229 protein-coding genes and 5 tRNA genes (2 of these 234 cut by a window edge) are annotated in these 223,180 nt (G+C 63.5%); 115 read left to right on the plus strand and 119 right to left on the minus strand.

Going from position 1 to position 223,180, the window contains the following annotated elements; all coding sequences use genetic code 11:
- On the plus strand, positions 1-64 hold the final stretch of the coding sequence (locus tag METLI_RS10520; protein ID WP_004040232.1) for a nitroreductase family protein. Its footprint begins 815 nt before the window's first position; only the last 64 of its 879 coding nucleotides appear in the window; the start codon falls outside the window, past its left edge; it ends in the stop codon at positions 62-64.
- 19 nt (positions 65-83) lie between these two features.
- Positions 84-662 carry a flavodoxin family protein gene (locus tag METLI_RS10525; RefSeq protein ID WP_004040234.1) on the plus strand — a complete coding sequence of 193 codons (579 nt, stop codon included), beginning with the start codon at positions 84-86 and terminating at the stop codon, positions 660-662.
- Positions 663-694: 32 nt separating this feature from the next.
- Here METLI_RS10525 and METLI_RS10530 read toward each other — a convergent pair whose 3' ends face one another.
- A complete protein-coding gene (locus METLI_RS10530) occupies positions 695-1,534 on the minus strand; it encodes a MerR family transcriptional regulator (RefSeq protein WP_004040235.1) in 840 nt (279 codons plus the stop codon).
- 162 nt (positions 1,535-1,696) lie between these two features.
- On the opposite strand from METLI_RS10530, the gene nudC reads away from it, so the two are divergent.
- Together nudC and METLI_RS10540 are read left to right on the plus strand one after the other, a co-directional pair.
- Complete coding sequence (gene nudC, locus METLI_RS10535) at positions 1,697-2,515, plus strand: NAD(+) diphosphatase (RefSeq protein WP_004040237.1); 819 nt, start codon at positions 1,697-1,699, stop codon at positions 2,513-2,515.
- Positions 2,516-2,586: 71 nt separating this feature from the next.
- A complete protein-coding gene (locus tag METLI_RS10540; RefSeq protein ID WP_004040239.1) occupies positions 2,587-5,853 on the plus strand; it encodes an LAGLIDADG family homing endonuclease in 3,267 nt (1,088 codons plus the stop codon).
- Between the two features lie 216 nt (positions 5,854-6,069).
- On the opposite strand, the gene METLI_RS10545 is transcribed toward METLI_RS10540, so the two are convergent.
- From METLI_RS10545 to METLI_RS10560, 4 genes are all read right to left on the minus strand, one after another.
- A complete protein-coding gene (locus METLI_RS10545; protein WP_048103817.1) occupies positions 6,070-7,389 on the minus strand; it encodes a methyl-coenzyme M reductase glutamine C-methyltransferase in 1,320 nt (439 codons plus the stop codon).
- 62 nt (positions 7,390-7,451) lie between these two features.
- Positions 7,452-8,756, minus strand: coding sequence for a PEGA domain-containing protein (locus tag METLI_RS10550; protein ID WP_004040243.1), 1,305 nt, complete (start codon positions 8,754-8,756; stop codon positions 7,452-7,454).
- Positions 8,757-8,905: 149 nt separating this feature from the next.
- Positions 8,906-9,979 carry an ABC transporter permease gene (locus METLI_RS10555; protein ID WP_004040246.1) on the minus strand — a complete coding sequence of 358 codons (1,074 nt, stop codon included), beginning with the start codon at positions 9,977-9,979 and terminating at the stop codon, positions 8,906-8,908.
- Entirely contained in the window at positions 9,976-11,718 is a 1,743-nt protein-coding gene (locus METLI_RS10560; RefSeq protein ID WP_004040248.1) for an ABC transporter permease family protein, read from the minus strand. Before METLI_RS10560 ends, METLI_RS10555 begins: the two co-directional genes overlap by 4 nt.
- A gap of 134 nt (positions 11,719-11,852) precedes the next feature.
- Between METLI_RS10560 and METLI_RS10565 the strand changes: the two genes are divergently transcribed.
- Positions 11,853-12,740: an ABC transporter ATP-binding protein gene (locus METLI_RS10565; RefSeq protein WP_048103818.1), complete on the plus strand. Its 888-nt coding sequence runs from the start codon at positions 11,853-11,855 to the stop codon at positions 12,738-12,740.
- A gap of 375 nt (positions 12,741-13,115) precedes the next feature.
- Here METLI_RS10565 and METLI_RS10570 read toward each other — a convergent pair.
- Positions 13,116-13,189 (minus strand) — tRNA-Lys (locus METLI_RS10570).
- An 88-nt stretch (positions 13,190-13,277) separates the two neighbouring features.
- Here METLI_RS10570 and METLI_RS10575 point away from each other — a divergent pair.
- From METLI_RS10575 to METLI_RS10585, 3 genes are read left to right on the plus strand one after another with little or no spacing between them, the layout of a single operon-like run.
- Positions 13,278-14,744, plus strand: a complete 1,467-nt coding sequence (locus METLI_RS10575) for a DHH family phosphoesterase (RefSeq protein ID WP_048103820.1) — start codon at positions 13,278-13,280, stop codon at positions 14,742-14,744.
- Positions 14,734-15,354 carry a 6-hydroxymethylpterin diphosphokinase MptE-like protein gene (locus METLI_RS10580; protein WP_004040254.1) on the plus strand — a complete coding sequence of 207 codons (621 nt, stop codon included), beginning with the start codon at positions 14,734-14,736 and terminating at the stop codon, positions 15,352-15,354. Before METLI_RS10575 ends, METLI_RS10580 begins: the two co-directional genes overlap by 11 nt.
- The gene (locus METLI_RS10585; protein WP_004040256.1) at positions 15,344-16,990 is read left to right on the plus strand and encodes a radical SAM protein; all 1,647 of its coding nucleotides are present in this window, start codon (positions 15,344-15,346) and stop codon (positions 16,988-16,990) included. The genes METLI_RS10580 and METLI_RS10585 overlap by 11 nt, the downstream gene beginning before the upstream one ends.
- Before the next feature lie 575 nt (positions 16,991-17,565).
- Here METLI_RS10585 and METLI_RS10590 read toward each other — a convergent pair.
- Positions 17,566-18,711, minus strand: a complete 1,146-nt coding sequence (locus METLI_RS10590) for a CBS domain-containing protein (protein WP_004040258.1) — start codon at positions 18,709-18,711, stop codon at positions 17,566-17,568.
- Between the two features lie 52 nt (positions 18,712-18,763).
- Between METLI_RS10590 and METLI_RS10595 the strand changes: the two genes are divergently transcribed.
- Together METLI_RS10595 and METLI_RS10600 are read left to right on the plus strand one after the other, a co-directional pair.
- Complete coding sequence (locus METLI_RS10595) at positions 18,764-19,033, plus strand: PRC-barrel domain-containing protein (RefSeq protein ID WP_004040260.1); 270 nt, start codon at positions 18,764-18,766, stop codon at positions 19,031-19,033.
- A 14-nt stretch (positions 19,034-19,047) separates the two neighbouring features.
- Entirely contained in the window at positions 19,048-19,770 is a 723-nt protein-coding gene (locus METLI_RS10600; RefSeq protein WP_004040263.1) for a tRNA(His) guanylyltransferase Thg1 family protein, read from the plus strand.
- Here METLI_RS10600 and ileS read toward each other — a convergent pair.
- Entirely contained in the window at positions 19,753-22,926 is a 3,174-nt protein-coding gene (ileS, locus tag METLI_RS10605) for an isoleucine--tRNA ligase (protein WP_004040265.1), read from the minus strand. The two genes, METLI_RS10600 and ileS, sit on opposite strands and share 18 nt — an antisense overlap.
- Before the next feature lie 136 nt (positions 22,927-23,062).
- On the opposite strand from ileS, the gene METLI_RS10610 reads away from it, so the two are divergent.
- The gene (locus METLI_RS10610; RefSeq protein WP_004040267.1) at positions 23,063-23,509 is read left to right on the plus strand and encodes a TIGR00725 family protein; all 447 of its coding nucleotides are present in this window, start codon (positions 23,063-23,065) and stop codon (positions 23,507-23,509) included.
- Here METLI_RS10610 and METLI_RS10615 read toward each other — a convergent pair.
- The 3 genes from METLI_RS10615 to METLI_RS10625 are packed head-to-tail and all read right to left on the minus strand — an operon-like array spanning position 23,475 to position 26,706.
- Positions 23,475-25,331, minus strand: a complete 1,857-nt coding sequence (locus tag METLI_RS10615) for a molybdopterin biosynthesis protein (RefSeq protein WP_004040270.1) — start codon at positions 25,329-25,331, stop codon at positions 23,475-23,477. The genes METLI_RS10610 and METLI_RS10615 overlap by 35 nt on opposite strands.
- Positions 25,325-26,527, minus strand: a complete 1,203-nt coding sequence (locus tag METLI_RS10620; RefSeq protein ID WP_004040272.1) for a molybdopterin molybdotransferase MoeA — start codon at positions 26,525-26,527, stop codon at positions 25,325-25,327. Before METLI_RS10620 ends, METLI_RS10615 begins: the two co-directional genes overlap by 7 nt.
- Positions 26,524-26,706, minus strand: a complete 183-nt coding sequence (locus tag METLI_RS10625) for a hypothetical protein (protein WP_048103823.1) — start codon at positions 26,704-26,706, stop codon at positions 26,524-26,526. The genes METLI_RS10620 and METLI_RS10625 overlap by 4 nt, the downstream gene beginning before the upstream one ends.
- A gap of 80 nt (positions 26,707-26,786) precedes the next feature.
- Between METLI_RS10625 and METLI_RS10630 the strand changes: the two genes are divergently transcribed.
- The 8 genes from METLI_RS10630 (at position 26,787) to rpl12p (ending at position 32,331) form a co-directional block, all read left to right on the plus strand.
- A complete protein-coding gene (locus tag METLI_RS10630; RefSeq protein WP_004040277.1) occupies positions 26,787-28,091 on the plus strand; it encodes a D-aminoacyl-tRNA deacylase in 1,305 nt (434 codons plus the stop codon).
- A complete protein-coding gene (ftsZ, locus tag METLI_RS10635; RefSeq protein WP_004040278.1) occupies positions 28,088-29,182 on the plus strand; it encodes a cell division protein FtsZ in 1,095 nt (364 codons plus the stop codon). The genes METLI_RS10630 and ftsZ overlap by 4 nt, the downstream gene beginning before the upstream one ends.
- A gap of 5 nt (positions 29,183-29,187) precedes the next feature.
- Positions 29,188-29,388: a protein translocase SEC61 complex subunit gamma gene (locus METLI_RS10640; RefSeq protein WP_004040285.1), complete on the plus strand. Its 201-nt coding sequence runs from the start codon at positions 29,188-29,190 to the stop codon at positions 29,386-29,388.
- Positions 29,388-29,864, plus strand: a complete 477-nt coding sequence (locus tag METLI_RS10645; protein WP_004040305.1) for a transcription elongation factor Spt5 — start codon at positions 29,388-29,390, stop codon at positions 29,862-29,864. Before METLI_RS10640 ends, METLI_RS10645 begins: the two co-directional genes overlap by 1 nt.
- A 108-nt stretch (positions 29,865-29,972) precedes the next feature.
- On the plus strand, positions 29,973-30,449 hold the full coding sequence (locus METLI_RS10650; protein WP_004040307.1) for a 50S ribosomal protein L11: 477 nt from the start codon (positions 29,973-29,975) through the stop codon (positions 30,447-30,449).
- Positions 30,450-30,501: 52 nt separating this feature from the next.
- Positions 30,502-31,146 (plus strand): 50S ribosomal protein L1, encoded by a 645-nt coding sequence (locus METLI_RS10655; RefSeq protein ID WP_004040310.1) that lies wholly within the window; start codon positions 30,502-30,504, stop codon positions 31,144-31,146.
- Positions 31,147-31,995 carry a 50S ribosomal protein L10 gene (locus tag METLI_RS10660; protein ID WP_004040311.1) on the plus strand — a complete coding sequence of 283 codons (849 nt, stop codon included), beginning with the start codon at positions 31,147-31,149 and terminating at the stop codon, positions 31,993-31,995.
- Positions 31,996-32,022: 27 nt separating this feature from the next.
- Positions 32,023-32,331 (plus strand): 50S ribosomal protein P1, encoded by a 309-nt coding sequence (gene rpl12p / locus METLI_RS10665; RefSeq protein ID WP_004040312.1) that lies wholly within the window; start codon positions 32,023-32,025, stop codon positions 32,329-32,331.
- Positions 32,332-32,489: 158 nt separating this feature from the next.
- Here rpl12p and METLI_RS10670 read toward each other — a convergent pair whose 3' ends face one another.
- Positions 32,490-32,687 carry a hypothetical protein gene (locus tag METLI_RS10670; RefSeq protein ID WP_004040313.1) on the minus strand — a complete coding sequence of 66 codons (198 nt, stop codon included), beginning with the start codon at positions 32,685-32,687 and terminating at the stop codon, positions 32,490-32,492.
- A gap of 271 nt (positions 32,688-32,958) precedes the next feature.
- Here METLI_RS10670 and METLI_RS13615 point away from each other — a divergent pair, with 271 nt between their 5' ends.
- Both METLI_RS13615 and METLI_RS10675 read left to right on the plus strand, forming a co-directional pair.
- The gene (locus METLI_RS13615) at positions 32,959-33,087 is read left to right on the plus strand and encodes a symporter small accessory protein (protein WP_004040314.1); all 129 of its coding nucleotides are present in this window, start codon (positions 32,959-32,961) and stop codon (positions 33,085-33,087) included.
- Entirely contained in the window at positions 33,077-34,630 is a 1,554-nt protein-coding gene (locus METLI_RS10675; RefSeq protein ID WP_004040315.1) for a sodium:solute symporter family protein, read from the plus strand. The genes METLI_RS13615 and METLI_RS10675 overlap by 11 nt, the downstream gene beginning before the upstream one ends.
- Before the next feature lie 25 nt (positions 34,631-34,655).
- Here METLI_RS10675 and METLI_RS10680 read toward each other — a convergent pair whose 3' ends face one another.
- The 3 genes from METLI_RS10680 to METLI_RS10690 all read right to left on the minus strand — a co-directional run bounded on the left by METLI_RS10680 (position 34,656) and on the right by METLI_RS10690 (position 36,999).
- Positions 34,656-35,858, minus strand: coding sequence for a M24 family metallopeptidase (locus tag METLI_RS10680; protein WP_004040317.1), 1,203 nt, complete (start codon positions 35,856-35,858; stop codon positions 34,656-34,658).
- Between the two features lie 107 nt (positions 35,859-35,965).
- Entirely contained in the window at positions 35,966-36,409 is a 444-nt protein-coding gene (locus tag METLI_RS10685) for a PAS domain-containing protein (protein ID WP_004040319.1), read from the minus strand.
- Between the two features lie 200 nt (positions 36,410-36,609).
- Positions 36,610-36,999 carry a nitrogen regulation protein NR(II) gene (locus METLI_RS10690; RefSeq protein WP_004040322.1) on the minus strand — a complete coding sequence of 130 codons (390 nt, stop codon included), beginning with the start codon at positions 36,997-36,999 and terminating at the stop codon, positions 36,610-36,612.
- 334 nt (positions 37,000-37,333) lie between these two features.
- Between METLI_RS10690 and METLI_RS10695 the strand changes: the two genes are divergently transcribed.
- Together METLI_RS10695 and METLI_RS12540 are read left to right on the plus strand one after the other, a co-directional pair.
- Positions 37,334-38,764, plus strand: coding sequence for a hypothetical protein (locus METLI_RS10695; RefSeq protein ID WP_245529364.1), 1,431 nt, complete (start codon positions 37,334-37,336; stop codon positions 38,762-38,764).
- A gap of 125 nt (positions 38,765-38,889) precedes the next feature.
- Entirely contained in the window at positions 38,890-40,392 is a 1,503-nt protein-coding gene (locus tag METLI_RS12540; protein ID WP_004040325.1) for a sensor histidine kinase, read from the plus strand.
- A gap of 1 nt (position 40,393) precedes the next feature.
- Here METLI_RS12540 and METLI_RS10705 read toward each other — a convergent pair whose 3' ends face one another.
- Positions 40,394-40,750: an STAS domain-containing protein gene (locus tag METLI_RS10705; RefSeq protein ID WP_004040327.1), complete on the minus strand. Its 357-nt coding sequence runs from the start codon at positions 40,748-40,750 to the stop codon at positions 40,394-40,396.
- A gap of 35 nt (positions 40,751-40,785) precedes the next feature.
- Positions 40,786-41,658, minus strand: a complete 873-nt coding sequence (locus METLI_RS10710) for a Clp1/GlmU family protein (protein WP_169313815.1) — start codon at positions 41,656-41,658, stop codon at positions 40,786-40,788.
- A gap of 41 nt (positions 41,659-41,699) precedes the next feature.
- On the opposite strand from METLI_RS10710, the gene METLI_RS10715 reads away from it, so the two are divergent.
- The gene (locus tag METLI_RS10715; RefSeq protein WP_004040330.1) at positions 41,700-42,122 is read left to right on the plus strand and encodes a CBS domain-containing protein; all 423 of its coding nucleotides are present in this window, start codon (positions 41,700-41,702) and stop codon (positions 42,120-42,122) included.
- A 34-nt stretch (positions 42,123-42,156) separates the two neighbouring features.
- Here METLI_RS10715 and METLI_RS10720 read toward each other — a convergent pair whose 3' ends face one another.
- The gene (locus tag METLI_RS10720; protein ID WP_157203271.1) at positions 42,157-42,639 is read right to left on the minus strand and encodes a YbhB/YbcL family Raf kinase inhibitor-like protein; all 483 of its coding nucleotides are present in this window, start codon (positions 42,637-42,639) and stop codon (positions 42,157-42,159) included.
- 94 nt (positions 42,640-42,733) lie between these two features.
- On the opposite strand from METLI_RS10720, the gene METLI_RS10725 reads away from it, so the two are divergent.
- The 8 genes from METLI_RS10725 (at position 42,734) to METLI_RS10760 (ending at position 48,345) form a co-directional block, all read left to right on the plus strand.
- Positions 42,734-43,156, plus strand: coding sequence for a ribonuclease HI family protein (locus tag METLI_RS10725; protein ID WP_004040333.1), 423 nt, complete (start codon positions 42,734-42,736; stop codon positions 43,154-43,156).
- The gene (locus tag METLI_RS10730) at positions 43,156-43,428 is read left to right on the plus strand and encodes a hypothetical protein (RefSeq protein WP_004040334.1); all 273 of its coding nucleotides are present in this window, start codon (positions 43,156-43,158) and stop codon (positions 43,426-43,428) included. Before METLI_RS10725 ends, METLI_RS10730 begins: the two co-directional genes overlap by 1 nt.
- A gap of 23 nt (positions 43,429-43,451) precedes the next feature.
- Entirely contained in the window at positions 43,452-43,958 is a 507-nt protein-coding gene (gene cas4, locus METLI_RS10735) for a CRISPR-associated protein Cas4 (RefSeq protein WP_004040335.1), read from the plus strand.
- Between the two features lie 3 nt (positions 43,959-43,961).
- A complete protein-coding gene (gene tsaA / locus METLI_RS10740; protein ID WP_004040336.1) occupies positions 43,962-44,411 on the plus strand; it encodes a tRNA (N6-threonylcarbamoyladenosine(37)-N6)-methyltransferase TrmO in 450 nt (149 codons plus the stop codon).
- 122 nt (positions 44,412-44,533) lie between these two features.
- On the plus strand, positions 44,534-45,412 hold the full coding sequence (locus tag METLI_RS10745; protein WP_004040337.1) for an Mrp/NBP35 family ATP-binding protein: 879 nt from the start codon (positions 44,534-44,536) through the stop codon (positions 45,410-45,412).
- Positions 45,413-45,730 carry a hypothetical protein gene (locus tag METLI_RS10750; RefSeq protein ID WP_004040338.1) on the plus strand — a complete coding sequence of 106 codons (318 nt, stop codon included), beginning with the start codon at positions 45,413-45,415 and terminating at the stop codon, positions 45,728-45,730.
- 186 nt (positions 45,731-45,916) lie between these two features.
- A complete protein-coding gene (locus tag METLI_RS10755) occupies positions 45,917-47,506 on the plus strand; it encodes an FMN-binding glutamate synthase family protein (RefSeq protein WP_004040339.1) in 1,590 nt (529 codons plus the stop codon).
- A gap of 95 nt (positions 47,507-47,601) precedes the next feature.
- Positions 47,602-48,345 (plus strand): hypothetical protein, encoded by a 744-nt coding sequence (locus METLI_RS10760; protein ID WP_004040340.1) that lies wholly within the window; start codon positions 47,602-47,604, stop codon positions 48,343-48,345.
- 1,112 nt (positions 48,346-49,457) lie between these two features.
- Here METLI_RS10760 and METLI_RS10765 read toward each other — a convergent pair.
- From METLI_RS10765 to glnA, 5 genes are all read right to left on the minus strand, one after another.
- On the minus strand, positions 49,458-49,787 hold the full coding sequence (locus METLI_RS10765; protein WP_048104229.1) for a P-II family nitrogen regulator: 330 nt from the start codon (positions 49,785-49,787) through the stop codon (positions 49,458-49,460).
- 12 nt (positions 49,788-49,799) lie between these two features.
- Positions 49,800-50,996 (minus strand): ammonium transporter, encoded by a 1,197-nt coding sequence (locus METLI_RS10770; protein ID WP_004040344.1) that lies wholly within the window; start codon positions 50,994-50,996, stop codon positions 49,800-49,802.
- Between the two features lies 1 nt (position 50,997).
- Entirely contained in the window at positions 50,998-51,312 is a 315-nt protein-coding gene (locus tag METLI_RS10775) for a hypothetical protein (protein WP_004040346.1), read from the minus strand.
- Positions 51,313-51,360: 48 nt separating this feature from the next.
- Positions 51,361-52,557 (minus strand): ammonium transporter, encoded by a 1,197-nt coding sequence (locus tag METLI_RS10780; RefSeq protein WP_048104230.1) that lies wholly within the window; start codon positions 52,555-52,557, stop codon positions 51,361-51,363.
- Positions 52,558-52,678: 121 nt separating this feature from the next.
- Complete coding sequence (gene glnA / locus METLI_RS10785; RefSeq protein WP_004040350.1) at positions 52,679-54,007, minus strand: type I glutamate--ammonia ligase; 1,329 nt, start codon at positions 54,005-54,007, stop codon at positions 52,679-52,681.
- Positions 54,008-54,109: 102 nt separating this feature from the next.
- Between glnA and METLI_RS10790 the strand changes: the two genes are divergently transcribed.
- The 7 genes from METLI_RS10790 (at position 54,110) to METLI_RS10820 (ending at position 61,286) form a co-directional block, all read left to right on the plus strand.
- Complete coding sequence (locus tag METLI_RS10790; RefSeq protein ID WP_004040352.1) at positions 54,110-55,159, plus strand: class II glutamine amidotransferase; 1,050 nt, start codon at positions 54,110-54,112, stop codon at positions 55,157-55,159.
- Positions 55,159-56,670 carry a glutamate synthase-related protein gene (locus tag METLI_RS10795; protein ID WP_004040354.1) on the plus strand — a complete coding sequence of 504 codons (1,512 nt, stop codon included), beginning with the start codon at positions 55,159-55,161 and terminating at the stop codon, positions 56,668-56,670. The genes METLI_RS10790 and METLI_RS10795 overlap by 1 nt, the downstream gene beginning before the upstream one ends.
- A 2-nt stretch (positions 56,671-56,672) precedes the next feature.
- Positions 56,673-57,410, plus strand: a complete 738-nt coding sequence (locus METLI_RS10800) for a GltB/FmdC/FwdC-like GXGXG domain-containing protein (protein ID WP_004040363.1) — start codon at positions 56,673-56,675, stop codon at positions 57,408-57,410.
- Between the two features lie 6 nt (positions 57,411-57,416).
- Positions 57,417-58,442, plus strand: a complete 1,026-nt coding sequence (locus METLI_RS10805) for a Coenzyme F420 hydrogenase/dehydrogenase, beta subunit C-terminal domain (protein WP_004040366.1) — start codon at positions 57,417-57,419, stop codon at positions 58,440-58,442.
- Positions 58,443-58,741: 299 nt separating this feature from the next.
- The gene (locus METLI_RS10810) at positions 58,742-60,103 is read left to right on the plus strand and encodes an ammonium transporter (RefSeq protein ID WP_004040367.1); all 1,362 of its coding nucleotides are present in this window, start codon (positions 58,742-58,744) and stop codon (positions 60,101-60,103) included.
- Positions 60,104-60,442: a P-II family nitrogen regulator gene (locus METLI_RS10815; RefSeq protein WP_004040369.1), complete on the plus strand. Its 339-nt coding sequence runs from the start codon at positions 60,104-60,106 to the stop codon at positions 60,440-60,442. It begins immediately after the preceding gene.
- 148 nt (positions 60,443-60,590) lie between these two features.
- The gene (locus METLI_RS10820; protein WP_004040373.1) at positions 60,591-61,286 is read left to right on the plus strand and encodes a type 1 glutamine amidotransferase; all 696 of its coding nucleotides are present in this window, start codon (positions 60,591-60,593) and stop codon (positions 61,284-61,286) included.
- A gap of 10 nt (positions 61,287-61,296) precedes the next feature.
- Here METLI_RS10820 and METLI_RS10825 read toward each other — a convergent pair whose 3' ends face one another.
- From METLI_RS10825 to METLI_RS13235, 16 genes are all read right to left on the minus strand, one after another.
- Positions 61,297-61,575: a ubiquitin-like small modifier protein 1 gene (locus tag METLI_RS10825; protein ID WP_004040376.1), complete on the minus strand. Its 279-nt coding sequence runs from the start codon at positions 61,573-61,575 to the stop codon at positions 61,297-61,299.
- Between the two features lie 42 nt (positions 61,576-61,617).
- A complete protein-coding gene (locus tag METLI_RS10830) occupies positions 61,618-63,393 on the minus strand; it encodes an aldehyde ferredoxin oxidoreductase family protein (protein WP_004040378.1) in 1,776 nt (591 codons plus the stop codon).
- A 105-nt stretch (positions 63,394-63,498) separates the two neighbouring features.
- On the minus strand, positions 63,499-64,212 hold the full coding sequence (locus METLI_RS10835) for an aromatic aminobenezylarsenical efflux permease ArsG family transporter (protein WP_004040384.1): 714 nt from the start codon (positions 64,210-64,212) through the stop codon (positions 63,499-63,501).
- A gap of 8 nt (positions 64,213-64,220) precedes the next feature.
- The gene (locus METLI_RS10840; RefSeq protein ID WP_004040386.1) at positions 64,221-64,709 is read right to left on the minus strand and encodes a nitrophenyl compound nitroreductase subunit ArsF family protein; all 489 of its coding nucleotides are present in this window, start codon (positions 64,707-64,709) and stop codon (positions 64,221-64,223) included.
- An 82-nt stretch (positions 64,710-64,791) separates the two neighbouring features.
- Positions 64,792-65,142 (minus strand): putative zinc-binding protein, encoded by a 351-nt coding sequence (locus METLI_RS10845; protein WP_004040387.1) that lies wholly within the window; start codon positions 65,140-65,142, stop codon positions 64,792-64,794.
- Positions 65,143-65,550, minus strand: coding sequence for an arsenate reductase ArsC (locus tag METLI_RS10850; protein ID WP_004040388.1), 408 nt, complete (start codon positions 65,548-65,550; stop codon positions 65,143-65,145).
- 17 nt (positions 65,551-65,567) lie between these two features.
- Positions 65,568-66,335 (minus strand): DUF169 domain-containing protein, encoded by a 768-nt coding sequence (locus METLI_RS10855; protein WP_004040389.1) that lies wholly within the window; start codon positions 66,333-66,335, stop codon positions 65,568-65,570.
- Positions 66,336-66,370: 35 nt separating this feature from the next.
- On the minus strand, positions 66,371-67,237 hold the full coding sequence (locus METLI_RS10860) for a universal stress protein (protein WP_004040390.1): 867 nt from the start codon (positions 67,235-67,237) through the stop codon (positions 66,371-66,373).
- Complete coding sequence (gene arsB / locus METLI_RS10865) at positions 67,234-68,313, minus strand: ACR3 family arsenite efflux transporter (RefSeq protein ID WP_004040391.1); 1,080 nt, start codon at positions 68,311-68,313, stop codon at positions 67,234-67,236. Before arsB ends, METLI_RS10860 begins: the two co-directional genes overlap by 4 nt.
- Positions 68,310-68,696, minus strand: coding sequence for a DUF2703 domain-containing protein (locus METLI_RS10870; RefSeq protein WP_004040392.1), 387 nt, complete (start codon positions 68,694-68,696; stop codon positions 68,310-68,312). Before METLI_RS10870 ends, arsB begins: the two co-directional genes overlap by 4 nt.
- Positions 68,697-68,708: 12 nt before the next feature.
- Complete coding sequence (locus METLI_RS10875) at positions 68,709-69,170, minus strand: putative zinc-binding protein (protein WP_004040394.1); 462 nt, start codon at positions 69,168-69,170, stop codon at positions 68,709-68,711.
- A gap of 1 nt (position 69,171) precedes the next feature.
- The gene (locus tag METLI_RS10880; protein ID WP_004040396.1) at positions 69,172-69,411 is read right to left on the minus strand and encodes a thioredoxin family protein; all 240 of its coding nucleotides are present in this window, start codon (positions 69,409-69,411) and stop codon (positions 69,172-69,174) included.
- Positions 69,408-69,668, minus strand: coding sequence for a hypothetical protein (locus METLI_RS10885; protein WP_004040398.1), 261 nt, complete (start codon positions 69,666-69,668; stop codon positions 69,408-69,410). The genes METLI_RS10880 and METLI_RS10885 overlap by 4 nt, the downstream gene beginning before the upstream one ends.
- A 7-nt stretch (positions 69,669-69,675) precedes the next feature.
- Complete coding sequence (locus tag METLI_RS10890) at positions 69,676-70,749, minus strand: permease (protein WP_004040400.1); 1,074 nt, start codon at positions 70,747-70,749, stop codon at positions 69,676-69,678.
- 48 nt (positions 70,750-70,797) lie between these two features.
- The gene (locus METLI_RS10895) at positions 70,798-71,679 is read right to left on the minus strand and encodes a permease (RefSeq protein WP_004040401.1); all 882 of its coding nucleotides are present in this window, start codon (positions 71,677-71,679) and stop codon (positions 70,798-70,800) included.
- Positions 71,680-71,764: 85 nt separating this feature from the next.
- Positions 71,765-71,932: a hypothetical protein gene (locus METLI_RS13235; protein WP_157203272.1), complete on the minus strand. Its 168-nt coding sequence runs from the start codon at positions 71,930-71,932 to the stop codon at positions 71,765-71,767.
- Positions 71,933-72,086: 154 nt separating this feature from the next.
- Here METLI_RS13235 and METLI_RS10900 point away from each other — a divergent pair, with 154 nt between their 5' ends.
- The gene (locus tag METLI_RS10900; RefSeq protein WP_004040405.1) at positions 72,087-72,455 is read left to right on the plus strand and encodes an ArsR/SmtB family transcription factor; all 369 of its coding nucleotides are present in this window, start codon (positions 72,087-72,089) and stop codon (positions 72,453-72,455) included.
- A 1-nt stretch (position 72,456) separates the two neighbouring features.
- On the opposite strand, the gene METLI_RS10905 is transcribed toward METLI_RS10900, so the two are convergent.
- The 3 genes from METLI_RS10905 to METLI_RS10915 are packed head-to-tail and all read right to left on the minus strand — an operon-like array spanning position 72,457 to position 75,670.
- Complete coding sequence (locus METLI_RS10905) at positions 72,457-73,212, minus strand: ABC transporter permease (protein WP_004040407.1); 756 nt, start codon at positions 73,210-73,212, stop codon at positions 72,457-72,459.
- Positions 73,209-74,162 carry a daunorubicin resistance protein DrrA family ABC transporter ATP-binding protein gene (locus tag METLI_RS10910; RefSeq protein ID WP_004040409.1) on the minus strand — a complete coding sequence of 318 codons (954 nt, stop codon included), beginning with the start codon at positions 74,160-74,162 and terminating at the stop codon, positions 73,209-73,211. The genes METLI_RS10905 and METLI_RS10910 overlap by 4 nt, the downstream gene beginning before the upstream one ends.
- A gap of 44 nt (positions 74,163-74,206) precedes the next feature.
- Complete coding sequence (locus METLI_RS10915; RefSeq protein WP_245529365.1) at positions 74,207-75,670, minus strand: SulP family inorganic anion transporter; 1,464 nt, start codon at positions 75,668-75,670, stop codon at positions 74,207-74,209.
- A 209-nt stretch (positions 75,671-75,879) separates the two neighbouring features.
- Between METLI_RS10915 and METLI_RS10920 the strand changes: the two genes are divergently transcribed.
- Positions 75,880-76,302, plus strand: a complete 423-nt coding sequence (locus METLI_RS10920) for a universal stress protein (RefSeq protein ID WP_004040414.1) — start codon at positions 75,880-75,882, stop codon at positions 76,300-76,302.
- A 3-nt stretch (positions 76,303-76,305) separates the two neighbouring features.
- Here the strand turns inward: METLI_RS10920 and METLI_RS10925 are convergent, their stop codons facing one another.
- Entirely contained in the window at positions 76,306-76,968 is a 663-nt protein-coding gene (locus METLI_RS10925; RefSeq protein ID WP_004040416.1) for a PIG-L deacetylase family protein, read from the minus strand.
- 194 nt (positions 76,969-77,162) lie between these two features.
- Between METLI_RS10925 and METLI_RS10930 the strand changes: the two genes are divergently transcribed.
- Positions 77,163-77,924, plus strand: coding sequence for a hypothetical protein (locus tag METLI_RS10930; RefSeq protein WP_004040417.1), 762 nt, complete (start codon positions 77,163-77,165; stop codon positions 77,922-77,924).
- Here the strand turns inward: METLI_RS10930 and METLI_RS10935 are convergent.
- Together METLI_RS10935 and hypF are read right to left on the minus strand one after the other, a co-directional pair.
- Positions 77,910-78,491 carry a hypothetical protein gene (locus METLI_RS10935; protein ID WP_004040419.1) on the minus strand — a complete coding sequence of 194 codons (582 nt, stop codon included), beginning with the start codon at positions 78,489-78,491 and terminating at the stop codon, positions 77,910-77,912. The genes METLI_RS10930 and METLI_RS10935 overlap by 15 nt on opposite strands.
- A 36-nt stretch (positions 78,492-78,527) precedes the next feature.
- On the minus strand, positions 78,528-80,744 hold the full coding sequence (gene hypF, locus METLI_RS10940; RefSeq protein WP_004040421.1) for a carbamoyltransferase HypF: 2,217 nt from the start codon (positions 80,742-80,744) through the stop codon (positions 78,528-78,530).
- 56 nt (positions 80,745-80,800) lie between these two features.
- Here hypF and METLI_RS10945 point away from each other — a divergent pair, with 56 nt between their 5' ends.
- The 3 genes from METLI_RS10945 to METLI_RS10955 are packed head-to-tail and all read left to right on the plus strand — an operon-like array spanning position 80,801 to position 84,121.
- Positions 80,801-81,313: an ArsR family transcriptional regulator gene (locus METLI_RS10945; RefSeq protein ID WP_004040423.1), complete on the plus strand. Its 513-nt coding sequence runs from the start codon at positions 80,801-80,803 to the stop codon at positions 81,311-81,313.
- Positions 81,294-82,106, plus strand: coding sequence for a DUF7839 domain-containing protein (locus METLI_RS10950; protein WP_004040425.1), 813 nt, complete (start codon positions 81,294-81,296; stop codon positions 82,104-82,106). The genes METLI_RS10945 and METLI_RS10950 overlap by 20 nt, the downstream gene beginning before the upstream one ends.
- Positions 82,103-84,121 carry a DEAD/DEAH box helicase gene (locus METLI_RS10955; RefSeq protein ID WP_004040427.1) on the plus strand — a complete coding sequence of 673 codons (2,019 nt, stop codon included), beginning with the start codon at positions 82,103-82,105 and terminating at the stop codon, positions 84,119-84,121. Before METLI_RS10950 ends, METLI_RS10955 begins: the two co-directional genes overlap by 4 nt.
- Before the next feature lie 889 nt (positions 84,122-85,010).
- Here METLI_RS10955 and METLI_RS10965 read toward each other — a convergent pair.
- The 6 genes from METLI_RS10965 to METLI_RS10990 form a co-directional block, all read right to left on the minus strand.
- Positions 85,011-85,838 carry a class I SAM-dependent methyltransferase gene (locus METLI_RS10965; protein WP_004040430.1) on the minus strand — a complete coding sequence of 276 codons (828 nt, stop codon included), beginning with the start codon at positions 85,836-85,838 and terminating at the stop codon, positions 85,011-85,013.
- Positions 85,835-86,686: a polymer-forming cytoskeletal protein gene (locus METLI_RS10970; RefSeq protein ID WP_004040433.1), complete on the minus strand. Its 852-nt coding sequence runs from the start codon at positions 86,684-86,686 to the stop codon at positions 85,835-85,837. The genes METLI_RS10965 and METLI_RS10970 overlap by 4 nt, the downstream gene beginning before the upstream one ends.
- A 329-nt stretch (positions 86,687-87,015) precedes the next feature.
- Positions 87,016-87,615, minus strand: a complete 600-nt coding sequence (locus tag METLI_RS10975) for a 30S ribosomal protein S3ae (RefSeq protein WP_004040435.1) — start codon at positions 87,613-87,615, stop codon at positions 87,016-87,018.
- A 34-nt stretch (positions 87,616-87,649) separates the two neighbouring features.
- On the minus strand, positions 87,650-87,907 hold the full coding sequence (locus METLI_RS10980) for a KEOPS complex subunit Pcc1 (protein ID WP_004040437.1): 258 nt from the start codon (positions 87,905-87,907) through the stop codon (positions 87,650-87,652).
- Positions 87,904-89,121, minus strand: a complete 1,218-nt coding sequence (locus tag METLI_RS10985; RefSeq protein ID WP_004040439.1) for a DHH family phosphoesterase — start codon at positions 89,119-89,121, stop codon at positions 87,904-87,906. The genes METLI_RS10980 and METLI_RS10985 overlap by 4 nt, the downstream gene beginning before the upstream one ends.
- Positions 89,122-89,124: 3 nt before the next feature.
- Entirely contained in the window at positions 89,125-89,583 is a 459-nt protein-coding gene (locus METLI_RS10990) for a 30S ribosomal protein S15 (RefSeq protein ID WP_004040441.1), read from the minus strand.
- Positions 89,584-89,811: 228 nt separating this feature from the next.
- Here METLI_RS10990 and METLI_RS12545 point away from each other — a divergent pair, with 228 nt between their 5' ends.
- Both METLI_RS12545 and METLI_RS11000 read left to right on the plus strand, forming a co-directional pair.
- Positions 89,812-92,817, plus strand: coding sequence for a GAF domain-containing protein (locus tag METLI_RS12545; RefSeq protein WP_052311196.1), 3,006 nt, complete (start codon positions 89,812-89,814; stop codon positions 92,815-92,817).
- A gap of 38 nt (positions 92,818-92,855) precedes the next feature.
- Positions 92,856-92,926 (plus strand) — tRNA-Gly (locus tag METLI_RS11000).
- A gap of 181 nt (positions 92,927-93,107) precedes the next feature.
- Here METLI_RS11000 and METLI_RS13380 read toward each other — a convergent pair.
- Both METLI_RS13380 and METLI_RS11005 read right to left on the minus strand, forming a co-directional pair.
- Positions 93,108-93,245, minus strand: a complete 138-nt coding sequence (locus tag METLI_RS13380) for a hypothetical protein (protein ID WP_004040444.1) — start codon at positions 93,243-93,245, stop codon at positions 93,108-93,110.
- Between the two features lie 270 nt (positions 93,246-93,515).
- A complete protein-coding gene (locus METLI_RS11005) occupies positions 93,516-94,019 on the minus strand; it encodes a hypothetical protein (protein ID WP_004040446.1) in 504 nt (167 codons plus the stop codon).
- Positions 94,020-94,122: 103 nt separating this feature from the next.
- On the opposite strand from METLI_RS11005, the gene METLI_RS11010 reads away from it, so the two are divergent.
- Positions 94,123-94,365 carry a hypothetical protein gene (locus tag METLI_RS11010; RefSeq protein ID WP_004040447.1) on the plus strand — a complete coding sequence of 81 codons (243 nt, stop codon included), beginning with the start codon at positions 94,123-94,125 and terminating at the stop codon, positions 94,363-94,365.
- Positions 94,366-94,518: 153 nt separating this feature from the next.
- Here METLI_RS11010 and METLI_RS11015 read toward each other — a convergent pair whose 3' ends face one another.
- Entirely contained in the window at positions 94,519-94,770 is a 252-nt protein-coding gene (locus tag METLI_RS11015) for an AlbA family DNA-binding domain-containing protein (protein ID WP_004040449.1), read from the minus strand.
- A 149-nt stretch (positions 94,771-94,919) separates the two neighbouring features.
- On the opposite strand from METLI_RS11015, the gene METLI_RS11020 reads away from it, so the two are divergent.
- Complete coding sequence (locus METLI_RS11020; RefSeq protein WP_004040451.1) at positions 94,920-96,110, plus strand: ORC1-type DNA replication protein; 1,191 nt, start codon at positions 94,920-94,922, stop codon at positions 96,108-96,110.
- 6 nt (positions 96,111-96,116) lie between these two features.
- On the opposite strand, the gene METLI_RS11025 is transcribed toward METLI_RS11020, so the two are convergent.
- From METLI_RS11025 to METLI_RS13240, 4 genes are all read right to left on the minus strand, one after another.
- On the minus strand, positions 96,117-98,873 hold the full coding sequence (locus tag METLI_RS11025; RefSeq protein ID WP_004040453.1) for a hypothetical protein: 2,757 nt from the start codon (positions 98,871-98,873) through the stop codon (positions 96,117-96,119).
- The gene (locus METLI_RS11030; RefSeq protein ID WP_004040455.1) at positions 98,870-99,214 is read right to left on the minus strand and encodes a hypothetical protein; all 345 of its coding nucleotides are present in this window, start codon (positions 99,212-99,214) and stop codon (positions 98,870-98,872) included. Before METLI_RS11030 ends, METLI_RS11025 begins: the two co-directional genes overlap by 4 nt.
- Entirely contained in the window at positions 99,211-99,531 is a 321-nt protein-coding gene (locus METLI_RS11035; RefSeq protein ID WP_004040456.1) for a hypothetical protein, read from the minus strand. Before METLI_RS11035 ends, METLI_RS11030 begins: the two co-directional genes overlap by 4 nt.
- A gap of 497 nt (positions 99,532-100,028) precedes the next feature.
- Positions 100,029-100,331: a hypothetical protein gene (locus tag METLI_RS13240; RefSeq protein WP_157203274.1), complete on the minus strand. Its 303-nt coding sequence runs from the start codon at positions 100,329-100,331 to the stop codon at positions 100,029-100,031.
- Positions 100,332-100,718: 387 nt separating this feature from the next.
- On the opposite strand from METLI_RS13240, the gene METLI_RS11040 reads away from it, so the two are divergent.
- The 6 genes from METLI_RS11040 (at position 100,719) to METLI_RS11065 (ending at position 105,221) form a co-directional block, all read left to right on the plus strand.
- On the plus strand, positions 100,719-102,161 hold the full coding sequence (locus METLI_RS11040) for a PEGA domain-containing protein (protein ID WP_004040457.1): 1,443 nt from the start codon (positions 100,719-100,721) through the stop codon (positions 102,159-102,161).
- A gap of 70 nt (positions 102,162-102,231) precedes the next feature.
- Complete coding sequence (locus METLI_RS11045; RefSeq protein WP_004040458.1) at positions 102,232-102,510, plus strand: MoaD/ThiS family protein; 279 nt, start codon at positions 102,232-102,234, stop codon at positions 102,508-102,510.
- 120 nt (positions 102,511-102,630) lie between these two features.
- Positions 102,631-103,452, plus strand: coding sequence for a hydroxyethylthiazole kinase (gene thiM, locus METLI_RS11050; RefSeq protein ID WP_004040459.1), 822 nt, complete (start codon positions 102,631-102,633; stop codon positions 103,450-103,452).
- Entirely contained in the window at positions 103,442-104,083 is a 642-nt protein-coding gene (gene thiE / locus METLI_RS11055) for a thiamine phosphate synthase (protein WP_004040460.1), read from the plus strand. The genes thiM and thiE overlap by 11 nt, the downstream gene beginning before the upstream one ends.
- Positions 104,077-104,820 carry a HesA/MoeB/ThiF family protein gene (locus METLI_RS11060; RefSeq protein WP_004040462.1) on the plus strand — a complete coding sequence of 248 codons (744 nt, stop codon included), beginning with the start codon at positions 104,077-104,079 and terminating at the stop codon, positions 104,818-104,820. Before thiE ends, METLI_RS11060 begins: the two co-directional genes overlap by 7 nt.
- Positions 104,817-105,221, plus strand: coding sequence for a molybdenum cofactor biosynthesis protein MoaE (locus METLI_RS11065; protein WP_004040463.1), 405 nt, complete (start codon positions 104,817-104,819; stop codon positions 105,219-105,221). The genes METLI_RS11060 and METLI_RS11065 overlap by 4 nt, the downstream gene beginning before the upstream one ends.
- A 1-nt stretch (position 105,222) precedes the next feature.
- Here METLI_RS11065 and METLI_RS11070 read toward each other — a convergent pair whose 3' ends face one another.
- The gene (locus tag METLI_RS11070; protein WP_004040464.1) at positions 105,223-105,420 is read right to left on the minus strand and encodes a hypothetical protein; all 198 of its coding nucleotides are present in this window, start codon (positions 105,418-105,420) and stop codon (positions 105,223-105,225) included.
- Between the two features lie 246 nt (positions 105,421-105,666).
- On the opposite strand from METLI_RS11070, the gene METLI_RS11075 reads away from it, so the two are divergent.
- From METLI_RS11075 to METLI_RS11085, 3 genes are read left to right on the plus strand one after another with little or no spacing between them, the layout of a single operon-like run.
- Positions 105,667-106,368 (plus strand): DUF5612 domain-containing protein, encoded by a 702-nt coding sequence (locus METLI_RS11075; RefSeq protein WP_004040465.1) that lies wholly within the window; start codon positions 105,667-105,669, stop codon positions 106,366-106,368.
- Complete coding sequence (locus METLI_RS11080) at positions 106,368-106,949, plus strand: L-threonylcarbamoyladenylate synthase (protein ID WP_004040466.1); 582 nt, start codon at positions 106,368-106,370, stop codon at positions 106,947-106,949. The genes METLI_RS11075 and METLI_RS11080 overlap by 1 nt, the downstream gene beginning before the upstream one ends.
- The gene (locus METLI_RS11085; protein ID WP_004040467.1) at positions 106,946-107,872 is read left to right on the plus strand and encodes a hypothetical protein; all 927 of its coding nucleotides are present in this window, start codon (positions 106,946-106,948) and stop codon (positions 107,870-107,872) included. The genes METLI_RS11080 and METLI_RS11085 overlap by 4 nt, the downstream gene beginning before the upstream one ends.
- On the opposite strand, the gene METLI_RS11090 is transcribed toward METLI_RS11085, so the two are convergent.
- Entirely contained in the window at positions 107,858-108,535 is a 678-nt protein-coding gene (locus METLI_RS11090) for a CRISPR-associated protein Cas4 (protein ID WP_004040469.1), read from the minus strand. The genes METLI_RS11085 and METLI_RS11090 overlap by 15 nt on opposite strands.
- Positions 108,536-108,575: 40 nt before the next feature.
- Between METLI_RS11090 and METLI_RS11095 the strand changes: the two genes are divergently transcribed.
- Positions 108,576-108,869, plus strand: coding sequence for a DUF3467 domain-containing protein (locus tag METLI_RS11095; RefSeq protein ID WP_004040471.1), 294 nt, complete (start codon positions 108,576-108,578; stop codon positions 108,867-108,869).
- A 50-nt stretch (positions 108,870-108,919) separates the two neighbouring features.
- Positions 108,920-108,991, plus strand: a tRNA-Thr gene (locus METLI_RS11100).
- A gap of 179 nt (positions 108,992-109,170) precedes the next feature.
- Here the strand turns inward: METLI_RS11100 and METLI_RS11105 are convergent.
- Both METLI_RS11105 and METLI_RS11110 read right to left on the minus strand, forming a co-directional pair.
- On the minus strand, positions 109,171-109,443 hold the full coding sequence (locus tag METLI_RS11105) for a type II toxin-antitoxin system RelE family toxin (RefSeq protein ID WP_004040473.1): 273 nt from the start codon (positions 109,441-109,443) through the stop codon (positions 109,171-109,173).
- A complete protein-coding gene (locus tag METLI_RS11110; RefSeq protein ID WP_048103831.1) occupies positions 109,440-109,670 on the minus strand; it encodes a DUF7557 family protein in 231 nt (76 codons plus the stop codon). The genes METLI_RS11105 and METLI_RS11110 overlap by 4 nt, the downstream gene beginning before the upstream one ends.
- Positions 109,671-109,802: 132 nt before the next feature.
- Between METLI_RS11110 and METLI_RS11115 the strand changes: the two genes are divergently transcribed.
- The 3 genes from METLI_RS11115 (at position 109,803) to METLI_RS11125 (ending at position 113,437) form a co-directional block, all read left to right on the plus strand.
- Positions 109,803-111,317, plus strand: a complete 1,515-nt coding sequence (locus METLI_RS11115) for a PAS domain S-box protein (protein ID WP_004040478.1) — start codon at positions 109,803-109,805, stop codon at positions 111,315-111,317.
- Between the two features lie 141 nt (positions 111,318-111,458).
- Positions 111,459-112,016: a HEAT repeat domain-containing protein gene (locus tag METLI_RS11120; RefSeq protein ID WP_004040480.1), complete on the plus strand. Its 558-nt coding sequence runs from the start codon at positions 111,459-111,461 to the stop codon at positions 112,014-112,016.
- Positions 112,017-112,288: 272 nt separating this feature from the next.
- Positions 112,289-113,437, plus strand: coding sequence for a Fic family protein (locus METLI_RS11125; protein ID WP_004040482.1), 1,149 nt, complete (start codon positions 112,289-112,291; stop codon positions 113,435-113,437).
- Between the two features lie 24 nt (positions 113,438-113,461).
- On the opposite strand, the gene METLI_RS11130 is transcribed toward METLI_RS11125, so the two are convergent.
- Entirely contained in the window at positions 113,462-114,133 is a 672-nt protein-coding gene (locus METLI_RS11130) for a dihydrofolate reductase family protein (RefSeq protein WP_004040484.1), read from the minus strand.
- A gap of 73 nt (positions 114,134-114,206) precedes the next feature.
- Here METLI_RS11130 and METLI_RS11135 point away from each other — a divergent pair, with 73 nt between their 5' ends.
- From METLI_RS11135 to METLI_RS11145, 3 genes are all read left to right on the plus strand, one after another.
- Entirely contained in the window at positions 114,207-114,515 is a 309-nt protein-coding gene (locus METLI_RS11135) for a hypothetical protein (protein WP_048103833.1), read from the plus strand.
- A 69-nt stretch (positions 114,516-114,584) separates the two neighbouring features.
- A complete protein-coding gene (locus tag METLI_RS11140; protein ID WP_004040486.1) occupies positions 114,585-117,182 on the plus strand; it encodes a translocation/assembly module TamB domain-containing protein in 2,598 nt (865 codons plus the stop codon).
- A gap of 562 nt (positions 117,183-117,744) precedes the next feature.
- Entirely contained in the window at positions 117,745-118,947 is a 1,203-nt protein-coding gene (locus tag METLI_RS11145) for a DUF308 domain-containing protein (RefSeq protein WP_004040488.1), read from the plus strand.
- A gap of 226 nt (positions 118,948-119,173) precedes the next feature.
- On the opposite strand, the gene METLI_RS13635 is transcribed toward METLI_RS11145, so the two are convergent.
- On the minus strand, positions 119,174-119,569 hold the full coding sequence (locus tag METLI_RS13635; protein WP_157203275.1) for a transposase: 396 nt from the start codon (positions 119,567-119,569) through the stop codon (positions 119,174-119,176).
- 94 nt (positions 119,570-119,663) lie between these two features.
- Between METLI_RS13635 and METLI_RS11155 the strand changes: the two genes are divergently transcribed.
- Complete coding sequence (locus METLI_RS11155) at positions 119,664-120,005, plus strand: tetratricopeptide repeat protein (protein ID WP_004040490.1); 342 nt, start codon at positions 119,664-119,666, stop codon at positions 120,003-120,005.
- Positions 120,006-120,194: 189 nt separating this feature from the next.
- Here METLI_RS11155 and METLI_RS11160 read toward each other — a convergent pair whose 3' ends face one another.
- Both METLI_RS11160 and METLI_RS11165 read right to left on the minus strand, forming a co-directional pair.
- Positions 120,195-120,848 carry a DUF47 domain-containing protein gene (locus METLI_RS11160; RefSeq protein WP_004040491.1) on the minus strand — a complete coding sequence of 218 codons (654 nt, stop codon included), beginning with the start codon at positions 120,846-120,848 and terminating at the stop codon, positions 120,195-120,197.
- A gap of 7 nt (positions 120,849-120,855) precedes the next feature.
- On the minus strand, positions 120,856-121,884 hold the full coding sequence (locus METLI_RS11165) for an inorganic phosphate transporter (protein ID WP_004040493.1): 1,029 nt from the start codon (positions 121,882-121,884) through the stop codon (positions 120,856-120,858).
- A 129-nt stretch (positions 121,885-122,013) separates the two neighbouring features.
- Here METLI_RS11165 and METLI_RS11170 point away from each other — a divergent pair, with 129 nt between their 5' ends.
- Positions 122,014-122,445, plus strand: a complete 432-nt coding sequence (locus METLI_RS11170; RefSeq protein ID WP_004040496.1) for a DUF61 family protein — start codon at positions 122,014-122,016, stop codon at positions 122,443-122,445.
- Between the two features lie 21 nt (positions 122,446-122,466).
- On the opposite strand, the gene METLI_RS11175 is transcribed toward METLI_RS11170, so the two are convergent.
- On the minus strand, positions 122,467-122,973 hold the full coding sequence (locus tag METLI_RS11175; protein WP_004040498.1) for a HEAT repeat domain-containing protein: 507 nt from the start codon (positions 122,971-122,973) through the stop codon (positions 122,467-122,469).
- A 303-nt stretch (positions 122,974-123,276) separates the two neighbouring features.
- Complete coding sequence (locus METLI_RS11180) at positions 123,277-123,462, minus strand: YegP family protein (protein WP_004040500.1); 186 nt, start codon at positions 123,460-123,462, stop codon at positions 123,277-123,279.
- 151 nt (positions 123,463-123,613) lie between these two features.
- Here METLI_RS11180 and METLI_RS11185 point away from each other — a divergent pair, with 151 nt between their 5' ends.
- Positions 123,614-124,588 carry a DNA-methyltransferase gene (locus tag METLI_RS11185; RefSeq protein ID WP_004040502.1) on the plus strand — a complete coding sequence of 325 codons (975 nt, stop codon included), beginning with the start codon at positions 123,614-123,616 and terminating at the stop codon, positions 124,586-124,588.
- Positions 124,581-125,093, plus strand: coding sequence for a GNAT family N-acetyltransferase (locus METLI_RS11190; RefSeq protein ID WP_004040504.1), 513 nt, complete (start codon positions 124,581-124,583; stop codon positions 125,091-125,093). Before METLI_RS11185 ends, METLI_RS11190 begins: the two co-directional genes overlap by 8 nt.
- A 429-nt stretch (positions 125,094-125,522) precedes the next feature.
- Here METLI_RS11190 and METLI_RS13385 read toward each other — a convergent pair whose 3' ends face one another.
- Both METLI_RS13385 and METLI_RS13390 read right to left on the minus strand, forming a co-directional pair.
- On the minus strand, positions 125,523-126,128 hold the full coding sequence (locus METLI_RS13385; RefSeq protein ID WP_004040506.1) for a hypothetical protein: 606 nt from the start codon (positions 126,126-126,128) through the stop codon (positions 125,523-125,525).
- Positions 126,125-126,775, minus strand: coding sequence for a hypothetical protein (locus tag METLI_RS13390; RefSeq protein WP_004040508.1), 651 nt, complete (start codon positions 126,773-126,775; stop codon positions 126,125-126,127). The genes METLI_RS13385 and METLI_RS13390 overlap by 4 nt, the downstream gene beginning before the upstream one ends.
- A gap of 205 nt (positions 126,776-126,980) precedes the next feature.
- Here METLI_RS13390 and METLI_RS11205 point away from each other — a divergent pair, with 205 nt between their 5' ends.
- Both METLI_RS11205 and METLI_RS11210 read left to right on the plus strand, forming a co-directional pair.
- Complete coding sequence (locus METLI_RS11205; RefSeq protein WP_004040514.1) at positions 126,981-127,775, plus strand: acetoacetate decarboxylase family protein; 795 nt, start codon at positions 126,981-126,983, stop codon at positions 127,773-127,775.
- A 16-nt stretch (positions 127,776-127,791) separates the two neighbouring features.
- Positions 127,792-128,625 (plus strand): SDR family NAD(P)-dependent oxidoreductase, encoded by an 834-nt coding sequence (locus METLI_RS11210; protein WP_004040516.1) that lies wholly within the window; start codon positions 127,792-127,794, stop codon positions 128,623-128,625.
- A 52-nt stretch (positions 128,626-128,677) separates the two neighbouring features.
- Here METLI_RS11210 and METLI_RS11215 read toward each other — a convergent pair whose 3' ends face one another.
- Complete coding sequence (locus METLI_RS11215; RefSeq protein ID WP_004040518.1) at positions 128,678-128,956, minus strand: peptidylprolyl isomerase; 279 nt, start codon at positions 128,954-128,956, stop codon at positions 128,678-128,680.
- A gap of 263 nt (positions 128,957-129,219) precedes the next feature.
- Between METLI_RS11215 and METLI_RS11225 the strand changes: the two genes are divergently transcribed.
- Entirely contained in the window at positions 129,220-129,609 is a 390-nt protein-coding gene (locus tag METLI_RS11225; protein WP_004040520.1) for a PRC-barrel domain-containing protein, read from the plus strand.
- Positions 129,610-129,640: 31 nt separating this feature from the next.
- Here METLI_RS11225 and METLI_RS11230 read toward each other — a convergent pair whose 3' ends face one another.
- From METLI_RS11230 to METLI_RS12550, 3 genes are all read right to left on the minus strand, one after another.
- Positions 129,641-130,237, minus strand: a complete 597-nt coding sequence (locus tag METLI_RS11230; protein ID WP_004040524.1) for a DUF4956 domain-containing protein — start codon at positions 130,235-130,237, stop codon at positions 129,641-129,643.
- Positions 130,231-131,043 (minus strand): polyphosphate polymerase domain-containing protein, encoded by an 813-nt coding sequence (locus METLI_RS11235; RefSeq protein WP_004040526.1) that lies wholly within the window; start codon positions 131,041-131,043, stop codon positions 130,231-130,233. Before METLI_RS11235 ends, METLI_RS11230 begins: the two co-directional genes overlap by 7 nt.
- A gap of 132 nt (positions 131,044-131,175) precedes the next feature.
- A complete protein-coding gene (locus tag METLI_RS12550; protein WP_004040527.1) occupies positions 131,176-131,604 on the minus strand; it encodes a hypothetical protein in 429 nt (142 codons plus the stop codon).
- Positions 131,605-131,888: 284 nt separating this feature from the next.
- Here METLI_RS12550 and preA point away from each other — a divergent pair, with 284 nt between their 5' ends.
- Positions 131,889-133,091 carry an NAD-dependent dihydropyrimidine dehydrogenase subunit PreA gene (preA, locus tag METLI_RS11245; RefSeq protein WP_004040529.1) on the plus strand — a complete coding sequence of 401 codons (1,203 nt, stop codon included), beginning with the start codon at positions 131,889-131,891 and terminating at the stop codon, positions 133,089-133,091.
- A gap of 118 nt (positions 133,092-133,209) precedes the next feature.
- Entirely contained in the window at positions 133,210-134,907 is a 1,698-nt protein-coding gene (locus METLI_RS11250; protein ID WP_004040530.1) for a bifunctional metallophosphatase/5'-nucleotidase, read from the plus strand.
- A 54-nt stretch (positions 134,908-134,961) separates the two neighbouring features.
- On the opposite strand, the gene METLI_RS11255 is transcribed toward METLI_RS11250, so the two are convergent.
- From METLI_RS11255 to METLI_RS11265, 3 genes are all read right to left on the minus strand, one after another.
- On the minus strand, positions 134,962-135,504 hold the full coding sequence (locus tag METLI_RS11255) for a YIP1 family protein (RefSeq protein ID WP_004040531.1): 543 nt from the start codon (positions 135,502-135,504) through the stop codon (positions 134,962-134,964).
- 120 nt (positions 135,505-135,624) lie between these two features.
- Positions 135,625-136,662 carry a DUF3089 domain-containing protein gene (locus tag METLI_RS11260; RefSeq protein WP_004040533.1) on the minus strand — a complete coding sequence of 346 codons (1,038 nt, stop codon included), beginning with the start codon at positions 136,660-136,662 and terminating at the stop codon, positions 135,625-135,627.
- 5 nt (positions 136,663-136,667) lie between these two features.
- On the minus strand, positions 136,668-137,714 hold the full coding sequence (locus METLI_RS11265) for a DUF3089 domain-containing protein (protein ID WP_004040534.1): 1,047 nt from the start codon (positions 137,712-137,714) through the stop codon (positions 136,668-136,670).
- A gap of 667 nt (positions 137,715-138,381) precedes the next feature.
- Here METLI_RS11265 and METLI_RS11275 point away from each other — a divergent pair.
- The gene (locus METLI_RS11275) at positions 138,382-139,044 is read left to right on the plus strand and encodes a phosphoribosyltransferase (protein ID WP_004040535.1); all 663 of its coding nucleotides are present in this window, start codon (positions 138,382-138,384) and stop codon (positions 139,042-139,044) included.
- Between the two features lie 205 nt (positions 139,045-139,249).
- Entirely contained in the window at positions 139,250-140,431 is a 1,182-nt protein-coding gene (locus tag METLI_RS11280; protein ID WP_004040536.1) for an MFS transporter, read from the plus strand.
- A 41-nt stretch (positions 140,432-140,472) separates the two neighbouring features.
- On the opposite strand, the gene METLI_RS11285 is transcribed toward METLI_RS11280, so the two are convergent.
- Positions 140,473-140,922, minus strand: coding sequence for a response regulator (locus tag METLI_RS11285; protein ID WP_004040538.1), 450 nt, complete (start codon positions 140,920-140,922; stop codon positions 140,473-140,475).
- A 237-nt stretch (positions 140,923-141,159) separates the two neighbouring features.
- Here METLI_RS11285 and METLI_RS13395 point away from each other — a divergent pair, with 237 nt between their 5' ends.
- Together METLI_RS13395 and METLI_RS11295 are read left to right on the plus strand one after the other, a co-directional pair.
- Positions 141,160-141,747: a protease inhibitor I42 family protein gene (locus tag METLI_RS13395; RefSeq protein WP_004040539.1), complete on the plus strand. Its 588-nt coding sequence runs from the start codon at positions 141,160-141,162 to the stop codon at positions 141,745-141,747.
- A gap of 74 nt (positions 141,748-141,821) precedes the next feature.
- Entirely contained in the window at positions 141,822-142,391 is a 570-nt protein-coding gene (locus tag METLI_RS11295) for a flavodoxin family protein (RefSeq protein WP_048104245.1), read from the plus strand.
- On the opposite strand, the gene METLI_RS11300 is transcribed toward METLI_RS11295, so the two are convergent.
- The 4 genes from METLI_RS11300 to kamA are packed head-to-tail and all read right to left on the minus strand — an operon-like array spanning position 142,346 to position 145,435.
- The gene (locus METLI_RS11300; protein ID WP_004040541.1) at positions 142,346-143,101 is read right to left on the minus strand and encodes a hypothetical protein; all 756 of its coding nucleotides are present in this window, start codon (positions 143,099-143,101) and stop codon (positions 142,346-142,348) included. The two genes, METLI_RS11295 and METLI_RS11300, sit on opposite strands and share 46 nt — an antisense overlap.
- 1 nt (position 143,102) lies before the next feature.
- Positions 143,103-143,264 carry a rubredoxin gene (locus METLI_RS11305; RefSeq protein ID WP_004040542.1) on the minus strand — a complete coding sequence of 54 codons (162 nt, stop codon included), beginning with the start codon at positions 143,262-143,264 and terminating at the stop codon, positions 143,103-143,105.
- A gap of 25 nt (positions 143,265-143,289) precedes the next feature.
- Complete coding sequence (gene ablB / locus METLI_RS11310; RefSeq protein WP_004040543.1) at positions 143,290-144,129, minus strand: putative beta-lysine N-acetyltransferase; 840 nt, start codon at positions 144,127-144,129, stop codon at positions 143,290-143,292.
- Entirely contained in the window at positions 144,122-145,435 is a 1,314-nt protein-coding gene (gene kamA / locus METLI_RS11315) for a lysine 2,3-aminomutase (protein ID WP_004040553.1), read from the minus strand. Before kamA ends, ablB begins: the two co-directional genes overlap by 8 nt.
- A gap of 94 nt (positions 145,436-145,529) precedes the next feature.
- Here kamA and METLI_RS11320 point away from each other — a divergent pair, with 94 nt between their 5' ends.
- From METLI_RS11320 to METLI_RS11340, 5 genes are all read left to right on the plus strand, one after another.
- On the plus strand, positions 145,530-145,718 hold the full coding sequence (locus tag METLI_RS11320; protein WP_048103842.1) for a hypothetical protein: 189 nt from the start codon (positions 145,530-145,532) through the stop codon (positions 145,716-145,718).
- Positions 145,719-145,761: 43 nt separating this feature from the next.
- On the plus strand, positions 145,762-146,871 hold the full coding sequence (locus METLI_RS11325; protein ID WP_394295874.1) for a hypothetical protein: 1,110 nt from the start codon (positions 145,762-145,764) through the stop codon (positions 146,869-146,871).
- Between the two features lies 1 nt (position 146,872).
- Entirely contained in the window at positions 146,873-147,370 is a 498-nt protein-coding gene (locus METLI_RS11330; protein ID WP_004040555.1) for a hypothetical protein, read from the plus strand.
- 197 nt (positions 147,371-147,567) lie between these two features.
- Positions 147,568-148,683 (plus strand): TIGR04084 family radical SAM/SPASM domain-containing protein, encoded by a 1,116-nt coding sequence (locus METLI_RS11335; RefSeq protein ID WP_004040557.1) that lies wholly within the window; start codon positions 147,568-147,570, stop codon positions 148,681-148,683.
- 52 nt (positions 148,684-148,735) lie between these two features.
- Positions 148,736-149,965, plus strand: coding sequence for a DNA methyltransferase (locus tag METLI_RS11340; RefSeq protein ID WP_004040559.1), 1,230 nt, complete (start codon positions 148,736-148,738; stop codon positions 149,963-149,965).
- Positions 149,966-150,006: 41 nt separating this feature from the next.
- Here METLI_RS11340 and METLI_RS11345 read toward each other — a convergent pair whose 3' ends face one another.
- The gene (locus METLI_RS11345) at positions 150,007-150,426 is read right to left on the minus strand and encodes a hypothetical protein (protein ID WP_048103847.1); all 420 of its coding nucleotides are present in this window, start codon (positions 150,424-150,426) and stop codon (positions 150,007-150,009) included.
- Positions 150,427-150,640: 214 nt separating this feature from the next.
- Between METLI_RS11345 and METLI_RS11350 the strand changes: the two genes are divergently transcribed.
- Complete coding sequence (locus METLI_RS11350) at positions 150,641-151,123, plus strand: HEAT repeat domain-containing protein (RefSeq protein ID WP_004040563.1); 483 nt, start codon at positions 150,641-150,643, stop codon at positions 151,121-151,123.
- A 22-nt stretch (positions 151,124-151,145) separates the two neighbouring features.
- On the opposite strand, the gene METLI_RS11355 is transcribed toward METLI_RS11350, so the two are convergent.
- Together METLI_RS11355 and METLI_RS11360 are read right to left on the minus strand one after the other, a co-directional pair.
- Positions 151,146-152,303 carry an ABC transporter permease gene (locus tag METLI_RS11355; RefSeq protein ID WP_004040566.1) on the minus strand — a complete coding sequence of 386 codons (1,158 nt, stop codon included), beginning with the start codon at positions 152,301-152,303 and terminating at the stop codon, positions 151,146-151,148.
- On the minus strand, positions 152,300-152,974 hold the full coding sequence (locus METLI_RS11360) for an ABC transporter ATP-binding protein (protein ID WP_004040567.1): 675 nt from the start codon (positions 152,972-152,974) through the stop codon (positions 152,300-152,302). The genes METLI_RS11355 and METLI_RS11360 overlap by 4 nt, the downstream gene beginning before the upstream one ends.
- 138 nt (positions 152,975-153,112) lie before the next feature.
- Here METLI_RS11360 and METLI_RS11365 point away from each other — a divergent pair, with 138 nt between their 5' ends.
- On the plus strand, positions 153,113-153,802 hold the full coding sequence (locus tag METLI_RS11365) for a metal-dependent hydrolase (protein ID WP_004040570.1): 690 nt from the start codon (positions 153,113-153,115) through the stop codon (positions 153,800-153,802).
- A gap of 642 nt (positions 153,803-154,444) precedes the next feature.
- Here the strand turns inward: METLI_RS11365 and METLI_RS11370 are convergent.
- The 4 genes from METLI_RS11370 to METLI_RS11380 form a co-directional block, all read right to left on the minus strand.
- Entirely contained in the window at positions 154,445-157,177 is a 2,733-nt protein-coding gene (locus METLI_RS11370; protein ID WP_048103848.1) for an Ig-like domain-containing protein, read from the minus strand.
- 422 nt (positions 157,178-157,599) lie between these two features.
- Positions 157,600-158,349, minus strand: a complete 750-nt coding sequence (locus METLI_RS13250) for a hypothetical protein (protein ID WP_004040591.1) — start codon at positions 158,347-158,349, stop codon at positions 157,600-157,602.
- Between the two features lie 7 nt (positions 158,350-158,356).
- Positions 158,357-162,205 carry a PEGA domain-containing protein gene (locus METLI_RS11375; RefSeq protein ID WP_004040593.1) on the minus strand — a complete coding sequence of 1,283 codons (3,849 nt, stop codon included), beginning with the start codon at positions 162,203-162,205 and terminating at the stop codon, positions 158,357-158,359.
- Between the two features lie 11 nt (positions 162,206-162,216).
- Positions 162,217-167,436 carry a S8 family serine peptidase gene (locus METLI_RS11380; protein ID WP_157203277.1) on the minus strand — a complete coding sequence of 1,740 codons (5,220 nt, stop codon included), beginning with the start codon at positions 167,434-167,436 and terminating at the stop codon, positions 162,217-162,219.
- A gap of 231 nt (positions 167,437-167,667) precedes the next feature.
- Between METLI_RS11380 and METLI_RS11385 the strand changes: the two genes are divergently transcribed.
- Together METLI_RS11385 and METLI_RS11390 are read left to right on the plus strand one after the other, a co-directional pair.
- Complete coding sequence (locus METLI_RS11385; protein ID WP_004040595.1) at positions 167,668-168,855, plus strand: hypothetical protein; 1,188 nt, start codon at positions 167,668-167,670, stop codon at positions 168,853-168,855.
- 17 nt (positions 168,856-168,872) lie between these two features.
- Positions 168,873-169,853, plus strand: a complete 981-nt coding sequence (locus METLI_RS11390) for a DUF1616 domain-containing protein (RefSeq protein ID WP_004040596.1) — start codon at positions 168,873-168,875, stop codon at positions 169,851-169,853.
- On the opposite strand, the gene METLI_RS11395 is transcribed toward METLI_RS11390, so the two are convergent.
- Genes METLI_RS11395 through METLI_RS11430 form a run of 8 tightly spaced genes read right to left on the minus strand, consistent with a single transcriptional unit; the run spans position 169,834 to position 178,016 of the window.
- Complete coding sequence (locus METLI_RS11395; RefSeq protein ID WP_004040597.1) at positions 169,834-170,598, minus strand: hypothetical protein; 765 nt, start codon at positions 170,596-170,598, stop codon at positions 169,834-169,836. The genes METLI_RS11390 and METLI_RS11395 overlap by 20 nt on opposite strands.
- Positions 170,595-171,047, minus strand: a complete 453-nt coding sequence (locus tag METLI_RS11400; RefSeq protein WP_004040598.1) for a hypothetical protein — start codon at positions 171,045-171,047, stop codon at positions 170,595-170,597. Before METLI_RS11400 ends, METLI_RS11395 begins: the two co-directional genes overlap by 4 nt.
- A gap of 1 nt (position 171,048) precedes the next feature.
- The gene (locus METLI_RS11405) at positions 171,049-172,338 is read right to left on the minus strand and encodes a DUF58 domain-containing protein (protein WP_004040599.1); all 1,290 of its coding nucleotides are present in this window, start codon (positions 172,336-172,338) and stop codon (positions 171,049-171,051) included.
- A 3-nt stretch (positions 172,339-172,341) separates the two neighbouring features.
- The gene (locus METLI_RS11410; protein WP_004040600.1) at positions 172,342-173,310 is read right to left on the minus strand and encodes an AAA family ATPase; all 969 of its coding nucleotides are present in this window, start codon (positions 173,308-173,310) and stop codon (positions 172,342-172,344) included.
- 5 nt (positions 173,311-173,315) lie between these two features.
- Positions 173,316-174,188 (minus strand): DUF4350 domain-containing protein, encoded by an 873-nt coding sequence (locus METLI_RS11415; RefSeq protein WP_004040601.1) that lies wholly within the window; start codon positions 174,186-174,188, stop codon positions 173,316-173,318.
- The gene (locus METLI_RS11420) at positions 174,188-175,375 is read right to left on the minus strand and encodes an ABC transporter substrate-binding protein (RefSeq protein WP_004040602.1); all 1,188 of its coding nucleotides are present in this window, start codon (positions 175,373-175,375) and stop codon (positions 174,188-174,190) included. Before METLI_RS11420 ends, METLI_RS11415 begins: the two co-directional genes overlap by 1 nt.
- The gene (locus METLI_RS11425) at positions 175,372-175,866 is read right to left on the minus strand and encodes a hypothetical protein (RefSeq protein WP_004040603.1); all 495 of its coding nucleotides are present in this window, start codon (positions 175,864-175,866) and stop codon (positions 175,372-175,374) included. The genes METLI_RS11420 and METLI_RS11425 overlap by 4 nt, the downstream gene beginning before the upstream one ends.
- Positions 175,863-178,016: a DEAD/DEAH box helicase gene (locus METLI_RS11430; RefSeq protein ID WP_004040604.1), complete on the minus strand. Its 2,154-nt coding sequence runs from the start codon at positions 178,014-178,016 to the stop codon at positions 175,863-175,865. Before METLI_RS11430 ends, METLI_RS11425 begins: the two co-directional genes overlap by 4 nt.
- A gap of 80 nt (positions 178,017-178,096) precedes the next feature.
- Between METLI_RS11430 and METLI_RS11435 the strand changes: the two genes are divergently transcribed.
- Complete coding sequence (locus METLI_RS11435; RefSeq protein ID WP_004040605.1) at positions 178,097-178,444, plus strand: 4a-hydroxytetrahydrobiopterin dehydratase; 348 nt, start codon at positions 178,097-178,099, stop codon at positions 178,442-178,444.
- On the opposite strand, the gene trxA is transcribed toward METLI_RS11435, so the two are convergent.
- The gene (gene trxA / locus METLI_RS11440; RefSeq protein ID WP_004040606.1) at positions 178,433-178,834 is read right to left on the minus strand and encodes a thioredoxin; all 402 of its coding nucleotides are present in this window, start codon (positions 178,832-178,834) and stop codon (positions 178,433-178,435) included. The genes METLI_RS11435 and trxA overlap by 12 nt on opposite strands.
- Before the next feature lie 91 nt (positions 178,835-178,925).
- Here trxA and METLI_RS11445 point away from each other — a divergent pair.
- A tRNA-Met gene (locus METLI_RS11445) sits at positions 178,926-179,000 on the plus strand.
- 196 nt (positions 179,001-179,196) lie between these two features.
- Positions 179,197-179,271, plus strand: a tRNA-Met gene (locus METLI_RS11450).
- Between the two features lie 158 nt (positions 179,272-179,429).
- On the opposite strand, the gene purF is transcribed toward METLI_RS11450, so the two are convergent.
- The 3 genes from purF to METLI_RS11460 are packed head-to-tail and all read right to left on the minus strand — an operon-like array spanning position 179,430 to position 181,277.
- Positions 179,430-180,842 carry an amidophosphoribosyltransferase gene (gene purF, locus METLI_RS11455; protein WP_004040608.1) on the minus strand — a complete coding sequence of 471 codons (1,413 nt, stop codon included), beginning with the start codon at positions 180,840-180,842 and terminating at the stop codon, positions 179,430-179,432.
- Between the two features lie 9 nt (positions 180,843-180,851).
- Entirely contained in the window at positions 180,852-181,034 is a 183-nt protein-coding gene (locus METLI_RS12890) for a 50S ribosomal protein L37e (protein ID WP_004040609.1), read from the minus strand.
- A gap of 15 nt (positions 181,035-181,049) precedes the next feature.
- On the minus strand, positions 181,050-181,277 hold the full coding sequence (locus tag METLI_RS11460) for an LSM domain-containing protein (protein WP_048104249.1): 228 nt from the start codon (positions 181,275-181,277) through the stop codon (positions 181,050-181,052).
- A gap of 110 nt (positions 181,278-181,387) precedes the next feature.
- Here METLI_RS11460 and METLI_RS11465 point away from each other — a divergent pair, with 110 nt between their 5' ends.
- From METLI_RS11465 to METLI_RS11475, 3 genes are read left to right on the plus strand one after another with little or no spacing between them, the layout of a single operon-like run.
- Positions 181,388-181,885, plus strand: a complete 498-nt coding sequence (locus METLI_RS11465) for an RNA-binding protein (RefSeq protein WP_004040611.1) — start codon at positions 181,388-181,390, stop codon at positions 181,883-181,885.
- Positions 181,886-181,932: 47 nt separating this feature from the next.
- Positions 181,933-182,304 (plus strand): cell division protein SepF, encoded by a 372-nt coding sequence (locus METLI_RS11470; RefSeq protein ID WP_004040612.1) that lies wholly within the window; start codon positions 181,933-181,935, stop codon positions 182,302-182,304.
- Positions 182,304-182,813 carry a ZPR1 zinc finger domain-containing protein gene (locus METLI_RS11475; RefSeq protein ID WP_004040613.1) on the plus strand — a complete coding sequence of 170 codons (510 nt, stop codon included), beginning with the start codon at positions 182,304-182,306 and terminating at the stop codon, positions 182,811-182,813. Before METLI_RS11470 ends, METLI_RS11475 begins: the two co-directional genes overlap by 1 nt.
- Before the next feature lie 215 nt (positions 182,814-183,028).
- On the opposite strand, the gene purM is transcribed toward METLI_RS11475, so the two are convergent.
- Positions 183,029-184,024, minus strand: a complete 996-nt coding sequence (purM, locus tag METLI_RS11480) for a phosphoribosylformylglycinamidine cyclo-ligase (RefSeq protein WP_004040615.1) — start codon at positions 184,022-184,024, stop codon at positions 183,029-183,031.
- Complete coding sequence (locus METLI_RS11485) at positions 184,017-185,408, minus strand: aspartate kinase (RefSeq protein WP_004040616.1); 1,392 nt, start codon at positions 185,406-185,408, stop codon at positions 184,017-184,019. The genes purM and METLI_RS11485 overlap by 8 nt, the downstream gene beginning before the upstream one ends.
- A gap of 80 nt (positions 185,409-185,488) precedes the next feature.
- Here METLI_RS11485 and tfrA point away from each other — a divergent pair, with 80 nt between their 5' ends.
- The 3 genes from tfrA to METLI_RS11500 all read left to right on the plus strand — a co-directional run bounded on the left by tfrA (position 185,489) and on the right by METLI_RS11500 (position 190,733).
- The gene (gene tfrA / locus METLI_RS11490; RefSeq protein WP_004040617.1) at positions 185,489-187,111 is read left to right on the plus strand and encodes a fumarate reductase (CoM/CoB) subunit TfrA; all 1,623 of its coding nucleotides are present in this window, start codon (positions 185,489-185,491) and stop codon (positions 187,109-187,111) included.
- Positions 187,108-188,571: a fumarate reductase (CoM/CoB) subunit TfrB gene (tfrB, locus tag METLI_RS11495; protein ID WP_004040618.1), complete on the plus strand. Its 1,464-nt coding sequence runs from the start codon at positions 187,108-187,110 to the stop codon at positions 188,569-188,571. The genes tfrA and tfrB overlap by 4 nt, the downstream gene beginning before the upstream one ends.
- 161 nt (positions 188,572-188,732) lie before the next feature.
- Positions 188,733-190,733, plus strand: coding sequence for a monovalent cation:proton antiporter family protein (locus METLI_RS11500; protein WP_004040619.1), 2,001 nt, complete (start codon positions 188,733-188,735; stop codon positions 190,731-190,733).
- Here the strand turns inward: METLI_RS11500 and METLI_RS11505 are convergent.
- Complete coding sequence (locus tag METLI_RS11505) at positions 190,730-191,893, minus strand: FAD-dependent oxidoreductase (protein WP_004040620.1); 1,164 nt, start codon at positions 191,891-191,893, stop codon at positions 190,730-190,732. The two genes, METLI_RS11500 and METLI_RS11505, sit on opposite strands and share 4 nt — an antisense overlap.
- Positions 191,894-192,007: 114 nt before the next feature.
- Positions 192,008-192,508 carry a rubrerythrin family protein gene (locus METLI_RS11510; protein ID WP_004040621.1) on the minus strand — a complete coding sequence of 167 codons (501 nt, stop codon included), beginning with the start codon at positions 192,506-192,508 and terminating at the stop codon, positions 192,008-192,010.
- A 162-nt stretch (positions 192,509-192,670) separates the two neighbouring features.
- Between METLI_RS11510 and radC the strand changes: the two genes are divergently transcribed.
- Together radC and METLI_RS11520 are read left to right on the plus strand one after the other, a co-directional pair.
- On the plus strand, positions 192,671-193,327 hold the full coding sequence (radC, locus tag METLI_RS11515; RefSeq protein WP_048104250.1) for a RadC family protein: 657 nt from the start codon (positions 192,671-192,673) through the stop codon (positions 193,325-193,327).
- A 13-nt stretch (positions 193,328-193,340) separates the two neighbouring features.
- Positions 193,341-194,225 (plus strand): cation diffusion facilitator family transporter, encoded by an 885-nt coding sequence (locus METLI_RS11520; RefSeq protein ID WP_004040623.1) that lies wholly within the window; start codon positions 193,341-193,343, stop codon positions 194,223-194,225.
- A 315-nt stretch (positions 194,226-194,540) separates the two neighbouring features.
- Here METLI_RS11520 and METLI_RS11525 read toward each other — a convergent pair whose 3' ends face one another.
- A complete protein-coding gene (locus METLI_RS11525; RefSeq protein WP_004040624.1) occupies positions 194,541-195,140 on the minus strand; it encodes a flavodoxin family protein in 600 nt (199 codons plus the stop codon).
- 95 nt (positions 195,141-195,235) lie between these two features.
- Here METLI_RS11525 and METLI_RS11530 point away from each other — a divergent pair, with 95 nt between their 5' ends.
- The 7 genes from METLI_RS11530 (at position 195,236) to METLI_RS11560 (ending at position 200,450) form a co-directional block, all read left to right on the plus strand.
- Positions 195,236-195,460, plus strand: a complete 225-nt coding sequence (locus tag METLI_RS11530) for a zinc ribbon-containing protein (protein WP_004040625.1) — start codon at positions 195,236-195,238, stop codon at positions 195,458-195,460.
- 46 nt (positions 195,461-195,506) lie between these two features.
- Positions 195,507-195,632 (plus strand): desulfoferrodoxin FeS4 iron-binding domain-containing protein, encoded by a 126-nt coding sequence (locus tag METLI_RS11535; protein WP_004040626.1) that lies wholly within the window; start codon positions 195,507-195,509, stop codon positions 195,630-195,632.
- 3 nt (positions 195,633-195,635) lie between these two features.
- The gene (locus tag METLI_RS11540; RefSeq protein ID WP_004040627.1) at positions 195,636-195,980 is read left to right on the plus strand and encodes a carboxymuconolactone decarboxylase family protein; all 345 of its coding nucleotides are present in this window, start codon (positions 195,636-195,638) and stop codon (positions 195,978-195,980) included.
- A gap of 5 nt (positions 195,981-195,985) precedes the next feature.
- The gene (locus tag METLI_RS11545; protein WP_004040628.1) at positions 195,986-196,624 is read left to right on the plus strand and encodes a peroxiredoxin; all 639 of its coding nucleotides are present in this window, start codon (positions 195,986-195,988) and stop codon (positions 196,622-196,624) included.
- A 116-nt stretch (positions 196,625-196,740) separates the two neighbouring features.
- Positions 196,741-199,179: a PAS domain S-box protein gene (locus METLI_RS11550; RefSeq protein ID WP_217178681.1), complete on the plus strand. Its 2,439-nt coding sequence runs from the start codon at positions 196,741-196,743 to the stop codon at positions 199,177-199,179.
- A gap of 40 nt (positions 199,180-199,219) precedes the next feature.
- A complete protein-coding gene (locus METLI_RS11555) occupies positions 199,220-199,837 on the plus strand; it encodes a flavodoxin family protein (protein ID WP_004040630.1) in 618 nt (205 codons plus the stop codon).
- Positions 199,827-200,450, plus strand: coding sequence for a flavodoxin family protein (locus METLI_RS11560; RefSeq protein ID WP_004040631.1), 624 nt, complete (start codon positions 199,827-199,829; stop codon positions 200,448-200,450). The genes METLI_RS11555 and METLI_RS11560 overlap by 11 nt, the downstream gene beginning before the upstream one ends.
- Here the strand turns inward: METLI_RS11560 and METLI_RS11565 are convergent.
- Positions 200,425-201,027, minus strand: a complete 603-nt coding sequence (locus METLI_RS11565) for a zinc metalloprotease (protein ID WP_004040632.1) — start codon at positions 201,025-201,027, stop codon at positions 200,425-200,427. The genes METLI_RS11560 and METLI_RS11565 overlap by 26 nt on opposite strands.
- Before the next feature lie 77 nt (positions 201,028-201,104).
- Here METLI_RS11565 and METLI_RS11570 point away from each other — a divergent pair, with 77 nt between their 5' ends.
- The gene (locus METLI_RS11570; protein WP_004040633.1) at positions 201,105-201,389 is read left to right on the plus strand and encodes a chorismate mutase; all 285 of its coding nucleotides are present in this window, start codon (positions 201,105-201,107) and stop codon (positions 201,387-201,389) included.
- 4 nt (positions 201,390-201,393) lie between these two features.
- Here METLI_RS11570 and METLI_RS11575 read toward each other — a convergent pair whose 3' ends face one another.
- Positions 201,394-203,859, minus strand: coding sequence for a U32 family peptidase (locus tag METLI_RS11575; RefSeq protein WP_004040634.1), 2,466 nt, complete (start codon positions 203,857-203,859; stop codon positions 201,394-201,396).
- Positions 203,860-203,994: 135 nt separating this feature from the next.
- Between METLI_RS11575 and METLI_RS11580 the strand changes: the two genes are divergently transcribed.
- Entirely contained in the window at positions 203,995-204,336 is a 342-nt protein-coding gene (locus METLI_RS11580; protein ID WP_004040635.1) for a carboxymuconolactone decarboxylase family protein, read from the plus strand.
- A 52-nt stretch (positions 204,337-204,388) separates the two neighbouring features.
- Positions 204,389-205,024 carry a type I 3-dehydroquinate dehydratase gene (locus METLI_RS11585; RefSeq protein ID WP_004040636.1) on the plus strand — a complete coding sequence of 212 codons (636 nt, stop codon included), beginning with the start codon at positions 204,389-204,391 and terminating at the stop codon, positions 205,022-205,024.
- A gap of 224 nt (positions 205,025-205,248) precedes the next feature.
- On the opposite strand, the gene METLI_RS11590 is transcribed toward METLI_RS11585, so the two are convergent.
- From METLI_RS11590 to METLI_RS11625, 8 genes are read right to left on the minus strand one after another with little or no spacing between them, the layout of a single operon-like run.
- Positions 205,249-206,259, minus strand: coding sequence for a chorismate synthase (locus tag METLI_RS11590; RefSeq protein WP_004040637.1), 1,011 nt, complete (start codon positions 206,257-206,259; stop codon positions 205,249-205,251).
- On the minus strand, positions 206,256-207,605 hold the full coding sequence (locus tag METLI_RS11595) for a shikimate kinase (RefSeq protein ID WP_004040638.1): 1,350 nt from the start codon (positions 207,603-207,605) through the stop codon (positions 206,256-206,258). The genes METLI_RS11590 and METLI_RS11595 overlap by 4 nt, the downstream gene beginning before the upstream one ends.
- Entirely contained in the window at positions 207,602-208,864 is a 1,263-nt protein-coding gene (gene aroA / locus METLI_RS11600) for a 3-phosphoshikimate 1-carboxyvinyltransferase (protein ID WP_048103859.1), read from the minus strand. The genes METLI_RS11595 and aroA overlap by 4 nt, the downstream gene beginning before the upstream one ends.
- A complete protein-coding gene (locus METLI_RS11605; RefSeq protein WP_004040640.1) occupies positions 208,855-209,664 on the minus strand; it encodes a prephenate dehydratase in 810 nt (269 codons plus the stop codon). Before METLI_RS11605 ends, aroA begins: the two co-directional genes overlap by 10 nt.
- A complete protein-coding gene (locus METLI_RS11610) occupies positions 209,646-210,470 on the minus strand; it encodes a prephenate dehydrogenase/arogenate dehydrogenase family protein (RefSeq protein WP_004040641.1) in 825 nt (274 codons plus the stop codon). Before METLI_RS11610 ends, METLI_RS11605 begins: the two co-directional genes overlap by 19 nt.
- 2 nt (positions 210,471-210,472) lie before the next feature.
- On the minus strand, positions 210,473-211,444 hold the full coding sequence (locus METLI_RS11615; protein ID WP_004040642.1) for a 3-dehydroquinate synthase II: 972 nt from the start codon (positions 211,442-211,444) through the stop codon (positions 210,473-210,475).
- A complete protein-coding gene (locus METLI_RS11620) occupies positions 211,441-212,223 on the minus strand; it encodes a 2-amino-3,7-dideoxy-D-threo-hept-6-ulosonate synthase (protein ID WP_004040643.1) in 783 nt (260 codons plus the stop codon). The genes METLI_RS11615 and METLI_RS11620 overlap by 4 nt, the downstream gene beginning before the upstream one ends.
- The gene (locus tag METLI_RS11625) at positions 212,220-213,008 is read right to left on the minus strand and encodes a 2-amino-3,7-dideoxy-D-threo-hept-6-ulosonate synthase (RefSeq protein ID WP_004040644.1); all 789 of its coding nucleotides are present in this window, start codon (positions 213,006-213,008) and stop codon (positions 212,220-212,222) included. The genes METLI_RS11620 and METLI_RS11625 overlap by 4 nt, the downstream gene beginning before the upstream one ends.
- A gap of 285 nt (positions 213,009-213,293) precedes the next feature.
- Here METLI_RS11625 and METLI_RS11630 point away from each other — a divergent pair, with 285 nt between their 5' ends.
- Complete coding sequence (locus METLI_RS11630; RefSeq protein ID WP_004040645.1) at positions 213,294-214,232, plus strand: methenyltetrahydromethanopterin cyclohydrolase; 939 nt, start codon at positions 213,294-213,296, stop codon at positions 214,230-214,232.
- 100 nt (positions 214,233-214,332) lie between these two features.
- Here METLI_RS11630 and METLI_RS11635 read toward each other — a convergent pair whose 3' ends face one another.
- Complete coding sequence (locus METLI_RS11635; protein WP_004040646.1) at positions 214,333-214,704, minus strand: hypothetical protein; 372 nt, start codon at positions 214,702-214,704, stop codon at positions 214,333-214,335.
- Positions 214,705-214,917: 213 nt separating this feature from the next.
- Here METLI_RS11635 and METLI_RS11640 point away from each other — a divergent pair, with 213 nt between their 5' ends.
- Positions 214,918-216,894 (plus strand): methyl-accepting chemotaxis protein, encoded by a 1,977-nt coding sequence (locus METLI_RS11640; RefSeq protein WP_004040647.1) that lies wholly within the window; start codon positions 214,918-214,920, stop codon positions 216,892-216,894.
- Positions 216,895-216,904: 10 nt separating this feature from the next.
- A complete protein-coding gene (locus METLI_RS11645) occupies positions 216,905-217,375 on the plus strand; it encodes a chemotaxis protein CheW (protein WP_004040648.1) in 471 nt (156 codons plus the stop codon).
- Positions 217,376-217,712: 337 nt separating this feature from the next.
- Here METLI_RS11645 and thsA read toward each other — a convergent pair whose 3' ends face one another.
- Positions 217,713-219,359, minus strand: coding sequence for a thermosome subunit alpha (thsA, locus tag METLI_RS11650; protein WP_004040649.1), 1,647 nt, complete (start codon positions 219,357-219,359; stop codon positions 217,713-217,715).
- A 60-nt stretch (positions 219,360-219,419) separates the two neighbouring features.
- Positions 219,420-220,334 (minus strand): transcriptional regulator, encoded by a 915-nt coding sequence (locus tag METLI_RS11655; RefSeq protein ID WP_004040650.1) that lies wholly within the window; start codon positions 220,332-220,334, stop codon positions 219,420-219,422.
- A gap of 53 nt (positions 220,335-220,387) precedes the next feature.
- Here METLI_RS11655 and METLI_RS11660 point away from each other — a divergent pair, with 53 nt between their 5' ends.
- From METLI_RS11660 to METLI_RS11670, 3 genes are all read left to right on the plus strand, one after another.
- Positions 220,388-221,614 (plus strand): tRNA(Ile)(2)-agmatinylcytidine synthase, encoded by a 1,227-nt coding sequence (locus METLI_RS11660; RefSeq protein WP_004040651.1) that lies wholly within the window; start codon positions 220,388-220,390, stop codon positions 221,612-221,614.
- A 47-nt stretch (positions 221,615-221,661) separates the two neighbouring features.
- Complete coding sequence (npdG, locus tag METLI_RS11665) at positions 221,662-222,312, plus strand: NADPH-dependent F420 reductase (protein WP_004040652.1); 651 nt, start codon at positions 221,662-221,664, stop codon at positions 222,310-222,312.
- 137 nt (positions 222,313-222,449) lie between these two features.
- Positions 222,450-223,180: the 5' portion of an iron-containing alcohol dehydrogenase gene (locus METLI_RS11670; RefSeq protein ID WP_004040653.1), read on the plus strand. It continues 418 nt past the right edge of the window; only the first 731 of its 1,149 coding nucleotides appear in the window; it begins with the start codon at positions 222,450-222,452; its stop codon lies beyond the right edge, outside the window.

The following is a 223,180-nucleotide window of genomic DNA, read 5'->3' on the forward strand; positions in this document are numbered from 1 at the left end:
CGAGGGGCGGCCGGATCGCAAAAAAATGATAGGGATGGACGTGCAGGAAACAGGACGAACATAATCAGAAAGGATGGTAAAAAATGACAAAGGTCGTCGCATTCAACGGAAGCCCGAGAAAGGACGGGAACACCGCCCGCCTCCTTGCGGAAGTGCTCGCCGAACTTGAGAAGGATGGCATTGAGACCGAACTCGTCCAGATCGGCGGGAAAAAGGTCCACGGCTGCACCGCCTGCGGCAAATGTTTCGAGAGCCGGGATGGAAAATGCGTCATCGACAACGACTTCGTCAACGACTGCATTGAAAAGATGGCCGCGGCCGATGGGATCGTCATCGGTTCGCCGACCTACTTCGCCGACGTCAGCACTGAGACGAAAGCCCTCATCGACCGGGCCGGTTTTGTCGCCATCGCCAACGGAGGAATGTTCGCCCGCAAGGCCGGTGCGGCCGTCGTCGCCGTCCGCCGCGCCGGCGCCGTCCACGCCTTCGACACGATCAACCACCTCTTCGGGATCTCGCAGATGTTCACGGTCGGGTCCTCGTACTGGAACCTTGGTCTGGGCCTTGACGCCGGTGACGTCGAGAAGGACGAGGAGGGACTTTTGACGATGCGGAACCTGGGGGCGAACATGGCCTGGCTCCTGAAGCGGATCGGCACATAGCCGCCAGGGAAAAAGAGGCTGGGGCCGGGCGTTCAGCCCTCAACCGGGTACTGGATCTCGGTCATCAGGTCTTCTGCCGCAACCTGCGCCGGGTCGTTGAGGTAGACCTCGCGCTCGGGGCCGGTCTGGCTGAGGCCGTGGGCATCGAGGTACTCCCTCACCTGCCGGTGGGCGAGGGGGAGGTTCTCGTACGGTCCACGGTAGAGCACCGAGAGGGCCCGGCATCCGGGGAGGACGCGCACCCCGACGGCCGGATCCCTGACCGTCACCGCCCCGGTGACCGGCAGGGCGACCTCGACATCGCAGTCGCTCCCGTCTTCGTCGCCGGCATAACAGATCGAGATGACGGTCCCGGAGACCTTCACCCCGGCGTTCCTGTTCTCCGGGGATGCGATCTCCCGGCAGAGCACCTCGATCAACGAACCGGTGACCTCCGCATATGCGCCCTTCGTCCGTGCCGAGATCACGCGCAGGGGTGCGATCTCCTTGATGGTCCATTCTGTAAGTGACATTCGAAACATCTCCTTTAACGGGTCTGCCGACGACAGCACCCGCTCCACCCTGCGCAGGCGACCGATCTCCTCCTGCACGGCGCGGCGCCGCCCCCCCATGAGCCCGGCAAGGACACATGTCTCCCCGCGTTCTGCGGCGTCGAGGACCGCCGCCACCTCGTCCAGGGAGAACCCGAGGCCAGAAAGGGCTCGTATCCTTACGGCCCGGTCGATCTGTGCGATCGCGTAGTAGCGGTATCCTGAGCAGAGATCCTTTGTCGCCGGCACAAGGAGGCCCTTCTGGTCATAGCAGTGCAGCGCTTTCTTCGACAGCCGGGTCAGGTGCGAGAATGTCCCGATCGGGATCTGATCGACTGGCATGGTATGATCAATCGATGGAGGGCCGAGATAATAGTGCCTGGTTCTCTCCCCCGGGGACGAGTTCGAGAGCCGGATCCTGGACGATTCGCCTCGGCACCTTCCGGTGCAGACCGGGCCAGCCATATCCGCAACCCTGATGCCGGTCTCCACCAAACCATCAGTATGGTTCCCGCCTTCACCCCACACTTCACCACAGAACGGCTTGCATTCCACCCTGCAGACCCGTTCCAGGGCCCTTCACCTCTCCTCGTGCTGGTCGGCGAGGGGGACGTCCTCTGCGGAGCCGACGGTTCGCCGCTCCTCTCGTCCTTCCCGGAGGACCCGGCACCGGCAGGGTCGCTCTTCATCGGCAGCCTCGACGGCCGCCCGGTCTTCGCCGCCGGGGTGGACACCGTCCCGGTGGGCCTCAGGCCCGTCCCGCTCCGCGACCTCTTCGGAATGATCGGGGACGAGGAACTCGGGATTGCCGGGCGGGCCGTCCAGTACGTGGACTTCGACCGCACCCACCGCTACTGCGGGCGGTGCGGGGCGGCGACCCTGATGAAGGAGGACGAGATCGCCCGGCTCTGCCCTTCCTGCAGCCTTGTCGTCTACCCCCGCCTCTCCCCGGCCGTGATCGTCCGGGTCACAGACGGCGACGCCATCCTCCTCGCCCGCTCCCCGCACTTTCCGGCCGGACGGTATTCGGTGATCGCCGGTTTCGTCGAACCTGGAGAAAACGTCGAGCACGCCGCAGAGAGGGAGGTGATGGAAGAGACCGGGGTCGCCATCAGAAACCCCCGCTATTTCGGGAGCCAGCCCTGGCCCTTCCCCCACTCCCTGATGATCGGGTTTACCGCCGACTACGCCGGAGGCGATCTCTGCCCGGACGGGCTGGAGGTCGAGGACGCCAGATGGTTCACCGCCGACGCCCTCCCCGACCTCCCCGGACCGGCATCGATCGCGCGGGCTTTGATCGAGGACTGGCTCGCAGGGCAGTGAAAATAGTATAACCGATGAGACCAATGTGATCGTAGAGATCACCCCTCACTCATATTTTATGGTGCACCAGAATGAGCGATTCAGTAGTAGATAGCATCCTTGCGGCCCGGTACCTCCGCAAGGGCGAGAGAACCTTTGACGACATCTGCCGGCGCGTTGCTGCGGCGCTCGCGCAGAACGAGAGCGAACGCGAGGATTACTATGAGGCAATGCACTCCCTCCGCTTCCTCCCCAACTCCCCCACCCTGATGAATGCCGGGACCGATATCGGCCAGCTCTCGGCCTGCTTCACCCTGTATGTCGGCGACTCGATCCCCGACATCTTCCATGCCCTCGAATGGGGCGCCCTGATCCACAAGAGCGGCGGCGGCACCGGCTACAACTTCTCCCATATCCGCCCGGAGGGTGCACCTGTCCAGTCCACCGACGGCGTCGCATCCGGCCCGATCTCGTTCATGAAGGTCTTCAACGCCGCCACCGACGTGATCAAGCAGGGCGGACGGCGGCGCGGGGCGAACATGGGGATCCTGAACGTCTGGCACCCTGACGTCCTGCGGTTCATCCACGCGAAGAACGTCGAGGGCGAACTCTCGAACTTCAACATCTCGGTGATGGTCAACGACCGCTTCATGGAGTTCGTGGAGGCCGGGCAGTTCCAGAAAGTCTGGGTCACCCACCCCCATACGGGCGAGGAGATCACGGTCGGCGCCATCTGGAACGGCATCGTCGACGGCATCTGGAAGAACGGCGAGCCCGGAGTCCTCTTCTACGACGAGATCAACCGGAAGAACCCGACCCCGAACCTGGGGGAGATCGATACGACGAATCCGTGCGTCACCGCGGACACATGGGTGATGACCGGCGCAGGCCCCCGCCAGGTCGCCGACCTCGTTGGAACGGCATTCGATGCGGCGGCGAACGGCATGACCTTCAGGTCAGGTCCGGGGGGATTCTTCTCCACAGGGAGAAAGGAGGTGGTGAAGATGACCACGAAAGAGGGCCACTGCCTGAGGTTAACCAGGAGCCACCCGGTCTGCCGCGTAAAATCCATGACCCGCTATCGCACGGAGACCGAATGGACGTGTGCGGGCGACCTCTCTTCAGGCGACCAGATCCTTCTTCACGATCACCGCAGCCTTCCGGCCTGGCACGGCCCCCTCGGCAGGGAAGAAGGATATCTCCTCGGCCTTCTTGTCGGTGACGGCACGCTGAAATCAGATGCCGCCGTTCTCTCGGTCTGGGAGAGCGACCGCGGTGCGGCGTCGGTGATGGGGCACGCGGAGGCGTGCGCGTATACGCTCGCCCACCGCTCTGATTTTTCAGGCTGGTCTGCCGTCAAAGGGCGGGGCGAACACAGGTTGAAGCTTGCTGCCGTCCGCGATCTTGCGGTCTTGCACGGGATGGCTCCCGGAAATAAAACGATCACGCCTGCTCTTGAAAAGGCATCGTCTGCCGGTTATTGCGGGTTCCTCTCCGGCCTCTTCGACTGCGACGCCTCGGTGCAGGGAACGACGAAGAAAGGGATCAGCGTCAGGCTTGCACAGAGTTCGCTCCCGCTCCTCCGCAGCGTCCAGCGGATGCTTCTCCGCCTCGGGATCGCCTCGCGGATCTATCGGCGCAGGGAGGCCGGATTCTCGGTGCTGCCCGACGGGAACGGTGGGTCAAAGCACTACCGCGTGCGTACCCAGTATGAACTGGTGATCGCGGGTGAAAACCTCCTCTTCTTCCGGGAAAGGGTTGGCTTCATCCACGCACGGAAAAAAGAAGCGCTTGAACAGGCACTGTCATCATATTCGCGCTCTCTGAATCGGGAGCGTTTCGTTGCGACGGTGTCTGCACTCGAAGATGACGGCGAGGAGGAGGTCTACGATGTGCAGGTGCCGGGCGTCAATGCCTTCGATGCGAACGGTCTGGTTGTGCACAACTGCGGCGAACAGCCCCTTCTCCCCTTCGAGTCGTGCGTGCTCGGTTCGATCAACCTGGCGATGTTCGTCAGGGATGGCGCCGTCGACGAAGAAGGGCTCAGGCGGATCACCCGCATGGGAGTCCGCTTCCTGGACGCCGTCATCGAAAGAAACGTCTTTCCGATCCCGCAGATCGAGGAGGCGACGCGAAAGACGAGAAAGGTCGGCCTCGGGCTGATGGGGGTCCACGACGCCCTCCTGATGCTCGGCCTCCCGTACGACTCCGAGGAGGGGCGGGCCGTCTGCGAGCGGATCATGGCGCTCGTCAACGACACGGCGGTCGAGGAGTCGCACGCCCTCGCCGCGGAGAAGGGCGTTTTCCCCGCATTCGAGGGGAGCGTATGGGGCGAGTATCCGATGCGGAACGCCGCCCTCACCACCATCGCCCCGACCGGGACGATCTCCCTCCTCGCCGGGTGTTCGAGCGGCATCGAACCGGTTTTCTCCTACGCCTACACCCGCAAAAACACCGTAGGCAAGACCTTCGTGATGCTCCACCCGATCTTCGAGGCAGAACTGAGGCGGGCCGTCATGGCGCTCGGCCTGGGCACCGAGGAGGCCGAACGGAAGGTCCAGGAGGCGATCGATCACGTCCACGAGACCGGGACGGTCAGGGACATCGGCTGGCTCCCGGTTTCCTTCAGGAACCTCTTCCAGACCGCCCTGGACATCGACTGGCGGGACCACGTGCGCATGCAGGCGATCTTCCAGCGGCACGTCCACGCCTCCATCTCCAAGACGATCAACATGCCCAACACCGCCACCCGCGAGGAGATCGCCGAGGCGGTGCTGATGGCGTGGCGGAGCGGGCTCAAGGGGATGACGATCTACCGGACGGGCAGCCGCGAGGACGTGGTGCTCGCCCTCAAAGAGAAAGAACCGGCAGAAAAGCCCGCGGAGATACCGCCCACCCGCCCGAAAGAACTCGCCGGCAAGACGTATCTCTGCCAGTCAGGGTGTTGCCGCCTCTATATCACCGTCAACCTCCTCGACGGGCGGCCCTGGGAGGTCTTCATCAGGACCGTCGGGAGCGGCGGCTGCGAGGCGAACTCCAACGCCCTGGGGCGTGCGATCTCCACCGGCCTCCAGAACGGCGTGCCCCACCAGAAGTTCGTCAAGCAGTTCGCGAAGGTGAACTGCATCTCGGCCATCAGGAACCCGGCCTCGGAGGGCCTTTCCTGCGCCGACGTCGTGGGCAGGTGCATCGACCTTGCGGCCTCGAAGCAGACGATCACCACCCTGGACACCTGGGAGATCACCGAAGTCTCAGGGAAGAAAAAGAACCTCTGCCCCGAGTGCGGCGCCGAACTCGATTTCGGGGAGGGGTGCAACCAGGGGATTTGCAAGAACTGCGGGTGGAGCGGCTGCAGCTGATCCCGCACCCTTTTTTCGGCTTTGGTGAACAACTTTTCAGAAATGCAGGGCGCTCTTTCCGATCCGGGCTGTGTTCAGGCGGCGAAGGCCGTCCCGCGTGAAAAGGCGATAGGGGAAAAGTGGGCAGGTCTCAGACCGCTTCGAACCACACGGCCCGCAGCCCCAGGACCTCCCGCAGCAACTTCAGGGTTTCGCCCGGTTCACGACACCCTTAGTTCACCTTTCGTCTCCTCCCTTCTCATAGCGCTCGATCAGCGCCGTCACCCGGCGAACATCCTCGCCCTGCTTCCTCGCCTCGGCGAGGTACATATTGAAGACCTCGTCGGTGACCACGTGGAGGAGGGGCTTGTACATGTCGGCGTGCTGGGAGAGATCGAACCAGCGTGCCTCGGCCTCGGTGAGACGGAGGGAGCGGTACTCCCCTTCATGAGGCGCATAGACCGGGTTTCTCTCATGCGGCGTCCTGAGCACCAGGTCGGCAAGCGGGGTCTTCGGGATCGGTTCGGCCACCGAGACAAAGACGTCGTCGAGCATCTCCTCGGCAATGAACTCTTTTGTCGCCTCGTAGTCCTCTGTGGTCTCGGTCGGGTAACCGACGATGAAGCACCCGGCGACCTTCAGGCCGTGCTGGCGCGACCGTTCCACCGCCTCGTGCATCTGTGCGACGGTCACGCCCTTACCCATCTGCCTGAGCACGGCGTCGCTCCCTGACTCGAAACCGTAGAAGAGCCAGCCGATCGTGTATTTCCGGATCGCCTCCAGGATCTCGTCGGTGATGGCGTCCACCCTGATGTCCGGGGCAGAAACATTTTTCGGGCCGAGTTCCTCGGCGAGCATCTGGAGGAGAGCAATGACGGCGTCGTCGTCGATCTCCCCATGATACCCGAAGAGCGAACCGGTCCCGCCCGAGACCGAGAGGCGCACGGCACCTTTTTCCCTGAACGCCCGCACTTCCTTCCGGATCTCATCGAGGTTGCGGCTCCTGATCTCTCTCCCGAAGAACCGCGGCACCTGACAGAAGGTGCAGGCGCCGGTGCAGCCCCGGTGCGTCTCTATATAGGCATTCGCCCCCCTGATGCTCTGCCGCCCGATATCGTCCGGGATCAGGGGGAGCGGGCGGTATTGCACCGGGACCGGCGGCGCCGGCGGCGTGATCACGATCCGGCCCCCGTCAGAGAAGGCGATCCCCGGGAGGTCGGGCGAGACGCCGCGGCCGAGGAGGCGCGGCACCGTCTCCTCCCCCTCGCCGACGACGACAGCGTCCGGGGCGAGTTCACCGAGCACGTACTCCGGGTATGCAGAGACCGGGCCGCCGATATAGACCGGACGCTCCGAAGCCCGCACGCCGGCGACGAAGTCCCTGATCGCGGGATCCATCAGGTGCTGTGTCGAGAACAGGCTGAGGAGAACGACGTCGGCGTCCCCGGCGTTCAGGGCAGTCGATAGCCGCACCTCGTGCCCGGCATCCCTGACGACGCCGCCGATGAGCATCGCCCCATAGGTGGCGATGCCCGGCGAGATGATCACGGTCTTCATCAGATGATCTATGGGCATCCGCCCTTTTGAAAGATGCGATCGAAAAAAAGTGGGGGGTGTTCTCAGCGCCTGCGCAGGACGAGCACCGCACCGAGCAGGGCAATGGCGCCGAACGCCGTCAGCGGCATTGCCGCTGCTTCGGGGGTCGGCGTCGTGGCCGGTACGAGCTGCGCCGAGACCGGGGTCGTGGCGCCGGCGTTCACGCTGGCGGTGGTGATCCACTCGGTATAGCCCTGGAGCTGGACCGAGACGGTGTATGAGCCCACGGCGAGATCGCTGAGGGTGAGGGGCGTGATACCCTTATACGCATTGTTCAGGTAGACCTCGGCACCTGCGGGGGTGGAGGTGATCGTCATCGAACCGGTGTTTGCACCGGGGGTCTGCAGGGTGAGGGAGACCGAGGACTGCTGCCCCGCGTTCACGTTCACCGAGGTGGCGGCGTCCTGGTAGCCGTCAAGTTTCAGGGTCACGGTGCGGGTGCCCGGCGAGACGCCGATGATCACGAAACCCTGCGCAGTTGTTCTGCCCTGGTAACTCCCGTCAAGATAGATATAGGCACCCACAGGCGTGGAGGAGACGACGATCGTTCCCGTGGTCGGCTGCACGTTGGAGTCGAGGGTGGCAGAGATATGGGACTGCTGGCCTGAGACGACCTTTACCGAGCTGCTCCATTCATGATACCCCGCCTTCTCGATCTCGAGGAAATGAGACCCCTGCGAGACGCCGCTGATGGTCATCGGCGTCGTGCCCTTATACGTCCCATCAAGATAGACATTGGCGTTCGACGGGCTCGAAGAGACGTAGATCGAGCCGTAGGTCGGTTGCGGCGTCAGGGTGGCGTAGACACTCGTTACCCCACCGGCACTGACGCCGGCGGTCTGCGTCCAGGTCTGGTAGCCGTCGTACTCGACCCTGACCGTGTGCGACCCCACAGAGAGGCCGTTGATCACCTGCGGCGTCCTGCCATAGTAGGAGCCGTCCACATAGGTCTTTGCGCCGCTCGGGCTGGAGGTCACCGAGATAGAGCCGCTGGAGGAGGGAGTCGGCGTCGGGGTCGGGTTTAAGGTGATGTAGATGGTCTTGGACTCTCCAATTGAGGGGTACGAGCCGATCGAGACCGACGAGGTGTAATACCCGTCCATCGTCGCCTTTGCCGTGTAATACGGCGTGCCGGTCGTATAGACCGGGACACTCAGCACGCCGCTTGCGATCTGGCCTTTGTAGTCGTTGTCGAAGTAGATCGATGCACCGTTCACGTTGCACCTGACCTCTATCCAGGCCTCGTCGCCGCCGAGGGCGGCGGCCGGGGCCATGAGAAGGAGAAGAGCGAGAACCGCTCCTGCCATGAAGGATACCGTTCGGATCATGATGGATCACGCTACATGTGCGGAGGGCTATTGTATATTTTTTCTGATTTTCTCCGCCCGATTAGCAGAAATGTGGTGATATCTACAGTTATCTTCGGCCCATACGGAAAAATGAGCAGCCATTGGCCCCTTTACACAGCCTGACAATCCTATTGCGCCGCCCGTGCCGCCAGCCGCCGCGCATAGCGATCCGTTATAATCGCAAGGAAGGCCGTACCGGCAAGGACGCCGACGAGCGCCGCTCCATGCAGGGGTGCCGGCGAACCGGCTGCGAGCAGGACGATCAGGTTCGCCGGGTTGCCGGGGATGGCGAGGACGGCGAGGAGGACGGCGACGAGAGCGGTCGAGTAGACGAACTGGGCGCTCGTCCGCTCACGATAGTGAAGGGCGGCGATCGCCCCGATGAGGATCAGCACCAGGGACGCCGCCGAGACATGGAGGAGAATCGCAAGGGCGTTGTGGATCGCGATCCCATTCGCTGCCAGGAGGACGATCCACGCCCCTGCCTGGAGCGGGACGAGCACCCATGCGGCGAGCACTTTACCCCAGAGGATCTCGGTGAAGGTGAGGGGCGTCGAGAGGAGCGTGTCGAGGGTTTTTGTGCTGTACTCCTCGGTGATGAAATCGATGATCAGGCTCGCCGAGATGATCGCCGGCATGAAGAGGAGGAGAGGCACGAGGAGGCCGTAGACGAAGATGAAGAAACTCTGGCCGCCCGCATCTGCGGGAACGGCGATATCGACGGGCTCTGCGGCGAGGCGGTCGTCTCTCGCCTCCCTGAGCATCACCTCATAGGCCTCCATCGCCTCCCTGATCTTCACGCCGGTCACCGAGGCGGAGATGTCGTTTTTCAGGGTGTAGAGCGTGATCTTCACCGGGTCGATGCCGTCCGGTGGGGTATCAGGGACATAGACCACGGCCGCAAGCCTCCGCTCCTGCAGGGCGGCGACCGCTTCGGAGAGGTCCATATGGTAGACCTCGAAGTCGCCTTTCTCTTCGAGCAGGTCTGCAAGCGGCGAATCGGTGCCGGCATACCCGACCGCATACCCCCCCGACATCCCACCGAGAGACGAGGGGTCGTAGAGCGAGGTGAGACCGACGACGAGGAACGAGGAGAACATGGCGATGAATACCTGCAGCAGGATCGCAAGCACGATCGTCCGCTCGTTCCCGATCCCCCGGAGTTCTTTTTTTGCGATGGTCCAGACATGACGCGGCTTCACAGTGCACCTCCGATCAGGATGAGGTTATACGAGGCATGGACCGCCGTCGCGAGGAGGAGGCCCGGGAGATAGGCCCGACGCCCGCCGATCTTCAGCACCGCCCCCACGATCAGGGCGCCTGCCGTATGGAGGAGGAAGGGCATCCAGAGGAGGCCGACACCCGAGAAGAGGACGGAGCCAAAGAGCGACCCGGTGACCTGCGCCATCATCACGAAGAGGAGAAGTTTCTCGCCGAGGAGGAAACCGAACCCGGTCGCCACGGCGGCGAGGAGCACGGTCCGCCAGGTGAAAAAGCCCGGGATCCCGCGGAAGAGGGCGACGATCCCGACCGACTTGGCGACCTCCTCGGTGAAGGCGGCAAGGAGGATCAGGGCGAGGAGCGACCAGGGCAGCGGGAGGTTGAAGAGGAGCACCAGGTACATCAGCTGCACCATGAAGATGAGCGGGATGGCGAGGAGGTTTACGGCGACGAGGGAGGCGAAGGGGTGGTCCCGGGCCATCGCCGCAAAGATGAAGGAGCGGAGGCGGGAGGTGAGGCGCTCCTGCGAGAAGAGTTGCTCTTCGGTGAAGTTGCGGGCGCAGAGCCAGAGGACGACGGCGGTCGAGAGCCAGAAGAGGGCGGTCGCATAGAGGTAGTCGGCCGCCGTAAAGCCCGTGCCCTGGAAGTGGAGGACCACCAGGGTCAGGGGCGAGATCAGGCTGATCACGTGGACGTTTGCGAAGATCGAGGGGAAAAAGAGGTACGAGGTCATCATCGTCGAGAAGAAGATGGAGAGGAAGGAGAGTTCTCGAAAGCTCCGGGCCGTCATGCCGATGAGCAGCGCCGCCGCAAGGAAGAAGAGGATCACCGGAACGAGGGGGAGGATGACGACGAACGACCCGCCGGTGATCAGGACGATCGCCGAACAGACGGCGATCATCAGGAGGAAGTAGGGGAGCATCTTGCCGGCGATGATGGTGAGCGGACCGGCCGGGGTGGAGAGGAGGATCTCGCCCCGCCGCTCGATCCGCTCGTTTGCAATCGACATCATCGCGAACTGGGAGGTGAAGTACAGGGGGAAGATAAAGACGAAGATGTAAATGAGCGAGTCGAAGGGGAGGGGCGGGGAGAGCTGCGATGGGGTCTTGAACTCCCCGAGGTCAGGGCCGCCTGAGAACATGCCGAGATAGCGCGCGATCCCGTCGTTTCCTGCCGGGGCGGTGGCGAGGTCATGGCGGAGTTCCTCTGCAGAGACGGCAAGGGTGGACGAGGGTGTCGGCAGGTCTTCGACCGGCCCTGAGGGCCGAACGTGGCTCCCTTCCTGCGGTTTTGGAGCGATGATCTGTCCGCTTTCGGTGGCGGTGAAGTCGAGGCTGCTCGTCACCTCGACCGTCTCGATCCAGAGGGGATATGCGGCGAAGAGGTCCTCTTCGCCGGTGTAGATACCGGCACGGTAGTTCCGGTATGCGACGGCGAATGCAGAGAGCGCCGCCGCACCCTTCTCGGTCCGGGCTGCCCAGGCCCTGCCGCCCGAGATGACGAGGTCGTATGCGCCCGGTCTCTGGGCGAGCACGGCATGGCCTGTGAGGAACACCGAGAACGCCGGGTCGCCTGAGAGGAGCGCCGCCGCGGCAGGATCGTCGGTCCCCACCGTGTAGATGCCGTCCTGGAGACGGATGCCGCTCTCCGCGGTGAGGCCCGAGGCGAGGAGCAGAGCGACGAGCAGGACGGCGGTCATGGGGAGGACGTCTCTGCTCATCGTGGTGAGGGACCGTTTCGTCTCCCAGCGCGCAATGGTCAGGGCAGTTCGCAGGCTGATCGGGATCGACTCCTTGCAGGATCGGTTGGGCAGGATGCGATATGATATATCCGGTGGGGCGCGACGCGGATAGGATGATCGCGGCACGCGACCTGGTGAAGGATTACGGGGCGTTTCGGGCCCTCGACGGCGTGAGTTTTGATCTCGGAGAAGGAGAGATCCTCGGAGTTGTGGGGCACAACGGGGCCGGGAAGACGACGCTCCTGAAGATCCTCGCCGGGCTCTCGTCCCCGACCGCGGGAAGCCTTGCGATCGCCGGCGTCGATGTGGTCAGAAACCCGCACGCCCTGAAGCAGACCCTCGGCTACCTCCCTGAGGAGTCGCGCCTGTACGAGACGATGAGGGTCGCCGACTACCTCTCGTTCTTCGGCGAGATCTATGGGCTTTCAGGCGGGGAGATCCGTGAACGCAGCGAGCGCCTCCTCTCCTCTCTCTCCCTCGACGCCGGCGAAAAGAAGATCGGCGAACTTTCGAAAGGGATGCGGCGCAAGGTGGCGATCGCGCGCTCCCTGCTGCACGATCCCCGGTTCCTCGTCTATGACGAGCCTTCGTCCGGGCTCGACCCGATGACCGGACGGTTCATCGGGGAGTATCTCAGGGAGCTGCGCGCCGAAGGGAGGACGATCGTACTCTCGGCGCACAACCTCTACCAGATCGAGGAGATCTGCGATCGGGTGATGATCCTGCGGCGGGGCCGGATCGAGGCCTTCGGCACGATGCGGGACCTGAGGGAGCGGTTCGGCTCCCTCACCTACGAGGTCTATTTCACCATCCCGGATGCAAGCGCCCTTGAACCCTCCCTGGCCTATACGCGATCCGACGGCATCTACATGGCCGCAGCCGGCGATGTCGCCGGCATGAACCGGGTATCCGCGGCCGTGGCGGCGGCAGGCGGGACGGTGGAGCGGATCGAGTCGCGCTACCCGAGCCTTGAGGAGATGCTGGTGGCGGTCGGGAAATAATGCTCTTTGCTCCTGTGTGCGGACATTCATGACACCTTCATCCGACCCTGCTCAGGTGACCTGGAATGTAGTACACGAGAGAAGAGACGGAAAGTGTTTCAGGACCACCGCATGATTTTTCCAGGAGATGCCCACGCGATAGGCGCGAAAAGATGCAAATTTCCACGAAGATCACGGGAATTAAAACAGGGCCCGGTTTCTTCGCGGCCTCTCGCGTGAGTGAACGGCATATTTTTCAGGACCGCCCGGCGGCGTATGCCGCACTGCAGCCGGTTTTGAAAAATACGCGAACAGATCAGATATGCAGGCAAAAGCGCGGAAAGAAATGCGATCAGATCGAACTCAGGCACAAAGAATTTTTCAGAACAGAAAGAACGGGCCTGAAGGGATTTGAACCCCTGGCCTGCGGATTAAGAGTCCGCCGCTATGCCAAACTAAGCTACAGGCCCCTGTGCTTTGACCATACTATGTTAGCCTAATTTCGATATAAAGGTTGCGGCGATGGTTAATTATCCCGAAAGATCACACAAGACTGCGATGGCCGATGCAGCTCAGACCGGGTCGTCCGGGAAGATCAAATACCTCATATGCGGCTGCGGGAGCACAGGTTACAACGTCGTTGAGGAACTCCTCAAAGAGACCGATTCAATCCTCATTCTTGATAAAGATGAGAAAAGAGTGCAGGATCTGCTCGATCAGAAATATCAGGCGATCGTCCGGGAACTCAAGGATCCGGCAGCGCTTGACGAACTGCCTGTGCCCGAAGTCATTTTTGTCCTGTCGAACGACAAGGACGCAAACCTCGCCGTCGTCAGGACCGCCAAGGCGAAGTATCCATCCGCCCACCTGATCGCACGCGCAACCGATCCGGTGAGCAAGAACCAGCTCGAGGCCGCCGGCGCCGATGTGGTGTTATACCCGCAGGAGGTGATCGCCAAGACCGCCGTGCTGCGCATCAGAAGGCTTTCGTCGTCGCGCATCGCGAGGCGCCTCTATACCCTGCTCGGGTCCTGGGAGGGCACCATGGGGATCATCGCCCATACCAACCCGGATCCCGATTCAGTATCGAGTGCCATGGCGCTTGCAGTGATCGCGCACGACGCCAGCGGCGGCAAACTCGTCTCGCGGATCCTGTACGACGGCACCATTGGCCACCAGGAGAACCGCGCCTTTGTCAACCTCCTCGACATCAAGATGGAGCAGATCACGCCGGAACTCCTTTCGGCCTGCGACCACCTCGCCCTTGTAGACTCCTCAGGGCCGGGCGTGAACAACGCCCTCGGCAAGGACGCCCGCGTGAACATCATCATCGACCACCATAAAAACGGCACCCACGACACCTCCAAGGTCGATTTCGTCGATATCAGACCGGGAATGGGGGCGACCGCCTCGATAATGACACAGTATCTCCAGGAACTCGACATCCCGGTCGATACGAAGGTGGCGACCGCCCTCCTGTACGGCATCAGGGCGGACACACGGGACTTCAGGCGGAACATCACACCGCAGGACTTTAATTATGCCGCATTCCTTCTCCCGCTCACCGACCGCGACATCCTCGACAAGATCATGTCGCCGGCCGTATCGCAGGAGACACTCGAGGTGATCGGCAGCGCCATCCAGGACCGCGAGGTCGTTTCGGGCTATCTCTTCGCCAACGTGGGCTACCTGCGCAACCGGGACGCCGTCCCTCAGGCCGCCGATCTCCTCATCAATCTCGAGGGCGTGAACACCGCCATCATCTACGGGATCACCGACACCAGCATCATCTTCTCAGGCCGGAACCGGGACATCAGGATCCACATCGGCAAAGTGCTCGAAGAGGCGTTCAAGGGCATAGGCGAGGCCGGTGGGCATGCGACCATGGCGGCAGCCGTGATCCCGCTCACCTATTTCTCGATGGTGAAGGACAAGGAGGAACTCCTCGACCTGATCATCGAGCCCATCCTGAAGCGGATCCGCAGGATCGTCGGGCTGGAGGACGAGGCGAAGCATGAAGTTTGAGGACTGGGAACCCCTTTACGAAGAGATCCTGGACTACTTCTCCTTTGACCGGGACGCCGACGAGGAGGCCGCCCGCATTCTTGCCGACCTCCTCGACCGCGACGACCTCCCGGCCCTCGACACCCTATGCCGCGGCCGCACGGTCACGGTCTGCGGCAACGCCCCATGCCTGCCGCGCCAGATCGACCGGATCGAGGGAACGGTCATCGCGGCGGATGCCGCCGCCGAGGTGCTCTATACCCGGGGAATCAGGCCAGACGCCGTCTTCACCGATCTCGACGGGGCAACCGACGCACTGGTGGAGATGAACCGGCAGGGAACGGTTGTCGTCGCCCATGCGCACGGGGACAACATCCCGCTCCTCCGCGCCTGGGTGCCCAGGTTCTCCGGTCCCATCGTCGGGACGACACAGGCCGAACCCTCCGGGCGCATCCACAACTTCGGCGGGTTTTCCGACGGCGACCGCGCCGTCTTCGCCGCCCATGCCCTCGGGGCGGCGGACGTCCGCCTCGTCGGCTTCGACCTCGACGACCCCTCGGTCGACCCGGTGAAGCGGGGCAAACTTATCTGGGCCCGCCGCCTCCTCGCCCTCCTCGGCCATGACCTCTGACGCAGTCATCCTCGACGGCTACGTGGACGAACCGGCGTGCCTCGGCGTCCCGCCCTATATCTCGCCCTACATCAGGTACTGCGCCGGCGTGCTCGCCGAGCGCGGCTATACCGTCAGGTACACCACCATCGACGCCGTGCGCAAAGAGCCCCTGGCCCTGCGGACGTTTTCCGACGCCGCCCTCCTGCTCGTCATCGCCGGCGTCACCGTGCCGGGGAAATATCTTGCCGGCACCCCGGCGACGCTCACCGAGCTCTCGCAGATCGGGGTGCAGATCCGCGGCCCAAAAAAGGTGCTGGGCGGGCCGATCGGCTTCGGCTACGCTGCCGAAGGCGGGAGGAAAGCGGTGCGGGCTGCGGCGGCAGGCTTCGATCACCTCCTCCAGGGCTCGCCCTCCGCGGCGCTCGACTCCCTCCTGGGAGGTGGCGAGCCCGCGGGACAGGCCGACTACACGGCGATCGACCGCTGGAGCGTCCTCGGCGCCGGGGTGGTGCAGCAGCACCCGTTCTTCCCCCGCGTCATGATCGAGCTGGAGACGGCGCAGGGCTGCTCCCGCGCGGTCACCGGCGGCTGCTCGTTCTGCACCGAACCCTTCTACGGCCCGCCCCGCTACCGCTCCGCCGCCGGGGTCGCTGCCGAGGTCGGGGCGCTCAGCGCCGCAGGGGCCCGCCACTTCCGTCTCGGCCGCCAGCCCGACCTCCTTGCCTATGGGAGCACGGGCGGCGCCGAGTTTGCCCGGCCGCGGCCCGAACGCATCGAGGCCCTTTTCACAGGGATCCGTGCGGCGGCACCCGACCTGCTGACCCTCCACATCGACAACGTGAACCCGGGCACCATCGTCCATTATGAGGAGGAGAGCCGCGCCGCCCTTGCAGCGATCGTCGCCGGGCACACCCCGGGCGACGTCGCCGCCTTCGGGATGGAGACCGCCGACCCCGCGGTGATCAGGGCGAACAACCTCAAGGCGCTCCCGGACGATGTTTTCAGGGCGATCGAGATCGTCAACGAGATCGGTGGCGGCAGGCGGAACGGCGTTCCCGACCTCCTGCCCGGCCTGAACTTCGTCTGCGGCCTCGCCGGGGAGACCGCCCAGACGTACGACAAAAACCGGGCCTTTCTGGAGCGGGTGCTCGCCTCGGGCCTGATGGTGCGGCGGGTGAACATCAGGCAGCTGATGCCCTTCGCCAGCACACGCGCCTACGACGAGAACACCCTCGGGCAGCAGGACGCCGCCTTCAGGGCCTTCAAGGAATGGACGAGGACGAAGTTCGACCTACCCATGCTCCAGCGGGTCTTTCCCGCGGGCACCGTGCTGCGCGATGTCGGGATCGAAGTGAGCGGCAGGACGAGTTTTGGGCGGCAGATGGGCTCGTACCCCATTCTCGTCGGCTTCCCCCTCGCCCTTCCCACGGGTGCCGTCACCGACGCCGTCGTCGTCGGGTGGGGGATGCGCTCGATCACCGCCCTACCGGCACCGATCGAGATAAATACGCTGCCGCACGCGGCGATCGGCCACATCCCCGGCATCGGAAAGAAGATCCTGCCGAAGGTGCTCGCGAAGCGCCCCTTCGCCGACCTCGCCGCCTTCAGGCGGGTGGCCGGTGAGGCGCCGCTGGATGATTATTTTTCATTTTGAAAAAGGGTGGAGAGGCTCACACCATGGGCGCGAAGGTTTCAGAGGGCACGTCGGGGTTTTAGTTCATCAGCAAATACGATTGGGGCAGGGACGGGCAGACCACGCCGGCACGTTCATCCATCATTTTTCATCGAGAGATGCGCCGCCCTCCCCGTCCTCGCATGTCCAGGGCAATTGTATGCAGGGGTCCTGGGGTAAGAACCCCCGGCGCTGTGGCCCCTCCACACCCTGAAAAATCATCACATCTTCGCATCTGGAGAGTAAGAGTTCAGGAAAATCGAGTAGCCTCCTCCCGGGGGGCCTGCTGCCCCCCGACCCCCCCGCCGATTGCGATAGGGGCAGGGATGGACAGACCACGCCGGCGCTCCGGTCTATCATTTTTCATCAACAGATGTCCCGCCCTCCCGCCCCCGCATATCCAGGGCAATCATGCGCGCGGGGGTCCGGGGGTGGCAACCCCCGGGCAGAGGCGGACTTCGAAATTCGTTCTATCGTCTCTTCACATCAAGAACGTGCGGGTTCTGAAAAGTCAAAGAGTCCTCTGCCGGGGGGCCAACCGCCCCCCGACCGCACCCTCACGCCTCCTTGATCTCCAGCGTCGTCATGATGTCGGTCCTGGTGACGATCCCGACGAGGTCGCCCCCCTGCTTCACCGGTATCCGGCCAATCCCGGTCCTGGACATAATCTGCATCGCCTCGGCGAGGGGTGCCGAGGGCGGGAGGGTGAGAACATTCTTCGACATCAGGTCGCGCACCTGCATCGCCTCGCGGTCGAGTTCGGGCGCCGCGTGGACGTCGCCGAGGGTGACCATGCCGACAAGGACACCCCGGTCCACCACCGGAAAGCCCAGGTGCTTGGTCTCGTACATCATCCGCATCACCTCTGAGACCGGGAGTTCAGGCGGGACGGTCTGGACCGGCGAGGTCATCACGTCGCCGACCGTGACGTCCTGGAGCAGGAAATTGTAACGGACCATTGTGGCCTCCTGGTTCGCCCCGATATAGATGAAAAAGGCGATGATGATCAGGATCGGGTTGAAGACGAGAAAACCGAATATCCCGAAGAATACGGCGAACCCCCGACCGACATCGGCGGCGATCCGGGTCGCCTGATGAAGGGGCATCTTTTTTGCAAGCCATGCCCGCAGCACCCGCCCGCCATCCATCGGAAAGGCCGGGAGCAGGTTGAAGAGGAAGAGTATGATGTTCAACAGGGCGAGGTAGCCGAAGAAAAAGATCAGGACACCGCCAGTCGCCGGAGTCAACTGGCCGCCGACGACCAGGGCGGCGGCGGCATAGGTGACGGCCCAGCACACAAGGCCGATCGCACCGCTCGTCAGGGGTCCGGCAAGCGCCATCGGGAGTTCGATCTTCGGGTCGGGCAACCCCTCCTCCATCGAGGCGACGCCGCCGAAGATCAGGAGCGTGATCGAGTTGATCTTGATCCCCTTCGACCGGGCCACCAGCGAGTGGGCGAGTTCGTGGACGAGCACCCCGGCAAAAAGGCCGAGCGCTATTGCTGTCCCAAGGATATAGGGTGCGGCCCCGCTGACAAAGAGCGTCATCGTGATCTCGGTGCCGAAGAGGCCTGCGATCAGTTCGGTCGTGAGGAGGATCTGCGAGCCGATGATCCACGCGAACAGGGGGATCACCAGCAGGAAAGTCCAGTGAAGATAGATAGGAATGCCGAATAAGTGCCCGATCTTGAGGGATCCGTTCATGTGAAATGATAGACTTTTTATCGTTTATAGTCTATACCATGAACCGATAGTAATGAAGACACAGGTCACCGAGCTCTTTGGGATGCACGTATACACCGATAAGGCGATTCTCGTCGGGGAAGTCGACGACGTTCTGCTTGACATCGACGGAAAGAAAATCGACGCCCTTGCGGTGGGAAAACTGAACCCCGAACTCGCCGATTCCAAGGGTCACCGCGGCCTGCTTATTCCCTTCAGGATCATAAAAAATGTCGGGGACATCATCATCGTCCGCCACATTTCGACGGCTTTTCGGAGCACAAAAGACGATAAAAGCCCCTGAACGTCCCCGAACCCATGGAGAGCCACGAGATCTTCTCGGCCCTTGCTATCTACCCCCCGGTCTTCCTGCGCCTTGACGGCCGCTCCTTCCACCGGCTGACCCGGACCTGCGAGAAGCCCTTCGACGCCCGGTTCCATGCGGCGATGACCGGCACCTGCAGGCGATTGCTTGCCGGCAGCGGCCTCAACCCCCTCTTCGCCTATACGTTCTCCGACGAGATCAATCTCTACTGCACCGTCCTCCCCTTCGGCGGGCGGGTGGAGAAACTCGACTCGGTCGCCGCCTCCTATGCGGCGAGCGCTTTCACCCTGGAGTACGGCTGCGACGAACCCATCGCCTTCGACTCCCGCGTCGTCCCTGCGACGCCCGAATACGCCCTCGAATACCTTGCCATGCGCCAGGCCGAGGCGTGGCGGAACCACATCAACGCCTACTGCCAGGCGGCCCTGGTGGAGGATGGGCACACGCCCCGCGAAGCGGCCGCAATGCTGCGGGGGATGAAGGCCGCCGGAATGCACGATCTGATGTTTGCGCGGGGGGTCAACCTCACCGAAACGCCGGCGTGGCAGCGGCGCGGCACCCTGGTCAGATATGGCACCTATACAAAAGAGGGGGTGAACCCGCGGACCGGGGAGCGGGTCACCGTCCAGCGGCGCGGCGTCGTCATCGACGAAGACCTGCCGCTCTTCCCGACCCCTGAGGGTCGGGCCTATCTCTTCTCAGTCCCTGGCCTGTGAGAGGCCCATCAGCATCGGCACGCCTTCGACCTCCCATTCAGCAGTGAGTTCCCAGGCGCCCGAGAGGGCAGCGCCATCGTGGACAGCAAGCGAGGACGCCCGCACCTCGCCGCTGACGAGATCGGTCATGCGGCTGACGAGGTCGGCAACGCCTGCATCGGCGATCGCGATCTCGACCGCGATGTTCTCGTCCACCTTCAGGTCACGCTGCCGGCGCATCTCCTGGAGACGGCGGACCACCTCGCGGGCATATCCCTCGGCCTCGATCTCCGGCGTAAGGGTGACGTCGACATAGACGGTAGCGTCGGGCATCGCGGCGGCAAACACGCCTTCAGGGACCTCTTCAATGAACGTCACCATCTCGGGCGTCACCTCGTAATCCCCGGCGATCGCCTTCCCGTCGGCTTCGAGTGCGGCCTTCAGGGCGTTGCCGTCTGCCCCCTCGATCGCCCCTTTCACCTTCGGGGCCTCCTTCCCGAAGCGCGGGCCCAGCACGCGCATCACGGCCTCGGCCTTCCAGCCGATACGTTCCCACCGTCCGGTGACGACGGTGACCACTTTCGCGTTGGCGCGGGAGGCACAGAGTCCCGAAAGCCTGGCGACAGCGTCCCGCACCGCCGGGGCGTCGGTCACGACCACGACCTCGCCGACCGGCCAGCGGAGTTTCCGCTTTCCGTCCTGCCGGGCCGTGGCCACGGCATCGTCGAAGGCCTGGGCGACACCCATCGCGGTTTCAAGGGGCGCGTCGATGAGGGCGCTGTCGGCCGCGGGCCAGTCGAGCATGTGGACGCTCGCCGGATCGCCCTCACACCGCAGGTTCCCGTAGATCTCCTCGGTGAGGTGCGGGGTGAAAGGAGCAAGGAGACAGACGAGCCTGCGGAGGACGTAGTAGACCGTCTCGTAGGCGTAACGCTTCTCCGGTGCGTCCTCTTCGAGCCACATTCTGGGCCTGACGATCTGGAGGTACCACCGCGAGAGGTCTTCGAGCACGAAGGTGATGAGAGAACGGGTGACCCGGTGGAGGTTCAGCCCGGCGAAGTCAGCCTCCACACTGGCGACAAGGCTGTTGACCCGCGAGAGGATCCAGCGGTCCTCGTCCGGCATCAAATCGAGCATCCGCAGAACGGCCGTCTCATCCCAGTCTCCGCCTGAGGTCTGTGCGGGTGCGAAGTTGTCCAGGACCATATAGGGCAGGGGGAAACGGTAGACGTTCCAGAAGATGTTGAGGGCCCGGTTGACCGTCTTCACGCCTTCCCAGTTGAACTTCATATCGTCCCAGGGTGCGTTCGCCGAAAGGACGTAGAGGCGGAGGACGTCCACCCCGAAGGTCTTTATCACTTCTTCCGGGGCGACGACGTTGCCCAGGCTCTTGGACATCTTCCGCCCCTCGGCGTCGAGGGCGAAGCCGTGCATCAGCACCGATTTATAGGGGGCCCTGCCGAAGGCGACCGTCGAGGCGCCGAGCTGCGAGTAGAACCAGCCGCGGGTCTGGTCCTGCCCCTCGGTGATGAAGTCCGCGGGCCAGTATTTCTCGAACGCCTCTTTTTCGCCGGGGTAACCGAGGGTCGCCCACGAAGCCACGGCTGAGTCGAACCAGACGTCGAAGATGTCGGAGACCCGGCGCATCGTCCCGCCGCAGGTGCAGGGGATGGTGACCGCATCGACATACGGGCGGTGCGGATCGGCGACTGCCTGCCCGCTCGCCTCTTCGAGTTCGGCGACGGTCGCGATCACTCGCCGTGCATCGCAGGTGTCGCACTGCCAGACCGGGATCGGGATGCCCCAGTAGCGCTGGCGCGAGATGCACCAATCGCGGGCCTCCTTCACCCAGTCGTAGAACCGGGCGCTGCCCGCCCAGTCCGGGTACCAGGTGACCTTCCCGACCTCGTCGAGAAGTTTGTCCCGCATCTCCGAGGCCTTGATGAACCACTGCTCGGTGGCCCGGAAGATGATCGGGGTCTTGCACCGCCAGCAGTGGCCGTAACGGTGGGTGGTCTTCCCCTCGTGGAGGAGGCAGGGGCCAAGGGCATCCATCACCTGCCGGTTCGTCGCCGGGTCTTTGACATAAAGCCCGTCAAACACCCCGGCCCGTTTTGTGAACCTGCCGGTGCCGTCGACCGGGCAGAGTACGGGAAGATCGTATTTGATCCCGGTGAGGTAGTCATCCCAGCCATGGCCCGGTGCGGTGTGCACGAGCCCGGTATTTTCGAGGGCCACGTAGTCGGCGAGGACGACGCGGTGGGCGATCTCCTTCTGCGCCGGCACTGAAGCGGCGAGTGGGGACTCGTACTCCATCCCGGCGAGGTCGGCGCCGGTGACCGTCCTGAGAACGTCATAGTGCTGGTACCGCCCTTTTCTGAGCACCTCCTCGACGAGCGCCTCGGCGATCCAGAGTTTCTCCTCGACGCCCTCTTTCCGGGCGGCGACCAGGGCGTAGACGATCCCGGGGTGGGCGGCCACGGCGACGTTCGCCGGGAGCGTCCAGGGCGTCGTGGTCCAGATCACCAGGTACTCGTCGTCGGCCCCCTTCACCGGGAACTTCACGTAGATCGAGGGGTCGGTGGCGTCGTCGTACTCCACCTCGGAGTCGGCGATGGCGGTCTCGCACCGCGGGCACCAGTTCACCACGCGGTGACCCCGTTCGAGCATCCCGTTCTTCTCGGCCTGCGCCAGGGTCCACCACGCCGCCTCGATATACTCCTTTTTAACGGTCTGGTAAGGGTTGTCGAAGTCGAGCCAGATACCAAGGGCCCTGAACTGATCAGACATCACCGCCATGTTGGTGAGGGCGAATTCCCGGCAGCGCTCGATGAACCGGTCGATACCGTAGGCCTCGATGTCTTTTTTCGAGGTGAAGCCAAGCTGGTGCTCGACCTGCACCTCGATCGGCAGCCCGTGCATATCGTAGCCTGCCCGCTCGATGACGTTCTTCCCGCACATCCGGTGCCGGCGGAGGACGGCGTCCTTGATGATTTTGTTCCACGCTGTTCCCAGGTGGATGTGGCCGGTGGTGTACGGGGGGCCGTCTACAAAGAAGAACTGCTTGCCTGAACGCCGCAGATCTTTTACCTGAGCATAGGTGTCGGCGGCCCGCCAGAACTCCTGGACGCGCCCCTCGATCGCCTGTGCATCATAACTGCTGGTGACTTCCTTCACCTCTATCCCTCTGCACGCCCCCGCAGGGGGCGGATGATCATGCGTAGTGTGGTGGGTTGTGACAGACAAAGTAGTTTTTCAATCGGGCGCGCACCGACGACGCAGTTTTTTTCCTTCAGGCACCGATCCCTCCTCCATGCAGATCGCAATCGTCGGGGCGGGGGAGTGCTCCCCTGAAGAATACGAAGCGGCGGAGACCGCCGGCTACCTGATCGCCGGCAACCACGAGACCCTCGTATGCGGCGGGCTCGGCGGGGTGATGGAGGCCGCATGCCGGGGTGCGAAGGAGGCGGGCGGGACGACGGTCGGGATCCTGCCGGGCACCGGCGGGGAAAACCCGTACCTCGACGTCGTCATCAGGAGTAATCTCGGTCATGCGCGAAACGCCCTCGTCGTCGGGTCGGCCGACGCCGTGATCGCTATAGGAGGGAAATTCGGCACCCTTTCGGAGATCGCCCTCGCCCTGAAGATGAAAAAGGCGGTGTTCGGGGTTGGCACCTGGAAGATCGAGGGCGTCTTCCCCTGCGCCACACCCGAGGAGGCGGTGCTTATGGCAGTACGCGCCTCGCGCCTGTCTCGCTGACCCTGTAGCCGCCCATCTGCAGGAGGGTCTGCTTGAAGGCGTCCGAACCGATCGCATCGACGCAGGCGCGCACCCGCGGGTCTTCGAGGGTGTCGGCGTGCATCGCCAGTTCGTAGCGCTCGGTCGCCACCGGGGTGAAGGTGAGGCCGAGGGCCTGCGCGGCCGAATACACACCCATGCCGCAGTCGGCCTCGCCTGAACGGACGGCGAGGGCGACGCCGAGGTGCGTGGTGAACTCGCGCTCGTAGCCCCGGATCAGGGCCGGATCGACCCCCCGCTCCTTCAGGAGATAATCGAGGAGCAGCCGCGTCCCCGAACCCTTCTGTCGGTTCGCATACCGCAGGGCCGGCAGGTCGTCGAGCGTGGCGCCCTCCCGCGAGATCAGACCCTGCTCCCGTTCGGCGACGCAGACGAGGACGATCTCCTCGTCCGGGAGGTACTTCCGCAGGAAGGGGATGTTGTACTCGCCGTCGGGAGCGAGCAGGTGCATCGGGGCGGTGTGGCACTGCCGCTTTTTCAGGGTGAGAAGTCCGCCCATGCTCCCGACATGGGTGGAGTGGACCTCGACCCCGCCGGGCCTGACGAGATCGGCGAGACGGTCCAGGCAGGGGTCGTGGCTCCCGGTGATCAGCACCGCTTCCTCGGCCTGCCGGCGCGGGACCATCAGGCGCGCCCGTATCGTCTCACCGGCCTCGACGCCCTCCTTCGCTGCCGGGATGGTCATGACGGCATTCGCGCGGACGGCGCTCATCTGGACGCCGGCGCCGCGCGACTGGGGCACGGCGACCCAGCGCCCGCCGATCCGCCCGGTCGAGAGGAGGACGAACTCGTCGGTGCCGATATCGGAGTGGAGGGTGGTGGTGAGGGCGGCCTCGACGGTCCCGGCCTCAGGCACGGGAAACCCGTAGCGGGCGACGAGCGGGGTGACGATCTCCCGCAGTATGGTGAAGGCCGCAAGCGGGTAGCCAGGCAGCCCGATCACGGGTTTGCCCTCGATCTTCCCGATGATCACCGGCTTTGCCGGTTTGATCGCCACGCCGTGGACGAGCACCTCGCCGAGTTCGGCGATGATCGAGGCGGTGTAGTCGCGCGTGCCCGCCGATGAACCGGCCGAGACGATGAGGATGTCGTTCTCCCTGATCCCTTCCAGGATCGCCGCCCTGATCAGGTCGGGCTCGTCCGGAACGATGGCGTAGCGGCGGGCCTCCACGCCCAGGGCGCGGAGGTGCGCCGCTGCCATCAGGGTGTTGCTCTCCACCGCCTGCCCGGGGCCAGGGCGGGTGCCGGCAGGCACCAGTTCAGACCCGGTAGGAATAAGCCCGGCCGAGAGGGCGAGCGCCTCCACATCGGTCACGCCGTAGGCGGCGAGCGCCCCAAGTTCGTGCGGACGGATCCGGTGCAGGGAGGGGAGGATCATCTCGGACTCGCCGATGTCCTCGCCGACCGGGCGGACGTGCTGCCAGGGGGCGACGGCCTTCCTGACCGTATAGGTGCCCTCGCCGATCCAGACGTCCTCGATCATCACGACGGCGTCGTACGCCGGTGGGACGATGTTTCCGGTGTTCACCCGCACGGCGTCGGTGAGGACGACCGGGCGGCTCTCGCTGGCGCCGCGGGTCTCAGCGCTCCGCACGGCGATCCCGTCCATCGCCGAGATGTGGATGGCCGGGACCGAGAGACGGGCGAAGATCGGGGCGGCGGTCACCCGGCCTGACGCCTCCTCAAGGGGCACCCGTTCGGTGCGGGGACGGCACCTGAACGCCTCTCCCAGGACCGCCAGCGCCCGCTCCAGGGAGACAAGGTCGAGATAGCGCTTCACCACAGGACCACCTCCACCTCTTCGCCCGTCTCGAAGCCTTCGCACCCCGCAGGGACGACGACGATGCCGTCGCTCTGGACCAGGGTGTTGAGGAGCCCGGACTTCCCGAAGACCGGGGTTGCGGCGCCGTCCTCGAGGTGGACGCGGACATAGTCCTCCCTTCCTTTCGCCGAAGGGATGTTGGCGGCGAGGCGCGCTCGCACCCGGCACGGGCTGACCGGCGCCCCGCTCATCGCCGCGAGCAGGTGGCGGACGACGGCGACGAGCACGATGAAGGCCGAGCCCGGGTGGCCGGGGAGCCCGATCACCGGCGTCGTGCCGACGCGCCCGATGATCGTGGGTTTTCCCGGGGCGATGGCGATGCCGTGAACGAGCACCTCCCCAAGGTCGCCGATCACGCCGGCCGACATATCGCGCACGTCCTTCGAGCTCCCGCCCGAGATGAGGACACAATCGCAGGAGGCAACCGCCCCCTCCAGAACCTGCCGCAGGAGTTCGGGGCTGTCCCGCACGATCCCGTAGCGGCGCGGCTCGCACCCCTGCTCCCGCACGAACCCGGCGCAGAGATACGAGTTTGCGTCCCGGACGCGGCCCGGTGCGAGGGCGGCCTCGACCGGCACGACCTCGTTGCCGGTGGAGATGATTCCGATTTTCGGCACCCGCCGCACCGGCACCTCTGCGACGCCGGCGGCGGCGAGCACCCCGAGATCCTGCGGGGAGAGACGCCGCCCCGATGGGAGGACGACGCTGCCTGCGGCGAAGTCCTCATCGCACCCGAGCACATTCTCACCGGGTGCGACCGCCCGGTGGACGAGGACCTCGTCTCCGGCCCTCTCTGCGTACTCCACCATGGCGACGGCGTCCGCACCAGGCGGCATCACCCCGCCGGTCGGGATGTACCAGCAGCGGTCGGGCCCGACGCTCCCCGCGGGCGCCTGCCCCATCTCGATCCGACCTTCAAGGACGAGCATCGCCGGCATGGACTCGGACGAACCGGTCGTGTCCGATGCCCGCACCGCATACCCGTCCACCACCGAACGGTCGAAGCCCGGGAGGTCGCCGCCGGCCCGTACGTCCTCCGCGAGGACGCGGTGGAGCGCATCGCCGATCGGCACCATCTCATCGCCGATCGCCGGGACGATAGACCTGACGGTCTCCACGGCCCGGGCGACCGGGACTACCTCGAGAAAGAGACTCATTTAAAGCAGCCCAGCTGACAACCGCGGATCTTGATCTTCGGGTCGTGCCGGTTGCAGTAGCGGGCGATGTCCATCTTCGGGATGCCATACTTCTCGCTGATGGCGAACGCCTCTTCGCACCGGATCTCGGTTGTGATCCCGCTCTCGGCAAACGCTTTTGCGATCAGATTTTCGTCCATGATGATGTGGTTGCCCTGCAAAAAGATAGCGTTTCCTGTGGCGGGCAACCCTTTTGCTCCTGTGAGAATAGATCAGGATCATGCATATCGCCCTCATCCACTCCCGCCTCGACCCCGCGGGCACGAACCTGGCCCGCCGGATCCGCGCTCTCCTCAACGAGCGGGAAGACTGGCCCCTCCCTCGTGCCGCCTCCCTCTCCTTCCACGAGACCGGCGAACGGATCATCCACGCCGAAGGGGCCGACGCCGATCTCATCATCTTTCTCTCCAGGCACACCAGTTCCCACCCGGTGCCGGCCCTGACCGTCCACGTCACCGGCAACTTCGGCGCCCCCGCCTTCGGCGGCGAGGCCCGGAGCCTTGCGCCCGCCGCGCCGGCGATGATGCACGCCGTCCTCCGCGGCCTCGCCGCCCACGCTCCCGCCGGTTACCGGGTCAGCTACGAGGCCACCCACCACGGTCCGACGGCGCTCCAGACCCCCTCCCTCTTCGTCGAGATCGGGAGCACCGAGACAGAGTGGAACGACCCGGCGGCGGCAGAGGCGGCCGCCCGCGCCGTGCTGGAGGCCTCGCCCGGCCCGGTGATCACCCTCGTCGGTTTCGGCGGGACGCATTACGCCGTCAGGCAGACCGGGATCGCCCTCTCCTCAAGGGGCGCCTTCGGCCACATCGCCCCCTCGCGAGAGGTTCCTCTCCTCGACGATGCGATGGTGCGTGCGATGGCCGAGAAGACCGGGGCCGTCGCCGCCTATATCGACCGAAAAGCCCTCCCTACAAAAGAGGCGGACCGCCTCCTTGCAATCCTGGACGATGCCGGCCTCCCCGTCCTCTCAGAGGGCGAGATCACCGACATCGGCGACCTCGCATGGGAGACCTATAGAGAGATCAGGGCGATCGGCGAGAGGATCGCCCAGGGCGGCAGGGTGCACACCGGCACCCTCTCCGGGCGGGGTGACCCCGGGGTCGTGGACATCCCCGCCCATCTCCTCTCCGAGGCGGAGAAGGCAGATGGGAAGGCCCTGCGCGAAAGGCTCGCACAGATGCCCGTTGCCGTCGTTCTGGGCAAGGACGGTGGGATCACCCCCCGGATCATCACATTCAAGAATCAAAGCGATGAAATAATACATGATTTAATATCCCTGTGTATTAAACTCATACATGACCGGTGGAGCACTGCAACCGACGGGGATCACCTCGTCGTGAGAAAGATGCGGTTCGATCCCGCACGGGCCCGGGCGCTCGGTGTGCCGGGCGGCCCGTCCTTCGGAAGGCTCTCTCGCGGCCAGAACATCGAGGTGGAGGGCCGGACCATCACTCCTGCTATGGTGCAGTCCTGCAGTGAGACACGCATCCACATCCCGGGGTTGGAGAGGTATATTACATGAAGTCCATTGTTGAAGAGGCATTATCACGGGCACGAGAGGAATTTGAGGATATCGTCCAGCCCGACGACGAGCTTGAGGACCTCCTGCGGGATCTCAGGACCGAGATCGTCGTCGTCGGGTGTGGCGGCAGCGGCTCGAACACGATGTCGCGCATCGCCGATGAGGGCATCGTCGGAGCGCGGCTGATCGCCATCAACACCGACGCCCAGCACCTGATCAGGACGAAAGCCGACAAGCGGATCCTTATCGGACGGCAGCGGACCAGGGGCCTGGGCGCCGGCTCGATCCCCCAGATCGGAGAGGAAGCGGCCCTTGAGAACGAGGAGCAGATCGTCGGCGCCCTCGAGGGGGCCGACATGGTCTTCATCACCTCGGGCCTCGGCGGCGGGACCGGCACCGGATCGGCCCCGGTCGTCGCCAAGGCCGCCCGCGAGGAGGGGGCGCTCACCATCGCCGTCGTTACCCTGCCCTTCACCTCCGAGGGCTCGATCAGGATGGAAAACGCCGAGGCAGGGCTTGAACGCCTGCGCGACGTCGCCGACACCGTGATCGTCGTCCCGAACGACCGCCTGCTCGAAGTGGTGCCCCGCCTGCCCCTGTACGCCGCCTTCAAGGTAGCCGACGAGGTGCTGATGCGGGCCGTGAAGGGGATCACCGAGTTGATCACCGTCCCCGGCCTTGTGAACCTCGACTTTGCCGATGTGCGGACCGTGATGGAGCGCGGCGGGGTCGCCATGATCGGCATGGGAGAGTCCGACTCCGAGGACAAGGCCGCCGACTCGGTGAAGAAAGCCCTGCGGTCTCCTCTTCTCGACGTGGATATCTCGGGCGCCACGGCGGCGCTCGTCAACGTCGTCGGCGGGCCCGACATGACGATGGCCGAAGCCGAAGGGGTCGTGCAGGAGGTCTATGACCGCATCGACCCGTCGGCCAGGATCATCTGGGGCGCACAGGTCGACCCCGAGATGCAGGGACGGATGCGGACGATGCTCGTCGTCACCGGGGTGAACTCCCCGCAGATCTATGGCAGAAGCGAGAGGGCTTCCAGGCCCAAGGTTGCAAAAGAGTTTGATATCGACTTTCTGAGGTGAAAACAATGGAAATCAATGCCGAATCCATCAAGATGACCAATATCCATGAGGAATTTTTCAAGAAATACATACGTGTCCTGAAGCTGGCCAGGACGCCGAGCCGCGAGGAGTTCCAGAAGATCGCCCTCGTGGCGGCGGTGGGCGTCCTCCTCATCGGGTTCATCGGGTTTATTATCTATGAGATCATGCTTGTGCTGCCGCACTGATGCACATGACCGAGGAGACTGAAACCCACATATTTGCCGTCAAGACGACGGCAAAGCAGGAGCGTGCCGTTGTCGACGGGATCTATCACGCGATCACCGTCGACCCGTCGTTCAAGGTCACCGCCGTGCTCTCCCCTGACGAGTTGAAGGGGTACGTGCTGGTCGAGACGCTCGAACCGGTCGCCAGGATCGAGGAACTGATCGAGTCGGTGCCCAGCGCCCGCACGGTGGTGCCGGGCGAAACCTCCCTTGCCGAGGTGAGCCATTACCTGGTGCCGAAGCCCGCGGTCGCAGGGATCGACGAGGGGACGATCGTCGAACTGATTGCAGGGCCGTTCAAAGGCGAAAAGGCCGTCGTAAAACGGATCGATACCTCCAAGGAGGAGATCACCGTCGAGCTCTACGAGTCCATGGTCCCGATCCCGATCACCGTGCGCGGCGACAACGTCCGGGTGATCGACCGGGGCGAAACCTGATCCTCTCCCTTTTTTTTCCCTGCCCCTGTGATAGGTTTATCTGGCCGCCAGCGAAACCCTAGTCACCCAAGCACAGTACCCTTTCGGGGAAAGCATGGTGATTGTACTATGGCAGAAACGGTCGAGGTATTGGTACCCGGTGGCAAAGCAACTGCAGGCCCGCCTATTGGTCCTGCCCTGGGTCCCCTCGGTATCAACGTAAAAGCGGTCATCGACGAGATCAACAAGAAGACCGCAGAGTTCAACGGCATGCAGGTGCCGGTGACGATCGACGTTGACGATAAGAAGAACTTCACCGTCACGGTGGGGATTCCTCCGACAACGGCGCTCATCATGAAGGAAGTTGGTATCGAAAAGGGGTCCAGCGAGCCAGCCACCCAGTTTGTGGGTGATCTGCCGCTCGATGCCGCTGTCAGAATTGCACGCATGAAGTTTGACGATATGCTCTCCTACCGTCTGAAGACGGCAGTGAAAGAGGTCGTCGGCACCTGCGTCTCCGTCGGCGTAACCGTCGAGGGCAAGAAGCCCAAGGAGATGCTCGCTGCAATCGATGCGGGTGAGTTCGACAGCGTATTCGAGGCCTGAACGGTAAACATCCATAGGAGATCGAAAAGGTCGCAGACTATGGAGGTACGCAATGGTTGAGAAAGAACAGATACTGAAGGCTGTGAAAACAGCCCTGGACACTGCGCCTGAACGGAAGTTTCAGGAGAGCGTTGATATTACCATCAACCTCAAGAATATCGATCTGGCGCAGCCCAAAAACCGTATTGACGAGACCATCCTCCTCCCCCACGGTGTGGGTTCGGCAGTGAAGGTCGCCGTTCTCGGCAAGGGCGAGATCACCACGCAGGCGAAGGACGCCGGCGTCGATCTGATCATCTCCCCTGAAGAGATCGAGCGGCTGGGCGGCGAACCCCGTGAGGCACGGAAGATCGCATCAGAGTACCGCTTTTTCCTTGCGGAAACAAGCGTGATGGGACAGGTCGGCCGCTGGCTCGGTCCGCGCCTTGGTCCCCGCGGCAGGATGCCGACGCCGATCCCGACGGGAACGGACGTCAGGCCGATCATCGAGCGGCTGCGCTCCTCCGTGAAGATCCGGTCGAAGGACAAGAAGGTCTTCCACGCCCGTGTCGGTTCCACCGGCATGGCCCCGGAGCAGATCGCGGAGAACGTCGACGCCGTCATGAAGAGGATTGAATCGGTGCTCGAGCAGGGTTCGCAGAACATCCGCTCGGTCTACGTGAAGACCACCATGGGCCCCGCAGTGAGGCTGATCTAAATGGCGCTCTACACCCACCACCTGCCCGCATGGAAGCGGACGGAGGTCGAGGAGATCAAGCGGCATTTCGAGGAGTACCCCGTCGTCGGGCTTGTCGATATGTACGGCATCCCGGCAACGCAGCTCCAGCAGATCAGGGAGAACCTCCGCGGCGTCGCCTACATCAAGATGGCACGCAAGACCCTGACGCGCCGTGCGCTTGACGAGATCGGCGGCGAAGCCGCAGGGATGAGCGCACACATCTCCGGTCAGAGCGCACTCATCTTCACGAGCGAGAACCCGTTCAAGCTCTACAAGCTCCTTGAGCAGACGAAGACGAAGATGGCCGCAAAGCCGGGCGAGACTGCACCCGAGGACATCGTCGTCGCCAAGGGGCCGACGAGCTTCAAGCCGGGCCCGATCGTCGGCGAGCTCCAGCAGGCTGGCATTCCCGCCATGATCGAGGGCGGGAAGGTCAAGATCAAGGACACGAAGACGGTCGTGAAGAGGGGCCAGGTCATCAACGCAAAGATGGCCGACGTGCTCGCGAAACTCAGCATCAAGCCGATGGACGTCGGCCTGATCCTGAAGGCGGCATACCAGAACGGTACCGTGTTCGCACCTGAGACCCTCGCAATCGACGAGACCGTCTTCCTTGGCCAGATCACGCTCGCGGCCCAGCAGGCATTCAACCTGTCGGTGAACGCGGCGTACCCGACTGCACAGACGACGGGTGCCATCCTCGCAAAGGCCGTCCGCGAAGCCCGCAGCCTCGGTATCGAGGCCGGTGTCTACGAGAAGGACATCATCGATGCGATCATTGGAAAGGCGTACAGATCATCGCTTGCCCTGAAAGAACTGGTAGAATAACGAAATCTAAAATTTGAGGTGAATGAAATGGAATACATCTACGCTGCACTGCTCCTGCACAACGCAGGCAAGGACATCAACGAAGAGAATGTGAAGGCTGTTCTCTCCGCTGCCGGTACCGCCGCTGACGACGCCCGTGTGAAGGCCCTGGTGGCCGCACTCGACGGTGTGGACATCGAGGACGCGATCAGCAAGGCCGCCGCTGCGCCGGTCGCCGTCGCTGCCGCCCCCGCCGCCGCTGCACCCGCCGCAGCCGTCGAAGAGGAAGCGGAAGAGGAAGAAGAGAAGGAAGACGAGGAAGGCGGCATGGCCGGCCTCGGCGCTCTCTTCGGCTAAATTTTTCTTTTTTTTTCTCTTGAATTACACCCCCATCCCTGGAGCGGAGCGGGTGTGGCAAACTCTCTGCAGAATAGGGGCAGCGGAGGGATCGGTCGTCACCGGGGCGAGGGGCACCCTCAAACCCCGGGATGACCTCATTTCAAAAGGAGAGCGGATCAGGTCTTTTCATAGGCGACAAGGATCTTGCCGATCTTCTCTTCCTCCTCCTTGATCTCCTGGAGTTCAGACTCGGAGAGGTGAGCGACCTCCGGGACCGGTTCGTATGCGACGAGTATTGTCCCGAACTCCTTCTCCATTGCCTGCAGATCCTTCAATTTTTCTCCATTGAGGTGCGCGTATGCGGTGCACTGCATCTGTCTTCGCCTCCAGGGGGTGATAGAGCGATCCAATATTTATTACTGTGTGTGTCTCTGCTCCAGGCGCCGCATCATGGCATATCTATATATCGGGGGCCGGACCATTCATGTTCATGCCCGTATGCAGCATGATGGACCTCAATGCCCATTCGTGTACTTCCGGGTCTGTCTTTTCCGCACTTTTCCCCATATTTAGGTAGGGAACCGGCCTTTCGCTGCGTTCCCGTGTAATTGTTCCGGTTATCAGACCGGATGGCAGGTTTTCACCATGTTCGGCATATCCGACCCCATGATCTGGATTGGTTATCTGCTTGCACTGGGCTTCGCCCTTGCATGCGTAGTGTACGGCCTCATCAACTGGAACAACGGCTGCGAGGAGGAGCAGAATGGCGGTTAACACCGCGACCTTCGCCGCCGTGACCCTGATCTATCTGGCGGCGATCATCGGCCTGGGTTATATGGGCTACCGGCAGACAAGAGGGCACGACGATTACATGGTGGCTGGCAGACGGATCCACCCGGTGGTCCTCGCCCTCTCGTACGGCGCCACCTTCATCTCCACCTCGGCGATCATCGGATTCGGCGGCGTCGCCGCCCAGCTCGGCATGGGGCTGATATGGCTGACCGTGCTGAACATCGGGGTGGGGATCCTGCTCGCATTCATCGTCTTCGGGAAAAAGACGCGCGAACTCGGGCAGCGTCTCAACGCCGTCACCTTTCCCGACCTGATGGGCCGGTGCTACGACTCGCCCCTCCTGCAGTACGTCACCGGCATCGTCATCGTCGTGGGCATGCCCCTCTATACGGCGGCGATCCTCATCGGCGGGGCGCAGTTCATCACCAGCACGCTGCTCATCCCTTACGACACGGCACTCCTTGCGTTTGCCGCCATCGTCGCCGCCTACGTGATCCTGGGCGGGCTGATCGCCGTGATGTACACCGACGCCCTGCAGGGCGGGATCATGCTCGTGGGGATGAGCATCCTGATCGTCCTCACCTACGTCTCCCTCGGAGGCATATCAGCGGCGAACCGGGCACTGGAGGCGATGAACCCCCTGGTCCCGGGGAGCCTTGCGGCCACGGGAATGACCGGCTGGACTTCGATGCCCTCCCTCGGATCGCCGATCTGGTATACCCTGGTCACCACCCTGGTGCTGGGCGTGGGGATCGGCGTCCTCGCCCAGCCCCAGCTCGCCGTGCGGTTCATGACCGTCAGGGACAGCCGGGCGCTGAATAGGGCCGTCCTGATCGGCGGGCCGTTCATCCTGATGATGACCGGCGTCGCCTTCACCGTCGGCGCCCTCACCAACGTCTGGTTCTACCAGACCTCCGGGCAGATCGCCGTGGAAGCGGCGACCGCCGGCAATATCGACACGATCATCCCGAATTTCATCAACGCCAGCATGCCGGACCTCTTCGTCACCATCTTCATGCTCTCCCTTCTCGCCGCCGCCATGTCCACCCTGAGTTCCCTCTTCCACACGATGGGCACCTCCCTGGGCTTCGACATCTGGCGGACCTGGCGCGGGCGGAAGGCCTCTATGGTGGGAGTGCAGGCCGGGACGATGGTGATGATCGTCTTCTCCGTCCTGCTCGCATACGTGATGCCCGGCAGCATCATCGCACGGGCGACGGCAATGTTCATGGGCCTCTGCGCCTCTGCATTCCTGCCGGCGTACGCCCATGCCCTCTATGCAAAACGCCCCTCTAAAACGGCGGCGACGTGGAGCATCCTCGCCGGGACGCTGGTCTGGTTCTTCTGGACGGTGTTCGTCCACGTAAAGGAGTCAGGGGCGATCGGGCTTTCGAACGCCATCTTCGGCGTGCCTTCCATCCTCCCGATGCCGTGGCCGGTGGTGGATCCCCTGATGATCGCCCTCCCGGTGTCGGCGCTTGCCCTGTGCGCCGGGGTCGTCTGGTCGAGGCGGGCGGCGGCCTGACCGCCCCCTCTCCCTTCAAAAAAAGTCAGTAGACCGGCATCAGCCCGGGATGGTCGCCGGTGATGCACCGGCCCCCTGCGGGCGTCACCACAAACGTGTTCTCGATCCCGACCATGCCGACGCCCGCGATCCCCTTCTTGGGTTCGAGGGCAAGGACCATGTGCTCCTGCAGGGGTTCGTCGAATCCCCGTGCGATCACCGGGATCTCGTCGATCTGGAGGCCGATGCCATGGCCCAGGAATTTCACCCGCCGGGTTCCAAAGCCCATAAAGTTCTCAAGAAATTCCGGCTCCAGATCCGCCATCACGGTGTCGTAGATCGCAGACGGCACCGCCCCGGGCCGCATCATCCTGGCGATCCGGTGCTGGATCTCCACGCACCTGCGGTGGGCCTCGATAGCGTCGTCAGGGAGCGGGGCGCCGAACATATAGGTCATGGTCTTGTCGGTGTGATAGCCTGCAACACCGCATCCGGCATCCACAAAGACGAGGTCGCCTTTCTTCAACCGTCTCTCACGGCTCCCGAGGAGGGGAATAGCCGGACACATGCCGCGATTGCCGCCCGGGCCGTCGAAACAGGTGGGGTAGAGAGAACTCTCGCCAAAACCGATCTGCCCGATCCCGATCTCGGTGCCGAAGGAGCCGAACCGCACGACACCCTGGTGTCCCTCCTCGATCATGACCGAATAGAAGGCGCTGATGAATGCCATCTCGCTCATCCCCTCCTGCAGGAGAGCGGGCACCCGCTCTTCAAGGACGCGGCGGTGAATCTCGCCGGCCTGCTCCATGCACGCCAGTTCGTAGGCGCTTTTGACTGCCCTGACCTTCGCCGCCTGCAGGTCGAGGGATCGCGCCTGGTCAAAGGGGAAATATTTCCTGAACCTCTCCAGCAGCGCGAGCGGCACCACTTCCGTCTCCAGGTGTACGCTCCTGACCGGGTGTTCAAGGTCGCCCGCGGCATCGCGGAAGCTGCCCATCGGCCTGATTTCGGGGAAGAGAGACTCGTCGCAGGCCCGCTCGTAACTCCGGCGCACCCGGAAGACCGTATCGCCGTCGCGGGGAATCAGCAGGACGCCGTCCTGCATGGTGCCGGTGAAATAGTAGAGGTTGATCCTGCCGAAAAAGACGGCGAGTTCCCATTCAGGATGATCCGCATCCATCCTGGCCCTGAACCGGGCCATACGATCCCGGAGTTCACCTGCCGGGACTATGCCGTCGGTCGTGTGCATGCAGTAGTAGTGTTGGTGACAGGGTTATGTTACTTCTCATGATGCAGGGGAGAGGCGGGCGCGTATCCGGCGCCCTGCTCCACCGCCAGACAGGCACCACCCCCGATCTAATTCCAGGTTGAAGAGATGTATCCAGCCGCTGAAACAGCAGACGTTGACCCGCCACTGATCCTGAAGATATTCATTCTAAGGCCAGAGGTCATGTGAGTGGTCATAACCCGGGTGGAGTATTCAAAAAGTCTGCCAGGAGAGTCTCTCAGGTTGCAAAGAACATGATTCAGGCTCAAATTATATTTAAACGTATTTTTAAGAAGGTTGATGAAGACTTTCTGGTTCTGCTGCACCGGCGAGAAATATACGCTGAAAAAATCAACCGCGTCCATACCGACGATCATGGAATGCGGGATGCCGATGATCTCACCCATTGCCTCGTTGGCCCACACAAACTTTCCATTTATTTCCTGTATCACGATACCGTCGTTCATCTCATTGAACAGTTCAAAAATAGAAATATCACTCTCTGTTTTTTCAGACAGTTCCAGACAATTCATGGTATCGTCCCAACAAACAGCAGATATAATATTAGTATAATATATATTCTTTTTGGTAATTGCAAAGGATTAATTTCCAATTTTAGCAATCATGCCATCCTTTTGTCAACTTAGGTGCGAATTTAAGCCGAATTAGAAAAAGTTCCTGGACGTCATGGGAGACTGGCCAGAGCGATAGAGATTCCTGCCGTACTCTGAGATCACACCTCCCTGAAGCGGTCGAGCCTCAGCCCTGCGAACGGCCCCCTCCCCATCACATGGCTCGAATATTCGATCTGCCGCCCAGTTGCCCCTTCCAGGGAGCACCGCAATCCCCTGATCTGCAGGCCGTTGAGAAAAGTGGTCCTGAGCAACCCCTCAAAGATCTCTCTCTTCTGGCGCACCGGCAGAAAGCAAGACGAGATGAAGAGGGCGGCATCGGTGCCGGCGAGCGAGCCCGCGGGGCATCGGGCAAGGTCTTCAAGACGCCTGTTCGACCAGAGGATCGCCCCCTCCCCGTCGTGGATGCAAATCCCCTCGCCGAGTTCGTCAAACAGGTCATAAAAAGGCGAAAGACCGATGCCGACATATTCCGGACATACCTGAGCCATGGTGATTCACGTCACTCTTCGCCGGTGACGACAAGAAGGTTATCGACGAACACTATAGCCAAACCCGACATCTCTATAGTTACGAACAGGAACTGCGGAGATCGTGGACGCCCGAAATCTTTCCGGCTTTCACAGAAATTCTCTCCAGGGGTATGGTGCCGATCCCCAACCTCAACCAAAACATATTATATTAATATAAGAATATGTCGGCACAGACGGTGTGGTCGATCTCGATCGGCGCGGAAAAGCCGTCCGGTGATCTGCCATGCCTTTTACCGAATCGGAATATACCAGACTCCTGTATCGGCGCCAGTTTATCCTCGGACCCCGTTTCGTGGAGAGACACGATACCTGGAAGAGGCATGCCGTCGCCGACGGCCTCTGCATAACGGCCCACCCCGACCTGCCGGTCACGGTGGCAGAGAACGGGGGCCGGAAACTTCTCCTCCTCGGATACCTGCTCGATCCCTATCACCCTGATCAGGATGACGCCGCCATTCTGCAGGGTATCCTGGAGGAGATCGTCCGGCCGACCGACATCTTCCAGGGCACCGCGACGCTCGGCGGGAGATGGGCCCTCATCTATGCCGATCCTGACAAGACCTGGCTTCTGAACGATCCGATGGGGCTCAGGCAGGTCGTCCATACGACCGACGCCCTCCCCGACCTCTGGTGCGCCTCCCAGCCCGGCACGATTGCCGAAGAACTGGGCCTGGACCCTGACCCCGAGGTGATGGAGCGACTTGTCGGGGCACCTGAATACGGCGAGGCCCTCGAATACTGGTGGCCGGGCGATCTCTCGCCCTACAGCGGCATAAAACACCTGCTGCCGAACCGGTATCTTGACCTGAAGGGGCGCAGCGTGCACCGGTTCTGGCCTGACCGCCGGCCGGAGAGGATCGTTGCGGACGAATGCACCATGAAATGCGCGAATGTCCTTGTGGGCATGATCGAGAGCGCCTCGAAACGGTTCGACCTCGCGCACACCGTCACCGCAGGCTGGGACTCAAGGACCATCCTGAGCGCCTGCAGGGGAGTCAGCCAGAATATCTTCTATTTCACGATGATCTATTACAACAAAACGCTAAAAACGCCCGACATCTCCATTGCCAGAAACCTGATCACCGGGCTCGGGCTGGAGCACCACCTGATCGCCTGCCCTGAGTCCATGGGCCCCGATTTTGCTGAGATCTACAGGAGAAACGTCCCGGGGGCGCACGAAGGCTGGGGAGCGATCGCCCGCGGGATGTACGATCACTACCCGCAGGAGAAGGTCTGCATCAAGGGCAACGGCAGCGGATTTCTCAAATGCCCGTACAGGCGCGCCTGGGATCAGGAGTGCACCGCGGAACTGCTCGCGGACCTGGGAGACCTCGGACCGATGAAGAGCAACAAAATGACGATCGAGCACTTCGACCGCTGGCTTTCTGAGGCAAAGGATGCATCTGCCCGTTCAGGGGTTCATATACTCGATCTCTTCTTTCAGGAGCAGCGGATGGCGCGGTGGCAGGGGGCCGGGCAGCTGGAGTGGGACATCGTCCAGGAGGTGCTCGTCCCCTGGAACTCCAGGGAGTTGATCGCCGCCGGGTTCTCGGTGGAGGGGCGGTGCCGGGGATCGCGGCACCCGCTGATCGAGCATGGGATCATCAGGATGCTCTGGCCCGAACTCCTCGCCCAACCGATCAACCCGCCGCCCGGGATCAAAGGGGCTGTTGCGGCCCCCCTCTGGCGGGCCGGGCTCTGGCCTTTCGACCGGGACTTCTGAGCCCCGGGGCCGGAAGCCTGCGGCGGCACAGGACCTGGCGCGGCCACGCCTGACAGAGAGATCCGCACGCACATTGCGATACTATTAGGTGCCTGGACGGAGACCTATCAGCCAGAGGAAGGCGATTGAAGATAAACGACGTCGGCGAGGCTCTGGAGTCGGTGTGTCTCCCCCTGATGGTGCTGGGCCGGGAAGGACGCCTCGTCCAGACGAACGCCAGTTTCAGGGCTGCATTTTGCAGGGGTTCCGATCCCGGCGCCTGCCGTCTCGGAGAGATCGGAGGCGGAATTCTTTCAGATCAGGCGATCGCAGAATTTATCGACGATATTCGCGCTCGCGGCTCAGCTCTGAGCCGCATCACCACCGGAAACCAGACCTTCGAGGCATGGGGAAGCCTGCTGAGCGGGGGAGATGAGGAAAGGCTGCTGATAGCCCTTTCGAACGTCAGCGAACGCCCGTCTGAAGAGGATCGCGCCGAGCGGCTCAACCGTCAGCTCGGGATCGTCCTCGACATCCTCAGGTCGACCACATCTTCCTCATCCCTCCACGACACCCTGACGGCGGTCGTACAAAAGACGGTGGAACTGCTGGACTTCGACGCAGGGGCCATCTATCTCTCAGACAAAAAAAGAGTTTCCGCCAACCTCAGGGCCAGATATGGCCTGTATACCCTGTACTTCCCGGAATCCGTCGATCTGGCGATAGCGGCCCCGGAGATGCTGGCGGTCTTTCATCAGGGACGCCCCGACTACAGCGAGGCTTATCTCGAGGTCGCCCACGAAGAGGGAGAACTCGGCGTCTATTCCCGCGCCATCGTCCCGGTCAGCGTTCCCGACGGCACGGTCCTCGGCGCCCTCGCCATCGCAAGCTCTGACTTCCACTGCTTCACCCCGATCGAGCAGGAGAGCCTCGAAACGATCGGCCGCGAGGTCGGCGGCGTCATCCACAAGGCCGCCCTTGCCGAGGAACTCGCCGCTGCAAAGGCCGAAGCCGAGTTCTACCTCGACGTGATGATCCACGACATCAACAATGCAAACAACGTGGCAATGGGATATCTCGACCTCCTCAGGGAAGAGATCTCAGGAGAACAGCGCACCTTCGCCGACCGGTGCCTGCAGGGGATCAGGCAGAGCAGCGGGATCATCGAGGAGGTGAGGATCCTCAGGACATGCAGGGGCGGGGGGCCCACCCTGATCCCGGTCTCGCTGGACCGGGTGATCGCGACGGCGATCGCACAGATGCCCGGTGTTGCGATCGCCTACGACGGGACCGACGCCACCGTGCTCGCCGACGATCTCCTCGGCCAGGTCTTCGTCAACCTCATCGGAAACAGCGTCAAGTTCGGCGGCCCCGACGTCTCGATCACGGTCTCGGTCAGAGACGAGGACGAGGCGGTCGGCATCTGCATCGCCGATAACGGCCCAGGGGTCCCGGATCACCAGAAAGAAAAAGTATTCGAGCGCTTTTTCCGGAGCGATCCCTCGAAGCCCGGGCGGGGCATGGGCCTCTTCATCGCCGCCATGCTGGCAAAGCGCTACGGCGGGGCGATCCGGGTGGGAGACCGGGTACCGGGTCGGTCAGAAGAGGGCGCCGCATTTTGTTTCACCCTGAAAAAGGTCGTTCCCTGATTCATGCTTTTTCTGCTGCGGCAAGCGCTTCGTCGACGCTCTCGTAGATGGGAATGATCCGGTCGAAGCCGGCGATCGCAAAGACCTCCATCACGTGCGGGGTCGGGCGGGCGATCAGCACCTCCCCTCCGGCCTTGCGCATCTGCTTGAGCGCCACAAGAAACACCCGCAGGCCGGAGGAGCTGGTATAGGCGAGATCCGAGAGGTCAAGGATGATCGCATGTTTTCCCTGCGAGATGCTCTGCTCAAGAGCGAGAGACGCCGCCGCCGACGAGGTGGCATCGAGTCTCCCCACGATGGAGATGACGGAGGTATCCCCTGCAGGGCGTTCTGTGATCGCCACACGTTGATCTTCCATAAATGATAGAATTTCGTCCCGCCCGGGAAAATAGTTTATGGGAACAGTTCCTCTTCCTGGCCCGCACTGCGAAACGCCGGTGGCAGGGGCGAAAATCCCGGCCTGAACTTCCCGACCTCGATATACGCCGCCCTCCCGGGCAGAGAGGGCGGGGCCAGAAGGCGGATCTCCCCGCCCGCATCCCCGAGGATCACCCCGGCGGTGAGCAGCCAGCCGTCGCCGTCGCAGAGGCCGGCAAAATATCCTTCAGGACGGCCCGGGAAGACCCCGGCCCTGAGGACGCCGGGCAGAGAGAGGGGACGGGCGTCGGCCATCCAGCCCGCAAGCCGTTCCTCGCGGTACCGGCGCCGCGCCGCCTGCGAGCGCCGCCGCGCATGGGGCGATGCCGGGAGCCGGTGAATCGAGAGGCCGGTGCGGCAGGAAAAGAGGGAGAGCACCAGATCGATCTCCGCATCCCGCCCGACAGCGACGATGTGGTCAGGACAGAGCACCTCGATCGAACGGCGCTGGAACTCCCTGCCCCCTTCGCCCCTGATATACCCGCACGGGTCCACGAACACGGTGGCCGCCCCCGCGGCATATGCGGCGTCGAGGAGGAGGCGAAGACCTGAGAGCGTGGCGAGCGGGGCCATCGACGGCGTGAGGGCGCCGACGAACCGGAGACGCCTGCCGCCGCCGGGCAGGGCGAGCCCGAGGGTGCCGGGCGGCCCCAGCGTCGGCTGGCCGGCGTCGCCGTCGAGCAGGGCGGTGTCATCGCCGCCGCGGTCGGCAAGCCATCGGGCGAGGGTGGATTTTCCGCTGTTTCCAGCCCCGATCAGATAGACGGTGCCTGAGAGGACCGGAAGAAGCGCATCCCATGAAGGGTGGGGGACGATCATCAGAAAGTGGTAGGCGTGCGGTATCTTCAAATATCCTCTTTCCCACACATGGTCCATCGGAGGGGAGAAGTATGGCACTGATTGAATGCTGCCAGGCGCCGGTGGTGAGCGTCCCGCCGGAGACGCCGGTCTATGATGTTGCAGGCATCATGGCAGAGCAGAATGTGGGAAGCGTCGTCGTAGTCGAGGATAAAAAGCCGGTGGGGATCGTCACCGACCGCGATATCACCGTCCGGGTCACCGCCGCAGGACGTGACCCGAAAGGGATTCCGGTGCGTGCGGTGATGACCGCCGACCTGCTCACGCTCCCGGACTCGACCGGGCTGTACGAGGCGCTCGAAGCGATCCGGAAGAAAGGGGTGCGAAGGGTGCCGGTGACGGACGAAGGGGGTTCCCTGGTCGGGATCATCACGGTCGACGACGTCATCCGCCTGCTTGCGGTGGAGATGGAGCGGATCGCCGCCGTGATCAAGAGCGGAAGCCCCACTATCTAAACCGGAACTCTTTTTTGCGGTTCGACGGCAGAGGTTACGGCCGCCTGTACATCGCGAAGGTCTCGCCATATGCCGTGGCATGCCCCTGCATCGCCGCCACGAGATCATGCTGCCCCGAGCACGGCGGGAGCGCCAGGGGGGCGTCCAGGGCGTAAATCCTGAAATAGTAGCGGTGCGTTTCGCCCGGCGGCGGGCAGGGTCCACGGTAACCGATCTCCCCGTAGCCGTTCGTCCCCTGCACCATCCTGACCGGGACGTCGGTCTCGGGCTCGGGCGGGACGCCTTCGGGGATCAGGGCGCGGCCGTCCGAATACCTGAGGGGGTCGATATTCCACGCGAGCCATGGGGAGAACGAGCACCCCTCCTCATAGGGGTTGTGCACGATCAGGGCGACGCAGGGTGCCCTGAGATCCTCGACGATCAGGCGGGGCGAGAGGTTCTCGCCGTCGCAGGTGTGCCTTGTAGGAAACTCGATGAAGTCGAGCCTGACACCAATCTTTTGAATCCGCCGCTCCATGTCCATATGCCCCGGTTCGGCCTTCCCGACATATAGAAGTATGGTTAACCCAACGCATATCTGCCCTGCCTTCCTGTAATGTACAGGAGTCATCATGCCGGAGACCCAGGACCTTGAGATCTACACCGACGGGGCATCCCGCGGCAACCCCGGCCATGCCGCCTATGCCTTCATCTTCGTCAGGGACGGGCGGGCGGTTCTCGAACGGTCCGGGTACATCGGGATCGCCACGAACAACACGGCGGAGTACCGGGCGATCATCGCCGCCCTCGCCGAGGCGGCGAAAGATACAGACGGACCGGTGCGGGTGTACTCGGACAGCGAGCTCGTCATCCGCCAGATCACCGGCGCCTATCGCGTGAACAAGGAGCACCTGCGCGACCTGAAGGACGAGGTGCTCCGCCTTGCCGGGCGGTTCTCGTCCGTGACCTTCGCATCGGTCAGAAGGACCGAGCCCTGGATCGGGCGCGCCGACGAGCTCTGCAACCGGGAACTCGACAGCCGGAGGGGCCGCTGATGGCCGCCGGCGAGGGCGTGCCGGTGATCTCGGCCTCGGAGATCGCCGAATACTCCTACTGCGCCGCATCCTGGCACTTCGAACGCAACGGCCGGTCCACCACCTCTCCGTCGATCGAGCGCGGGAACCTCAAGCACGCCGAGGTGGGGCGCACCCTCACCACGGTCGAGCAGGAGCGGCAGATCTTCTGGCTGCTGACGATCCTGGGCTACGGTCTCCTCGCCCTTGCCCTGATCATCCTTCTCTGGGGGTTGATGCGATCGACTATTTAGACGGCGTCCTGGTCCTCCTGCTCATGGCGGCTGTCGTGCTCATCTTTGCGATCCGGCGGCACTACGCCGCGCAGCAGGTGCGGGACGAGTATGGCATCCCGGAGGGCGAACTGGTCTATGCCGACCTCGGCGAACCCGGCGATGCACTCTTCTCGGAAAACTACCGGATCTCGGGAAAGCCCGACTACGTATTGCGGGACGAGATGACCGGGGCCCATATCCCGGTCGAGGTGAAGAGCGGGCGGGCTAAAAAGCCCTACTGGAACCACATCCTCCAGCTCGGCGCCTACTGCCTCCTGGTCGAGGAGCGCTACGGCACCCGCGTCCCGTACGGGATCCTGGTCTACGGCGACGGGCAGCAGCACCGGATCGAGTTCACCGACGTCATCCGCTCGCAGGTGCTCTCAACGGTGGACGAGATGCGCCGGTGCCTCCAGAGCGGGGCGGTCAGGCGCAACCACAATGCACCGGTCAGGTGCGCGAACTGCGCCTACCGGGCCGAGTGCCGATTCTCTCTTGAAGGAGACTGAAGCATGATGGAACTTGTGCAGATCGGGGTGATCAGGTCCCCATATAAACGTCAGGGCGACGCACCCAGGCAGGGACGCCTTGCCGACACCGAGAGCGAGATCGAGGTCTTCCCCGAATACACCGCCGGCCTTGCCGACGTGGAGCGGTGCAGCCACCTCATCGTCCTCTACTGGCTCGACCGGGCCGACCGGACGATGCTGCACGCCACCCCGCCGGGCCAGACCGTCGCACGCGGTGTCTTTTCGACCCGCTCGCCGAACCGCCCCAACCCGGTCGGCTTCGGAGTGGTCGACCTCGTCGCCGTCGAAGGAGGGACGCTCCGGGTGCGGGGCCTCGACGCCCTCGACGGCACGCCGCTCATCGACATCAAACCCTATTCTTCAGAGGTCGATGCGATCATGGATGTGACGGTCGGCTGGATGAAGAATATGAAGGACAGGCCAGACATCTGATCGGGCGACCGTATCATCCCGGATTCGGGGGCGCAGGATACTGCCTGAATATAAACATTTTAGGAGAACTGCAAACAGATACTTATAGACGTGTTGAGAGCACACGAAATCAGGAGATAATTATGGCACAATCCAGAGAAACGGAGGAGCAGTGCAACGGCAACTGCTCAACCTGCCCGAGCGCCCAGAAAGAAGGGTGCGACTCGCCGCAGAAAGGCCTCCCGCCGAAGGCGAAGATCGACGTCAAGCACGTGATCCTGGTCCTCTCGGGCAAGGGCGGCGTGGGCAAGACGACCGTCTCGGTGAACCTCGCCTCTGCCCTCGCGAACCACGGCAAGACGGTCGGCCTCCTCGACCTCGATATCCACGGTCCCAACGTCCCGAAGATGGTCGGCGCCGAAGGACAGAAGCTGATGGTGATGGGAAACAAGATCGAGCCCATCCGTGTCACCGGCACCCTCTCAGTCGTCTCGATGGAGTTTCTCCTCCCGGACGCCGACACCCCGGTGATCTGGCGCGGGCCGATGAAGATGTCGGCGATCAAGCAGTTCCTCGAGGACGTGAACTGGGGTCCGCTCGACTACCTGGTCGTCGACCTCCCGCCGGGCACCGGCGACGAGGCCCTCACCATCGTCCAGCTCGCACCCAACATCAGGGGCGCAGTGATCGTCACCACGCCGCAGGAGGTCTCGACGATGGACTCGAAGAAGGCGGCAAAATTCGTCGAGAAACTCGACCTCCCGGTCATCGGGATCATCGAGAACATGAGCGGCCTCATCTGCCCTGACTGCGGGAAAGAGATCGAGATCTTCGGCAAGGGCGGCGGCAAGAAGGCGGCCGAGGAACTCGGCGTCCCGTTCCTCGGGGCGATCCCGATCGACCCCGAGATGCGGAAGGCCGGCGACGAGGGCAGACCGTTCATCAACAGGCACGCCGATTCCCCCTCCTGGAAGGCGATCGACGCCGTCATGGAGAACCTGGTCAGGATTGTCGAGGGCTGAATGGATATTGTTCGGGTGCTCAGGGGAACAGGTGAACCCCTCCGTATCTATACGCCGATTGCTGATGTGATCGCCGACATATCCACCTTTCCCGATCTTATCGAATCGATCTATGTCGAGGCGAACGGTCTCTCGGACGAAGAGGCCGACCGCCTCCATTTCGCCCTGATCCGCCTCCAGATCTACGCCGATGTCCACCGCTACGAGAATATGGAAACCTCGCAGCGGATGAAGTATGTCGCCCAGGTGCTGGAAAAACTCATTTTCGGTTCCCTGATGCTGGAAGGCGGGGAACCCGGCGCAATCAGCGCGGAATAACCCATCCTTTTTTTTGTCTGCCTCTCTTTCTGCCATTGGCCGGCTGAAGACCATGGAAAAGATATATATGAGAGATATTTGGAAGGAACTAAATAGTGTGCCATTATAAACTTATCTACTTTGGCGATAGCGCCAAGGCGTCAATGAATCGTTCGCACGAACCACCCTTTTACACTGGGGGAAAACATGAATCTTAGACAACCGAATGCAAACGAAGCAGTCGGGACCTCCAACCGTTCCCGGAACGTCGTCCCGATGTCAGGCCTCTGCACGCGCTGTGTCGATGGCTGTAAGGGCAACTGTGATATCTGGCTCTCCGCCTTCCGCGGCCGCGAGGTCCTCTACCCCGGCCCCTTCGGCGAGATCACCGCCGGTGCCGATAAGAACTACCCGATCGACTTCTCCCACTTAAACATCCAGGGCTATGCCGTGGGCGCCCGCGGCCTCCCCGAGGGCACCGAGATCGGACCGGACACGGCCGTCTTCTCCGCCGTCGACACCGAGACGGAGTACGGCTGGGACATCAAGGTCCCGATGCGCGTGCCGATCTTCACCGGTGCGCTCGGTTCGACCGAGATCGCCCGCGTGAACTGGGAGCACTTCGCCGTCGGCGCTGCGCTCTCCGGCATCACCCTGGTCTGCGGCGAGAACGTCTGCGGCATCGACCCGCAGCTCGAGCGCGACCACAACGGCAAGGTCTCGAAGTCTCCTGAGATGGACCGCCGCATCGAGACCTACAAGAAGTTCCACGAGGGCTACGGCGAACTTCTGGTCCAGATGAACGTCGAGGACACCCGTCTTGGCACGGCCGAGTACGTCGCCTCCAAGCACAACCTGGAAACCATCGAGCTGAAGTGGGGCCAGGGTGCAAAGTGCATCGGCGGCGAGATCAAGGTGAAGTCCCTCGACCGCGCCCTTGAACTGAAGAAGAGAGGTTACATCGTCCTCCCCGACCCGACGAACCCGGCGATCCAGGAGGCCTACAAGGCCGGCGCGATCAAGGAGTTCGAGCGCCACTCCCGCCTCGGTTTCGTGACCGAGGACGGTTTCCTCGCCGAGGTCGACCGTCTCCGCGACATCGGCTTCAAGCGCGTCACCCTCAAGACCGGCGCCTACTCCATGAAAGAACTCGCCATGGCGATCAAGTACTCCTCCGAGGCGAAGATCGACCTGCTGACCATCGACGGCGCACCGGGCGGCACCGGCATGAGCCCCTGGCCGATGATGGAAGAGTGGGGCATTCCGACCTTCTACATTGAGGCGCTCACCTACGAGTTCTGCGGGCGGTTAAAGGCGCGGGGCATCCGCACGCCCGATATCGCCATCGCCGGCGGCATCGCCGACGAGGCGAACGCCTTCAAAGTGCTCGCCATGGGCAGCCCGTACGTCAAGGCCGTCTGCATGGGCCGCGCCCTGATGATCCCGGGCATGGTCGGCAAGAACATCCAGAAGTGGCTCGACGCCGGCGAACTCCCCAAGACCGTCTCGAAGTACGGCTCCACCGTCCAGGAGATCTTCGTCTGCTACGAGGAACTCAAGGAGAAGTACGGCGAGCGCATGTCCGAGATCCCGCTCGGAGCCATTGCGCTGTACACCTACTCGCAGCGGTTCAAGACCGGCATGCAGCAGATCATGGCCGGGAGCAGGAACTTCAGCCTCGCCTCGGTCTCCAGGAACGACCTGATGGCCCTCACCCCCGAGGCCGCCGAGGTTTCCGGCATCCCGTACGTCATGGACGCGTTCCGCGAGGCCGCCGAGGATATCCTCGACGCCTGAACGGACAAATAACAACCAGCAACCGCGTCAGGCGTGCCTTTCCGGCACGCCGCTTTTTTATGCCCGCGCTCCCACCTCTATGCGGTGATGATGCGATGCGCCGCCTGACATGGGAGATGCGTCTTGGAATATTTCTTGTCGCCGCTTCGGCGGTGATTTACACGGCGAAGTTTCTAGTCCTCGGGGACCCGGAGAATACCTATTATTACGTCTTCAACGCCCTCGGTTTCCTGCCGATCAACGTGCTGCTCGTCACGGTCATCTTGAACCAGCTCCTCTCGGTGCGGGCGAAGCGCGAACGGCTTGAGAAGATGAACATGGTGATCGGGACGTTCTTTTCAGAGGTCGGGACGACCCTGCTGGTCAGGCTCTCTGACCGGGATCCGAACCTCCCGTCGATCAAGGAGGATCTCGTGGTCGGAAACGACTGGTCGGACGCCGATTTCGCCAGGGTCAGAACGCGCCTTGAGGGATATTCCTCGGGGGTTACAATCGATCCCGCAGAACTGGTCGTGCTGAAGGAGTACCTGATGAAAAAACGCAATTTCCTTCTTCGCCTCCTGGAAAACCCGATGCTGCTGGAGCACGGGCCGTTCACCGAGGTGCTGAGGGCGGTCTTTCACCTCACCGACGAACTGGATCGGCGGGACGACCTCGCGGGCACCCCGGAGAGCGACCAGAAGCACCTTGCCGGCGACATCAACCGCGCCTACCGGCTGCTGGCGCTCGCGTGGCTGGACTACATGAAGTACCTCAAGAACAATTACCCGTACCTCTTCTCCCTCGCGATGCGGACCAATCCCTTCGACGAGACGGCCTCGCCGGTGGTGAAGGCCTAAGGTCCCCCTTTTTTTCGATTTTATGGCTCTGTCGAAATCCTCACGTTTCCGGATGCGAGCGTGATTCATTCGCCTTCCCCCATCTTCGCGCCGGGGGTTGCACCCCCGGACCCCCGCGTGCGATTGCCCCGAGTGTGCAGGGAGAGGCGAGGTGGAGAATCTATCGGTAAAAAAAGCGGGATGGGCGTGCCGGAATGGTTTGCCCATCCCCGCACCAATCGCATGTGCGGGGGGGTCGGGGGGCGGCCAGCCCCCCCGGGGGAGGCTGCTCGGTTTTCCAGAACTCTTACTCTCCAGGTACGAAGACACAATATAACGAATAGCAAAGTCCGCCTCTGCCCGGGGGTTGCACCCCCGGAGCGCCGCATGCGATTGCCCCGGACGTGAGGATTCGGGCCGGGTGGAGTGTATCTCGATGAAAAATTATGGATAGGCGTGCTGGCGTGTTTTACCGTTCCCGCCTCTATCGTATTTGCGGGGGGACCGGGGGGCAGCAGGCCCCCCGGGAGGAGGCTACTCGATTTTCCTGAACCCTTACTCTACAGATGCGAAGATGTGATGATTTTTCAGGGTGGAGGGGCCACCGCGCCGGGGGTCCTTACCCCCGGACCCCGCGTGCGATTGCCCCGGATATGAGGGGGTTCGAGCGGCGAATCTGCCGGAAAAAATCCTGATGGTCAGGCTGGCGTGGTTTGCCCGTCCCTGCCCTTATCGCATTCGCGGGGGGACCGGGGGGCGGCCAGCCCCCCGGGAGAGGCAGAACCAGATTTCCCGTACGCTCACGCAACACGCGCCTCTGCCCGGGGGTTGCACCCGATTGGGGCGGATTGCCCATGACATGCAGGGAGGGGGAGGCCCGAGCATCTTTCGATGGGAAAATGCCGGATGGACATGCCGGCGCCGTTTGCCCGCCATCGCCCCGGAACATCCCCATAATGTGCGGCGACGGAAGGGCGCAAGGCAGGGGTGCCATGTCCGGAGCATTCTTCTCCGATGCAGGAGGAGATGATCTGCCTGCAGGCGATTGTGAGCGGCAGGAGACAAAAAAAGATGCAGGCCGGGCGTCAGGATCGGCCTTGCGCATTTGTACACTGGGGTGCGAGTGTCCTCTTCTAGATGCTCACCTCCTCGGTCCGGACCTTTGCGGCCATGTCCAGCGGCAGGACGAAGACCTTGCCGTCGCCTATCCTGCCGGTCCGGGCCGCCTCCCTGATGATCTGGACGACGGTCTCGGCAAAGGTCGCCGAAACCGCCATCTCGATCCTGATCTTCGGGATCAGGTCGACGGTCACCGGGCCGCCGCGGGACCGGAGGGCGATGCCCTTCTGCTCGCCCCGCCCCCGCACCTCGGAGACGGTCATTGCCGGGAAGCCCTTTTCCGCAAGGGCTTTTTCCACCTGTTCGAATTTTTCCGGGCGTATCACCGCGATGATCATCTTCATCATCATGCCACCTCACGTGTGGGCCGACTCCCCGTGCTGGGAGATGTCGAGGCCCACATATTCTTCGTCCTCGCTGACACGGAGGCCGAGCGTCCGGTCGACAATCCACGCGAGGGCGTAGGTCATGCCGAAGGCGTAGACGAGCGCCGCACCGGCGTCGACGACCTGGATGACGAACTGGTCGACGTTGCCGTAGAGGAGACCGTCGACACCGCCGACCGCCGCCACCGCAAAGATCCCTGTTGCAATCGCTCCCCAGAGCCCGCCCATGCCGTGGACGGCCCAGGCGTCCAGGCTCTCGTCGAGGCCGCGGCTGAGGCGGAAGAGCATGGCGCCGTAGCAGAGCAGACCGGCAACCCCGCCGATGGCGATCGCCGAGACCGGGTCGACGAAGCCCGCCGCCGGGGTGATGGCGACCAGGCCGGCGATCGCACCCGAGATCATCCCGAGGGAGCTCGGTTTGCCGCGGTACCAGGAGGCGACAAGCCAGGCGATCGCACCCGCCGCCGCCGAGGTGTTGGTGACCACGAAGGCGCTCGCCGCAAGACCGTTTGCCGCAAGGGCGCTGCCGGCGTTGAACCCGAACCAGCCGAACCAGAGCAGGGCGCCGCCGATGAGGGTCAGGGGGATGTTGTGCGGCTCCATCGTATAGGTGCCGAACCCGACCCGGCGCCCGATCACCAGCGCAAGGGCCAGGGCCCCGAAGCCCGAGGAGATGTGGACGACCGTGCCGCCCGCGAAGTCCAGCGCACCGAGGGACGCCGCCCACCCGCCGCCCCACGCCCAGTGGGCGAGGGGATCGTAGACGAGGGTCGTCCAGAGCAGCCCGAAGACGATGAAGGAGCTGACCTTCACCCGCTCGGCCGCACCCGAGGTGACGATCGCAAGGGTCAGCCCGGCAAAGACGAGCTGGAAGACCATGAAGAGCAGGTCGGGGATCCCCTCGCCGTCCATGCCGACCCCTGCAAGGCCGAGGTAGTCGAGCCCGCCGATGAACCCGCCGATATCGGTGCCGAAGGCCAGGGAGTATCCAAAGAGGATCCACTGGAGGGAGACCACCGAGAAGGCGATGAAGGCGAGGGTGATCATGGCGATGATGTTCTTCCGCCGCACAAGGCCGCCGTAGAAGAGGCCCACGCCCGGCGTCATCAGCATGACCATCGCCGTGCAGATCAGGATGAAGGCGGTATCGCCGGCATCGATCGCCATCTCAGATCACCCCGTGGCAGACGGCGCCATCGGTCGCCGCGTCCTCGACCATCGAGCCCTGCCAGAACCCCTCAGCCACCGCGGCCAGGGCGCGGCTCTCCGGGGTGCTGCCCTCAACCGCCTCGAGCCCTGCCGAGATCGCCGCTGCACGGCTCGTTTCCTGCCAGAACCGTTTGGCGACGGCGATTGTGGTGAGGCCGACGTATTCGGCGTCGTCACCCCGGGGCGCAGGGGAGAGGCTGCCGGGATCTCCGGCAGACTGGCTCCCCGCATACCGGGAGAACACATACCCTTCCGGGTGCATCGTTGTCACCATCGTAATCTGGAAGGAAGTTGACTTCCACCATATTTAATTATTTCCAAATTACATCTGGAGCGACTCCCCGTGCTGGGCGATGTCCAGCCCCACGTACTCCTCCTCCTCGCTCACCCGCAGCCCCATCACCCGGTCCACCCCCTTCGCAAGGAGATAGGTCATGCCGAAGGCATACGCCATGGCAGCGAGGGCGCAGACGACCTGGACGAGGAGTTGCCCGGGGTTTCCGGCCAGGAGGCCAGCAGTTCCGCCGACCGCCGCCACGGCGAAGACGCCCGTGGCCACCGTCCCCCAGAGCCCGCCGACGCCGTGGACGGCCCAGGCGTCAAGGCTCTCGTCGAGGCTGCGTTTGATGCGCAGGAGCATCGCCCCATAGCAGAGGAGGCCGGCGACGGCCCCGATGGCAAGCGCCCCCATCGGGTCGACGAAGCTTGCGGCCGGCGTGATGGCGACGAGGCCGCCAATCGCCCCGGAGATCATCCCGAGCGAGCTCGGCCTGCCCCGGTACCAGGAGGCAAAGAGCCAGGCGAGCGCACCCGCGGCGGCCGCGGCGTTCGTGGTGACCAGGGCATTCGCCGCCGCACCGTTCGCAGAGAGCACGCTCCCCGCGTTGAACCCGAACCACCCGAACCAGAGCAGGGCGCCGCCGATGAGAGTCATCGGGATGTTGTGCGGCTCCATCGAGTACATCCCGTAGCCTGCCCGCTTCCCGATCACCAGGCAGAGGGCGAGGGCCGCAAACCCCGAGCAGATCTCGACGGCCATACCGCCGGCGAGATCGAGCACGCCCATTGTCTGCGCCCATCCGCCGCCCCAGGCCCAGTGGGCGATCGGGTCGTAGACCAGGGTCGTCCAGAGCAGCCCGAAGACGATGAAGGAGCTGATCTTCACCCGCTCGGCCGCACCCGAGGTGACGATCGCAAGGGTCACCCCGGCGAAGGTGAGCTGGAACGCCATGAAGAGCAGACCAGGGATCCCCTCGCCATCCATCCCGACACCGGCGAGGCCGAGGTGGTCGAGGCCGCCGATCACCCCGCCGATATCGGTGCCGAAGACGAGGGTGTAGCCGACGAGCATCCACTGCACCGTGACGAGGGAGAAGGCGATGAAGGAGAGAGCGATCATCGAGATAATATTCTTACGCCTGACAAGGCCGCCGTAGAAGAGCCCGACGGCCGGGGTCATCAGCATCACCAGGGCGGTGCTGATGAACACGAATGCCGTGTCGCCCGCATCGATCGCTATGGTCCGCACCCCCCGTGCGGCAGAGCGATGGCGGGCATGAAGTGTTTACCCATATACATCAGTCCAAAAAAGGGAAGGAAAGATCCTTCACCGGGATTTAAAGGCGCGGTTAGAAAAAAATTTAGTACTTGGAAAGGTACTGGTCAAGTTCCCAGGGGTGGACCATCGTCCTGAAGGCGTCCCACTCCATCTCGGCGATCGTGTTAAGGTTCTCAACGATGTGAGGGCCGAGGGCGTTGCAGATGAGCTCGTCCGCCATGAGGGCGGCGTTCGACTCGTAGAGGCTGCCCGGCAGGGTGTCGATGCCGGCCGCCTTCCGCTCCTCGGCATTGAGCTTGAAGATGTTCCGGTCGGCGCTCGGGGGCGGGGTGATCCGGTTCTTCACGCCGTCCAGACCTGCCGCAAGGATGGCGGCGAAGGTGAGGTACGGGTTGCAGGTCGGGTCAGGGCTGCGGATCTCGACACGGGTGCTGTTGCCACGGGGTGCGGGCACACGGCAGAGGGCCGTCCTGTTCGAAGCGCTCCAGGACATGTAGACCGGGGCCTCATAGCCGGGGACGAGACGCTTGTACGAGTTGATCGTCGGGTTTGCGACCCTGGTGATGGCGCGGATGTGCTTCAAGATGCCGCCGATGAAGAACAGGGCGGTCTCCGAGAGCTGGAGGGGCGCGTCCGGGTCGTAGAAGGCATTCTTCCCGTCCTTGAAGAGGGAGCAGTTGGTGTGCATACCGCTCCCGTTGATCCCGTAGACCGGTTTCGCCATGAACGAGGCATGGAGCCCGTTGAGGAGGGCGATCGTCTTCGTGGCGAACTTGAAGGTGACGACATTGTCGGCGGTCTGGAGGGCCGAGCCGTACTTGAAGTCGATCTCGTGCTGGCTCTCGGCCACCTCGTGGTGGGAGGCCTCGATCTCAAAGCCCATCTCGGTCAGGGCGAGGACGATGTCCCGGCGGACGTCCTCGGCGAGGTCGGTCGGGGCCAGGTCGAAGTAACCGCCGACGTCCTGGTACTGGGTGGTCGGCTCCCCGTCGCACATCTTGAAGAGGAAGAACTCGAGTTCAGGGCCGGTGTTGAAGGTGTAGCCCATCGATGCGGCCTCGGCAACGACCTTTTTCAGGGCGAAGCGGGGGTCGCCCTCGAAGGGCTTGCCGTTGGGCAGGTAGACATCGCAGATGAACCGTGCGACCTTGGCCTCCCCCTTCCTCCAGGGCAGGAGCGTGTAGGTGGAGATGTCGGGCTTGAGGACCATGTCCGACTCTTCGATCCGGGCGAATCCCTCGATGGACGAGCCGTCAAAACCAATCCCGTCGGTCAGGGCCTTCTCGGCCTGGATGTGCGGGATCGCGACGTTTTTCGGGTGACCGGTCAGGTCCGAGAACTGAAGGCGAATGAACTTTACGCCGTCCGCCTTGATTCTTTCCAGCATTGCTGCAACCGCGTCTGCTGACATAACGGAAACATGTTTCCACCCAATAGTATATATGATTACTGGTTATATCTTATTGGGTAAGACCGTATCCTATTCCTGAGATCAGGGAGCGGTGGAAATACTATGTGTGGAATTATCAGTGTCGTCGATCGGGCCGGCAACCGGATGGACGGCTCAAAGATCAAACATGCGTTGTCCTTGATGGACGAACGCGGCAGCGGCGAGGGGGCCGGTTATGCGGCCTACGGCGTCTACCCCGAGTATGCGGACTGCTATGCACTCCACATATTTTTTGACAATATTGTCGAGACCAAGGGCGTGGTCGAGGCGCTGCTCCGGACCTGGGGGACGGTCGTGCATGACGAGGAGATCCCGACCTACGAGCAGCCGAACCTGAAGAAGATCCACACGCCGTGGCGGTATTTCTTCAAACCCGACGTTGCACTGATGAGCGGGACCTCCTCCCCCGAGGAGGACATCGTCACCTACCTGGTGATGAAGGTGAACACCACGGTGCCGGGTGCGCTGATCTACTCGTCCGGCAAGAACATCGGGGTCTTCAAGGCGGCCGGATGGCCCGAGGATGTCGCCGATTTCTACCGGATCCAGGACTACGAGGGCTATATCTGGCTCGCCCACAACCGCTACCCGACGAACACGAAGGGCTGGTGGGGCGGCGCTCACCCCTTCAACCTCCTGGACTGGAGCGTGATCCACAACGGCGAGATCACCAGTTACGGCACCAACCGGCGGTACATCGAGAGCTTCGGCTACAAGTGCACGATGTTCACCGACACCGAGGTCGTCGCCTACCTGGTGGACCTGCTCGCCCGAAAGCACGGTCTCGACGAGGAGATGGCCGTCCGGGCGCTTGCGCCGCCGTTCTGGGACGAGATCGACGTGATGCCGGAGAAAGAGGCGACGCTGAACCGGGCGATCAGGCTCACCTACGGCTCGGCGATGATGAACGGGCCGTTCGCCATCGTGGTCGCCAACCACGACGGGATCGTCGGGTTCACCGACCGGATCAAACTCCGGCCCCTCATCGCCGCCGAGAAGGGCGACCGCCTCTACATCTCCTCCGAAGAAGCGGCGATCAGGCGCATGGAGCCCGAACTCGACCGCGTCTGGATGCCTCGCGCCGGCGAACCGGTCATCGGGAGGGTGTACTGATGGCGATCGGGAGCGTGCCTCTTCGGTACCGGATCTCGATCGACCGCGACCGCTGCATGGAGTGCGGCCGGTGCGTCGAGAACTGCCCGTACGGGACGTTCAGGTGGGAAGGAGACCGGATCGTCGTCGACTCGCGCAACTGCACGGCCTGTCACCGCTGCATTGCGATGTGCCCGCGCGATGCGATCACCCTCACCGAGCACCCCTGCGACTACCGCACTCACCCCGTCTGGACGCGGGACGCCAGGGAGTCGATCTACAACCAGGCAAAGACCGGCAAGATCATCCTGGCCGGCATGGGCAATGCCAGCCCCCTGCCGCCGATCTTCGACCGCCTCCTCCTGGACGCCTGCCAGGTCACCAACCCCTCCATCGATCCCCTGCGCGAACCGATGGAGCTGCGGACCTATATCGGGAAGAAACCGTCCAGGTTGTCATTCAAACGGGGCGAGGGCGGAGAGGTCGAACTCCAGACCGAACTCTCCCCGAACCTCAAACTCGACACCCCGATCATGATCGGGCACATGAGTTACGGGGCGATCTCCCTCAACGCCCAGCTCGCTCTCGCAAAGGGCGCCCATGAGGCCGGTACCTTCCTGGGGACCGGCGAGGGCGGGATGCACCCGGCGATCTTCCCGTACCAGGACAACATGATCGTGCAGGTCGCCTCGGGCCGGTTCGGCGTGGACGTGGACTACTTAAACCGCGGCGCCGCCATCGAGATCAAGATCGGCCAGGGCGCAAAACCCGGCATCGGCGGCCACCTCCCCGGCGAGAAGGTCTGCGCCGACGTCTCCTGCACGCGGATGATCCCGCTCGGGAGCGATGCGATCAGCCCGGCGCCGCACCACGACATCTACTCGATCGAGGACCTCGCCCAGCTCGTCCGCTCCCTCAAGGAGGCGACCGAGTGGAAAAAACCGGTCTTCGTGAAGATCGCCGCCGTCCATAACGTCGCCGCCATCGCCGCAGGCATCGCCCGATCGAGCGCCGACGCCGTCGTCGTCGACGGGTTCCGCGGCGGCACCGGCGCCGCCCCGAAGGTCTTCCGCGACCACGTGGGCATCCCGATCGAGGCGGCGGTCTCGGCCGTCGACCAGAAACTCCGCAGCCAGGGGGTCAGGAACGAGATATCGGTGATTGCAAGCGGCGGGATCACGAACGCCGCCGACGTCACCAAGACAATCGCACTCGGCGCCGACGCCGTCTATATCGGGACGGCGGCGCTCGTCGCCATGGGCTGCCGGGTCTGCGGCAACTGTTACCGCGGCCTCTGCCCGTGGGGGATCGCCACCCAGCGCCCTGACCTCGTCGCCCGCCTCAACCCCGAAGTCCAGGCCGAGCACGTCGCAAACCTGATCCATGCCTGGACGATGGAGGTCTCAGAGCTGATGGGGGCCGCGGGGATCAATGCGATCGAGAGCCTGCGGGGCAACCGCGACCGTCTGCGGGGCTACATGCTCGATGAGGGGATGCTGAAGGTGCTCGACGTCAAACCGGTGGGGGCGTGAAGATGGTCGTGCATATCGATGCAGCAGACCTGCACTACACGCCGCTGAACAAACAGATCAGGGCGGCGGTCAGGGACGGCGAGACCGAGATCGTCATCGACCACGTCCTGGGCCAGCGGTTCATCGCCGACGGCCTGGTCGGCGAGGTCACGATCACGGTCAACGGCGTTCCCGGCGGCGACCTCGGGATGCTCATGCGCGGCCCGACGCTCGTCGTCCACGGCAACGCCGACCACGCCCCGGGCAACACGATGGACGGCGGGACGATCGTCGTCCACGGGAGCGCCGGAGACGCCGTCGCCCACTCGATGCGCGGCGGGAAGGTCTTTGTCAGGGACGACATCGGCTACCGCGGCGGGATCCACATGAAAGAGTACGAGGAAAAGCGCCCGTGCCTGGTCGTCGGCGGGAACGCACGCTCGTACCTCGGCGAGTACATGGCCGGCGGGATCGTGCTCGTCCTCCGCATGGGCGAGACGGGGCCGTTCGTCGAACGCGGGATCGCAAGCGGGATCCACGGCGGCGAGGTCTACATCAGGGGCGAGGTCGATGAAAACTGCCTCGCGATCGGGGCGAAGGTGCTCCCCTTCGACGAGGAGCACCGGGCGCGGATCCGGCCCCTGATCGAGGAGTTCTGCCGGCACTTCGGGGTCGATGCCGCCCCGCTGCTCGGGGCGGACTACACCCGGATCGGCCCGGCGAGCGCCCGGCCCTTTGCCGGAAAATACACCTGGGAGTGAGTGGAGATGGCAGAAAAAAGTTACAGGGATCTGAAATCCGAGGTCTGGGACACCGGGCTCTGCGCCCGCTGCGGGGCGTGCATTGCGGTCTGCCCGGCTGACGCCCTCTCCTTTTCGCCGGGGTCGCCGGACCACCCGACGTCCTCGGGCTACTGCAAGATGGAGAACGACGGCGTCAGGTGCGGCGCCTGCTACCGCGCCTGCCCCAGGGTGGAGGGCGGCGAGGTATCGTCCACGCTCCTGGGCGAGTACCTGGAAGCGATCACCGCACGGGCGACCTTCGCCGTTCCGGGCAAACAGAGCGGGGGCGCCGTGACGGCGATCCTGGCCCACGCCCTCGACGCGGGACTCATCGACGCCGTGGTCACGGTCTCGGAGGACCACTGGACGAAGAAACCCGCTTCGACGGTGATCACCCGCCGGGAAGTGCTCGTCGCCCAGGCCGGAAGCCGGTACAACTGGTGGGTGCCGATGCTCGCCGCCCTGAAGGAGGCGGTGATCGTCAGGAAGTACCGGCGGGTCGCCGTCGTCGCCGTGCCCTGCGCCGCCGCGGCGGTCGCACGGATGCGGGAGAGCGACTTCGACCTCCTCGCCCCGTACGGGCGGGCGGTGCGCCTCCTGGTCGGGCTCTTCTGCACGGAGAGTTTCGACTACGGAAAACTGATGGAGGGGAAGATCCGGGGTGAACTCGGGATCGAGCCCTGGGAGGTCTCCCGCCTGGACGTGAAAGGAAAGCTCGAGGTGACGACGACGGACGGCCGCGTCCTCGATATTCCCCTCAAAGACCTCGAGGCCTGCATCCCGTCCGGGTGCCACCACTGCACCGACTTTGCGGCGGTCGCCGCCGACATCTCGGCCGGCGCCGTCGGGAGCCCGCAGGGCTATACGACGCTGCTCGTGCGCACGCCGACCGGGAGAGGGTTTGTCGAGAGCGCCCTTGCCGCCGGCCTCCTCGAGGCGGGCGGGGAGGCCGACCTCGCAAAGGTCGAGCTCCTCGCGAAGAAGAAGAGGGCACGGGGCCGGCAGGACTGAGGTCCGCCCCCCACTCACTTTTTTCCAGAGACAAACGCTCAGTCCCCGCATACCCACGGCAATTCGCGGTGCGGGGGTCCGGGCAACAGATTCTCCACACCCACACTTTTTCGCCTCCATAGCGCGAGATTCTTCCCCCGCTCCGAACTCCTTTTCCCACCGGTTTTCGATCCCCATGCATCTTTTATATAGTTTGCATCCGCCCTTCCTCCTGTCTGCGGGCAGGATGGAATAGATATATTTATAAATCTAAGAAGGAAACATCTTTCCAACTCCTCGCAGACAGGAGCAGGTGAAGAATGATGAAACGGCAGCATATTATGTGGGCGCTTGCGGCGCTCTGCGTGATGCTTCTCATCGCCGCCCCGGTGGCGGCGGCGGACCCCTCGGGGGAAGAGACGATCGCAGAGAACCCCGGAGCGGCCCTTGACTTTATCTGGGTACTGATCTGTGGCTTCCTCGTCATGTTCATGCAGGCCGGGTTCTCGATGGTCGAGACCGGCTTTACGAGGGCCAAGAACGCTGCCAACATCATGATGAAGAACATGATGGACTTCTCCATCGGCGCCCTCTCCTACTGGGCGGTCGGTTTCGCCATCATGTACGGCACGATGCAGGGCATGGACTGGCTGATGGGATGGTCGGGCTTCTTCCTGATCGGTGACGCCTACGACGTGACCACCATCGAGTCATGGTTCTTCCAGATGGTCTTCGCCGCCACGGCCGCCACGATCGTCTCGGGTGCGGTTGCAGAGCGGTGCAAGTTCTCGACCTACATCCTGGCAAGCGTGGCGATCACGGCGCTCATCTACCCGCTCTACGGCCACTGGATCTGGGGCGGCGGCTGGCTCTCCGGCCTCGGCGCCCTCGACTTCGCGGGCTCGGGCGTCGTCCACGCCCTCGGCGGCTGGGTCGCCCTCGCAGGTGCGCTCCTGCTCGGCCCCCGCATCGGGAAGTACGCAAAGGACGGCACGCCCCGTGCAATCCCCGGCCACTCGGTCACCCTGGGCATCCTGGGTGTCTTCATCCTCTGGTTCGGGTGGTACGGCTTCAACTGCGGCTCGACTCTCGTGGGCGACGAACTGAGGATCTCGGTCATCGCGGCGAACACCACCCTTGCGGCGGCGGCGGCGATGCTCACGGCGATGGCCTTCACGTGGCTCTGGCACGGCAAGCCCGACGTCTCGATGACCGGCAACGCCGCCATCGCGGGTCTCGTCGCCATCACCGCCGGGTGCGCCTGGGTGAACCCCCCCTCGGCGGTGCTGATCGGTGTGATTGCCGGCATCCTGGTCGTCGTCGGCGTCTGGTTCCTCGACTGGAAACTGCACATCGACGACCCGGTCGGCGCCATCACGGTCCACGGCATCAACGGCGCATGGGGCCTGATCGCCCTCGGGATCTTCGCGGACGGCACCTACGGCGGTGTCGCCGGCCTGCTCTTCGGCGGGGCAGACTTCTTCACCGCACAGGTGATATCCACCGTGGTGAACTTCGCGTGGGCGTTCGGCATGGGCCTGCTCGTCTTCGGCATCCTGAAGATGACGCTCGGGATCAGGGTCTCCGCGGCCGAAGAGCAGCAGGGCCTGGACCTCGGGGAGCACGGTATGTCCGCATACCCCTACTTCGTGGCCACCGAGCCCGCAATGGAGGCTGAGTAAATGAAAAAGATCGAAGCGATCATCAGGACGACGAAATTCGAAGAGGTAAAGGCGGCCCTTGAAGGCATCGGGATGGTCTCCATGACCGTCACCGAGGTCAAGGGCCGGGGCCAGCAGAAGGGGATCAAACAGCAGTGGAGGGGCGCCGAGTATATCGTCGACCTCATCCCCAAGACCAAGATCGAACTGGTGGTGGAGGACAGCAAGGTCGACATCGTGATCGTGACCCTGGCCGAGGCCGCACGGACCGGGCAGATCGGCGACGGCAAGATCTTCGTCATCCCGGTGGAGCGGACGATCAGGGTGCGGACCGGGGAGGAGGGCGACAGCGCCCTCTAAACCTCTCCCCCGGCATTACACCTCGCACGCCCCACCTCTCCCCGGGAGCACCCATATCCATCAATTCCATGGTCCTCCCTCATCCCGGGGATCTTTTTTGCCTTCAGGCAGGATCGTTCCAGGACAACACACGAAAACACGGTGAACCATGCATGCAGCATTGATCCAGCACATCGCCTGCGAAGGTCCGGGCCCCCTCCTCGCGGAGATCCTCGAAGAGCGAGGGATCTCCGCGACGGTCGCACGGATGGACCGCGGCGACCCCGTCCCAAAGGACGCGGACCTCATGATCGTCCTCGGCGGGCCGATGAACGTCTATGAAGAAGAGCGCTACCCCTACCTCGCCGACCTCGATGCGGCGATCCGCACCTTCGTCCAGGACGGCGGGCACTACCTCGGGTTCTGCCTGGGCGGGCAACTCCTGGCGAAGGCGCTCGGCGGTCTGGTCATGCGAAACCCGGCCCCGGAGATCGGGCTCTTCCCCCTCGCCCTGACGCGCGAGGGGACGAAGGACCCCCTCTTCGCCGGGGTGCCGCGGACCTTCCCGACGATCGAGTGGCACTTCGACACCTTCGCCGTCCCGCCGGGCGCCGAACTCCTGGCGACCTCGCGCTCCTGCAAAAACCAGGCCTTCAGGTTCAAAAACGCACTCGGGCTCCAGTTCCACCCCGAGGTCACCGTCGAGATGCTCGAAGAATGGGTGGCGGTCTACGAGACCGACCTGCAACGGGTCGGTCTGCCGCCGCAGGCGGTGACCGGGTATGCCGGCGGGTGGCGCGACGAACTGGAGCGCCTCTCCCGCCGGATCATCGGGAACTTCCTGGAAGGCGCCGGTCGGGGGTGACGGCGCCCCTTCACCCCCCGCCCGCCGGCGGGAAGAGGGCGACGAGATCGCCCTCGTGGAGCGGGGTTGAGAGGCCCTGGAGGAAAGAGACGTTTCTCCCGTTGAGCAGGATATTGACATACTGCTTCAGCACGCCCGGCGCCGAGAAGATATCCCCGGCAAACCCGGGATGCCGCCCGGTGAGCACCGCCAGCAGGTCGGCGACGGTGGCGCCGTCCTCGATCACGACCGTTGCCTGCGGCTCCATCCATCGCCGAAAGGTTGCAAACGCCTTTACCGTCACCTGCATCAGATCATCTCCCCGCCCGGGCGCGGGACGTCCATCTGCACCTCAGTCGAGCCCGAGTTCCTTTAACTTCTCCGGCGTCGGCACGCCCTCCGCGTCCCAGCCGCGCAGCGCGTAGTACTCGTCGAGCAGGCGACCGGGCTCCCAGACCCGGCCTTTCGGCGCCAGATCCTGCAGGGGCTCGGTGAGCAGGCGCTCCGGGAGCGTGTCGTCCGAGCGCGTATAGCCCGCCCCGATGTTGAAGACCTTCTGGAGGTTCCAGATCCGCTCGCCGGTCCTGAGCAGGGCGTCGGCGTCCATTGCCATCCCGGTCGTCGCCGTCACCAGGTCGGCATAATCCTGTGCATCGAGCGCGAACGAGGTGAAGAGGCACATCCCGGAAGCGTCGATCGCCGCCGTGAGGTCCTGGAAGATCTTCACCCATCCGGCCTTCCCCTCGCTCACGTAGGGGTCGAGTTTCTCGGGCGAACCGAGCACCTCGGGGGCGATCAGGTAGCCGTAGACATGGTCCCCGCCCCGCACCGAGGTGGCGTACGAGAGGCCGTGCCCCTGCAGCCCCCGCGGGTCATAGGCCGGCAGGTCCTGTTTCTTGACGCTCATCGAGAGTTCGGGGTGACCGTGCCGTTCAGCAAAGCGGTAGGACCCGTCGGCGAGTTCGGCCCCGAAACCCTCGCGGTAGCCGATCTGCCTGACAAGGTCGAGGAGACCGTCCACCTCGCCAAACTGCGGCCCCTCGTCGATGAACCCCTTCTCGCGCATCTCCATCGCGCAGGCGATCGCCCCCGGCGTCCCGATCGCATCCAACCCGAGGCGGTTGCACTCCCAGGAGGCCTTCGTCACCAGTTTGATATCGTCGTTGTCGATATCGGCGCCGAACGCCCAGACCGGTTCGTACTCCGGCCCCTCGTGCACCTCGCCGTCGATCTCGCAGACGCGGCTGCACTTGACGATGCAGGCGTAGCACCCGGCGTTCTTCTTCAAGATCGTCTCTGCAATTCTCTCGCCCGAGATCCCCTCGGCACCCGCAAAGTGCCCGCTCTGGAAGTTGCGCGTCGGGAGGATCCCATTCTCGTTGACGATGTTGACGAGCACCGAGGTGCCGTACTTCGTCAGCGCCTCGCAGATCCCGTTCTTCTGGATCTTCTCGCGGATCCGCTCTTTCACGGCGTTGAGGCGCTCCTGGTCGGCCACGCCGATCGGGAGGTTCCCGGTGGCGACGAACGCCTTGAGGTTCTTGGACCCCATCACCGCCCCGAACCCGTTCCGCCCGGCCGCCCGGTCGTCGTCGTTCATGATGCAGGCAAGAAGGCTCTGCTTCTCGCCGGCCGGGCCGATGCACGCCACCTTCGCCTTCGGGTCCCCGAGGTCGGCGAGAAGAGAGGCGGTCGTCTCATAAACATCCTTGCCCCAGTAGGGCGAGGCATCGCGGAGTTCGGCCGCACCCTCGTTGAGGAAGAGATAGACCGGCTTCTCTGACCGTCCAGAAATAACCGCCGCATCGAACCCAGCCTTCTTGATTTTCCAGCCGAAGGTCCCGCCGCTGTTCGCGGAGGCGAGGGTCCCGTTCAGGGGCGACTTCGCGCTCACCTCGTACCTGCTCCCGAGCGGTATGCCCGTCCCGGTGAGCGGGCCCGAGGCGAGGACAAAGACGCTTGCGGGCGAGAGCGGGTCGATGGTCGGGTCCACCCGATCCGCGACGATGCGGGCGCCAAACCCCCTTCCGCCAAGGTACTGGCGTTTCAGGTCGTCGGGGGTCGGGCCTATCTCGACCGTGCCCCCGCCGAGATCTGCATAGACAATCTTTCCGGCATATCCGTCCATGGGTATCACCAGAGGGACTGATGGCGGGAGATGAGATAAAGATTGTTCAGAAAATCTTGAACTCTTTTCATCTCCACGAAGGTGCCAATCCGGCACCCCGCAGCCTCACCACAACCACACGTTCCCGATGGAATAGAGGCCGAACGCAATGAACACCACGGCGACACCCTCCTTCACCCAGAGATCAAACGCCTGCGCCCGCTGCATCAGCCGCGCCGCCTGCCCCACCCCGCGGACGAGCAGCAGAGAGACCAGAATGACCGGCAGGGCCGTTGCAACGCCAAAGACCGCCGGCACGACGATGGCGTCGCCGGTGTTCAGGGCGATGGGAATGAGCATCCCGAAGAAGAGCACGGCGCTGAACGGGCAGAAACTGAGTGCGAACAGAATGCCGAGAACAAAACTCCCTGCAACTCCTTTCTCAGAAAACCACTCCATAAGGGAGGTAAGCCATCTCCCACCTCCCGGCAGGTTGATCTCGACGAGATCGAGCATCAGGACGCCGAGGAGGAGGAGCAGCGGCCCGAGGAGCATCTCACCGTAGTCCTGGAGAAAGAAGGAAGCGGCCTGCACATTCAGGCCCGCATAGACGATCGCCGCTGCGATGGCCACGTAAGCGACCGTTCTTCCGGCACCGTAGAGCGCCCCGACCAGGAGGGTGCGGCGACCGGTATCGATCCGGCGGGAGACATAGGCGATGGCGGTGATGTTGGTTGCGAGCGGGCACGGGCTCATCGCCATCATCAGCCCGATAAAAAAAGCGGCGACGACGGGGATGCCGCTCATCCCCATCGCCTGCATAAAACCCATAACGTCCATGACGATCCTTATTGCCCGAGTTGCTGGTCGATGACGGCCTTCAGGTAGCTCATGAACCGGGTCTGCGACCCGATCAGGTACCAGGGTCCGATCAGTTCTTCGGCATGGAAACCGTTCTCGTCATGGATCCCGATCCAGAGCGACGAGCCCGTCGGACCGTAGCGCTCGACGATCTCACGGTTCTCCGGCACTTCCACATCGATGTGGCTGAAGACAAGCCGCCCTGATTCGAGGTCCTCTGCATAATAGGTGTTCACCGTCATCTCGGCGAGGTCGCCGAGGATGATGCAGGACGTACACCGGTTTGAGCCGTAGAAATGGAAGAGCTCGACTTTCTCGACATTCGATCCGGTATAGGCGACCTCGGTCGACTGACCATCCGCCGCCCTCTCTTCCTCTCCCAGGCATCCCGCGGCGATCACCGCCAGCGATACGATGACGAGGAGCAGGGCGAGGACGGCAATCCGGTAATTCTTCATATGTGTTCGTGGTTTCATCATCCCTTCTCCCTGATTATGGGCGAGCGCACCGGCACGGCGGCGCCCTGGTCTTCGAGAAACAGATGGTCTTTCGCGTTGTTCATTTCCTGCACTCCCCCATCGCCGCCCGCACGGCGGCGGCGAGGCATTCGATCTCGGCGTACTGCGGATCGTCCATCCCCCGTTTTTTGATCCCGCATGCGGTGGCGACGACGTGCAGGTCGGGTTCGACACCGAGCGCCCGCACCTTCTTCATCCCGCAGCAGTCCTCGCACCCGTCCAGAATCAGGATGCGGTCGGCGTGCCTGACGGCGTCCTCCAGCGCCGCCGCCCGCGCCCCGACGCAGGCCTCGATCTGGCCGCCGCAACGGTGCAGGAGGGCCGTCCCGGTCTGTGCGGTCAGTTTTCCGGTGCTCGAGATCCCCGAGCAGGCGACGACGGTGAACGCCATCTATAACGCCCCGAAGGTCGCATCGATCCAGGCGGCGATCTCGTCCCGGATCCGGCGCACGCCGTCCATGACCTCCCCGTCGCTCCCGGTAAGACGCGAGGGGTCGGGGAAACTCCGGTGCACCGTCTCCTTCGCCCAGGGAAAGAGCGGGCAGGTGCCGCCCTCGCAGACGGCGACCAGCACGTCCATCTCCTCTCCTGCAAAGGTGGAGATGTGCTTCGAGTGGTGCCCGGAGATGTCGATCCCGATCTCGGCCATCGCACGGACCGCATACGGGTTCAACCCGCCGGTCTCGGTCCCGGCGGAGTACGCCTCGTAGCGGTCGCCGTAGCGGGCGTTCATGTAGCCCTCGGCCATCTGCGAACGCCCGGCGTTGTGAGTGCAGACAAAGAGCACGCGTCGTTTCATCTGACCAGATCCTTCTTTTAGAGTTCGGAGCAGGAGCCCGGCGCGCTCTTCCGCTCTTTTGCAAGCGCCGCATATGCGTGTTTGCCGCGGGAGTGGGGGAGCGCCCGGCCTGCAAGGTGTTTGAGGTGCGCAACAATCGCCGGCAGTTCTCCGGCCGGGAAGCCGAGAACCGCCTCTCCCGGCGCCATATCGGTGGCGTCCCGGCATCCGTAGCAGCCAAGCCCGTAGTTGAGGCGCTGCTCGACATACGGGATGATCGTCGAGTCCACGCAGGTCGCCTGGAGCACCGCCGTCGAACCGCGGACGCGCTCGCCGCCGTGGGCGTGCATGTACGAGAGGGCGATCCACATCAGCTTCTCGGTCTCGTCCTCGACCACCACGAGATCAGGGATCTCTTCGGCCAGGTCGAGCGGGAAGAGGTCGATCTGCCTGACCGACCCCATCTCAAGGACGGTCATGCCCTCGAACATCTTCGCCCCGACCGCCTCTTCGGCGGTGATCCCGAACCCGACCAGCCCTTTGCCGGTCCTGAGCGGTTCAGGGAGAGGTTTAAACCCGAAGGCGCGTGCCGCCGCCGGACAGGCGATCGTCTCGCCGGTGACGACGACGTGCTCGCCGTGCCGCGCCCGCATCAGCGCCTGGCAGTAGCGGTTGCCCTCTGCCCTGACCGCACCCGGCACGGGAGCGTCGGTCTTCAGCAGCCTGACCCCGACCGGGGAGCCGCGGAGGCCCAGGATCTCTTTCATCGCGAACCCTGCGGACCTGATCTCATCGATGGTCTTCATCATACGTACAGAGATTCAAAAATATTTGAAACTGATCATCTGACGACGAGCACATGCGCCCGTGCGCCGTGGACCACCGCCCCGGTCACCCCGCCAAGAAGGGACCGAATCGCGCTGTGCCGCCCTTTTGCCCCCATGACAATGAGCGTCGGCTCAAACGTCTCCTCGACCCCCAGGATCTCGTCGATGGCGTTGCCGGTCACAAGCATCGTGACGACCTGCGGGATCCCGAGGGGTTCGAAGCGCTGTTTCAGGTTGGCAAGGCGTGCGGCGTCCTTCCGGTTGAACTCAGAGATCTGCTCCTGCGAGGCCGTCCAGAGGCGTCGGGTGTCCTGGACGTGCATGATCACCAGGCGCCCGGGCCGGGCCCCGGCCATCCACTCGATGAAGGGGATGCACCGCTCTGCATCCCCGGAGAAGTCGGTCAGGTAGAGGACCCGGCGGAAGATCCGATCGGTCGTGAGGGTGCAGGCGTCCGGGTCCCCTTCCTTCATCACGGTCAGGCGGAGGATCAGGAGCGGCACCGTCGCATGGGCGAGGACGTTCTCGGTCTGGCTCCCCAGGACCACCCGGGGGATCAGGGAGCGCCCGTGCGAGCCCATCACGATGAGGGACGGCGGCGCCGCCTCGGCCCGCTCCAGGATCTCGATCCAGGGGATGCCGGCGACGACCTCGGCCCCGACATCGGGGACGCCGCAGGTCTCCAGGCGTTTTGTCCACCCGTCCATCACCTCGCGGTCGTGCGCATGAATGCCGGGATCGCCCGCCGTCTCCCTGATGTTGATCACGTACAGCAGTTCCACCCGCTCCACACCGAGGCGGGCGATCTCCTCCACGGCCGGCGCCATAGCGGCGGCCGCACCGTGGATCTCCAGCGGGACAAGCATCGAGTCCATCTTCATGTCGGTTCACTCCTGAACATTCCCTGCGTGCGCAGGCAGATTTTTACGAGCATCAGCATCACCGGCACCTCGATCAAGACGCCGACGACCGTCGCAAGCGCCGCCCCCGACCCCAGGCCGAAGAGGATCGTCGCCGTTGCGATCGCCACCTCAAAATGGTTCGAGGCGCCGATCATCCCGGCCGGGGCGGCGTCCCGGTAGGGGAGGCCGATCCTCGGGGCCAGGACGAAATACCCCAGGGTGAAGATGAGCACCGTCTGGATGAAGAGCGGGACGGCGATCCAGAGGATCGTCAGGGGGTTCTCGACGATGACCTCGCCCTTGAAGGTGAAGAGGAGGACCAGGGTGCCGAGAAGGGCGACGATCGAGACCGGGGTGAGCAGGTTCAAAAACCGCGTCTCAAACCACGCCATCCCTTTCTTTGCGATGATCCACTTCCTGGTGACGTAGCCTGCGACGAGAGGGAGGGCGACGTACACCGAGACCGAGAGGAGGATCGTCTCCCAGGGGATCGGCATGGCGTTCACGCCGAGGAGGAACCCGCCGAGCGGGGCGTAGAGCACCAGCATCGTGAGGGAGTTGATCGCCACCATGATCAGGGTGAGGCCGTCGTTGCCCTTTGCCAGGTAGCTCCACATCAACACCATCGCCGTGCACGGGGCGATCCCGAGGAGGATGCACCCGGCGACGTAGCTCCGCCAGAGTTCGACGGTGCTCCCGTCGGCGAGCACCTCGGTCCCGGGGATGAACCCGACAAAGACGTATCCCAGGAAGAAGGTGGCGAGGATGTACATCGTGAAGGGCTTGACCGCCCAGTTCACGAAGAGGGTGAGGGCGACGGGTCTCGGGGTCCGGGCCGCCCTGAGCACCTCGGCGAAGTCGATCTTCACCATGATCGGGTACATCATGAAGAAGAGGGCGATCGCGATCGGGATCGAGACCTGGTAGACCGAAAACGAGTCGAGGGCGACGGCGACGCCCGGGGCGGCGCGGCCGAGGGCGATCCCGGCGACGATGCAGAGCGCCACCCAGACCGTGAGATATTTCTCGAAGGTGGAGAGACGGCGTTCGGTCATGGCTCCAGCGCCCGCAGTGCGGCTTTCAGGATCAGGTCGGCGGGGAGGGCCTCGTGGGTCTCGCCCCCGCAGACGATCGCCCGGCACGAGGCATCGGTCCCGGTGATGCAGGAGCAGGAGGCGCAGGGGGTCATCTCCACCCGCACCTCGTCGAGGAGGTCCTCGATGGGGATGCCGTTGAAGAGGATCGTGTTGGACTCGGCGATCCGCTCCGGCGGGAGGACCGTCTCGGTCACCCGCACCCTGATCCGCCGGGCCGAGAGCGCCGGGCGGATGGCGGCGACGACCTCATTGAGGGTGCGCCCGGTCGCCGCACACCGTTCGCAGGTCGCATCCACGCTCTCACCGATGTGCCGCCATTCCACGAGAAGGGTGCCGGCCATTTTTCCCCTCCTCTAACAGCCCCCGCCGCAGCCGCACCCGCAGCCGCCGTTCCCCGGCTTTTTCTCTTCGGGGGCGGGCTTCGCCTCAGTCCGGCCCCGCCCCTCCCAGGCCGCCGACACGACCGTCTCGATATCGTCGTCGGTGTAGGACCGCGACGGCCCCTTGGCGATGCCGAGGTCGGTGACGACCAGGTGCTGCCCCACGGGAACGCCCTGCGCCTCTGCGATCTTCTTTGCGCAGAGCATCGGACACCCGTCGAGGACGACGACCTCATCGGCGCTCTTTGCGTTCCTGACCAGTCCTTCGGCGCCGGTGGCGAGCAGGGCGACGCAGGCGATGCTCCCGAACCCCTCTTCGGTCAGCTGGACGGCGGCGAGGTTCGTGATCTGCCCGGTGTTCGCCTGCCCGGCGCACGGGAAGATGACCCGCTTCGCCTCGTTCTGCCCGCAGGTGCAGGTGGGTGTCTCTGCCACTTCAGTTCGCCCCCTGCAGGATCTCCTTGAGCTCTTTGACGTCGGCCACCCGGCCCGAGACCAGCAGTTCGCCGTCGACGATCAGTGCCGGGGTCAGCATCACGCCCTTATCCATGATGGCGGTGATATCCTCCACCTTCTCGATCTCGGCGGAGATACCGAGTTCCGCGACCGCAGATTCGACGTTCTTTGCCAGGCGTTTGCATTTCATGCATCCGGTTCCGAGGATTTCAATCTTCATGGTGTCACCTTTTTCTCGTACTCCCTGAGCAGGGCCGTCCGGTAGGCCGCTTCGGCCGCGCGGGGTACGTAGTTGTAGATCGTGATCTGTTTCATCAGTTCGTCGGCGATGGCGTCGGCGCCGGCGAGGTGCATCTCCCGCACCTCGTCGATGGCGTCGTCGAGCATGGTCAGGCCGACGACGATCCCGCCGACCTCGATCTGCCTGATCCGCCGCATCGCCTCGGCGGCGCAGCACGGTTTTGTGCGTTCTGTCATGTATTGTTCACCCCAGGATCAGGCCGTACGCGAACCCCGCGAGGGCCGAGAAGACGATCACGAGCACTGCATAGACGGCGGTCTTCTTCGGCCCCATGATCCGGGAGATCACCAGGAGCGAGGGCAGACTCACGCTCGGTCCCGAGAGGAGGAGGGCGAGCGCCGGGCCGCCGGCCATCACGCCCGAGGTGTAGCCGAAGGTGGTGCCGATCACCGGCACCTCGAGGAGCGTGGGCATGTACAGGATCGTCCCGACGATCGAGGCGAGCAGGGTCGACTGGAGGGAGTTCGTCCCGAAGAAGGGGCCGAAGGTCTCGGGCGGGAGGAAGTAGGCGAGCATCCCGAGGGCGAAGGTGCCGATGAGGAGGATCGGGAAGATCTTCTTCGTGAGGTCCCAGGTCTCCCAGCCCCACTCGGTCACCTCGTCCCGCTCGAAGAAGTAGATGAGGAGGTAGGCCGTGCCCAGGGTGAGGGCGTAGATGACCGGGAACTTGATCATCCAGTCGGCCTGGGCGGTGCCGGCGATCAGGATCCCGACGAGCATGACGAAGAACGCCGGGACGACCCAGCGGGGGCGCTCCTCCCCGCCGCCGGCGGGCACCTGCGGCATCGCCGCCATCTTCTGCCGCGTCTCGACATCGTGGGAGCGGAAGAGGGCGGCCATGACAAGACCGATGACGATCGCCAGGATGATTGCAAAGGCCGCCCGCGCAAGCCCCAGGTCGAAGCCGAGGACCTTTGCCGTATAGACAATCGCCAGGATGTTGATCGCCGGCCCGGCGTACAGGAAGGTCGTCGCCGGCCCGATGCCGCTGCCCCGCTTGAAGAGCCCGGCGAACATCGGCAGGATCGTGCAGGAGCAGACGGCGAGCACCGTCCCTGAGACCGAGGCGAGGCCGTAGGCGACGCTCTTCTTCGCGTCCGGGCTGAAGTACTTCAGGATCGCCTCCTTCTTGATGAACGCCGCAATGGCGCCGGCGATGAAGAACGCCGGGACCAGGCAGGTGACGACGTGCTCGGCGAGGTAGCCGAGCAGGGTCTCCCAGCCCATGAGGAGCGAGCCAATGAGGATGTCTATCATGATCTTCTCTCTTGTGCTGTTGGTGAGTGTGGTGTGTTCCGTCTCTTTTTATGCCGGGAGCATGACGCCGAAGGCGAACCCGGCAAGGACGGCGATCCCGAGCACGGTGACGACGAAGGCCGCCACCAGACGCCGCTCGAAGATCGCCGAGAGCAGGGTGATCTCCGGGATGCTCGCCCCGGCGCCGCCGATGATCAGGGCCATCACCGCCCCGGCGCCCATCCCCTTCTGGAGGAGGACGGCGCTGATCGGGATGATCGTCTCGGCCCTGATATACATTGGTATGCCGATCAGGGCGGCGGCCGGGATGGCGAGGGGGTTGTCAGGCCCGGCGACCGAGATGATGAGGTCGGCCGGGACGAAACCGTAGATGAAGGCCCCGATGGCGGCGCCGAGGACGAGGTACGGGAAGACCTGGCGGAAGAGCGAGACGGCGAAGTGCAGGGCGGCGGAGAACCGCGGGCCGTGACGCTCCGCAAAGGTGCCCCCCTCGCACCCGCACGCCGGCGCCGACGCCATCCCCTCGACGGTCACCTCCTTCACGTATCGCGCAAACCCGAGCCGCCCCAGGAGGGTGGCGAGCACGAGGGCGGCGCAGAAGGTGATGATGGCGTACATCGCCGTCGGCACCGGGCCGATGAGAGCGGCCAGGAGGGAGAGGATCACCGGGTTTAAGAGGGGCGAGGCGAGCAGGAAGGCCATGCAGGCGGCGAACGGGATCCCGGCGTTGAGCAGCCCGACCAGGATCGGGATCGTGGAGCAGGAGCAGAAGGGCGTGAGCGCCCCGAAGAAGCCGCCGAGGACGGTGGAGGCGCCCTCGCCCCGTCCGGCCAGGGTCCGCCTGATCCGCTCCTCAGGGATGTAGGCCTGGAGCAGACCGACCAGGAAACTGACCCCGACAAAGAGGACGACCAGTTCCCCGGCGATCACGACGAAGAACCCGCCGGCTTCAAGAAGCGTCTCAGTGAGCGCCGTCGCTCTCCCTCCGTCCCGTTCCCGGACCCATCACCCTCACTTACTCCTTCTCTTCGGCCTTCTTCTCTTTCGGTACGATCTTCACGCCGCCGCAGCAGCCGCATCCGCAGTCCTGTCCGCCCATCGAGCGCAGGCGGGAGAGGAACCCGCCTTCTCTCTTCACCGTATCTTTTTCAGTCAATTTCATCACCATGTGGGAGAGTTTCAAATTTGTTTGAATCTTCGATTGGCGGCGCAGGAGTATATAGGTTGCGGTTTCACTAATTTTTGAAATAGGCAGGGCGGTGCAGGGCCCGCGCCTGACCGAACCCTATATCTGGCATCATTTCATAATCTTTTGAACTATAGGAGGAGAAACGAGCGTGGACGAGAAGAAGTGTTGTGGAGAGGGATACCGCGGCATTCCCCTGGAGATCGAAGCCTCGCTCTGCCGGTGCGGCGGCATCGAAGGGTTGATCGAGCGCCTGCCCCCCGACGCCGCGATCGCGGCGAGGTGCGCCGCCCACCGGGCGCTCGCCGACCCCTTCCGCCAGAAGATCCTCGCCATGCTCGCCGTCCAGCCCCTCTGCGTCTGCGTGATCAAGGCGGTGCTCGAGATCGCCGACTCCAAACTCTCCTACCACCTCTCGGTGCTGAAAAAAGCCGGACTGATCCAGGGCGATCAGCAGGGCAACTGGATCATCTACCGCCTCACCGGCGAGGGCGAGCGGTGGGCGCCGCCCCGCACCTGAATCAGATCCGCCCCCCAACCGTGCGCTCGTGCAGGGCCATCGCGACCGCACCGAAGAGGAGGGCGAACCCGGCAAGGGCGGCGAGATCGGCGATCACCGGGAAGGTGTGGGTGTCCAGGAGGGCGTAGCGGGCGATATCGGTGAAATAGGTGAGCGGCGAGCATACGGCCAGGGCCTGCCCCCAGAGCGGGAGTTCCTCCACCGGGACGAAGACGCCGCTGATGAAGATGAGCGGGAACTTCACCAGGGACGAGAGCATCATGACGTTCGAGGGGGTGTTCGTCGGCGGCGTCGAGAGGAGGAGGCCGAACGCCGAGAAGCAGACGGCCCCGAGGACGATCCCGGCGAGGAGGGCGAGCGGGTGGAGGGGCGGCGCCCCGGCGGCCCACCCGATCCCGACCGGGACGGCGGCGATGAGGAGGGTGAAGACGAGCGACGCCAGCATATCCCCGGCGACGAGCGTGCGCATCGTGATCGGGGCGGCGAGCAGGCGCTCCAGGGTCCGTGCCTGCGCCTCCCAGGGCTGGATCACCGGCGATACGGCGGTGGCGGTGAAGAAGAGGCTCATCGCCAGGAGGCCCGATACGAGAAACGGCGCCGAGAGCCCCCGGTTGCCGACGGCGAAGGCGAGGAAGAGGAAGAGCGGCATGAAGAGCCCGAAGATCACCACCGGCCCCTTCGCGTAGTAGATCCTGATGTCCTTTTTCGTGATAGCAAGGGCGCGGCGCATCTGCTCGAACGGGTGCTCCGGGTTCATCCCGTCCCCTCCGTCAGTCTGAGGAACGCCTCGTCCAGGGTCGGCGCCGGGGTGTTCAGGCGCACGATCCGCAGACTCTCTGCCCCGGCGAATCCGACGAGGGCGCGGACGGCGGCGTCCACGTCCGCGGTGGCGATCACCCACCGGTCCCCTTCCCGGTCGGCAGAGACGATCCCGGCCAGGGCCGCAAGGGCGCCCGCCTCCACCCGACCGTCAAAACTCACTTCGACGGTGTGGAGACGCTCGATCGCCATCTTCAGGCGTTCCGGGGCGTCGAGAGCGACGATCCGGCCCGTGCGCATGATCGCCACCCGGTCGCAGAGGCGGTTCGCCTCGTCCATGTTGTGGGTGGTGAGGAAGATCGTCGTCCCGGCGGCGTTGAGGTCGCGCAGCATCGAGAGGATCAGGTGCGTGCTCTGGACGTCGAGCCCCCCGGTCGGTTCGTCCAGGAAGAGGAGATCGGGCTCGTGCAGGAGGGCCATCGCGAGGATGAGCCGCTGCTTCATCCCCTTCGAGAACCCCTGCACCCGGTCGTCCTGCCGCTCGAAGAGGCCGAGGGCCGAAAGGAGCGCCTCAGCCCGGCGTTCGGCCTTCGAGCGTTCGAGGCCGTAGAGCCCGGCGACGAGCATCAGGTTCTGCCTGGCGGTCAGGTCGGCGTAGGCGTTCGCCGTCTCGGGCACGACGCCGAAACCCTGTTTCGCCCGCACCGGCGCCCTGACGATATCGTGCCCCAGGATCCGGGCCGACCCGCCGTCCGGCCTGATCACCCCGGTGAGCATCCGGACCGTCGTGGTCTTGCCGGCGCCGTTCGGCCCCAGGAACCCGAAGACCTCGCCCCGGCGCACCGAGAACGAGACGCCGTCGACCGCCGCGACCCCGTTGAAGGTCTTCCTCAGGCCGGCGGCCTCGATGGCATATTCCCCGCCGTCCCTCTCCTGCACGCCGTCCATATCCCGATCTCCCTCTCTCAGGGGATCGGGATAAAGGTGCGGGCCTATTTCTCCCGCGAGAAACCCCGGTCCAGCGTCGCCTGGCTCTCCTCGTTCAGCCCGGTGACATAGACCGATTTCCCGTGCTGCTGGTAGCGGTGGACCACCCGCGTGATCGCCTCGACCCCTGACTGGTCCCAGATATGCGAGTGCGAGAAATCGATCCGCACCCGCACCGGGTCGCCGGCATAGTCGAAGAGGTCCATGAAGGCCGACATCGTTCCGAAGAAGAGCTGGCCTTTCATCGTATAGACCATCGCGCCGTCCTCCCGCAGGGTTTTCGCCGCCGATATGACCGAGATCTTCCAGCCGAAGATGAGGGCGGCGAGGACGACCCCGGCGATGACGCCCTTTGCCAGGTCGTGGGTGGCGACGACGATGGCGACGGTGAGGAGCATCACGGCGGCGTCGCCCCGCGGGATCCTGGGCAGGTCGCGGACCGACTGCCACTCGAAGGTGCCGACGGCGACCATGATCATCACGCCGACCAGGGCGGCCATCGGGATCATGGCGACGATATCCCCGAGGACGATGATCAGGAAGATCAGGAAGAGGCCGGCGACGAGGGTGGAGAGGCGCCCCGACCCGCCGGACCTGACATTGATCACCGACTGCCCGATCATGGCGCACCCGGCCATGCCGCCGAAGAGGCCGGCGACGCAGTTTGCAATCCCCTGCCCCCGCACCTCGCGGTCGTTGTCCCCCTGCGTCCCGGTCATCTCGTCAATGATCGAGGCGGTGAGCAGGGACTCGATGAGCCCGACGATGACCAGGGTCACAGCGTACGGGAGGATGATGAGGAGCGTGTCGAGGGTCAGCGGGACGACCGGCAGGTGGAAAGAGGGGAGGGTGCGGGTAATCTCGCCCATGCCGCCGACGGTGAGGACGTCGAGGTGGAGGGCGACGGCGGCGGCGGTCACCGCCACGATGGCGACGAGCGCCGGCGGGACGGCCTTCGTCAGGCGGGGGAGGAGGACGATGATCGCAACCGACGCCGCCGAGAGGGCATAGACCGCCGGCGGCGCCCCGATCAGGAAGGGGAGTTGAGCGAGGAAGATCAGGATGGCGAGGGCGTTGACGAAGCCGAGCACGACCGAGTACGGGATGAACGTTATGAACCGCCCGACGTTCAAGAGGCCGAGGGCGAGCTGGATGATCCCGGTCAGGACGGTCGCCGCCAGCAGGTATTCGAGGCCGTAGTCGCGGACCAGGACGACCATGATCAGGGCCATCGACCCGGTGGCCGCCGAGATCATGCCGGGGCGCCCGCCGGCGAAGGCGATGACCACGGCGATGCAGAAGGAGGCGTAGAGCCCGACCATCGGGTCGACGCCGGCGATGATCGAGAAGGCGATCGCCTCAGGGATCAGGGCGAGGGCCACGGTCATCCCGGCCAGGGTATCCCCGCGGATATTGGAGAGCCACGCCTTTTTCAGCGCGGCAAAATCAGGGGCGATAGTGAAATTCACGGCATTTCCTCTGGATATTGAGCGTGGCACAGAGACCATGCCCCGGGCGGTGCGGCCATGCCGCGGATGACAGTATATATGGGGGCCGGTCTTTTTCAAAGTATGCCGGCGGCGCGCAGGGAGAGGCCCGGCACGGATTTAAGGTGCGATATCCCTCTGTATAGAACTGATGGGCCGGGCCGACGCCGACCGGCCCTCTGGAGGTCCTCATGTTTCATACGGTGCTTCTTGCAATAGACGGTTCGGAGAATTCCCGCCGTGCGGCCGCCACCGCCGCCGGCCTCGTCCACGACCTGGCGGGGTCGTCCCTCGCCGCGGTCTATGTCGCCGCGACCCCTGCGCAGTCCAGGATCGTGCGGGCGAACTTCGACGTCCACGCCGTCCTCGAGGAGGACGCCCGCTCGATCGCCGCCCCGATCCTCGACCTCATCGAGAAGGCGGGCGTCCCGTACACCCTGGAGGTCGGAATGGGCGATCCCGCAGCGGAGATCCTCGCCACCGCCGGGCGGGTCGGCGCCGACCTGATCGTGATCGGGAGCCGCGGGCTCGGCGCCCTCACGGGGGTCGTCCTCGGGAGCGTCAGCCAGAAGGTCGCCCAGGCCGCCGCCTGCCCGGTGATGATCGTCAAGTAGGCTTCACCACCGCGGCCGCGCCGCCCCGAAGGCCTCGGCATACCTGCTCCCCGGCACGAGCAGACTCCGGTAGCGGTTCAGCCCCAGGGCGATCTCGTCGTAGGCGTGCACGCCGCACTGCGAGGCGTGGCAGCGGACCGCCTCCCCTTTTCTCTCGGCGACGCCGGTGATATCGAGCGCCGTCGCCGGTTCTGCGAGCGGCGTCCAGACCTCGTACAGGCGGATCTCCCCCACCTGGTGCGGGGTCTCGCCGAGGTCGGGGAAATGGGGTGTTCCGGCCCGCCTGACGGCGTCGATCGCCGCCGCGGCGAGGGCGGCGTGGTCGGGGTGGGCGTCGCCTCCGTGGTGGACGTAAACGATCGCCGGGCGCACCTCCCTGACGGCCCGACCGATCGCGGCGACCAGAGGATAGCCCGCATAGGCGAGGCGGCCGTCGGGAAAGTCCAGGAAGACCGGCGGTTCCGCCCCCAGGACGGCGCACGCCTCCGCGGCCTCGGCCCGGCGCCGTGCGGCCGTTTCATCTTCAGGGGCGCCCAACGCCCCGGCCTCCCCGGCGGTGGCGTAGAGCACCGTCACCCGGTCGCCGGCGGCGGCGTGGAGGGCCAGGCTCCCGCCGCACCCGATCTCGGGGTCGTCAGGGTGCGCCCCGAGGGCAAGCACATGCATGGAGGGGGATCGTCCCGGTCAGGCAAATATCTGCCGGGCAGGCGTCAGACAGGAGGATGAATATTCACATAATCGCAAACATACACGCAAAAATCCAGATTTCAAGGTAAAAGAATTTATATTCTTGAAATTTTATGGATAATCGCCACAAAAAAATTTATTTTCCCCCGCGTGCACCACTCCAGGGGGACGTCATGGTATCACCTGTTGAACAGCATATTTTTCATAAAGACTGGATAGACCTCTGGTTTTCCGTGCCGCACCGTTACCCTTCGCGGCCGACCCAATATGATCTTTCCTGCACACTCCACACCCTTGCCGGCGCCGTCAAGACCACCTTCGCCACCGCCCGCGCCCGGGACCTCACGGCCCGGGGAGAGCCTCCGGTCGTGCTCGACTATGCCGGACGCACCTGTTTTCATCCCGATGCCGGCACCCTCCCCTCGTTTCGGATCCTCACCAGAAAGACCACCGACCCGGCCGCGGTGGAGTTCCTGATCGTCCCGCGGGACCGCTACTCGCTCCGCACCCTCGCCACCGACCGCGCCGCCCTCCTGGAGGTGAACCGGATGCTTGCCGCCAGGTACGGGTTTTCGGGCATGCCCTCGGCCCGGACCTGCGCCGGCTTCGACGAGGACGGCGAACCGGTCGGGCGGGTCTGGTACGGCCCGCTCTCGATGCGCTACCTGATGCGCGACCGGATCAGGACGGCGGTGAGCGACCTCTTCTATGACAAATTCTGCTTCTTCCAGACGGTCTTCGACGAGATCCAGACCTTTCAGAACGGCGGCATGAGCGAGTATGCCGCCTCATGGCTCGACCGGGTGAACACCATCGTCGACGAGGAACTCGACCGGTTGAAGAGCGACCGCCGCACCCTCGAAAAACAGAAACGAGCGATTCACACCTTTCTCCACAACCTCCACCACCGGGAAGCGATGTCACGGATGCACTGAGTCCCCGGCGACCGCCCGCACCTCTACCGGCATCCCGATCACCTTCAGGTAGACCCGGCGCATCCGCCGCGCCGGGTGCCAGCCGTACAGGAAAAACTGCACCGGTTCCCAGAGGGCGACCCAGCCGATGATGATGAAACTCTCCCGGATCACGGCGGCGAACCCGTTCGTCGTCCACGGGGTGAGGAACTGGTGCGCAGAGAGGCAGGCGAAGAGGAAGAGAAGCCCGATCGCCATATTGATCCGCCCCTCCCGGAACCGCAGCCGCATCTGCCGATTGCCGTTTCTGACGAGATAGGTAAAATGCGCCCTGACCGCCCGCTCCATCATGCGGGCGTTCTCCCCGGTCGCCGATGCGGGCGGGAGGTAGATGACGATCTTCATCGGCGTCTCCGGGGGCAGGTCGGAGACGGCGGCGAGGATGTAGTCCACGGCGTCCCTATCGAGTTCCTTCTCGTAGAAGGGCGCCGGGTCGAAGGAGTTGAAGAACTGGGCGACCGAGGAGAGCGTCATCTCGACGAGGGTCGTCCCGCCCTCGACGCGGTAATGGGAGACGAGTTCGGTCATGCAGGAGTGAGATTCTTTCTCTCCCTCCCAATAGGGTTATCTTTCATCGAGTTCAGCCGCCGCCCATACGCACTGCCCGAAGGAGATGCACCCGTCCCCGAGGGGGTAGCGGCGGTTGACCAGGAGGGAGAGGCCCGCATCCTCGACGCACCGGCGGATCGTCTCCCGGATCGCCGCGTTGTAGGCGACGCCCCCGGAGAGGGCGACCGTCCCGATCCCGCGCTCGGCGGCGGCGTCGATCGCAAGGGTCGCCACGCCGCGGGCAAGGTTGTGCTGCACCGAGGCGGCGATCCCGTGCACGTCCCTCCCGGCCGCCCCCTCGGCCGCGGCCCGTTTCAAGAGTGCGGCGGTCTGCAGGGTCCGGCAGTTCCCCTCCCGCCCATATTCGAGGTCCCACTCCTCCGCCCGCACCCCGTACGCCGCCGATTCCAGCTTCATCGCCGGTTCGCCGTCATAGGTCCGCTCCCGGCAGATCCCGAGGAGGGCGGCGGCGGCGTCGAGCACCCGTCCGGTGCTGCTGGTCCGCGCCACGTTCACCCCCCGCTCCACCTGCCGGGCGAGCACGCCGGCCTCGACCTCGCCGAGGCCGCGTGAGAGGAGGAGGCGCAGGGTCTCCTCCTCCGGCAGGATCCCATAGAGCATCCGCTCCGGGTACCGGGTCGCCAGGTCGCCGCCCGGCATCGCCACCGTCTGGAGGTGGGCGACCCGTTCGAGGTGCGGCGCCGCCCCGGCAAAGATTTCGCCGCCCCAGATCGTTCCGTCGTCGCCGTAGCCCACGCCATCGATAGCGATCCCGACGCACTCCTCCCGGGTGGCGGCGGCGATATGGGCGCGGTGGTGCTGGACGGCCACGAGTTCGGCGCCGGTCTCCGCCGCCAGTTCACGGGCGTACCTGGTCGAGAGGAACTGCGGGTGGAGGTCGTGGGCGATCACCTCGAACGAGGCCCCGAGCAGGCGCCCGATCTTCTCCACCGTCTCCTGCAGGTAGGCGAGGGTCTGCGGGTTCCGCACATTGCCCACGTGCGGCGAGGTGACCGCAAACCCGTTCCGGTAGATCGTCGTCGTGGCGTTGAGTTCGGGCCCGACGCCCAGGATGCAGCGCCCCCCGAGATCGATCGCCGCCCGCATCGGCGCCATCCCCCGCGAGAGCCTGATGATATGCCCGTCCCGCACCACCGAATCGTCGCAGCGGTTGACGATCTCCCGGTCGTGCACGAGAAAGGCGTCCGCCGTCCCGCGGAGGCGCTCGACGGCGTCGGCGGTGGCGGTGATCATCGGCGTCCCCGGCATGTTCGCCGAGGTCATCACCAGCAGGTCGTGGCCGAGGCGGGCGAAGAGGAGGTGGTGGAGCCCGGTGTACGGGAGCATCACCCCGATCGTGTGGAGGGAGGAGATCCCCCTGTTCCCGGCGGGGTCACGCTTCTCCATCACCACGATCGGGTGCACGCGGTCCCGCAGCGCCCCCCAATCCTCCTCGGTCGGGGAGGCGTAGCGCTCGACGGCGTCCTCCCGCACCATCACCGCCAGGGGCTGTTCCTGCCTGCCGAGGCGCCCCTTCAGCACGCCTGCCGCCTCTTCGGTGCAGGCGAGGTGGAAGCCCCCGAGCCCGCGGACGGCGAGGATCTGCCCGGCGTCGAGCATCGCCGCCGCAGCGGCGACCGGGTCGGCGCACGCCCTCTCCGTCCCGTCCGGCCCCAGGAGGGCGAGGGACGGCCCGCACGACGCACAGGCGATCGTCTGGGCGTGATGGCGGCGGCACGCCGGATCGGCGTACTCGGCCCCGCAGGGCGTGCAGGTCGGGAATGCGTCCATCGCCGTCCGTTCCCGGTCGTACGGGAGGGTTTTTATGATGCTGTAGCGGGGGCCGCAGTTGACGCACGAGGTCGCCCAGTATCCCTCGTAGCGCCCGCCCGGCGTGAAGATGTCCCTGATGCAATCGTCGCAGACGGCGACGTCCGGCGGGATCATCCCGTCGAGCGATCCCTGGCCGCTCGACCGGATCACAAACCCCGGCCCGACCTCCTCGTCCAGCGGGAAAACGTCCACGGCGTCGATCGTCGAGAGGACCGTACCCTTCGAGACCTCGGCACAGAACTCAGAAAAGCGCGCACCGGCAGCGGCGATCTCCACCCGGCTCCCGAGGTTCTTCACCCAGCCTGAAATTGCGTATTTCTCGGCGAGAGCATAGACGAACGGCCTGAATCCAACCCCCTGCACAATACCGCGGATGACGATTTTCCCTCTGTTTTGCATTCAAGACCTGCAAAAACTTATTGTGTGATAGAGCGATATATAAATAGGGTTTTTGCGTGACTGGCCATATTCGGATAGTGAACGATCCCGTCGAACTCGTACCTCTGCTCCTCACCTTCAACAATCCAAAATTCAAGCAGCTCTACGAACTGCTCGATAAGAACTGGATGACCGAGGAGGAGCTCGCAGAGCGGTGCGAGAGCGCCTGCGTCGCCTCATGCCTTTCCATCCTCAGGAAGGGCAACCTCATCGAGGAGCAGTGGCGGATGCCGAAACCCGGCGAAAAGCCGAGCAAAGAGTTCAGATCAACTTACAAGACCTTCAGGGCGAATTTTCAGTGCTCGATGATCGATCTCGCCGACCTGATCTATATCTCCCTCTCGACCGATGAGAACATACAGAAACTGGCGTCCCATGTGGAGGACGAACTGAATTCAGGGAACACGTCCATCGCCGATATCGCACGGAAGTTTGAGGTATCACCCCTCGTCATCAAGGCGCTCTCCAAGCGGATTCCAAACCTTGATGTGAAGGGGCAGGGACTGGTCCATGTCGGCAATGCCAGGTGAAGACCCCCTTTCCGTGCTCCTGCGGAGCAAACGCGAGATCACCCGATTCCAGATCCTGGTCGAGGTCGCCGAGCACCAGCCCGCGATCAGGCAGCAGGAGATCGCCGCCAAGATGGGGGTGACCCCGCAGGCGGTCTCCGAGTACATCCGCGAACTCGCCGAGGACGGTTACGTCTCGGCCTACGGCCGCGGCCGCTACGAGGTGACGAAGGAAGGGATCGAGTGGGTGCTCACCAACGCCGAGGTGCTGGAGAACTATGCCCGCCACGTCACCCGCGACGTCATCCAGAAGGTCCGGGTCTGGCCGGCGATCGCCGCCGGGCCGCTGAAGGCCGGGGACCAGGTCGGCGTCTACATGCAGGGGGGCTGGCTGTATGCATCGAAAGAGGAGCAGAGCGCGATGGGAGAGGTGATCGCCGACGCCGATACGGGGCAGGACGTCGGGATCGCCCGCCTTGCCGGGCTCATCGACCACACGGAAGGAACAGTGCACGTCCTCAAGGTGCCGCGGATCGAACGGGGCGGTTCGCGTAAAGTTGACCTTGACGGGCTGCGCACCGTCCTTGCCGGGGTCGGCCTGGTCGGGATCGCCGGGCTCGAGGCGTCGGTGGCGCTCGCCGCCGTCGGCCGCCGGCCCGACATCTCCTTCGGCTCGCGGGAAGGCGTCATCGAGGCGGCCTTCCACGGGGTCGAGTGCGCCATCCTCATCGTCGACGAAGAGTTTACCGATTTTCTCAAACGGCTTGAGAGTGCGGGGCTGAACTACACGATCCATGACCTGATCCTCCCATGACGGTCATCATCGCCCCGCAGAGAGGAGCCTATAAGCTCCTCATGTTTGACGGCAGGAGCGTGCGGGAGACCGGGGTCTTCGAACTGGTGAAATCATCCCGGGGCTACCGCCCGACCGACCTGAAGACGAAACAGCCGAACCGGCGCAACTACCAGAACGTCCCGACGAAAAAGTTGATCGAGCGCCTCCGCAAGGCCGACGTCAGGATCACGAAGCCCGATCCGGCCCTGCTGGCGTTTCTCGGCGACTTCCAGATCACGCCCTCCACCGTGGACCTCTGCCGCATCTGTCTCCTGGAGGACCGGGTCACCGCCCTCTCGAAGAAGAACGCCGCAAAGTTCGGGCGCGAGCGGATCTGCCTGGAGTGCGCCGAGCGCGAGATCAGGCGGGAGATGGGCTACCTCGGCCGGTTCGGCGACCGCTCGGTCCAGCACGTCCGCTCCCTGCTGGAGTCGTACCGGGACGTGGACCGGGTGCTCGCCCTCCTCCAGCCAGAGCAGCGGGAGAAAGGCCAGACCCTCTTCGACCGCCTCGAAGCGGTGCGGCCGATCGAAACGGCCCATATCACCCAGGTGGACGTCCCGCCGGCGTTCGCGAAGGTCTCCGGGGTGGAGTACCTCACGCCGGTGCAGCAGCTCGCCGTCAACGCCGGCCTCCTCGAAGGCGAGGACCTCCTGGTCGTCTCGGCCACCGCAAGCGGCAAGACGTTCATCGGCGAGATGGCCGGGATGAAAAACCTCCTCGAAGGGCGGGGGCGCCTCCTCTTCCTGGTGCCCCTCGTCGCCCTGGCAAACCAGAAGTACCTCAGGTTCAAGGAGCGGTATAAGGATCTCGCCACGGTTTCTCTCCAGGTCGGCGCAAGCCGCCTCAACCTCCCTGAGACGCGGCCGGTCGGGGAGCGGAGCACCAGGGCGCAGATCGTCGTCGGCACCTACGAGGGCCTGGACACGGTCTTTCGGAACGGCCGGGACCTGAAGGATATCGGGACGGTCGTGATCGACGAGGTCCAGAACCTGGAGGAGCCCGAGCGCGGCCACCGCCTCGACGGCCTGATCGCCCGGATCAAGTACACCTCCCCGAACGCCCAGTTCCTCTACCTCTCGGCGACGATCGGCGCCCCGAGCACCCTGGCGCAGAAACTCGGGGCGCGGCTGGTCAGGTACGACAGCCGCCCGGTCCCGCTGGAGCGCCACCTCATCTTCACCGAGAAGAAAAAGAAGATCCAGTTCATCACCACGATGGTGCGCGAGGAGTTCGCCCGCCGCTCCTCGAAGGGATACCGCGGGCAGACGATCGTCTTCACCAACGCCCGCGCTCGCTGCCACACCCTCGCGGACGCCATCGGGGCGAACATCGCCCGCCCGTACCATTCAGGGCTCACCTCGCAGGAGCGCCGGCAGGTCGAGGACCTCTTCTCCTCGCAGAAGATCGCCTGCGTGGTCACGACGGCGGCGCTGGCGGCAGGGGTGGACTTTCCGGCCTCGCAGGTGATCTTCGACGCCCTCGCGATGGGGATCAAGTGGCTCACGGTGCAGGAGTTCAACCAGATGCTCGGCCGCGCCGGGCGCCCGGACTTCCACGACGAAGGCAAGGTCGTCATCCTGGCCGAACCCGGTGCGACCTATTCCCGGACCTCGAAGGCGACCGAGGAGGAGATGGCGATCGCCCTCCTGAAGGGCGAGATGGAGGAGGTCGCCCCGGTCTACGGCGTCGAGGAGAGTTCCGAGGAGTTCGCCGCAAACGCCATCGTCTGCAAGGGCGACGGCGCCGAGATCCGCCGGATGGAGGCGGTGATGGTCGGGACGACCGAACCGGTGCTCGACCTCCTGGTCAGCCGGAGGCTGGTGCGGTGGCAGAAGGGGCATGTCGACCTCACCGACCTGGCGATGGTGATGGCCAGGCACTTCATCGGGGTCGAGCGCCTGCTCCTGATCAAGGACCTCGTCGGGGAGAAGGACGACCCCCTGGATATCCTCGCCGAGATCGATTGCACGGTGCGGGAAGAGCGAGGATAAGGATCGAAATCCGCAGGTTTCGACCACCTCCCCCCGCCGAAAACAGGAGCGTACCCCGCCCCGAAGAGACAATCCAATCGTTTTCGACTGGAAAGGCAGGGATAGCGCAGATGTATCGAGCGGTCGGGCCGGCACCGGTCCGGCCGAACCACAGGCACTATATATAACCGCATTATCCGGGACACCCCCATTTAAATATTTCCCTGTTCTGCGCCTCCGGCCCCCGGCGTTGCATCTCGCTCTTCTTAAAACCCGGACAATGCGCCGGAATCATCCGGGTTTCCTGCCATGACCACCCGGAGATTGTCGATTAATACCCCACAAAATTCAACATATCTAAATCATAAGCCCGCAACAACAAAAAGAATATTTATATAATATAATGTGCTTATGATCGAGTAATCTCAGGGGCGATCAGCATGGCATGTGAATGCGAAGAACAGGAAATACAGTGGCCATTTCTACAGAGAATCCGGAGTGACGGCCTCGACCGCCGGAAAATGATCAGGGGAGAGGATGACGTGAGGGGCCTCATCGGCCGACATGCCGCCGACCTGCCCCCGGCAGAGGCGATGCTCCTCCGCCTCAGGAAATTCGATCCCGGGCTCTGATCGTTCGGCTCTTCGCGTTCCGCGTGCGGGCAGGCAGGGCGCCCCCCCCATAATTCCAGCCAGGCACTCTTTTTGATCGTTTCCCTGAGTGCCTCACGCTCCAGGCGCGAAGGAGCGTGCGGCTCAGGGCTTTTTTTCTCACCTCGTCCCGGCCCATCACGTGAAAGAACGGTGCGGCGGCACCGGAGCGATCGAGAAAAAGGCACTTTGGGAACCGATCTGGGGGAGGAGAGCAGGGGAAGATTACACCCCAAAAGGGTGAAAACAGATTTTACCGATCAGGTCAGGCAGACCCAGCGGTCATAGACGGCGTCGCGCTCGTTCTCCCAGACCTCAGGGCTGCGCCCCTCGTCCTCGCACCACGCCGCAACCAGGTCCACCTCTTCTTTCGTGGCGACGGTGAGCAGGGAACGCTCTGAGAGAGAGAGAAACTCCCGTGCAATCCCCTCCCAGATCTCGCGGTCGAACGAATGGATCGTCCCGAGCATCAGGGCCGCCCCGTACGGCGCCGGCTCGAAATAGGCCGAGGCCATCGTGGCGTCGATGCAGGCCGTCTCGCAGGGGTCCAGGCGCCCCTGCGCAAACCCCAGGGAGAGCAGCGCCTGGTCGTGGTCGAAGGCGAGCGGGTTCAGCCCGATCGAGCGGAGGCCCGCCGAACCGATCCCGGACCCGCAGCAGCAGTCCAGGCACCGCTCCCCGTTCCGCTGCCCGAAGACCTCTTTTAAGAGATCGGCGCACTTCTCCGGGCGGTCAGGCGGAATATCCTCGATCGCCGGGCGCACGCCCGTGCGGATCGCCTCGCTGTAATACTCCCGCACGGCGCGGGCCCAGACCTCCCGCTCCTCCATGAAGAGGTCGCCCCCGGTCCCCTCGAAGAGATCGATCGCCTCCTCGTGCACCGGGTGGTAGAGATAGTTCGCGACGATCCACCGCTCGTCCCACCTGAAGGCGACGGCGAGCAGGTCCTCCTTCTCGTCGACCAGGAGTCTCCCGTCGTCGGGCCGGCGATAAAACGCCGGCAGGGCCGAGTCCGGATCCGCGAGGTCGGCAAACGATCGTTCGGCAAAAGTCAGGCTCTCAAGTTCGAGTATTTCTGCTGCTTTCATGCTGTTTCTTCTCCTCTCTCGATGCGCACCCCGTTCGGTGCGCGGATCATCCCCTCCACCAGGGCGTCCTCGTGGAGGGACAGGGACAGACCGGCAACGTCCCCGAGAACATGGGCCGCGGGGGCCACGCACACCTCGCCGCCGCCTTCGACGTTGCCGTGGACCTGGGCCTTCCGCCCGATCGCGATGGGGCCGCCGGCCCGCAGGCTCCCGAAGATCGTGGTGTCGTCCCCGACGCTCACGGCGTTCGCCCTGATATTCCCGTGGAGACGGCACCGCTCCCCGATCCGCATCGCCGACGGCACGGAGAAGACCTTCATGTCGAGGCTCGAACCCGGCGGGATGACGAGCGGCGTATCGTCCCCGGGATCCTCCTCGCCGAAGAGTTCGTCCAGGGCGCTGTCGATCTCGTCGGGGTTGTCGATCTTCAGGAGGGTCATCACGTACAGGAGGAGATAGATGAACACCGGCATCGGGTTCCGGATCGAGATCCAGCCCTTCGCCTCAAACCCCCGGTCGATCTGCACCTTGTCCCCGATATCCAGGTCGCCGCGGACGACCAGGCGCCCGTGGATCTTTACGCCCTCCCCGAGGTAGGCGTCCTCCCCGGCAATGACATCCCCGTTGATCTCGCACCAGTTATCGATCCTGACGTCGCCGTCTGCGACAACGCTGCCGTTCAGCGTACAGAACTCGCAGACGATGACGTCTTTACCCTTCAGCCCATAATCGATTGAGCAGCGGTCCCCGATGATGATATTCATCTCTGTCTTCAGGGTGTGCTCCTGCAGATCGGTGCCATTGGGGAGAGAACACTGGTGGAGCCAGTCCTGAACCCCGCTCTCCATGAACAGTAAAACTCTCGCACCGGAGGCTTATGAGTCTTATCTATCTGCCGCGGGGGACGCACCGGGTTTCATCCCCTCACACTACAGGCCGCGAAGAAACAAAACCCCGATTAAATCTTCGCGTCTTTTCGCGTCTTCGCGTGAGGTTTTCCAGATAAACAGGACAAAAAATCACGCGAAGACGCGAAGAGCGCGAAGAAACAAAGCCCCGAACACACCTTTGCGTCTTTTCGAGGGCTAGAGCGCGAGGTTTTCTGATAAACTGGACAAAAACACGACGCCCGCGCCGGGGATGCACCCCCGCACAAAACCGCGAAAAAAAAGATGATTTAGAAGGCCATGACGACGGGCGTCTCGACCTTGCTCTTGATGATCTCGACCCGGCGGACCGGGAAGATCGCCTTGACGACCTTGAAGGCCTCCTTGGCGAGGTCGCCGGCGACGACCATCTTGGAGAACTCCTCGAAGGACATCTGGGCCGCCTGCTCGGCGACGGTCTTCATGATCGCGCCCCGGATCGCATGCGCCTGGGAGTCGTTCGCCCGGTTGATCGTGAAGCAGGTGACGGTGAGGCGCACCTTCTTGTTGTCCTTGGTGGGGACGAGGATGATGGCGTCGATCCTGGAGGTCTTCCTCTTCACGAGGCCGCGCATGTAGTCGCGGGTGATCTCGTGCCCGACGAACTCGGTGTATGCGGCGTCGCCGGCCACGCTGTTCACTTTAAAGCGCATCTTGATGTGCTGCTTTGAATAGTCCTGTGAGATCTCGCCGAGCGTGGTCTGCATCACGCGCCCCATCACCTTGGACGGGTCGGCGGAGATCGTGTCGCCAATATAGGTCTTGCCGAAAGATTCAGGGCCGTAGACCTTGAACCAGGACTTGGCCTTCCAGCCTTCGACCCTCTTTCCAACCTGTTTTCTCTTTGCCATGAAATCACCAGTTTTTATGAATTATAATCTCTGCTCAGGTCATCCTGCCAGATGCGTCATATCGTTCAGGCCGCCCGCCAAGCGAGCACACCTCTTCTGCCATTGCGAGGTTCATCAGGTAATCGTCGACCGTTGCGGTTACCGTCCGCAGGGCGATCCCTTCGATCGCAAAGACGACCGTAGCGCCCTCGGCGGCGGTCGCCATGCCGGGGAGGTTGTCCGGGGCGAGAGCGCCGGCGACACATGTCGCAGAGGCGCTCTCCGTGCGGATCCGCCCTATAATCCCGATCATGCGGCGATCCCCCTGAGAAAGCCCGCCTCGAACTCGTCGATCCGGTCGAGGGGGATCCGGGCGCCGGCGCGGCTCCGGTGGCCGCCGCCCGATCCCCCGGTCTCTGCCGCCAGGCGGCGGAGCAGGGCCTCGAGGTCGAGATCGACCCCGGGCGGACAGCGCGCTGAAATCTGCCAGCAGGCGCCGTTCTCCGCGACCACGGCCACCGGCGCCGCCTGCCTGACGTCGTTTGCCAGGCAATCGGCAACGCCGCTCGCCGCTCCGGCGTCCGCGACCCGGTAGATCCGCCCGGTCTCCTCGACACGCTCAGCCGCCATGACGGCGGCGAGCACCCGCGCCCGGTATGCGGCGGCGACCTCTTCGGCCTCGGCGACGAGGTCGGGAGAGCGCAGGCAGACCGCAGCGGCGAGGCCGCCGCGGCCCTGCTGGCCGCAGCCGTCGATGACGGCCGCAAGGGTGCGGGCGTCGTCGATCACCTCGCGCTCGAGCCGGTAGCGCCCGCCGTACAGCCGCGAGAAGACGGACGGCGCCGTCTCCTCGCCTGCCTCAAGGACCAGGAGGGAGAGGAGGAGATCGGTTGCGACCGCCTCCTCCCCGGCCGCCTGCTCAAGGATGCGGGTGATCGTAGCGGCGTTCCCGCTGACGCCGGGGATATACGGGGTGACGGCGGTCCCCAGGGCTTCGCGGACCGAAGCGCCCGGGAGGGCGAACCCTCGCTCCGGGACGATAAACCCGTTTGCGATCCCCTCGTTGAGGATCTCCAGGTTCATCCCGGAAAACCGCTGACCGTCCCCGAAGACCCCGAGCAGGGCGAGCCCTGCAAGGTCGCGGTTGTCCCCCATCTCCTGCGCCACCAGGTAGGCGGTCCCGGATGCGGTGAGGTCCTGCTCGCCGTCGATCCCGGCCAGGCGGGGGTTCACGTGGAAGGGCCCCTCGAAGTGCGGGACGTGGTGGTCGACGATCATCACCGTCCCGGGCAGATCGGCAAGGCCGGCGCCGAAATCGCAGAGCAGGGTCGACTCAGGGTGGACGATATCCTCTGTCCCGATGCTCTGGCGGACCCGCAGTCTGAACCTGCGCCCCGCGCGGAGCATCGCCTGACAGAGGATCGCCGCCGCGGCGATCCCGTCGGCGTCATGGTGGGCGTAGACCTCGACAAAATCGGTCGCGAGGATCTGCGCCGCAACCCGTTCGGCAGCGGCCTGAATGGACATGACTTATCTGGAGAGGAGAATCTCGGCAGTCTCCGGCTTGTAGGTCCAGTCCTTTGCGAGCTTGCCGCTCGAACGGTAGTACTTCACCAGGCGGCGCACCTTCGACTCGGTGAGCTGGAGCTGCCGCTTGTTGTGCAGGTCCTTCTTGTTCTCCGCAAGGTGCTTGCGCATGCCGAGCGCCTTTGCGATAAGGTTCCTGAGGTCCTCGGGGATCTCCTGCTCGAGCCCGTTCTGGCTGAGGATCTCGCCGATCTTCTTCCCGGCCACGAGTTTCACGTCCGGAACGCCGTACTTGTCTCTCAGGACGAACCCGATCTCGCTGCTGGATTTGCCTTTCTTACGGAGATCGACAACAACCTTCTCTGCCTCGTCCGCCGAGATCCCGGTCCATTCCGGTGCCTCGGTGCGGTACGGTGCGACTGAGCCGGACTTGCCTCTCCGCCGTGCATGCATTCGTGCCATATTCTACCTCATATGACAGAGTAAGTCCAGAAAAGAGCAGTACTGCTACTGACTTCCCTGTAATCCCGAGCCACTTCGGGCCGTGCCGGAACGGCACGTCGGACTTACATCGGCCAGCACATAAAAGTGCTATATATAAATCTCGTTCCTTCTTCTTAAGGCTGACGGCAGAACAAAAGCGAAACCTTTAATCTCCCTCCCGAAAGTATGCCCCATAAGCATACCCCCATGATGCCCCCCTTTCCCTCGCTCCGCCTCCCGGAGCGCTGGCAGATCCCCGTCCTGGCCGTCGCCGGAGTGGGAGCGCTGGCAGCGACCACGATGGCGGCCGCAGCCGGTTTTACTGCCGTTATCGCCCAGACCTTCTATATCCCGATCATCCTGGCGGTCGTCTGGTACCGCTGGCGCGGGCTTGCGGTGGTGGCCGCCATTACCGCGGCGTATATCCCGATCCTTGGATGGTTTACCGGGTTCGCCTCCCCGGCATTCCCCGAAGCGGTCGCCCGCGCCGCCGTCATGATCGCCGTCGCCATGGTGCTGGCGGCGCTCTCCTCCCACGTGAGCGCCCTTGCGCGCGACTATCCCGGCATCTTCCAGCACGCCGGCGACGGATACATCATCGTCGATCAGCAGTCGCTTGCTGTTCTGGACCTGAACCGGACGGCGGCAGAGATGATCGGGTTTGCGCCGTCCGAGGTCGTGGGCCGCTCGCTCGTCTCCCTGTTTGCCGATCCCGCGACGGCCGAAGGGACGGCAGAGGCGCTGAAGGCCGGGCAGGACCTCGACGTCCTCGAAGCGGCGCTCACGATGCGGGGCGGCGGCGTCCGCTGGGTCAGGATCGTCTCGGGTTCGCTCCCCGAAGATCGGGTGGTCTGCACCCTCCTGGACATCTCCCGGCAGAAAGAGGACGAACGGACGATGAGGGCCCTTGCCAGGCTCGCCGGGGAAAGCCCCGACCCAGTCCTCAGGATCGGGCCGGGAGGGCAGATACTCTATGCAAACGAGGCGGCGATGGCGGTCATCGGGGCCGAAGCGCCCGGGGAGAAGAGTGAAGCACGGGCGGCACTCTCCCGCGCCGCCGCGGAGGCGACGGCCACCGGCGACCAGGTCGAACTCGAAGTCCGGGTCGGCAACGGGACCTTCCTGATCACGGTCGTCCCGATCGAGGGGGAAGACTACGTCAATCTCTACGGGAAGGATATCACCGGAATAAAGGCGGCGGAGACGGCGATCCGGCTGAACGAACAGCGTCTCGAAGCTCTGAGGGGGCTGGACCGGATGTACGACGCCCCCTTAAAGGCGATCACCGACTACGCCCTTTCCTGCGCCATATCGATGACCGGGAGCGAACACGGGTATTTCGCCTTCCTGGACCCGGAAGAGCGGACGCTGACGATGCAGTCCTGGTCAGACCGGGCGATGGCCGTCTGCCGGGTGGAGAACCCGCAGAACACGTATATCCTCGCCGAGACCGGGCTCTGGGGCGAACCGGTGCGGCAGCGCCACAGGGTGATCCTCAACGACTACGCCGCCCCCTCGCCGTTGAAGAAAGGCACCCCGCCGGGCCACCCGGCGATCAGGCGGTTTTTAAGCGTCCCGGTCTTCGAGGGGGAGCGGATCGTGGCGGTGGCCGGGGTGATCAACAAGGCCGCTCCCTATGACGAGGACGACGCCCGCCAGTTCTCCCTGCTGATGACAGGGATGTGGGGGCTGGTCAGGAGAAAACGGTATTCCGACGACCTGAAACGCTCGGAGGCCCTCTACCGCACGATCTTCGAGGCGACCGGGGCGGCGACGATGATCCTGGACGGCGACGGCATGATCGTCCACGCCAACGCGCGGTTCAGGCATTTCGGCTACGACCCCGCCGATATCGTCGGCCGGAGCGCCTGGACGTCGGTCTTCGACGGCCCGATGCACAATGCGGGCTGGCAGTACCACCAGATACACCGCATCGAGCGGGAGAAGGTGCCGGTGTACGAGGGGCAGGTGCTCGACGCCGACGGGAAGGTGCGCGACGCCCTGGTGACCGCCGCCATGATCCCGGAGACGGACCTGAGCGTGGTCTCGGTGATGGACATCACGCCCCTGAAGGAGGCGGAGCGGGAAATTGCCGTCAAGAACCGCGAACTCGCCGCCCTTGCGGAGGTCTCGGCGATCACTTCGTCGCTTCTGCCGATCCCCGAGCGTCTGGACGCCGCCCTGGCAAAAGTGCTGAACCTCATGGACTTTGAGACCGGGGCGATCTACCTCTTCGAGGGGAAGGGGGATGTCGGCGTCCGCGTCAGCCAGCGCTGGCCGGCCGACATGGAGGCGCCATACGAGATCAAACGGCTGGCGGTTCCCTCCGAGCCGCGGTATTCGTCAGACCGGCCCGAGGGCGTCCCCCCGCATATCAGGGAAAGGTTTGCGTCCTACGCCTCGATCCCGCTGAAGGTCGGGGACGAAATCTCCGGCACCCTGAACATGGCGACGCGAAGGGAGCACGTGTTCACGACCGGGGAGCGGGAGTTCCTGGAGACGTCCGGGCGGGCGATCGGGGGGGCGGTGCTGCGGGCGCGGTTCAGCGAGGACCTGGAACGGGCGAACGCCGACGCCAACCTCTACCTGGACATCATGACGCACGACATCAACAACGCCAACACGGTGGCGGTGGGCTACTGCGGCCTGCTCCTGCCCAGGCTCGCCGGGAAGGAGCACCTGATGGCGAAGAAGGTGCTCGCCGGGATCAGGCAGAGCATCGAGATCATCATGAATGTCTCGACCTACCGCTCCCTGAGCCAGCGGGCGACGCGGGTCGAGCCGGTGCCGCTGGACGCCGCCATCAGGAGCGAGATCGCCCGGTTCTCCGAGCTGGATATCAGGTACGCGGGGACCGATGCGGTCGTGATGGCCGACGACCTCCTCACCGAGGTGTTCACGAACCTGATCGGGAACGCCGGGAAGTTCGGGGGGCCCGAGGTGACCGTCTGGATCGCGGTGGTGAAGGAGGACGACCGCGTGGCGGTGACGGTGGCCGACAACGGCCCCGGCATCCCGGACGACCAGAAGGAGAACGTCTTCGGGCGGTTCGTGCGGAACGCCCCGCGGGTCTCGGGCAAGGGGCTCGGGCTCTGGATCTGCCGGATGCTCGCCGAGCGCTACGGCGGGAGCATCGCGGCCGGGGACCGCGTGCCGGGCAGTCCGGGGGAGGGGGCGGCGATCACCCTGGTGCTGCGGCGGGCCGGGGATTAACCTTTAATAGCGAGGAAGGGGAATATGATCTGGTACCTGCGATAGTAGTCTAGTGGTAGGACAGGGGCTTCCCAAGCCTCTAACTCGGGTTCGAATCCCGGCTATCGCATAAAAGAGCGTTTTTTGCGGCCTTTTGTGAGGGAAGGGCTGTTTTTTTGGGTTGCGAGGGATTGTTTTTGTGTGCGGCGTCGCCGGGAGCGACAGGTGTTCCCGGGAGGATTCGGCGGCGGAGATGGGCATCACAGAAAAAGAGTTCGACAAAGCCAAAATAGTGGGAAATACCAGGCGGCTCACTTGAGCTTTTTCTCGAGTTTCTTGAGTTTCTTCCTGGCGGCCTCGCTACCTGCAGCCGCCTGCTGCGAGAGCTCTTCTGCCTTGGCCTTCTGCACTTTTTTCAGCTTTTCCAATTGTTTCTTACTCGTTGGCATACCATTACCTCGCTACGCGTTTGGCCCGTTCTATTTATCTTTTTTCGCCGTATAAATACCCTGGTATCGCTGTACCAGCCCGGAAAATCTTCGGGTACGAGAAACTCGAAAACGATTCAACCGACATTCGGCACCACTTTTTTTCAGGAGGGGTACTGTTCAACAACGCCATTTCTCTTTCATTGCTCAAATGCCCACAGGACGGAGATATCCGAAAAATAGCCAGGAATGCCCGGATATCCGCCCCAAAAAAGGGGGAGCGATCCCCCTTTAGTTCAGGGCCGCGACCCCGTCCGCCCAGGTTTCGACGGTCGCAAGAACGGCGTCGTCCTCGTACGAGGTGATCCGCACGCTCTCGCGGGCCAGGGCGACGTAGTAGGTCTCGCCGTTCGCGTCGTGGCACTTCAGCTGGCAGCTGAAGGTGTCGGCGTCCGGGTTCCTGACGGCGTCGCCCCCGAGCGCAGTCTCAAGGGCCGCATCGTTCAGGACGGCGGTCGCCGCGGCGTTGAAGGCCGCCATGTCGGGCGCCCTGACGGTGACGGTCCCGACGACATTGCCCTCGACGTCCTCGTAGTTCACCCGGAGGGTGTAGGACTCGCGGTTGCGCTCGACGCCTGAATGGGTCGAACCGCTCTGCACGTAGTCCACACACCCGAAGGGGTTGTCGGCGATGACGCCGGCGACGATCGCCTCGAAGGCCGCGATATTCGCAATCGGGGCCGGGATCTGCCGCACAGCGGTCTTGGTGTTGCTGGTCTCGACAAAGTCTGCCATGTTGTGTTTCTCCTGCCCGTATGCTCCCGGGTGCATATCAGGCACATTACAATATTACCTCAAGTAATATTAATCTACCTTGACCGCCAACTCCCTGGTGGATATGGAGGAGAGGAGCACCCGGGAACTGGTCATCGAGACCGCCCGGGACGTGAAATGGATCTGCCGGACCCTCTCGAGGATGGAGGAGGAGGGGACCTGCCGTGAGGGGCGGCTCCGTGCGCTAGAGGGGTGGCAGAGCGAACAGGTGGGGGAGAGCAGAAGGGACCGGCAGATCGCCGCCGGGGCGGGCGGGATCGTCGGCGGGGCGGTGGCGATCGTGCTGCAGATGTTCGGGTGGGGGTGAGGGGTTTACCCAGGTGCCCCGGGCACCATCACGCACTGATCACGCATTATCACGCACATATCCACACATTATCCACACCTCTGGAACACGGGACATCAATCTGGCGGATTATAAGCGTTATTTTCACAATATCGCCACGATAATATCCACACATCAGACATCAGGCACCGGCCCCTGCGCCAGCACATAATGCGTCTTCTTCTTTGAAGGGCTCCTGCGTTCCAGGATACCGAATTCGGCCAGGGCTTTCAGCTCCTTGAGGGCAGTGGTGGCCGAGACGCCGGCGGTGTTGGCGAAGGCGGAGAGGAGTTTGTAGAAGGTGCTGCTCACCTCTTCCTTGAAGTCGATCCGCCGCCCTTCATAGCGGGCGAGGAGGGAGGAGAGGTCAGCCGTGGGGGGTTTCATCGCTCTTTTCGGGTGGTGCATGCGTTCATTTATACTATGCGGATGGGGAGGCGGCGGTACTGCGGGTGCTCGGGCGGGGGTAAAGGCGGGTTCACTTTCACCCCGCGCACGCCTCCCCCTTTTATAATTCAGGGTTCATGGACTCCCCCATGAAACATTCCCCCCTCATGAGCGACCAGACACTCTTTCGCGACCCCGACCTCTTCGATTTTGACCACCCTCCCGAGGAGTTCAACTACCGCGACACCCAGATGAACGACCTCGCCCTCGCCCTGCGGCCGGCCGTCCAGGGTTTTTCTCCGTTGAACACCGTACTCCGCGGCCCGCCCGGCACCGGCAAGACCACCGCCGTCCGCCGGATCTTCGCCGAAGTCGAGGAGGCGACGCAGCGGATCGTCCCGGTGCTCGTCTCCTGCCAGGTCCACCGGACGGTCTATGCGGCCTTCGCCCAGGTCCACCGCGCCCTCTTCGGCCAGACGCCCCCCGAATCCGGCGTCCCGCTCACGCGGCTCATGGGCCGGATCGCCGGCGAACTGACCGGTCGGGGTGCGGTGCTCGTCGTCTGCCTCGACGACGCCGGGTATATCGTCCCGGGCGGCGTGCTCAACGACCTCCTCGCCGGCATCCTCAGGATGCCCGAAGGCTATCCCGGGACGCGGACCGGCGTGGTGCTGACCCTCTCGGAGATCGATATCGACCTCTCCCGCTGCCTCGACCCGGCGACGCGCTCGGTGCTCCAGGCGTCTGAGGTCTTCTTCCCCCTCTACACGCGGGAGGAGACACGGGGGATCCTCGCCGACCGCATCAGGGCCGGGCTGTACCCCGGTGTCGTGCCCCCGGCCGTCCTCGACCTCCTGGTGGAGCGGACCTATGGCTGCGGCGACCTCCGCGTCGGGCTCGCCACGATCCGCCGGGCGGCCATAGCGGCCGAACAGGACGCCAGGACTGAGGTGACGGCGGCGGACATCCTCGCCGCCTACGAGGTCTCCCGGCACCTGGAGACGGCGATGACGGTCGGGCTCCTGGACGCCGGGGAACGGGCGGTGCTCGACGCCGTCCTGGAGGCGGACCGGGAGGAGGAAGAGGCGGTGATCGCCGGCACGGCGTATATCCGGGCCAGGGAAAAGATGCCGATGAGTTATACGGGGTTTTACCACCGGCTGCACAAACTGGAGCGCCTGCGGCTGGTGGACCTGCTGGTGGTCAGGGGGATGGGGCAGACCCGGGTGATCCTGGTCAGGGAAGGCGTGGAGGAGGCGCTCTCCGCCACGGGTCAGGCGGGGGCGACCGGGATCGCCGCCGGGTGTGCCGGGGTCTGTGAGGATGAGACGTGGCGATAGGGGGGATCACCCCACCCCCGTCCCCGCATTCCACTCCCTGACCAATCGCCCGTAACACCCCTCGCAGAGGCGTGTCCGCCCGTCAGCCGACCGGAAGACCGCCCGCCCCTCCCCGCACCCGGTGCAGCGCCCCAGAGCGGTCGAGACGCGGGCGAACTCCCGGTGGTCCAGGACGCCGGGGAGGATCGTCGGCCTCTTTGCACTCGTGCACCGGGTTGCACTGGCGTGCACTCCGGAAGTGTAAACAAACGGACGGTTCATCGAGGATGGATCTTCGATCCCGCCCCGATCACCCCCATCTTCCCGGCCAGGTGCACTCTGGCACGGATCGCACACACACCCCCCCGCAGACCCGGGGGAATCGGGTGGGGTGTGTGTGTCTCTTTTCTGGTGCAAGGTACTAGTACAGGAGAGAGAGATCTCTCTCTTCTCTTTAGAATATACAGTCCGGGCTCGATCCTCCGTGCCCGATCTTTGCACTTTTTCGGTGCAACTCCGGTGCAAACGAGGTGCAAAAGTGCCATCGTCATCGTCGTCGTCCGGCGGGTCAGGGCCGATCCAGACAGACGTCTGGCCCGTCCACCGGCGGTACGCCTTCAGGTCAAAGGAGAACACCTGTTCGCGCCGGCGGACCAGGCACCCGTTGATATCCCGCGATACCGTGGTGTCCACGAACCCGACCGCCGGGCACTTCTCCAGGAGACCGGAATAGATGTTGCCGCCGTTGTTGTAGCCGTGGAGGATCCGGCGGGTCTGGTGGTACGAGAGCCCGAGCGTCTCCTGCAACTGTCCGACCGTGAACTCCCGCCACCCCATCGCCTCAATGGTCACGAGCGCCGCCGCCTCGTTCTTCGTCAGTTTCGTCTCCTGCCCGCCGGCATCGCCGTTGATCGCCGCATAGATCCGGGCGGCGGCGGCGAAATCGTCGAGGTTCGCCCGGATGCCACCCTCGTAGGCCTCCCGCTGGAAGCGGTGGAGGAGGGCCGAGGCCTTGATCAGGTCGAAGAGGATCGCCGGGTTCCGGCGGTTCGCCGTGGCGGAGAAGTGCACCGCACGGGCGTACGGGATCGAGACGTGGAGGCGCTCGCTCTTGAGGATCTCCCAGATCGCCCGGCAGACCGGGAGGTCCGGGTCCTCGTCGTCGCTCTCCTTCTCCAGGCTCGCGGCCTCCTTCATATGGGCGAGCACCCGCTCGTCCTGCTCGGCCGAGTCGTCGATCCAGACGGTGAGCATGCGGTTCATCACCTGGTCGTCGCCGGCGTCCTCGACCTTCGCGAGCCACCAGACGCAGCGTTCGGGGATCCGGCAGACCTGGAGTTTCCGGTCGGCGGTGAGGGTCCGGTGCTCGATCCCCTCCCGGAAGTTTGCGGTGGCGCTTTTGAGGACCTCCTGGAGGTCGTCGGAGAGGGAGACGTCGTCGAAGAGGAAGACGGTGCCGGCCCGCAGGCCCTCGGTGTAGTAGAGGGCCTTGTTCGAGACGGTGCCGGCGAGGCGGTAGGCCGCCGGGACCTGTTTGAGCATCGTGGCGCAGGCGTGGCTCTTGCCCTTGCCGGAGTTCCCGGAGACCGAGACGTGGAGGCCGTTCGTGTTCTCGACCGACCCGGCGGCGAGGGACATCGCCAGGCAGGCGGCGACGGTGCGGTCGCCGACATGCTCCCGGTTGAAGGTGTCGAGGAGGAACCGGAGGGGATCGCCGTTCGTGAGGATGGCGAGGGCTTTCTCCCGGAGGGGAAGCGGTTCCGCCACCGCCGCCTCTTCCGGCACCTCCTCCGGCGTCTCTTCCTCCCGCTTCTCCCGCGGCTCGTGCATCGCCCGCAGTTCGGGCCAGCGCTGCACCCCGCCGCCGCAGGTGGTGTGGTGGCACCCGGCGTAGACGGCGCCCGAGGGGAACTGGATCGCATAGGCGCCGTCGCGGTGCGCCGTGCTGAAGGGGCAGTCGTCGAGGACGAAGAGGGTGCCGCCCTGCCAGGGTTTTCTGCTGCGGACGGCGATGGCGTGCTCCGCGAGCCAGGCGGCGAGGTCGATCCCGGCGCCCTTCGCCGGGGCCGGGGCGTCTTTCGGGAGGAGGGCGGCGATCTGCCCGAGGAGGTCGGGGGAGACAGTCTCCGCCGTTTCTGGGGCGGAGAGGATCGTCGCCCGCCGGTGCGGGCGTTCCGGGGTGTGGTCCCCTTTGCGGGAGGTGGTGCCGTAGAGTTTCCAGATCCGGGCCGGGTTGTGGTTCGTTGTGTCGACGGCGACCTTCTCATCGGAGAAGAGGGCGTCCAGGGTGGCGAGCACCCCTCTGACCAGGCCGCCGTCGTCGGGCGGGAGGTCGACCGCATAGAGGAGGTGCGCCCCGTTCCCGGAGTCGGCCCGGATAGGGGCGGGGAAACCCCGATCGGAGAGCCAGAGGGCTATCTCGTCGGCCTTCGCCAGTGCCGCCGCGTGCTCGGCGTCGGTGGACGAGACCCCGCTCGGCCTGACCGGGTCGAGGTCGATGGGCAGCCAGCGCCGGCGCACGATGTCGGCGTCGCTCGTGGTGGGGTCGCTCCGGGTGAGGCGCATCTTCACCCGGTTGGACCGGCGGGCGAGGAGGGCGGGATTTACCTCGTTTAAGGTGACGTAGATCCCCCGGACCTCGGGGTCGGCGTCCAGGGCCTCGGCGGCACCGGCGCATTTTGCCAGGTCGTCGAAGTAGCCGGAGTGCGTGAAGCGGTCGGCGAGGGCCCGGACCTCCACGACGCTCCCCTCCCGAAACAGGGCGGCGAGGGCCTCTTCGATCATGGGCATCCCTCCGGCACGAGGGGGAAGAGCGAGGCCGAGGCCGCCTCCCCGGTGACGACCCGGCGGAAGGAGACGAACGGGACGATGAAGTGCCCGACGCCGGTGTAGATCTTCACCGCCCTTCCGGTGACGCCCATCGCTGCATACCCGACGATCGCCGTTTCGGTGACGATCACGCCGTCCTCTCCTTCCCGGGCGACGGTCATCGTCACCGGGGCCGGGTGGCCGCGGAAGAGGAGGTTTTGCAGGTCGTCCCCGGCGATCCGGTAGCGCTCGCCCCCGACGATGAGGTAGAGGTTGTCCCCACTCCCGAGGCGCAGGGTGCCGGTCTCCTCGTTCATGCGACCTCCTCCTCCTTCTCCTCCTCCTGCGTCCTCACCGTGACGGTATAGGTGTGCCCGGGCGCATTGCTGACCCGGATCTCCTGGATATGCCTGCCGAAGCGGCGGACCGCCGCCCCGACCACCTGCGGCACGAGGTAGAGCGGGATCGGATCGGCGGTGTTTATCTCCCTGTGTGCCGATGAGTTTCTGGCGGTCTTCCCTGATCCGGTGGTGGTACACGTGGGTTCATGGGGGCTGCCGTCTCGTTTCTTCCCGACCCGTCCCGGGTCCGTGCCCGGGGCCGCTGGGGGTCGTTTCAGGTGGTTCTCTTTCATGGTCTGTTTCTCCTGTGCGGGCCGCCGATCGCCGGAAGAAGGCCGGCGGGGGGTGCGGCCGCGCACTGAGAGAATGGTGGGCGCGAGTGCAGATAAAGGAGAGCCGCGGGGGTTGAAAGAGAGAAATAGTGATATTTATGCGCTTCTTATGCGGCAGTGAAGTGCAAACTGCTGTACATGCAGGAAGCGAGGGGCCCGCGGGGCGGCCTGGCGCAGGTCTGAGAGTATGGGCGGATCGGGCGGCGCAGGGTGGAGGGATGGAGGGCTGCGCGCCGGGGGGATCGGGTGCCGGTATTCCCCGGTGATTTCGTGAAAGATCGGCAGACACGCCCCTCGCGATCATCAGGGGATGTGTTTTTTTCCCCGGCCGCCCCGGCGACCGCACGGGGCAGGGCGTGGCGGGGGTGGCGGGAGGCGTCACTGCGGGAGAAGGGGGAGGCGTGGCGGTGGGTTTTTCGTCATCTTCGACGGACGGCCGCGGGGAGGGGCCCGGCCCCTCAGGTTTCTGTGGTGTGGTTGTTCCCTTCGTTCTCCCATTTTTTGAGGGCCCGAATGATGATTTCACTCATTTGTGGATATTTTGAAGAATCGCGGCCGGATTTTTCTGGTTGCGGGATCTGTTTTTTTCCATAAGCCTTCAGCAATATGGGGAAAATTATACTCAGGTCAACGATAAAGGTGGGCCGTGCGGGGGGTGGAAGTGTGGAGGGGGCAACCGGGGAGAGAGTGGTGCCGCCTGAGTTCCCTGGATAAGAGAGAGTGGTATCGTGTTTGGAGATGACTATCTCAATGATCGCCAAAAGAGGCAGTGAACCCTTCCCTACTTCGTCCCACCCACCTTACGGTGGCATCATCCTTTTCGGGAAGGACTTACTCGCTGCATGCATACATACCATCAATCGGTATATACATTTTTCTTCTGCTCCTCCCCCATCGGGGCGCCCGCCGGTTCGTGCGCCTCACAAAGCCCTGACCGCCGGCACGCCCTGCCCGGATTGATATTACAATTAGTAATAAAAAACTACAAAAAATATATCTTAAGATACATCGCCCCCCGACGCCGGAGACGACCCACTCCTCCGCGAAACAATCCCCTTCTCCCTCGACGCCCCCGCCGCCTTCAACGCCGCCGTAGAGACCCCCCCCATTCCGGCAGATTTTTTTCCCCGGATTCCCTCAAGAATACCATGAAACGCATCCTTTCAGGGCTCATCCTCGCCCTCCTCCTCCTCTGCCCGGCCGCACTGGCAGAGACCGGAAACGAAACGCAGGCCATACCGACGACAAACGTCACCACGGTCGCCCCCACCACGACCGCCGAACCGACGAAGATCCCGACGACCGTCGCCACCACGCCCGAACCGACCGCGGTCACGCAGGCGATGACGACCGCCGTGACCCAGGCGATCGTCGGCGGCGGCACGAGCTGGTTCGACGTCTACACCAACGTGGACGGCGCCGCCATCTACTTCGATGGGACGTACAAAGGGACGACCGCCCAGGGCATCCTCACCGTCGCCTGGGCGACCACCGGCACCCCGCCGCAGACCGTGACCGCCACGAAGTCCGGCTATAGCACGGCGCACGAGTCCCTCCCGGCCGTGCCGGCCGCAGGCCACCATGCGTCGGTGTACCTCACCCTCAACCCGGACACACCGCAGACCGGGAGCCTGGGCCTCACCTCCACGCCGGGCGGTGCGAACATCAGGATCAACGGCGTCTACTACGGCACCACCCCGCACACGGTGAGCGACCTGACGCCGGGCACCTATCAGGTCTCGATCGACTCCCCGGGCTACGGGACCTGGACCGCACCCGAAGATGTCGTCGGCGGCAAGATCACCTACGTCGATGCGGTGCTCACGGCGAACCAGCAGTACGGCACGCTCTCCATCTCCAGCGTCCCGACGGGCGCCTACATCACCCTCGACGGCGTCTATAAGGGCCCGGCCCCGGCCACGATCGGCGGGCTTACGCCCGGCTCCCATGTCGTCGAATTGAACGCCCCGGGCTATGACGAGTGGAGCGGGCGGGTCACGGTCTATCTCGGCCAGGTCACCTCCATCTCGGAGACGCTGACCCCGAGCGCACAGCCCTCCACCGGCGCCATCTCGGTCGGCTCGACACCGGCCAGCGCCTCGGTCTCGGTCGACGGCGTGTATTACGGCCAGACGCCCCAGGGCAACCGCCTGCTCGTCAACAGCATCGCCGCCGGCCAGCACACGGTCACCGTCACCCTCGGCGGCTACGGGGACTACTCGAAGACCGTGACGGTCGACGCCGGCCAGACCGCGACGGTCGACGCCGTGCTCAACGCCGCCGGCTCGGGCTCGGTCGCCATCACCTCGACGCCCGCCGGAGCCACGGTCTACTTCAACAACCAGCCCTACGGCCTCACCCCGGTGACGGTCCCGGACCTCGGGCCGGGCACCTTCCCGGTCCGCCTCACCTATGCCGGCTACCAGGACTGGACCGGCACCGCCCAGGTGAACGCCGGCGCCACGACCCCGCTCTCGGTGCAGCTCGTCCAGGCCACGCCGACGCCCGAAGCGGCGGCCTCCCCCCTGCTCCCGGCCCTCGCCCTCATTATCGGCGGCGTCTTCGTCGCCCTCAGGGTGCGGCGGGAGTAATTCTCCCCCCGACTTTTTTTTTCGTATCCGGTTCCAAAGAGAGATAAGACCGGGGAGTTAACAATTGTTAATGATCGTACGGGTCAGGGCATTTGCCTGGATGCGGGAGATATTCGGCGCCGAGCGCACGCTGGAGGTCCCGGAAGGGGCCGCCCTCTCCACCCTCCTCCAGGTGCTCGGCGAAGAGTCCGGGGCGGCGCACGGGGCGCTCTTCGACGGCGGCGGCGCCCTGAACGGGCACGTGGTCCTGATGCTGAACAGGAAGCGGGTGGACCACGCCGACGTCCCGGCGCTGACCCTCGCGGCCGGAGACGAGGTCGCCCTCTTCCCCCCGGTCGCCGGGGGGTGAGGAGGGAGGGAGGGCGGACGGGCAATGCCCGCCTCGTGCCCGGACCGGAAGCCCTCAATTCCAGGAGGGCGTAGAACTACGGGAGGAGGTGCGCCCCACCCGGCGACACCCGGAGATTTCATGGAGCATATCATGGACGGAAGAACCTGTGCGGAGATCCTTGAGCGGGTGCGGTCGAGGCGCCCGCTCGTGCACCACATCACCAACACCGTGACGATCAACGACTGCGCCAACATCACGCTCTGCGCCGGAGCGGCGCCGGTGATGGCCGAAGCCCCTGAGGAGTCGGCCGAGATGGCGGCGGTGGCGGGGGCGCTCGTCCTGAACATCGGGACGCTCTCGACGGCGCAGGTGGCGTCGATGATCCTTGCCGGGCGGCGGGCGAACGAGTGCGGCGTCCCGGTGGTCCTGGACCCGGTCGGCGCCGGGGCGACCCGGATGCGGACCGACGCCGTGCTGCGGATTCTCCAGGAGGTGGACGTCGCCGTCCTGAAGGGGAACGCCGGGGAGATCGGCGTCCTCGCCGGCACCGGCGGGACGGTGCGGGGCGTGGACTCCTGCGGGATCGCCGGCGACGCCGTGGATGCGGCGGTGGCCTGCGCCCGCGCCACCGGGACGGTGGTCTCGATGACCGGGGCGACCGACGTCGTCACCGACGGGCGACGCGTCCTCCTGGTCGAGAACGGGAACCCGATGATGGACCGCCTCTCGGGCACCGGGTGCATGGCCGCCTCGGTCACCGGGGCGTTTGCGGCGGTGGAGGGCGATTACGTCCTCTCCTCGGCCGCGGCCCTCGCCGCCTTCGGGCTCGCCGGGGAACGGGCGGCGGTCGGGGCTCGCGGGCCGTACTCCTTCAGGACGGCCCTCTTCGACGAACTCTTCAGCATGGCGCCGGAAGACCTGGCGGCCGGGGCGCGGGTGAGGGCACGCCATGGGGTATGACCTCTACGTGATCACCGACGCCGGGATCGGCCGCGGCCGGTCCCATGCCGAACAGGCCGGCCTGGCCGTCGAGGGCGGGGCGGACGTGGTCCAGCTCCGGGACAAGGCGCTCGCTCCCCGCGACCTCCTCGCCGCCGCCCGCGCGGTGAGGGCGGTCACCCGCGCCGCCGGCGCCCTCTTCATCGTCAACGACCACCTGGAGGTCGCCCTCTCTGCCGGGGCAGACGGCGTCCACCTCGGGCAGGGCGACCTCCCGGTGGCGGCGGCGCGGGCGGTCGTCCCCTCCGACTTCATCCTGGGCGTCTCGGTGGGCAATGCCGCCGAGGCGGTCCTGGCGGTCGAGAGCGGGGCCGATTACGTCGCCCTCAGCCCGACGTTTTCGACCGGTTCGAAGGCGGACGCCGGGCCCGGCCGCGGCCTCGATACCCTGCGGGCGGTCAGGGCGGCGGTCCCGGTCCCGTTGCTCGCGATCGGCGGGATCGGCCCGGCGAACGTGGGCGAGGTGGTCAGGGCCGGGGCCGACGGCGTCGCCGTGATCTCGGCGGTCGTCGGGCAGGAGGACGCCGCCGGGGCGGCACGGCGGATGAAGGCGCTCATCGTTGCCGCGAAAGGAGGCGAGGTGCCGTGCTGAGCGAACGGGAACGCGAGCGCTACCGCCGGCAGACGATGATCTTCGGCGAGGAGGGGCAGGAGCGGTTGAAGGGGGCGACGGTCTTTATCGCCGGGGCCGGCGGCCTCGGGTGCCCGATCGCCCTCTACCTCGCCGCCGCCGGCGTCGGGCGGATCCGTTTCGCCGATCGGGACACCGTCGACCTCTCCAACCTGAACCGGCAGGTGCTCCACGCGACGCCCGACCTCGGGCGCCCGAAGGTCGTCTCGGCGGCCGAGAAACTCGCCGCCCTCAACCCGGAGATCGCCGTGGAGGCGGTCCGGACCGTCATCGACGCTGCCACCGTCGCCGACCTCGCCGCCGGCGCCGACGTGATCGTGGACGCCATGGACAACTTCGAGACCCGCTACCTCCTGAACGAAACGGCGCTCGCGCGAAAGATCCCCCTGGTCCACGGCGGGATCTCCGGGTTCTTCGGGCAGGCGACGACGGTCATTCCGGGGAGGACGCCGTGCCTCCGCTGCCTCTTCCCCACCCCCCCGCCGGACGAGACCTTCCCGGCCCTCGGGACCACCGCCGGCGTGATCGGGCTCGTGCAGGCGAACGAGACGATCAAGTACCTCACCAGAAGCGGCGACCTCCTCGCCGGGCGCCTCCTCCTCTGGGACGGGACGAGGTCCACGATGGAGACGATCGACCTGAAGCGGCAGGCGGGGTGCCCGGCATGCGGGCATCTGCACGAAGAGGTGAGACCATGATAGATGTCAGGCATGACGATTTCAACGTGAACGAGATGATCGAGCGGGCAAAAGACCCGTCGATGGGCGCCCTGGTCACCTTCCTCGGCGTGGTGCGGGACGACGAGATCGAGCGGATCGAGCTGGAGGCCTACCAGGAGGCGGCGGTGCAGGAACTCGAAGCGATCCGCGACGAGGCGTTTGCCGCCCACGAGATCGCCTCGGTGGCGATCGTCCACCGGATCGGCCCCCTGAAGGTAGGGGAGAACATCCTCCTGATCATCGTCGGCGCCGGTCACCGAAAGGAGGCGTTTGCCGCCTGCGAGTATATCCTGGAAGAGATCAAGCGACGCCTCCCCATCTGGAAGAAGGAGTTTGAAAAGGGCGGGGGGACCAGGTGGGTGCCGGGGAACGCCAGGTGATTCAGAGGAAGCGTTCGCAGACCAGGTGCTTTTCCGGGTCGATCACAAAGGCGCCCGGGTCGGCGAGCAGGTCCAGGGGGTTGACGCCCATGGCGACCAGTTCGTCCAGGGCGAAATCCCTGAGCCTTAACTCGCCGTCTTTCCGGTAGGTCACCTCGACCCCGTTCACCCTTTTCTCGGCGCGGACGATATCGAACATACCCCCATCTCCTCATGCTCCGGCATAAGGGTTGTCCCGGGGCAGACACACCTGCGGGAACAGAGGCAGCCGGTGTGGCGGCCCTCGCCCCTCGCCCCCCGGGCCTGCCGGGCAACTACGTGCGCCGTGCGCAATTCTGCCCGGAAATGGACGGTCTCCCACCACACACCTTAAGTTGTTCCGCGGTCAATATTCACCGTACAGATAGGAGGGGGCGGGGGCCGAACGCCCCGCCTCTGCACTCGCATGGAACAGCCAGAACACCTGCAGAGCCTCAATATCCTCGAACTGTATGCACTCAGCATCATCGCAGAGAACCAGCCCGGCGTGCTGCGGGACATCGCCGCGGTGATGGCGGCGAACGGCGTGAATGTGGTGACGGTGCAGCAGTCGATCATGCCCTCGGGCGCCCATGCCGGGGACGCCCTCTTCTACTTCGAGGTGGAGTGCGCCGGCGGGATCGGTCGGGCCATCGCCGACCTCCTGGCGGTCCCGACCGTCCGCCACGTCTCGACGAACGACACCTTCTCCCGGATCTTCGGGTCGCGGGTGATCATCATCGGCGGCGGCGCCCAGGTCGCCCAGGTGGCCCTCGGCGCGGTGAACGAGGCCGACCGCCACAATATCAGGGGCGAACGGATCTCGGTGGACACGATCCCCCTGGTCGGCGAGAAGGACCTCTCCGAGGCGGTGGACGCCGTCGCCCGCCTGCCGAGGGCCTCGATCCTGGTGCTGGCGGGATCGATCATGGGCGGGGCGATCACCGAGGCGGTCGAGCGGGTGCGTGCGGCCGGGATCCCGGTCATCGCCCTCAAAATGGCCGGCAGCGTCCCGAAGCACGCCGACCTGGTGGTCACCGACCCGATCCAGGCCGGGGTGTTCGCCGTGATGCACGTCTCGAAACGTGCGGTCTTCGATATCAACCGCGTCCGCGGTCAGGAGTTCTGATGGACACAGAGATCATCCATAAAGCGGTGCAGGTGCTCAGGCGCGACGGGCTTGTGGTCTACCCCACCGACACGATCTACGGACTGGGGGCCGACGCCCTCTCGGAATACGCCATCGAACGGGTGTACGAGGCGAAGATGCGGCCGCGCGCGATGCCGGTCTCGGTGGCGGTCTGTGACTGCGAGATGCTCGCGGCGATCGCCGTCGTGGACCGGGCGGCCGATGCGTTCATCGACCGGTTCCTGCCGGGCCCGGTGACGGTCGTGCTGCGGGCGAAGTCCTGCCTGCCCGAGATCCTCACCGGGGGGACGGGCCTGATCGGAGTTCGGTTCCCCGACCACCCGGTCGCCCTTGCGATCATCAGGGAACTCGACGCCCCGATCACGGCGACCTCGGCGAACATCCACGGCGGGCCCGACCCGGTGACCGTCAACGACGTCCATGTCCCGCACGACCTGCTCATCGACGGCGGGCACCTTCCGGGGACGCCGAGCACGGTGGTGGACCTGGTGCACCGGCAGGTGCTCAGGATGGGGGCGGAGATCGAGGAGGTCGCCGGGTTTCTTGCGGAGATGCCATGATGCCGATCAGGTTGCGCGATTTTATCGAGGACGACGGGGGGTTGATCTTCGCCGTCTCTGCCTATGACAACACAGAGCGGGCCGGGTGCGTGCTCCGCTACGTGCCGGACCCGGCAGGGGAACGGGTGGATCCCGAGGGGCGGCGGTACACGAAACTCGATTTCGAGCCGGCGTATGCCTATATCAAAGAGCATCGACCCGAGTATCTCGATCACCTCCACCGGGTGCCGGCGGACCGGATCGCCCGGGTGTATAAGCCCGAGGAGCGGATGGACTGGATCGCCTCCCGCGACGTGCGGGTACGCCGTCTCCTCTCCCTCTTCGACCTGCCGGCAGGGAAGGTGGGGTGCACGGGATCGCGGCTGATCGGGGTGGAGAACGCCGCTTCCGATATCGACCTGGTGGTCTACGGGGCGGCGTGGTTTTCGGCGCAGGCGCAGCTTGCCCGCCTTGTCCAGACCGGGACGCTGCCGGCGATGTCCGAGGAGATGTGGCGGAAGGTCTACGAGAAGCGGGTGCCCGAGATCTCCTTCGATTCGTTCGTCCTCCACGAGGGGCGGAAGTGGAACCGGGGCGAGTTCGGCGACACCTATTTCGACCTGCTCTATACGCGGGACTACGACGCCCTGGCCTCGGCGCCGGCAGGGCGGGGGCGGGAGGTCGGGCGGGGCCGGATCGAGGCCCTGGTGACCGACGCCTCCCAGTCGTTCGACTCCCCGGCCGTCTACGAGGTGGAGCACGAGACGGTCTCGCGGGTGGTCTCGTTCACCCACACCTATTCGGGGCAGGCGCTGGCCGGCGAGACGATCGAGGCGGTCGGCGTGCTCGAGGAGCACGGCGATACGCAATGGTTGATCGTGGGGACGACCCGCGAGGCGCGGGGAGAGTATATCGTCTCGAAGACGCTGTTAGAGCAGGTCTGAGAGACGCCTGGGCCCGGGGGAGCAGCGCTCCCCGTGCGGGCAGCGGTCACACGGCGGGTTGAGGGGTTTTCTCGGGATCGTTCCCGCCTCCACTTCTTTTGCGGCGGCGATCGCCCTGAGCATCGCCCTTCGATCGCGGGGGCCGGGCGTGCAGAAGCGGATGACGCCCGAGGGGACGTATTCCACCCACCCGCCCGGGACGTCGATACCCAGGGTTTCCCTGACGCAGGCGGCGTAGCAGGCGATCCTGAGACGGTCGGCCCCGTGGACGCCGACGAGCGGGGCCTCGCTCGACCGGGTGATCGCAAAACCGGGGAGGGCGGGATCGGCCTTGTCGACGGTGCCCCTGATCCCGAGGGCGGGGGAGGAGACCGGGACGTCGGTGTCCGAGAAGGGGATCCACTCCTTGTCTGTGCAGGCCTCGATGCACTGCGCGAAGAGGGCGTGCTCGGCCTCGCCGGCGTACGGGAGGACGGCGGCGATCTCGGCCCAGACGGCCGCCGGGTCGAGGGGGCCGGTGCCGAGGTGGTAGGAGACCTGTTTGCAGATGGCATAGCGCGGGGGCTCTTCGTGCTCTTCCTGCCGGTCGAGGTAGAGGCGGAGAGGGCAGAAATGGGCGGCGGTCACGGCCGAGATGCCGGTGAGGCCATCGTCTTTCGCCATTGCAAAAACCCTTAATTCCTATCCCCTTATATGTTATGCTATGTCTCAGCACGAGATCTCGGTCAATATCCCCCAGGCGCTCGACCCGGTCTATGCGAACCGGATCCAGGTCGCATACAAGGAGGACGAGTTCACCTTCATGTTCCTGCACGAGATCCCGGGCACGAACCAGGCCCGGGCGAAGTCGATCGTCTCCATCACCCCGAAGCACGCGAAGAACCTCCTCGCCATCCTCGCACGGAGCATGAAAGACTACGAGGAGAAATACGGCACCATCCAGGCGCCCTCCGAGAAGGCCGGCGACACGAACGTGACGATGCGAGGTTACTCGTAGGCCCCCTTTCGCTATCTTTTTTAACCCGGAAAGACGATAGTACTGGGTACGCCGCCGTGGCTTAGCGGTATAGCGGCTGATTCGTAATCAGCAGGTCGAGGGTTCAAATCCCTCCGGCGGCTCTGATATCGGAGGTGCGAAGCCTCCTCTGTTTTTTCGAAATGATATCGGTTTTAAGGTAATCCGAAAACGTCCGTCGCCGGACGGAAAATAGAGGTTGTCCCCGGTGTGACGTCAGCAGCGAGGAGGGTGAGGGATGGTGGCCACCTCGATCCTGCCGAAACGGTCCTGACCCGGGGAGTCAGTACTTCCGGTAGATTTTATTCCGGTTTCCAACCTCGATCACGGTGATGACCATCTTATTGCCTTCGATTGTGAGAATTATCCGGTACTGCCCCACACGAAGAGAGTACACCGGACTGCTCTGGTGTCCTTTCAGTTTCTTAACATGGGAGAGCGGGTACGGCTCGTCTGCCAGGGCATAGAGTTCATCTTTAATCCGCCGGGCATCGGCATCCGGGATCTGTTTGAATTCTCGCTCGGCGCCCGGCAGGATTATCAACTGCCAGATCATTCAAGGCCCCGTTCATGGACTACCTCTTCGAAGGGGCGACCCCGACCTGCCCGGATGTCTGCGATTCCCTCCTCGATCTTTTTTAAGGTCTCTTCGCTTAACGGTTCAGGATCATATACCATGTCGAGAAGACGGTTCAGCGTCTCATCGTAGGTTTCTCGTGGATGGAGTTTCATGCCATCCAACCGGGACTTGGTCTCTGGTTGAAGCTGGATCGTGGTCACCATAGTCATCTATATCTGACTATGGGGTATAATGGTTTTCACCTTACATGAAGTCGGCGAGCGATAGTCCGCTCCGCCGGGGCAGCCATCCCTATATCAACCTATAAATCCCACGACGCCACTGGTGCTCGTACCATGGAGGAAGAGCCAGACACCCAGACCCGCATCCTCCGCGCCCTCCGGTTCAGGCCGAAGGGTATGACGATCACCGAGGTGGCAAAACAGATCGGGGCGACCAGGAACTCCGTCTCGAAGCACCTGGAGATCCTGCAGATCGCCGGCAAGGTCGATGTGCGGAGCATCGGGAACGCAAAACTCTACTCGCTCGCCCAGCGGGTGCCGATGTCCGCCTTTCTCTGTTTCACGAAGAACCTGATCCTGATCCTGGACGGCGGCGGGCGGATCGTTCAGGTGAACGACCGGTGCCAGCGGGCCCTCGGGCGCTCGAAAGACGACCTGATCGGGCTGACCCTTGCAGAGGCAGAACTCCCGGTGGTCTCCACGCCGGAGGCGCTCGCGGTCATCGCGGGGCTGGAGCGGGAGCAGGTGATCACCGACCTGCGCTACCGGAGCGGGGGGACGGATCTCTTCTACCAGATGCAGGCGATCCCCACCACCTTCGACGACGGGGAGAAGGGGTGCACCCTGGTGCTGGAGGACATCACCGAGCGGAAACGGTACGTGCGGAACATGGAGTTTCTCGCCAGGACGGCGATGGAGCTCGTCGACCTCCCCGCGGGGGCAGATATCTATCGGTATGTTGCAGACCGGGTCGCAGAACTCCTGCCGGGGAACCCGAAATGCTGGGTGGAGTCCTTCGACGAGGTGAAGGGAGTGTTCTTCATGCGGGCTTTGGTCGACGAATCACTTCGTAAAGGAGCAGCACGCCTTATCGGCCGGGACCTTGTCGGGATGGCGTTTCCTCTCGAGGAGGTTTATTCGAGTGAGCCATACTTCGAAACCCCTCCTCACCTGAAAGAGATGCGCGAATACCACTTTCATCCCTTTTTCGATGACGAAAAGGTATCATTCCACGATCTCAGTGCCCGACAGATCCCAGAGGAAGTCTGCGACGCTATTCTGCGGACTTTTTCCATCGGAAAGTTTTACAGTACCGGTCTCGTCTGGCAGGAGCAGGTCTTCGGGATGGTAGGGATTGGCCTCAGGCCCGACGAGGTGCTCGAGAACCGGGAGGTGATCGAGTCCTTCATCCGCCAGGCCTCGATCGCCATCGCCCGCCGGCAGACCGAGGACCGCCTCCGCCGGAGCGAGCACCGGTTCAGGGAGGTGATCGAGTTCTCCCCGAGCGCCGCCGCCCTCATCGACGCCGGCGGCCGCTACACCTTCCTCAACCGCCGGTTCACCGACCTCTTCGGCTACACGCTCGAAGATATCCCCACCACAGAGGCGTGGTTCGGGAAGGCGTTCCCGGACGAGCAGAAGAGGAGAGAGGCGATCGCCGCCTGGCATTCGGACCTGGAGGGGGCCGCCAGGGGCGAGGCGAGGACGCGGACCTTTTCGGTGCGGTGCAGGGACGGGGCAGAGAAGGCGGCCCTCTTCCAGCCGGTGCAGCTCTGCGACGGGACGCACTACGTCACCTGCGAGGATTGTCACCGAGGAGCGGCGGGCGTAACGGGTGCTGGTCGATGAGATCGCCGCCCTGCGGCGGCAGCTCGCCTTTCACTCTCATTAATAAAATAATGCAATGCAACAGCGCCCCGCGGAACTGTTTCGTAAATATTCATTATAAATCCGGGCCAGAGGGCCCGGTGTAACAGGAGGTGGAGTGAGATGCCAGTTGCTGAGATGAAGAGCAGGAAGAACGAGCCCGAACGGGGTTATTACATCAAAGGACGGTTCGTGGTGCCTGTAGTCGAAAAGCAGACCGAAAATCCGGAAATCGCCACCCTTATGGTCGCCCTGCAGAAGGGGAGCACCTACGGCAGCCTGCAGGCGGCCGAGAAGCTGGGGCGGATCGGGGCGCCGGCGGTCGGCCCGCTGGTGCAGGCCCTCGTCGACGATGCGACGACCGCACGGTGGAGGATCGCCATCGCCCTTGCCAGCGTCGGGACCGCCGCCACCGAGGCCCTGATCGGCGTCGTGAACGCCGGGAAGGACCAGGCGGTGAACCCGGCGATCTGGGCGCTCGGCAGGATCGGCGACGAGCGTGCGGTGGAACCCCTGGTCGCCGCCATGAAGTGCGGCAGGACCGAGAGCTGCCGCGGTCTTGCGGCGGCGGCGCTCATAAAACTCGGGCACCCGGCCGGCGTCGCCGCGGTGGAGGAGGCGCTCCCGGAGGCGGACGAGACGGTCAGGGAGTTCGTCTTCGAGGAAGTGCACAGGAACTAATCTTTTTTTTCTGTTTTTTCGGGGGGGCGGGATTGGCTGTGCCCTGTTTCGAGGTTTATCCTGCTGTATCGACGGCCCTCTCCATGTCAGGTGATCTTGACATATCGGTATCACCTGCATTATACGTCAGGTAAACTTGACATATCGATACCACCTGCATTCTACGTCAGGCAAACTTGACATATCGATACCATCTGCATTCTAAGTCAGGCGAACTTGACATATTTTCAGATATATATGCCATGAATGCAGATGGATCTGGTGAGGGAGAAATGATGAGCGAACGGGCAGGGACCCTTGTCCCGCAAAAAGGGGGGTACGCAGCATTCGTCCCGAAACCGCTGCCGCCGGAAGACCTGGACCTCGACGAGGGGCTGCTCCTCCTGCTCTCGAAGGCCGACACCGCCCTTGCGCGGCTCGACGGCGTGATCCAGGTGCTCCCGAACCCGGACCTGTTCGTCGCGATGTACATCAAGAAAGAGGCCCTGCTCAGTTCGCAGATCGAGGGGACACAGGCGTCGCTGCGCGGCGTGCTGGAGTTTGAAGCCGACCTGAAGCCCGAAGAGGACATCAACGAAGTCCGTGAAGTCGTCAACTACATCAAGGCGATGGGGCATGGGATGGAGAAACTGGAGTTTTCAGAGTTTTCAATCGACCTTCTGAACGAGATCCACCGGTTTCTGATCCAGGGGACCAGAGGCGGATATAAAAGGCCCGGCACGATCAGAGCGGAACAGAACTGGATCGGCACCGCGGGCACACCCATACAGGACGCAGTGTATGTCCCGCCGCCGCCTGAGATGGTGCCGGCGTTGATGCGCAACCTCGAACGCTTCATCCAGCAGCCGGACAGGATCCCTCTGCTGATAAAAGCCGCCCTGATCCATGCGCAGTTTGAGTCCGTTCACCCCTATCTCGACGGAAACGGCCGTATGGGAAGGCTCCTGATCACGTTCTTTCTCTATTACAAGGGCATGCTCTCGAAACCGCTCCTCTACCTGAGTTTCTACCTGAAAAAACACCAGCAGGAATACTACCGGATCCTCAACGATATCAGGTACAGCGGGGACTGGGAAACGTGGATCGCCTTTTTCCTCAGGGGCGTGATCGAGACCTCCACCAACTCCGTCGAAACGGCGAAAAAGATCATCGGTCTCAGGTCAGACCTGGTAAATACCCTCCTGGAAAAGAATATCGGCGGCGTTGTCGCCCTTAAATTCATCGACGTGCTCTTTGAAACGCCGTTGATAACGGTTTCACGGGCGGCCGAGGCCCTCGATATCAGCCGCCAGAGTGCAAACGCCCTGGTGAAAAAGTTTGAAGATGCCGGGATCCTGGTCGAGATCACGGGGAATCAGCGATATAAGAGGTACATCTTCAGCGATTATCTGCGCATTGTTCAGGAGGGGACGTACAGGTAGGCGTCGCCTCCTGATCCCCTTCACTCACGCCGTTTTCTCCACCTTATACCGCAGGTGCACCCGCCCGCCCCCCACCGCCGTCGCCCCGATCAGTTCCAGCCCGACCGGGCGGTCCACCGACGCAAAGATCCGCGTATGCCCCGCCCCCGCCACCACCGGGGTGACTACCAGGCTGATCTCGTCGGCGGCCCCGGCCCTGACCAGGGCGTCGGTCAGCCCGGCCCCGCTGTCCGAGACGATCCGGGCGAACCCGAACCGTTCCTCGAGTTCCCGCACCGCCGCCGCCAGGTCCACCCGATCGGCCCCGCAGACGACGAACGGGTACTCCCGCTCCTCAAGGTACGCGAGGTAGCCCTCGGGCGTCGTCTCGGAGACGAGCACCACGACGTCCTTGAGATGCTCCATCCCCCGGTAGAAGTGGAGCAGCCCGTTCAGCGTTCCCCGACTGTCCACGAAGACCCCGACCGGGCGGGGGTCGTCGGGACGCACCGCCGGGCGTTTGCGCTCGTCCGGGGTCTCGGGCCGGGTGATATCCATAAAGGTCTCGATCCCGGTGCGCGCCGTCGTCGAGCCCACCAGGAGGGCGTCAGGGTGCAGGGAGAGGAGGAGTTCGTAGTGCAGCCCGATATCGATCTCGAATCCGGTGAAGGCGTTGTCCAGGCTGACCGTGGTGTGGATGATCGTCCGCGGAGACATGGAGGAAGATAGGGGCCTGTCCTATTAAACCCCACGAACTGCTTTGTTTTCGTGCCCGGGGGATCTTACCCTGATGAATCCTGCACCCCTCACAACCGAAACGAGGTGCCCGACCGTGAAGATAATATTTACTCTGGACACAGTTCAGATGATGAGGAAATATCAGATGACGCCAGATCTTCTCCGACGTCCCATGCACCCTGCAGCAGGTGAGGAGATCGATCCCGACATCAAGACGTTTTTCCCTCAGAACAAATTCGATCTGATCGGTGAACCAGGGATACTGAATTCTCAACGCAAGCTGGAAGAACTCCATCTCGATCAAGTGCCTTCAGATGGAGTAGATGGACTAAAACAGCGTATATTGATGTTGGAACCTTAAAATGCAGTGTGGAGCGATCTAATTTACCTTTAGGACTCATATCATAGCATAAAACACGTTAAGATTCTAATGCCGCATATCGAGACCATCCACAAAACCTGTTTCGTCTGCCATAAATCATCGGAGCAGAATAAAATCGCATCTCCGGTGCATCCAGGTACAGCCGGACCGTCGGGAATAGTGGAACTTGAAGGTCGCCCGGAGGAACTGACAGAGATCGTTCTGAGAAACTGCCTTGAAGTCTGTCCGCACTGTGGATACATCGCTGAAGACATCGGGGAGAAAACATCGATCACCGGAGACGACCTGCAATCCCCCGACTACCGCCGTCTCCAGAATCCGGAAATCCCCACGTCTCCCTCCCTCTACCTGCGTGCCGCACTCGTCCGGCTGGCGGAAAACAACCCGGAAAAAGCCGTAGAGTATTATATCTCCGCCGCATGGTGCGCTGACGACCTGGCCAACCCCGAGTTAGCCGTTTCCTGCCGGAGAAAAGCCCTGTCCCTGATATGTGCCGAGACCAAAACATTTGCCAACATCCCCCCGGAAAAATGGGTTCAGGTCCTGGATACCCTGCGGCGGTGCGGGGATTTCGACAGCGTGATCGCTCACTGTACCGGTCTTCTGGCTATTGCCGACCCGGCACTGCAGCAGGAACTCGAGTACGAACGCTTCTGCGCGAAACAGATGGACAATACACCGCATACCAATCTTGATGCCGCAAACAGCAGTCGATACGGATCCAGGCCGCAAAATGCCGGGGACGAGTTCACCATCGACGGCAAATCCTACTCAGTCAAAGACGACTGTTGTGGCAGGGGATGGACCTGGGTTGCAGAAACACGCACCCTTGTCCTCTCCAACTATCACGGCGGGGCAATTCATGCAACCGGAGACATCACCATCCGGCTCGAACAGATCGACAACCAGATCGACAGTGCCCACGGGCCGGGTATTCACATTCACCAGGGAAACCTGAAACTCTCAGGTGCAATGTTTTTGTCCATTAACGGGGATGAAGGGGGGATTTTTGTTGATGAAGGCACATTGGAAATAGCGGGTGCTTTCCTTAAAATCCGGACAAAAGAGTACGGGATCTTTGCCTCGGGAACTATCACCTTCACGGACTGTTGCGTCATTGACGTCCGTTCAAACACGACGGCAATCAAATCGGTGTCGGGTGGATTGAATGCATCCAAGCCCGTCCTGAAAATCTTTGGAATGAATGCAGGAATCGACATTGTGGGAGATTTGAACCAGACTGAAGGTATTCAGCATATCGAGAGTCCCAACGGCTGCGGAATTCTGAGTCGCCACGGTTCTCTTGCACTCACTGGCTGTGATATTGACTTCATCTGCGGGGATACCTGCATCTGCCTCGAAAATGGCAGTCTCTCCACCAGAATGATGCACGGCACCCTGAATGGAACCTCCTGCGTGCAGGTAAACGGTTCGTGCAGTATTATTGGTAGCAATATAACTGTCTCCGGGGAGGACTGCGGACTTTTTGTATCCGGAGATATGGAAATTTCTTATTCTAAATGCGAATCTTCCGGAAAAAATGCCATCGCTGTTGAAGGAAACCTGCACATTCAAAATGTGAACATCTCTGCATCAGGAGGAATGGGGATCTCTGTTGGTGGCGATATGAAATGTGCCGGAGGGATCCTGAAGCTTCAAGGAGATACGGCAATGCAGATCTCAGGGAATGCAGAAATCTCCAACGGCCTGATTATGGGAGTCGGCAAAATCAGTGGTATTGTGGTGAATGGTTCCTATTACCAGTCCGGGGGAGATGTTTCTTTCTCCGGGGAGGCGCAGGACGGCATGTGGATTTCCGGAAAAGAGATGAGAATAACCGACGGAGGATCCCTCACGGCATCAGGCCGGAAAAGCGGACTGGATGTAGAAGGAGATGTAACACTGGAGAATGTTCCTCTCCTTTCCGCTTCTGGCAATATCGGATTTACCTGTACGTCGCTGAAAATTAAAAGCGGGAATATTAAAGTTACCGGTGAGGAAATCGGTCTTTCTGTGAGGGGCGGCAATCTTATTTTCGGTGACACGGTAACGGTGAATGCAACCGGCAATGTGGGGATATATACGACAAAGGATATCGGTATTCATGGAAGTGCTTCAATTCAGGTTACCGGGCAGTTTGCCGGGATTATTCTGGAGAGTGGCAATCTGATGATTACCGATGGTGCAATAGATATATTTGGAGATGAATTCGGGATATTGCTCCAGTCAGGGTCAATGGAGGTTTTTGCCGGGATTATTGGCATTACCAATTCAAGGATGACGGATTCAGGAGGCTGCGGTATTGCTGTTGAGAAAGGAAATCTGGCTGCAGGAAGTATAATGACGATTAACGGTGAGAGTTACGCGATATCAGTACCCTGCGGAGAGATTTTCATGAGACGAGGGATGATCGAGGCTTACGGTTTCCGGGCAGGTATTACGGGGAAATCCCTGACACTGAAAGATGTAGCACTTACTGCCTACGGAAAGACAGAGGGAGCGGTTGTTCTCACCGGGCGTGAGCCCTGGAATGATGAAGGACTCGTTGTTCTGGCAGGAAAATCTACCCGGACCGCGAATGAGGCGGTTTATTCCGGACAGAAATTCGTCCATGCCTATACGGTTCATCCCCCTGATGCACCGTGAGGCATCGTATGGGGAACGAGCGTCGCTCTTCGTACCTGTTATTTGATCTCTTCTCTCTGGCAGATGCTCTATTCATCACGCCGCCCGGTTGCATGCATTCTAAGATGATGAGAACTGCCGCGGGTCTTTGCTCCTGAGCCCTCCGGAAAAGGTATTTCCAGAGGCGACACGCGGCCGATAATCATTCCGATGCCCCCGGTATCTCCTGCCGTCACAGGCACTTTCTACCGGCACTTCAGGTTTTTGCGGTGCCGGGTCTGCGTATGGGCCTTGCACGATCAGCCCCGTTAAGATGCGGTCATACCCTCCCGCACCTATTGACCTGGGCTTCTCGCCCTGCCCATTTACCCCGCAAGATAAAAAAGAAAAATATTTGATGGGGGAAATGGAACGGTAACGTAAGAGGTATATATCTACCATTTTATGATTTTATCTGGTTTTTACGAATATTATGGGCATTGCAGAATAAATCAAAATTTTCGGAATGCGTGCATGAAAATTCTGCAAAAAAACTCGAACATTCTGAAAGCCCGATAAAAATGCTGCGATTGAGGGGTAAAATATGAAACTATTCGAAGAGACGAACATTCACCGGGAGGTGATTTTTATTCTGGCCGTTGGCCTGATCATGCTCGTCATCGGTGCCGTGCTGTTTTCGGTCGCCGCAGGAGCATTGCCCTACTACAGGGACGGGGTGTACGGTCTCCTTCTGGTTATGTTCGGCCTGCAGCTGCAAACGATAGAAAAAATTCCGTTCGGGTCCGTGCAGAGATCAGGGCAGCTCCGTATTCCAGGGATCATCATCACCCTGATAGGTATTGTCACCTGTTTTATTCCGGGCATTTTTGGCGACGTCCCGAAGTTCCTGGTGATGATCGCCTTCGGAGCGGGCGGGATTCTGCTGCTTTTGCAGATGTTTTTTGCACATGAGACATCCCGGTTCTGGAAAACACCGGGTGGCGGGGTGACCGCGCACCTTACCGTCAACTGTGCTGCAGCCTCCGTTCTGGAGATGCTGATTGCAGCGTTGATCGCAGTGCAGATTTACCTGCCTGCCCTCCTTTCAACCGAACTTCTGGCGGTTGCCGCTCTGCTCTTCGGCAGTGCCCTGTTCTATCTTGCTTTTGTTCTGCAGAAGGTGTATTCGCTCCACGCCGAACCCGGGATATCCACAAACACTACTGGCATGTCCCCTGGTACCGTCATGGGAATGCAGTTTGGTTTCTACATGCTGATCTTCGGCTGCCTGCTGGTTCCGGTGTACCTCGGGTTACTGCCGTATGCTCTGAGCGCCATGCATGGTACCCTGATAGTGCTGCTTGGCGTTCAGGCGCTGGTCAGCGGCGTTATGATGACGTTCTCGTTCAAACGCAATTGGATTTTCTTCCTTGTGGGGATGGTGTTTGTTGCGGTCGGTGCGTTCGCCATCATTGTTCCTGACACGATTGTTGAGTTTCTTGTTATCTTTATCGGCGTTTTCCTCATTTTCGCAGGACTTTATCTCCTCTCCACCCTGATCAGGCCGAAACCGAAGTCGGAGGACCCCGCCAAAAAACTGGAAGGAAAAGATCTTCTGCTGGTGCTGGTGCTGCTTGCCCTGGCACTGCTTATTGTCATCATGATGATTCTCCTCGGCGTGTCAATGCTGATCGAAAACCTGGTTCCGGGTATTTTTATTGTCATTATTCTGGTATGCTTCGGATTGATACAGTTCGCTCTGCTCTATGTCCAGTCAATCGTAGAGAGGAAACATCTTCTCGGATAAGACCGGCGAACTGCCCCGCCCCTGTTTTGGCGAGGTTTCACGGCCGTCATGGACCGTTGCGTGCATCACGGGGATGTAATGTGGGGCGCCATCTCCACGGGCTCAAAGGGTCGCTCGATCCCCACGCGACGAATATTCGCTGCGGCGTTGTAATCCTGCTCGGCAGCAATACCGTGGGGCGGGCACTCCTGAACTCTTTTTGGAAGAGTCTTTTTTTTACAATTGTTCAGGATATCCCGGACCTTTTCATCGAGATCATTTCCCGGATCCTTCCGGTCGAAACATCCTGCAGATAGGGCTCGGAGATAGCGCCAGAAAATCCCTGTCTCGAGGGGAACTCCCGGAACCGCGGCTTCTGGAGAGCGGCACCCGCGTGCCGGGTCTTCAGGGATCGGTTCCTGTAGCCGTTTCGGTATGCCGTACGCGCATCGGTTCGTTCGTACTGCCCGGCTCCCGCCTGCCGGCGTGCATCTGCGGGCATCGCCCGGTTGAGGAACCGGGTTGTGGGGTTCTTCACGCCGGTACCGGTATCGGAAAGACGACCTTCGATACATGATAATGGGCCCCGCGGCCCTGGTTCTCCCGGGTCCAAACGTAGGTTGGATTCATGGCGGGGCCACATTTTATATGATATTCCCTTTCAAACCAACAATTATTTATAGTATTATTTTATACTATGAGAAAATATTAAGTATCATTACGTTGAGCTAAATACTATGGCGAAATACCGGGAGCGAAACCCCTTCGCGGAGATTACGCTGCAGGAAGCGAACGAAATGAAGTATCGCAACGACTATGCGAACGCTATCGAGATCTACGATCAGGTTCTTGAGATCGACCCCCAGAATGCCAGGGCGTTCCACTCAAAGGGGAATGCAATGGATCTGCTTGGCAGATATGAGGAAGCAATTTCATGCTACGAATCGGCCCTCACATGCGATCCGAACAACGCAGAAACCCTGTATAACAAAGGGGTAACCCTCTGTAAGATCGGGCGCCAGAGCGAGGGTGTCGAGTGCATCGAGCAGGGAGTGTCCATCTCGTTCGGAAATCAGTAAAACCACAGGTTCTGCCTCTCGAACCGGGGCCTAAACCTGAAAAAATGTGTGACTCGTATCTCAGGAGAGATAGGGGATAGTTATCTATTTTTCCAATCGACGGAATCGGGGACCGTCGTCTCGAAGCGTATCGACCGTTGAAGATATCCGCCGCTTTTCATCCCACGCCTTTTTCGCACTCGTGCACCATCACGCCAGCCCGACCGCCGTCCGGTGCATGATATCGGCCGTGTTCCGCAGCGCCCGCCCGGCGTCCCTGAGGTGGTGGTAGACCTCCCGTTTTCGCAGGGCCGCCATCGCGTCGTTCGTGTGCAGCAGGTCGGCCATGCCCATGATGTAGATGTCCTCGATCCGGTGTATCGCCGCGCGGGCCAGCCTGATCTGCTCCTCCAGTTCGGCGTTGTTCCGGTTCATCACCTTAACGCCGGCGGCGACACAGGCTGTTCCGGCGAGCAGGGCGTCGGCCATCCCGGCGATCGGGCCGTCGGGCTCAACACCGAATGCGTACATCTCCCGCGCCGTCTCGCCGGCGTAGTTCAGGATATAGTCGATCTGCCGCGAGATGCTGTAGATGTCCTGCCGGTCGAAGGGGGTGGAGAAGGAGGTGATCAGCTTCTCCTCCAGGTCGTGGCGCATCCGGTCTGCCTCCCCCTCCAGCTCCTCCAGTTTCGCCGGGTTCTGGAGGGGACGGGTCTGCAGCCAGTTCACGAACGTCTGCACGCCCACCTGGATATGGCCCGCCTGATCGGCAAGCATTCCCTCGAAATCATATTCCCTCGGGAAGATGGAGCCGAAGATGTCCAGCCGCCTTTTTTTTCCCTGCTCTTTTGATGGATCTCCCATGACACGATCACGCTCCGGTGAAGAGTGAGATTACGAAATAGACCAGCGCCCCCGAGAGCGCCGTTCCGGGGATCGTCACCACCATGGCGCCGACGATCTCTTTTCCGACCCCCCAGTGCACCCGTTGCGGGTTCTCCGCAGCACCCACCCCGATCACCGAGGTGGTGATCACGTGCGTCGACGATACCGGGGCGCCCGCGAGGGTGGAGAGGGCGATCGTCGCCGCGGAAGAGACCTGGGAGTCGAAGGAATGGATCGGCTCGATCTTGAAGATCCGCCGCCCCAGGGTCCGCATGATCCGCCACCCGCCGCCCAGCGTCCCGAGGGCGAGGAGGACGGCGCACGTGAGCCGCGCCCAGAGGGGGACCTCGACGGCCGCCGATTCGCCGGCGGCGAAGAGCACCAGGGCGATGATGCCGAGCTGTTTCTGGGAGTCGTTCGCCCCGTTGAAGAACGCCATCAGTGCGGCCGTGATCCTGTTCAGGCCGATGATCCTCCAGGTGACCGTTTTTTTTGCATTGCGGAGGAGAAGGGCGGTCGTCCTGCGCATCAGGTAACTGCCGACAAACCCGACGAAGACCGAGGCGACGAAGAAGAAGAGGATCTTCACCATCCCGACCACTTCGGGCTGCGGCGCCAGGAGTTCTTCTATGCCCCAGTAGACGCTTCCCATCCCGGCCGCCGCCATGCCGGCGCCGACCAGGCCGCCGATCAGGGCGTGCGTCGACGACGAGGGGAGGCCGTAACTCCAGGTCGCAAGGTTCCAGAGGGTTGCGCTCAGGATGGCGGCCAGCAGCACCCGGAGCGTCTGGACGCCGGGGTCGAGGGTGAGGAGGCCGGAGAGGGTGAAGGCGACGGCGCTCCCCCCGAGGACGGCGCCAAGAAACGACATCCCGGCCACCATGACAATCCCCATTTTCGGCGTCGTCGACCTGGAGGCGACGAGGGTGGCGGCCACGGAGCTGGCGTCCTGAAACCCGTTGGTAAAGGTGAAGGCGAATGCGAGAAGGATCGTGATCGCCGCAACGTCGAGCATGCGCGTGTCGTGTCTCCAGAATGCCGGTGCGAGAGGCCCAATTGCCCAGATTTCATCTGGAGGGATAAATAGGTGTTCCCGGTTCCGGGGCGGGAAAGGTTGATATTCCCCGCACCCCAGAAACGGAGCATGTCGTACCGGCCGAGGATCACCGACGATGGCGTGCTGCGGCGGTGGATGGCCCTGGAGATCGGGCGGATCAACGAGGGGCTGGCGGCCGAACAGAAGAGCCTGGCCCGCCTGCTCGCGGAGGAGCACCCGGCGACGGTGACGAAGGCGGGCGGCGAGTATGCCTTCGACCGTGCGGTGATCCGGAGGCTCGGGGAGCGCCTCCCGGGCGGCCTCCACGACCGCCTCCGCCTCCCGATCATCTTCCGCTTCACGCCTGACGTGAAGGACAGTTGCTATCTCGCCGATCGAACGGCGCTGGAGGCCCTCCAGGCCCTGGGCGAGTTGAGCGAGATGCGGACGATGCAGAAGGGGCGGGCCTGGGTCTCGCGCGCGATCGTGTACGCGATGATGGAGGCCTACCCGACGGCGATACAGATCGGGATGGGATGAACCCGGAAAAAAGGAGAGGGGTCAGCTCCCCTCGATCATCTCGGCGACGATCCCGCGGAAGCTCTCGCTCTCCTTGTTCAGGCGCTGGTTCGCGGCCTGGACACCGCGTTCGTTTCCGATCCGCAGAAGCGACGACGCTGCCAGCTGCCGGCAGTACTCGCTCTTGTGGTCCAGGACGCGGATGAAGAAGTCGACCGCCCGCTCGTCGCCAGTCTGCTCCAGGGCCCAGAGGGCCGGGAGCTGCACCCGCCGCTCGCTCGTCCTGATCGTCTGGATCAGGGACTCGACCGCCGGGCCGCCGATCTCCCCGAGGCCCATCGCCGCCTTCCACTGGATCGCCTCGTTCTTGTGTTTGAGGGCCTTGATCAGCGGCTCGACCGCCTCATCGCCCATCCGGGCCAGGGTCCGTGCGGCGCGGTTCCCCTCTTCTTCATGCGTCTCCAGGATCTCGACGAGACCGTCGATATCGTGTTGCATCCGGAGTTCTTCGAGATCCGGTCGTTTCTTCAGCAATTCCATCTGTGCCATGGCTCTTCCCCCCTGGTAACAGGTGGCTGTAGGCCATGACAGATAAAGAATATTTCTGCCGGCATGCAATCGGGCCAGCACCCTGGCAGGACCGTGCCCGATATAAAAATCCGGACGCTTTTACGCGGCGACCATTACGGGAGGGGCACCGGATCTTTTTGAAAAGAGTACGCCCGGGCGCACGGTGAAAATACCAGATTCATACAAATGTACCAACAATAAAGCCAGATAATCCGAACTGATCGCGATGGTTCAAAAACACCGGCCGCCGGCGGTGCACGATCGGCCTGGAGAAAAAGGGGATTACTCTTCCACTTCAAAGACTTCGGCGTTGGGGGCGTTGTTCTTCACACTCTCGATACCCTTGAGGCAGGACTCCCTGGACTTGTAGGCCTGGCTGACGGCGATGATCTGGCCGTTGGATGCCTTCAGCCTGAACCTGTATCCTCCGACCTTGTCGTTGTACACCTCAAATTTTCCTTTCGGCATGGTTCCACCGAAGGTAAGGAGGAAGCCACAATATATAAATTTTATTATTTTATCCGGGAGTTTCTACAGCCCTTTTGTATCCGGCATGGCGGTGACGGCGCCGCGGTCCCCTTCCGGCACCCCTATTACCGTCCGGCGCAAAGATCGATCGATGCACCTCACCTGTCCGGCCTGTGGCCGGGAATGGGAGTATGCCGGGAGCGCCGCCCGCCCCGTCTGCCCTTCCTGCAAAAAACGGCTCGGCCCCGTTAAAAAAAAGACGGAGACGAGCGAGTTCGGGGTGTCGAAGCGCGAGTGCCACGACGCCCGCCCTTTTTACAGCCGGCGGATCTATGCCGGCCCGGCCGCGGAGACGCCCGCCCCGGACGCCGGGGGTGTCGTGCCCCCCGAACTCCTGGACACCGTGCTCTGCATGGACAGCCGGCGCATGGACCCGCTCCCCGACAACAGCGTCCACCTGATGGTGACCTCGCCGCCGTACAACGTGGGCAAGACCTATGACGAGGACCTGGACCTGGAGGAGTACCTCGGCCTCCTGCGGGAGGTCTTCGCCGAGACCTACCGGGTGCTCGCCCCCGGCGGGCGGGCCTGCATCAACGTGGCGAACGTGGGCCGGAAGCCCTACATCCCGTACCACAGCCATATCATCGGGCTGATGAACGAGATCGGGTTCCTGATGCGGGGCGAGATCATCTGGAACAAGGCCTCGGGCGCCGGGGTCTCGACGGCCTGGGGGAGCTGGTGCTCGGCCTCGAACCCGACACTGCGGGACGTCCACGAGTATATCCTGGTCTTTTCGAAGGGAGCGTACGGGCGCAAGAGGGGCGGGCGCGAGGACACGATCACCAGGGAGCAGTTCCTGGAGTGGACGAAGAGCCTCTGGACGTTTCCGACCGAGTCGGCGCGTAAGGTCGGGCACCCGGCGCCGTTTCCGGTGGAGTTGCCGTACCGCTGCATCCAGCTCTATACGTTCAAGGGCGACGTGGTGCTCGACCCGTTCGCGGGGGCCGGGACGACCGGGGTGGCGGCGGTGCGGGCCGGGAGGCGTTTTGTCTGCATCGATGCAGACGAGGGCTACGTGGCGCGGGCGAAGGAGCGGTTGCGGGCCGAGGGGTGGAATGGCTGAGGAGATCCGGGCCGGAGGGCTCAGCCTGGTGCCGGGGACGGCGGCGGACCTGACGGCAGACCGGACGGCGCTCTCGGTCTCGCTCGGCGCCGTCGTGCCCGCCGAGTGGCCGCCAGCGGACCTGGCGGACGCCCTGCCCGTCTTCCTGGCGTGGTTGACCGCCGACCCGGCGAGCACCGGGTGGAACCTCTGGTATGTGGTCGCCGGCGGGACGCTGGTCGGGTCGTGCGGGTTTCTCGGGCGCCCTTCGGCCGAAGGCGAGGTCGAGATCGGGTACGGCGTGCTGCCGGCCTTCCGGGGGCGGGGGTATGCGACCGCGGCGGCGGGCGCCCTGATCGGGTGGGCGTTTGCGCACCCGGAGGTGCGGAGGGTGACGGCGCAGGCCGATCCTGAGAACCGCCCCTCGGTGCGGGTGCTGGAGAAGATCGGGTTTGTGCCTGACGGCGCCGGGGACGAGGGGTGCGTGCGGTTTGTGCTTGCAGGACCGGATGCGCAGGCGACCTGAGCGTTCCAGCGAGATCAACTTTTTTTCGGTTCTTCGGGCTTGCGCGCAGGCGAGGGCCTGCACGACGATTGCCCCCTGATATGCGGGGAGGGGGCGGGCGGATAATCTGGCGAATGAAAAAATCCAGACGGACAGGTGGCGCGGTTTGTCCATCCCCTCCCAATCGCATGTGCGGGGGGATCGGGGGGCGGCTAGCCCCCCCGGCAAAGGTTTGCTCGGTTTTCTGGAACCCGCACCTTCTCGATGCGAAGAGAAGACATAACGAATAGTGAAGTCCGCCTCTGACCGGGGGTTGCACCCCCGGACCCCCGCATGCGATTGACCCTGGATATGCGGGGACGAGATAGGCGGAGCGTCTGGCGATGGAAAATGATGGATGGGTGTGCCGGCGTGGTGTGCCCGTCCCAGCCCCTGAGGAGGGTGAACGCCCTACCGGATCGTCATCAGGATGCCGGCGAGCGCAAAGAGCAGCAGGCCGTTGAGCACCAGGATCCCCGCGATCGCCACGCCCGGGACGAGGGCCGGGAGGAACATGGTGATGCCGAAGGCGATGGAGACGAGGTTGAGCACCGTCTGGGTCATGAGCAGTTTTTTGAGAGCGGGCGGGAGGGCGACCGGTTCGGCCGGGGGGTGCCGGTGGGCCCGGACCACCGGGAGGAACCGCCGGGTCAGGAGGACGGTGCCGCCGACGATGTTCAGGAGCCCGAGGAGCGCCTGGACCATCCCGGTCAGGATACCGGGGACGATGCACGAGAAGATCCCGGCGGCGGCGAAGGCGATCCCGACGACGATCAGGAGCAGCGAGCGCCTGTACTGTCCCACCGGGGTCTCGCCCAGGGCCAGCATCTGGATGGCCATGATCACCATCAGCAGGCCGAGTTGACCGTCCGGGGAGAAGGGGATCATCCCCAGGTTGACCGGGAAGAGGAGAAGCCCGAGAAGGACCAGGAGGGTGGCGACCGGGAGGACGATCGCGACCTGGAGGGGGATGGACGCATCCCCGAAGAGTCCGGGGCGATCGGTCTCTGGCGTCATTCCGGCACCTCCGGCATATCAGGTCGTTCGGGCGGGTACCGGCGGTTCGCCGCCTGGATGCACCACGAGAGGTAGAAGAAGCAGATCCCGTAGAGGATCAGGAGGACGGCGGTCTGGGGGTCGGTGGTGATCCCGGGGAGGAGGGTGACCGCCCCCAGGACGATCGAGAAGAGATAGACGAGGGCGCAGGCGAGGGTCAGGTGCCGGAGCACGCCGGGAACCTTCATCCAGGTCCGGGCCCGCCCTTCCGGGATGACGAGCTGGAGGAACAGGGCGAACCCGCCGGCAAAGAGCAGAACGCCGACCAGGATCCTGACAGGTTCGGAGAGGGGGCCCGGGATGAAGCAGGCGGTCATCCCGACGATCGCCGTAAAGATCCCGAGGACGATCACCGCCCACGAACGGCGGAGGTCGCCGAACGGGGTTTTGCCCATCGTGATCACCTGCAGGGAGACGATGACCAGAAAGAGACCGTAGGTGCTGTCCGGGGCGTACGGCAGGTCGCCGGTATGGATTTTGAAGAGGAGGAGACCGAAGAGGAGCATGAATACGCCGAAGACGATCAGGATGACGACCTCGAGGGAGAGGTCGGATTCCCATCTCGATCTCAGAGAGGATTGTTCGTTCTGCTGGTTCTCAGATACCATATTCAGATCGCTCCCGGGATTTTTTCGGCAACATGACCGCCGCATACCCCTGATTAAATAAATAACATCTCAATGACTCCCGATATATTTATGCGTATGTTTAATCAGTTCTACACCGCGTCTCCAGAAACGGATGCGTAAGAGGAGTCAGATCCACAGATGTATATAATATGAAATATGAGATCAGGCAAATGGACTGATGCCGATGTTCCGAACGCAGAACGACTGTACCTACCTGATGCCCGTTCACTTCGGGGGCGGGAAATTTGATCCCGGGACGATCGTCTCCCAGAGAACGGTTGCACTCGGGATCACCTACGAGACCGATGGAAAACTTCTTGAAAACTATATCCCCGAGGGGTTTGAGTTGCTGGCGCCTGAGGTGCAGGTGACCTTCAATAAGTTCACCGAGATCAACTGGATGCACGGGGGGTACTATAACCTGATCAACGTGGCGGCGCCGGTCAGGTTCCACGGGAAGAAGGACCACCTGGACGGGTCGTATACTCTGGTGGTCTGGGAGAACCGGACGGCGCCGATCCTGGGCGGGCGGGAGCAGACGGGCATCCCGAAGATTTACGCGGATATCGAGGACCTGCACGTGCTGCGCCCCCATTACTCGACGACGGTCAGTTATGAGGGGAACACCTTCCTCACCATGGACTTTGAAGCGGCGGGGGCGGTCACCGGGGACGACCTGGAAGGGTTGCGGTCGGGTTTCGCCTCCATAAACACCATCGGGTGGCGGTATATCCCGAAGGTGGGCGCACCGGGGGCGGATTTAAGCCAGTTCGTCCTCTACCCGCAGGGGATGGAGGTGGAGACGGCGCAGGTGGGGACCGGCACCCTGAAGTGGACCGAACTGACCCCGGTGCAGAACCCGGCGCAGTATTACATCATCAACAGTCTTGCCGCTCTGCCGATGAAAAGGATCACGCAGGCGGCGCTGATGGAGGGCAGGGCAATTCTCCGTGCGATGGGGGCACGGGTCATCGAGTGAAGGGAGGGTGAGAGCGATGGATTCAGAGTATTATACGGGTAAGATCTGCATCGTCACCGGTGCGAACTCCGGGATCGGGTATGCGGTCAGCGAAGAACTCTTAAAACGCGGGGCGATCGTCTATCTGGCCGGGCGGAGTCGGGAGAAGATCGACGCCGCGGCGGCGCAACTCCAGGCGTACGGGGACCGCGTCCGCACGCTGATCATGGACGTGACGAAGCAGGAGGAGGTGCAGAAGGGGATCGAGGGGACGGCGGCAGAGACCGGGAGACTGGATTTCCTCTTCAACAACGCAGGCGTCGGGGGGACGATCCCGTTCGAGCGGGCGACCCTCGAGGACTGGAGGCAGATCATCGACGTCAACCTCTGGAGCGTCATCTACGGCGTCCATACCGCCGTCCCGATCATGCTTGCGCAGGGGTCGGGCCATATCGTGAACACCGGGTCGATCGCAGGGATTGTGCCGCCGCCGTTTCAGGCGCTCTATTCGCTGACGAAATACGGGGTCGTCGGCATGACCGAGTGCCTGAAATACGAGTTTGCAGAGAAGGGGCTCCACTTTTCCGTGATCTGTCCGGCAAATATTGCGACCCCGATCTTCAACAAAGGGATCGACGGCAGGGCGTATGGCGAACTGAGGATCCCGGAGGACGCGTATCCGGCGGAGAAAGCGGCGTCAGATATCCTCGACCGGGTGGCAGAGCATAAAGGGATCATCGTGGTCCCGGAGGAGCCGAATACCCGTCTCTGGCAGGGATATGTGATGGGCACCCCGGAGATCGAGGAGGTGTTGAGGCAGATGGCGCACGACCGGCGGGAAGCGTTCGAGAAGGGCGGGACGTATTTCTGATACCGGGAGCGGGGTCTGCTCTCAAAAAAAGGGGATGGGGCTTACGGGCCCCTCACTTCTTTCCGTCGATCCTGATGACGTGCCAGCCGAACTGGGTCTTCACCGGGCCGACGACCTCGCCCTCTTTCCCGGCGAGGCATGCCTTCTCGAAGGGTGCGACCATCTGCCCCCTCGAAAACCAGCCGAGTTTTCCCCCGTCCTTGCCCGAGGGGCACTTCGAGTGTTTCCGGGCGAGGGCCGCGAAGTCTTCGCCTGAGGCGATCCGCTGCATGAGCTCCTGCGCCTCTGCCATGGTTCCCACCAGGATGTGGGAGGCGTTGCACTGTGCCATAGATCTATGGTTGGACGCCGGGCGATATCAGGGAAACGGTCGGGGCCGGTGCTGATGGTCTTTGGCACCTCTTCGGTGAAAACGACCGGGAGGGTGCCAGTGCCATACCGGGTAGGGCCCGCAGGAAACCCCCTCTTCTTCCCGGGCGCGTTCAGCCCATCCTGGATCATCGCTCTCGCCGGAACGTACTTATTCACCCCTGACAACAGGGACATCATTCTACGGACGGTTCAGGCCGCCCGCAGAACAGGGGGGAAGAGAACATGAGTTTTGCAAGTCAGGTAACGGTTGTCTACCCGAGGATGGAGATGCTCGACAGGATCCTCGGGAGTTCGGTGAAAAGTGTAGCAGAAGAGCACCTCGGCGTGATCGATTCCCTGATGATCGATACGTCCTCCGGGCTGGTCACCTTCGGTGTCATCTCCTCGGGCGGGATCCTGGGCCTCGGTGAGAAATACTTCCCTGTACCCTGGCAGGCACTCTCGCGTGAGCCAGGACAGGATGAATATACCCTGAAGGTCCGGGAGGAGACATTTAAAAATGCCCCAAGTTTCGACAGGGGCAACCCACCGAGGTCCGACGACCTCACATGGTTCGAACGGGTGTACCATTTCTACGGGGTCGAACCGGTCTGGGAAGGAGGGGCCAGGTGAACAGTCCGCAGGGGGGGGGCAGAACCCCTCCTCACTTCTTCTCCACCGGGCCCCCGGCATAGTACACGCTGATCTCCGCCGTGTCCCGGAGGAAATCGATCCGCTCGACCTCGCACCTGACGACGTCCAGCCCGGTCCGCTCCCTGAGGTCGGCGATCATCTCCTCCCGGCGGTCGGCCCGCACGAGGTCGATCTTCTCGTAGACGACCTGTTTTCGCCTGAGTTCTGGCCGGAAGCCGAAACCTTTCTCGAGCGCCCAGAGAATCAGGATGATCACGGCGTCCGAGAGGAGGAGTTGCGCGTACGCCCCGGTCCTGAGCAGGATCGAGTTCAGGACCGGCAGGGCCACCATCACGAAGAGGTAGGTCATCTCCCGGATCGGCACCGTCTCGGTCCGGTAGCGCAGCACCGAGAAGAGGGCGAAGAGGCCGAACCCGGCCCCGATCGAGATCTCCACGCTGGTGAAGAGCCCCATGATGAAATAGACCACGGTGTTGAAGGCCAGGAAGGTGAAGATGTAGGTGTGCTCGCCGTTCCTCAGGTAGTAGATGTACCTGACGATGATAGAGGCGAAGAGCAGGTTGACCAGGGACCCGGCGACGAAGAGCAGTTCGGTATCGCTCAGCATACGCTCCCTCCTTCAGACGAGAGTTTCTCCAGGAAGAGGAGGTTTCGCTTGAAGCGGTTGTGCTTCAGTCCGGCATAGAGGAGCGAGACCCCGATGCAGTACTTCGAGAACCCGGTCTTCCTGACACCGGCCCGCCCGAGGGCGGTCATCGCCGGCGAGCGGCGCAGGGCCCGGTCGTGCTTGATCTCGCCGATCACCACCTTCGGGTACGAACGGCTTTCCGTGCCGTTGTCGAACGTCAGGTTCAGGTCGAAGGTGAGGCGCTCGGCGTGGTCCCTGGCGACCAGGGTGATCCGGTCGTACGCCGTCAGCAGGACGGGGTGGAACGCCCCGGCGTCGTAGGGGAACGATTCGGCAAGGAACGTCCCCGGCCCGGGATCTGAGAGCTCGGGGAGGCCATCGGTCTCCAGGCGTTTTTTGACCGTGCGCCCGGTGTTCCTCTTCTCCTTGACCTCCAGGAAGGTCGTGTCCGAGGAGAGGTAGTGCCGAAACCGCAGTTTGTAGCGGGTGGCCCGGCCGTTGTGGTGCTGGAGGTAGGTGAGGAAACCGTCGGTGTCGTAGTATTCGGTCTCGTACCTCCCCTGCCGGGCGCCCTCGATCTCCAGCACCCGGTAGGCGTCCCCGAGGTCAGGGAGGATCTGCACGAACCGGTCGGCGGTCATCAGGAATTTCGTCTCGGTCCGATCGAGGAGGTTCGCATCAGAGCCTTCGAGGGCGTCGAGGGTGATCGGCTCGAACGCCGCCAGGGCGGCGGCGAGATCGAGGCCGGCGTTCTGACGGTCCGGTGGGGATAGGGACTGCATCATCTTCTGGACACCTCCGTTGCATGGGATCCCTGTTCTTTCGAGAGAGACGCCAGGACGGCGTCGTGCCGCCACAAGAGATTGGTTTTTCTTGCCTGTCAATGGTCTTTCCCCCTGTCTCCTCCCGGTCGCCCCTCAGGCGGCCGAAGGCGCCTGTGGCGGCGTGCCGTTCATCGGCGCCTGCCCGTCAGGCGGCATCGTCCCTCCGGACTGCCCGCCGAGGGCGTCCTGCAGGTCCTCGACGGTCACGCCGAGTTCGGAGGCCGCCCCTTCGAGGTCCATTCCCCCGTTTCCGGTTCCGTCCCCGAGCGCATCACGGAGGGCATCTTCTGTCACGCCCAGGGTGGCGGCCGCCGATGCGAGGTCAGGGCCGCCGCGTGTGCCGTTCTCCGGCGGGGTCCGCTGCATGTCGCCCTGCGGTGCCTGCGAGATCTCCGTCACGCCGGAGGATTGGTCGGTCGTCGTGTTTTCGACCGTGGTGCACCCGCAGGCCAGTGCGCAGAATGCCAGGCCCGCCATGACGAGGGCGAGAACCACGTGCCGGCAGGTTTTCGTAGTTTCCATATGTCACTCACACTCCCGATATCCCGGAGAGGCAGATGCCCCCCGTTCGGTTTTCGTACCGGGTGCCCGCTGAGGCACTCCGTTGAAAATCGGCATTTTGGGATATATATTCCTAAAATAGGATTTATTCACGGGGTTCACGTTCTCGTTCAAGCGTTGAACCGGGGGGTCAGGGGTATCAGAGAGGGCGCGGGCCTCCCTCGCCGGACTCATGCGGGATGCAACAAAGCCCGGATCCCAAAGAACATAAGGACGCCCGCGACACTCCGTTAAGGAAAAATCACATGCCCGCATCCCCCCACACGCTCAAAACCACCGTAGGCACCCTCTCGCTCGACAACCCCTTCATCCTCGCCTCGGGCCCCCCGACCGCATCGGGCGACCAGATCAGGCACGCCTTCAGGCTCGGCTGGGGCGGGGCGGTGACAAAGACCATTGTCCCGGACTCGATGGAGATCACGGACGTCTCGCCCAGGTTTGCCGCCTGGAAAGGAGAGGACACCGGGCTCCTCGGTTTCGAGAACATCGAACTGCTCAGCAAGCGGGACCTCGCCTGCTGGACCGGGGAGATCGCCGCCATCAAAAAGGAATACCCGGACCGGGTCCTGATCGCAAGCATCATGGCCTCGCCCGACCCCGCGGAGTGGCGGGACCTCGCCAGCGCCGTTGTCGATGCCGGGGCCGATGCGGTCGAACTGAACGTCTCCTGCCCCCACGGCATGCCCGAACGGGGCGTCGGCGCCGCACTCGGGCAGCACCCTCATCTTGTCAGGGGGGTGACGCATGCCGTGCGGGACGCCGTCGAGGTCCCGCTGGTCGTCAAACTCACGCCCAACGTGACCGACATCCTGCCCGTCGCCGAGGCGGCGGTGGCGGGCGGGGCCGATATCCTCGCGGCGATCAACACGGTCCAGTGCCTGATGGGCATCGACCTCGACACCCTCGAACCCCTCCCGTCGGTCGCCGGGGCCGGCACCTACGGGGGATACTCGGGCCCCGCGGTAAAACCGATCGGGCTCCGCATCGTCTCGCAGATCGCACGGGAACTCCCGGTCCCGATCATGGGCGTCGGCGGCGTCTCGCGCTGGCAGGATGCGGCCGAGTACATCGCGGTGGGGGCGTCGGCGGTCCAGGTCTGCACCGCGGTGATGTGGCGGGGGGCCGGGATCGTCCGGGGCATGAACGAGGGGCTCGCGGGCTACCTTGCCGAGCGGGGCCTTTCGGGGCCGGGAGCCCTGCGGGGCCTCGCCCTCCCCAGGATCGGGACGCACGAGGCCCTCTCCCGCGATGCCTCATCCCGCGCCCGTGCAGAGCACCCGGAGCGGTGCACCGTCTGCGGGCGCTGCGTCACCGCCTGCCGCGACGGGGGATCGGGTGCGATCTCGATCGGTGAGCGGGCCGTGGCGATCGACGAGGGGCGGTGCGACGGGTGCGGGTTGTGCGCCCTCGTGTGCCCGGAAGGCGTGATGGTCGTGCGGCGGGGATGATCTCTCGACAGTGATCTCGATCGAGCAGGCGCATAAGAAGTACAGGAATCTCTAAACAGGGGCCAGGTCCTTCCCTCTGCCATCCTATTTTATCCCGCCCCGGCAACACTTTCTCTCAATGTCTCCCATCTCCCCCCTCAGCGGCAGACCCGTATGGCAGCAGGCCATCATCGGCGCCACCGTCCTCGTCTGCATCCTCCTCTTCATCGTCGCACTCCCGTATCAGGTACACCCCGCGCCGGTGCACGTCCAGATCCTGGCGATCAACGACTTCCACGGGCAGGTGTCCGAAGGGCAGAACCTCGACGGAGAACCGGCCGGCAGCGCCCCGGTGCTCGCCTCGTACCTCGAAGCCGCCCTCGCCGACGAAGGGCAGTCGGCCACCTTCATCGCCCTGCCCGGCGACGTGGTCGGCGCCTCGCCCCCGGAGTCAGGCCTCCTCCTCGACGAGCCCACGATGCTCTTCTTCAACGCCTTCGCCGAGGACTGCGAGGGCGGGCCGTACACGATGATCGCCACCTTCGGCAACCACGAGTTCGATAAGGGCACGGCCGAGTTGATGCGGAAGATCGAGGGCGGGAACGGCACGACGAACATCACCCACCTGGTCGACCCCTATCCGGGCTCGAACATGACCTTCGTCTCCTCGAACGTGGTCTGGAAGACCAACGACACGCCCCTCGTCGATCCCTACGTGATCCTGGACGCCGGCGGCGTGCGGATCGCCTTCATCGGCGCCGACACCATCAAGACGCCCTCGATCCAGAAGGCGGCAAACATCGAGGGCGTCGTCTTCAAAGACGAGGCCGGATCGATCAACCGCTACGTCCCCGAAATCCAGCAGGAGGGCGTGCACGCCATCGTCGTCCTCCTCCACGAGGGGGGTGAGCAGGAGGCCTACGACGGCCAGACCAGGAACGGCGGCAACGTCACCGGCCGGGTCACGGAGATCGTCGCCGCCCTCGACCCGGACGTCGACGTCGTCCTCTCGGCCCACACCCACGAGTTCACCAACGCCTACCTGGAGAACGCCGGCAAAAACCCGGTGCTCGTGACCCAGGCGTACAGCTACAGCAGGGCGTTCGCCGACGTTGACCTCTATATCGACCCTGTATCCGGGGAGATCGTCGATAAGTCGGCCGAGATCGTTCGGGCATATGCCGACCGGCCGCCCGGGACCAGCCCCGATCCGGAGGCGTCCGCCTTCCTCGCCGCGGACGAGCAGGTGGTCGGCCCCATGATCGACCGGCCCGTTACGACGGCCTCGGCCGACATCACCGGGGAGCAGACCGGCGCCGGCGAATCCGCGCTCGGCAACCTCGTCGCCGACGCCCAGCGGGCGGCGATGGGCGCCGAGATCGCCTTCGTCACCACGGGATCGCTGCGGGCCGATATCGCGAAGGGCAATGTCACCTGGGGCGATCTCTACGCCGTGCAGCCCTTCTCGTCGAGCGTGCTCTCGATGACCCTGACCGGGGCGGAGGTCGAAGACGCCCTGGAGCGGCAGTGGGAGGCACCGCTGCCGCCCCACAACCTGGCCGTCTCCGGGCTCATCTACACCTACGACGCCACGAAACCGGCCGGCGAGAGGGTCGTCGCCGTCCTGGTGAACGGCACGCCCCTCGATCCGGCCGCGAACTACACGGCGGCGATGGTCGACTTCCTGGCCGGCGGCGGCGACGGCTACACCGTGTTCACGAACGGCACCGATCTCGCCTACGGCCCGGTGGACGTCGATGCCCTGGTCTCGTACATGGGTACGCTTCCCGCCCCGGTGGAGGCGCCGGAACAGACGCGGATCGCGAAGACGACGTGACTGCGTCGAAGCGCCGTTCAAAAAAAGAGTGTTCGGTTTATGTGCCCGGCAGTCTTACATCAGAACCGGCGTCACCGTCGCGACCGAGACCATGAAATAGGCGGCGAGGAGGGCGATGAGGACGAGCGGGATGACGACGGCGATCGCGATCGCGATGACCGCCCGTGCGGTGCTGATCCCCTGGAGCTCGCGGACGCCGAGCACGTACAGCACCAGCGACCAGAGCGAGAAGATGATGCCGACGAACGGGATCCAGCCGAGGAGTAGGCTGGGCGTGCTCCCGTAGAAGAGTGCATTCACGGTCTGCATTACCCCATAGCGCCCGCCGACGACGTAGACCCAGAGGTGCACCCATGCGGCGAAGACGAGCATGCCGACAAAGCCGCCGATGACCGTCAGGATCAGGTCCGCTACGATCCCGGCCGCTCCGCCGGTCCCGGAGACGGCGCGGACCAGCGAGGAGAGGACGGCGTAGAAGAGGAGGAGCGCGCCGAAATACGTGAATACTGTGCCCAGGTCGTCTTTTCTGGACGCCCTGAACGTCTCGACGGGTTTTAAGAAGAATCCTTTCACCCGGTCAACCATGGTGTCGATCATACTATGCGGTATTGTCGTGCATGGGTATAAAGAAGGGGGATTTGAAGGCCATGATTGTTTTGGGGCCGGGTGCGGCACCGAACAGGGTGCCGATCCGCAAGACCCCCTCATCCGGCCGGATCATCCCCGGTGCGGATTGAAATACGATCGGATCCTTTCCCCGACGTTTTTCCTCAGGTTCTCGTAGAAGATGGCGTAGTCGTACATGTGGTACACGCCCGGCGGGAAGGTGACGCTCGTCGCCGGCAGGTCTTCGGGGTGGGAGATCTCCGTGATCACGAGCGCATTACCCTTCACCTGCGCCGCCGCGAAGTGCGGGTGCCTGACCAGGTGTTCGGGATCGCCGCGCCTGAAGAAGACCGCCTCGATGTTGGACGAAGCCGGAGCAAAGGCGGTGTCGGTCCGCCAGGTCAGGGGGTTTACCACGACGGTGCCGGGGATCACGGTCGGGGCCTGCCGCTCCCTGCCCTCCTCGTCTGATATGGTATTGTAGGTGATGAAGCAGCCCGTCTCCTCCGCGCTCTCGCCGACCTTCATCAGCGGGTTTTTCTCCAGGTCGGCCGGCGTGATCGAGTAGCCGATGACGTACGCCGCCACAAGCCGCTCCAGCGAAGCGAGATCGCCGGTGAGGAGTTCCCCGGCCTTCGAGAGTTCGACGACCCTGACCGACCCCTGACTGTGGGCGGCCAGGATGATCGGCCTCTCCCCCCGGTTGATGTGCTCCATGAAATACGCGAAGGCGGCGACGAGGTCGCCCTGCCCGAGGGCGAAGATCGGCGCCGCTTCGGTCAGCATCAGGGGGTTGATCTTCACGTTGTTCTGCCGGTAATAGGGGGCGTAAATGTTCGCCTGCCCGTCGAATATGCTCGCCTGCTCCACCAGGGTCCAGACCGCCTTCTCCCGCAGGCCGGGATCGCGGGTGTCCATCAGGTAGGTCGCGTCGTCGGAGAGGATCGTGGGGTAGACCCAGAAGACGTCCACGGGCTGCCGCTCGGTGCCGAAATGTGCGGGCAGGGCGAGCCAGCTCTCCGGGTCGGCGTAGTCGGGCGCATCGGGCACGTCCCGGTCGAGATCGAACGGGGGGAGGGCGACCGGCACCCCGAGCGCCCTTCCCCGCAGGTCTTCGAGCGTCGGCGCACCTCCGTTTGCACGCTGCATTCCCGTCATGCTCCGCCCGATCCTGTCGCGTTCAGGTAGGCGTCGATCCGGTCGCCGACGTTCTGCTCCAGGTTCCGGTACCAGAAGGCGTAGTCGTAGCGGTGGTACACGCCTTCCGAATACGGGCCGATGTCCAGGTCTTCGCCCTCCGGTATCGTCGTGGTGAGCGCCCCGGTCTCGGGATCGATCCGTGCATCACAGTAGTGCTCCACCTCGCGGAGGAACTCGCCGGTCGTGTCGTTGTAGAAGCGTGCGCCCAGGTTTTCCGATGCCGGGGCGTAGGCGTCGTCGGTCGTCCAGGTGAGCGGGTTGATGCAGTGGGCGCCTGCCATCAGCATCGGGCCGCCGGCCGAGGTCGGCGACTGCGTGTTGTAGGTGACGACGACGCCGGTGTCGTTCGCGCCCTGTGCCGCCGTCAGCCCGGCCGCCGCGAGGTCGGCGTCCGTGACGGTGTAGCCGATCAGGTACGCCGCCACCAGGCGGCTGCGGAGGTCAGCGTCGTCCCCGAAACGGTTCTTGATCAACTCGATCAGGGCCATCGTTCCCTGGCTGTGGCCCGCGATGATGAACGGACGGCCTTCGTTGAGGTGTTCGATGTAGTAGTCGAAGGCCCGCTCGACGTCAACGGCGCCGCGTTTGAACTCCGCCGTGTCGGTCGCGAGCATTCCCGGCTCCACCGCCACCTGCGTCGACATCTGCCGGTAGTAGGGAGAGAAGACGTTGGCGTTTGGTTCGTACACGCTTGCCTGCGCCGCAAAAATGCCCTGCGCCAGCGCCCGCTCATTGACGCTGTTGACGTCCATGAAGCCGGTGGCGTTGCTGCTGACCGTCGGGTACACGTAGAAGACGTCCACCGGTTTATCTGCGGACGGCAGGGAGAGCCAGTAATACGGGTCGGCGTAGTCCGGGTCCTGGACGGGGTCGACCGCCCCGGCCGGGAGCGTCTCGTTGCCGCCGGCCGGGGATCCCCCGTTCGCGCAGCCGCAGGTAAAAATGAAACATACCCCCATCACGGCGATGAGGCAGATCAAAGAGCGAGTATTGGTAATCATCACAAGGTCTCCTGGGTGGTTGTACAGGCCCGAAACGAATTTTTTCCGCGGGTCTGGTGAGCGGAAGGGGCCAGGCAGTCCCTCCGGCTCGCCACGCAAAAACGCTCGATACCGACGCCGGGGATCGCCTCTCCGGCCGATTTGTTCCAGAACGCGGGCGTTCAGGCGATTTTGGACGATGAACGCACCGGAAGGGTTCGGGAGCCGTACAATACTAAAATCCGCGTCGACAAGAAAAATAAACTTTTCCCGGGCTCGATTTTGTTCGAGAGATTAGGCTTTGTTGAATTTCTCAACCACTACAACAACGAGGATCGCTTGAATGCACCCTGGTGAGGGTATGACAGATCTCCCCTTTATCGTGGAACCGGACCACGGGATGGTCTGGACGAACCCATTCGCCCGGCAGTTTCAGGGAGCAGATGGGGGATCGGTGTGCCGCAAAACGGCGATTGGGGTGGGGACGGGCACACCACGCCGGCACGCCCACCCACCATTTTTGATCGAGAGATGCTCCGCCCGACCAGTCCCCGTATATCAGGGGCAATCCGCTCCAAGGGGATGCAACCCACGGCGTACGGGAAATCGATCAGCCTCCTCCCGGTGGGCCGGCCTCCCCCCGGTCCCCTCCCCCATCTTTATATCCCGTCTCTCCCATCCCTCCCCAATGATCCCGGAAACCTTCACCTGCGACGCCGTCACCTGGGAGCGGGCCGTCTCTCTCTCCCGCACCCTGGCGGCGAAGGTCCGCGCCTCGGGCTTTCGCCCCGACCTCGTCGTCGCCGTCGGCCGCGGCGGCTATGTCCCGGCGAGAATCGTCTGCGACGAACTCCTGATCATGGACCTGGCCGGCATCAGGGTCGAGCACTGGGGGACGGCCGAGCACAAAAACGAACGGGCCGTGGTCCGCCGCCCCCTTACAGACGATATCGCCGGTCTCGCCATCCTGGTCGTCGACGACGTCACCGACACCGGCGATACCCTTGAGGCGGCGCTCGACCACCTGGAGGGCCGCGGGGCGGGCGAGATCAGGACCGGGGTGCTCGTCCACAAACAGGTCTGCGGGGTCGCCCCTGACTATCATGCCGAGTTCGCCCCGTCGTGGCACTGGGTGATCTTCCCCTGGGCCCGCCACGAGGACGTCTTCGGCTTCACCGGCAAGGTGCTTGCCGACGAGCCCGCCGACATGGCGGAGATCAGGGCGATCCTGGCCGGGAAGTACGGCCTCCTCGCCGGCGAGGAGGAGGTCCTCGAAGCCCTCGCCGACCTGGTCGCCGCGGGTCGGGCGGTGCAGGACGGCCCGCGCTACCTGCTCGCGCCCCGCGAGTGAGGGCGAAAACAACCGTTATTTCCCCCAAGAGACGGCATGGCGGCCGGTAAGGACGGGGCGACCTGCGGATCAGGGTCACCGTCTCGATCCCCCGGCGCCCGGACCGAGGGGCAGAGAGAACTCCTGCGACAATTCCTGGAAGAAAAGGGGTGACGCCGCCAGATCGCAATCTATACCACCGCCGGCGGCAGAGACTCTAATCTCCATGCGCCGCTCCAGCCTGATCACCGCACTCTCAGTAATCGGGTTCTTCGCGATCTTCTCCACCACGATCTCGAAAAACCCGGTCCTGCCCCTCTTCTCCCAGGCACTCGGCGCCGGCGAGGTGACGATCGGGCTGATCGCGGCAGTCTCGCCGGCCGCAGGGATCCTCTTCTCCTTCCCGGTGGGCGTGCTCGCCGACCGCATCGGCGCAAAACGGTTACTCACCGGATCGGCCCTCGTCTTCCTCACCGCCCCGCTCCTCTACCTCTTCGTTGCCGACCCCCTCTGGCTCATCCCGGTCAGATTTTTCCACGGCCTGGCGACGGCGATCCTGGGGCCGGTGGCATCGATCACGATCTACACCGCCTACCCTGAGGCAAAGGGGGAGATGAGCGGAATCTACTCGTCGGCAACACTTGTGGGGCGGACGGCAGCGCCGCTCGCCGGCGGGATCATCCTCTCGGCCTCGGCTGCGGCGGCCGGACTCACTGCCTATCATCTGGTCTATGGCGCCGCATTCCTCGCAGCGATCCCGGTGCTCTTCCTGGTGCTCACCCTGAAAGACGCACCGGGGGATCCGGCCGGGGCAAAGGGGCAGACGGTCTCCTTCACAGCAAGCCTGCGAGGATTTTTGCAGAGCCCGCCCCTCCTCTCCACAGCCCTCGTGGAGATGGCAGCGTACTTCACCTTCGGGATCTTCGAGACCTGGCTCCCGCTGTATCTCATCGCCGCCGGTGTCCAGGAGTACCTGATAGGTCTCCTCTTCGCCCTCCAGGTTGTCGCCGTCGCCGTCTCCAAACCGTTCTTCGGCGCCCTCTCGGATCAGAAGGGCAGGCGGATCCAGATCGTCGCCGGGCTCCTTGCCGAAGGGGGCTGCATCGCTGCCTTCGCCTTCACCGTCGCCGTCCCGGCGGTGATGGCGGTCGGCATCTGTTTCGGGCTTGCCCTCTCCCTGGTCACGGTATCGACCGGGGCCTACATCGCCGACCTCTCTGACCGTGAACACCTCGGCGCCTCGATCGGCGCCCTCAGCGCGATCATGGACATCGGGCACGCATCAGGGCCGCTCGTCGCCGGGGCGGTCATCGCCATCGCAGGCTACGCCGCGGGTTTTTTCCTGCCGGCCGTTCTTGCCGCCGGTATCGCCGTAGTCTTTATCGGAGCGGGCAGGAGTGCTGGATAAAAAAAAGAGTGGAGAGTCGTTTCCCTGAGCCCCGACCGGGTTCAGACCCTCACACCTGAACAGCACTCGGCCATTCCGGAAACCCCACCGCCCCGGAACCTCTCGACCGCCCCCCTGACGGCGGCGATGAGGTCGGTGTAGAATTTCACGCTGACGCCGCTTTTCTGGAGGACGTCCGACGCCCCGGCGCCGCGGGCGCGCCGCTCAAGACCGTCTGAGAAGCTTCCGGTGATCAGGATATATGGGACGGGGTTCCCCTCCCTCCTGATCCGCCCGAGGAGCTGGACGCCGTTCATCTCCGGCATATCGTAGTCTGAGATGCAGATATCGAAGTACTCGGTCTCCAGCCTGTTCAGGGCGTCTCCCGGCGACCCTGTACTGGAGACCTCAAACCCTCCGATGTTCTCAAGATAAAGACTGATCGTGTCAAGCAACGCTGGATCGTCGTCCACGGTGAGGACCCTGATGGCCTCTCCGGTGTGGGGGCTCATGAGAGGTAGTGTACAACCGCAATATATATGACTTCCGATATATTCCGGTATTAAAATTCAATGAATTATCCATCAGATTATTTTTAAATCCGGATTCCCGGAAATTTGAGGTAATAACTCGGAGTAATATATATAGCACGGTATCGGAGGCGGATTCACCCTTCCGTTCCCCGGTATCGCTGCGAAATTCCTCGCAGTCATGGAATCCTTTATCCCTCTCCGGGAAGAGGTTGTTGCATGAAGCGAATGGTGCTTGGAACCGCCGCCGCACTCCTGCTCTGCGCCTGCATCCTCGGCGCAGGCTGCACCGGAGGGGAACCGGCGGACGTGACAACGCCGACGCCGACGGAGAACGGATCTGTCGGTATGGCGAACCCTGCCGCCGTATGGTGCGAGCAGATGGGATACGGCTATGAGATCAGGAAGGACGCCTCAGGAGGAGAGTACGGTGTGTGCATCTTCGGCAACGGCATGGAAGCCGACGAATGGGCGGTCTACCGTGCGGCAATGGGAGCCTACAACGAGACGGCGAACGGGACAGTGGTCGACGTCACGAAGGGCGACGTCGTGGCGATCGCCCTTGCGGAGAACCCGACGACCGGGTACGGGTGGAACGCCACCCTCTCTGCCGGGCTCACCCTCTTAAACGACACCTATGTCGTGGATGATCACCCTGCGGGCATGGTCGGCGTCGGCGGAACGCGGACCTGGATCCTGAGGGCCGACGGGACGGGGGACCAGACCTTCTCCGCGGTGTACAAACGCCCCTGGGAGAACGCCACCGCCCAGGACGAGACCTTCTCCCTCTCCTTCACCGTCGCCTGAGGCGGCACCCTCGCCCTCTCTTTTTTCCGGGACCATTGATATAGGAGGAGATGATATGGGGGGTGAGGATCGAGATGAAGATCACCGGATTTGTCGGAAGCCCGAGAAAGGGGGGGAACACCGATGTGCTTGTCAGGCAGGCCCTCGCGGGAGCGGAGGAGGCGGGGGCGGCGACCAGGCTTATCTATCTCAACGACGTCGCGTTCCGCGACTGCCAGGGGTGCGGGTTCTGCAAACGTGCCGGGGCGTGCCGGCTCAACGACGGCATGGAAGAACTCTACGAGGCGATCAGGGAGTCGGACGGGATCGTCCTGGGGTCGCCGGTCTATTTCGGGATGATCACCGGCACGGCAAAAAGTTTCATCGACCGCTGGTACGCCTTCCTCAACGACGACTTCACCAGCCGTATCCCGCCCGGAAAGACGGCCGCCCTCATCCTGCCACAGGGCGACGTAAACCCTGACGTCTATGCGCCGATGGCCACCCATTTCTCGGTGACCCTGGAGTTCTTCGGCTTCCGTGTGGCGGCCCCGCTGATCGCCGCCGGGATGCTGGACGCGGGCGACGCCGGGAAGGACGAGGCGCTGATGGCGCGGGCCTATGCCCTGGGGCAGGCGCTGGTCCCGTCGCAGACCGAGAAGTAGGCCTCGGCCTCCTCCAGGAACGACTCCCGACTGGCATAGAACTCCCGGGCGAGGAGGAAGATCCGGGCGGCGTCGCCGACCGCCCGGTGCGGACTCAGGAACGGAGAGTATCGATCCGGGACCGGGTAGCGGTAATGGTTCGACCTGATGGCGCCGGCGCCCTTTCCAAACCCGATGATGCATCCGGCGCGATCGAGCGAGAGGAAATTTTTCATCCCGAGCGCCGCCCCGACCTCGCGCTGGAGGTCGGTGCAGGCGTACGGCCCGAGGTCGAACCCGGCCCGGTCGAGGGCCCGGCACTCCATGCTCCGGGCAAAGAAGGTGAATGCAGCCGGATCGTGTCTGGTGCAGAGGGCGTCCATGAAGAGGGCGAGATCGGCGAAGGAGGCCGACGCAGCCGCCCGCGCCTCCCGCCAGCCGGCCCGGTTGAGCCTGAAGCGCGGGTCGTACGGGAGGCCGCCGGTCCCCTGTCCCGGGTTCGCCACCGTGGTCATAACGCCGGTCCGGCGGCCGAGGTCGTCGGTGCTGCTTTTCCAGATCTCGACCTCGAGATCGTGGGCGAAGGTTCGTCCCGCAAACGCAGCGCAGTCGGCTACGGGATCGTAGGTGACCACGCCGACCTCGATGGGCATGACGATTTTTCGGTGCGTCCCGTAGACATGGCCGAACTCCATGTCGATAAAGGCGACCGGCCCCTCTTCTGGTCCCATTCTAGGATACGACGACGAAGACCTTCTTCGTGGCGCCGCACCTGGGGCAGAGCCAGGTCTCGGGGAGTTTTTCAAAGGGCGTTTTCGGCGGGATGTTCTGGGAGGCGTCGCCGGAGCCCGGATTATAGATATAGCCGCACTTTGTGCACTTGTACATGTCCATGGTGCGAAGGAGGGCACAATGGTATTTATGGGTTTTGAAATCCGCGCAGAGACCGGTGCCAGACGTGCATGCTTTCGCACGCCCCGCAGATCTGGGTGTTGTTGATCAGGGTGCCGCCGTAGCGGTAGCCCGCCCCGGCGAAGAGGCGGTTGACCGGGTACCACCCGGCCCGGCAGATCGTATAGGCGGTCTGCATCCCCTGTTCGGCCATCCTCTCCTCCATCGCCAAAAGCAGAGCCGCCGAGAGGCCGCGACCCCGGAACTCCGGCCTGACGGCGAGATCGGTCATCTCGACGTTCTCGCCGTCCGGGTCCATCTCGGCGGAAGAGGCCGCCGCGATCGTTTCTCCCTGCCTGACGACGAAGAACCGGACGTCCGCGGCCATCGAACCTTCGATGTGGTCGGGGTCGTCGATCGGGAAGGGGTAGGTGGCGAAGGTTTCGGCGTACAGGTCCGCGATCCCGGGGGCGTCCTCGGGTCCGGCCTCTTCGATCGAGAAACCCGCCGGGGGACCGGTGCGCCGGTCTGACGGTCCGTCCAGGAGCAATCGGCGGTCGAGGACGGCGGCGGGATCGACGGAACGCCCCGCATCGAGGAACCGGGCGACGAAGTAACCGTCCTCCCGTCCGCTGTACAGCCCGGGCACCGCCGCCTCGACATGGTAGCCTGCCCGGAAAAAGCCGTCGAGCGCCGGCGCCGGGACGCGGGCGATCACCTTCGTATAACCCTGCTCCTCTGCCAGCGCCGCCAGGCGGTCGGGCATCTCCGGCATGTCGGTCCCGGCGAGGTGCATCAGGTAGACGCGATCGTTCTCCGGGCCGTGCTGGACCGTCGAACTCCCGATGACCGTGACCTGATCAGGCATCGCCCCGCCGCTCCATCCTGTCGGTGTTCTCAGGGACCAGGGTGGTGGTCGGGTCGAGGTCTGAGAGGAGGCTTGCGATCCCGGTGGTGCCCTGCTCCTCTGCGCCCTCTTCCATCAGTTTGAGACTGCACTCGGCGCACCTGCCGTCGCAGTACGCCGGGCGGTAGTCTGCCGGTTCTGGATAGGAGGTGATGACGCCCTCGTAGTTCCTGAGCACCACCCGCGAGTCCGACCACGAGATCAGGTAGGTGGGCATCACCGGGATCTTGCCGCCGCCGCCGGGTGCGTCGATGACATAGGTCGGGACGGCGAACCCGCTGGTGTGGCCGACGAGGTTCTCGATGATCTCGATGCCCTTTGCGACCGAGGTCCTGAAGTGGGAGAGGCCCTCGCTGAGGTCGCACTGGTAGAGGTAGTACGGGCGGACGCGGTTTTTGACGAGTTTCTGCACAAGGGTCCGCTGGAGCCGCGGGCAGTCGTTGACGTTTGCCAGGAGGACGGTCTGGTTGCCGAGCGGGATGCCGGCATCGGCGAGTTTCGCGAGCGCCTGTTCGGCGGTGGCGGTGATCTCTTTGGGGTGGTTGAAATGGGTGTTGATCCAGAGCGGGTGATGGCGGGCGAGCATTTCGACGAGGTCGTCGGTGACCCGCTGCGGGAGGACGACCGGGATGCGGGTGCCGATCCGCACCACCTCGACGTGCTCGATGGCGTCGAGTTCGGTGAGGATCCGGTCGAGGAGGGCGTCGGGGAGCATGAGGGGATCGCCGCCTGAGAGGAGGACGTCCCTGATCTCGGGGTGCGACCTGATGTAGGCGAGACCGGCGTCGATCTCTTCGTGCGAGGGGATGGAGTCTACGTCCCCCACCCGGCGTTTTCTGGTGCAGTGCCGGCAGTACATGGCGCAGAGGTTGGAGACCAGGAAGAGCACCCGGTCGGGGTAGCGGTGGGTGATGCAGGGCGCCGGGTGGTCGGCGTCCTCGGCCAGCGGGTCGGCGAGGTCGCACGCCCCGATCTCGAGTTCCTGTGTCGAGGGGAAGCACTGCATGAAGACGGGGTCGTTCGTGTAGTCCTCCCGGTCGATGAGGGAGAGGTAGTACGGGGTCACGCAGAGCGGGAACGTTGCCACCGTCTCTTCGAGGGCGTCCCGCTCTTCAGGCGGGAGGGCGATCCCGAGGGCCTGTTCAAAGGTCGCGATATCGCGGACGGCGTGGGCAACCTGCCACTGCCAGTCGTTCCACCGTGCCACGGCGGTGTCGGCGTCGATGCGCTCCGCGATCTTCTGCTCGGTCGTCGTGTCGGTCAGCATAAAAAATCTCCTAAAGATCTCTATTTCCGACCTGTGATATATCGAACCCGATATTTTTTTATAAGATGAATTTTGGAAAACCGGAACCGATTATTTGAGATCTGCCTCCGGGGGCGTTCGGGGAGCGGCGTGGATCCCGGTCACCGGCACCCTGGATGGCAGCCACGCCATCGGGGCCGTGAAGGGGGGGGGCCGTCCTGTTTTCCCGACGGTGCAGGTCTCCAGCGGCCAGACGACCACCCTCTTCGCAACCCTGAACGACGACGACGAGGAGCACGGCTAAGCGCGACGGCTTCGGCAGACGGCACACCACCGAACCGGACCTCATCGACACGGACGACGACGGCCTCTCCGACGGCTACGAGGCCGGCGAGACGGTCACTGAGAACGGCAAAACCTTCCGCAAACAGCGGAGCGATCCGACGAAGGCGGACACCGACGGCGACGGGCTGGACGACTACCTGGAGGATGCGATCGAGAGCGATCCGTTCTGCGCGGACACGGACGGCGACGGCCTCTCCGATTCATTGGAGTGGAACACCGTCGGCACCGACCTCTGGTCGGCCGACACGGACGACGACGGCCATTCCGATTACGAAGAGTACAACGATCCCGACTACGACCCCCTCGTCTACGAGGAGCGCTACGGCCCCATGGAGATGGGCCGCGAGTTCCTCCTCGGCGCTGTCCTCGGGGAGTGGGGCGCCGACGACCACGACAACATCTACTACCTGGGCGGCTGGGTCGCAAGTGGCATCATTGCGATCGGCGACGTGCGGGACATCGCAACGACGATCTCGCGGGGCGACCTCGTCGGCACGGGCTTGAACATCGCCGCGCTGATCCCCGGTTACGGCGACGGGGCGAAGGTCGCGGTCGTCGTCGGGAAATTCGTGGTGAAGCACCCGGAGTTGTTGAAGCCAGCAATGGTGCTGCTGGTGGGGATCACGCCGTATGTGGATGAAGCCGCTGAGTGGGCAAACAATTTCCGAAAGATACACGGCGATGAGGCGCTTGATAAGTTCCTGAAAAACGGTATCACCGCAGAGGATCTGAGATTAATATCAAACAGCAACGGAAACCTGCTGAAGACGCTGGCGGTTGTCAAGCGGAGCGATGGAAAGGCCGTCTGGATGGAGGAAGGATTGACGAAAGCTGAAGCGAAGGCCCTAAACAGAGCGACAACTGGTTGGAAGCACATTGAAGAGAAGCATATCCTTGATCCGGAAGGAAATCAGTTTGCTAATGTTTTTGGTGAGGTCTATCGAGATGAAAGTAAAATAAAAGACCTCATCATGGAAGGGGCTAAGGAAAGTCAAAAAATTAACGACAATGGAGTTTATCATTACGTAGAACCAAATACCGGAGAAATATTGTTGCTGGTTATCGGGAATAACGGCTATATTGTAACTGCATATCCCTTTAGGGTGAAATGATATGAAGAATAGTTTGAAAGAAAAAATCAAATTTTTTACCCGAATCCTGGGTACAGAACCTGACACAGAATATATGAACAGAGTTTATACGCAGTTTACTCTCATCGAATTCAAAAATGGACAAAAGACGTACGTATTCGATGGTGCCTTTGAAGGCCATATGCTTTGCACCGCAGATATGATCGGAAAAACCAAAGAAATTGTGCTGGTGATGTTAGTATTGTCTCTTGAAAGGGTTGCAAGCGAGGGTAAGAGCATAGTCCCTTCATCAAAACATGGAGACAATTACTTCGGGCCGATCTTGAGTGTTAATGGATGTATAGAGGAGATCATCATCCAGGATGATCCCAAAAATGCCAAAAGGTGGCAGGATGCCATCGTCGATTTCGGGGTCGGGAAGATACTGATTGAGATCGACAAAAAGTACTTCCATCTCCAGTTAAAAGAGGGGGATTACATTCACATTATCGGTCGTGTCGATCTGCGGGGTATTGAATAAATATTATTTCGACTACGTGGAATATCCCGACCCCATCGCGTAACGAAGATCGTCGCGCCCCGATGAAACACCTGATCGCTAAAAACCCCTATTCCGTGGGGATCGCCGGCAATGCATCGCACAGGCCGCAGAGAGGAGACCCTCTCACCCAATCTCCCGCGAGGATTTATCGGCCGCCCGTCCAAACCTGTAGGAGGATGTACTACCACCTCATCCTCACCGACGCCTGCAACCTCTGCTGCTCGTACTGCCGGGCAAAGGACTTCGAGGAGAGCGATCCCCCGGAGCGGGAGGCAGAGGTGGACGAGAATATCCCGTCGGATCTCGCCTTCGACCTCGCCGGCCTCTACCGTTTCCTGGGAGAGGATCCCACCCCGGTCCTCACCTTCTACGGCGGCGAGCCCCTGCTGAGATCCGACCTGATCGAGGAGATCATGGAGCACGCCCCGCCCTGCCGGTTCATGATCCAGACCAACGGCCTCCTCCTCCACAGGCTTGAGCGCGAAATCGTCAACCGTTTCTCGACGGTGCTCGTCTCGATCGACGGACCCGCGGCTCTCACCGACGCCCACCGCGGCGCCGGTGTCTATGCGGCGGTGATGAAGAACGTCCGGGCGCTCCGTGCCGGCGGCTATGCCGGCGAACTCATCGCCCGGATGACCGCCGACGAGGAGACCGATATCGAGGCGGCGGTCCTCCACCTCGATGGGATCGAGGAGAACCCCTTCTCGGCGATCCACTGGCAGATCGACGCCAACTTCTGGGGCGACTGGCGGCGCCGGGACTTCGCCCGGTGGGCGGAGGAGGCGTACAACCCCGGCATCAGCCGCCTGGTCAGGCGCTGGGTCGGCGAGATGGAGGGGGGGAGGGTGCCGCGGTGGTACCCCTTCCTCGGGTGCATGGCCGACCTCCTTTCAGGGCAGGAGAGCCGCCTGCGCTGCGGCTGCGGCTATATGAACTACACGGTGATGACCGACGGCACGATCGTCCCCTGCCCGTGCATGGCCGGGATGAAGGAGTGGTACCTCGGGCATGTCTCGACGACCGTCCCGGCCGATCTCCCGGTCGCCCCGGTGGGAGAGCCCTGCACCACCTGCGATATCGCCGGGTTCTGCGGGGGGCGGTGCCTGTACTCCAACATCCTGCGCCCCTGGCCTGCCGAAGGGCGAAGCGTCGTCTGCGGGACGGTCAGGAACCTCCGCGACGCCCTTGTCGGGGCAGTCCCTGCCGTGCGCCGCCTCATCGACGATGGCGTCATCTCGACCGAGGACTTCGCCTTCGAGCGCTACAACGGCTGCGAGATCATCCCGTGAACCGGGCAATACCATCATAACGGCCCGGCCGAAAGATAGAGAGAGAGAACGCATGGACAACGATGAGATTCGCCGGTACCTGATAGACTACACCCTCTCAGCCTCGCAGGCGACGCAGGTCGAGGAGATCGCCATCGGCGAAGGGCGCTATCCCCGCTACGTCAACGAGTACTGGACGGCCGCACAGCGACAGACCTCATCGATCCACGAGATATCGTACCGCGCCTGCTTCAAACCCCAGCTCCCGGCCTTTTTTATAAAATGGCTCTCGGGCGAGGGGGACACCGTCTACGACCCCTTCGGCGGCCGGGGGACGACGGCGATCGAGGCGGCGCTGCTGAAGCGGCGGGTCATCTCAAACGACGCCAACCCCCTGAGCAGGATCCTCACCGAACCGCGGCTGCATATCCCGGCAATGGACGAGATCGCCCGGAGGCTGGAGGAGATCGAGACCGGCGGGGATGAGTGCGCCGATATCGACCTCTCGATGTTCTACCACCCGAAGACCGAGGCGGAGATCGTCTCCCTGAGAGACTACCTCGCCGACCGGCGTCTCGACGGCACCGAGGACGCCGTCGACCGGTGGATCAGGATGGTCGCCACAAACCGGCTGACCGGACACTCCAGGGGTTTTTTCTCGGTATATACGCTGCCCCCGAACCAGGCGGTATCGCAGGAGAGCCAGAGAAAGATCAACGAGAAGCGGACCCAGGCGCCCGAGTACAGGAATACGAAAGAGCTCATCCTGAAAAAGTCCAGGAGCCTGGTGCGAAACCTCACCCCCGAGCAGATCGACGCCCTGAACGCCGCAGGGAGAACGGCCCGGTTCTTGCATGGGGACGCGAGATCGACCCGGGAGATCAGGGCCGGTTCGGTCAGGGTGACGGTCACCTCGCCCCCGTTCTTGAACATCGTCCAGTATTCAAAGGACAACTGGCTGCGGTGCTGGTTCAACGCCCTGGACACGGAGCGGATCGCAGGACAGATCACGATGGCGAGGACCGTCGAGGCGTGGTCCGCTGTCATGAGCGACGTCTTCAGGGAACTCTACAGGATCACGACCGGCGGCGGGTATGTCGCCTTCGAGGTCGGCGAGGTAGACCGGGGGCGGGTCTGCCTGGACGAGCACGTGATCCCGCTCGGCCTCGGTGCAGGCTTCGAGTGCCCGGGCGTCCTGGCCAACGTCCAGGAGTTCACGAAGACCTCCAATATCTGGGGCGTGAACAACAACAACGCCGGGACGAACACGAACAGGATCGTCCTGTTCAGAAAGGCGGCGTGACCCCGGCGGGGTCAGGAAAAAAATGGATCCGGACCCTCCCCTCAGGGGAAGGAGAGGGACATCTCGCGTTTTGCCTGGATATTGAGCCTGGTCGAGTAGGTCCCGGCCGAATGACCGGCACCAGATACGTCGCCGTGCGCGAGGTCGCGCAGGAGGATGTCCCTGATCACCATGCTCGCATGCACCTGGATATAGCTGCGCTGGTCGTGCGTCCACCACCGGTGCACCGGGGCGGTGAACCCGCAGTACGGGCAGGAGTAGTCGGCGCCCGAGTCCTCCTCAAAGGCATAGAGGCGGTTCGAGTTCAGTACGTTGAACGAGTTCAGGCGGGCCTTTGAGATGCGCTCAACCTCCTGTTCGTTCAGCTGCATCTTGAAGGTCCGTGCACAGGACGGGCAGGTCCTGGCAATAAACCCGTCGTCATCAAAAGGAAACGGAATACGAATGGTAATGTCGCTCATGGCATGCTCACCCCGGGGATCTCTTCCCGGCAGCGTGGGGGCGGGGATCTCTCGAGTTCCCCATTCACAATGAATCCAGAGCCAATATATACTCTTCGAAATGATGCCATGCTCTGGTGCATGGCAGATATGCATTCCAACATCTCCTCGCAAATCATAATATTTTCTCAGGATAAGGGAGGGATGCCGCACGGGTGCGGCGGAGGGGGGACAAATGGGAAAGATCGAAGAGATGGAGTCCGCAGGCGATCTCGACGGGATCGCCGATAAAGTGCGAAGCGGGGCGACGAGCGAGCGGGTCGCCGCCGCATGGAAACTGGGGGCCCACGGCGACGAAGGCGTCAGGCGCCTGATGCCGCTCCTCCTCGATGGAAGCCTCGAGGAGCGGTGGCGGGCGGCCATGGGGCTGACCAGGGCCGGCGAGAAGGCGGTCGATCCCCTGATCGGCGCCCTCGCCAGCGAACGCCCCGAGACAAGGAGCGCCGCGGCCTGGGCCCTGCAGGAGATTGGGGACCGAAAGGCCGTAAAACCGCTGATCAAGGCGCTCGAAGATTCGGAGGATTCGTGCCGCTGGATGGCGGCGGCCTGCCTGATCAGGTTCGCCGACGAAGAAGGGCTCAAGGCGCTTGAGGATGCCCTTGGAAAAGAGAGCGAGGAGGGCAGGGGGTATATCGGCCTGCTCGCGGAGGGGTCCTGAGGGGCCGCCCCGCACCTGTTTTTTATTCCGCCCCGAGCGCCTCGATCGGGTTGAGGCGTGCCGCCCGCAGCGCCGGGTACACCCCAGAGAGCAGGCAGACACCGATCCCGATCCCCATGCCGACCGGGATGTACACCAGTGTCTGCGGGGCGAAGAAGAAGGTCGTGTCCCCGAACATGAAGGAGATCAGCAGGTATCCGCCGAGCAGGCTCACCAGGGCACCGACGAACGAGCCCGCAACTCCCAGGATCACCGCCTCGTACAGGAATATCAGACTGATCTCGTGCTTCTGCACCCCGATGCTCCGCAGGATCCCGATCTCCTTGATCCGCTCGGAGACCGACATCAGCATCACGTTGAAGATGCTCACCGCCGCCACGATGAGGGAGATCCCGCCGATCGCCATCACGAAGAGGGAGATGCTCCCGAGGGCCTGGTTGACCATGTCCAGGAAGGCGCGGGAGTCCCAGACCGTCACCGTATCCTCGCGCCGGTTCATCTTGGACTCGATGCTCTCCTTCACCCGGTCGATTGCCGAGAGGTCCTTGACGACGATCTGGACCATGCTGTAGCCTTTGTCCCCGTAGATCGAGGTGAAGGTGTTTTCCGCCACGACGATGGCGTTGTCGGTCATCATCGCCCCGGAAAACCCGGACTCTTTCAGGATGCCGACGACCCGCAGACTCCGTCCGCCCTCAGAACCAAGAACGATCCGGCTCCCGACGCGCATGTCGTACTCCCTCGCCAGGGCCGGGCCGACGAGAGCGCCTTCGCCGCCGCGGACAGACACCCCCCGATCGACCTCGGCGATCTCCCCGATGTCGCCGGGGTCGAGGCCGTATACGCTTGCATACCCGTCCTCCGAGCCGACGGCGATCCGGTCGGAGCCCGACATGATCGGGATCACCGGGTTTGTCCCGGCCGAGAGTTTGATGTCCCGGAGCTGCCGCTCGGTGATCCCCTCGTCGCTCCCCGTGGTCATATACGGGTAGACGACAAGGGTGTTCGCGCCCTCCGAGAGCTGGGACGAGACAGAGAGCTGGAGGGTCGAGCCCATCATCCCCATCGCCGTGATCGCCAGCACGCCGATGACGATCCCGACGGCCGCCAGGAGAGAGCGGAGAAAGTGGAGCCTGACGTTCCGCGTCGCAAGGTCGAAGAGGATCCTGGAGAAGATCATCGGGCGATCCTCCCGTCAGAGATGGTGACGACCCGGTCGGCATATGCGGCCGTTCTGGCGTCATGGGTGACCATCACGATCGTCCGCCCCTCCTGGTGGAGATCGGCCAGCAGGTCCATGATCTGCGTCCCGGTCTTTGAGTCCAGGTTCCCGGTGGGTTCGTCGGCGAGCAGGATCCGTGGATTGTTTGCAAGCGCCCGCGCGATCGCCACCCGCTGCTGCTGCCCGCCAGAGAGTTCGGGGGGCGTGTGGGTGATCATCTCCCCCTCGAGCCCCACCTTCCGCAGGAGCTCGGCCGGGCGGCCCGAGACATCGCGGCGCCGGTGCTTCATGATCAGGGGGAGTTCGACGTTCTCGTAGGCGGTGAGCAGGGGGATGAGGTTGAACTTCTGGAAGATGAACCCGATCGCGTCCCGCCTGAGGTTGGTGAGCTCGATGTCGCTGAGATCCCGAACGTCGGTGCCGTCGATGAGGAGGCGGCCCGAGGTCGGGACGTCCAGGCAGCCGAGCTGGTTGAGAAGGGTGGACTTGCCCGAGCCCGAGGCGCCCATGATCGCCACGAACTCGCCCTCCTCGATCGAGAGCGTGACGCCGTTCAGCGCCACCACGTCCCCTGCAGGGCGGGGATAGACCTTCCTGACCTCTTCGAGTCTGATGACCGGTGCGTCCATGTGATTCTGTTATCTCCCAACATACCCGGCACGCTGCACGAAGATTATGCCTAACAGTTCTTTACCCCGGCGCCAATATACCTGACGTTCGGACCCTCAGGATAGATAGATATGCCCGGCGGAAGAGTGATCTGATCGATGTTTATCCTCTCCCACCTGGTCGCCGGCATCATCGTCGGGATCATCCTCGCGCGGGCCTTCCACGACCGCCGGGCGATCCCGGCCGCTGCCTTCGGGGCCCTCCTCCCCGACATCATCGACAAGCCCCTGGGCCATATCTTTCTCGCCAGTTCCCTGGGTTACGGGAGGATCTACTCGCACACGCTTCTCTTCCTCACCATTGCCACCCTGATCGGGATCGTGATCTTCTGGCGCTACCGCAGCATCCTCGCGCTCGCGGCGGCGGCCGGAATCGCCTCCCACCAGGTCCTGGACGCGATGTGGCGGGAGCCTGTGAACTGGCTCTATCCCATGTTCGGCCCGTTCACCAGGGGGAGCGGGGGCCGGTCCTTTTTCGACCTCGTCATGTCTGAGCTGGCCGAGCCCACCGAATGGATCCTCTTCGCCGCCGTCCTCCTCCTCGGCCTGGCGTTGCTGTACCAGGAGAGGCACGAGACGGTCAGGGCGCGGTTTGCCCCCCTGCTGGAGAAAGCCCTGCTCGTCCTGGGGATCCTTCTGCTGGCCGCGGGGCTCTGGGTCGCCGGGTGCGCCTTCCTGAATCTTTCCTGCCCCCTCACCGGGCTGCGGAGTCCTGAGGATCATCTCATCTGTGGCTTTGTGATCATGCTCGCCGGCATTGCGGCGCTCTCCTGCAGGAAACCACAGTAACGGGTCCCATTACTTCGCTAAAATGTTTGAGACAGCCATCAGAAGATCAAACCATCAACGTCCCTTCGCGTATCTTCGCGGACTATAGCGTGAGTTTTCAGCACTGGGTGTGATAGAGCCTCACGCGAAGCCGCGAAGTCCGTGTGCTGCTAAATCCGTTTTGAGTCGTCGCGCGAGACCGCATCGCTCGATGTCGGATGTCAAAATGAGCGAAGTACTGGGTCCTCTTTTCCGTCTCGAAAAACCGGTTGCGCACGGGGCCTGCCACCCCACCGAAGTGCGATAGGGGGAGATGGCAGGATTTTATTCCGGGATTATCCAGGAGAGTCTCACGCTCTAGGCGTGAAAAGACGCACAGATCCGGGGAGGAGAACGGCGCTTTATTTCTTCGCGGCCGATCGCGTCTTCGCGTGAGTTGGCGGTGTGCCGGTGACGGGGACGGTAGGCGCTCTTTCTACTCGGGTTTTTTCGTGTGTTCTCGGCCGATCGCGCGGGTCGGTCGGCACGCAGGGGACGGGAATAGGCCCGTCCGGTTTTTCCTGAGAACGGTCGGCCCACATGCTCCAGGAGCGAGGACGCAGGGAGTGTTCCTGGATATCATGTTTTAAGAAGCGTGCAGAAGAAAAAAAGAAATTTTTGGGGTTACTGCCGCTGCATGTAGATGTATGCACCGGCAGCGACAGCGATGATCACGATGATCACGATGACCCAGAGCCACGGGAAGCCGCCCTCATCAGAGGGGGTGGCCGGGGTCGTGGTCGTCGTGGCCGGAGCGGTCGTTGTCGGGGTCGTGGGCTCTGTCGTGACCGGGGTCACGATCGTCGAGTCGGAGAAGAGCCCGTAGGTGCTGAAGTGCGTGATCGAGGCGGTCACGGTGTGGTGCACGGTGTCGACGGTCGTCGGGACGCTCTCCCATTCGCCAGTCGACGGGTTGTACCACTTCACGACCAGGTTCTCGGCCTTGCCGCCGACCTTCTCCATCACTTCAGCCCATTCCTCAGCAGTCAGGGTGAAGGTCAGGTCGATCGCCGGCGAGAAGGTGGCGCCTGCAGGCGAGCACTCGACCGCATAGCCCAGGAAGGAGAAGACCGCACCGGTCGGAGCGGCCGGGACCTCGTCGCTCTCCAGGTCGGCGATGGTGATCTCGCTGACAGGCTTGCCGTCTCCGAGAAGGGCGGTCACGCCGGTGGCGAGGAAGAGGTTTGCCGTGCCTTCGTCAGAGTTGATCTGGTAGGGCTTGAGCACGCCGCCCCATGAAGAGGTCAGGAGGTCTGCCGAACCGGTCGAGGTGGTCGTCGAGACCGAGCTGCCGCCACCGCCACCGCCAGAGGGCCGCGGGGTCGGGGTTGGCGTCGGGGTCGGGGCCACAACGATCTGGTGGTAGCCGTAGGCCTGGACCGTGCCGTTCACATGCTCGGCGAGCAGGTGGACGTCGTAGGTACCGGCGAGCAGGCCGCTGGTCCCGACGGTGACGGTGGTGGTGTTCTGAGCCGCGGCGTACTTAGCCGAGTTCGGGCTCGTGTAGATGTTGCCGGCGAGCTTCTGTGTCGCCGGGATGCCGCCGTAGGTCAGGTTCGCACTGATCATATTGGGGCCGATGGTGCTGGCGTCAATGCCAGCCTGGGCGTCCCAGGTGTCGTGCCTGACCATGACTGCCGCCACACGGCGGGCAGGGGTGGTAAAGGAGACGTCGAACGAGGTCCCGAGGGTCACGGATGCCGGGACGGTGCCGACCTCGTTCATGTTCATGACCGTGAAGGGCAGCACTTCGATGATGCCGATGCGGTCGTTATCCACGCTGATGGCAGCGAGGACGTAGTCACCGGCCGGGAAGGTAAGGGCAGGAAGCGCCTGCGTGCTGAGCCGGTAGCCGGCGTTCAGGTCGGCCTGGTTGTTGGTCAGGGCCAGGGTGTCCGTGATCTTGCCTGAGGCCGCGACGGCCAGCGGGGCGCCCACGGAGACAGGCTGGGAGAAGGTACCGTCAGGGTTGACCTCGATCTTCGTGTAGCCGCCGTTGATGAAGAACCAGGCGCTCTTCTTGAAGAGGTCGTTGTAGTTAATGTTGCTGGCCGCCCTGCCCTCATCGAGCATCCTGGCGAGGTAGGACTCGTTCGCCTCGAGGATCAGGAGGTTTGCGCCGTTGATGTTGGGCGCCTGCACCTGGAAGTCAAGAACACTGGACGGGTTGTAGGTCCAGAGTTTGTTGTAGGTCTGAGCGCCGGTGTAGGTCCGGTTTGCGGTGTTGTCCACTGCCACAAAGGTGTCGGCCGTCACCTGACCAACGTGGGTCACGGAGCGGACGATCGTGCCGAAGGGCGGGAGCGGGGCCTCACGGGCGTTGTAGAAGGTGACCGAGCCCTGGGCTGCGAGGTCGATCTGGCGCATCGCCGTGAGGTTCATGTCGATGCCCGAGACCGTGCCCGTGCGAGTGGAGTTCACCCAGGCCATGTAGTTGTAGTAGAGGTGGAAAGGCACATAGGCGACGTTGCCGGCATTATCGAATGCGGCGAAGACCATCGCGCGGTTGCCGACCGGGACGGTAACACTGTCCGAACCGGCGGCGGCAGTCGAGGTGAAGAAGACCGTCTGCGTGGTGTTGTCCTTGATCTCGACACGGTCAGCGCCGGCGACGTTCCAGTTGAAGTTCAACTGTTCGCCGGCCTCAATGTAACCGTCACCGTCGGTGTCGGTGATGGTGAACGAGGTGATCACCGGCGGGACACGGTCGAGGGTGAAGGTCCACTCAAGTGAGCGGGATTCGCCGCCGACGGTGTCGGTGCCGGTGGCATTCACGGTCCAGGTGCCGTCAACGAGTGCCGGGACGGTGGCGTTCTGTGCGTAGGCGCCGTCGAAGGTCACGCCGAGCGGGATCATTGCCGGGCCCGAGAGGGTCATCGTGACCGTGGCCGGGTCGATCTGCTGGGTGAAGACCTTGATCACGGTGGGCTGCGCGTTGATGAATCCGGTGGGCTCGGGGTACGAGAACCCGACCTGCGAGACGGTGACGAACGCGCTGTTCGAACCGGTGTTGCCGGCGGCGTCGGTCGCCGTGACGTCGATGCGCACCGCTTCATAGGTCGTCCAGGTCACGCTGGTCGAGAACGTCCAGGTGCTGGGAGAAGTCTGCGTCAACGGAAGGTTGACCGTCTGGGTGGCGCCTGAGATGAGGCCGGTGAGCGTTGCCGATGGCGTACCCGTACCCATGCCGCCGACGTCAGTGACCGTGCCGGTGACGGCGAAGGTCTGGGAGACGGTGGCAGATGTGGTGATGGCGATGGCCGGGGCGACCTCGTCTAGGGTGGAGAAGGTGCCGTTGACTATGGTCGGTCCCACTACCGGATCGCCCAGGTTGTCATTGAAACCCAGACTCACCATTCCGAGTTCCGAAACACTACCATCATTTTTCAATGCCGTAAATGAGATGTCAGCAAGGTGAAGATCGCCATTGGCATATCCACCGGCAAAATTGAATCCACCCATGTCGATATAGGTCGGATTGACATTCGCAACCGACATTTGATCCATGTACACATCACTAGCGGTGACGGAGACAACTGTTGGATCAAAATACAGATAGAACTGATAGTTCCCAAGTTTCGGGTTGTAATCATTTGCCACATATATGCTGACGTTGTGCGATGTTCCCTGTGCAATGTCCGATGCACTGGTTACATTAAGCACTCCTGATCCAGCTGCGGTTGCCGCAGGGGCCAAAAGTAACGTAAGCAAGAGGGCAAAGGATAGTATCCCCAGGCAATGTTTTTGTTGTGCCATAGATAACCTCCAATACGATTTAATCAATCTTTCTTCATATAAATACTTTGGAATACGATGAACGAAACGAGGAGAGAGAGCATAACGAAGAGAGAATTTGTCGGTGATTGCAGTGGTTCTGTCATAGATGCAGAATTCACACCTATAGTCTCAGTCACATCAGTATCTATGCCCGGTGTTGTCGAGATCTGGATCGGTCCTTCGGTCAGGACCGGAATCCCTGTCTGTACCTGGGAACCTGCACCGGTTGATTCAGTCTGACATATAGGCTGGCCCCCACTCTCCTGTGTTGTTTCCACCGGGCTTTCAGGTACTGCAGTAGGTACAGCTGTTGGCGTAACATCACCAGAGATGGGCCCTGTTGTGCCCTCCCTATAGGTGGGATTTACAGTTTTAATCGGGTCTCCCATCACGTTATAAAATTCATTGACATAGACCGTTACCGTTCCCGAACCGTTCACTCCAAGCCGAATTAAAGGAACATCCCCTTTTGGAGCATCGGCAGATGTTGTTAAACCACCAATTCGTGTAATTCCCTCCTGATTCTGAACATTGATCGCCCCTGAATATGGATACATCCATTCTCCTGCTTCAAGAGAAACATCAGAGCCATATACAAGGATGATGTTAAAGGCTCCAAGACCGTATTCATCATTCTGGTCCTCTACAATGAGTACACCATCCCGAAGAACAACCTCAGTAGCTCCTGCTGAAACGATAACAAGCGCAAAAAGAAGAATCCCTGTGATTGCTGAAAAAAAAGAGGTTTTCATATGATGATCACCCAATCCATTGATAACTATTGTCCCTCAGGCCGACAGACTTCTGGGCAATGAACATCGCATCGTTCATATTGATCAGGCCGTCGCCGTTCACATCTGGATAATCATAGGTAGCCGGGGAGCGAAGGTTCACAGCACATTGGGCAGTGTACATGGCATCGTTCATTGTAATGTAACGGCCCTTAGTATCTATTTTCCCATCGGCATCTCCCCAGGCATCGCCAGTAAGCGAGATCCCGATCTCGTTCACGCCGTCCGGGGCGTCGTAGACGATCAGGGTGGCGTTGGTGGTGGTGTACGACTTGGACTGGGGGTTGTACGCAAACGTCCCGTTCCTGATCTCATAATAAGGCTCGTTTCCGACCCTGGACTCACTATCATTGAGCACCACGCCGTTCAGCGTGACCACAGGGTTATGGAACATGAACCGCTGCGGGAACTCAAGGGCAAGGCCCATCATCCCACCGTTGCCGATCAGGGTCGCCGTATAGGTGGCGTTCTCCGCAAAGCCAGCCGAAAGTTCGGGCGGCACCGACGAGACGCCGCCGAGCGAGCCCGTTCCCTGCGAGAGGATCAGCCGCGGGGTAGAGAGATCGGTCGGCATGGAGACAGTGACGTTCGTCTGGTCGTTTGCCGTCACGCTCACCGTGGTGCTGACGTTGGCGCAGCCCTCCTTCGAGACCGAGAGCGGGTAGGAGCCCGCGAGGAGGCCGGTGAAGGTGTGGCTCGATTTGACGACAGGGGCCAGGTCGCCGAGGGCGATCGTCGCCGATACCGCGGCGCCGGTCTCATTGATGACCTGCACCGCCACGTCGCCGCGGCCGGTAACGGTCAGGCTCTTCTCAGAGAGGGTGACGTTCGTCTCGTCGTAGAGGGGCCTGAACCTGAGGTGGAAGTCGAGGTCGCCCACGTTCGTCGGGGTGATGTCGAAGACATAGGTGTAGGTCGAACCACTGCGCCAGTGGTTGGGCTCGATGTAGATCGAGGTGGCGTCGGCGTTGACCGAGCTGTTAAGCACTTCGTACGAGACCGGCGCACCGTTCTGGGTGATCGTGCCGTTCGCGAAGGTGAAGCCCTCGATCGGGACCTCAATCAGCGGGGAGAGGACATCCTCGCCTGAGATGACCTGGAGGGTCAGCGCGCCGGACTCGTTCGCGACGAGCGGAGACGGGGTCGAGGTCAGGGAAACAGACGAGAAGATCGCCTGCGGTGCGGCGTCGCCGAGGAGGTCCATGTTCTCGGAGAGGACCAGGGCGTCGGAGGACGGGGCACTGCTGCCGAACATCTGGATGGTGCCGCTGTCCCTGATCGTAGAGTCGATCTCGTTGACCGGGGCGCGCTGGGAGTTCTCGACCGAGACCAGGATCGTCCCGGTACCGCCTGTCCGGTCCACGTCGACCAGGTGCTCCTTTACGGTTGAGTAGGGGACGGGATAACGCGTCTCGGTGCCGTTCGCCATCATCGCCGCCATCTGGTCGGCGGTGAGGGTGTACTCGTCCTTCGGATTGGTGGCGTCGACATTCAGGGTGCAGATGTGGGTGCCGTCGATGGAGACGTCCACCGTGCCGCTGCTGACGCTGATGGGCTGACAGTGGATCAGGGCGTCGATCGCCGCCTGGGTCGCCCAGGTGTAGCCCCAGCTGCCGCCGGACTCATACTGGTTGATGAGCCAGTTCACGCCCTTCTGGATCGTGGTATCATCCGCCTTAATGCCGGTGGCGTTCAGGGCGAGGACCGTGTAGGCGGTGCTCTCAGTCGTACGGCCGTTGCTGTACCATCCGTAGGACGAGTCGGCGTCCCAGGAGCCGTCGGCGTTCTGGTTGGCGACGAGCCACGCCGTGGCGTTCGCCTTCGCAGTGTCGATCTGGGCCTGGGTCACGTCGTCCGAGTTCGTCCCGTAGGACTGGAGGCCCCAGAGGCCGAGTGCCGTCGCCATCGCCTTGTCGCTGCTGCCGCCCCAGGATCCGTCTGCGGCCTGGTTCTGGACGAAGTAGCGGGTGGCGTTCTGCATGTTCTTTGTCATGTAGGTCGCATAGGGCTCTGAGATCGTGCCCTGCTGCCTGATCATGTCGTGGATCAGCATCACGAACCCGGTGTTCGAGGTCGGGGTCCATGCATGGCAGACACCGGCGCTCCAGGTCCAGGTGCCGCTCGACGGGTTGTCAGGGTTCAGATAGAACCACTCGACGAGTTTATCGAAGTTCACCGTGCCCGGATTGACCGTGGCATTCTTGCTGATCTTGCCGGTCAGGAGGCGGTTTAAGTCCTCACCCGACTCGTTCACCCGTGCAAGGGTGTAGGCGGCGTACGAACTCGATGAGGCCTCGGATTCGCCGTAGCCCCAGAGGCTCCAGCCGCCGTCGTCGTGCTGGCCGCGCAGGGCGCCTTTCACCAGGACGCTGATGCCGCCTTCGACCGATTCGTTCGCCCGGCTGCGGATCGAGGCGAAGTCGCTCGGCTTGTCAGGGCGGTCGAGGTAGTAGTTCTTCACGTTCAGGGAGGCGAGCATCTGCGAGGTGGTCTGCTCGACGCAGCCGTACGGGTAGCGGACCAGGTAGCCGAGGCCCGTCAGGGTGCGGCCCCGGGCGCCGGACTGGGCGGTGATGGTAGTGCGGTTGTCATAGGTGTTGTTGGTGTGGAGGGTGTTGTAGGTCATATCGAAGGTGCTGTCGCTGTCAGCGCTCACCGAGTCGACCGATTTGACCTGGATGGAGGGGATCCAGATGAGGACGTCATGAGTCGATGCTTTAGAGGCCGTTTTGCCGTTCGCCGAGGCGGTCAGGCTGATCGAACCGGCCGCAAGCGTTCCGGGCCTGGATGACCGCATCCAGTATGATACGTAGTTCCAGTATCCTCCAGACATCCACTGGGTGACGTTGGCGCCGCCCCATACCTCGACGCCGGCCGGGGCTGTGAGGTTCAGCTGGACATTTCCGCTCTCGCTCGGCTTGACGTACCAGCTCAGGTAGAACCAGTCGCCCACCGCGGCGCGGGAGTATCCGTAGACATAATCGTACACCTCAAGGGTGTAGGTCCGTGCGGTCACCGAGCGCTCAGCCGTCGTGGTCCCGACGACCGGCAGCCCGGTGTCCGAGGTCACGTTGACCTTGAGGGTGTAGGTGCCTGCCGTCGCCGGGATCCACGCTATCCGCTGGACGTCCTGGGCGTACGCCGGCAGCACAACCCCGCTCCGCTCGGTGGTGTTGACGATCGAGCCGTCGGGGGCGGTGATGGTGGTGTTGACCGTCAGCGCCGAGGTTGAAATGCCGCGCCGGTTCGTCACCGTGAAGACGGCGAAGGTCGAGGCGCCGTCAGGAACGTTCTGGCTCGCCGCACCGACGCTGGCGACGATACGGTTGATCTGCTGGGTGGTGATGGTGGCATTGTCGATCGAGGCCACCGGGATGTCGTTGCCGCTCGTCGAGTTCAGGAAACCGTAGTTGTTCACCACGGCCGAAACAGCCGTCGATTTCCCGGTGTCGTCGATAGCCCTGAAGCGCGCCGTAAAGAGATCGGCGCTGCCCGAAACGCCGCCAAGGGTGGCGTTCACCGCAGCGACGCGGATGCGCCCGCTCTGGGTGTAGACGGCGCTGTTGTTCACGTGGCCCGAGAAGAGCGGGCCGATCTGGACGTCCCCGGTTTCAAGTTCGACGACCGAAGGGTCCCAGCGCAGGTCGATATCGAACCCGCCGAGGTTCTCGACGTTCTGGACACCGACCGTCAGCGCGGCGGTATCGCCGTACGCCAGGGTGGAGGTCTGCGGCGTGACGACAATGTCGGCCGCAGATACCGATAAGACGAGGGTGAGGAGGAGGATCCCCACCATCAGGAAGTTTCGTGTTTTCATCTCTATTCACCTCACAGGATCCTGAAGTAGGGGTCCCTCAGGCCAGCATTCTTCTGGGCGATGAACATCGCATCGCCCACCTCGATGGCGGTGTTCTCATGGACGTCGGTCTGGAGGAAAGCCATCGATCCGGCGGCCGGTTTTGCCGTCAGGCCGACGACCTCACGCAGCACGCGGAGGGTGTCGGCCTGGTCGACCACGCCGTCGCCATTCGCGTCACCGTAGAGGAGCAGCACTGCGCCGCCCGCGGTCACCTCGACCGGGATCGGGTACTCGGCAGCGTCCCAGAGCTGGGCCGCAAGCCCGAACACCGTCTCATCGCCGCTCGAACCGATCGCCGAGAGGTGGATCGTCGCAACGGTCACGTTGCCCGAGATGCCGGTGGTGGTCCCGCCGTTGAAGGCGACCGTCCCGGTCCCGATGTTCTTGGCGGTCAGGGGGATCGCCCCCGAGGTCACGTCCGTGACCGTGACGACCGCCGGGTCGAAGGTGAAGGTCATCTGGTAGGCCGCGAGGTTCTCCGCACCGTTCACCACGACCGGCAGGTCATAGGTCGTGCCGGGCACGAGCACCTGCTCCTGCGGCAGTACGATTGAGGTCGACGGGTGGAGGTAGCAGTGGACCGTCCGGTTCGCCTTGTTGTTCGCAAACGTCGTCTCGTAGTCGGTGGCACCGTTCGGGTTCACCTCGAGACTGAGCGTGTAGGTGCCCGGGCTTGCCAGGAGGGTCTGGTTCCGCCAGACCGTGTAGGACTCGCCGGCGCCGAGGGCGGGAACGGCGATCGTCGCGGTCGGGCTCCCGGTGATCACGTAGGTCATCGTGGTCGCAACGGCCGGGACCTCTCCCTGGTTCGTGACCACAAGGGCGATCGGCGTTGCGGTGCCGCTCTGGATCACGATCGATGGGGTCATGATCTGCGCCGCAAGGTCGGGTGCGGTGATCCGCACCGGGTAAACCACGTTGTTGTTCGCGTAGGAGATCTCACCGATCGTGCGGTCGGGGTTCACCGTCACGTCGACGTTCGTGTTCACCGGCAGGTGATAGTCGCTGGTGTTGATGCCATAATCCGAAGCCCTGGCCTGGAAACTTGTGTGCAGGGCCTGTTTCGTCTCACCCACGGCGATGTTGCCCGAATAGGTGGTGGATTGGTCCTTGCTCCCGACCGATGCACGGACTACGATGTCCTTGTCGGTGCGGATGAAGTCAGCGGTGCCCTGGTTCGTAATATAGAGATAGAGGTCGTTGACCGCTATCGAGTCGTCGCGGTTGAGTTTCACTACGTGCGGGGCCTGGACCGAGGGGACGAAGTCGGGCAGGGCGGCGGTGGTGAGCATGAAGGCACCGTCGACACCCTGCCATACCGCTCCGCCCTTGAGCACCTCATCGTCCTTGTAGCAGGAGACGCGGTACGGGACGTAGTCAGAGAACCCGAGGGCCCCTCTGTAGAGCATCATCTCAGCCGACGGGGCGTGGAAGGTCAGGGTGACCTGGCCGTTTGTGTCGGTGTAGCCGGTCAGCACCTCGGCGTAGGGGTCGGGGTAGATGTTATCCATGTGGAGGATGTTGAGCGGGCGGACCTCGTCGTCGGAGACGCCGTAATCGAAGCTTGAAGCGCCGCCCAGGAAGAACCCGACCTTGGCGTTGCTGATCGGATTGCCGTCGTTGTCCGTGACCGTGAAGGTCACCGGCACCGTCTCGCCGGCAAGGACGTCCTTCTTCACGGTGTAGGCCACACCGGCGCCGGGCACGTCAAAGTCCTGGCTCATCCAGTTGAACGAACTGGTGCCGGGCACCAGCACGGCGGCGGAGACCTCATAGGTACCGTCCTGCGAGGGCGTGAGGTTCATCGCCCATTCGCCGGTGTAGGCGAGGGTGCTGGCAAACTCGGTTCCGAGCGAATTCCAGCCCTCGATCGGGCTCCCGGTAAAGATGCCGCGCTCGACGATCGCCTCATCGTCAGGGCCGTAGGAGTGGAGCGAGACCATGTAGGCGCCGTTGCCCTGGTAGTCGACGTCCATCCACCTGTACTCGGAGTCAGGGTAGAGTGTCCAGATCTCGGCAGCCGCCTGCTGCTCTCCGGAGAGGATGCCCGGGCGGATCCGGCTGTATGAGTCCGGATAGAACGGCATGTAATCATCAGCCCAGCCATAGGTGCTGATCCCCTCCGTGATCAGGATCGCATCTTCGAAGGTCTTCCCGGCGACGTCGAGGGTGAAGGTGCAGGTGCCGTCGGCGCCGGTGGTCTTCGTCTGGACGCCGTCTGCGGTGTAGAGCCAGACCGTCTTCCCGGCCAGGGGCGTCTCTGTTTCGGTGGTGCCGTTGCAGGTGTACACGATGGCGGTCAGGTTCGCCCCGTCGCCAGGCACCGAGCAGTAATTCTCCTGATCCCAGGTCGCCGACCAGTCGAAGTCGTAGACATTGACATAGGTGCTGTCGCCCGTGTTCAGGGAGACCGGCACCGTCGGGGTCACGCGGTGGAGGGTCCAGGGCGACATCGAACCGTAGACGACCGAGACCATGAACGAGTCATAGTAGCCTTCGAAGTTTTCGGGGTCGGCGAACTTGACGACCGCCACGTAGCAGTCCTCGGGCATCGTGAAGTCATAGATACCGATGCCGTTTCTCACCTGCACCGTCCCGACGAACTCCTCGGACTTCATGCCGCCGGTCGCCTCGATCAGGGCGGCGCCGTCCACCGGCATGCCGGCGGCGAGCGGGCCGCTGATCTCGGACGGGAGGGAGAGGATCTCGGTCTCGGTGAAGGCGGTCACGTAGACGGCATAGTCCTTCGAGGTGACCGTCCCGCCGGACCCATGGTTCCCGGCAACCGAGAGGGCGATATCGATCGAGCCTGTCGGCGGGCAGATCGCCATCTTCGGCGAGGAGAACGCCTCATACCAGACCTCATACGAGAACGAGATGGAGCCGGCGTATCGTTCGTTGATCTTGACGTCGAGGCCCCCATAGGGGTTCACGTTGAAGCCTGCAAAGTCGATCGTCGCCTCGATCACGCCGTTGGTCGGGGCCAGGGTCTCATCATAGATCTCTCCCACAGTCAGCCCGACCGGTTCGGTGTAGGCCGATCCGTCGGCCTTCAGCAGGGGGTAGCGGACTGTGACCGAACCGTTCACCGGGGCGATGAAACCCTGCGAGACGAAGAGGGGTTCGGTTACCGCAGCCCCGCCGTTGGACGGGACGTACTTGTGCTCAGAGTCGGAGAGGGTGCGACCGTCCCAGGTCATATCGGTGTAGAACGAGGCACCCGGGGGGACGGCGCTGATGCCGATGGTGGCGGTCGCCATACCGTTGGCATCGGTCACAAACGTTTCGTTGAAGATCTCGACGGGGGATGAGGCATCAAGATAGTGGACCCGGAAGTTCACCGTCTCTCCTGCCATGGGTGCACCCGCTGTGGCGTTCCAGCAGACGGAGAGCATCTTCACGTTGTTCGGGTCGACGGAGCCGTCGTATGACGACCCGCCGAAGAGTTCGGTGAGGTAGGGCAGGGGTGCGGTCCCGTGCAGCCCGCCGGTCGCCTCGACCGCGCTGTAGGCGTTGATCCTGCCTGCGCCATAGAGGTTGTTCAGCTCAGGGGTCGCCATCGCCGTGCCGTCTTCCTTGATGTGGACGGCCGTCTCCATGAGGGTCTCCTTCACCGCTCCCGGCGTCAGCGTCTCGTTACCCGCAAGCATGAGGGCGACGGTGCCGGCGACGCCCGGCGTGGCCATCGAGGTGCCGTCCATGACAGCGTACCGGCCGTTCGGGTAGGCGGAGAGGATCCCGACGCCCGGTGCCATCAGGTCGGGCTTGACGTACGGGTTCGCCCGGTTCACCGGTCCGATGGAGCTGAAGGTCGCCCGGTAGTCCATGCAGTAGTCGGTGGCGCCGACGGTGATCACGTCCTCGGCCGTGCCGGGGGTGCCGATGGTGCCGGTGCCAAAGTAGCCTGAGTTTCCGGCCGAAACCACCGCCACCACGCCGCTGTCGGCGAGGGTGTTCAGTGCGTCTTCGTAGGCGGTGTTGCCGTTGGCCTGGTAGGCAGCGGCGATCCGGGCTTCATCGAGCCAGACTATATCGTTGCCGTTGTTGGTGATCTCAACGGTCCAGAAACCGTTCCAGTTCCCGCTGTTGTTCACGTACGGCGCCTTGAACGTCACCTTGTTCGACAGATGGTCGAAACCGTCCCAGTCGATGTAACCGCCGGTGGCGGCCGACATGCCAGGAGCGTACAGGGCCATCGAGAGATTGGCCGGTTCGGGCTCATACGGGGAGATCCCCACAGCCATGCCCATCTCAGGGAGCGTGTAGCCGCCGACGACGAACTGGGGTTCATACAGGCCGCCATCATAGCCGATGTTCCCTCCGACTTCGAGCGTCAGGCTGACCGTCTCGCCGGGCCAGATCTCAATGGGCGTCGTATTCTTGTCCAGATAATACGACCCGACGCTGAGGGAGATCACGTCGGCCCCGTTCTCGACCGACCACTCGATCCCCTTGAGGATGGCGCTGGTAGTACCGGAACCTGCCGAGTTCAGCACCTTCGCGCCGATCAGGTCGGCACCGGGGGCGACGCCCAGGAGAACATTGTACTCGCCGCTATACGACGAGACGACGACCTCGCCGCCGGCAGCCGTGCCGGCGCAGTGGGTGCCGTGGCCGTTGTCGTCGTAGGCCGAGGTGTTGTCAGAATTGACAAAATCGGCGAAGGCCTTCACGCGGCCGCCGAAGGCCGGGTGCGAACCGTCGATGCCGGTGTCCACGACGGCGATCGTCACGCCTTCGCCCTGGTTCCCGGCGTTCCAGACGGCCGGGGTCTCGATCCAGTCGAGGTGCCAGGGGAGCATGAACTCCTCGCTGCTCCGGATGTACTGGGCATCGACTGCGTCAGAGACCTCATAGACCGGGTCGTCCACCTGCATCTGCATATCTGGCTCGACATGGTCGACACCGGGCAGGAGGGCGATCCGTTCGATCGTCGCCTCGTCTGCCTCGACCCGGATCGCGTTCACGATCCAGAACTGCTCGGCAGACTGCGCAGTGGCTCGATCGATCGCACTGATCGACGAGAGCACCGTGGCCTGGCTTGATGCAGCCTGTGCTTTCATCATCGCATATGATGTACCGCTGTCCGGCTGGTCCTTGAGCACCACGAGATACGGCATCCGATCGTCTGTCCCGACAACGGATCCGCCAGGTGCTCCGGCGGCTGCAAAGCCGACCAGTACCAGCAATAGAAAAATAGTCAGAATACTCCGCGAAGTAACGCGCGTCAACAATATCACCTCTGGGGATAGATAGATAAATGCGTCAATTCTGATTTAAATATTCCGGATTCTGGGGTTTTTGCCAGATAGAAAATAATATATAATGCAATGATTTGAACCCGGATATTCGGGAAAAACGAGAGAGATCCACCAGCAGAGTCCACAAAAGAGATATAGTATCCACCAAGAGTAGTGTGCATGAAAGAGCCCAGAATCGGGCGGTTGCTTGCAGTGATCCTGGGGCTGATCGCAGTCGTCGCCCCGATCGCCGCCGCCACCGTCACCATCGCGCCGGACACGATCCAGGAAGGCACGCCGATCACCGTCTCGGTCAAAGGCCTCCCTGACGAGAGTACCTTTATGATCAGGGTCGAGGCCTCGATCCCCCTCGACAGCAGCGGAAAATATTCTCTGAGCACCAATAACCTTCAGATGCCCTTCGCCCTCACCGGCGGCCAGATTGATATCCGGGCCGAGAACGTGAAGACGGCGAACTTCAGCGCGCGGATGGGCGGTCGGGCCGTGACAATCTTCGGCGATGCTGAAAACGGGCTCGTGACCATAAACCAGCCAGGGGACATCCCACAGGGGCTCATCACCTATATCACCCTCGAAGGATCGGGCGCCGATGGAGCGGGAGCCGTTACGTCCTCCATGGACCTCAGTGGCAAGAAGGTCGGAGCCACCGATGCGGACGTCACCTTCACCGTGAACGGCTTCGGCAGCGGCAGTGTCAACGTGAAGGTCTATGTGGACGGCAGCCTGGTCGCCACCGTCCCGGCCTCGACGCCCACGACGACAGTGCCGGGCGGTTCCTCCTCTGGCGGCGAAACGACCACAACCCCGGCCGCGGACGAAACCCTGACCGTCTCCTCCCTCGACGACCTGGCCGTCCTGACCTTTGAGCGCGGTGCACTCTCGGGCGCCGGCGCCGACGACCTCACCGTGATGGTGAGCAACCGGGCCGTGCCTGAGGGCTGGACGGCCCTCGCCGGACCGTTTGCGATCCTGCCGTCAGACGCAACCTTTAATCCCTCCGCGGACTTCAGCATCACGATGACCGCGGACGGGAAGGACACCTCGGTGCCGTACACCATACTCGGCTACACCGGGGGGACCTGGAAGCCCCTGCAGAGCCGGATCGACGGCGACACCATCTCCACCTCGATCGCCGCGGCAGGAGAGTACGCTCTGGTCATGCCCCGCGAAGAGACGACGACGGCAGTGACGACAGGAGCGACCACCGCCCCGACCGGGACGACGACGACCGTAGCAGCCGCAGAGACGACCGAACCGGCGACGACCCCCGTGGCAACGCCCCTCTCCCTCCTGTGCGCCCTTGGTGGTGTTGCAGCCGCCGGTCTGCTGTATAGAAAACTGCCCTGAATTTTTTTTGTGATGCCATGAGCGAAGACAAGCCCGCGATCGTTGAGGCCCTGGAACCCGGGGCCGTGCCAAAGGATCTCGTCGCCATCGCCCTCTGGACGGTGGCGACAGTGCTCTGCGTCTATCTTCCGGTGCTGAACACGAGCGTCCTGCGGGTGGTCTTCGGCCTGCCCATGGTCCTCTTCATTCCGGGCTACGCCCTGATCGCCGCCCTCTTCCCGGCAAAAGACGATCTCGACGGCATCGAGCGGGTCGCCCTCTCCTTCGGGCTATCGATCGCTGTCGTCCCCCTGATCGGGCTTGCCCTCAACTACACACCCTGGGGGATCAGGCTCGATCCGATCCTCACCGCCCTGGTAATCTTCACCTTTGCGATGATCGCCGCCGCACACTGGCGGCGGGTCATGCTCCCGCAGGAAAAACGTTTTTTCGTTCCGTTCGCCAGCATGGCGGCGGAGGCGCGATCAGAACTCTTCCCGGCTGAAAGTTCGAGGCTCGACCGGGCGCTCTCGGTCGTCCTGATCGTCGCCATCGCGGCCGCCATTGTCACCACGGTCTACGTGATCGTCGTCCCGAAAGAGGGCGAGCATTTCACCGAGTTCTACATCCTGGGATCAGGCGGGAAGGCCGCCGACTACCCGACCGACTTTTTTGCCGGGACCGAGCAGTCCCTGATCATCGGGGTCGGTAACCACGAGTACAGGAACGTCACCTACACCGTCGAGGTGCTGCTCACCGACCAGACCTTCGATACGGCGACAAACACTTCCACGGTAAACAAAATGGAGCGTATCGGGAGGTTCTCCCTTGAGATCCCCCACAACACCACGGTCGAAGAGCCGTACTCCTTCTCCATCGAGAGGACCGACATGAACCGGCTCCAGTTCCTCCTTTTCAACGAGACCATCCCCTCAGACGCCGTCTGGGGCGAGGATAGGATCGAGGCGAGCTACCGGGACCTCCACCTCTGGGTCCGGGTCAGGCCGCCTGTTCAATAATGATCTGCAGACCGTCCCCTGAGGGCACCGCCGAGGCGATCCTGCAGGGGGCGGCCAGACCCTCTGCGGCGACGCAGGCGGCAAGGCTGCAGATCGGGCACCCGACCATCGTGCAGCACTTCGGCGATGCTTTTCTAACCGCCTGACACCCTTTGAGGAGCGTGAAGTTCCTGAGGTCGATGACGAGGTTCTCGCCCTCGAACCGTGCGGTCACCGGCCCGGCCACCTCGAGGACGTTCCCGAAGATTTCGACGATCGCCTCGCAGAGCTGCTCCCGGTCTGAGGGAATCTCGAGGGAGCAGGAGCGTTTGAGGTGGTCGAGAAGCGGGGCGGCAAGGGGGGCCATGACGACGGCGGCGCCGTCTGCGGCGGTCACGTAGGAATATCCTGCAGGCAGGGAAGAGGGGACGTTCGCCCCGGCAGGGACGACCTCGACGACAGTGCCGTCTTCGCCCGGCGGCATGAACAGGGCATCGCCCTGGACGCCAAGGTCGGCGATGAGGGTGGCGATCCCCACCGTTCCCTGCACCGGGAGCAGGGCGGCGACTGCCGGGTCCATCGGCTCGCCTTTATACAGGGCAAGGAGAAACACGCCGGCGATAAAGGAGCCGAAGCCGGCAAGCACCAGGGTGGCGCTCGTCAGGTCGCCCCGGCCGGTCAGGGTCGCCACGATGAGGGCGGCGGCGGCGGCGCCCAGGAGGAGGAACGCTGCAAGATAGGTATCGTTCAGGTCTGACAACTTCATGGTTCACCTTTCTGTGAGGTCCATACGAGCCTGTACCACAGCACCGCCAGCACACCCACCCCGGCGAGGGCCGCGGCGAGCAGGAGGGCAAGCGGGAGGGGGACGTGGCGCAGCCCGGCCATGGGAATGAAGAGGAGGGCGGCGACGGTAAAGAGAACATAGGCCCGGCGGTCTCGCGGGGTTTTCAGGAGGTCGAGGTCGCCCTCGACCCACGCAAGAAGGACGAGCATGATCGCCGCCGTCCAGAGGAGCGAGGAGAGGCCGGCAGCGACGGCGACGAGCGAGCCCGCGGTGAGATGCGAGTACCACTGCCATGAGTGCAGGGGGGAGAGGAAGACCACCGCACAGAAGACACCGACCGCCGCCACGCCGGCCAGCCCCGAGACGCCGGAGAAGGCCGAAGCAAGGCCGAGAAGCGCCACCGCCAGTGCCGGATATCGTCCGTCCACGCTAGACCTCCTCCACCGTTGCAGCCTCATGGGCCGCCAGCATCCGCCCGACGGCTCCGGCGCCTGCAGGGCCTGAGGCGCGGACGGTGACCGGCATCCCCTGCCGCTGCGCTTCCTGGACGACCTGGACGATATGACTCAGGTCGCCCAGCGCCGTCGTGTACAGCAGGACCGAGGCGGCCCCGGAGGAACGCATCGCTCGCGCCACCTGCTGCCTGAAGATGACGGGAACGCCGTCCCCGCCGAATGCGGATATGGTGCTGGAGAGAGATTCGCCGAACCCGCCGGGATCCGCGCCTTCCCGTCTGAGAGCGCGGATCCGGGCTCTCGCCATCGCCGGATCGAGATACCTGTAGAGGTGGACCGAACGTTCGACCGGGCGGATCCCGGCGAGAGTCTGGAAGAGTTCTTTCTCGCCGGCGCCCGGCGGGATATATGTGACGATATCGCCCCCTGAAAGGATCAGGAGTGGACAGGAGCCGAACTTCGTGAACGATCCCTGCACCGCCCCGTTCACCGCCAGGGCATAGCGGTCGAAGAGGTCCCTTTCAGGGGCATCGTGCCGGTCGGGCAGGTCCACGACGATAAATGGCCTCCCACCGGAGAGCCCCTCGGCCTCCCTGACGTACATCTCCCCGTACTTCGCAGAGAGCTTCCAGTCCACCAGGTCAAGGCTGTCGCCGGTGATATACTCCCGGTAGCCGCGCGTTTCCTGACCCTTGAGAAGGCGCAGGGATCCGCCCTCTTCATCGCCCGAACCGTGGCCCTTTCCTCTGCCGGAGAGAGGCAGGACCTGCGGAGTGACACGGAGAGCCGGGTTTTTCAGGGCAGACTTTCGCAGGGAGAGCGTGGCCGAGAAGAAGGGATCCTTTGCCACAAGCCCGATCCCGCCAAAGGAGGTGTCGCCGGCGGCCATAACCCTGAACGAGTGCCTGAGGACGACACGGCCGGGCCCGACCACCCGGGACTTCTGCTCGCTTGCAGCCACCGCCACCCCCGGGATCAGGTCTTCCACCTCCACCGCAAGAGCGGTCCCGGGATCGTAGGAGACATTTGTCTCCACCGCGAGCAGCGATCCCTGCCGGACGATACGCTTGCCGACAGCCCGTTCAACCGAAATGGTGGCGGCAAGGTGGGAGATGCCATGGAGAAAGACCGCTCCTCTGAAAACGAGGAAAAAAAGAACCGTTCCAGCGGCCAAAAGCCCTGCGAGGTCATCGAAGATGAGGGCATACGCAGCGAGGGCGACGGCAAGGACGGCCCCGCCTTCAGCCGCAGGGCTGGGCTTCACAGATCAGGACACCTCGACGGAGTTCAGGATCTCCTCGACGACCGTGTTCACCGAGATCTGCCCGATGATCGCATCACGCTCCATCAGGAGGCGGTGGCGGAGCACGGGCATGGCAAGCGTCTTGACGTCGTCGGGGAGGACATACGGCCGGCCGTCCATCGCGGCCCTGACCTTTGCGCCCCGCAGGAGGGCAAGCGAGGCGCGGGAGCTCGCCCCGAGACGAACGTCCCCATGGGACCGCGTCGCCGCAACGAGGTCGGCGATATACCTGAGCACCGCCTCATCGACATGGACCTGACGGACGACGCCGATCATCTCCCCGATATCCTCCGGGCTCAGCAGGGCAGGGAGGGACTCCTCAAAGTCGGTCCAGCTCAGCCCGCCGCCATTGTCGCGCCTGATAATTTCGAGTTCGTCCTCGACATTGAGATGGTCGAGCGGGATGCTGTACATAAAACGGTCGCGCTGAGCTTCCACCAGGGAAAACGTCCCCTCGAACTCGTAGGGGTTCTGGGTGGCGATCACGAAGAACGGTTTTGGGAGCGGGTAGGTGTTCCCGTCGATCGTTGCCTGGTGCTCGCTCATCGACTCCAGGAGCGCCGACTGGGTCTTCGGGGTCAGCCGGTTGATCTCGTCCACAAGGACGAAGTTCGAGAAGATAGGCCCCTTCTGGAGTATGAACTGATTTTCACGGGCGACATAGATGCGGACACCGATGATGTCGGCGGGCTGGACGTCCACCGCACCCTGGATCCGCTTGAAGGAGTACGAGAGGAGTTTCGCCATGATCTTCGAGACCGTGGTCTTCGCCGTTCCGGGCACCCCCTCGATGAGCACCGCACCGTCGGAGAGGACGCCGGTGAAGATCAGGTCGATCAGGGGCCTGTTCCCGACCACAAACCGTTGCGTGGTCTCCAGCACCTCATGATAGGCATCGGCAATATAACTTACATCGAGGTCTGTCGCATCCATGTCATCTACCTAATGATCCTCTTTCTAAAAAAATATGCAGCCGCACCGATAAAGAGTCCGGCAACGGCAATCTGAAGGAGGGGATATTCCTTTGCCAGGCGGACGGCGGCGGTCGGTGCTCCAGCCGAGGCCGTGCGGCTCCAGCCCTGATCGACGAGCAGCACCGGGCGCAGGGAGATGAGGGCCTCGATGAACTGCCGGTTCTCGCCGGAGAACCCGGACATCGCATTGAGGAAGATGCCGGGGTCGCCGATGACGATCACCTCGCCGCCGCCGACCCGCTCGACGGCGCATACCGGGTACCTGCTCACCACCTCATCGCCGTCGATCCGTCCGTTCGAGTTTCTGTCCACCCATGAGAGAAGGGAGGTCTGAAGGAGCGGCGTGCCACCTTTTAACGCCGCCGGACGGTTGAAGAGGACAGTCGAGACATTTTCGACGAGGGTGTGGTTTCCGGCACGGTAGCCCCTCACCGCCGCACCGTCGGCATAGTCCCGGTCGACCGAGGTGAGGTTGCCGGGCAGAATCGTAATGCCCGACCCGACCGCGGCGAGGAACTCGTTGCCGCTCCCGAAATCGTCGCAGAGGACGACGGTGTTGTTCCGCGCCAGGAATGCCCGGTATGCGGCGATCTGTTCTGCGTCCGGAGATCCCTGCGGGGCGATGACGATGAGGACGGCGTCGTTGTAACCGCCCAGATCCGCCGGCCTCCAGACCTCATGTGCACCACGATCCTCCAGGTGAGAGAAGAACGAGGAGGTGCCGTTCCACTGGATGTTGTGGCGGCTATAGTCGTCATAGGTGGTGAACAGATGGACGCCCGCTGCGAGGGCGAGAACGAGGAGCACGGCGGCTGCAGCGACGAAACGGCCCTGCATCAGGCATCACCCGGATAGACGAAGGTCCCAGAGACGCCGGAGAGCCCGCAGAACCGCGAGAGATACTCCTCATGCACGGCCGCCGGGTCCAGCCCTGCGCAGCGGTCAGGGTGGAGCCAGCGTGCACTATAGTGCAGCCCGACGACATACCTTGGCCCCTCGACGAGGCTGGCGTGGATCAGGTAGACCCTTTCCTCCCGCTCGGCAGGGAGGGCGCTCCAACCAGGGCGATTGCCGATGGCGTTCCTGACCTCGATGAACCTGAGGGGGAGACGGTCGCCGAAGCCCCCGAATCTGGAGGGGTCCTCCCCGACCAGTTTGATGACGACGGCAGGGGCGGCGGCGATTACCATCCCGTCGTCGACCCCGATCATGCCGGAGCCGGCAGGAACCGGGCTGCCCCCACCAAGAAGGACGAGGTCGCCGGCAGGCGTTCCGGCGCCGCAGGCGATATACGCCGGGAAGGATTCCACATAGACGGCCCGGACCTGATCGGCCGGCAAATCGTCGAAGCAGGCCCGCACCGCCTCATCCTGTTCGTCGAGGAAGCGGCAGAGGTCTTCGGCGCCGTCCTGGCAGCCGAGGAGGGAACCGATCGCGAGGGCCTCGCCCCGGATGGAGGCCGGGGCGGTGCAGGAGAACCTGAGCACCGGAATCCCGAGAGCGGAGGCGGTAGCCGCCGCAAGATCCCCTTCAGGGCCGACCGGGGCAAAAACGACGTCTGGGAAAAGGGAGGCGAGGGCAGCGGCGTCGGGGTCGTCGAGGCTGCCGACCGCCCTGCACCCGACGAGATCAGGGAAGAATATTCGGTCCATGAGGATCGAATGTTCAGCGCCCCGCACATATCCCATCGGATAGCCGATCGCACGGATCGTCTCCAGGGTCTGCGGGGACATGACGGCCACGGCCCGGATCGGTCGTTCAAAGATGACCGTGCGCCCCGCTGCATCGGTGCACTCCCAGGGGGCGCCGCCCCAGTGATGGTAGATAAAGGAGGCATCCTGGAGATCGGCAGGCGACGGAGCAGTTCCGGTGCCGTTCCGGTAGGTGACGTCGAGGTACGAAAAAATCGCCCCGACCATCTCGCCCTCCGAGAGCCTGCCGTCGTCGTCGGTGTCGCACGGTATCGCCGCCAAGCAGGGCACTGCAAGGAAGAGGCAGAGGACGACAGCAAAGGCGGCCTTCATCCCGACCTCCTCCAGGCAAACAGGGCGGCTGCAAGTGCGAGGAGAGCACCCGGCACTGAAAAGCCCGGTGCGGCTGCAGGGGTCGAGGAGGCCGCCGCCTCCCACGGTTCTGTTGTGGGGGAGATCCAGGTCGGCGCCACAGTGCCGTTCTCGCCGGCGACAAAATCCTCCCAGTACCCGGTGATCACGCCCTCTCCCCCCGTCTGGGCGCGGAGACGGTAGCTGACTTTCCGGTCGTCGAGGAGGGCGAAGGAGATCTGCCGATCGGCGACCGAGACGCGTCCGGGCGGATGAGTGGAGGAGACGAACAAAAACCCTTCCGGGATCGTCTCGACAAGCCCGCCGACGGCGATTCCGCTCACATTCAGGGTGACGACAAACTCTCCACCCGGCAGGGGGGTGCCCGTGACCGTCCGTTCAGGCGCCGCAAGGACGGGGGCTGATAACAGTGCCAGAAGAAGACAGGAGATGATGAGGGGGCCGGGTTTCATTCGTTATGGAGGTGAGGGCCCGGCGCACATATATCTTCTCTCAGGAGGCCCAGCGGGGTCCGGGCGAGGAGAGCGGCCATAGCAGGGCAGTCGTCGTGGTCGGCGCGTACCATTTCGGCGAAAAGCGACGGAGGGAGGAGCGGACCGAACTTCCAGTCATCGGGTGCCGGCAGGGGGAGGGCGGCGGCGATCTCTGCCGCGGTCCACCGCTGCACCGCACCGAGGGTGTCCCTGACCTCCCCGGCCGGATCCGGCCCGGTCACCCCTGAGACGAGGAGCCAGAGATCGGAGATGCGGATCTTCGGCCCGTCCCCGAGCGCCCGTTCTAAGAGAGCGGCGAGCGCCCGGTTGAACTGCCCCCCATGGCAGGAGAGAATAAAAATACCATCGGCTCGCTCCCTGACCAGGAAGCCCTCGGCGGGGATGCCACTCCCGATCTCCTCGGCAACCCCATGGATCGACGCCTGTTCCCGTTTCCCGAGGGGGAGGGAGGAGGAGCCGCGGGCGAGGAGGCGCTGAACTGAGCGGGCGACTATCGGACTCATCGGGGCGCCGGCGCCCGACCAGAATGGGCGGCGGTCTGAGGAGCGAGGGCCGCCGCCCTCAGGGACGACGGTGGCGATCCGGTGGTCGCTGTCGAGGGCGATGATCCGCCACCGCCGCCCTCCGAGGGTGCAGACCGTCCCGACGCCCCCGGCCACAAACCTGGGATCGAGGGCGCCGGCCTCCTCTCCTTCAGGTGTGAGGGCGCGGAAGGTACCGGCGCCCGCGAAGACCGAGAGGAGGTCGCGGCCGTGGACGCGGGCGACCGTGCGTTCGGCCACCGGCCCGAGCATCAGAAAGACGCCGTCCGCCGAGAGTATGCCCTCCGCGAGGAGGTGATCGACGATCGCTCCGGCGTCCTCTTCCCTGATCCCGGCGAAGGCGGCACATGAGAGGAGGGAGGAGGTTACACCCCGCCGCGGCGCCCGCCGCTCCTTCAGGAGCACAAGAAGAAGTTGCTGGATGAAGACGGTGTACGGCAGGACCGGGGGGCGGAGGGGCTCGACCTCGCGGCGCGTCGCCGCCTCGACGGTCGCCGCCGCCACCAGCAGGTCGAGGTCGTCCGCGAGCACAAAGGCCATCCGTGCCGGCGAGCCGCGCCGCCCGGTCCGCCCGAGCCTCTGGAGGAACGACGAGACCGAGGGCGGGGGACCGATCTGGACGACGAGGTCGAGGCCGCCGATATCGATGCCGAGTTCGAGGGTGCTCGTGCAGATCACGCAGGCGGCGCCCGATTCGGAGAGCGACGCCTCGGCGGCCTTTCTGGCGGCGGGAGGGATAGAGGAGTGGTGGACAGAAAGACCGTCGACCGTCCCGGCAAGGGCGGAGGAGAGCCTTTCAGCCTCGCTCCGGCTCCTGACAAAGACGAGGGCGCGCTGGCCGCGGACCAGGCGGGATACGGTAGCGGCCAGCCCGGACCGGTCGGTCACGAGAAACGAAAACTGTTTTTTTCCCGGCGGGGACGGGACGGCCACGAGGCTGGCCCGGCGACCCGGGCCGGAGAACCATGCGAGAACCTCCCGGGGATTTCCCAGGGTCGCCGAGAGCCCGATCCGCTGGAGGGGCCGACCGGCCGCGCCGTCGAGACGGTCGAGGAGGCAGCGGAGGTGCACACCCCGCAGGTCGCCGGCAAAGGCGTGGACCTCGTCGACGATGACGAAACGGAGGTTTCGCAGGTCGCCGGCGAGGAAGGGGTCGAGGAGGATCACCTCAAGCGACTCCGGGGTTGTAAGGAGCATGTGAGGGGGGTCGCAACCGCCCCAGGAGCGTTCGCCCTTCGGAACGTCGCCGTGCCATTTCTGCACCGAAAGGCCGGCCGGGGTACAGAGGGCGAGCATCCGCTCCTCCTGATCGTTGATCAGGGCCTTGAGAGGCGAGAGACAGATGCAGCAGACACCGGAGAGGCCGCCCTTTAAGACGGCGTCGATCACCGGGATCAGCGCCGCCTCGGTCTTGCCCCCGGCCGTTCCCGCCACCACCAGGAGATCGTTTCCTTCGGCCGCGGCGAGGGCCGCCTCCTCCTGCACCGGCCGCAGGTCGTCCCATCCAAGGCGGTGGGCAAGCATGCCCTGCAATGTCGGATGAAGGGATGCAAAGACCTCTGACACAGAAGAATGTTCGGCATCCGGGTTTAACTACATTGCAGCGCGAGAGAAATATTTAAATATAATGACCCGAAGGCATATCCATGCCTCTCAGCACAGAATCGGTGCAGCCGATTGTTCCGGGTGTGCCGCCGCTCACCCGCCGGGAGATCATGGCCCTGCTCCCGCAGGTGCCGGGGTGGTCGTTCGAGAACGGGAAGTTGAAGAGACGGTTCACCTTCGAATCAGTCGGGGAAGCGGCCGCCTTCATCGGTCAGGTGATCGCCCTCGGCGCCGAGAGCGCGGACCACTACCCTGACATCTGCCTCACCAGGTACAGGCATGTGGACATATTCTGGTACACGCACGCCTCGGGCGGCCTCACCCGGACCGATTTCGTGCTCGCCGCAAAACTCGGGGAGATGGTCGGGGGAAGGACGTTATTCAGATAGACCAAACGCCCTCTTCACCTGCGACCTGAGCGTCTCGCGCGGCAGGGCACCGGTAAGCCTCCCGACCGGCCGGCCGTTTGAGAAGAAGACCAGCGTCGGTATCACCTCGACCCCGAACGACGCCGAAGTTTTTGGATTTTCATCGACATTGCATTTTCCAAAGGCGACCTGCCCCGCAAACTCCAGAGCGAGGGCCTCGATCTCAGGGGCGACCCTCTGGCAGGGACCACACCACTCTGCCCAGAAGTCCACGACAAGATAGCGATGAGCGGCAATGGCGCCGGCAAAGCCGTGGTCCGATATCTCGATCACGCCGTCTTTCATGGCAGAAAACCGCGAAGCCAGTTCAAGCCGTTTTCTCTCCCTGATCCGTTCGAGTTCGTCGTCCATGCATGGGATAGGAAGGAGGGGATTATCCAGATATCTATCGGGGAGCAGGGAAACTATATACGCAAGAAACGACTAGATGTATATCCCGCACAGCGAGGTGGGGTAGTCAGGAAATCCCGACGGGCTCATAACCCGTAGACCGATGGTTCAAATCCATCCCTCGCTACTATTCTGCACATTTTTCCCGCTTTTTGCCAGGAGGAGAGCGATGGCGCCGTTCAAACTTCAGCGCCCCGGAACAGGGATCAGGGAGCGCCCGCAGCGCGCAGCCGTACAACGGACAGGGGCGGCAGAGACGACCGCCGCCGTCGGACCCTGAGATTCTTATATATGAGAGAACCTACAAACAATATAACCAGCGAAGCGAGGTGGGGTAGTCAGGAAATCCCGACGGGCTCATAACCCGTAGACCGATGGTTCAAATCCATCCCTCGCTACTGTTCTTCACGTTTTTCACCGTTTACGAGATTTATTCCCTGATCTCATCCTTCAGGTCAGCCTCCGGCATGTCCATCCACACGCACGAAGAAGCAACGCCCTGAAACGTTCCCCCGCTGAAAACAATTATCCGACAGGAAAGAAAGGGGAAAAAGAGTTACTCCACGTCCAGACGCGTCTGGACGCTTCCCTTCTGAAACTCGACGCACCGCGCGTCGCAGCACTCCCCCGGCACCTCGACCGGGTACTGCCCGGTGAGGCAGGCCGTACAGAGGTTGCCGACATCGATCCCGATCGCCTCCACCATCTTGCAGAGGGGAACGTGATAGAGCGAATCGGCGTGGATCAGGTCCTTCACCTCCTCGGTGCACCGGGAACTTGCGATCAGTTCGGTGCGGGTGGGAAAATCCACGCCAAGGTAGCAGGGGGCGACGATCGGCGGCGATCCCACGCGGAGGTGGACCTGACGCGCCCCGGCGTCCCTGACGATATCGATGAGTCGGCGCGAGGTCGTGCCCCGCACCACCGAGTCATCGATGAGAACGACGGACTTGTTCTCAAGGTGCTTTTTGATCGGGTTGAGCTTGATGCGCACGGCGTTCTCCCGCATCTGCTGGTCGGGCATGATGAAGGTCCGGCCCATATACCGGTTTTTCATCAGCCCTTCGAGATAGGGAGTCCCTGACGCCTGCGAATACCCGATCGCATATGCCGTCCCCGAGTCCGGCACCGGCGCCACCATGTCGGCGTCCATCGGCGCGCCCAGGAAAAGTTCCTCGCCGATCTTCCGCCGGGCGTCGTAGACGAGCGTGCCGTCGATGACCGAGTCCGCCCGCGCGAAATAGACGAACTCGAACATGCAGTGCGCCCTCCGATCTGAGATGGCGAGCTGCGTCGAGGTGATCCCGTTCTCCGTGACCCTGACCAGCTCGCCAGGGGCGACGTCCCGCAGGAGGGTCCCGTTCAGGGCGTCGACAGCCACACTCTCCGAGGCCACGATATAGCCCGAGCGCGTCCTGCCGATGCAGAGGGGCTTGATCCCGAGCGGGTCGCGGAAGGCGTAGAGGGCGTCGTCCAGCGTGAGAACAACAGAGTACGAGCCCTGCAGTTTCTGCATCGCAACCCCCACGGCGTCCTCCACCGATCCAGAACGGCGGATCTCGTGGGCGATGATCGTTGCGATCACCTCGGAGTCGGTGGTCGTGCAGAAGATCTGCCCGTCCTGCTCGTAGCAGGTGCGCAGGGCGTTGGTGTTCACCAGGTTCCCGTTATGGGCAAGAGAGAGCGTATGCTCCCGAAAGACAAAATTGAACGGCTGGATATTCTCGGGCAGATTAGCCCCTGTCGTGGGATATCTTACATGCCCGATCCCGACGGTGCCCCTCAACCTTCCGAGTATCTGTTCGTCAAATACCTCGGCCACAAGCCCCCGTCCCTTATGGACGAAGGGCCTCCGGTCAAAAGTTGATATTCCCGTGCTCTCCTGTCCCCGGTGCTGGAGAGCATACAGGGCATAATACAGCGGGAAAGAGACACCGCCAGCATCCACGATGCCAACGATCCCACACATGTTCAGACCTTAATGCGTTGGAACCTTGGGGCGCTTCGTCGTCCACTTCCAGCTGCTCATCTTCGTGCTGCGCCCGAACCCGCAGGCAGAGCAGACTTTGTGTTTCGCATGGAAGGATAACTTCCCACACCTGCGGCAGGTGATGTGGCTGTGGTGCTGCCGCTTACCCATTGATGGCGTACCTTTTGACATTTTAATTCACCCAGATTATTCGACTGAAGGAGAGATATAGATCACATTGTCCCCGCGCACTATCAGTGTGCCGCGCTTTACAACGGCACCGTCGACCTCTTCCTCAGCCCGGTCAAGGACGAGGTTGAGATGGACATCGTATCCCTGCAGGACCCCCCGGATTTCATGCCCGCCCTTCAAAGAAATGATAACGGGCTGGCCGTTGAGCACCTGATCAAGAATCTCCAGTGGTCTTTTCGTCATGGCAATTACCTTTAGGACCTCTTCAAGAGTACCATACATGCGTGTGGAATCTACTTAAACATACCGCGGCGAACGATTTAAAGAAGAATAAAAGCAAATTGTACTGAAGAATGGAAGCAATCGTGGTGAAAAAGAGGCACACGATCAAGAAGTCAGAGGGCTCACGCGTCCAGCGAGCGCTCGCCGACGAGATCGGGGCCGCCGAGGAACAGTTCCGCTCGAAAAATATCGAGGTGGTCGAGACGAACTCCCCCTTCACCCTCTACCTCATCGACAAACGGCCGCTCCTGATGGAGATGGACGGCCGCGTCTTTCCCACGGTCAGGGGTGCGGTGGAGCGTCCGTTCGCGGAGCGGCGGATCACCGTTGATTCCGGGGCGGTGCCGTACGTAATGAACGGCGCCGACATCATGCGCCCGGGCGTGGTGGGGGTGAGCCCTGACGTAAAAAAGGATGCTCCCTGCGTCATCGCCGAAGAGCGGCACGGGAAGCCGCTTGCCATCGGCATCGCCCTGTACGATGCCGCGGACCTCCTTGCCATGGAGAAAGGAAAGGTCGTAAAGATGCTCCACCGGGTCGGGGACGACGTCTGGAACCTGGAACTCTGAAGAAGGATTGGATACCCTTAAATAAATTCCATTCTACAGTTCTTTTCATGGGTAAATTCCTCGACTCCATCATCGGCAAATCTGCTCCGGCGAAGCAGGACGATTATATGGAACTCGATCTCGCCACATACGAGGGGGCGACCGGCGAAGAGCCCGCCTCGATGTACGTCAGGGTCGCACAGGTCGCAGACATCAAAGACACCCCCAAGGTCAAGGACGAGGTCTACAACGGCAACATCGTCATCGTGGACATCTCCCGCTTAAAGCTCGACAAGATCATGTACGAGCGCGTGCTCAAGGATCTGCGGGAGGTTGCCCACGACGTCAACGGCGACATCATCGGCCTTGGAGACCAGCACTATGTGCTCGTCACCCCGATGTCGGTGAAGATCTCCCGGGAAAAGATCGGGGGACTGTAGTGCGAAACGTCCTCCGTGCGCCCTGTCCAGTCTGCAAACAGGAGATCGAGTACATCTACCAGACAGAAACCATCCCCTATTTTTCTGAGATCCTCATCGAGAGCGCCACCTGCCCGTGCGGGTGGCGGATGGCCGACGCCTTCATTCTCAGGGAGGGGCAGCCGAACAGGTGCGAGTACGCCGTGACCTGCGAGGACGACCTCTGTGTGCGTGTGGTGCGGGGATCGGCAGGGACGGTCTCGGTCCCCGAGCTCGGCATCGTGATCAGGCCTGGCCCGGCGGCCGAAGGATATATCACCAATATCGAGGGGGTGCTCGACCGGATCGAGGACGTCCTGGACACGGCGCTCAGGACAGCCGAAGAAGAGGAGCGGGAGCGGGCGCTCGCCCTGAAAGAGCAGATCGCCCTCGTCAAGAAGGGGCAGGCACGGATAACCCTGATCATCGAGGACCCCTCAGGGAACTCGGCAATCATCAAAAATCCCGGCGACGCCACAGAAAAAAGATGAGTTGAGAAGAAGAAATCTTACTTTCTCTTCCCTCCCTTTGCCGGTGCGCTCTTTGCTGTCTCCGGTTTCACTTCTTCAGGTTTTTTTGCCGCCGGTTTCTTCTTATCTGCCATGAACTCACCTCCCTTCAGGTATGATGGGCAGTATATCGCTTGATGATATAAATATTCCTGATTTGTCCGGGAGACGACAAAAAAAGATGAGAGAGCAGTTTTTCAGTGGATGCGCACGCCGCGGAGAGAGGCCCCGCTCTCTTTCACGACCGCACCGCAGACCTGTGCATCCGGGACGATCTGCTGCAGCGTCCGGAGGCTCTCCTCAGGGACGACGAAGGCATAGCCCATGCCCATGTTGAAGGTGCGGTACATCTCGTTCCCGGAAAGCCCGCCCATCTCCTGTGTCCAGGCAAGGATCTCAGGGACCGGGAGGGGGTCGGTGATATCGAAGCCGAAGGACGAGAGGCGGGTGAAGTTCAGGAGACCGCCACCGGTGACATGGCACATCCCGTGCACCTCGCAGGCGGCCGCGGCGTCGAGGGCCTCACGGTAGATCCGGGTCGGGGTCAGCAGCGCCTCGCCGACGGTCCGGCCCGAGGGGAGGACGACGTCGAAGCCGCCGTTTTCGAGGGCGACCTTCCGCGCGAGGGTGTAGCCGTTCGAGTGGGCGCCGGTGGAAGGCACGCCGACGACAAGGTCGCCGGGGACGATCGCATCCCCGGTGACGACGTCGGCCTTCTTCTGTGCGCCAAGACAGGTGCCGGCGAGGTCGAGGCCGGTGACGAGCCCTTTCAGGGTCGCCGTCTCCCCGCCGACGATGTTCATGTTCGCCTGACGGGCGCCCTCATTGAGGCCGACGCCGATCTGGCGCATCTTCTCGATCGAGATCCCGTCGGTGGCGATGTAATCGACAAACGCCACCGGTTCGAGATTCATCACGAAGAGGTCGTTCACGTTCATGGCGATGCAGTCGATCCCGACGGTCGTCCAGTCCTGGAGGGCGTCGGCGACGAGCATCTTCGTGCCCACGCCGTCGACGGCCAGGGCGAGCGCCATATCGCCGAACTCGATGAGCCCGGCGAAGTGGCCGACCGAACCGAGCATGGGGAAGGCCCCGGTCCGTCTGAAGGTGAGCTGCTGGATGAGGGTCCGGACGCCCTGCGCCTCAAGATCGATGTCCACGCCGGCGTCGGCATAGGCCGAATCCTTACTCATCGTCGCACGCCTCCGAGAGCCTGAACTCGTCGTGGAGCAGCTGGAGTGCCCGCCGGCTGTCGTCCTGCCGCACCACGAAGGAGACGTTCACCTCTGACGAGCCCTGCGAGATCATCATCACGTTCACCCCGGCCTTGCCGAGCGCCGTGAAGATCCGGCCGGATATGCCGGGCGTACCGGCCATTCCGGCGCCGACGACGGCCATCGCCACGACGTTCCGGTCAGAGGTGACCTCACGCACGATCCCGGACTTCACCGGGGCCGCGAGCACTTCGAGGGCTTCCGCAAGGTTTCCCTCGTCGATGATCAGGGAGATGTTCGCCTGCGAGGAGGCCTGCGAGATCATCATCACGTTGATCCCGGCGTCGCCCAGCGCCGTGAAGATCTCCCGCGCCACGCCGGGCCGGCCGATCATCTGGACGCCGTTGATGTTCACGAGCGCCACCCGCTCGATGTGGGTGACCGCCTTGACCACCCGTTTCTCCCGGTGCTCCTGGCGCCGCACGATCGTTCCCGGGTGGTCCGGGTTGAAGGTGTTCTTCACCCGGACGATGATGTCCTTTTCCATCGCGGGTTCGATGGACTTGGGGTGAAGCACCTTCGCCCCGAAGAACGAGAGTTCCATCGCCTCGCGGTAGCTGACGTACGGGAGGACGCGGACGTTCTTGATGATCCGCGGGTCAGAGGTCATGACGCCGTCCACATCGGTCCAGATCCAGACCTCGTCGGCGTCGATCGCCCGCCCGACGATCGCGCCCGAGTAGTCCGAACCGCTCCGGCCCAGGGTGGTGACGATTCCCTCGGGCGTGCAGCCCATGTAACCGGTGATCACCGGGACCGAGTTCATCAGGAGGGGAAGGATGCGGCTGTTGATCCGCGGATCGCTCGTCGGGAGGACAAGGGCGTCGCCGTGCTTGTTCGTCGTCAGGATCCCGGCCTCGCACCCGTCGAGCGCCGATGATGAGATGCCACGCTCGCGCAGGGCGGCGCTCACGATCAGAGCCGAGAGCCGCTCGCCGTAGGAGACGATATAGTCCTTGGAGCGGCGGGTGAGCTCGTGGAGGGCGTGGACCGCCGTCAGGATATGATCGAGATTTTCGAGCCGGTCGTCGATGACACTCCCGACGGCGGCGGCCTGGCCCGGCGCGACGGCCTCGAGGGTCTTCATGTGTTTCGCCCGGATCGCCTGGATAAACGCCTCAATCGGGGGTTCTTCAACACTGGACTCGGCCTCTGCTGCGATGGCGTGGAGCTGGTCGGTCACCCCTGACATCGCCGAGACGACGACGGCCATCTCGTGCCCTTCGGCATGGTAGCGTTCAAGGATGTCGACCGTACGACGGATACATTCCGCATCGCCAACGGATGTGCCCCCAAATTTCATTACAAGCCTCATTTCTGGCTCACTCTCGCTGATCCCACACAATGGTATTTATGTACTGACATGTCTCACGTAATAATAGGATGCGCGCGCTGGAAGTAATCGACTGCCATGTCCTGGTGATCGGGAGTGGCGGCGCCGGGGTCAGGGCGGCAATCGAGGCCGACCGATATGGCGAAACTGTCCTTCTTTCCAAGAGCATAACCGGAAAGGGAGGCTGCACGACGATGGCCGAGGGCGGGTACAACGCCGTCCTGAAAACCACCGACGCCTGCACCCTCCACCAGGAGGACACGATGCGGGGCGGGGCCTACCTCAACGACCCGGCGCTTGTCGAGGCGCTCGTCAACGACGCCCCTGCGCGGCTTTCCGACCTCGTATCGTGGGGAGCGGTCTTCGACGCCTCAGGGGACGGCGAGGTGGCCCAGCGCTCGTTCGGCGGCCAGTGCCGCCCGCGGACCTGCTATGCCGGCGACCGCACCGGCCACGAGATGATGGCGACCCTGATGGAGCGGCTGAGAGGAAGCGGGGTCGAGCAGATCGAGGAGACAGCGGCGATCGAACTCTTAAAAGACGGTGATCGGGTCTGCGGCGCCCTGGCGCTGGACAGAAAAGGCGATCTCCAGGCGATCCGGGCGGACGCCGTGGTGCTCGCCACCGGCGGCGGGGCGCGGGTCTACGACGTCTCCACCAACTCGGGTACCGGGAGCGGGGACGGGTTCGCCCTCGGCTACCGCGCCGGGGCCGGGCTGATCGATATGGAGATGGTCCAGTTCCACCCGACCGGGGCCGTGTACCCGTACGACGCCCGCGGCAGGCTGGTGACCGAGGCGGTGCGGGGCGAGGGGGGTCGGCTGATCAACGCCGCCGGCGAACGGTTCATGGGACGCTACGACCAGACGCGCATGGAGCTCTCGACCCGCGACGTCGTCGCCCGGGCGATCGCCACCGAGGTGCTCGAAGGAAGGGGGACGAAGAACGGCGGGGTCTGGCTCGATGTCACCCACCTGCCGGCCAGGCAGATCGAGGAGCGGCTGCCGGTGATGCTGGAGCAGTTCCTCAGGTTCGGCGTCGACATCAGAAAGGAACCGATGGAGGTCGCTCCGACCGCCCACCATATCATGGGCGGCCTTCGCATCACCCCTGAGGGAGGGACGACCCTGCCCGGCCTCTTCGCCTGCGGCGAGTGCTCGGGCGGCGTCCACGGCGCAAACCGTCTCGGCGGGAACGCCCTTGCGGATACGCAGGTCTTCGGAAAACGGGCCGGAGAGGCGGCGGGCCGGACACCGGCGCACACCGCGAGGATCGATGCCGCACAGGTCGAGGCGCAGGAGAAGAGGCTCGCCGCCTTCTTCGAGGGCGAAGTGACGCCGGCGTCTGTGCAGGGGCACCTCCAGCGGGCGATGTGGGACGGCGCCGGGATACGAAGGGATGAAACAGGGCTTCGCACCGCCCTCCGCGCGGCCGAGGACCTGCTCGGCGCCCGACTGAAGGCGGCGTCAGGACGGAACCTGCTCCAGTGCTGTGCGGTGCAGAACCTCTGCACCACGGCGATGCTCATTACGCGTTCAGCCCTTCTGCGCCCGGAAAACCGGGGGGCACATTACCGGACCGACATCGTCCAGACATGGGACGCACAGACTTCGCCATTCGGCCATACCACGATCAGTCTGGAAGGGGCAGGGATCGAGGAGGTCAGGCGATGAAAGAGATCACCTTCACGATTCTCCGCTTCAACCCGGAGACTGACGAAAGACCGCACCCGGAGACCTACACCGTCGCGGTGCACGAGGGGGCGCGGGTGCTCCACGCCCTCCACGCCGTCCATGCACAGGACCAGACGCTCGCCTATCGCTACTGCTGCGGTTCCGGGCAGTGCGGGAGCTGCGCCGTGCAGGTGAACGGTACGCCGGTGCTCGCATGTCTCGCCGAGGCAAAGGACGGCATGACCGTCAGCCCGCTCGCCCTGCCGGTGGTGCAGGACCTCGAGGTGGACCTCGCCCCCTATATCGGGCGCATCGCCCATATCGCCCCGGCCCCGTGCGCAACGTTCCCGAAAAAGGAGGAGATCGATGCGATCAAGCCCCTGCGCGACTGCATCGAGTGCATGGCCTGTGTCTCGGTCTGTCCGGCCCTGAAGGTAACCGATTTCGCCGGCCCGACGGCGATGCGCCAGGAGCTGCGCCTCGCCCTCGACCCCAGGGACACCGGCGACCGCGCCCCCGAGGCAGTGAAGGAAGGGCTCTTCTTCTGCACGAGCTGCCAGAAATGCTGGAAGGTCTGCCCGAAGGAGATCGAGATACCGGGCAAGGCGATCGAGAAACTGCGGGAGATCGCAAACCGGAAGGGCCTCACCCTGCCGCGCCACCAGGAGGTCGCCGAACTGGTCAGGACGACCGGCCGGAGCGTCCCGCGGATCAAGGAGACCTTCCTTGAACAGGTGCCCGAGGTGATCGAGCCCGATGGGGAGGTGCGGGCGACCGTAGGCTTCTTTGTCGGCTGCATGTACAACGGGCGTCTCCCCGACACCGCCCTCGATATGCTCGAGGTGATGCGCAGAAACGGCATCCGCGTCGTGATCCCGCACGAGCAGGTCTGCTGCGGCTCGCCCCTGATCAGGACGGGCCAGACCTCATTCATCGATCACCTCAAACGCCGGAACATCGAAGCCTTCCGCTCCCGCAATCTCGACGTGGTGATGACGATGTGCGCGGGCTGCGGCTCGACCCTGAAAAACGATTATAAAACACCTTTCAGGGTGATGGACGCTACTGAAGTGCTCGACCGCTACGGGATCGAGCCCCCGGCAAAACTCGGGATCACCGCCACCTATCACGACCCCTGCCATCTCCTGCGCGGGCAGGGGATCTCCGAGGAGCCAAGAAAATTCCTCAGAGAGGTGGCCGGAACCTTCGTCGAGACCCCGAACCAGTGTTGCGGCTCGGGCGGCGGGGTGAGGTCGGGCGTGCCAGAGGAGGCGGCCGCCCTGGGGCGGATGCGGGGCGAGGCCTTCGAAGCGAGCGGTGCAGACGTGGTCGTCTCGTGCTGCCCCTTCTGCGAGTTCCACATCGCCGAGAACACGAAGCTGCCGGTGAAGGACCTGATGACCCTGCTGCGCGAGGGGTATGAGGAGAAGGACCGGGAACAGGCCGGCAAATCCGAATAAAAAAACCCAGAGTTTATTTTTAACCGGCAGGAGAGTACAGCGCTGAAGCGCCGGTTCGGTCGTGGAGAAGAAAGGGCACCGGCAGGATGCCTCCTCTGCCAGACCGGTTTTGAGAAACCTACATCTTCCCCTCTCACTGAATTTGTACCTGTCAGATACCCATGGAAGCATCGATCCTCACCGACATCGTCGTCATCTTCGGCCTCTCCATCGCCATCCTCTTCGTCTGCTCACGCCTGCGTATCCCGGCCATCGTCGGCTTTCTGATCACCGGCATGGTCGCCGGCCCCTACGCGCTCGGGCTCGTGCATGACACCGCGACGGTCGACGACTTCGCAGAGATCGGCGTGATCCTCCTCCTCTTCACCATCGGGATGGAGTTCTCGTTCAAAAGCCTCCTGCGGATCAAACGGGCGGTGCTCCTCGGCGGCTCCCTCCAGGTCGGCGGCACGATCCTGATCGTGGCGGCGGCCTCACTCCTCCTCGGTATCCCCTGGCAGGAAGCGGTGTTGTTCGGGTTTCTCCTCTCCCTCTCCAGCACGGCGATCGTCCTCTCGGTCCTCCAGAGCCGCTCCGAGATGGAGAGCCCGCAGGGGCGGACGGCTCTGGGCATCCTGATCTTCCAGGACCTCGTGATCATCCCGATGATGCTCCTGGTGCCGATCCTTGCCGGGGCGGACGATGGTTCGGGCATGTCGATCCCGGCCTTCCTGGCCACCTCGGTCGGGATCCTGATCTTCGTCATCGTCTCGGCGAACTGGCTCGTCCCAAAACTGCTCTTCCATGCCGCACGCCTGCGGATCCCTGAGATCTTCCTCCTCTCCATCGTCCTCATCTGCCTCTTCACCGCATGGCTCACTGCCAGCGCCGGCCTCTCCCTCGCCCTCGGGGCCTTCATCGCCGGGCTGATCATCTCGGAGTCCGAGTACTCCCACGAGGCCCTGGGCGCAATCCTCCCGTTCAAAGAGGTATTCACCAGTTTCTTCTTCGTCTCCGTCGGGATGCTCCTCAACATTGCCTTCCTCTTCGAGCATCTCGGCGTCGTCCTGCTCCTGGTGGCAGGCGTCGTCGCGGTCAAGGCGATCGTCGCGGGCGCCGCTACCCTGGCGATCGGCTACTCGATCCGCACCGCCCTCCTCGCCGGGCTTGCGATCAGCCAGATCGGAGAGTTCTCATTCGTGCTCTCCAAAACCGGGGCCGACTACGGCCTCATCGACAGCGGGGCATACCAGACCTTCCTCGCCGTCACGATCCTCACGATGATCGCCACCCCCTTCGTCATCGGGGGTGCGCCGACGGTCGCCAACCGAACAATGAGGCTCTCCCTGCCCGAACGGGTACGGCTGGGCACGATCAGGGAGAAACCGCCCGAAGAGCCCTGCATGAAGGACCATGTGATCATCGTCGGCTTCGGCCTCGGCGGAAAGAACGTGGCGAAGGCTGCGAAGGCGGCCGACATCCCCTACGTAATCATCGAGATGAACCCCGAAACCATTCAGGAGGAGCGGGCGAAGGGCGAACCGATCCACTACGGCGACGCAACCCGCCGGGCCGTCCTCGGCCATGCCGGGATCAGGACGGCGAAGGTGCTCGTCATCGTCATCTCCGACCCTTCGGCGACCCGCCGGATCATCGCCACGGCCAGAAGGGCCAACCCCCACGTCAGGATCATCGCCCGCACGCGCTATGTCGGAGACATCGCCGACCTCTCCAGCCTGGGCGCCGACGAGGTGATCCCGGAGGAGTACATCACCTCCATCGAGATCTTCACCTGCATCCTCTCGTCGTACCTCGTCCCGCGGGACGAAATCGAGCGCTTCGCCGCCGAAGTCCGGGCCGACGGCTACGAGCTCTTCAGGTCGGCGCACCCCCTTGAGCCCGGCCTCCAGGACCTCGGTTTCTACCGCCCGGGTGCGGAGATCGAAACCCTCAGGGTGGGGCAGGAGGCGCGGATCGCCGGCCACACCCTTGCCGAGGCAAACCTGCGGCGGCGGTTCGGCGTCACCGTCCTCGCCGTCAGGCGGGGCGACGAGGTGATCACGGCGCCATGCGGCGAGACGACGATCCAGGGCGGCGATGTCTGCGTGGTCTTCGGCCCGGCTGAAAAGATCGCCACCCTGGACCGTTATTTCAGAGAGAAAAACGAAAATAATGGATATTAAGGGGCCTGAAGAGAGAGGAGATATGCCTGCGCCTCGAGGGCGGCCTTCGCCCCTTCACCGGCGGCGATGATGATCTGCTTGCCCCGGATCGAGGTGACATCGCCGGCCGCATAGATCCCGGGGACATTCGTATGGCAGTTCTCGTCCACAACGATCTCGTCCTGATCGTTGAGCGCCACGACGCCGCGGACGGCATCAGTGTTCGGGTCATGGCCGATCTCGGCAAAAACACCGTCGACCGCCAGATCCTCCTCGTCGCCCGAGTCCTTCTCCCTGATCCTGATCCCGGCGAGCACCTCCTCGCCGAGGAGAGCGGCGACCGTGTACGGCTGGTGGATGGTGACATTCTGCTCCATCTCCTTCAGCCGGTCGAGGTAGACGGGATCGGCCCGGATCGTGCTCCGCACAATGAGGTGCACGCTCCGTGCGATCTTCCCCATCTCGATCGCCGTAATGACCGCCGAGTTGCCGCCGCCGACGACCGCAACGTCCTTTCCTTTAAAGAGCGGCCCGTCACAGGTGGAGCACACCGACACACCCCTGCCCCAGAACCGCTCCTCCCCCTCGACGCCCAGGCGGCGGGAGTGGCGGCCGGTGGCGACGACGATGCTCTTTGCACGAAAAATCTGTTCCCCGTAGGTGGTGATCTTAAACAGCCCGTCTTCCTTCTCAACGCCGGTCACCCGGTCGAGTTCGAGATGGATGTTGAGGTTTCGCACCTGCTCCTCGAACTTCGTCATCAGGTCTTCCCCGGTGACCATCCGGTAGCCCATATAATTCTCGATCGCCCAGCTCTCCATCGCCTGCCCGCCGATGTTCTCGGAGATGATCATGGTGGAGAGGAGTTTGCGGCTGGCGTAGACGCCGGCGGTCAGACCGGCCGGCCCCGCGCCCATGACGATCAGGTCGTAGACCTCGCCCGGCCGCTCTGACCCAAAGAGTTCGGTGAGGCGCGGGGCGTCGAAACCGACGATCACCTCGCCGTCGACGACGGTCACCGGAACGCCGTACTGCCCGGAGAGTTCGATCATCTCCTCCGCCGCCGCCTCGTCGGCCCCCACATCGATAGACTCGTATGCGACACCGTTCTTCTCGAGGAAGGCCTTGACCATACGGCAGTACGGGCACTGGGCCGTCGAATACACTTTAACACGCGGCATACACACCCACCTCGGCGCCGGGGGAATAAAAGGGTTGTGCAGACCGTATCCGCCCCATTCTTCCGGGTGAGCGACGGAAACGATGTCTTCAGGGCACGAAAAACAGGAGAGGGGTCACTCGACCCTGATGAAGTTCTTCCCGACGACGCCGCAGATCGGGCACCGTTCAGGGGCGGCGCCGATCTCGACGTTCCCGCAGACCGGACAGAGGAAAACCTCCGCGCCGTCGAAGTCTTTTCCAGCAGAAACTGCCTCCAGTGCCCGTTTGTACAGCCCGGCATGCACCTCCTCGGCCTTCATCGCATGGGTGAAGGTGATGGCGGCCTCGCTGTTCCCTTCCTTCTTCGCCTCCTCCACGAACCGCGGGTACATCTCGGTGAACTCGTCGGTCTCTCCCTCGATGCTCTCCTTCAGGTTCTCGGCAGTGCTCCTTACCCCGCCCATCACGGCGAGTTCGCGCCGTGCATGAATCTCTTCAGCCCGGGAGGCTGCGCGGTAAATACGTGCGACGTTCTTAAAGCCCTCTTCATCGGCCTTCTGGGAGAACGATAGGTATTTTCGGTTCGCCTGTGATTCTCCGGCAAAAGCCGCCTTGAGATTCTCCAATGTTGCCATACTGATCCGATCGGCGCCCGCCCTACATATACTTTCCACCCGGAAGAGGTGCACGAACGGGCATCGAGGCTGAAAAACATCCTTTCCTGAAGAGAAGAATCCAGACAGACGGGTGAGGTGAAATTCGAAAGGTTCTATACCGGCGAGGCAGAATCTGCCCTGATGAAAAAGATGCGCGATGTCCCTGACGGCGACCGGCCGCGGGAGAAGATCGCCGCAAAAGGTGCAGCCGCCCTCACCGAACGCGAGCTCATCGCCGCCATCATCGGCCGCGGCGTCCCGGGGCGGGACGTGCTCGAGATCGCGCGGGACATCGAAGGGGTGATCGCCGACTCGGGCGTCCCGGCATATGCCGATCTCGTCGACGTTCCCGGCGTCGGCGCAGCAAAGGCGTGCCAGATCGCCGCCGCCTTCGAACTCGCCCGCCGGCGCCTGACACCCAAAGAAATACGGATCTCGGCCCCCACCGACGTTCTGCCCCTGGTGCGGCATCTCGCCGACCGGAAACAGGAATACTTCATCTGCATCTCCCTCAACGGCGCCGGCGAGGTGATCGGCAACCGGGAGGTGACGAAAGGGCTGATCAACTACAGCCCGGTCCACCCGCGGGAGGTCTTCGCCGACGTCCTCACCGACCGGGCGACCTCGGTGATCTTCGTCCACAACCACCCATCGGGCAGCCTCGAACCAAGCCGCGAGGATATCGCCATGACCGGGCAGCTCGTCGCCGCCGCCGGGATCCTGGGGATCAGGGTGCTCGACCACATCATCGTCTCACGCAAAGGGCACGTGTCCATGCGGGAGCGGGGGCTGCTCTGAGGAGAGACGAAAAATGACCGAATACAGCCAGGTCCAGCGGGTGCTCTGGGTCATCCTCGGCCTCAACATCCTCGTCGCCCTTGCGAAGGCGATCTTCGGCCTCCTCGCCGGTTCGATGAGCATGGTCGCCGACGCCCTTCACTCCGCCTTCGACTCGGCCTCGAACATCATCGGGATCGCCGCCACCCGCGTTGCCGGGCGCCCGCCAGACCAGGACCACCAGTACGGCCATGCAAAGGTCGAAAGCCTCGCCACCCTGATCGTCGGCGGGATGCTCCTCCTCACCGCCTACTGGGTGATCAGCGAGGGGATCGTGCGCCTGACCGCGGGAGCGGTGCCCGAGATCACCGGGATCACCGTCGGGGTGATGGTGGCGACCCTTGTCATCAACATCTTCGTTGCATGGTACGAACGGCGGATGGGCGAAGAGTTGCAGAGCAGTTTTCTCATCGCCGACTCCGAGCACACGAAAAGCGACGTCTATGTCTCCCTCTCGGTGCTGGCCGGGTTCGTCGCCGTCAGCGCCGGGTATCCGGCGGCAGACCCCGTAATCGCCCTGGCGATCGGGGTGCTGATCGGGAAGATGGGCCTTTCCATCATCAGGGAGGCGGGCATGGTGCTCACCGATGCCGCCACTGTCAGGTGCGAGGATATCGTCAGGAAGAGCGTACCCTCGATACCCGGTGTCCGGGGCTATCATCGGTTCAGGTGCCGCGGCGGTGCGGGCGACCTTTTCGCCGACATCCACGTCACCGTCGACCCGGAGATGAGCGTGCTCCACGCCCACGAGATCGCCCGCGAGGTCGAGGCCGTACTCAAAGAGCGCGTGCCCGGCATGAAGGAGGTGATCGTCCATATCGAGCCAGGGACGGAGAGCGGATCTCAAATAAAGGGTTGAACAGTGATTCGAGAGGGAGGATGAGGTCACGCGAAGGCGCCAGGGATCAGATCAGAGCCTCGTTTCTTCCCGTAAATAGCAGATCGGCACGCCGGCAAATCCGTATGATGGAGACGATCGTACACAACTGGCCGCGATAGACGTGGGGGAGCGTAACTGGACAATCGCATGGGTTTTCGAGAAAATTTCACGAGAAGCCACAAAAAAACGCGAATTCTGCGAAGGTACCGGGGAATAGATCAGGACCCTCGTTCTTCGCGTGATGAGATAACTGCCGGTGCCGGGAGTTATCCCCGTGAAACAGAGAAGAACCGTTCATTTCTTCCCGACGATCCGGCAGAGCTCCCTCCCCTTCTCGTACGCCGCCGCCACGATCTCCGGGCGGGTCCTGATGTCGCGGACATGGTCCATGTCCCGCTGGAAGATCCCCTCCCAGTACGGGCAGTCGATGATCTCGCAGAAGGTCTTCGTCGTCTGGAGGGCGCCGTCGAAGTTGTCCGGAAGGTTCATCCCCGATATGCTGATAAAGAGCGTTTTTCGTTCCTTTCGGCGCTCTTTCGAGATGAAAGGTTCTTTTCGCATATATTTTGCCATATAATAGACCTGAAAACGGTCCATAAACGATTTCAGTTTCCCGGGGATCCCCATCGTCATGATCGGGGTGGCGATGATCAGGCCGTCCATCTCCCGGAACTTCCGGTAAAACGGGGTGACGTCATCCTGCATCCGGCAATCCTCGTGATCCATGCAGTGGAGGATCTCCATGCAGGGCTGGAAGTTCAGGTACGGCACCATCACCCGCTCGACCTCACAGCCCTCCTCTTCCGCCCCTTCGACCGCTTTATTGAAGAGATACGCGGTGTTGCCCCCCCTGACCGGGCTTCCGAGGAGGGCGATAATCTTCTTCTTTCCCATGAAAAAGAACCTCAATGCGCTCCTATATCTAGTTATTCCTGCCTCCTGCAAAAGCCATAAATAGGGCAGCGCACTATTCTCGGTCTGGTGAAACAGTGACCGCAGAAGAATCAAAGAAAGTGAAAGCAGGAGAAAAAGTCGGCCCGGGAACGTACGTCTGCATCGACTGCGGGCGGGAGCTGAAGGTGACCGAGGCCGAGAAGGACCTGGTCAAGTGCCCGAGCTGCGCCTGTGAGAACTACCAGTGCTTCCCGATGACGCACATCAGGCCCGACATCAAGACGCCTGAAGACGCAGTTCACCCGCCAAAGAGAAAGTGAGACGGGGGAGATTCCCCGGGCGCATAACCCGAAGGAGGTGGATACGATGGTTAACGTGGAAGAGGTAGGGCAGGTCTTCATCTGCGAGATCTGCGGGAACGTCGTTGAAGTCAGGGAAGTCGGAGGAGGCGAGCTGATCTGTTGCGGCGAGCCGATGGTCCTCCAGGAGTGAATCATGGATGAACAGATGAAAGAACTGGAAGGGAAGATCGGCAAGGTCCCGAAGATCTTCGCCGAACTCAAGGATCTCGAGCCCGAGGTCTACGAGAAAGTGATGGGGCTCGACCAGCTCGTCTGGGCCGACGGCGCCCTCTCAAAGCAGACAAAGAAGGTGATCGCGATCGCCATTGCAGCGGCACTCAGGGACCGCCATGCAGTGCGGGCGCAGATGGCCGGTGCGAAACATCTCGGCGTCAAGAAGGAAGAGATCGAAGAAGGGCTCCGCGTGGCGTTCCTCCTTGCCGGGATGCCCGCCTACGTGTATGGGAAGGCGGCGCTCGAAGAGATGATGGGGAAGTGACCGAGATGGAAGAGATGCACGCCCTCCCCGTCATCGGAGAGAACGCACCGGAGTTCGAGTGCGTCACCACGCACGGGCCGATGAAACTCTCAGACCTGCGCGGCAAATGGGTCGTGCTCTTCTCGCACCCGGCAGACTTCACGCCAGTCTGCACGACCGAGTTCATGGCGCTTGCACGCGCGAACGAGGAACTCGAGGCCATGAACGTGCGGCTGATCGGCCTCTCCATCGACAGCGTCCACTCCCACCTCGCCTGGGTCAGGAGCATCGAGGAGAAGATGGGCGTGAAGATCCCCTTCCCGATCATCGCCGACCTCGACATGGGGGTCGCAAAGAAGTTCGGGATGATCCACCCGGGAACAAGCAGCACATCGACGATCCGCACGGTCTTCTTCATCGATCCCGAGGGGAAGATGCGGGCGATGCTCTATTACCCGATGACAAACGGGCGCTACATCCCGGAGATCATCAGGCTGATCAAGGCCCTGCAGGTGACCGACCAGTTCAAGGTTTCGACGCCGGCAAACTGGCAGCCCGGCGACCAGGTCGTCGTGCCTCCGCCAAAGACGGCCGAGGAGATGGAGCGGCGCAAGGGCGAGGGTTACGACTGCAAGGACTGGTACCTCTGCTTCAAGCAGATCTGATCCTCTTTTTATGGGGCGGGAGTTCCCCGCTCCCCTGCCAGTGGTACCTGAACAGGCGCGTTTAAGACGCCGGAGAGTCACAGGTAGTATATAGAAGAGTCATGGCAGTGATTTCCGTGCTCTGTCTCAGCGCGTCGCGTGAGGGAGAGCCAGGACCGGCAGGAGATGAGGAAATCGTCGTTACGACGGCAGACACCCTCGAAGATCTCCTCAACCTGGCGGCATCCCGCCCCTTCGACGTCGTGATGATCCCGGCCGATCTCGCTCTCACACCGGTTTTAAACCTCCTCGAGGCTCCCGGCGGCGCCCCACCCCTGGTGGTCGCCTCTTCGGAAAAGGGCACCTTTATTATTGATTTCAGAGCCCATGACAGAAGCGAAGGGGGCATTGCCCCGACCGTCAGGGAAGCGTACCGGGCGCGCATGGCAGAACGAGATCTGCAGGAGCGGGAGAGGCAACTCTCGACCCTCCTGAGCAACCTGCCGGGAATGGCCTACCGCTGCGATAACGGCCCGGACTATACGATGACGTTCGTGAGCGAAGGGTGTTTCGACCTCCTGGGCTATGCCCCCGGCGATCTCGTCGGGAGCCGGACTGTGGCATACGGCGACCTGATCCACCCGGACGACCGGGCGATGGTCTGGGAGGAGATCCAGAAGGCGCTCAAGGAACGCGGGGCCTTCAGGATCACCTACCGGATCAGGAAGGCCTCGGGAGACGAGCGCTGGGTCTGGGAACAGGGGAGAGGGATCTTCGCCCGGGACGGCAGCCTCCTTTCCCTCGAAGGCTTCATCGCCGACGTCACCTATCTGGTGCTGACGACCGAGCAGCTCAGGAGACGGGAACTCGAGGAGAAGGCGATCCTGGACAACATCCCTGACATCGCCTGGCTCAAGGACGGGGACGGCCGTTACATCGCCGTGAACAGGGCATTTGAACAGGCCGCCGGGAAAACGGCCGACGAACTCGTCGGACGGACAGACCGGGAGATCTGGCCAGGTTACATTGCAGAGCGCTATATGAGCGAGGACCGGGAGGTGATCGCCTCGGGAAAGAGGGCGTTGTTCATCGAACCATTCGTCAGGGGCGACGGCCTTGAAATCCTGGTCGAGACGGTGAAGACCCCGATCTACGACCACAACGGCAGGGCGGCCGGGACCGCCGGCATCTGCCGGGACATCACCGCACGGCGCGCGATGGAGGAGGCGCTGAGGAAGAGCGAGGAGCGTCACCGCATATTCCTCCAGAATTTTCCAGGGATCGCCTTCAAGGCCGATCCCGGCCTTCACCCTCTCTGGCTCTCGGGCAATGTTGAGGGGATCACCGGCTATACCGCCGACGAGATCGTCAGCGCGTGGGTGGGGGTCGACAATTACCTTCACCCGGGCGATCTAGAGTCCGGCAGGGAGTTTCTGGAGGAGATCCTCACGAGCGGAAAGGAGAGCGCCGCCGACTTCAGGATCGTCAGAAAGGACGGTGCGATCAGGTGGGGGCACATCCGCGCACAGGCGGTCAGGGACGCGGAGGGGAGGGAGACCAGCATACAGGGGGCGATCTTCGACGTCACCGAACAGAAAGAGGCGGTGGCGAAGATCCGCGATCTTGCAAAGTTCCCTGAGGAGAACCCCGGGCCGGTGATGCGGATCAGCCGGGGCGGAAGGATCCTCTACGCAAACGGGGCAAGCAGGGACCTTCTGAAGACCTGGGGAACGGAAGAAGGGGGCGTTCTTCCGGAGACCTGGCGGGAGGTGGTCGCCAGTTCGCTCTCATCGGAGCGGATAAAGAGGCGGGATGTCGCCGTGGACGGCTCGGACTTCACCATCACCTGCGTCCCGGTGGCGGGTGCGGACTATGCCAACCTCTACGGGATCGAGATCACCGAGCGGAAGGTAATGGAGATCGCCGTGCAGGACGCGAACAGGAAGCTCAACCTCCTCAACAGCATCATCCGCCACGACATGCTCAACCAGATCACCGTCCTCCAGGGATACATCGACCTGACCAGACAGTCAGGAGAGGGAGGGCCGCATCTCGGTCGGATCGCCGATGCGACCGAGCGTATCCGGCGCCAGGTGGAGTTCACCCGGGACTACCAGGAGCTCGGCGTCAAAGGGCCGATCTGGCAGGATGCATGCGCCGCGATGAAGAAAGCCTTCGCCTCTCTCTCCCCGCCGGGGATCAGCCTCGATTGTACAATCGGTCCCGGCCTTGAGGTGCTCGCCGACCCCCTCCTCGGGCGGGTCTTTTACAACCTGGTGGAAAACACCGTGCGCCACGGCACAGGGGCGCAGACGATCAGGTTCTCGGCCGAAGCTTCGAGTGGCGGCATCTCCCTCGTCTACGAGGACGACGGCCAGGGCATTCCCGGGGAGAAAAAAAATAGACTCTTCAAATGGCCTTCAGGAAAAAATAATGGCCTCGGCCTCGCACTCTCCGCGGAGATCCTCTCCCTGACCGGGCTCTCGATCAGGGAGGAGGGGGCGCCGGGCCAGGGCGTCCGCTTTGTGATCTCGGTCCCGCCCTCACGGTTCAGGTACCGGGAAGAACCCTCCTGACTGCCAACCTTTTTTTCCCGGCAGGGAGATAGGAGAAACGATGCCACTCCATGTCCTCGCCATTGCCGGAAGCCCCCGGCGGCACGGGAACTCAGAGACGCTTCTTGACCGGGTCATCGCCTCCATACGGGAGGAAGGCGTCGAGGTCGAGAAGGTCGCCCTCACCGAGGTGACGGTCAACCCCTGCAGGGGGTGTAATGCCTGCGAAAAACTGAACAAATGCGTGCAAAGGGACGATCTCGACTGGCTTGGGCCAAAACTTCTCGACGCAGACTGCGTGATCCTTGCCGCACCGATCTACTGCATGGGGATCTGCGCACAGGCGAAGGCGCTCATCGACCGTGCGCAGGTCTTCAGGTCGAGAAAATATGTTCTCAAACTTCCGGTGGTGCCGCCGGAGCGAAAAGGAAAGCGGCTCGGCGTTTTCCTCTCGACGGCCGGGCAGACGTGGGACTACGTCTTCGACGCCGCCGTCCCGAGCGTGAAATGCTTCTACCACGTGATGGAGATCAGGAACGCCGACATCTCGTACCTGATGGTCAACGGCGTCGATCTTGCCGGGGAGATCGAGGCGCACCCGACGGCGAAGGCGGACGCCGCGGCCCTGGGAAAAGATCTGGTGAAAACGATGCGGGAGCGTTTTGGCGATGGCAATTAAGGTGCTCGGCATTTCAGGAAGCCCGCACCGGCACGGGAATACAGAGACCCTCCTGGATGCATTCCTCGCCGGGGCTGAAGGGTCCGGGGGCGAGGTCGAGAAGGTGGTGCTCCGCGACCTGCACTACTCGGCATGCCGGGGCTGCAACGCCTGCCACAAGACCGGGGCCTGTGTCGTAAAGGACGATCTCACCACCCTCTTCGAGAAGATCTTCGCCACCGACGTCCTGGCACTCGCCTCGCCGATCTACTCGATGGGGATCACCGCCGACCTCAAGGGGCTCATCGACCGGGCGCAATTCCTCTGGGCGCAGAAGTTCGTCCTAAAAAGCCTGTACTTCTCGACCGAGCACATCAAACAGCACAAGGGGGTGTTCATCTCGACGGCCGGGCAGAGCTGGGACCATGTCTTCGACACGGCCTATCCGATGGTGACCGCCTTTTTCAACGGCACGGGCTTTGAATATTACGACAATATCATAGCAAACAACATGGACGAGTACGGCGGGATCAGGGGGCACCCCACCGCACTTACCGAAGCAGAAGAAAAAGGGGAGGAGGTCGTCCGGGAAGTCGCCTCCCTCCTCTCTACAGGAACATCAGAGCGCCGATGAGGGCGCCGAGCGAGGCGACGAAGAGGACGGCGAAGACGGCGGGGTTCCATGCAAGGACCTTTTTACCGTCGAGCACGCTCACCGGGAGCATGTTGAAGGTGGCGATCATCGCATTGATCTGGACGCCCATCAGCCCGATCAGCAGGAGGATGTACTCCCCGAAGATCCCTCCCGCAAGGAAGAGCGCGTAGAAGACGGCGCAGAGGGCGAGGTTCGTGACCGGCCCGGCGGCCGAGATGATCCCGCTCTCGCGCTTCGTCGTGGAGCCGTAGATGACGGTGGCCCCGGGGGCGGCAAAGACGACGCCGGCGAGGGCGGCCAGGATCACCGCCACAATGAGCATCGTGTTGTCCTTCCGAAACTCGGCCCAGTAGCCGAAGTGCATGGCGGCGAACTTGTGGGCGAGTTCGTGGAGGACGAAACCGACGCCGACCGTCAGGAGGGAGACGGCAAAGAAGAGCACGAATGCACCCGGATTGATAGTGCCCCTGACATAGAGAAGGCTGAATGCAACGGCGATGGCGACCCATGCGATCAGCAGGTCGCGCCGTTCGCGCTGCGGGATTCTCTCAAGCATATAAAAAGATTGGCTGGCCGGGGTATTATCCTTGTTGGGGCGGCACCGTTTTTATCCAGGCGTGCCGATCTTTTCCCATGACAATCGAGGAGATCAGGAACGAGATCGACCTGCTGGACAGCAGGATCATCAGTCTCATCGCCGAGCGGCAGGCGATTGCAGGCAGGATGGCCCATGAAAAGTATCTTGCCGGGCTGCCGGTCAGGGACGAGGGGCGGCGCGAGGCCCTCCTTGACCGGGTCTTCAACGAGGCGGTGGAGCAGAACATCGACCCGGTGATGGTCAGGCGGATCTTCGAGATCCTGATGGATATGAGCGAGGAGCGGCAGCACGAGTGCATCGGGGAGGGAAACCTCCCCTGAGGATTCACTCTGTCCCACGCAGATAGGACGAGGCGGTGATCCCGCCGAGCGAACGTTTTTTTGCCTCCTCTTTGAGGTGGGAGAGAAGAGCACCCTCCCCCGCCCGCCCGATTCCAGAAAGGGCCTCGCGATAGATCGCCGTCATGTCCCCGGCATAGGCGGCCCCGCGGCCGCGGGCGTCCACGGCGACGCCGCCGACACCGGCGGCGAGGATCGCCGGGAGGTGGTCGATCAGGCAGGTCTCGACGGCGTTGCCGATATGCGCCCTGCACTCCCGGTCAGTCCGCACCGGAAAGACCCGGCCGCGGCCGTCCCGCAGGGCCCATGCATCGCCGCTGCAGCCCGCAGGGCAGCCGACGGCGGTAGCCGGGGGGCAGTCCTCGGTGACCATTGCTTCGGTCGTCCCCTGCACGAGGATCTCCATCGCGGGGGAACCGGGGGGAAGGCGGGCGATGAGGCCCAGGATATCCGCCCCTGAGACCTCGGGAGAGAGGGTGAGCGTGGCAAAGCCGGTGTGGCTGAGGGCGGCGAGGTGGTTCCAGACGTTCAGCCCGGCCCCACCGAAGATCGGCAGGGAGGGCGAACGCCCCCTGACGGCGCCGGCGCAGCCGTGACCTGAGACCATCACCCCGGCGATGCCGGGCGTATCGAGCAGGGGCAGGGCGGCGTCGAGGAAGGAGCGACGCGCGATCCCGGGCCACACCCATACGAGGTGAATGCGACCGGCAGTTTTTGCCGCGTGAGAGAGAACCTCTCCCGTGCATTCGACCGGCTCGAAATAGATGCGATCGGCGCCGGCGGCGCCGGCGGCCCCGACCCCTTCGACGGTGTCGGTATAGACGGAGAGTGTCGGGGTGACGGGTGACGGTCGCGCCCCTTCCGCGGCGATCTCAGGGAGCGCCCCCTCATACCGCCGCCGGGCTGCGTCGAGGGCATCGGGCGATGGGCGGGCCGCCGCCCGAAGAGCCTCTTCGGCCGCTTCGAAGAGGCCCCTCCTGAGGGCGTTCAGGTAGGACGGGGGGGCGAAGAGCCCGCCGGGATAGTGCAGGGCGAGGTCCCCGATGAAAAACTGGGTGCCGCCGCTCTTTCGCAGGTGGTCGGCGATATCGGCGGCGGCGAGCGGACGGGTGCGGGCCGGCCCCATCGGGGCAGGGGCGCGCACCTGCACCCGGACGGGGGCGCGGCGCGGCGGGGTGCAGACGGCCTCGATCACCGGCGTGCCGTCCTCTTCCCATCTCACCTCCGCGTCGATCCGCACCGCCTGCCGCCCCAGCCTGATCGTCTCCGCGGCCCGCTCTTCGAGAGAGGCGGACCTGGTGATCGAGACAACGGCGCCCACCGTCGCCGCTTCAGGAGTCCTCAAACGGATCAGGCCGTCACGGACCCTCGGGGTGCCGCGGACCACAAGCCCGAAGGATCCTTCGGGCGAGGTGACGGCAAGGCCGTCGCCGTTGCCGGGGACGAGCGGGCCGTCGAGGGCGACCGTCGCCTCCATCAGACTGTGCGAGAACGCCGTCACCTTCCCGACGGCCACCCCACGGTTGTCAGGGCGCTCCGGGCCGATCACATCGCGGTGCCTGACGCCCGAGAGGTAACCGGTGGTAAAGCCGCGGGTGAAGGCGAGGGCAAGGTCCAGTTCGTCCCGGGCCGAGGGGACGAAACGCCCCTCAGAAATCGCGTCCAGGGCCCGGCGGTAGATCCCGGTGACGGCGGCCACATAGGTCGGAGACTTCATCCGCCCCTCGATCTTCAGGGAGGCGACCGGCGCCCTGACGACCCGGTCCAGGACCGGGTAGAGGCAGAGGTCCTTTGTGGAGAGGGGGTAGGGGCCGGCGCCCCGGACCGGGCGCAGATCAGTCGGACGGCCGTAACGGTCGGCCGCACCCCGCAGCAGGACGTAGGGCTTGCGGCAGGGCTGAGCGCAGGCACCCCGGTTCCCGCTCCGTCCCCCGATCAGGGACGAGAGGAGGCACTGGCCGGAGTAGGCATAGCAGAGAGCGCCGTGGAGAAAGACTTCCAGTTCAACGCCGGTCTCCTCGACCACCGGCCGCATCCCCTCGATCTCCTCGAGGCCGAGTTCGCGGGCGAGCACCACGCGGCCGATCCCCTGCGCCGCCGCCCACCGCACCCCCTCAGCAGAGGTGAGCGTCATCTGGGTCGAGGCGTGGACGGCAAGGTCCGGGACGATCCGGCGGGCGAGGGCGAGCACACCGGTGTCCTGGACGAGGACGGCGTCGACACCGATCTCGTAGAGGAAGAGGAAATACGCTGCAACCGCCGGGAGTTCGGTGTCGTGGACCAGGGTGTTGAGGGTCACGTGCACCGCCACGCCGCGGGCATGGGCGTAGTCCACCGCCTCTTTCAGTGCGGCGTCGTCAAAGTTCGCCGCGTACCGCCGCGCCGAGAAACGCGTGCCGCCGAGGTACACCGCATCGGCTCCGGCCGCCACGGCAGCGACAAGCGCCTCCATCGAGCCCGCGGGCGCGAGGAGTTCAGGGATCTCTGAGAATTTCGTGGGGAAGTATGGGGGCGGCGCGGTTATAGCCCTTTCAGGCGGCTGCGGGCAACCTATATCGGCCCCCAAACGCAATATCAACCAGATATCATGACCGGAATCACCGAATACCTCAGAGAGATCCAGCAAACGAATAAAGATGTGGCAGCGTTCGACCCCGCGCTCTGGAATGCCTTTGCAGGATTTGCGCATGAGGCCTCAAAAGAGGGCGCCCTGCCGGAGAAGTACAAAGAGATTCTCGGTGTCGCCCTCGCGGTCTCCGAACACTGCCCGTTTTGCATCTCCATCCACGCAAAGGCGGCGATCGAGGCCGGGGCAACGCGGCAGGAGATCATGGAAGGCGGGTTCATGGCGGTCCTGATGGGCGGCGGACCGTCGATGGCCTATCTCAGGTATGTGATCGACGCCTGCGACGAGTTCGGCGCCGAATAATCTGTCATGCAGGGACAGGCATATAACCCGTGAGTGTCTGATACCTGAGCATATGAAGATCGTCGTCTCACTGACGAGTCCTGACGAGATCCAGAAAGCGGTGGCCCTCGGGGCGGATCTTATCGAGCTCAGGCTCGATCTCATGGATGAAGACCTTTCAGCGGCGATGGCCGGGTGCAGCAAGGCGTGCGCGGCCCCTCTCATCGCCACCCTGAGGAGTCGGGAGGAGGGAGGCGCCTTCACCGGCGACCCCGACCGCTGGTTCTCGATCGTTCAGCCCTTTCTCGACCTCGTGGACTACGTGGACGTGGAACGGCGGTTCAGGCGGTTCGCCCCCCTCATACGCTACCAGCACACGCAGGTCATCGCATCGGCGCATATCAACTACATGCCCCCTCCCGACGACCTGAAGGCGATCGAGCGCGACCTCAGGTCCTTCGGAGACATTCCGAAGATCGCGGTCACGCCCTCGTCGACGCACGATCTCCTCGACCTCCTCGCCTTCACGCTCGATGCGGATAAACCGCTGATCACGAGCGTCCAGGGGGCAGAATTCAGGTATGCCCGGACCTTCCTCCCGTTCTTCGGGTCGGAGATGGTCTATTGCCACATCGGCACCCCGACGGCAAAAGGGCAGTACGACATCAGGGAGCTGCAGCAGCTGAAAGAACTGCTCACCTATCACTGACCCCCTCTTTCACCATTCTGCCGGGAAATTGAGGGGCGCCGGCAGACACCCGTTTTTTTACACCCTCCGTTCATCCCGCAGATACCCTCGCGAAGGCGCGAAAAAACGAAGCCCGGGCCTGCTCCCAGCAACTTCGCGGCTATAGCGTGAGATCGTTCTCCCAGGAAATCGCACGAAAAAATCCGAGGAAAATACCCAAAAAAGTGCCGGGAGAACAGACGGGGTTATCTCCCCATCTGCCCGGCAACGCTCCGGCCATACGCCCGACCCTCCAGCAGGGCGTCGACGAGCACGAGGGCGAGCATCGCCTCCGCCACCGGGACGAGCCTGAAGGCGATGCAGGGGTCGTGCCGCCCACCGATAGAGATCTCCCGCTCCTCACCGCGGACATCCACGGTCCTCTGCGGGAGGGCGATCGACGGCGTCGGCTTCACCGCCAGGCGGACGACGATCTCCTGACCCGTCGAGATCCCGCCGAGGATGCCGCCGGCGTGGTTGGAGAGGAAACCCGCAGCGTCCATTTCATCGTTGTTCTCCGAGCCGGAGAGGCGTGCGGCACCGAAGCCCTCCCCGATCTCGACGCCCTTCACCGCCCCGATCCCCATCATGGCGCCGGCGATGGCGGCATCGAGTTTGTCAAAGACCGGGCTGCCGAGACCGGCCGGGACGCCGGCGGCCCGCACCTCGGCAATCCCGCCGACCGAGTCACCGCGTGCCTGCGCAGCCCGCACCTCATCTTCAAAGCGTTCAGGGTCAGAGACCCCGTGCACCTCGCGGACCGAACCGGCGATCGAGATCCCTGCTCCCCCCAGCACGGCCATCGCCACCGCACCGGCCGCCACCCGTGCGGCCGTTTCCCGGCCCGAACTCCGCCCGCCGCCGCGGTGGTCGCGCCGGCCGTATTTCATCAGGTAGGAATAGTCTGCATGGCCAGGCCTGAAGATGTCCCTGAGGGCGTCATAGTCACCGCTCCGCACGTCGCGGTTCCTGATCAGGAGGGCGATCGGGGTGCCGGTCGTCAATCCTTCAAAGACGCCCGAGAGGATCTCCACCTCGTCAGCCTCGGCGCGCGGCGAAGAGAGGGGGCCGCCCGGTTTTCTGCGGTCGAGCAGGGGCTGAATATCGGCCACAGAGAGCGGGACGCCAGAGGGGCAGCCGTCGACGACGGCGCCGATCGCCGGGCCATGGCTCTCCCCGAAGGTGGTGACCCGGAAAAAACGCCCGAAGGTGTTCATTTTTCAAGCACCTCCCTGACAATCCCGGGCTCCACCGCAATGCCGGTCATATGGAGGAACTGTTCGCAGGCCTGATAGACAAACATCTCGGTGCCCGGGATCGTCAGGCAGCCGCGGGCGGCGGCCGCCCGCAGGAGCGGGGTCTTTGCCGGGGTGTAGACGAGGTCGAAGACGGTCATCGAGGGGTCGAGGTCGCCGGGAGAGAGGAGCGAGCGGGGATCGCCCGCCATCCCGACCGGCGTGGCATGGACGACGATCGCCGGCCTGATCCTTCCGAAGTCCTGGAGAGAGCCGGCGCCACAGCCGAAACGGGAGGCGAGCGCCTTTGCCGCATCCACATTCCGGGCGAGCACCGTCACCTCGCACCCGAGGTCGAGGAGGGCGTAGACAGCGGCGGCCGCTGCACCCCCGGCGCCGAGCACGACCGCCGGGCCGGGCGGCACCCCCTCCAGCGGGCGGCGCACCCCGGTCCAGTCGGTGTTCGAGGCCGAGACCTCACCGCACCTGAGCAGGAGGGTGTTCGCGGCGCCGATCGCCTCCGCATGGGGATCGGCCAGATCGGCCGCGGCAAGGGCCGCCTCCTTGTGCGGGATCGTCACCGAAAGCCCCTGCACGCCGAGGGCCTGTGCCCCCTCCAGGATCGCCCCGAAGTCAGGGTGCCCGAGCCAGGTATAGTGCGCATCGATGGCGTAGCGCTCGAAGAGGGCGTTCCAGAGCGGCGGGCTTTGGCTGTGGAGACAGGGGTGACCGGCGATCGCATAGAGGCGGGTCGTGTCCCGGAGGGCCGCAAGCCGCCCGGCCTCACCTTCGGGCATCTCGAACCCGGCAAAACCTGCCCGGTCGCGCCGCCGCCCCTTGAGGAGGGCAAGCACGGCGAAGGCGACCTCGCCAGGCTGAGATGTGCCGGTATCGACGCAGAAATCGGCCGCCCGACGGTAGAAGGGGCGGCGTGCCGCAAGAAGCGCCCCTACCTCCTCCTCAGGCGAGAGGGCGGTGAGGGGCGGGCGGTCAGAACCGCCGATCCGCCCGCAGATCGTTTCTGCGGAGGCTTCAAGGAGGACGACGATCCCCCCCTTCCTGAAGGCGGCGACATTCGCCGGGTCGAGCACCGCCCCGCCGCCGGCGCTGATCACGCCCTCGACATCGGAGAGCCCTGCGATCACCTCGCGCTCCAGCGTCCTGAATCCTTCCTCCCCGGCCGAGGCAAAGATCGCCGGTATCGACGCCCCGGCCAGCCGTTCGATCTCGGCATCGGTATCGATGAAGGGGAGGCCGAGACGGCGGGCGAGCAGTCTGCCGACGGTCGTCTTGCCCGTGCCCCGGTAGCCGGTCAGCACCACCTTCATAGGAGCCCGGCCTCCTGGAGGACGTTCCAGAATTGGGGGAAGGACTTGTCCACGCACCCGGCGCCTGTCACGCGCACCCCCCCGGCGCCAAGGCCGATCACGGCGGCGCTCATCGCCGTGCGGTGGTCGTTCTCCGGGTCCACCGTCGCACCGTGCAGGGGGCCGGGGGTGATGGTGACGGCGTCCTCCTCCACCACCACCCGGGCGCCGACGCTGCCAAGCACCCGCTCGATCGCCGCGATGCGGTCGCTCTCCTTATACCGCAGGTGGGCGATGCCGGTGATCCGCGTCGGCCCGCGGGCGAAGGCCGCAACGGCCGCAAGGGTCTGAACGGTATCAGGGGCGGCGGCCATATCTGCCTCGATCCCGTCGAGGTCACCATTGGACTCCAGGACGATCCCGTCCTCGCCGTACCTGACCGACGCCCCCATCATCTCCAGCGCCTCGACGAAAAGCCGGTCGCCCTGCAGGGATGCAGGATCCAGGTTCTCGACGACGACCCGGCCGCCGCAGACCGCCCCGATCGCAAAGAAATACGAGGCCGAGGACCAGTCGCCCTCGACCGCATAGATCCGGCGGCGGTAGACGCCGGGCGACACGGAAAAATGCTCGCCCTCCCGCATAATTTCGACGCCGAACGACCTCATCACCGCCGCCGTCAGGTCGAGGTATGACACAGAAACCAGCGGGGGGATGAGGGTGAGGTCAAGCCCATCCTCCCAGCAGGGGGCGGCCATCAGGAGGGAGGAGACGAACTGGCTTGAGATATCGCCCCTGATCACGGCGGCGCCGCCCCTCGCCGGACCGCGGACGGTGATCGGCGGGTAGCCTGGACGCACCGTATAGCCGACCTCGCCCCCCAGGGCGGCGATCGCATCTCCCAGGGGTCCGACCGGGCGTTCCTGCATCCTGGCGCTCCCGGTCAGGGTGACCGGGAAGGTGGAGAGGGTCGCAACGCCGGCAAGGAGGCGCAGGCTTGTGCCCGAGTTCCGCAGGTCGAGCGTGACCGGGCCGCGGGTCTGGAACCGTCCGCCGCATCCCCTGACCGAGAGACCGTCGCCGTTCGCCTCAACCGCCACACCGAGGGCCCGGAGGCCCTGGCTGGTGAGGGTGGTGTCCTCGGAGGCCAGCGGGCGCAGGATTTCAGAGACACCATCGGCAAGGGCGGCGGCGACGAGGGCGCGGTGGGTGAGGCTCTTCGAGGGCGGGGCCGCAACGCGGATCTCCACGCCCGACCGCCGGGAGAGGTTCACCTCCAATCGCCCACCTCCAGACGTGGGTAGCAGCCGAAGGGCTTCACCTCGGTGAGGGCTGCGAGGCCCTTCAGCGCCTCCCCCCACTGCGGCACCGCCTCGCCGTCCAGGAAGAAGACGTAGCGCCCGATCCCGCGTTTCGCCGGGCGGGACTCGATCCTGGTGAGGTTGATCTCCAGCCGCGCGAACACCGCAAGGAGATCGGCGAGCAGGCCGGTGCGGTCGGTCCTCGGGTCGAGGAGGACCGAACACTTGACCGCATCCTCCCCCACATACGGCCGCTTTGAGATGACCACGAACCTGGTGGTGTTCTCCGCGGCGTCCTGAATGTTCTGCTCGATCACGGGGACGCCGGCGCGGAACGCCGCCTCCCGCGTCGTGATCGCCGCTGCACGACTGCCGGGCAGCACCGCCCGGGCGCTCGCCGCATTCGAGGGTGTATGGACCACCTCCACCCCGAGGGCGTCGGTCAGACGGGAGCATTGCTCATGGGTCTGGGGATGGACATAGAGCAGATTGATCTCCTCTTTTTTCACAAACGAGGCAAGATGATGACGGACCGGGAGATAGACCTCGCCGGTGACGAACACGGGGTGCGCCAGAAGTCCGTCGAGAGTAGGGCCGACACCTCCGGCCTCGCTGTTCTCGATCGGGACGAGGCCGTCACCCAGACCTGCGGCGACATGGGCGAAGACCGCCCCGATCGTCGGGAGGAGGATCACCTCGTCCGCGAGGCGCACGGCGAGGGTGTGGGAGAACGTCCCCTCAGGGCCGAGGGCGGCGAGTTTCAATGGTCTGCCAGGCATCGCACCAGCGCCTCCGAGTCTTCTGTCGCCTGCGGGATGTACGCCCTGAAGAATGCGGCGTCCGCATCGAAGATACGCCTGAACGCCTCGCCGTCTCCCGCCTCCACCGCCTGCCTGAGTTCTCCGGCGGCCTCTTCAAAGGCAGAGAGGACCGCCGGCATCGTCGGGTTCTCCCTGAGAATCGGGCCATAGAGGTCAGGGTCCTGACCCAGGATCCGGCCGACAAGGGCGGTCTCGATCCGGTAGACCGGGCTTGTTGCGGCGAGCAGGGCGTCGAGGTCGACGCCGAGACGGCGCATCGTCCCGGCGACGGTCAGGGTCGCAAAATGGGCGAGCCCCTGCACCACCGCCATCAGGCGGTCGTGCTCGGCCGGGTCCATCACCGTGACCACAGCTCCGGCCGCCCTGAAGACGCCGAGCACCTCTTCCGCCCGTTCGGGAGAGATCCTGACCGGACAGGCGATGATCGTCTGCCCGTGCAGGGAGGGGACCGAGGGGCCGAACATCGGGTGCAGCCCGAGGACGGCGGCGTTCGTCTCCAGCATCGCCGCAACTGGTGCGGCCTTCAGCGAGGTGAAGTCGCAGAGCACCTGCCCCTCTCGGAGGAGGGGAGCGATCTCGCGGATCACCTCGACCGCGCTCCCGATGGGCACGGAGACGATGACCACGTCGCATCCCCGGGCAAGGTCGGCGTTCGAGAGAGGGGTGTGCCGCCCTGAGACCGAGACCTGGTGCCCGGCCGCCGCAAAGACCCGGGCGAAGAGGGAGCCCATCCCGCCGGTGCCGCCGATAATACCGATATGCATCCTCAGGTCTCCGTGATCGTCTCCTCGACCGCCATGCCGAAATGGCGGCCCTTCGCCATGGCGCACCCCATGACGACGTCGCCCTCCTTCAGGGCGGCGACCGAGACCGGCCCGGACTTGCCCATCAGCCGCACGGTCTCGGCGTTCTGGAGGACGAGCCCGGCTTTCCCGTCCCCGGCCGCGGCCTCGACCAGGAGGAGGGGGCGGCGCTCGATCTTCACCCGCCCGACCGCCGCCTCGGCGGTGGCGCCGGTTGCATCCGCAACCATGACGGCGTCGCCCGCCCGCACCTCGGAGAGGTACGAGGTGCGCCCGTCAGGGCGGAGCAGGTAGGCGTGGACCGCACCGGCGTTCACCCTGAAGGGCCGCGGTGCGACGTACGGGTTCTCCGCCGTCTCGGCAAGCACGAGCAGGAACCCCGACGAGGTGTTGCCGAGGAGCATCCCCTCCCCTTCGGCGAGGAGGGAGCAGGTGTCGATGCAGGCGCGGTCTCCCATCCCGATCTGCCGAACGGCGGTGACGGTGAAGGGGACGATCGCGAGGCGCGGGCTCTCCGCCTGCACGGCGGCGGCGACGCGGCCGACCTCGAGAGGATCGCCGGTCTGGAGAAGCACGCCGGCGACGCCCTTCTCAAGGATGCCGAGGGCGAGTTTCGCCTCCTCTGCATTCCTGACGACAGCGACGACGCGGTCAGAGGCCGCCACCAGGTTTTCGAGCGGGATGATCGTCCAGTCAGACGTAGAGACGACCAGGACCGCCCGGCCCGCATCCGGGAGGGGCGACTCGGGCGTCACCTCGGCAAAGACGACGTCCGTTCCCGGCACCAGGTCGCCGTCGGGCGCGATCGTCGTGATCCGGCCGAGGCCTCTCGCATCGGCGGCCGCATCGACGACCAGCGCCTGCGCACCGGCCTCGATCGCCGCCGTGGCGATCTCCTTGTTCCAGGGGCGCACGTCCACCCAGAACAGTTTCATTGGCCCTCCAGTGCGGCGTCGGGTGCGGTCTCCTCGTGGACGACCCGGCAGAGCGCCCGCACAAAGGATGCTGGCTCGTCACGCTGGAAGGCGTTTCTCCCGATGCACACCCCTGACGCCCCGGCCGAGACGGCGTCCCTGATTGCCGAGAGGGTGGCGAGGTCGCCGGCCTTCTCCCCGCCGGCGATGAGCACCGGCACCGAGCAGGCGGCGGTGATCTCGGCGAATGAGGCCGGGTCGCCGGTGTAGTTCGTCTTGATCAGGTCGGCGCCGAGCTCTTCGGCAACCCTGACGCAGTGGCCCACGGCCGCGGGGGAACGCGGGTCGATCCCCTTGCCCCGCGGGTAGATCATCACGAGGAGCGGCATCCCCCAGCGGGTGCACTCCTTCGAGACCTCGCCGGCCGCCTCGATCATCCGCGACTCGTGCGGCGCCCCGAGGTTGATGTGGATCGAGACCGCGTCGGCGCCGAGGGCGACCGCCTCCTCCACGGTGCAGACGAGCACCTTGTCGTCGGGGTCGGGGTTCAGAGAGGTCGAGGCCGAGAGGTGGACGATCAGCCCGATGTCCCGGCCGTGGCCGCGGTGGCCCGCCTTCACCATGCCCTTGTGCATCACGATCGCGTTCGCGCCGCCCTCGGAGACGGCCGCAACCGCCTCGGGCATCCGCCGCAGCCCCTCGATCTGGCCGAGGGTGAAGCCGTGGTCCATCGGGACGATGACCGTCCTTCCGGTGTTCCTGTCCATAATCCGTTCGAGACGGATCGCTTTTCCGATCATTTCACCATCTCCAGCGCCTCTTCCGCACTCCGTCCTCCATGCACGATCGCCGCCGCCGCCATGATGAAGAGGTCGGGGTGCGGGTGCTGGAAGGCGTTTCTCCCGATGGAGATCCCGGCGGCGCCGCCCTCCATCGCCCCCTCGATCAACTGCAGGGTCGAGAGGTCGTCGGTCTTCGAACCCCCGGCGACGACCACCGGCACCGGACAGCCCCTCGTTACCTCCCGGAACGAGTCCGGGTCGCCGGTGTAGACGGTCTTGACGATGTCGGCGCCGAGTTCGGCACCGGCCCGCGCCGCGAGGCAGACCGCTCCGACATCCTTCTCGTCGGCGATCTTTGCGCCCCGCGGGTACATCATCGCCAGCAGGGGCATCCCCCACTCCATGCACTCCACGCCGATCCTCCCGAGGTCTGCGAGCATCCGCGCCTCTGAAGGAGCGCCGATATTGATATGGACCGAGACGGCGTCGGCGCCCATCTTCAGGGCGTTGGTGACGGTGTTCACGATCACCTTCTCGTTCGGATCGGGCCCGAGACTCGTCGAGGCCGAGAGGTGGAGAATGAGCCCCACGTCCCTCCCGCTCTGCCGGTGGCCGTAGAGGGCGAGGCCAGGGTGGCCGAGCACGGCGTTTGCTCCGCCGGCGGCGACAAGGTCAACGGTCTTTCCCATATCGATGAGTCCGGGCATGGGCCCGGCCGTCACACCGTGATCCATCGGTACGATGATCGTCTTTCCGGTGTTCCGGTCCATGATGCGTTCCATCCTGATCTGTTTTCCTCTCATGATCAACTCCTCCCCGGCGGCATGACATACTGCGGGGACGTTTAAAAGAGATAAAAATACCTAAAAAAGAAGCCCTCGAGCGCGGTCGCTCTGAGAACGGCGTTCAGAGAAGCAATACCTGCGTGATGTGTATGGGCCGGGCTAGTGAAGGTAAAGACATTCACTGGCGAAAAAACATTCACCACACATTATCCATCCTATTTTGCAGGAGCAGTATAATAACCTGTTGGAGGCGAAGAGGGAGGGGCGCAGACACTATATATACCGGGAGGGAGAGGACTGCCCATGATCAGTCTGAACGCCGGGGCCCTCCAGACGACCGCAGGGATGGTTGCCCGGGCAGATCCCCTCGGGATCAGGGCCGGAACCATGGACTGCGGCGCACGGATCGTCGACTGCGGCGCCGATGTTCCCGGGAGTTATGAGGCCGGGTGCCGCCTCGTCGAGGCGTGCTGCGGGGGATGTGCCGCGGCGCGTATCGAGATCGGGGAGTTTGGACCCTATGCCATCCCGGTCCTCCACATGACCGTCTCGAACCCGGCGATTGCCTGCCTCGGCGCCCAGCTCCCCCTCTGGAGGGTGACGGCCGCCGGAGAGGGCGCCGACGCGGGCGGGCCTGGAAGGGCACTCGCCAGAAAGCCGGCGGCACTCTACCAGCGACTGAATCATGAAGAGAGTGCAGAAGAGGCCCTGATCACCCTTACCGCCGACTGGCCACCGGACGAGAGCGAGGCCGGGATCATCGCCGAGGCCTGCCGGATCGATCCGGCGAACCTCACCCTCATGGTCGCCCCGGCCGGGAGCATCGCCGGAACAGTCCACCTCGCCGGGCTTGCCGCAGCGACGGCCCTTGCACGGATCATGAACACAGGCTTTGAACCCCTGCGAATCGTCCACCTCGCCCTCAGGGTGCCGGTGGCGCCGCCCGGTCCGGACGGTGAGAGTGTCAGGGCCGCTGCATCCCTGGCCGGTTCAGCCTGCGGGACGCTCCACCTGATCGCGGACGGCTTTGAGGAGGCACTTTCCGGGGTTGTCGATGAACGAGGAACCGCGGGCGCCGGGCGGGAGGGGAGGTTCACCGCACCCATCGCCGAGGCCACCATCTCAGACCTCAGGGACGGGAGCGTCCGCCGTTTCGGGTCCAGGGATCCCACAAAAATCCTCGAACATTTCGGGATCAGAAAACGACGGGGCCGGACAGATCGGATCACCGACATCAGGTAATTCTGTCCAGAGGGCGCCTGCACAGAGCAGGGGGATCGTCCTCATCCCATTGACATCATACTTTCTCTCGCGGGGAAAGCGCGTTTGAATGCCTGGATCCTTATCCTTTTTTCTCTTCGATCGGGCACTGTGCAACGTATTCCAGGTTGAACTTGTAGAAGTGCGTGTAGCCGCAGTTCCTGCACCTGGTCGTGAACTGGTTGCAGCCGACGATCAGGTCGTGCAGACCCTCGACACCGCAGTTCTTGCACGGTGCGACCGTCTCAAGATCCCAGATGTCGTAACAGCTGATCGGGGTATAGGTACCGGCCGCACTGACATCCTCCACCCGCGGGACAAAGATACGCGTCGCCCCGCAGTTCGCGCACGCCACCTGCGCCTGTGACGAGACCGCCTTGATCACCTGGTCGGCATCCTCGTGGCAGTGGTAACAGGAGGTACGATATTTTGTAAAAATGAACCGTTCGACCATGTGTTCCCCTCGTCGTTTGATCTTCATATACTTACCCCGCCGGGATTGCAGCCACCAAATAGAATAATAATCAGATATAACAGCGCCACCCGATATATTTATTAAATAAAATAATATTATTGTCAGAATTGTCTAAATTAAGAATAGAAAGATAGATTAATTGAGTTATTAAAATAATTTAACCACACAACACAGTGCGTGAGGGACGATACGATGACAATAGAAAAACCAGAAAAAATTGAAGATACCCTGCAGCGCGCCCTGAAAGGAGACCATTCAGTGCGGATCAACATCGATCTCCTCCAGGAGGAGTTCAGACCCCTCGGAAAAATGGTCAATACCGCCATAGAGCGGATGGCAGAAGCTGAAAAGTTGAAAAGGAGGGCCGATGCCTTCGTAAAATTTAATCCCCAGGCAATCGCCGTCCTCGCCGGCGACAAGCACCGCCTCGACCTCAACAAACAGTACGAGAAGGCCTGGCGCGGCTCGTACGACGAACTGATGGCAAAGAAACTCTACGACTTCAATATCAAGACGACCGGCGACGATTTCTACGCCTCCTTCAAGACAAAGAAGATGGCGGTCTCTGACATGGAGATCTCCTGGGAAGACCAGACAAAGACCTATCTCCGCCTCTTCCAGCTCCCGATCCTGGACGAAAACGGGGAGATCGACGTCAACTACTATATCTACCAGGACCTCACCGAGCAGATGAACGAGCTCGAGAAGATCCGCGCCCTGCAGAGGCGTGCCGACCACTTCGTCAAGTACAACCCTCAGGCGATCGCCGTCCTCGCTGCCGACAAGCACCGCCTCGACCTCAACAAACAGTACGAGAAGGCCTGGCGCGGCTCGTACGACGAACTGATGGCGAAGAAGCTCTACGACTTCAACATCAAGACGACCGGCGACGATTTCTACGCCTCATTCGAGACGAAGAAGATGGCAGTCTCTGACATGGAGATCTCCTGGGAAGACCGGACAAAGACCTATCTCCGCCTCTTCCAGCTCCCGATCCTGGATGAAAACGGGGAGATCGATGTCAACTACTACATCTACCAGGACAACACCGCACTCGTGGAAAAGGAGAGAGAGACGCAGCAGCAGGCCGCCCTTCTCGCCACAAGCGCAGAAGAACTGAAAGTTGCCATGGACGAGATGGCAAAGGGCGACCTCACCGCACTCGTGGAGATCGAGGATAACGATCCGCTCCGCGACCTCAAGCTCAACTACCGCCATTCCCGCGAAGGGATCAAGGCGGCCCTGATCAAGGCATCCGGTATCGGCGAGAAGGTGAGGGGCAGTTCGGCGGAGACGAGCCGCAGCTCGGCCGACATCTCCCGGGCGATCGAGCAGGTCGCGTCCAAGAGCCAGCAGAGCGCAGAGGACGCGAAAAGGCAGCTCGAAAATCTCGAAGAGGTGGCGCGCGCGATGTCCGACCTCTCGGCATCGATCGAGGAGATCGCCAGCACCGCACAGGGCGTGCTCGACGGGACCGCCGCGGCGGTCAGGGTCGGGAACGAGGCCGACAAACTCGGGCGTGAGGCGACCCAGAAGATGCGCCAGGTCGAAACCATTACAAAGGAAGGCGTCGAGGAGTTTTCACAGCTGAACAGGGAGATGCAGGAGATCTCCAAGATCGTCAAACTCATCAATGACATCTCCAGCCAGACCAACCTGCTTGCACTGAACGCCGCCATCGAAGCAGCGAGGGCGGGCGAGCACGGGAGGGGCTTCGCCGTGGTCGCAGGCGAGGTGCGCAACCTTGCCGGCGAGTCCAAGAACGCAACCAACCATATCGAAGACCTCATCGGCAGCATCCAGTCCAAGAGCGAGAAGACCGGCCGGGACCTTCAGGCGGCCATCGCAGAGATCGCCGCCGGGGTCGAGAGCGTCAACCAGGCGATCGATACCCTGAACCGGATCGTCGCCGCCGTCAAAGAGGCGCATGAGAGCGTTTCCGAGATCGCACGGGCGACCGAGGACCAGGCGAGCGCCACCAACCGCGTGATGGAGCGGATGGACGTGACAAACAGGATGACGAAGGAGACGATGGCGCGGATCGAGGACATGGCCGCCCTGACCGAGGAAGTATCGGCCTCGGCCCAGGAGGTCGGCAGCGCCGCCGAGGAGGTCGCTGAAATGGCCGGAGAGATGAAGGAAAGCCTGGACTCGTTCAGATTGAAGTAAGGTGAAGGGTGTGACAAACGTTGATGTGGTAGAATTCGAAGTCGCGGACGAGCACTACGCCCTCGACATTTCCCTCGCACGGGAGATCGTCGAGATGGTCCCGATCACGCCGGTGCCGAGGGCCCCCCCCCATATTGCGGGGATCATCAACCTTCGCGGCGAGATCACGACGGTCATGAACCTCTCGACCCTCCTGGGCATCCCTGCAGCCGGAAACCAGGAGCGGCGGAAGATCATCATCCTCGTCCCTGAGGCGGCCGGGGGCTCCAACGTCGGGATCATCGTCGACGATGTCCTCTCGGTGATGCAGATCTCAGAGAACGATGTCGAGAAGATGGACGACGCCCTCACGCGGGATGCCTTTGTCAAAGGGATCATCAAGGTGAACGACAAGGCGGCCGAGAGCGGCGACGCCAAGAATCTGATCATCTGGGTCGACATGCAGAAGGTGCTCGAACAGCTGATCGGGCATCCGGCCTGAAGACCCGCACCGTATCTTTTTTTCTTTTCGCCCTTTCACGTGGATAACCCCGCCCCGGTCCCACCGCCTATCGCAGTTTGACTGGACGGCAGACCCCGCGACACCGGCGCACTGATCCGCTCACGCAAAGAAACAAAGCCCAGAAACACTCTTCCGTATCCTCGCGTCTTTTTGCGGCTTCGCGTGCGATTCATCGGTTTACTATCCACTCACGCGAAGGGAGCGATCGTGTTCAGAGCTCTTGCGTGAGCGGCTGGATCTACGAAGGCAGCCAGAAGAGAGCGCTCGAAAAAAAGGCTGGTGCCCTGTGTTCAGGGCATATGCAGGCGTTTGGCACTTACATCGGGGGCATGCCCATGCCGCCCATGCCGCCGCCCATTGCCGCCATCTCCTCGGGTGAGGGGCCGGCAGATTTGGACGAGGCAATGACGTCGTCGATCCTGAGGATCATCACGGCCGCCTCGGCGGCGGAGCTGATCGCCTGGGTCTTCACGCGCAGGGGCTCGACAACGCCCTGGGCGAGCATGTCGCCGGCCTTGCCGGTGTTGACATCGAGACCCGCGGTCTTCTGGCCCTTCTCGTGGGCCGCACGGAGGTCCACCAGGATGTCGATCGGGTCGAGACCCGCGTTCTCTGCAAGGGTCCGCGGGATGATCTCGAGAGCGCTGGCAAAGGCTTCGATGGCAAGCTGAGCACGGCCGCCGACGGTCGCCGCATACTCGCGGAGACGGAGGGAGAGCTCGACCTCAGGGGAGCCGCCGCCGGCGACGAACTTCTTGTCGCGGAGGGCGACCTCGACGACGCGGAGGGCGTCCTCGATGGCGCGGTCAAGCTCGTCGACGACATGCTCGGTGCCGCCCTTGATGATGATCGAGACCGCCTTGGGGTTCTTGCACTGCTCGACGAAGGTCATGTCCTCGCCCGAGACCTTCCGCTCCTCGACGATCCCGGCGAAACCGAGTTCTTCGGGGGAGATGGCGTCGATGGAGGAGATCAGGGTCGCACCGGTCGCACGGGAGAGCTTCTCCATGTCGCTCTTCTTCACGCGGCGGGTGGCGAAGATGCCGGCCTTCGCAAGGTAGTGCTGGGCGATGTCGTCGATGCCCTTCTGGCAGAAGAGGACGTTCGCGCCCGAGGCGATGATCTTGTCGACGATACCTCTGATCATCCGCTCTTCCTCGTCGAGGAACATCTGGAGCTGGTCGGGGCTCGTGATGTTGATCTCGGCGTCGACCTCGGTCTTCTTGAACTCGACCGCGGCGTTGAGCAGCAGGATCTTGGCGTTGTCGACCTTCTTCGGCATCGCCGGGTGGACACGCTCCTTGTCGATGAGCACGCCCTCGACGATCCCGGAGTCCTCGATGGACCCGCCGACCTTCTTCTCGACCTTTATGAAGTCGAGGTCAACGGTGCCGTCTTCTTCGGCAACCATGGTGACCGCCCTGACGATGAGGTCGCAGAGTTTGTCCTTGGAGGCCTCGGCGCCCTTGCCGGTCATGGCGGTGCCCGCGATCTTCAGGAGGATGTCGGCGTCGTTCGGCTTGACGTCGATGGCAAGATCTTTGACGATCTCGATCGCCTTATCGGCGGCCATACGGTATCCGTGGGCGATCACCGTGGGGTGGACGTCCTGTTCGAGGAGGTCCTCGGCACGCTTGAGGAGTTCGCCGGCCACAACGACCGACGTTGTGGTGCCGTCGCCGACCTCGTCGTCCTGGGTCTTTGCGACCTCGACCATCATCTTTGCGGCCGGGTGTTCGATGTCCATCTCCTTGAGGATGGTCACACCGTCATTCGTGATCACGACGTCGCCGATGGTGTCGACGAGCATCTTGTCCATCCCCTTCGGACCGAGGGTGGTCCGTACCGCTGCGGCGACGGCCTTGGCGGCGGCGATGTTGATGCTCTGTGCGTCACGCCCGCGGGTGCGGGAACTTCCTTCTTTAAGAATAAGGATTGGTTGTCCTCCCAGTTGCTGAGACATTACATATCACCCATGAATTTAGCGCTCAAATAGTTGGTTTGTAGTTCTATATAAATTTTGTTACTGGTTGATCATCTGGATGAGGTCAGAACCATCTTCAAGGCCCTTCAGATGCTCTTCCCCGACAACAAGTGTTTTTCCAATTCTTTTTTTCTTTTTATAGTCCGAAACGATGCACATTGCGTGCGTACGTGCAACCTGCGAGATATTCCCGATGAGAGCAGCGCGCTTGACCATCCGTTGCGCCGTCCCGTAGCAGGTGAGGATTGTCTCTTTCTCCACCATAGCGAGCACCTGGAAGGGGGCGCGGCGCATCTGGTAGATTTCGACACCCATACGCCGGAAATCGGGCAGAATCTCCTGGGATGCAGATTCGTCCCTCTGGACGCCGGTAGGTGAGGTATAGGAGAGGAGGTCGATCGACTCGACGACGGCCTCGTCGAAGATCTCCTCAAGATGAATGGCTATTTCCAGAGAAGTGCTCATTCCGTCCTCGTACTTGGAGATCGTCCGCCGCGAAACACCGAGATGGCGGGCAAGGTCGCCAAGGGATAACTGGTGCCGCTCCCTGAGACCCTTGAGCACATCGCCGTTGAGGTTCACGTACAGCCCGCCCGGATGGGCATATATGAGGGGCGGGACGCCCTCGACCAGATAGTCGTACAGGGTTGCCGGGGAGATCGCATAGATGCCATAGCGCAGATAGACCGTGCCGCGTTCGAGATCGGCGTCGCGGGCCCGCTCGCCGATGATCAGGGGCGAGGCGCCGAGGTGGCGGGCGATGGCGTCCATGTCCCGGGATATCTCCTCTGAGACCGAGTCGATATGAGAGACCACCTTGATGACGAGGAGAACCTCGTCTTTCCCGGCGATCAGGTCAAAAGAGCGAGGGCGCAGGCTGCACCGTTCAGAGACGTCATAACCGGCGGTCAGCATCACGCTGATCACCATATCGAGGAGGCGCTCCTGTGACATTGGACACTCGTTAAAGGTGGATATAGTACGACACACTAATAAATAATCGCCTCATGTTCATCGGAATCGACGACACCGATTCGCCCGCAGGGATGTGTACGACCTATCTCGGGGCCGTGCTGGTCAGAAGGCTAAAAAGTGCCGGTCTGACTATCAGAGAGACCCGGCTCGTCCGACTCAACCCGAACGCCCCGTTCAAGACGAGAGGAAACGCGGCGATATGTATCGAGGCGTCTGGGCGCCCGGAGACGGCGTTCTCGATCGCAGCGGCGCTGATCGACGACCTCGCCGACCTCTCCTGCGAGAACACCAACCCGGGCCTGGTGGTGACCGAAGAACGCCCGGACCCCGCATTCTACTGGAAAGCCGTCCGGGACTTCTGCACGATCGAAGAGGCAAAAGAGATTCTGGAAGAGAACTGCGCCCTTTACCGGGGATGGAAAAACGGCAGGGGACTGATCGGAGCCACGGCAGCCGCGGCAAGCGTCCTGCCCGATCTGACCTCCGAGCTCCTCGCCTACCGTCGAAGGGAGGTATGGGGGACGCCGCGTTCGGTCGAAAAGGCATCGATCTTCGCTGCCGAAGCGGCGACCTATCCCCACACCTGGGACTCGGCAGACCCCCAGAACAGCGTCGTGGTCTGCGTGCCCCACACGCCCGACCCGGTCCTCTTCGGGATCAGGGGGGAGAGCGAAGCATGGGTACGGGAGGCCCGTGCCCTCGTCCGGGCGGAGGAGAGCGAGATCGAGCAGATCTGGGTCACCAACCAGGGGACCGACGCCCACCTGGTGGACGGGACGATCGGCCGCCTCCTCGAAGGGCGGTCGTACCGTGTCCAGGGAACGGTGGCGGAGCGTGCGACGACCGGGGCAGGAGGGCATGTGAGCCTCACCATCCTCGGCACCGACGGCGAGAGGCTTCGCTGCATGGCATACGAGCCCACGAAGGGATTCAGGGAGATCGTGCGGGCGCTCCTGCCGGGCGACGGGATCCTCGCCGTCGGGAGTTACAAGAACGAAAGCCTCAACCTTGAGAAACTGCGGGCAGACCGCCTCGTGGCGGACCGTCTCCTGCGCCCGCCCCTCTGTCCGGACTGCGGGAGGAGAATGACCTCCGCAGGCAGGGATAAGGGCTACAAATGCCGGGAGTGTGGAAGACGTGCGGGCGATCCCGAGATCATCACCACCCCCAGAGCGATCAGGACTGGCTGGTACGAGGTGCCGCCGACGGCACGGCGGCATCTCTCGAAACCGCTGGTCAGGGATCAGGGGGAGGCCTGAGAGAAAAAAACGGCAATCTCTATATCCAGCCCGGACAAGCATACTGTATGAGAATCGGCATTGTTGGAGGAACCGGCGATATCGGGGAGGGCATGGCCCTCAGACTCTCCACCCGCTATGATGTGATCATCGGCTCCCGGGAAGAAGAGAAGGCAAAAACCGCGTCCACCACCTGCCGCCTGCGGCTCGACGAACTCGGGAAAGTCTGCAGCCTTTCCGGGGTCAGCAACCAGAGAGCGGTCGACGAAGCCGATATCGTCGTCCTCGCCCTCCCATACAAGCACCTCGTCCCGACGATCGCCTCCCTCACCGGCTTTGAGGGAAAGATCGTGGTCAGCCCGGTCAACCCGATGGAGTTTGGCGAGACGGTCTCGTACGTCCCCCCGCCCGAGGGTTCGGCCGGCCTGCTCCTGAAAAAACTCCTCCCGGAAAGCGCCAGGATCGTCGTCGCCTTCAACAACATCGCCGCCCACCGCTGGCAGACGATCGGGGAGGATCTCGACTACTCGGTCGCCGTCTGCAGCGACGACGACGAAGCGAAGAGGATCGTCATGGATCTCATCAACACGATCTCGCACCTTTCAGCGCTCGACGCCGGCCCCCTGAAAAACGCCGCTCTTGTCGAAAGCCTCACCCCTCTGATCCTGAACATCTCGAAGTATAACCGGATGAAAGACGTCGGGGTGTACTTCAGATAAGGATTTAACCCTTTTTTTACGGCTCTTTCCAACCCATGCACGGCCGGACGAGGAGCCGCACCCCCACGTTGATATCCCAGGACGAAGGATGCTTCGATCGCAGGGCACCGTCACGATGCCCGGGGGGAGTAAAAAAGATGGTATCCACCTATCTGAACCCGCCGGTCGCCCTCATGGGCGCGGGTGCGGTAAGAGAAATCGGAGCGTGGACGAAGATGTTCGGCGCGAAAAAAGCGTTGATCGTCTCGGGCACCGGAAAACACGGCCAGACCCTCAACAAGGAGATCGCCGCCCTCCTCAAGGAGGCCGGGATCGACTCGGCGGTATTTGCAGGTGCCGAGCCCAACCCGACCGATCTCTCGGTCCATGAGGGTGCCGGGATGTACCTGAAAGAGTCGTGCGACGCCATCGTCGCCGTCGGCGGCGGGTCCCCGATGGACTGCGCCAAGGGCATCGGGATCATCGTCGCTGGCGGCGGGGAGATCCACGCCTACGAAGGGGTCGGCAAGGTGGTCAGGCCGCTGCCGACCCTGATCGCCGTCAACACGACGGCCGGGACCGACTCGGAGATGACCAGTTTCGCCGTCATCACCGACACCCGCCGGCACGTCAAGATGGCCCTCGTAGACTGGAAGCTGACTCCGAAGGTCGCCATCAACGACCCGGAACTAATGAAGAGCATGCCGCCGGCCCTCACCGCAGCCACCGGCATGGACGCTCTGACGCACGCCGTCGAGGCTTACGTCTCCACCATCGCCACGCCGACGACCGATGCCGCCGCCATTGCCGCGATCAAACTCATCGGGATGTGGCTCCGCCCGGCGGTCGCACACGGCGACGACATGGTCGCCCGTGACATGATGGCCCA

Source organism: Methanofollis liminatans DSM 4140, assembly GCF_000275865.1.
Classification (GTDB): domain Archaea; phylum Halobacteriota; class Methanomicrobia; order Methanomicrobiales; family Methanofollaceae; genus Methanofollis; species Methanofollis liminatans.

Excerpts from the sequence above, each read along its gene's own strand:
- METLI_RS10525 (WP_004040234.1), top strand. The coding sequence starts at position 84 with ATGACAAAGGTCGTCGCATTCAACGGAAGCCCGAGAAAGGACGGGAAC.
- METLI_RS10530 (WP_004040235.1), bottom strand. The coding sequence starts at position 1,534 with ATGCCAGTCGATCAGATCCCGATCGGGACATTCTCGCACCTGACCCGG.
- nudC (WP_004040237.1), top strand. The coding sequence starts at position 1,697 with ATGGTTCCCGCCTTCACCCCACACTTCACCACAGAACGGCTTGCATTC.
- METLI_RS10540 (WP_004040239.1), top strand. The coding sequence starts at position 2,587 with ATGAGCGATTCAGTAGTAGATAGCATCCTTGCGGCCCGGTACCTCCGC.
- METLI_RS10545 (WP_048103817.1), bottom strand. The coding sequence starts at position 7,389 with ATGAAGACCGTGATCATCTCGCCGGGCATCGCCACCTATGGGGCGATG.
- METLI_RS10550 (WP_004040243.1), bottom strand. The coding sequence starts at position 8,756 with ATGATCCGAACGGTATCCTTCATGGCAGGAGCGGTTCTCGCTCTTCTC.
- METLI_RS10560 (WP_004040248.1), bottom strand. The coding sequence starts at position 11,718 with ATGAGCAGAGACGTCCTCCCCATGACCGCCGTCCTGCTCGTCGCTCTG.
- METLI_RS10565 (WP_048103818.1), top strand. The coding sequence starts at position 11,853 with ATGATCGCGGCACGCGACCTGGTGAAGGATTACGGGGCGTTTCGGGCC.
- METLI_RS10575 (WP_048103820.1), top strand. The coding sequence starts at position 13,278 with ATGGCCGATGCAGCTCAGACCGGGTCGTCCGGGAAGATCAAATACCTC.
- METLI_RS10580 (WP_004040254.1), top strand. The coding sequence starts at position 14,734 with ATGAAGTTTGAGGACTGGGAACCCCTTTACGAAGAGATCCTGGACTAC.
- METLI_RS10585 (WP_004040256.1), top strand. The coding sequence starts at position 15,344 with ATGACCTCTGACGCAGTCATCCTCGACGGCTACGTGGACGAACCGGCG.
- METLI_RS10590 (WP_004040258.1), bottom strand. The coding sequence starts at position 18,711 with ATGAACGGATCCCTCAAGATCGGGCACTTATTCGGCATTCCTATCTAT.
- METLI_RS10595 (WP_004040260.1), top strand. The coding sequence starts at position 18,764 with ATGAAGACACAGGTCACCGAGCTCTTTGGGATGCACGTATACACCGAT.
- METLI_RS10600 (WP_004040263.1), top strand. The coding sequence starts at position 19,048 with ATGGAGAGCCACGAGATCTTCTCGGCCCTTGCTATCTACCCCCCGGTC.
- METLI_RS10610 (WP_004040267.1), top strand. The coding sequence starts at position 23,063 with ATGCAGATCGCAATCGTCGGGGCGGGGGAGTGCTCCCCTGAAGAATAC.
- METLI_RS10620 (WP_004040272.1), bottom strand. The coding sequence starts at position 26,527 with ATGAGTCTCTTTCTCGAGGTAGTCCCGGTCGCCCGGGCCGTGGAGACC.
- METLI_RS10625 (WP_048103823.1), bottom strand. The coding sequence starts at position 26,706 with ATGGACGAAAATCTGATCGCAAAAGCGTTTGCCGAGAGCGGGATCACA.
- METLI_RS10630 (WP_004040277.1), top strand. The coding sequence starts at position 26,787 with ATGCATATCGCCCTCATCCACTCCCGCCTCGACCCCGCGGGCACGAAC.
- ftsZ (WP_004040278.1), top strand. The coding sequence starts at position 28,088 with ATGAAGTCCATTGTTGAAGAGGCATTATCACGGGCACGAGAGGAATTT.
- METLI_RS10640 (WP_004040285.1), top strand. The coding sequence starts at position 29,188 with ATGGAAATCAATGCCGAATCCATCAAGATGACCAATATCCATGAGGAA.
- METLI_RS10645 (WP_004040305.1), top strand. The coding sequence starts at position 29,388 with ATGCACATGACCGAGGAGACTGAAACCCACATATTTGCCGTCAAGACG.
- METLI_RS10650 (WP_004040307.1), top strand. The coding sequence starts at position 29,973 with ATGGCAGAAACGGTCGAGGTATTGGTACCCGGTGGCAAAGCAACTGCA.
- METLI_RS10655 (WP_004040310.1), top strand. The coding sequence starts at position 30,502 with ATGGTTGAGAAAGAACAGATACTGAAGGCTGTGAAAACAGCCCTGGAC.
- METLI_RS10660 (WP_004040311.1), top strand. The coding sequence starts at position 31,147 with ATGGCGCTCTACACCCACCACCTGCCCGCATGGAAGCGGACGGAGGTC.
- rpl12p (WP_004040312.1), top strand. The coding sequence starts at position 32,023 with ATGGAATACATCTACGCTGCACTGCTCCTGCACAACGCAGGCAAGGAC.
- METLI_RS10670 (WP_004040313.1), bottom strand. The coding sequence starts at position 32,687 with ATGCAGTGCACCGCATACGCGCACCTCAATGGAGAAAAATTGAAGGAT.
- METLI_RS13615 (WP_004040314.1), top strand. The coding sequence starts at position 32,959 with ATGTTCGGCATATCCGACCCCATGATCTGGATTGGTTATCTGCTTGCA.
- METLI_RS10675 (WP_004040315.1), top strand. The coding sequence starts at position 33,077 with ATGGCGGTTAACACCGCGACCTTCGCCGCCGTGACCCTGATCTATCTG.
- METLI_RS10680 (WP_004040317.1), bottom strand. The coding sequence starts at position 35,858 with ATGCACACGACCGACGGCATAGTCCCGGCAGGTGAACTCCGGGATCGT.
- METLI_RS10685 (WP_004040319.1), bottom strand. The coding sequence starts at position 36,409 with ATGAATTGTCTGGAACTGTCTGAAAAAACAGAGAGTGATATTTCTATT.
- METLI_RS10690 (WP_004040322.1), bottom strand. The coding sequence starts at position 36,999 with ATGGCTCAGGTATGTCCGGAATATGTCGGCATCGGTCTTTCGCCTTTT.
- METLI_RS10705 (WP_004040327.1), bottom strand. The coding sequence starts at position 40,750 with ATGGAAGATCAACGTGTGGCGATCACAGAACGCCCTGCAGGGGATACC.
- METLI_RS10715 (WP_004040330.1), top strand. The coding sequence starts at position 41,700 with ATGGCACTGATTGAATGCTGCCAGGCGCCGGTGGTGAGCGTCCCGCCG.
- METLI_RS10720 (WP_157203271.1), bottom strand. The coding sequence starts at position 42,639 with ATGGAGCGGCGGATTCAAAAGATTGGTGTCAGGCTCGACTTCATCGAG.
- METLI_RS10725 (WP_004040333.1), top strand. The coding sequence starts at position 42,734 with ATGCCGGAGACCCAGGACCTTGAGATCTACACCGACGGGGCATCCCGC.
- METLI_RS10730 (WP_004040334.1), top strand. The coding sequence starts at position 43,156 with ATGGCCGCCGGCGAGGGCGTGCCGGTGATCTCGGCCTCGGAGATCGCC.
- cas4 (WP_004040335.1), top strand. The coding sequence starts at position 43,452 with ATGGCGGCTGTCGTGCTCATCTTTGCGATCCGGCGGCACTACGCCGCG.
- tsaA (WP_004040336.1), top strand. The coding sequence starts at position 43,962 with ATGATGGAACTTGTGCAGATCGGGGTGATCAGGTCCCCATATAAACGT.
- METLI_RS10745 (WP_004040337.1), top strand. The coding sequence starts at position 44,534 with ATGGCACAATCCAGAGAAACGGAGGAGCAGTGCAACGGCAACTGCTCA.
- METLI_RS10750 (WP_004040338.1), top strand. The coding sequence starts at position 45,413 with ATGGATATTGTTCGGGTGCTCAGGGGAACAGGTGAACCCCTCCGTATC.
- METLI_RS10755 (WP_004040339.1), top strand. The coding sequence starts at position 45,917 with ATGAATCTTAGACAACCGAATGCAAACGAAGCAGTCGGGACCTCCAAC.
- METLI_RS10760 (WP_004040340.1), top strand. The coding sequence starts at position 47,602 with ATGCGCCGCCTGACATGGGAGATGCGTCTTGGAATATTTCTTGTCGCC.
- METLI_RS10765 (WP_048104229.1), bottom strand. The coding sequence starts at position 49,787 with ATGAAGATGATCATCGCGGTGATACGCCCGGAAAAATTCGAACAGGTG.
- METLI_RS10770 (WP_004040344.1), bottom strand. The coding sequence starts at position 50,996 with ATGGCGATCGATGCCGGCGATACCGCCTTCATCCTGATCTGCACGGCG.
- METLI_RS10775 (WP_004040346.1), bottom strand. The coding sequence starts at position 51,312 with ATGGTGACAACGATGCACCCGGAAGGGTATGTGTTCTCCCGGTATGCG.
- glnA (WP_004040350.1), bottom strand. The coding sequence starts at position 54,007 with ATGTCAGCAGACGCGGTTGCAGCAATGCTGGAAAGAATCAAGGCGGAC.
- METLI_RS10790 (WP_004040352.1), top strand. The coding sequence starts at position 54,110 with ATGTGTGGAATTATCAGTGTCGTCGATCGGGCCGGCAACCGGATGGAC.
- METLI_RS10795 (WP_004040354.1), top strand. The coding sequence starts at position 55,159 with ATGGCGATCGGGAGCGTGCCTCTTCGGTACCGGATCTCGATCGACCGC.
- METLI_RS10800 (WP_004040363.1), top strand. The coding sequence starts at position 56,673 with ATGGTCGTGCATATCGATGCAGCAGACCTGCACTACACGCCGCTGAAC.
- METLI_RS10805 (WP_004040366.1), top strand. The coding sequence starts at position 57,417 with ATGGCAGAAAAAAGTTACAGGGATCTGAAATCCGAGGTCTGGGACACC.
- METLI_RS10810 (WP_004040367.1), top strand. The coding sequence starts at position 58,742 with ATGATGAAACGGCAGCATATTATGTGGGCGCTTGCGGCGCTCTGCGTG.
- METLI_RS10815 (WP_004040369.1), top strand. The coding sequence starts at position 60,104 with ATGAAAAAGATCGAAGCGATCATCAGGACGACGAAATTCGAAGAGGTA.
- METLI_RS10820 (WP_004040373.1), top strand. The coding sequence starts at position 60,591 with ATGCATGCAGCATTGATCCAGCACATCGCCTGCGAAGGTCCGGGCCCC.
- METLI_RS10825 (WP_004040376.1), bottom strand. The coding sequence starts at position 61,575 with ATGCAGGTGACGGTAAAGGCGTTTGCAACCTTTCGGCGATGGATGGAG.
- METLI_RS10830 (WP_004040378.1), bottom strand. The coding sequence starts at position 63,393 with ATGGACGGATATGCCGGAAAGATTGTCTATGCAGATCTCGGCGGGGGC.
- METLI_RS10835 (WP_004040384.1), bottom strand. The coding sequence starts at position 64,212 with ATGGACGTTATGGGTTTTATGCAGGCGATGGGGATGAGCGGCATCCCC.
- METLI_RS10840 (WP_004040386.1), bottom strand. The coding sequence starts at position 64,709 with ATGAAACCACGAACACATATGAAGAATTACCGGATTGCCGTCCTCGCC.
- METLI_RS10845 (WP_004040387.1), bottom strand. The coding sequence starts at position 65,142 with ATGGCGTTCACCGTCGTCGCCTGCTCGGGGATCTCGAGCACCGGAAAA.
- METLI_RS10850 (WP_004040388.1), bottom strand. The coding sequence starts at position 65,550 with ATGAAACGACGCGTGCTCTTTGTCTGCACTCACAACGCCGGGCGTTCG.
- METLI_RS10855 (WP_004040389.1), bottom strand. The coding sequence starts at position 66,335 with ATGAAGACCATCGATGAGATCAGGTCCGCAGGGTTCGCGATGAAAGAG.
- METLI_RS10860 (WP_004040390.1), bottom strand. The coding sequence starts at position 67,237 with ATGAAGATGGACTCGATGCTTGTCCCGCTGGAGATCCACGGTGCGGCC.
- arsB (WP_004040391.1), bottom strand. The coding sequence starts at position 68,313 with ATGACCGAACGCCGTCTCTCCACCTTCGAGAAATATCTCACGGTCTGG.
- METLI_RS10870 (WP_004040392.1), bottom strand. The coding sequence starts at position 68,696 with ATGGCCGGCACCCTTCTCGTGGAATGGCGGCACATCGGTGAGAGCGTG.
- METLI_RS10880 (WP_004040396.1), bottom strand. The coding sequence starts at position 69,411 with ATGAAGATTGAAATCCTCGGAACCGGATGCATGAAATGCAAACGCCTG.
- METLI_RS10885 (WP_004040398.1), bottom strand. The coding sequence starts at position 69,668 with ATGACAGAACGCACAAAACCGTGCTGCGCCGCCGAGGCGATGCGGCGG.
- METLI_RS10890 (WP_004040400.1), bottom strand. The coding sequence starts at position 70,749 with ATGATAGACATCCTCATTGGCTCGCTCCTCATGGGCTGGGAGACCCTG.
- METLI_RS10905 (WP_004040407.1), bottom strand. The coding sequence starts at position 73,212 with ATGAACCCGGAGCACCCGTTCGAGCAGATGCGCCGCGCCCTTGCTATC.
- METLI_RS10910 (WP_004040409.1), bottom strand. The coding sequence starts at position 74,162 with ATGGACGGCGTGCAGGAGAGGGACGGCGGGGAATATGCCATCGAGGCC.
- METLI_RS10920 (WP_004040414.1), top strand. The coding sequence starts at position 75,880 with ATGTTTCATACGGTGCTTCTTGCAATAGACGGTTCGGAGAATTCCCGC.
- METLI_RS10925 (WP_004040416.1), bottom strand. The coding sequence starts at position 76,968 with ATGCATGTGCTTGCCCTCGGGGCGCACCCTGACGACCCCGAGATCGGG.
- METLI_RS10930 (WP_004040417.1), top strand. The coding sequence starts at position 77,163 with ATGGTATCACCTGTTGAACAGCATATTTTTCATAAAGACTGGATAGAC.
- METLI_RS10935 (WP_004040419.1), bottom strand. The coding sequence starts at position 78,491 with ATGACCGAACTCGTCTCCCATTACCGCGTCGAGGGCGGGACGACCCTC.
- hypF (WP_004040421.1), bottom strand. The coding sequence starts at position 80,744 with ATGCAAAACAGAGGGAAAATCGTCATCCGCGGTATTGTGCAGGGGGTT.
- METLI_RS10950 (WP_004040425.1), top strand. The coding sequence starts at position 81,294 with ATGTCGGCAATGCCAGGTGAAGACCCCCTTTCCGTGCTCCTGCGGAGC.
- METLI_RS10955 (WP_004040427.1), top strand. The coding sequence starts at position 82,103 with ATGACGGTCATCATCGCCCCGCAGAGAGGAGCCTATAAGCTCCTCATG.
- METLI_RS10965 (WP_004040430.1), bottom strand. The coding sequence starts at position 85,838 with ATGAAAGCAGCAGAAATACTCGAACTTGAGAGCCTGACTTTTGCCGAA.
- METLI_RS10970 (WP_004040433.1), bottom strand. The coding sequence starts at position 86,686 with ATGGAGAGCGGGGTTCAGGACTGGCTCCACCAGTGTTCTCTCCCCAAT.
- METLI_RS10975 (WP_004040435.1), bottom strand. The coding sequence starts at position 87,615 with ATGGCAAAGAGAAAACAGGTTGGAAAGAGGGTCGAAGGCTGGAAGGCC.
- METLI_RS10980 (WP_004040437.1), bottom strand. The coding sequence starts at position 87,907 with ATGATCGGGATTATAGGGCGGATCCGCACGGAGAGCGCCTCTGCGACA.
- METLI_RS10985 (WP_004040439.1), bottom strand. The coding sequence starts at position 89,121 with ATGTCCATTCAGGCCGCTGCCGAACGGGTTGCGGCGCAGATCCTCGCG.
- METLI_RS10990 (WP_004040441.1), bottom strand. The coding sequence starts at position 89,583 with ATGGCACGAATGCATGCACGGCGGAGAGGCAAGTCCGGCTCAGTCGCA.
- METLI_RS12545 (WP_052311196.1), top strand. The coding sequence starts at position 89,812 with ATGATGCCCCCCTTTCCCTCGCTCCGCCTCCCGGAGCGCTGGCAGATC.
- METLI_RS13380 (WP_004040444.1), bottom strand. The coding sequence starts at position 93,245 with ATGCCAACGAGTAAGAAACAATTGGAAAAGCTGAAAAAAGTGCAGAAG.
- METLI_RS11005 (WP_004040446.1), bottom strand. The coding sequence starts at position 94,019 with ATGGCAGACTTTGTCGAGACCAGCAACACCAAGACCGCTGTGCGGCAG.
- METLI_RS11010 (WP_004040447.1), top strand. The coding sequence starts at position 94,123 with ATGGAGGAGAGGAGCACCCGGGAACTGGTCATCGAGACCGCCCGGGAC.
- METLI_RS11015 (WP_004040449.1), bottom strand. The coding sequence starts at position 94,770 with ATGAAACCCCCCACGGCTGACCTCTCCTCCCTCCTCGCCCGCTATGAA.
- METLI_RS11020 (WP_004040451.1), top strand. The coding sequence starts at position 94,920 with ATGAAACATTCCCCCCTCATGAGCGACCAGACACTCTTTCGCGACCCC.
- METLI_RS11025 (WP_004040453.1), bottom strand. The coding sequence starts at position 98,873 with ATGATCGAAGAGGCCCTCGCCGCCCTGTTTCGGGAGGGGAGCGTCGTG.
- METLI_RS11030 (WP_004040455.1), bottom strand. The coding sequence starts at position 99,214 with ATGAACGAGGAGACCGGCACCCTGCGCCTCGGGAGTGGGGACAACCTC.
- METLI_RS11035 (WP_004040456.1), bottom strand. The coding sequence starts at position 99,531 with ATGAAAGAGAACCACCTGAAACGACCCCCAGCGGCCCCGGGCACGGAC.
- METLI_RS11040 (WP_004040457.1), top strand. The coding sequence starts at position 100,719 with ATGAAACGCATCCTTTCAGGGCTCATCCTCGCCCTCCTCCTCCTCTGC.
- METLI_RS11045 (WP_004040458.1), top strand. The coding sequence starts at position 102,232 with ATGATCGTACGGGTCAGGGCATTTGCCTGGATGCGGGAGATATTCGGC.
- thiM (WP_004040459.1), top strand. The coding sequence starts at position 102,631 with ATGGAGCATATCATGGACGGAAGAACCTGTGCGGAGATCCTTGAGCGG.
- thiE (WP_004040460.1), top strand. The coding sequence starts at position 103,442 with ATGGGGTATGACCTCTACGTGATCACCGACGCCGGGATCGGCCGCGGC.
- METLI_RS11065 (WP_004040463.1), top strand. The coding sequence starts at position 104,817 with ATGATAGATGTCAGGCATGACGATTTCAACGTGAACGAGATGATCGAG.
- METLI_RS11070 (WP_004040464.1), bottom strand. The coding sequence starts at position 105,420 with ATGTTCGATATCGTCCGCGCCGAGAAAAGGGTGAACGGGGTCGAGGTG.
- METLI_RS11075 (WP_004040465.1), top strand. The coding sequence starts at position 105,667 with ATGGAACAGCCAGAACACCTGCAGAGCCTCAATATCCTCGAACTGTAT.
- METLI_RS11080 (WP_004040466.1), top strand. The coding sequence starts at position 106,368 with ATGGACACAGAGATCATCCATAAAGCGGTGCAGGTGCTCAGGCGCGAC.
- METLI_RS11085 (WP_004040467.1), top strand. The coding sequence starts at position 106,946 with ATGATGCCGATCAGGTTGCGCGATTTTATCGAGGACGACGGGGGGTTG.
- METLI_RS11090 (WP_004040469.1), bottom strand. The coding sequence starts at position 108,535 with ATGGCGAAAGACGATGGCCTCACCGGCATCTCGGCCGTGACCGCCGCC.
- METLI_RS11095 (WP_004040471.1), top strand. The coding sequence starts at position 108,576 with ATGTCTCAGCACGAGATCTCGGTCAATATCCCCCAGGCGCTCGACCCG.
- METLI_RS11105 (WP_004040473.1), bottom strand. The coding sequence starts at position 109,443 with ATGATCTGGCAGTTGATAATCCTGCCGGGCGCCGAGCGAGAATTCAAA.
- METLI_RS11110 (WP_048103831.1), bottom strand. The coding sequence starts at position 109,670 with ATGGTGACCACGATCCAGCTTCAACCAGAGACCAAGTCCCGGTTGGAT.
- METLI_RS11115 (WP_004040478.1), top strand. The coding sequence starts at position 109,803 with ATGGAGGAAGAGCCAGACACCCAGACCCGCATCCTCCGCGCCCTCCGG.
- METLI_RS11120 (WP_004040480.1), top strand. The coding sequence starts at position 111,459 with ATGCCAGTTGCTGAGATGAAGAGCAGGAAGAACGAGCCCGAACGGGGT.
- METLI_RS11125 (WP_004040482.1), top strand. The coding sequence starts at position 112,289 with ATGATGAGCGAACGGGCAGGGACCCTTGTCCCGCAAAAAGGGGGGTAC.
- METLI_RS11130 (WP_004040484.1), bottom strand. The coding sequence starts at position 114,133 with ATGTCTCCGCGGACGATCATCCACACCACGGTCAGCCTGGACAACGCC.
- METLI_RS11135 (WP_048103833.1), top strand. The coding sequence starts at position 114,207 with ATGAATCCTGCACCCCTCACAACCGAAACGAGGTGCCCGACCGTGAAG.
- METLI_RS11140 (WP_004040486.1), top strand. The coding sequence starts at position 114,585 with ATGCCGCATATCGAGACCATCCACAAAACCTGTTTCGTCTGCCATAAA.
- METLI_RS11145 (WP_004040488.1), top strand. The coding sequence starts at position 117,745 with ATGAAACTATTCGAAGAGACGAACATTCACCGGGAGGTGATTTTTATT.
- METLI_RS13635 (WP_157203275.1), bottom strand. The coding sequence starts at position 119,569 with ATGTGGCCCCGCCATGAATCCAACCTACGTTTGGACCCGGGAGAACCA.
- METLI_RS11155 (WP_004040490.1), top strand. The coding sequence starts at position 119,664 with ATGGCGAAATACCGGGAGCGAAACCCCTTCGCGGAGATTACGCTGCAG.
- METLI_RS11160 (WP_004040491.1), bottom strand. The coding sequence starts at position 120,848 with ATGGGAGATCCATCAAAAGAGCAGGGAAAAAAAAGGCGGCTGGACATC.
- METLI_RS11165 (WP_004040493.1), bottom strand. The coding sequence starts at position 121,884 with ATGCTCGACGTTGCGGCGATCACGATCCTTCTCGCATTCGCCTTCACC.
- METLI_RS11170 (WP_004040496.1), top strand. The coding sequence starts at position 122,014 with ATGTCGTACCGGCCGAGGATCACCGACGATGGCGTGCTGCGGCGGTGG.
- METLI_RS11175 (WP_004040498.1), bottom strand. The coding sequence starts at position 122,973 with ATGGCACAGATGGAATTGCTGAAGAAACGACCGGATCTCGAAGAACTC.
- METLI_RS11180 (WP_004040500.1), bottom strand. The coding sequence starts at position 123,462 with ATGCCGAAAGGAAAATTTGAGGTGTACAACGACAAGGTCGGAGGATAC.
- METLI_RS11185 (WP_004040502.1), top strand. The coding sequence starts at position 123,614 with ATGCACCTCACCTGTCCGGCCTGTGGCCGGGAATGGGAGTATGCCGGG.
- METLI_RS11190 (WP_004040504.1), top strand. The coding sequence starts at position 124,581 with ATGGCTGAGGAGATCCGGGCCGGAGGGCTCAGCCTGGTGCCGGGGACG.
- METLI_RS13385 (WP_004040506.1), bottom strand. The coding sequence starts at position 126,128 with ATGACGCCAGAGACCGATCGCCCCGGACTCTTCGGGGATGCGTCCATC.
- METLI_RS13390 (WP_004040508.1), bottom strand. The coding sequence starts at position 126,775 with ATGGTATCTGAGAACCAGCAGAACGAACAATCCTCTCTGAGATCGAGA.
- METLI_RS11205 (WP_004040514.1), top strand. The coding sequence starts at position 126,981 with ATGTTCCGAACGCAGAACGACTGTACCTACCTGATGCCCGTTCACTTC.
- METLI_RS11210 (WP_004040516.1), top strand. The coding sequence starts at position 127,792 with ATGGATTCAGAGTATTATACGGGTAAGATCTGCATCGTCACCGGTGCG.
- METLI_RS11215 (WP_004040518.1), bottom strand. The coding sequence starts at position 128,956 with ATGGCACAGTGCAACGCCTCCCACATCCTGGTGGGAACCATGGCAGAG.
- METLI_RS11225 (WP_004040520.1), top strand. The coding sequence starts at position 129,220 with ATGAGTTTTGCAAGTCAGGTAACGGTTGTCTACCCGAGGATGGAGATG.
- METLI_RS11230 (WP_004040524.1), bottom strand. The coding sequence starts at position 130,237 with ATGCTGAGCGATACCGAACTGCTCTTCGTCGCCGGGTCCCTGGTCAAC.
- METLI_RS11235 (WP_004040526.1), bottom strand. The coding sequence starts at position 131,043 with ATGATGCAGTCCCTATCCCCACCGGACCGTCAGAACGCCGGCCTCGAT.
- METLI_RS12550 (WP_004040527.1), bottom strand. The coding sequence starts at position 131,604 with ATGGAAACTACGAAAACCTGCCGGCACGTGGTTCTCGCCCTCGTCATG.
- preA (WP_004040529.1), top strand. The coding sequence starts at position 131,889 with ATGCCCGCATCCCCCCACACGCTCAAAACCACCGTAGGCACCCTCTCG.
- METLI_RS11250 (WP_004040530.1), top strand. The coding sequence starts at position 133,210 with ATGTCTCCCATCTCCCCCCTCAGCGGCAGACCCGTATGGCAGCAGGCC.
- METLI_RS11255 (WP_004040531.1), bottom strand. The coding sequence starts at position 135,504 with ATGATCGACACCATGGTTGACCGGGTGAAAGGATTCTTCTTAAAACCC.
- METLI_RS11260 (WP_004040533.1), bottom strand. The coding sequence starts at position 136,662 with ATGCAGCGTGCAAACGGAGGTGCGCCGACGCTCGAAGACCTGCGGGGA.
- METLI_RS11265 (WP_004040534.1), bottom strand. The coding sequence starts at position 137,714 with ATGATTACCAATACTCGCTCTTTGATCTGCCTCATCGCCGTGATGGGG.
- METLI_RS11275 (WP_004040535.1), top strand. The coding sequence starts at position 138,382 with ATGATCCCGGAAACCTTCACCTGCGACGCCGTCACCTGGGAGCGGGCC.
- METLI_RS11280 (WP_004040536.1), top strand. The coding sequence starts at position 139,250 with ATGCGCCGCTCCAGCCTGATCACCGCACTCTCAGTAATCGGGTTCTTC.
- METLI_RS11285 (WP_004040538.1), bottom strand. The coding sequence starts at position 140,922 with ATGAGCCCCCACACCGGAGAGGCCATCAGGGTCCTCACCGTGGACGAC.
- METLI_RS13395 (WP_004040539.1), top strand. The coding sequence starts at position 141,160 with ATGAAGCGAATGGTGCTTGGAACCGCCGCCGCACTCCTGCTCTGCGCC.
- METLI_RS11295 (WP_048104245.1), top strand. The coding sequence starts at position 141,822 with ATGAAGATCACCGGATTTGTCGGAAGCCCGAGAAAGGGGGGGAACACC.
- METLI_RS11300 (WP_004040541.1), bottom strand. The coding sequence starts at position 143,101 with ATGGGACCAGAAGAGGGGCCGGTCGCCTTTATCGACATGGAGTTCGGC.
- METLI_RS11305 (WP_004040542.1), bottom strand. The coding sequence starts at position 143,264 with ATGGACATGTACAAGTGCACAAAGTGCGGCTATATCTATAATCCGGGC.
- ablB (WP_004040543.1), bottom strand. The coding sequence starts at position 144,129 with ATGCCTGATCAGGTCACGGTCATCGGGAGTTCGACGGTCCAGCACGGC.
- kamA (WP_004040553.1), bottom strand. The coding sequence starts at position 145,435 with ATGCTGACCGACACGACGACCGAGCAGAAGATCGCGGAGCGCATCGAC.
- METLI_RS11330 (WP_004040555.1), top strand. The coding sequence starts at position 146,873 with ATGAAGAATAGTTTGAAAGAAAAAATCAAATTTTTTACCCGAATCCTG.
- METLI_RS11335 (WP_004040557.1), top strand. The coding sequence starts at position 147,568 with ATGTACTACCACCTCATCCTCACCGACGCCTGCAACCTCTGCTGCTCG.
- METLI_RS11340 (WP_004040559.1), top strand. The coding sequence starts at position 148,736 with ATGGACAACGATGAGATTCGCCGGTACCTGATAGACTACACCCTCTCA.
- METLI_RS11345 (WP_048103847.1), bottom strand. The coding sequence starts at position 150,426 with ATGAGCGACATTACCATTCGTATTCCGTTTCCTTTTGATGACGACGGG.
- METLI_RS11350 (WP_004040563.1), top strand. The coding sequence starts at position 150,641 with ATGGGAAAGATCGAAGAGATGGAGTCCGCAGGCGATCTCGACGGGATC.
- METLI_RS11355 (WP_004040566.1), bottom strand. The coding sequence starts at position 152,303 with ATGATCTTCTCCAGGATCCTCTTCGACCTTGCGACGCGGAACGTCAGG.
- METLI_RS11360 (WP_004040567.1), bottom strand. The coding sequence starts at position 152,974 with ATGGACGCACCGGTCATCAGACTCGAAGAGGTCAGGAAGGTCTATCCC.
- METLI_RS11365 (WP_004040570.1), top strand. The coding sequence starts at position 153,113 with ATGTTTATCCTCTCCCACCTGGTCGCCGGCATCATCGTCGGGATCATC.
- METLI_RS11370 (WP_048103848.1), bottom strand. The coding sequence starts at position 157,177 with ATGGTGAGTCTGGGTTTCAATGACAACCTGGGCGATCCGGTAGTGGGA.
- METLI_RS13250 (WP_004040591.1), bottom strand. The coding sequence starts at position 158,349 with ATGAAAACCTCTTTTTTTTCAGCAATCACAGGGATTCTTCTTTTTGCG.
- METLI_RS11375 (WP_004040593.1), bottom strand. The coding sequence starts at position 162,205 with ATGAAAACACGAAACTTCCTGATGGTGGGGATCCTCCTCCTCACCCTC.
- METLI_RS11385 (WP_004040595.1), top strand. The coding sequence starts at position 167,668 with ATGAAAGAGCCCAGAATCGGGCGGTTGCTTGCAGTGATCCTGGGGCTG.
- METLI_RS11390 (WP_004040596.1), top strand. The coding sequence starts at position 168,873 with ATGAGCGAAGACAAGCCCGCGATCGTTGAGGCCCTGGAACCCGGGGCC.
- METLI_RS11395 (WP_004040597.1), bottom strand. The coding sequence starts at position 170,598 with ATGAAGTTGTCAGACCTGAACGATACCTATCTTGCAGCGTTCCTCCTC.
- METLI_RS11410 (WP_004040600.1), bottom strand. The coding sequence starts at position 173,310 with ATGGATGCGACAGACCTCGATGTAAGTTATATTGCCGATGCCTATCAT.
- METLI_RS11415 (WP_004040601.1), bottom strand. The coding sequence starts at position 174,188 with ATGCAGGGCCGTTTCGTCGCTGCAGCCGCCGTGCTCCTCGTTCTCGCC.
- METLI_RS11420 (WP_004040602.1), bottom strand. The coding sequence starts at position 175,375 with ATGAAGGCCGCCTTTGCTGTCGTCCTCTGCCTCTTCCTTGCAGTGCCC.
- METLI_RS11425 (WP_004040603.1), bottom strand. The coding sequence starts at position 175,866 with ATGAAACCCGGCCCCCTCATCATCTCCTGTCTTCTTCTGGCACTGTTA.
- METLI_RS11435 (WP_004040605.1), top strand. The coding sequence starts at position 178,097 with ATGCCTCTCAGCACAGAATCGGTGCAGCCGATTGTTCCGGGTGTGCCG.
- trxA (WP_004040606.1), bottom strand. The coding sequence starts at position 178,834 with ATGGACGACGAACTCGAACGGATCAGGGAGAGAAAACGGCTTGAACTG.
- purF (WP_004040608.1), bottom strand. The coding sequence starts at position 180,842 with ATGTGTGGGATCGTTGGCATCGTGGATGCTGGCGGTGTCTCTTTCCCG.
- METLI_RS12890 (WP_004040609.1), bottom strand. The coding sequence starts at position 181,034 with ATGTCAAAAGGTACGCCATCAATGGGTAAGCGGCAGCACCACAGCCAC.
- METLI_RS11460 (WP_048104249.1), bottom strand. The coding sequence starts at position 181,277 with ATGACGAAAAGACCACTGGAGATTCTTGATCAGGTGCTCAACGGCCAG.
- METLI_RS11465 (WP_004040611.1), top strand. The coding sequence starts at position 181,388 with ATGGAAGCAATCGTGGTGAAAAAGAGGCACACGATCAAGAAGTCAGAG.
- METLI_RS11470 (WP_004040612.1), top strand. The coding sequence starts at position 181,933 with ATGGGTAAATTCCTCGACTCCATCATCGGCAAATCTGCTCCGGCGAAG.
- purM (WP_004040615.1), bottom strand. The coding sequence starts at position 184,024 with ATGAGTAAGGATTCGGCCTATGCCGACGCCGGCGTGGACATCGATCTT.
- METLI_RS11485 (WP_004040616.1), bottom strand. The coding sequence starts at position 185,408 with ATGAAATTTGGGGGCACATCCGTTGGCGATGCGGAATGTATCCGTCGT.
- tfrA (WP_004040617.1), top strand. The coding sequence starts at position 185,489 with ATGCGCGCGCTGGAAGTAATCGACTGCCATGTCCTGGTGATCGGGAGT.
- tfrB (WP_004040618.1), top strand. The coding sequence starts at position 187,108 with ATGAAAGAGATCACCTTCACGATTCTCCGCTTCAACCCGGAGACTGAC.
- METLI_RS11500 (WP_004040619.1), top strand. The coding sequence starts at position 188,733 with ATGGAAGCATCGATCCTCACCGACATCGTCGTCATCTTCGGCCTCTCC.
- METLI_RS11505 (WP_004040620.1), bottom strand. The coding sequence starts at position 191,893 with ATGCCGCGTGTTAAAGTGTATTCGACGGCCCAGTGCCCGTACTGCCGT.
- METLI_RS11510 (WP_004040621.1), bottom strand. The coding sequence starts at position 192,508 with ATGGCAACATTGGAGAATCTCAAGGCGGCTTTTGCCGGAGAATCACAG.
- radC (WP_048104250.1), top strand. The coding sequence starts at position 192,671 with ATGAAAAAGATGCGCGATGTCCCTGACGGCGACCGGCCGCGGGAGAAG.
- METLI_RS11520 (WP_004040623.1), top strand. The coding sequence starts at position 193,341 with ATGACCGAATACAGCCAGGTCCAGCGGGTGCTCTGGGTCATCCTCGGC.
- METLI_RS11525 (WP_004040624.1), bottom strand. The coding sequence starts at position 195,140 with ATGGGAAAGAAGAAGATTATCGCCCTCCTCGGAAGCCCGGTCAGGGGG.
- METLI_RS11535 (WP_004040626.1), top strand. The coding sequence starts at position 195,507 with ATGGTTAACGTGGAAGAGGTAGGGCAGGTCTTCATCTGCGAGATCTGC.
- METLI_RS11540 (WP_004040627.1), top strand. The coding sequence starts at position 195,636 with ATGGATGAACAGATGAAAGAACTGGAAGGGAAGATCGGCAAGGTCCCG.
- METLI_RS11545 (WP_004040628.1), top strand. The coding sequence starts at position 195,986 with ATGGAAGAGATGCACGCCCTCCCCGTCATCGGAGAGAACGCACCGGAG.
- METLI_RS11555 (WP_004040630.1), top strand. The coding sequence starts at position 199,220 with ATGCCACTCCATGTCCTCGCCATTGCCGGAAGCCCCCGGCGGCACGGG.
- METLI_RS11560 (WP_004040631.1), top strand. The coding sequence starts at position 199,827 with ATGGCAATTAAGGTGCTCGGCATTTCAGGAAGCCCGCACCGGCACGGG.
- METLI_RS11565 (WP_004040632.1), bottom strand. The coding sequence starts at position 201,027 with ATGCTTGAGAGAATCCCGCAGCGCGAACGGCGCGACCTGCTGATCGCA.
- METLI_RS11570 (WP_004040633.1), top strand. The coding sequence starts at position 201,105 with ATGACAATCGAGGAGATCAGGAACGAGATCGACCTGCTGGACAGCAGG.
- METLI_RS11575 (WP_004040634.1), bottom strand. The coding sequence starts at position 203,859 with ATGGAGGCGCTTGTCGCTGCCGTGGCGGCCGGAGCCGATGCGGTGTAC.
- METLI_RS11580 (WP_004040635.1), top strand. The coding sequence starts at position 203,995 with ATGACCGGAATCACCGAATACCTCAGAGAGATCCAGCAAACGAATAAA.
- METLI_RS11585 (WP_004040636.1), top strand. The coding sequence starts at position 204,389 with ATGAAGATCGTCGTCTCACTGACGAGTCCTGACGAGATCCAGAAAGCG.
- METLI_RS11590 (WP_004040637.1), bottom strand. The coding sequence starts at position 206,259 with ATGAACACCTTCGGGCGTTTTTTCCGGGTCACCACCTTCGGGGAGAGC.
- METLI_RS11595 (WP_004040638.1), bottom strand. The coding sequence starts at position 207,605 with ATGAAGGTGGTGCTGACCGGCTACCGGGGCACGGGCAAGACGACCGTC.
- METLI_RS11605 (WP_004040640.1), bottom strand. The coding sequence starts at position 209,664 with ATGCCTGGCAGACCATTGAAACTCGCCGCCCTCGGCCCTGAGGGGACG.
- METLI_RS11610 (WP_004040641.1), bottom strand. The coding sequence starts at position 210,470 with ATGCATATCGGTATTATCGGCGGCACCGGCGGGATGGGCTCCCTCTTC.
- METLI_RS11615 (WP_004040642.1), bottom strand. The coding sequence starts at position 211,444 with ATGAAACTGTTCTGGGTGGACGTGCGCCCCTGGAACAAGGAGATCGCC.
- METLI_RS11620 (WP_004040643.1), bottom strand. The coding sequence starts at position 212,223 with ATGATCGGAAAAGCGATCCGTCTCGAACGGATTATGGACAGGAACACC.
- METLI_RS11625 (WP_004040644.1), bottom strand. The coding sequence starts at position 213,008 with ATGAGAGGAAAACAGATCAGGATGGAACGCATCATGGACCGGAACACC.
- METLI_RS11630 (WP_004040645.1), top strand. The coding sequence starts at position 213,294 with ATGATCAGTCTGAACGCCGGGGCCCTCCAGACGACCGCAGGGATGGTT.
- METLI_RS11635 (WP_004040646.1), bottom strand. The coding sequence starts at position 214,704 with ATGGTCGAACGGTTCATTTTTACAAAATATCGTACCTCCTGTTACCAC.
- METLI_RS11640 (WP_004040647.1), top strand. The coding sequence starts at position 214,918 with ATGACAATAGAAAAACCAGAAAAAATTGAAGATACCCTGCAGCGCGCC.
- thsA (WP_004040649.1), bottom strand. The coding sequence starts at position 219,359 with ATGTCTCAGCAACTGGGAGGACAACCAATCCTTATTCTTAAAGAAGGA.
- METLI_RS11655 (WP_004040650.1), bottom strand. The coding sequence starts at position 220,334 with ATGTCACAGGAGCGCCTCCTCGATATGGTGATCAGCGTGATGCTGACC.
- METLI_RS11660 (WP_004040651.1), top strand. The coding sequence starts at position 220,388 with ATGTTCATCGGAATCGACGACACCGATTCGCCCGCAGGGATGTGTACG.
- npdG (WP_004040652.1), top strand. The coding sequence starts at position 221,662 with ATGAGAATCGGCATTGTTGGAGGAACCGGCGATATCGGGGAGGGCATG.